Genomic DNA, 225,771 nt, shown 5'->3' on the forward strand with positions numbered 1-225,771 from the left:
ACCACCCCCACCGCCGGCCACTACCTGGAGCTGGGCGCGGGCATCGAGCACATCTTTAAAGTCATGCGGGTTGATTTCTACACCAGCCTGCAATCCGGCCGCCGGGCCGGCACCGGCCTGCGGGTCGGCATCGGGTTTTAGCGGTGAGTGTCATTCCGACGAAGGAGGAATCTGGATCAATAGCATCGAACGACTTTGTTCACAACCGTTAATCCGGATTCCTCCTTCGTCGGAATGACACTTGTCACTATTTCACTTCCTCAAAGTCCACGTATTCGCCGCCCTTGAACTCCTGAGGCTTGTCCTTGGCTTTGGGCTGGGGCGGCACGAAATCGACGTGCACTTCGCCGGGGGCCGATTGGGTGGGACGCGGCCGGGGGGCTTCCGCGAAGGGCTCTTGCCCGAATTGCTGTCCGAATTTCTGGGCTTGTTTTTTCACCAGCGTGCCCACTACGAACCGGAGCAGTATGGGCAGCACATACCGTGTGAAGAGCCAAAAAATGAGCAGAATGAGCAGGAATTTAGCCATGAGCGAAAGTGGCGGGGCAGGTGTTAACGAACGGGTTGAAAGTAAAAATCGGCCGTGGCGGCGCTGGCCAGCTGGGCTTCGGAGCACGGTTCGAGCTGAGAACGCGCCGAGAGTACAAATGGTTTGTAGCCCAGTTCAGCCAGCAGTGCGGCCACGGCCCGGCGGTTTTCGAGGCCGTTGAGCTCCGTTTGAATCAGGGGCCGGAAGCGGCGCAACGTGGCCTGCATATGGCGGAATACCTCGTATTCGAAGCCTTCCACGTCGCACTTCACGAAATCGAGGCGGGACAGATCGGCCAGCAGCTCGTCGGGCACGCGCATGGGTACTTCGTAGGTGCGGGCATAGTTCTCCTGGGTATTGCTGGCCGCCACTTTGGTCATGCCGTGGTGGAGCAGGCCGTTGCGCTCGGGCGTGCCCATCTGCACGGTGGTGTTCTGCCCGCCCAGGGCGTAGGGCAGCAGCGTGAGGTTGGGATGGCCGCTGAGCTGCACGTTATCCTGCCAGATAGCCTGGAAAGCCGGAATCGGCTCCACGGCCAGTACCCGGCCCGTAGGCCCCACCAGCCGCGACAACGCCACCGAGTAGTAGCCCAGGTTGGCCCCGATATCGAGGCAGACGAAGCCCGGCCGCACAATTTTCTCCAGGAAAAACAGCTCCGGATACTTCTTTTTACCCCAGCCGGCGCCCACCAGCCGCAGGTACACGCGGCTCACGAAACGGATGTAGCGCTCGAAGCCGAGCGTGCGGACCAGTAATTTGCGCAGGGCTTTCACCATAGTTCCGCAAAGATGCCGGAAACCGCCGGAACTGCCCAAACCCGGCGGCCCGAAAAAAAACCACCAGCCGCTTGCACGTTGTCGGGCCAGGTTTCTATCTTTGCACCCCCCGACGGATACGCCACCCCGGGAAATGCCTGTTTAGCTCAGCTGGTAGAGCAGCTCATTCGTAATGAGCAGGTCGTTGGTTCGAGTCCAATAACAGGCTCAGGTTTGTAAAAGCAGAAAGGTCCTTTTCCACCGGAGAAGGACCTTTCTGCTTTTACAAACCGAAGGCAGGTGTTTCCCGGCACGGCAGTTTCGCTGTCAGTACCACCCTCAAACGGGGCATCGAAAGCAGAGAGGGCCGCCRCTGGGTAGCGGCGGCCCTCTCCGGGAAGATTTATACGGACGGCAGCTTACAAGGCCGCATCGTCGTCATCGGCGTGGTTGCGGGCCGTCGCGCCCCGGTACACGGAGTCGCTGGAGCCCTGCCAAGCCGTATTTTCGTCGGCACCATACGCCTGGCCTTTGCCGCTCTTGGCGCGCAGGGCCAGCCAACTCAGGCCGCTTACCAGCAGGGCTCCGCCTACTACCTTCTGGGTGGGCGTAAGCCGGTTTACCTGCTCCACGGCTTTTGTGCCCAAGTCTTTGGCTTTATTGCCCAGGTCCTTGGCTTTCACGCCCAGGTCTTTCGCCTGCTGCGAGAGTTGGTCCATGTCAACGTTCTTCAGCCACTGCTGCTGGTCGAGCCAGGATTTCTGCTCGTCGTTCTGACGGCCTCCGGCCTGGGAAGATGCCGACGTTTCGTGCTGATCCGCGCCCTCCGGGCCACCATTTACTTCGCTGGCGGGAGTAAAGGAAATGTGCTTATGGGCGGGAGCGCCGGGCTGGTTTGATTTCTGATTGCTCATGGGAAGGAGATGTAAGTAGTTTAAAAATACTGGAAGAGAGAGCCAACCGGGTTGGCTCTCCCTTCCCTATTCGTGAAAAGGAGCCCGAAGGTTGCCCCATACCGGATCAGCTGGCCTGTAGGGCCGGCCGGGCCGCCGCTGATGGGAACCGGGGGATGTTGGGGCCGGGCGTAAACATCCAGCCGGGCTTCTCGTTGGGGGTACTACTGTTTTGCTTAACCAGCTTCTTTATGCCCTTCACGCCCACTCCCGATACTATCCGTCGCTTTCAGGATAAAATTTGCTTTGTTACCGGCGCTACTTCCGGCATTGGCCGGGCCGTGGCCGTGCGCCTGGGCCGCGAGGGAGGGCGCGTGGCCGTCATCGGCCGCGACGCGGAGGAGGGCAAAAAAACAGTTCGTCTCATCGAGCAGGCGGGCAGTCAGGCCATCTTCATCAGCTGCGACGTAGCCAAGGACAGCCAACTGGTGAAAGCCGTGGAGCGCACCGTCAAGGAGTGGGGCCGGGTAGATGTGCTCATCAACAACGCCGCCATGATGACCTTCGACTCCATCCTGCAACTCGACCCCAAAGACTGGGACCACCTGATGCAGGTGAACTTACGGCCCCTGTTCCGCCTCACCCAGCTGTGCCTGCCCCATATGAAGCAGGGAGCCATAGTGGCCATCAGCTCGGTACACGCGACCCAGACGACGCCCAACGTGGTACCCTACGCGACCAGTAAAGGGGCCACTGAAGCCTTCGTGCGGGGCCTAAGCCAGGAGATTCCGCACACCCATGCCCGCGTGAATGCCGTGGCCCCCGGCGCCGTGGATACGCCCATGCTCTGGAGCAACCCCAACGTGAAAAGCGGCAAGGAGAAGATTACCGGTCAGGTTGGCACGCCCGAGGAGCTGGCCGCCGCCATCTGCTTTGTGGCTTCGCCCGAGGCCAGTTTCATCAACGGCACCACGCTCGTAGTCGACGGTGGCCGATTGGCGGCGCTTTAGCCGAAGCAGTAAATGAGTGAGAAAAGGCGTTACTCCTTCACTGCTTTGGGCTGGGATGGCGCTGGGCGGGCGTAGGAAGTGGCCGGCCGGCGGCGTACAGATGGGCGTTGCGCTCAGCAGCGGCCCGGGCTTCTACCTCGAAGGGAATATGGTAGTAGCCGTGGCGGGCCCAGCCCAGCAGGTAACGCACCAGGAAGCCCAGCCGGCCGTGCTGTTCATACTGGCGGATGTGCTCCATTTCGTGGGCCACCCAAAACGGGTCGCGCAAGAATTCTTCGCGGGTTACGCCACTCAGATGAATGCTCCGGCCCAGCACCATGGCCACGTTGCCGGCTCCCAGCTTGAAGCGGGCGGCCCGGGCAAAGGGGGAGTTTTCAACGATGCGGGGCAGGTTCATGAGGCGCAAAAGTAAGGCCGGGTTATACGAACATAATTCGGGGAAGTTGGACCAGGTTGCATTACTTTTCAACAAAATACTTGAATCATAAGAAGAATAACCGTTAAAAGGCAGTAAAAGCCTTGGTCCTTGTCGGGGTTTGGACTTAGCTTTACCCACCGGCCATCGTTCTGCCCAGCAGGCCCGATGCCGGTAAAACACCTTTCTCATCCTCTTTTGTCAGCCGGATTGCCGGTTGTCAATCGAAAAAAAGAAGCCCGCTTACGTCGCCCGGTTGCCCCGGCCGATGCTTTTACCACCTCCCGACGGACAATGAAAAACAGCTTACTGTATTGCCTCGCCGCGGCCTCGATGGTCCTTTCCTTTTTCTTTGAACAGGCTCCCGCTGCCTCCGGTACTACCTTGGTAGCCTCCTCCCAGCAAGCCTCCCTGCTGAGCGCCTTCTTTAGCTCCGACGACGATGCACCCCGGGTGCTGACGCCCTCCGATTCGGTGGCCTACGACAAAGTCGCCCAGCGGCTTGGCATTGAAACTACCTATACGGAGAACGAGTCGTTGCTCGAAACCGTGGTATCGTGGCTGGGTACTCCTTACCGCTACGGCAGCAACAGCAAAAGCGGTACCGACTGCTCCGGGTTCGTAACCCGCGTTTTTAAGGAGGTGTACGGCCTCACCCTGCAACGTAGCTCGCGCTCCATGTTCACCAGCGTGAAGCACATCGATAAGGACGATATGCAGACCGGGGACCTGGTGTTCTTCCGCCGGGGTCCGGGCCAGCCCATTTATCATGTGGGCATTTACCTCAAGGACAGCAAATTTGCTCATGCGGCTACCAACGGCGGCGTCATGGTCAGTTCCCTGAACCAAGCGTATTACAGTCGCAACTTTTACGCCGCTGGCCGGGTAGAGCGCTAAAACACATTGGCTGCTTATGCTTTTTCGACGCCTCGTTTTTCCGAACGGGGCGTTTTTGTTGGCCCTGGCCGGGGGCAAACCATTTTGGCCCAACGGAGTATAGTATCCCATCGGAGCCCTTGCAGGCTCTATTCTATCTTCTTTGCTCCAACGATCCATGGATAAGCATACCCCCAAAGGCGAGGACGTGGCCTCCTCCCCCCTGTTCAAGAAATTCGTCGGCAAAGCCGAGGAATACGTGAAGAAACCCACGCGCCTGAAGCAACTGCTGAACGACGCGTACCAGAAAGCCAGCGAAAAGAACGATGTGGGCTCCATTGCCCAGGAAGCCTGGGAAACCCTCCAGACGTTGTTCCGCCTCATTCGCACTTCGGTTGCGGGCGAGTACGATGGAGTGCCGACCTCGACTGTAGTAGCCGCCGTGGCCGTTACCGTCTATTTTTTGAGCCCCATTGATCTGATTCCGGACTTTATCCCGGTTCTGGGTCTGCTCGATGACGTGGCCCTGGTAGCTTGGTTCAGCACGACCATCAAGGAGGAAATGGACAAGTTTTCGGAGTGGGAAAGTACCCGGCCTACCGTAGTAGAGGAAAAGAGTCCGTCGACTACTGCCCCAAACACTACTCCAACGGCCATGGCTTCGACGGCTAAGCCCGAAGCAACCAAGCCCGCCCCGAGCAGCACGCCCCCCCCAACGGCCCCAAGCACCAGCGCTTCTCCCACTATCAGCCACGACGTCGCATCGACTACCACCGACAGCTCCCGGGAGCCGAACCTATCCGGTGAAGCGCGCCCCAGCGGCGGGGACACTGGTGGCAACGTCCGGTAGATAAGGCACTAAACGCCCCCCAAGCCAGAAGCCCCGTCCCAACATTTCCGAGCTATCGGAGCTGTTGGGACGGGGCTTCTGGCTTGGGGCCGGGGTCAGGAACCAGCTATCAGCACTGGCAACTGAGTTATGCGGCCTGCTGGGGCGGCGTGTGGGTGGCTACGTAGTTCACGAAGTCGCCAACAGTGGCCAAGGGCACTTCGTCGGGAATGACGATGTGGAAGTTGCGCTCCAGCTCCAGAATAATGTCCACGACATCTACGGTGTCGAAGCCCAGTTCCCGACTCAGGTCGCTGCCAATGCGCAGGCGGCGGGCCTTGATGGCTTTGCGCTTGCTGATAATGCGCACCACTTGCTGCTGAATAGATTTGGAGACGGGAGTCGTTGCGGTAATCATAGAAAAAAACGACGGAGTACGAAAGAGAAAAGAAAGCGGGGCTAGGCAGCGGCACGGCGGCCCCGCCCGTTCGGGCGGAAGAGTGCGGAGCGGGCCTGAATGGTTGCAAGCAGCCGCAAGAAAGCTCCGGGAAGAAGTCAGTCTTCCCGGAGCTTTCTTGACCTACGCGTTGGCCAGAATGGGCGGCGTGGCAGCCGCTACTTCCTCCTGGTCGGCCGGCACCTCGGGCTCGCCCTTGATGCGGATTTTCAGGCTCTCGGTAATCAGGTACATCACCGGCACCACCACCAGCGTGATAAGCGTGGCGAACACCAGACCGAAGATGATGGTCCAGGCCAGCGGGCCCCAGAACGTCACCGATTCGCCCCCGATGAAGAAGTTGGGCTGGCCTGAGTTGAAGAGCTCGTAGAAGTCGATGTTCAGGCCGATGGCCAGCGGAATCAGGCCCAGCGTGGCGGCCGTGGCCGTGAGGATTACCGGGTTGAGGCGGGTGCGGCCGGCCAGCACGATGGCTTCGCGCAGGGGCATGCCCTGGCTGCGCAGCATATCGGTGAATTCGACCAGCAGAATACCGTTTTTCACTACGATACCGGCCAGCGCGATAATACCCACGCCCGTCATCACGATGCTGATGTTCATGCCCGTAATGGCCAGGCCCAGCAGCACCCCGATAACCGAGAAAATGATTTCGGCCAGGATGATAATCGGCTTGCTGATGGAGTTGAACTGCATCACCAGAATGAGGAAGATGAGGCCAATGGCGCCCACGGCGGCAATGCCGAGGAAGTCGGAGGTTTCCTTCTGGTCTTCCTGGGCGCCGCCCATTTTCACGGAGTAGCCGGGCGGCACGGGGAACGACTTAAGCGACGTTTCAATCTGGCGCACTACATCGGGGCCGGTGAAGCCGCCGAGCACGTTGGACGAAATCGTAATTACGCGCTTCACGTCTTTGCGCTTGATGCCGCCGTAGGTGGTGCCGTAGCGCACATCGGCCACCGAGGCGATGGGCACCTGGCGCACCAGGCCCGTGGCGTCGCGGAAGGTCAGCGGCGAGTTCAGGATGGCGTCGATGTCGGAGCGGTAGGGCTCGGCGTAGCGCACCTGAATCGGGTACTCGTCGTCGGCCGTTTTGAATTTGCTGGCCTCGGTGCCGTAAATGGCCGTGCGCACCTCCATACCAATCTGGGCCGTGCTGATGCCCTCGCGGTTGGCGCGGGTACGGTTGATGTCGATGGCAATTTCGGGGTTGCGGTCCTGCAGGTTGGAGCGCAGCTGCTCGATGCCGCCGATGTTGGCCGAGTCGATATAGCGGGCTACGTTTTTGCTGAGCGCGATGAGCGTGGGGTAGTCGTCGCCGGCCACCTCAATGGCGATGGGCTTGCCGGTGGGCGGGCCGCTGCTTTCCTGGTCGACCGAAATTTCGGTGCCCGGAATGCCTTTCACCACCTCCCGGATTTTATCCATGTACAGGGCCGTCGAGGGGCCGGTCCGCTCGCTCATCTCCTTGAACGCCACGGCCACTTTGGCCAGGTTCGATTGCGACGTACCGGCGGCCGAGGCCTCGCCGGGGTCGGCGGCGCCAATGGCCACGTTGGTAATCACCGATTCTACGTCGTGGTTATCCTTGCCAATAACGCTGTAGATGCGTTTTTCGAGGATGCGGGCCACCGAGTCGGTGACGGCGACGCGGGTACCGACCGGCATTTTGAGGTAGGTATACACGAACTTGGGGTCGCCCTTGGGGAAGAAGTCGACCTTGGGGCTACGGGCCCCGATGGCGACAATCGACAGCACGAACAGCACCACCATGCTGAGCATAATCATTTTCGGCCACGAAATGGCCCAGCCCACGAGGCGGGCGTAGGCATCCTGGAAGCGGGGCAGCACCTTGGTCTGGAAGCCGGCAATCAGGTGGACGAACACGAAGCGGTTCAGAATAACGAGCACGGCCAGCGTGAGCATCAGGCTGCCCAAAAAGGTCGAGCCGAACAGGAAGCCGCCGATGGCAATCAGCACCATGATGCCGATGGCAATGGACATAGGCCGGTCCCACTTGGGCTTTTCGCCGGTGTGGTGGTCTTCGCGCTCCATGAAGCTCACGGCAAATACCGGGTTCATAATAAAGGCCACGATGAGCGACGACATGAGCGTCAGAATCAGCGTTACGGGCAAATAGAACATGAACGAGCCCACAATACCGGGCCAGAACATGAGCGGCACGAATGGCGCGACGGTAGTCAGCGTGCCGGCCAATACCGGAATAAATACCTCGCCGGCGGCGTACTTGGCGGCCTGGGCCGTCGTCAGTTCGGGGTGCTCGTGCAGCAGGCGGTGGGTGTTTTCAATTACCACAATGGCGTCATCGACCACAATACCCAGCGCCAGCAGGAAGGCGAAGAGCACAATCATGTTGAGCGAGAAGTCGAGGGTGGGCAGCAGCACGAAGGCCAGGAACATGCTCAGCGGCACCGACAGGCCCACGAACAGGGCGTTGGTGGTGCCCATGAAGAACATCAGAATCAGCGTGACCAGAATAAAGCCGATGATGATGGTGTTGATCAAATCGTGCAGCGTAACGCGGGTGTCGTTGGAGGTGTCGCCGGTAACGGTGATGGTCAGCTCCTGGGGCAGCGTCAGCTTGGTTTCGGCAATAATTTCCTTGATTTTGTCGGAGGCGTCGATCAGGTTTTCACCCTGGCGCTTCACCACGTTCAGCGTTACGGCCGGCTTGCCATCGAGGCGGGCGAAGGATTCGCGGTCCTTGAACCCGTCGGTGACGGTGGCAATGTCGCCGAGGCGCACGGCCGAACCGCTCAGGTTTTTGAGCTGGATGTTGGCAATGTTATCGGCCCGCACGTACTGGCCGGCCACGCGCACGGCGCGCTTCTGGTTGCCCACGTCCACGGTACCGCCCGAAATGGTCACGTTTTCGCGGGCAATAGCGGCGCTGATGTCCGAAAAGCTCAGGCGCGACGCCCGCAGTCGGTTCAGGTCCACGTCCACGTTCACCTGCTGGTCGAGGGCGCCAATAATATCGACGCGGGTGATTTCGGGCAGGGCCTCAATCTTGTCCTGGAAGTCGTCGGCAAACTTTTTCAGCTGGCTGATGGGCAGGTTGCCGGCCAGGTTGATGTTCATAATGGGCACCTCCGACAGGTTCACTTCCTGCACGGTGGGCGGCGAGGGCAGGTCGTTGGGCAGCTCGGAGCTGGCCTTGTCCACGGCGTCCTTGATGAGCTGCTTGGCGTACTGCACATCGACGCCGGAGGTAAACTCCACGTCGACGATGGCGTAGTCCTGGTTCGAAGTCGAAGAGATTTTCTTCACCCCGTTCACGCTCTTGATTTCCTTTTCGAGCTGGCGCGTGACCAGGTTCTCGATGTCGGTGGGCGAAGTACCGGGGTAAATCGTGGCCACGATAATGCGCGGAATCACGATGTCGGGAAACTTCTCCTTGCCCAGCTTGATGTAGGCAAAAATACCCATCACGCACAGTACCAGCGTGATAATGTAAATCGTCGTCTTATTGTCAATGGACCAACTAGTGGGTCCGAATTCTTTTCCGGTGTCCTGCATGGGTGAAGAAGCTAGGAGTTAGAAGCTAGGAGTTAGAAGACTGAAGGGAGGCACGGATGGATTTTCCGTATGCCTCAAGCAGCCGGCCTACTTCGTTCGCTTGTTCAATGAGTGATTCGGTATCGGCGTAGCCTAAGTCGCGGCTCAGCAGAAAATAGTACTGGGTTTCTTCGAGCGAGCCTTCGGCCGTGTTGAAGAACCGGAGTTTGTCGCGGGGCCCGCGCTTGCGGAAACCCTCGGCAATGTTGGCCGGAACCGACACCGCCGCCCGCCGAAGCTGGGAAGTAAGAGCGAACAATTCGTGCTTAGGAAATGACTCGGTTACCTTATACACCATCAGTACCAACTGGTGGGCTTTCTGCCACACCACGAGTTGCTGAAAGTTTTTCGCAGGTTCCCGTTTCGCTTCCATGAGTCAACACATAAATTCTAACTCCTAGCTCCTGACTCCTAGCTTCTACAGTGAAACTGCTTGTCCTTCGTTCAGGCTCTGGTAGCCGGCCGAGATGACCTGGTCGCCGGTTTGCAGGCCCTGGGTTACTTCGACTTTACCGTTGTAGGTGTTGCCTACCTGAATGACGCGCTTGGTGGCCACTTTCTTGCCGCCTTTCTCGGCAACCACCAGCACGTAGCTGTTCTGCTCGTCGCGCTGCACCAGGTCAACGGGCAGCACGGTGGCGTTCTGGCGGTTGTAGTTCTCGATGCGCACGTTGGTGACCATGTTGGGGCGCAGGCGGCCGGCTTTGCCGGGGTCGGCCAGGCGCAGCTCCACGGTGAAGGTGCGGCTGGTAGGGTTGATGGTGCTCGTGACCACGCGCACGGTGGCGACCAGGTCATCTTCACCCAAGTCGGGAATAGTTACCAGGGCCTTATCGCCTACTTTGATGCTGTTGGCGTAGGCTTCCGATACATCGACCACGATTTTGCCGCTGCCGCTGCTGCTGAGCAGCTTTACCACGGGGGCGCCGGGGGCCACGGTTTCGCCCAGCTTGGGCAGCACGTCATCCACGGTGCCGCTGAAAGGCGCCACTACCCGGTACAGGTCGCGCTGCCGGTTGAGGGTGGAGAGGTTGCTCTGGAGGGCGCGGTAGTTGTTTTTGGCCTGCAGAAACTGGATTTCGGTACCAATCTGCTGGTCCCAGAGGCGCTTCTGCTTCTCGTAAATCACCTTGGCCAAATCCATGCGCACCTTCAGCTCGGCTACGCTGGCGTCGAGCACCGAGCCATCCACGGTGGCCAGGGTCTGGCCTTTGCGCACCTGGTCGCCGCGCTTTACGCTGAGCGTGGTGAGCGTGCCGGCCGCGCGGGCCGAGACGGTGGCGTTCTGGTCGAAATCGACCCGGCCCTGTACTTCGAGGTAGCTCTTGAAATCTTCGCTGGCCACCTTAATAACCGATACGGGCGTGGCCTGCAGGGCCACTTCGGCTTCCGAAGGGCCGGTTTTGGCTTCCAGCTCGGCAATTTTGGCCTGGTTGGTGGCCTGCTCGCTTTTGAGTTTGGCCAGCTCCGCCGCCGGGTCTTTGGAGCCGCAGGAAGAAATTATTAAGCTGATAGCCAACAGCTGATAGCTACTAGCTTTTTTCAAAAAGGTGAAATTCATGTGAAGGGGGGAAGCTACGAGTCGTGGGAGAAAAAGCTAACAGCTAACAGCTCTCAGCTAACAGCTTAAATTAGTTGGATGCTTTGCGGTAGAGTTCGCCAGTGGCCTTGTCGCGGTCGACCTTGGCTACCAGCACGTCGTAGAGGGCGGCGTAGTAGTTGGTCTGAGCCTCACGCAGGCCGGTTTCGGCCGAAATCACTTCCAGGTTGGCTCCTACGCCTTCCTGAAACTTGATGCGCGACACGCGGGCCACCTCATTGGCCAGGGCCAGGTTGGCCTTCTGGTTGTCGAGCACGTCGAGGGCGTTAACAAGGGTGGTGCGGCTCTGGGCATCCTGCAAATCGATGCTCTGGCGCAGCGTTTCGAAGCCCCGCTCGATGGTTTGCTGCTGAATGCGCGACTGCTGCACCAGGTACTTGCGGCGGAAGCCATCGAACACCGGAATCTGCAGGCTCAGGCCCACGTTGCCGAACCCAAACCAGTTCTGGTTCGGAAAGCCGTTGGAACTGCGTGAGTCGGGCCCGCGGAAAGCGAACAGGTCGCCGGCAGTGAGGCCCGAACCCGAGAAGCCGTAGGCCGCCGTAGCCAGCAGGCGCGGATAGGCACCGGCCCGGCGGTTGGCCAAATCGAGGCCGGCCAGGGCCTGCTGGGTTTCGAGGGTGCTGAATTCGATGCGGTTGTTGTAGTTGATGGCGCCGGCCAGCTGGCCGGTGCGGGCCCCGCTCAGGGCCGTCTGCTGGTCCTGGCTGCGCTGGTCGGCGCTGTTGGGGCTAACCAGAGCGGGTGCCGTGGGCACGTCGCCGAGGCCGCTCACGCCGCCGCCGGTCTTGAAGCTGGCCGCGCCCAGGGTCTGGCGCAGCGTACCGGCATCTACCAGGGCCGTGCTGAGCGAGTCGCTCAGCTGCACGTCCTGGCTCTGGGGCAGGCCCATCTGAAATTTAAGCAGCGCTACGCTTAGTTCGGTGAGGCGGCCGGCCTTCTGCTGTTCTACCACCAGGTTGTTGCGCTGCACCTGCAGGCGCTGCACGTCGAGCTTCTCGGCGAAGCCCGCCTTGAAGGTTTCGTTGGTTTGGTAAAGCAGCGTATCGAGGCGCTGCACGTTGCGCGAAAGCAGCTGGAGCCGCTCGCGGGCCACCAGGGTGCTGTAGTAGGCCTTGCTTACCTGCTCCACCACGTCGATTTCGGCCTGCTGGGTTTGCTTCTGGGCCAGCTGCTCGTATACCTTGGCCGCTTTCAGCCCGATGAGGTAAGCCCCATCGAAGAGCAGCTGCGACACCGAAGCGCTGGTGTTGCCGGCCCACTGCAGGCCGAAGGCAAACGCCTGGGGCGGCATCGGCTCCGTGGGCAGCTTCACCGTGCCCAGGTTCACCGTCTGCCCGTTTTGGGCGGCCGTAATATCCCCTGGGGTTAGGGTGGTAGCCGATGCGCCGCCGCCCAGGGCCCCGAAATTCACCAGGCTCTTCTGCAGTTTAAAGTTGTCGGCCACGTTGGCTACCACGTTCACCTGGGGCAGACCCGCCGACCGGATTTCGCCCACTTTGGCCTTGGCCGTCTGCTCGCCGAGGCGGGTGGCCAGCAGCGTCGACTTGTTTTGCACGGCATACTCGATGGCCTGCTTCAGGCTCAGCGGCAACGTGCCCGAAGCGGCATCGAGCGTAGTGCCCAGCGCGGGTTGGGCCGTTTGGGCCAGCGCGGCCCCGGCCGGGGCCAGCAGGCCCGGCCCGGCGGCCAGCAGCAAAAGGCGAAGGTTCTTTTTCATATAAAAGGAAAGCAGGAGTTGTTTCGATAGATGATAGTTGGCGGGAGCGGGCGGGCGGCTGATCAGAAGGTCATTATCCTGACGACAAGCCATGCCAACCCCCACCAACTCACTCTTCTTCCGTTACGTGGCGGTATTCATTGACGAGCTTGTGGCCCTTGAGCGTAACCATGCCCAGCAGAAAGTGCTCGTTGCAGGCCTGCTGTACCCGCGGCTGATCGAAGCGGCCGTGCGGAAATATGTCGGGGTCGAAGAGCACGTCGATCTGGGCCAGGCGCAGGCGCGAGAGCACCTCCACGTCGAGGTTGGCGCGGTACAGGCCCTCAGCCATGCCCCGGCGCAGGTTGTCCTGAATCTGGGTGAGGATGTACTTGTTTTTGTGGTCGTGGAACAGCTGCCAGGCGGCCGGGTAGTACTTGCGCAGGTCGTGCACGGTGTTGGGGTTCACCTCGGCAAACTGCCGCTTGGCCCACTCCATCATCTGCACCATCTCGTCCACGGCGTTTTCGGCCGCGCCGGTAATGTTGGCGCACTCGCCCTGCACGCCGGTCAGGTGCCCGCCAATCACGCCCGAAACCAGGTCGTCCTTGTTGTCGAACCACTTATACAGCGTTTTTTTGGAGATGCCCAGGTCAGAAGCAATGTCGTCCATCGACACGCTTTTTATCCCGTTACGGGTAAAAAGCAGCAGGGCAGATTGTAGAATTCGGTCTTTGATTTCCATAATGCGAGTGCAAAGGTACGCAGGAAACTTTAAATGAGTTGTGAGTTTCCATTCTTATTTCCGTGGACCCCGGCGGTGCCCGTTGCCAGCCGCTTTTGCCCGACCATGCAACGTGGCTTTTTGGCGGCCGCGACGGCAGCTTCCGAGGCCGGGCGCGGCAGGCCCCGGCCCCGGCCTGTTTGGCCGGCGGGCAGCTGTGGTCCGAAGCCGTAACTTGCCCGTTCTCTAATCTTGCTTCCCATGAAAATCCGGACCGGCTTCGGCTACGACGTTCACCAGCTTCGCGAGGGCCTGCCCTTCTGGCTCGGCGGCATCCAAGTACCCCACACCCACGGCGCCCTCGGTCACTCCGACGCCGACGTGCTCATCCACGTCATCTGCGACGCGCTGCTGGGCGCGGCCAACCTGCGCGACATTGGCTTCCATTTCCCCGACACCGACGCCCAGTACAAGGGCATCGACTCGAAACGCCTGCTCAGGGAGGTGGCGCGGCTGCTGAAGGAGAAAGGCTACCAGATCAGCAACATCGACTCCACCGTCTGCCTCGAAGCGCCCAAAGTCAACCCCCACATTCCGGAAATGCAGCGCGTGCTGGCCGAGGTGATGGGTATTGCTGAGGACGATATCAGCATCAAGGCCACTACCACCGAAAAACTGGGCTTTGTGGGCCGCCGCGAAGGCGTGGCTGCCTATGCCGCTGTGCTCATCGTGCAACCTTAAATGGCACTTGGGGTCTTGGGGGCAGCGGGACTAGGCAAGCATTCTGCCCCCTGGCACGCTCGCTCCCGGAATATCCCCGGGTCCTTAACATGCTAAGCTTTCTACATCCCATGAAAAAAACTTCCCTGCTGGCGTGGCTGCTGGTAGCGGGCACGGCCACTGCGGCCCTGGCCCAGCAAACGCCCGAAAAAATCAAGGTTAAGCACAAGCGTGGCAAGGCTAAAACGGAGGTAACGGCTGCCCCCATGGTGGAGGCCAGCGCCCCCACCCGCCAGGCCCCCGTGGATGCCGACTGGGCGCAGAACTACGCCGAAACCATCACCCAGGTCGATTTGCGCCAGCACCTGAGCGTGTTGGCCTCCGATGAGTACGAGGGCCGCGAAACCGGCGAGAAGGGCCAGAAAATGGCTGCCGAGTACATTGCCAACCGCTTTAAAGAGCTCGGCCTGGTAGGTCCCGTCGCCAATTCCGACAACCCCTACCTCCAGCACTTCACGATGGTGCGCAGCACCTGGGCCAATGGTGCAACGCTCAAAGTGGGCACCAGCAGCTACAAGTGGCTCACCGATTTCTATGCCTACGGGGGCCAGGGTTTCCAGCAGCCCACCGCCGTGCAGCCGGTGTTTGCCGGTTACGGCATCGAGCAGGACGGCTACTCCGATTATGCCGCCCTGGGCGACGTAAAGGGCAAAGACCTGCTGATTCTGCTGGGCGAGCCCCAGACCGGCCAGGGCACCGCCCTGCTGGGCAAAGACGGCCAAAACAGTAAGTGGGGCCAGGATTTCCGGGCCAAGCTGACGTTGGCCGCCCAGAAAGGCGCCCGCTCGGTGTTCTTTGTCGACTTCAACCCCAACAGCAACTTCGCCAAAACGGCCGCCCGCATGGCTCCCTACGTGAGCCGCCCGAGCATTGCCTTTAAGGATGCCGTGGACGGTGCCCGCCCGACGGCTTACTTCGTGTCGCCAGCGGTAGGCTACAAGATGCTGGGCACCGCCGCCCAAACGATTCCTAAGTACGAGGCTGCCGTGAGCAAGGCGCGCAAGCCCGTTACCAGCCCCTTCCGCCCGGTGAAAGCCACCGTAACGGCCCCGCGCAAAACGGAGGACTTCACCACCGAAAACGTGCTGGGCTTCCTCGAAGGCTCCGACCTCAAGGACGACATCATGATTCTGTCGGCCCACTTCGACCACATCGGCATCATCAATGGGGAGGTGCACAACGGGGCCGACGATGACGGCTCGGGCACAGTATCGGTGCTGGAAATGGCCGAGGCCTTTACCAAGGCCAAAGCCGAGGGCCACGGCCCCCGCCGCAGCATCCTGTTCCTGACCGTAACAGGTGAAGAAAAGGGCCTGCTGGGCTCCGAGTACTACACCGACCACCCTGTTTTTCCGCTGGAAAAAACGATGGTCGACCTGAACACCGACATGGTGGGCCGCACCGACAACGACCACGAGGGCAAGCCCGACTACGTGTACGTTATCGGCTCCGACAAGCTCAGCTCCGAGCTGCACACCATTCTGCAGGCCCAGAACGAGAAGTACGTTAAACTGGACCTCGACTTCCGCTTCAACGACCCGGAAGACCCCAACCGCTTCTACTACCGCTCCGACCATTACAACTTCGCCAAGCACAACATTCCGGTAGCCTTTTTCTTTAACGGCGTACACGCCGATTACCACGGCGCGGGCGACAAAATCGAGAAAATAGAGTTTCCGAAGATGGAGAAACGCGCCCGCCTCGTGTTCTACACGGCCTGGGATCTAGCCAATCGGGACAAGCGCATTGCAGTGGATTCGAATAAAAAGTAGCCGGGCTGTTAGCTGTTAGCTGTTAGCTGTTAGCTGTTAGCTGTTAGAAAGGAACGTCATTCCGGACTGAGGGAAGACCTTTGTTGCGCTCAAACGAGTCGATATTCCGATATTCGTTGAGGCGCAACAAGGTTCTTGCCTGGGCAGGAATGACGTTCCTTTTGTTTAACCTGTTCAACGACGCCCCATTGCCATGAAGCCGACCCTCAACTCCCCGACCAAAGCCGCGCAGTTCCTCCAGGACACCGACCGCAAGGCCTTCGATTTGGAGCACCGGCGCAAAATCCGGTTCAACATTGGCAAGTACAACGCGGCCGTAAGCACCGGCATGGGTTTCTACCAAGACCACGAGCTGGCCCGCAGCCGGGCGGCGTACCTGAAAACGGAAGTCATCAACCGCCTCGACGAATACCTGGTGCAGTTCGAGGAGAACTTCACCAAGCGTGGAGGTAAGGTCATCTGGGCTCAGAACGCGGAGGAGGCCCTGGCCGAAGTGGGCAAGATTATGGAGCGCCGCCAGGCCCGCACCGTAGTGAAGGCCAAGAGCATGACGACCGAGGAAATCCACCTCAACCAGTACCTCGAAAAACGTGGTATCGAGTCGGTAGAAACGGATCTGGGCGAGTTCATCGTGCAGCTGAACGGCGAGCGGCCCTACCACATCGTGACGCCGGCCATGCACCTGAGCAAGGCCGACATTGCCGATATCTTCGTCAAGCACCTCGGCATTGCCCACACCGACGACGCCCAGCAGCTTGTGCTCACGGCCCGCCACCTGCTGCGCGGCAAGTACACCAGCGCCGAAGTGGGCATCACGGGCGGCAACTTTCTGGTGGCCGATACGGGCGCGGTTTGCGTGACCGAAAACGAGGGTAACGCCCGCCTTTCGGCCACGTTTCCGCACACCCACATTGCCATCGTGGGCATCGAGAAGGTGATTCCGCGCCTCCAAGACCTGGATTTGTTCTGGCCGCTGCTCAGCACCAGCGGCACCGGCCAGCAGGTCACGGTGTACAACACCATTTATACCGGCCCGCGCCAGCCGCTGGAAAAGGACGGCCCCGAGGAAATGTTCGTTATTCTGCTCGACAACGGCCGCACCAACCTGCTGGCCCAACCCGACCAGCGCGAGGCCCTCAACTGCATCCGGTGCGGGGCCTGCCTGAATGTGTGCCCGGTGTACAAGAACATTGGCGGCCACAGCTACGAGGCCACCTATTCCGGCCCCATCGGCTCGGTTATCACGCCCCACCTCTCGGGGATGGAGGAAAACAAGCACCTGAGCTTTGCCAGCAGCCTGTGCGGGGCCTGCTCGTCGGTGTGCCCCGTGAAAATCCCCATCCACAACCTGCTGCTTAAAAACCGCCAGCAAAGCGTGCAGGAAGGCTTCACCGACAAAGAGGAGCGCCGCGCCATTGGCCTGTGGCTGCACGGCATGAAGCACCGCTGGGTCTGGGACCTGGCCCCGGCCGCCGCCAAGAACTGGGTGCTAAGCCGCCTGCTGGGCCAAACGGGCTGGAGCAAGCGCCGCGACGCCGTGCAGGTAGCCCCCAAAACGTTCCGGCAACTGTGGAAGGCGCGGGGGTGAAGCTTCTTAATGATATGATAGTTTCTAATAAAACTTTACTAGATTTACTTACATAAGACAATTTAAGTCTTCCAATACGTATAAAAAAGTAAAATTTTACTACTTTGATTACCCCGGACACACTGGCTCATTTGGCAGCTGAACGTCGGCAGAAGCTCGGCCTCTCGCAAGCCGAGTTGGCCGAGTTGGCGGGAGTATCGCTCAGCTTTATTACCAAGCTGGAAGCTGGTAGGGCTAATCCGGGTTTCCGACAGCTCAATCAAGTATTGGATGCCGTTGGGTTAACCTTGTCTATCAACCCGAAATCATGAAACCACTGGCGGCCGAAGTGCTTTACAACGGGCAGGTTGCCGGCGTGCTGCAGCGTTCCGTTGACCAGTTTTCGTTTCGCTATACCCCGGCGTACCTGGCGGGCGAGCTACCCGCCATCAGCCTGACGCTGCCCAAGCGCGACGGGGCCTTTGTGTCGCCGGTGCTGTTCAGCTTTTTTTCCGGCCTGCTGGCCGAAGGCGTGGCCAAACGGATTCAGTGCCGGATGCTGAACATTGATGAGCAGGACGAGATGCTGCGGTTGGTTAAAACGGCGCATTCCGAAACTATCGGGGCCGTAACCATTCGGGAAATTATCGCCTCATGAAAGCTCCGAAGAAGGCTCCGCTGTGCGCCGGCTGCTACCGGCGGCTAACCAAACAACAAACCAATTTCTGCCCGATATGCGCGCTGGCGCTGTTCGATGGCAGGACAGTAAGCGCCGGTTTACGCTTCCCCGAGCCCCAGCAGGCCGAGCCCGAAGAAGCCCTGCGCTATCGGGAGCTGACCCGGCAGATGTCGATGTCGGGGGTGCAGGAGAAGTTTTCGGTGCGACTTACGGCCGAAACGTCGGCTTTAGAGCTGACGCGCACCGGCGGGCAGTTCATTCTGAAACCGATACCGGATATCAAGCAGCACGCCGAAGCCGTGCCGGCCAACGAGCACCTGACCATGCAGCTGGCCCGGCAGGTATTTCGGCTGCCGGTGGCAGCCTGCGCCGTTGTGCAATTTGCGGGCGGGCAGCCGGCCTACCTTACCCGGCGGTTCGACGTGCAGGCCGATGGCAGCCGGTTGCTCCAGGAGGATTTCGCCCAGCTTGCCGGCCGCACCCAGCAGCAGCACGGCCTCAATTACAAGTACGATTTCAGCTGTGAGGAAATGGGCCAGCTTCTTCGGCAGCTGCTGCCGGCCACCTATTTGCCCGAGTTGACGGCTTTTTTTCGGCTGCTGTTGTTCAATTATCTGGTTGGCAACGGCGACGCCCACCTCAAGAACTTCTCGCTCTACCGTACCACTGCCGACGGCGCGTACCACCTCACGCCCGCCTACGACCTGCTCAGCACCAAGCTTCACTTTCCCTACGAGTCCGACACGGCCGTATCGCTCTTTGCCGACCCCGACGACGATCCGCCGGATTTCAGCGCCCTCGGCTTTTACACCTACCCCGATTTCCTCGCCCTCGGCCAGCGCCTGGGGCTGCCCCTCTCCCGCGTGCGCCGCCTGCTCACCGACATCGTAAGCCACGAAGCCAAGGCGCAGGCCCTGATAGACCGCTCGTTTTTGCCCGACGACCTAAAGGTGCGCTACGCGGCCGTGCTGGCCGACCGGCGGCAGCGGCTGCGCTACGGGGCACCCGTTTAGCTAACCCTAATCTGTTTCCGGTAGTACAAGGCGGGCGGGGCCTGATGCCGCGCCTGTTGTCTTTATGCCCCATGACCTCGTCTTGCGCGTGCTGGCCTTCGGGGGCGGCGTGTTTCTGATCGTAAGTACTATGCTGGCCACCATCCGCTCCTTCGTGCTGCCCCGCAACGAAACGGTGCTGCTCAACGCCCTCGTTTTCCGCAGCCTGCGCCTCGTATTCGACGCCGTGGCCCGGCTGGGCAGCAACTACGAGCGACGCGACCGGGTGATGGCCCTTTACGCGCCCGTGGGGCTGGTGGCCCTGCCCATCGTGTGGCTGACGCTGCTGAGCACGAGCTACACCAGCATCTTCTGGGCCCTGGGCGAAGGCCGGCTGGAACGCTGCTTCCGCATCAGCAACAGTTCGCTGCTGACGCTGGGCTCCGAGGAACCCAGCCACAACATGTGGGCCAACCTGGTATCCTACTCCGAGGCCACGCTGGGTCTGCTGCTCATGACGCTGCTCATTTCCTACCTGCCTACCATGTACCAGGCCTTTTCGCGGCGCGAAATCACGGTCACGCGCTTGGAGCTGCGGGCCGGGGCGCGGGCCTCGGCCGTGGAGCTGCTGCGCTGGCTGAACCGCACCGGCTCGCTGCGCGACGATCGGGCACAATGGCAGGACTGGGAGCAGTGGTTCGTGGAGATTGAAGAAACCCATACTTCGCTGCCCATCCTCTCCTTTTTTCGCTCGCCCCAGCCTGGTCGCTCCTGGGTCACGGCCGCCAGCGTGATTCTGGAAGCGGCCGCCCTCATCAGCAGCACCGTCGAGCAGCCCCGCGACCCCCACCTGACGCTCTGCTTCAAGGCCGGCTGCGTAGCCATGAACCGGGTGGCGCGCTTTTTCCGCTTCGAGGAAGACCCCGCCAACACTCCGCCGCCCGACTCCGACAGCGAAGACACATTTGCTCAAACCTACCAACAGCTCCAGGAAGCTGGCATTGAGCTGCGCAACTTCGCCGACGCCCGCCAGCAGTACCACGAGCTGCGCAGCCGCTACGCCCGCGCCCTGGCCCACCTGGCCCGCGTAACCATGGCCCCGGGAGTGGTGAGTGAGTGAGTGAGTGAGTGAGTGAGTGAGTGAGTGAGTGAGTGAGTGAGTGACTGACTGAAAAGGAACGTCATTCAGAGCGGAGCGAAGAATCTCGCGTGAAGTCGTTGCGATAGTAGACCTGACGACAGGAATACCTTGGCATGCGAGATTCTTCGCTCCGCTCTGAATGACGTTCCTCTCACTCATTCACTTATTCTCCGTCTTCGTCGGGCAAAATCTGGACGTCCTGCACCAGCACCATTTTCTCGATTTCGCGGCCGCGGGGGGTGTTGGCGAGGCCGCCGAGGGCCGTTTCCTTGTAGCGGGTTTCCATACTCTCGCCCACTTCGCCCAGCGCCGCCACGCACTGATCGACGGGGATGACGGGGTTAACGCCAGCAATGGCAATCTGGGCCGAGCTGAAGGCAATGGCGGCGGCCGAGGCGTTGCGCACTACGCAGGGCACTTCCACCAAGCCCGCCACCGGGTCGCAGATGAGGCCCAGCATGCACTGGATGGTGATGGCGACGGCCGCGAAGGTTTCGCTTACCGAGCCGCCTAGGCAGTACACAATGGCCCCCGCGCCCATGGCGGCGGCCGAGCCAGTTTCGGCCTGGCAGCCGCCCACGGCCCCGGCCAGCGAGGCGTTCTGCTCGATGATGAGGGCAATGCCAGCCGCCACCAGCAGGCCTTCCAGAATCTGGCGGTCTTCGAGCTTATGAATATTCTGGAGAGTGACCAGCACGCCGGGCAGGATGCCCGAGGCCCCGGCCGTGGGCGCGGCCACTACCCGGCCCATGCAGGAGTTCACCTCTTTGGCCCCCAGTGCCCGCGTGATGAGGTTTTTGAACTCGGGCGAGAGCACCGTAATGGGTGAGGCGGCAATCTTTTTGGCCCCGTTGTTCACCATGCCCGAGCGCGAGGTCATGTCCTGGGTCAGGCCGGTGTGCACGGCGTCGCGCATCACGTCGTAGGCCCGTTGCAGGCCCGTCCAGATTTGCTCTTCGGTACGGCCCTTCTGCTCGATTTCGTAGGCCAGTACGGGCTGGAAAAGCGGTTCGTTGGTGGAGGAGCAGTGCGCCTGCCAGCTGTTGAAATCGGTGAAAAGCAAGGACATGGGGAGGGAGAAAAAATGGGTGGGAAGTAGGGCGAAGCACCGTTCCGCCTCCGCCAACACGGGCACAGGCGTACGCGGGTAACCTGCGCGTGGCGGCAAGGGTGCAAAAATCGGCAGAATTTAATCAGTGTAGCCCCTGTGCCCTTTTCAGGAGCCTGTGAAGCCGCAAAAAGCCCTTCCGCCTAAAAGGTGAAAGGGCTTTTTGCGATTTTGGCTGGGCCGCAGGCTTAGGCCTGCTGGGGCTCGCTCACCAGCTTCACGCTGGCCGAATTGATGCAGAGCCGCACGCCGGAGGGCGGCGGGCCGTCGGGGAAGGCGTGGCCCTGGTGGGCGTCGCAGGCGTTGCAGAGCACCTCAATGCGCGTCATGCCGAAGCTGACGTCCTTCTTGTAGCGCAGGGCGTTTTCCGTGACGGGCTGGGTGAAGCTGGGCCAGCCGGTACCCGACTCGAACTTGGTGCTTGAGTCGTAGAGCGGCGTGCCGCAGCACACGCAGGCGTAGAGGCCGGCCTCGTGAGCCTCGCAGTATTCGCCCGTGCCGGCTCGCTCGGTGCCGTGCTCCCGCGTGATGTGGTACTGCTCGGCCGTGAGCTGCGCCTTCCACTCGGCGTCGGTTTTTTCCACCCGCTTGTCGGGGGCCGGGGCGCCGTGGTTGGCCAGCCGGATGATATCGTTCCAGGTTTGCATGGGTTGGTCGGGTTACGTAAGCAGAAACAGCCCGTGGGCTTCTGCTACAAACGCGCCAGCTGGGCCAGGGGTTTTTGGCTGGACTCCGGCGTAGGGCTGTCCGTCGGCAGTCAGGAAACAAGCCGCATCTAGCCAAGCCATCAGTAGCCTCCCCTGCTAACGGTGTCAGCGGAAGACTTGGCTTGGTTCAAAAAGCTACAATACAAATTACTCTATGCAAAGCTGTTGAAGCAACCATATTCGTGGGCAAAAACTTATTTGCTGCACTGCTAGCCCATGAAAATCAAGTACAAATACTTGGATTAATCAGGTAAAAGTACTGGCAATACCTCGTAAAGCACCAGTTACTTTTATCCCAGCCAACATGCTGGTCCTGTTGAACTTCCCCATTCACTTGTTCAGCTCCCCCGCTTGGTTCAGGTATGCCGAAAACTGACTAGAGTAAGCACTACAGTAAATCCCAAGCCGCCATGCCGGACCAGGAAAACAAAATACTACAAGGTCTTTATGACACGCTTTTTAGTGCCATCACGTATTCGCCTGGCAGCAGTCAGCCATCGGCTTTTGACCCCACGCGGACACTGATCCAATTCTCGAAGCTGGAAGCTATCCGAGCTGATGACTTCGCTAATCAGCTTGCGCCCAACAACCCCAAGGGCAACTATAATACGGCCTACAATTTTTTTGCGCTGGCCGACACTGCGCCTCCCCTCACCCCCACGTATGAACCAACAACGGGTCAGGTTTCGCAAATCTTCAGTCAGATTGTAAACGGCGCGAATACCGATGCTCAAGTAGATCCGGCGCAGCAAAAAACCTACGACGAGAATTTCGCTTATCTCAACCAGAATATCACGCTGCCGCCGCCGCCGCCCGGCAACGATGCCCCAGGGCCAATTACGGGGCCAACCCCGATTGCGCAGGCTTACGATACCAACCAGACAGCCTACATCGCCGCTGTATCGACCTATCGGTTGACCATGAATTCTTACGACCTGACCACCCCGGAAGGACAGAGTCAGTGGAATGCGAAAGAGCCTGTGTTGGGTAATGCTATTACCCAGGCCTGGAACAAATGGATTCAAGGCGGCAAAGCCAACGTGGAAATTGCGCAGAATGCCCTGGCAGCTACAATAAATAACATTATTTCCGCAGCTATTGCGGGGGCCCAGCAAGCGGTCAGTCCTGCCAACCAGCTCTCGGCAGGATCAAACAAGTTTTTCATGACCTACCCGCTGCCAAGCGACTGGGCCAACCCCAATGGGTCCTCCGGCGCGACGCAGTTTACCTACAATAGCGCGGTAGAAAACAGCTCCTCCGATTCTGATGCCAATACCTATGGTGGTGGCGGGTCCTTCGGGGCTGGTTTATGGAGTGTTGGCGGCTCGTACAACCATTCCGACTCTTCCACCCAGTCCCATTTCGATGGCACCTGGGTTAAGATCAGCGCTACGATGACGCTAGTTCGCATTATGCGGCCCTGGCTGAATTCGCTGTTGTTCAGTATTCAGGGCTGGTGGCTAACGGGCCAAGCCGAGAATTCCATTTCCGACGGTCAGCTCGATGAGGCCAATGCCAAGGCCATGTTACCAGTTATTCCAACTGCTTTTGTGGTAATGAATAACGTTCAGATTACGTCTGATTTCAGCACCAAGGACGAAAGCCACATCGCCAGCGCCACGAGTGGGTCAGCGAGTGTTGGCTGGGGACCGTTTAGTATTAGTGCCAGCTATTCGCACAGCGAGTCTCACGACCGCCAGACTGCTACTTACGCAAATGGCACAATCACCATTCCGGGCATGCAAATCGTGGCTTGGGTAAATGAAATCATGCCGGCCAGCCCGTCAATGACGGCCCCTAAAAAGGCTTCTGAAAATATTATTTCGGATACCCGCCGGTAACCGGCCATTGGTGAAGGGTACTTGGTCGTGGAAGCGACTCGGGTATTTTCACCGTCAAGCACTGGTAAACCAAGTAGCCTGGCTCGGCAATGCTGAGCCAGGCTACTTCGTTTACGGTCGTTCCTATCGTTACTGCTATTCGCAGTTTTGCTAAACCGAATTCTGGCTCCCAAATGAATAATACCTTTTACAGCCTGCTCGCAAAAGCGCTGGCAACTGAGCATAAGCAGACCACCGCAAGCGAAACGCCTCCCCCGGATGCACTGTTGACCCAGACACCGGCGGCGGAGCCCATTATTCTGCTCAATGAATTCCCCGTCGTCCTGACGCCCAGCGACTATGCGAATCCGCGTTCAACCGCCAATCCGACCGGGGACCTTCGCTCGCTGTGGCGGTTTCGCCAGCTCGCGGACCCGCTTCCGCAGTTTGCCGGGTTCTACGCTGCCAGTGGCTCGTCGACGGAGGCGACTTACGTACAAGTTGTGCAGGGAGCATCGGTTAAAGAAGGGAATGCTTTCGCAGCCGAAATAATCAGCAATGCCCAGCAGAGCGTCCAGTCCCAGACGTTTGCCAACATGGATGGTACCCCTGGCTCCTGGCGGCCGGTGTACGCGGTACCAGACAACTGGTTTGATTGCCTCACAACTCACGGGCTAAGCGCACTGACAGTTGATTTGAGCGGATTAAATGCTGAAAAATCAGACAGCCCATTGGTCTGGAAAATCACCCATCCTGATCAGTCTGCCAACACGGCTTCGCTCGATGCCAGCAGCAAGCTAGGCTCAGCCACTGTGAATCAGCTGATGGTAACGCTCACCCGACCGTGGCTGGACCCAGTACTCTTTAAAACTTCGGGGTGGTGCCTACAAGGACAGAATGCCGGATTTTGTTCTTCCGGCAGTAACGATGGTCAAGGAATCTTATCCCTGATTCCCAGCGGTATTATTATTGGCACAACCGCATCAATCAGCGCGAGTTGGAGCGAAAAGGATGAGCAATTAATTGCCAATGCGACGACAAACGAACAGCATCTTTCTCTCGGCCCGTTGCCCATTGTCGGCAGTCAGGCCGCTGCTTCACTCTATGTGCTAGGCTGGATCATGTATCAGGTACCCTTTTCTCCGCAAATCAGCTGCTAGATCTACTCTACTTGCGGCAGTAGCAGTTTATTTGTAAGCCGTTTCACAGGTCAGAAATATAAGCTAGGTTTCTTCGTAGCCGATTTCGCGTAGACTTTGCCTCCCCCGTACTGCTTCTATGAAACTTCTCTCCGCCGCCCAGACCCACGCCCTCGACCAGGCCACCATCAAGGCCCAGAACATTAGTTCTATTGACCTTATGGAGCGGGCCGCCAATGCCGTTACCGATTGGCTGTTCAAGGAGTTGCTGCTTGATTATGACACCGAAATCCATGTATGCTGCGGGCCGGGCAACAACGGCGGCGATGGGCTGGTGGTGGCCCGCAACCTGCACCGCGCCGGCTACCCGGTGCGCCTTTGGCTGCTGCCGGCCGCCCGGCACTCGGCCGACTTCACGCACCAACAGCACCAGCTGCCCGCCGGGCTGGCCGTCCAGGAAGTCAACCCCGATAAGCTACCCGATATTGCGGCCACGGCGATGGTGGTCGATGCGCTGTTCGGCACTGGCCTGAGCCGGCCGCTGGAAGGCGACGCGGCGACCCTGGTGCGCCACCTCAACGCTTCGGGCGCGACGGTGGTGGCCGTGGATATGCCCTCGGGCCTTTTTGCTGACGCCCCCCAGCCGGCCGGCTGCGCCGTGGTGCAAGCCCGCTACACGCTCAGCTTCGAGTTGCCCAAGCTGGCCTTTTTGCTGCCCCAGAATGCCGGTTTTGTGGGCGACTGGCGGCTGCTCCCCCTGGGCCTCGACGCACAAGCTATCCGGGAGGCCAAAACCAATCTGTTCTTCGTAACGGCCGATGAAATGCGGGGGCGGTTCCCGGAGCGGCCGAAGTTCAGCCACAAGGGCACCTTCGGGCACGCGCTGCTGCTGGCCGGCAGCCAGGGCAAAATAGGCGCCGCCGTGTTGGCAACCCAGGCCTGTCTGCGCGGGGGCGTGGGGCTGTTGACGACCCGGGTGCCGGCCGTGGGCTACGACATCCTCCAGATTTCGGCTCCCGAAGCCATGTGCCTGGCCGATCCGGCGGCTGACTTCCTCACGGAGCTACCCGACCTGGCCCCCTACGCCGCCGTGGGCATCGGGCCGGGGCTGGGGCAGCAGGACGGCACCCGCGAAGTGCTGCGGCAGCTGCTGACCACGGCCGAGGTTCCCCTCGTTATCGACGCCGACGCCCTGAACCTGCTGGGGGCCAACCCGGAGTTGCAGAGTCTGCTGCCGCCGGGCTCTTTGCTCACGCCCCACCCCAAGGAGTTCGAGCGCCTCGTGGGTGAGCCGGCCCGCGACGACTACCACCGCCTCGAACAGCTCCGCAGCTTCGCAAACCACACCGGTTGCTACTGCGTGCTTAAAGGCGCCTACACGGCCCTGGCCACCCCCGCTGGCCACATCTTCTTCAACAGCACCGGCAACCCCGGCATGGCCACCGGCGGCAGCGGCGACGTGCTCACCGGCCTGCTGCTGGCTCTGCACGCCGATCAGCGCCTCTCGCCCCTCGATGCGGCCCTGCTGGGCCTGCACGCCCACGGCCGGGCCGCCGACCTGGCCCTGCCCCACACCGGCCACGCCGGCCTGCTGGCCTCCGACATTATCCGCTTCATCGGCCCGGCACTGAGTGAGTTAGAAATTTTATAAGCGCTGTTGCACAGCCGAAGAACGATGTAGGGTGCGTAACAGCACAGTTTACAAGTCAGAAAAGGGATAACTGAGGGCGATTTAACCGCAGTTGCGCAGTGGGCATTAGGCCATGACGCAACTTTCTAACTTTCTGACTTCCCCACTCATACACCGATAAACTGAGCACCCCACACGGCCAGAAACTGCACCAGCATCACCCCATCCGTCAGCAGGGCAAAATAATAGTCGGGGCGCGACTCCTCAGCACCCCAGATGACGGCGGCCAGCAGTAGCAGCGGCAGCAGCAGGGCCACGTTGTGGGCGGCCGTGACGCCGGCCGGTACCAGCAGGGCGGCGGCCAGCAGGGCGGCCAGTCCCAGCCCCTTGGTGGCCCGGATGCCCAGCACGCCCGGAAACGTGCGCGTGCCGGTGAGCCGGTCCTTGGTATAGTCGCGGATGTCGAAGACCAGGGCCAGGGCCAGGATAAACAGGAAGCGCCGGGCGAAGAGCACCACCACCACCGGCGCGGCCAGCGCCCGGCCCAGGTAGAGGGCCGGCAGCCAGACGGTGACGGCGGCCCAGACGTAGGCGATGAGGAACACCTTGAGCAGGGGGGCATCGCGCAAGGCCCACCAGCGGCCCCGCAGGCGCAGCAGGGGCATCGAATAGAGGACCGAAACCACCCCCAGATGCCCCAGAAACAGCAGCAGCCGCACCAATCGGGCATCGGTCAGGAACAGGTAGGCGGCCCCCGCGCCGGCCACGGCCGCGAGCACCAGCAGCTGGGAGCGGTGCCCCCGAATCCACTGCTTGCGGCGGGTGGTGCCGGGCAGCTGGTGGTGCTTGTAGGGCAGCACGCTGTCGAGGTTGTAGAGAAAGAGCGTGGCGGCGAAAATCAACGCCCCCAGCCGCAGCGGAATGTGCACGCCCCAGAACAAAAACGTGGCCCACATCAGCCCCAGCGCCGCCCCCGACAGCCACACGCTGCTGTAGAGCAGGGCATCCAGCCCCCGGCGGGGCCAGCCCGACGAGGCCCCCGGGACCGGTTCGCAAACGTGAGAGGCGGGTTTCATGCGCAAGAGCAGGGCCGGTTAGCAGCCCCGGCCGGCGCAAGGTACGCCCGCCCCGGCACGCAACGGCCCCCGGAACTGCGGAAGCGGCCGGGACAAGCAGTGTTATAGCTGACTCGGGTTGCGGACTACCGACCGTCAGCCCCGGAGGGGCGACATATCGACAGGAATAGCCCGCGAAAGAACGAAAAAGCCCCCGCGGGGCGACACCCGGTCAGCGAGTGTCGCCCCGCGGGGGCTTCTAACAAGCAGCAGGTGCTGGTTGACTCCCGATATGCCGTCCCTGCGGGGCTGACGGTCGGTAGTAACTGCTGTTACGCACCATTGGGTTTGAGTTGACTGCCGCCGTATCGTAGGGTGCGGGGCTTGCCCCCGCCCGCCGTTGAACGAGGCCAGTGGACTCGAAACAACTTCAACGGCGGGCGGGGGCAAGCCCCGCACCCTACATCGTTCTTCGGCTGCGTAACAGCAGGTGGTAAACCAGCACCTTGGGTTAGCTAGCCCTGGCCGTTCAGGGCCTGCTGCTCCAGCTTCTGGTCGTGGTCGTTGCCGTTGGGGAAGGTTTCGTCGTAGAGACGGATGCTTTCCTCGATGATGCGGTAGGCATCTTCGCGGCCCATAAAGCGCTGCACCGTCACCGACTTGTGCTCCAGGGCTTTGTAGTCCTCAAAAAAGCGCTGCATCTCGCGCAGCGTGTGGGGCGGCAGGTCTTCCAGCTCGTTGTAGTGGTTCACCGAAATGTCGTTGGCGGCCACGGCAATGATTTTATCGTCCTCCTCGTCGCCGTCCACCATCTGCATCACCCCGATTACCTTGGCTTCCACCAGGCACATGGGCACGATTTCCACGGAGCAGAGCACCAGAATATCGAGCGGGTCCTTGTCGTCGCAGTACGTTTTGGGGATGAAGCCGTAGGCGGCCGGATAGTGCACGGCCGAGAACAGCACGCGGTCCAGTTTCAGCATGCCGCTGTCCTTGTCCAGCTCGTACTTGGCCTTCGAGCCTTTCGGGATTTCAATGATGCCGGTCACGGCAGTAGGAGCGTTTTCGCCGCGCGATACGTCGTGCCAGGGGTTAAATTTGGCCATTTGTTGTTAGCTGTTAGCTGTTAGCGGTTGGCTGTTAGCGGTTGGCTGTTAGCTAAGTTTTTTTAAAGAATGAAAAGAGTATTTCGCTGAGCTATCGGCGGCCGGTGATGAGCTGTCAGCTGTTCGCTGAACGAGAGCTAACAGCTGATGGCTAGCCGCCAGTAGCTTACATCAGAAGCCCAGCACCTGGGTCAGGGGTTCGCCGGTGCAGCCGTTGGGCTCCTGAATGTGGAGCCAGCGGGCCAGAGTGGGCGCAATATCGGTAATCTTTACCGGAGCCGACGACTCGCCGTGCTTCACGTGCCAGCCCCAGAACAGCACCGGCACGTGGGTGTCGTAGCGGCCACTGGAGCCGTGGGTGGTGCCCTTGTTCACGGGGAAGGAGTACGATTCGAGCCAGCCCGGGGCCAGCACCACCAGCACGTCGCCCGAGCGCTTGGGAAAGTAGCCGTTTTCCAGGTACATCAGCATCCCGCTTTCCCAGTGCGACTTCTGCACGTCCTCGGCCGTTAAGGCCCGCGTGACGCCGGCGAAGCCCCGCATCAGGGCGGCCGTTTCGCGCTGCATCTCATACAAATCGAGCTTCTGCCGGGCAATGAGGGGCTGGTTGAGGTAGACCTGCTGGTTCTCGTAGCTCAGCACCCAGTTGCCGGGGCCGTGGCGGCGCACGAGCTGCTGCTGCAACGAGTCGCGCATCAGGTTAGGCCCCACCGAGCCGGCGGGCAGCTGATGGTCGAGCAAAAAGTTGGGCGAGTGGGCCGCGCCGTGGTCGGCACTCAGAAACACGAGCACGTTTTTGCGGCCCAGCGTTTTATCCAGCTGCTCGAACAGGCGGGCCAGGTCGCGGTCGAGGCGCAGGTAGGTATCCTCGGCCTCAATGGAGTTCGGCCCAAACTGGTGGCCCACGTAATCGGTGCTGCTGAAGCTGAGGGCCAGAAAATCGGTCTGGCCGCGCTGGCCCAGCTGCTCGGCCCGCAGGGCTTCGAGGGCGAAATCCAACGTCAGCGAGTTGCCGAAGGGCGTGGACCGGATCAGGTCGAGGTTGCGGACGGGGGCCGTTTTCTCACCCGTGGCTTCCAGCGCCCCCTTCACGGCCGTGGGCAGCACAGCACTCAGCGTGGGCAGATCGTGGGGGAACACGGGCCGGGTTTCGCCCCGGAAGGCCGACTCCCAGGCCACGTCGTCGGGCGAGCTTTCGGTGTACTGACTAATGGGCAACAGCGTATTCCAGGGCTGGTCGAGGTAGCGGGCGGCCCGGTTTTCGGCGTTGAAGCGGCTGGCCCAGGCGGGCAGCTCTTTCAGGTAGAAGGTGCTGCTGATGAAGGCCCCGTTGGTGCCGTCGTACCAGTACGCGGCGTTGGCGGCGTGGCCGGCCGGCAGAATCGAGCCCCGGTCCTTGATGCAGACGCCGATGACCTTGCTTTGGAAGTTGGTGGCCAGGCGCAGCTCATCGGTGATGGTGGTGGTGAGCAGGTGGCGGGGCGACTGTTGGCCGGCCGCCGCCGAGCCGCCCACCGGCTGCACGGCGTTGTCCTCGGTTACGTAGGTGCCGCGGCCGGTTTCGCGCACCAGCCAGTTGTTGCCCACAATGCCGTGGCCCGAGGGCGTGGTGCCGGTATAAATGCTGGCGTGGCCCGGGCCGGTGTAGGTGGGCACGTAGTTGTAGTGGGCGTTTTCGTAGCTAAACCCCTCGCGCAGCAGCCGCCGGAACCCGCCGCTACCGTACTTGCTCCAGTAGCGGTAGAGGTAGTCGTAGCGCATCTGGTCCACCACAATGCCCACCACCAGCTTGGGGCGCTCGGGGGTGGGGGCGGTATTTTTTTGGGCGAAGGCGGGCAAAGCCAGCGTGGCCGCCAGCAACAGGCTCAGACTCTTTTTCAACACAAGCAGGAAGTGGGCCGCCGCACCAGGGCCGCCGCAAAGTTCAGCCGCAAAGATAACCCGCCCCGCCGGGAGTTGCGCAGCCTTGTATAAAGCCTCACCCCACCCCCCGGCCACTCGGTTGACCCGGTACTCAGCTCCGAGGTAAACACCTGCCGTTTTTTTAGCCAGGTGTTTACCTCGTAGGTAAACACCTGTCGTTTTTTTAGCCAGGTGTTTACCTCGGAGGTAAACACCTAGCTTTTTTCTGGACGGGTGTTTACCTTGAGCCGGATGAGAGCTGCTTCTTTTTCTTCTTCCGTGGAATTTTCGGCGGTGGTGCGGGCCGGGCTGGGCCTTTCGGGACGGCAGCTGGGGCGGTATCTGGGCGTATCGGTGGGGTTTGTGGCCCAAGTGGAGGCGGGGCACAAGCCCCTGCCCCTGGCCCTGGTGCCCCGGCTGCTGCATCTGCTGCCGGCCCTGCCGCCCCCCCTGGGCCAGGGCCCCGTGCCCCCGCCCGCCCCGGTGCCCTACAATGTGCTGCTGCCGCTGCCCGCCCCCGAGCCCCTGGTGCCCCCGCCCCCCACCCCGCCCGACGCGGGAGTGCTGGCCGCCCGGGGCCGCAGCGTGCGCCTGCGCCTGCTGCGCCAGGGCACTGCCCTGGCCGCCGCCCAGGCCCGCGCTGCCGCCCTGCACCAGCGCCGCCTCGCCCTGGCCCACCTGCTGGCCCTGCCCCCACCCCCCGAAGCCGCCGAGGCGGCCCACCTGGCCCGCTGGCTCCGGGGCCTGACTACCGACCTCACCCGCGACGACCCTGCTCCCGCCGCCCGCGCCGCCGCCCTGCGCCTGCTGGCCGCCCGCGTGGCCGGCCTGCGCGCCGAGCTGGCCGCTCTGGCACCCTAGCCTCCGTGCGCGGTGAACTGGCGAGGCGTGGAAAAGCCAAGGGCCGCCAAGCACCTAACGGACAGCCTATCGGGGGGCACTGCCGGGCTGGTCAGACGGGAACCCAAGCTGGGGCTATATCTAGTCCTAGCTTGGGCACACACAATTTGCCGGGTCCACACAATATTGACGGAGCTTCCACCGTTATACCAGCGGCAACTCCGCCACCCTTATTCCTTATCACTTATGCCGTTTCCCGTTCAATTACTCACCACCCAGGCCGAGTGCGACACTGCGCTGGCGGCCCTGAGCCTGGAACTGCGCGTGTTCAGCGTGCGCGACCAAGTGCTGGACCTGCAAGCCGATCAGTCGGCGGGGCGGGCCACCAACCGGGCCCAGGACCTGGCCGCAGCTACGGCCAGCATCACCAGCCTGACGCCCGTGCTGGCCACGCTCACGCCCGGCACCACCGACTACGCGGCCATGAATAAGCTGCTGCTGCGAGCCCAGCGCCGGGGAGAAGACCTGAGCGCCACGGCCAGCGCCCAGACGCCCACGGAGGCCTTCCTCAAAGCCGTGGATGTGCGCCAGGTGGCCGTGCAGGTGCCCGAGCTGGAGCTGGCCATTGCCGAAGTAACGGCCCGCCGCGCGGCCCTCTAAGCCCCGCTTTTTTCGCTCTTATTCTCCTATGGCAACTAGTCAAACGGCCCGCTTCCTGGCAAGGAGGCGGGCCGTTTGTTGGGCGGGCGGGGTAGGTGGGTGGGGTGGGCGGGCCTGTCCTTACCAGGCGTGAAGTTGCTGAGGTGGCCGTTCAACAAGGAGACGCGAAGGGTCGCGTCTCTACAGGGCTGCCGGGGGGCCGGGGTGGAATCACACCAGGCAAAAGGCCCGCCTCCTTTCGGAAGCGGGCCTTTTGCCTGGTGTGATTCAGGAAATCTTACTTGCTCGAAGCCAGGGCCTCGGCCCCGCCTACGATTTCGAGAATCTCGGTGGTAATGGCCGCCTGACGGGTGCGGTTGTAGGTCAGCTTAAGCGACTTGAGCAGCTCGCCGGCGTTTTCGGTGGCCTTGTCCATGGCCGTCATGCGGGCGCCGTGCTCGGAGGCGTTGCTTTCCAGTACGGCCTTGTAGAGCTGCACCTTCAACGACTGCGGAATCAGGGTCTGTACGATTTCCTCCTTGGAAGGGGAGAAAATGTAGTCGGCGTTGGCCGTAGCCGGGGCATTGGCGGGCTGCTCGGTGGGCACGAGGGGCAACAACTGCTCGGCGCGCACCACCTGGGTGGCCACGTTGCGGAACTCGTTGTAGACCATCACCACCTCGTCGTACTGGCCGGAGCGGAAGCCATCCATGGCCCGTTCGGCGGCCTCGCGCACGGTATCGAAGGAAAGCTTACTGAACACATGCTGGTAGTCGCCGAGCAGCGGTCCGCGCTTACCAAAGTAGTCGTGGGCCTTTTTGCCAATGGCCATCACGGTGATGCTGCCCGCGGCGGCCTGCTGGGCGTAGCGGTTCTGCACCAACCCGTTCACGCCCTTGAACACGTTGCTATTGAACGCGCCGGCCAGGCCCCGGTCGGAGGTAATGGCGATGATCAGCACGCGGCGCACCTCGCGCACTACGCTGTAGTCGCTCACCGCCTCCTCGCCGGCCAGGGCCGTGAGGTTGCTCAGAATGCTGTTGAGCCGCTGGGCGTAGGGCCGCATGCGCAGGATATTATCCTGGGCGCGCCGCAGCTTGGCCGCCGCCACCATTTTCATGGCTTTGGTAATCTGCTGCGTGCTCTGCACCGACGTAATGCGGCTCCGGACTTCTTTTAAGCTAGCCATTTCGTTGAGCTGTTAGCTGTTCGCTGTTCGCTTGCTTATCACTCTTACTTTAGCAGAGCAATAAGAAGCGGTAGCCATTAACTGCCAACTGCGCCTCCTAAACGAAGGCTGACAGCGAACAGCTAATGGCTAACAGCTTAAAATTTAAGAGGCGTACTGCGCCGACAGGTCCTTGGCAACCTGACGGATGGCCCCGATGATGGTGTCGTCGAGTTTGCCGGCCTTCAGGGCTTTGAGCTCCTCGGCGTGGCGGGTGTGCATTACCTGGGTGAACTCCTTCTCGAAGGCGCGCACCTTGTTGACGGGCACCTGGTCGAGCAGGCCGTTGGTGGCGGCGTAGATGATGGCCACCTGGTCCTCTACCTTCTGGGGCGAGAACTGGGCCTGCTTCAGGATTTCGAGGTTACGACGGCCGCGCTCAATGGTGAGGCGGGTCGAGGCATCGAGGTCGGAGCCGAACTTGGCAAAGGCTTCCAGCTCGCGGAACTGGGCCTGGTCGAGCTTCAGCGTACCAGCCACCTTCTTCATCGACTTGATCTGGGCGTTACCCCCTACGCGGCTCACCGAGATACCCACGTTGATAGCAGGACGCACGCCGGAGTTGAACAGGTTGGTTTCGAGGAAGATCTGGCCGTCGGTAATCGAAATTACGTTGGTCGGGATGTACGCCGAAACGTCGCCGGCCTGGGTTTCGATGATGGGCAGCGCCGTCAGCGAACCGCCGCCTTTCACCAGGTGCTTGATGCTCTCGGGCAGGTCGTTCATGTCCTGGGCAATGGCGTCGGACGCGTTGATCTTCGCGGCGCGCTCGAGCAGGCGGCTGTGCAGGTAGAATACGTCGCCGGGGTAGGCCTCACGGCCCGGAGGACGACGCAGCAGCAGCGACACCTCGCGGTAGGCCACGGCCTGCTTGGAAAGGTCGTCGTAGACCACCAGGGCCGGCCGGCCCGTATCGCGGAAGTACTCGCCGATGGCGGCACCCGTAAAGGGCGCGTAGAACTGCAAGGCGGCCGGATCGGAAGCCGAGGCCGACACCACCACGGTGTAGTCCATGGCCCCACCTTTGGTGAGCGACTGCACGATCTGGGCTACCGTAGAAGCCTTCTGACCCACGGCCACATAAATGCAGAACACGGGCTCGCCACGATCGAAGAACTCGCGCTGGTTCAGGATGGCATCGAGGGCTACCGTCGACTTACCCGTCTGCCGGTCACCGATGATGAGCTCCCGCTGGCCGCGGCCAATCGGAATCATGGCGTCGATGGCCTTGATGCCGGTTTGCAGGGGCTCAGCTACCGGCTGGCGGTAGATTACGCCGGGCGCCTTGCGCTCCAGAGGCATGTCGTAGGTCTGGCCCTGGATGGGGCCACGGCCGTCGATGGGCTGGCCCAGCGTGTTCACCACGCGGCCAATGATGCCCTCACCTACCAGGATGGAGGCAATTTTATTGGTGCGGCGCACGGTAGCGCCCTCCCGGATTGCGGAATAATCGCCGAGCATTACTGCGCCCACGTTATCTTCTTCCAGGTTGAGAACGAGGGCGCGCAGGCCGTTTTCAAATTCGAGCAATTCCCCCGCCTGGGCGTTGCCCAGGCCGTAGATGCGGGCTACACCATCGCCAACCTGCAAAACGGTGCCCACCTCTTCGAGTTCGGCTTCGGTTTTGAAGTTGGAGAGTTGCTCCCGCAGAATGGCGGATACTTCATCCGGACGTACGTCTGCCATGGTGGGTTATAGTTGGGGTTGGTAGGGATTCTTGGAGAATTCGGTGCGCAGCTTGCGCAGCCGGTAGCTAACCGAGTCGTCAATCAGCTGGTCGCCGATGCGGAGCACGAAGCCACCGATCAGGGCTTCATCCACTTTTTCCTGGAGCGTGACCTTGGGCAGGCCGGTTTGCTCACGCACGAGCTGCACCAGTTGCAAACGGGTGGGCGAGTCGAGTGGGGCGGCCGTGGTCACCTGGGCCACCTGCATTCCCTGCTTCAGGTTGTACTGCTTCAGAAATTCGTCGCCGATGAATACCAGGGAACTTTCGCGGTTGTGCTGGGTGACAATCGAGAAGAACTTCTCGGTCATCGCCGTTACTTTGCCGCCAAAAATAGCCCGCAGAATCGCCAGCTTCTTGTCGTGCTTCACGATGGGGTTGCGGAGCAGCAGGCGCAGGTCGCGGTTTTCGCCCAGCGTTTTGCTGAACAGGTCCATATCCTGCTTCACTTGCTCCAGCTCACCGCGCTCCTGGGCCAGATCAAGCAAGGACTTGGCGTAGCGGGAGGCAACTCGTAGTTCAGACATTGATGTAGTTGTCGGTTGTTAGTTGTCAGTTGTCAGTTTTTAGCTGTTGGTGCCGGGCGGCAAACGCCTGACAACTGACAACTGAAAACTGAAAACCCCCAACGGACTAGTTGAGCTTTACTTCTTTCAGGTACGAGTCGACGAGTTGCTGCTGGGCGGGCTGATCGGTCAGCTCGCGGCGCAGGATGCGCTCGGCAATATCGATGGAGAGCTGGGCGGCGGTATTTTTGACCTCGGCCAGCGCGGCGTTCTTTTCGTTCTGAATGGCTTCGCGGGCCTGGGCAATGAGGCGGGTGCCTTCTTCGTTGGCTTTGTCTTTGGCCTGCTCCAGGAGCTGGTTCGACATGGCCGTGGCCTCCTTCATAATCCGGTCGCGCTCCAGCCGGGCTTCGGCCAGCAGCTTTTCGTTGCCGGCTTTGAGCTCCTGCATTTCCAGCTTGGCCTGGTCGGCCATGCGCAAGGCGCCTTCAATGGAGCTTTCCCGCTCCTTGAGGGAGCTAAGAATGGGTTTCCAGGCAAACGAGCGCAGCAAGAGCAGCACGATGCCGAAAATCACCACCTGCCAGAAAATCAGGCCAAATTCGGGGGTTACAATGTTCATAGGGAAGTAGTCAGTAAGGCGTACTTGGTACCTGAAATCCGGAGGAGGCAAGGGGCCGAAAGCCGCCCGTAAGCGGCCGGCAGCCTCCAAAACCTACCCCCCGGAAAAGCCAAGACAGCCCGCTACGCCGTGCGCTGAAGCGACCTAGCGCAGCGGGCTGCTCTTGTACTACCTCTATCCCTAGAGTTTGAAGGAAATCAGCAGGCAGACTACTACGGCGAACAGCGCCAGACCTTCGATCAGAGCGGCTACGATCAGCATGGCAGTTTGGATTTTGCCCGAAGCTTCTGGCTGACGGCCAATGGCTTCCATAGCCTGACCACCGATACGACCAATGCCCAGACCGGCACCCAGAGCAACCAGACCAGCACCGATAGCAGCACCGAATACGGCCAGACCAGTAGAATTAGCGATGGCCTGCAACAAGAGAGAAAGAAGCATAAAAAAAAGGTTTGTGGGGAGTGAAAAACGAAAAAATCAGGGGGGGGGGGTATGCGTACTACTTAGTGGGCGTGAGCGGGTTCGGCCCCGTCGCCGCCACCCATCTGGTAGTCGGCGTCGTGGTGGTCTTCTACCGCGCCACCGATGTACATGGCCGTGAGCAGCGTGAAGATGTAGGCCTGCAAAATGGCCACCAGCAGCTCCAGCATGTTAATGAACAAACCGAAGGCCAGCGACACGGGCGCAACGCCCAGGTTGCGGAAGATGAAGATGAGCGAAATAAAGCTCAGCGTGACGATGTGGCCGGCCGTGATGTTGGCGAACAGACGCACCATCAGGGAGAAGGGCTTGACCACGATGCCGATGAGTTCGACCGGAATCATGATGGGCAACAGGGCCTTCGGGACGCCGGGCGTGGCGAAAATGTGGGCCCAGTAGTTTTTGTTGGAGCTGAACAGAGTGATGAGCAGCGTGAGCAGGGCCAGGGTCATGGTCACGGCAATGTTGCCGGTGAGGTTGGCGCCGCCGGGCATCAGGCCCATCAGGTTGTTGAACCAGATGAAGAAGAATACCGTGAGCAAGTAGGGCATGTAGCGCTCATACTTGGGGCCGATGGACTTCTTGGCTACTTCGTCGCGCACGAAAATGATGATGGGTTCGAAGAAGGACTGAATGCCCCGGGGAGCCCCGGTACCGCGCTTGGCGTAGCCCCGGGCCACGGCAATGAACACGACCAGCAGCAACGTGGCGCTCAGCATCAGCGAGGCCACGTTCTTGGTGATGGAGAAGTCGTAGACCTTGCTGCCGTCTTCCGACACGAGGTGCTCGTGCTCCAGCTTCAGGCCGTCGTACACCTTGCCTTCGGCCAGCTGGCGCGAGGAAAACGTGGACAGACCGTGGCCGGGCCGGAAGGCAATAACGGGCAGGTAGGTGGTGAAATGGTTGTTGCCGGTGGAGAACCAGTGCCACTCGTGCGAATCGCCGATGTGGTGCAGAATCATCTCGCCCGGATTGAACTCTTCCGTGTCCGTAGCCTCGGCCGTAGTGGCGGTTGGCTCGTTGGCGAAGGCCGAGAACGATAGGAAGCAGAAGAGGGCTAACAGTAAGCGCTTCATTCAGAGTGGCTTAGGGATTTGTTCACAAAAACTTCATTTTGTGATTTCGCCCGGTTTTGAAAACGGGCGCAAGTTACTCAGAACGCTCCAGACTTCAAACCCGGCAAAGAGAAAATACAGGAGAAAGAAGCTTCCCAGGAAGGCCCAACGGGCCGAACCTTCGTGGCCGCCGCCCCGCAAAAGGTACACCAGCACCAGCGTGAGCGACAAAAGCAGCCGCGCGATCATGGCTCCGAAGTAGGCCACCAGAAAGTTATCGGGGTTGGCACTGATGAGTCGTTCCATCAGCCGGTAGAGCACCAGCGTGAGCACGAAGAAGAACCCAAACGTGTAGGCCGTGAACGGATGCACGATGCGCGGCCCGAACTGGGAGTACACCGCGTAGAGCACGAAGCCCACCAGCAGGCTGAAGAGCAGATAGGGACGAAGGAAGGTTTTCATGCGAAAAAAGCGAAGTGCAGCCGTGCCCCGGAGGCCCGCCGCTTTGGTTTAGGTAACCGTTGTGCCGCCGGGCGGGGGGTATTCGTGCAGCAGGTCGTTTAATGAGAGGCGGGAGCCAGCCCCACCCTACGGCTCTTTCGTGACGGCGCGGATGACGTTATATAAGGCCGCGAACAGGCCCAGCAGCATCAGGGCCAGCGTGAACCAGGGCGTTTGGGTCTGGTAGTGCTTGTCGAGCCAGTAGCCGGCCCAGGTGCTCAGGCCGATAGTGGCCGCCATCTGGGCCCCGATGCCGGAGTAGCGGGCCACGGCCCGCAGGCGGTCGGGGCTGGAATCGGGCTTGGGGCGCGGGGTGGGAGCAGAATCGGGCATGGCGGGCGGAAACGGGCAGTGGGGAGGACAAAATTACGGGATACTTTGGCAGCAGCCGAACCAGCGGGCAGCGTCCGGGCAGAAACCTGTACTTTTACTGAGTCTGCTACGTTGAGAGAAGCGCGCGCCCCGAACGATTCGGTTGGTGGGCCACGTTTTCCGTCCGTATCCTTTCCTTCGCCCTGAGCTTTTCTGCCGCCTTGACGACGACCCACTCGCTGCTTCTGCGTACCCTCGCGGCTCCTACCGCCGCCGTTTTGCTGCTGGCCGGCCTGGGCGGCTGTGCCTCGGAGCGCCGCTCCCTGCTAGGCCGCACCTACGACAACGTGGTGGCCCGCGACAACGCCTACTTCCTGGCCCGCGAGAAGATGCGGGCCACCGAGCTGGCCCTGGCCAAGGCCCGCGTGAACGACTACAACCGGGTGCTGCCCCTGTTTCCGGTCGTTGATGAGGCCACCGCCACCCGCCTGACGGCCGACATGGAGGACATCATCAAGAAGGCCTCTTTGCCCGTGCAGCACCGCCCCGGCTCCGACTGGACCGACGACAGCTACCTGCTCATCGGCCAGGCCCGCTACTACAAGCGCGAGTTCGAGGACGCGGCCAAGACCTTCAAGTACGTCAACAGCACCAGCAAAGACCCCAACGCCCGCCACGAGGCCCTTATCTGGCTCATGCGCACCTTCCTGGCGCTCCAGGAGCCGGGCAACGCGGCGGCGGTATCGGATATTCTGGACAAGGAAACGGGCACCGAGCCCAACGCCCGGGCGCTGTTCCTGACCCGGGCCGAATACTACCTGCAAACCGGGGAGCCCGCTCGCGCCATCGAGAACCTCGAAAAGGCCATTCCTTATATCGAGCCCAAAAACGAGCAGTCGCGCACGCGCTACATTCTGGCCCAGCTCTACCAGGCCCAGGGCGACGATAAGAAGGCCTATGCCGAGCTGAACCAGATTCTCAAGAAGAACCCGCCCTACGAGCTGGACTTTTTCAGCAAGCTGATGCTGGGCCAGGTATCGGACCTGAACCTGAACGACCGGACCCGGCTCAATAAGTATTTCGCCAAGCTGCTCAAGGACCCCAAGAACAAGGAGTACCGCGACAAGATTTACTACGAGATGGCGCGCGTGGATTATCGCCAGCAGCGCTACCCCGAGGCCCTGGCCCTGCTCCAAAAATCGGTTCGCACGCCGGAGGCCAGCAAGGCCCAGAAGGCCTACACCTACCTGCTCGACGGCCGCATCTACTACGAAAACCTCCAGAAGTATCGCCTGGCCGCCGCCTATTACGACAGTACGGTGCAGAATATGCCCCGGGAGGTACCCGCGTACGAGGCCATTGCCGAGCGCGCCGGTATCCTGAAGGATTTCGCCCAGCAGCTTATCATTGTGGAAAACCAGGACAGTTTGCAGGCCCTGGCCCGCCTGGCCCCCGACGAGCTGACGACCCGCCTGACCACTTACGCCCAGGCCGAGTTAGACGAGCGTCAGCGCCAGGCCGAGGCCCTGGCCGCCCGCCAGGAAGTGGAGCGCCAGCGCAGTCAGCAGCAAACTGCCACCGGCCTGGCCCCGGGCCGCGACCTGCAACCCGACGTGAGTGCCGAGGATTTTCTGGCCGGCAACACGGGGGCCAAGTGGTACTTCGATAACCCCACGGCCCTGAGTACGGCCCGCAACGACTTTATCCGCAAATGGGGTGACCGGCCCCTCCAGGACAACTGGCGGACCGTGACTCAGGCCAGCAACTCGCCCGTGACGCCCCAGGGCGGCAACGTGCCGGTGAGCATTGCCGGCAACGATAACACCGTGGTGAATGGCACCGACAAGCCCGCCGCCGTCGACCCCGCCGTGCAGCTTCAGTCCCTGGTGAGCCAGTACCGGCAAAAGATTCCGCTGACGCCGGAGCAGCTCACCGCTTCCAACGCCCAGACCGAAGAGGCCCTGTACGCGTTGGGTGGCATCTACAACCAGCAACTGCGAGAGCCGGAGCGGTCCATTGAAACCTACGAAACCCTGCTGCGCCGCTACCCTACGGGCACCCACACGCCCGAGACGCTCTACATCCTGTACCTGATTCATAAGGACCGCAACGAAGCCGGCAAGGCCGAGCAGTATGCGGCCCGGCTGCGGCAGGATTTTCCTGCTACCTCCTACGCCCGCCTCGTGGCCGACCCGGAGTACCTGCGCCGCACTTCGGTAGCCAACGCGAAGGTGGCCGTGCTGGTCGATTCGGCGTTCGTGTTCTATAAGAAGCAGGATTTCAAAAAGGCCACCGCCGTATTGGCCCAGGCCCGGCAGCAGTACCCCGAAACCGACCTCAACGACCAGGTAGCCTACCTCAATGCCCTGCTCACTATCCGGACCCAGCCGCCCCTCACGGCCCGGGCCACGGTGGAAAAATTCTACAAGGACTACCCGCAGAGCCCCCTGGCCAGTAAAGCCGAGGTACTGCTCGATACCTACCGCAAATACGACCAGGGCCAGATTACCGGCGTGCTGGCCAGTACCGACAAGCCCGTAGTATCGGTCTTCAAGCCGGGCGAAGTAGACCCGCGGATGCCGGTTTACTACCGCGCCCCCCCCAAGCCAGCAGCCACTCCGCCGCCCGCCCTCACGCCCCCGAACGGCGCAGCAACGGCCAAAACGCCAACGAATTCTCCGGCGTTGGAGAAGGCCACACCGGCCATCACCACGCCGGCCCCGACTGACTCGGCGGCAGCCAAATCGGTGCTGCCACCTCCCCCGCCGCCGCTCAGCCCCGAGGAGGAAGCCAAGGCCGCCCGGCGGGCCGCCGCCCAGGCCCGGGCCCGGGGCCAGAAGGTGCCTACGCCGGCGAAGCCCGCCAAGGAGCCCGTTGCCGCCGTCGTCCCGGAGCCATTGCCGCCCACCGAACCAGTACCGCAACCGAATAGCCCGCCCACGCCTGCGCCGCCGGTTGCCCCGGCACCGGTTCCGGTCTCCCTTTACAAAGCAGATCAGGCCGTCAGCCATTTCATTGTGCTCGTGCTGGCCAAGGATGCGCCCATTCTGGCCGACCTGCCGGCCCAACTCCAGGCTTACAACGGCCGCTTTTACAAGTCCAGTAGTTTGCTGGTGCGGCAACAGGCCCTGAACGCTACTCAGGAGCTGGTGATTGTGGAGGCCATGCCGGACGCCCGAATTGCCCAGAGCTACGCCCTGAAGCTGCGCGGCCCCCAGTCGCCGCTGAGCAAGCTGCGCGGGGCGGGTTACCAAGCCCTGGTTGTGGGTATTGATAATCTGCCGGTGCTGCTGCAACAAGGCAACCTCGACGAATACCAGCGTTTCTACGACCAGAATTACCGTTAACTTCAATTAAAAATTAAGAGTGAAAAATTAAAAAATTGGTGGTAAGCCTTTCCGTTTAGGGCCGAATGCTGGCGTCTGAGCCATTTGCTTCATGTTTCCAATTCTTAATTCTTCACTTTTAATTTTTAATTTTTAATTGAAAACATGGCTCAGTCTGCCACCAGAAAGAATACTCCCCTGCGCAAGCCCAACCGCCCCGGCCGCTACACTGGCTGGGCCCGCACGTTCTGGTTCTTCTTCGGACTGGGCATTGCGGGGCTCGTACTGTACGTGCTGGCCGTCAGCGTCAACTTTCTGAACCTGTTCGGGCGCATGCCCAACCTCAAGACGCTGGAAAACCCGCGCAGTGAGCTGGCTTCGGAAATCTACTCCGCCGACAACGTACTGATGGGCAAATATTTTCGGGAGAACCGGACGCCCGCCGAGTACGAGGACCTGCCCCAGCACCTGGTGGACGCCCTCATTGCCACCGAGGATGCCCGCTTCGAGGAGCATTCCGGCATCGACCCCAAGGCTACGGGCCGGGTGGCGGCGGGCCTGCTCACGGGCGGCAGTGGCGGCGGCGGCTCCACCCTCACCCAGCAGCTGGCCAAGGTGCTGTTCCGAACCCGCGAAGACCTGAATGATGGCACGCTCAACGACGTGCCCGGCGTGCGGATGCTCATCACTAAAACCAAGGAATGGATTCTGGCTACCCGTCTGGAGCGCAGCTACACCAAGCGCGAGATTCTGCGCATGTACCTGAACACCAACGACTACGGTTCCAATGCATTCGGCATCAACACGGCGTCCAAAACGTTTTTCGGCAAGAAGCCCCGCGACCTGACCCGCGCCGAAGCCGCCACGTTGGTGGGCGTGCTGAACGCGCCCTCCCGCTTCAGCCCCAAGTTCAACCCCGAACGCTCCCGGATGCGCCGCAACTGGGTGCTGCGCCAGATGAACAAGTACGGCTACATCACGCCCGAGCAGCTCAAAGGCGACACGCTCAAGGCCATTGCCCTCGACTACAAGGTGGAAAACCAGAACGAAGGCATTGCCCCCTACTTCCGGGTGGAAGTCAGCAAGGTGCTCCGGCAGTGGGCCAAAGACACCGACCACGACCTGTACTCCGACGGCCTGAAAATCTACACCACCATCGACTCGCGCATGCAGAAGTATGCCGAGTCGGCCGTGGCCGAGCACATGAAGCTCCAGCAGAAGTGGTTTGATGCCCACTGGAAGGGCCAGCAACCCTGGCGCGACGAAAGCGGCCGCCTCATTCCGGGCTTCCTCAATACGTCCATCAAGCGCACTGGCCGTTACCGCTCGCTCACCAACCGCTTCCCCACCCAGCCCGATTCCGTGAAGTACTATCTCAACAAGAAGTACCGGATGAAGGTGTTCAGCTGGCAGGGTGGCGAGAAGGAAGTCACGATGTCGCCGATGGATTCGCTGGCCTACTATAAGGGCCTGCTCCGGGCGGGTTTTATGGCCATGAACCCGCTTAATGGCAAGGTGAAAGCCTGGGTGGGGGGCATCAACTACAAGTATATCAAGTACGACCACGTGAAGCAGGGCAAGCGCCAGCCGGGCTCCACGTTCAAGCCGTTCGTGTACGTGGCCGCCATAGACCAGGGCTACTCGCCCTGCTACCAGCGCCCCGATGCGGCCGTGACTTTCCCGGCCGAAGCCGGCCGCCCCGCCTATACGCCCCGCAACTTTGAGGGCTCATATTCGGGCCGCACGTTCACGCTGCGCCAGGCGCTGGCCCGCTCCATGAACTCCATCACGGCCTGGCTGGTGAAAAAGCTCGGCCCCGAAACAGTGGTCAGCTATGCCAAGCGCCTGGGCATTACCTCGCCCATCGAGGCCGTACCCGCCGTGGGCTTCGGCTCCTCCGATGTCAGCATTTACGAACTGGCCGGCGCGTACAGCACCTTCGTGAACAAGGGCGTTTGGAACGCGCCCATCATGGTGACGCGCATTGAGGACAAAAACGGTAATGTGCTGCGCGAATTCGTGCCCCAAACCCGGGAAGCCCTCAGCGAAGAAACAGCTTATCTGATGACCTACATGCTGCGCGGAGCTACCGAGGAGCAGGGCGGCACCAGTATTATTCTGAAGGGCGGCTTTAAATTCCCTTATGAGATGGGGGCCAAAACGGGTACCACCAACAACTATTCCGACGGCTGGTTCATGGGCCTCACGCCCGACTTGGTCTGCGGCATGTGGGTGGGGGGCGAAGACCGGAGTATCCACTTCCGGACCGGTGCCTACGGGCAGGGCTCCCGCCTGGCCCTCCCGATTTACGGGCTGTTTATGAAGAAAGTGTACGCCGACAAAAGCCTCGACATCAATACCGGCGCTTTCCCCAAACCGGCCCAGATGACCGTCGAAACCGACTGCTCCCGCTACTACGGCGGCACCGGCCTGCGCGACACCATCCCGAGCGACCAGAAGCTCAACCAGGTGAAACTGGAGGACCTGCGGGGCGAAGACATTTAGTCACTGATTTCCGCTGCTTGTTTGGCTGATTTCATTGATTTTACGGAATGTGGTCGGGACATCCCGGCCACATTTTTTGTTGTCTTGCCAGCGACTTTCAGCCAAAATACTCCCGCCTCTCCCTTTCACCCGTACTTCGTACGACAGGCCCGTTGCCTCTCCCCCGGTAGTACCGCACAACATCAGCTAATCAGCTGAAGAATCAGCGAAAATCAGTGCTCATTTATGGCCGCTACTTCTGAGTTACAGGAACAAATCCGCCAGCTGCCCCACCGTCCGGGCGTTTACAAGTACTTCGGCGACGAGGATACCATCATTTACGTGGGCAAGGCCATCGACCTGCGCAAGCGCGTGAGCAGCTACTTCACCAAGCAGGACCACAACAAGAAAACCCAGCAACTGGTCAGGAACATCCGCCGCATCGAGTTCACCATCGTGGATTCGGAGTCGGACGCGTTTCTGCTCGAAAACAACCTCATCAAGCAGCACCAGCCCAAGTACAACATCCTGCTCAAGGACGGCAAAACGTACCCCTACCTGCTGCTGACCAACGAGCGGTTCCCCCGCCTCATTCCGACCCGCAACAAGCGCCCCGGCGACGGCCGCTACTACGGCCCCTACGCCAACGTAACGGGCATGAACCTGCTGGTTGAGCTGATCCGGGCGCTCTACCCGCTGCGCACCTGCACCTATAACCTCTCGGAAGCCAACATTGAGGCTGGCAAGTTCAAAGTGTGCCTGGAGTACCACCTCGGCAACTGCAAGGGTCCCTGCGAAGCCCACCAGGAGGAGGAAACCTACAACCAGTACATCCAGCAGATCCGCCAGATTCTCAACGGCGACCTGCGCCTGCCCAAGCAGTACTTCCGCGACCGGATGAGCCAGGCGGCCCAGGATCAACAGTACGAGCTGGCCCACCAGTTCAAGGTGAAGCTCGACCGGCTCGACGAGTTCCAGAGCAAGAGCACCATCGTCAACGCCAACCTGACCAACATCGACGTGTTCAGCATTGCCTCCAACGAGAAGTCGGCTTTTATCAGCTACCTCAAGGTGATGAACGGCAGCATCGTGCTCACCCAATCGGTGGAGGTCCAGAAGAAGCTGGATGAGCCGGATGAGGAAATCCTGGCCCCGCTGGTGATGCAGATGCGGGAGGAGTTCGAGAGCGAGTCGAAGGAAATTCTGACCAATATTGCCCTGCCCCCTTTGCCCTTGCCCGGCGTTACGGTAGCTCAGCCCCAGATTGGGGATAAGCGCAAGCTGCTGGAGCTAAGCCTCAAGAACGTGCTCTACCTGCGGAAGGAGAAAGAGAGCATGAACGACCGGAGCAAGGACCTCAACGAGGTGCGCATCATGGAAACCATCAAGAAGGATTTGCGCCTCACGGAGCTGCCCAAGCACATCGAATGCTTCGACAACTCCAACTTCCAGGGCGACAACCCGGTGGCCGCCATGGTGTGTTTCCGCAACGCACGGCCCAGCAAGAAGGACTACCGCCACTACCATATCAAAACCGTCATCGGCCCCAACGACTTCGACTCCATGTACGAAGTCGTGAGCCGCCGCTACCGCCGCCTCGTGGATGAGGGTGCCAGCCTGCCCCAGCTCGTGATTGTCGATGGTGGCAAAGGCCAGCTGAGCATGGCCGTCAAGGCGCTCAAAGACCTCAACCTATGGGGCCAGATGGCCGTCATCGGCATCGCCAAGCGCCTGGAGGAAATCTACGTCCCCAATGATCCGCTCCCGCTCTACATCGACAAAAAGAGCGAATCCCTGCGCCTGTTTCAGCGCATGCGCGACGAAGTACACCGCTTCGGCATCACCTTCCACCGCAACCGCCGCGACGCCGGTACCCTCAAAACGGAGCTTACCGATGTGAAAGGCCTTGGCCCGGTAACGGCCGACAAGCTGCTGCTCAAATTCAAGTCGGTCAAGAAAATCCGTGAGCTATCCGAAGCCGAGCTGGTCACTGAGGTCGGCAAAGCCAAGGCCCGCATCCTGGTCAGCTACTTCGCCCAAACCGATGCACCGGCGTAGAACAAAAAAGCCCGATAAAGCAGCAGGCCCCGACCAGATTTGGTCGGGGCCTGCTGCTTTATCGGGATTCAGAACAAAGCTATTAGCGAACAGCTAGTCGTTTAGAACGACCACAGGTTGTACTCGTACTCGATCAGGTCGGCCGCCGCTTGCTGCGAGGCCAGAATACCTTGCTGAGCACCGCCGTAGACTTCATCCAGACGAGCATCATTCGGGTTCGATACCTTCACGATATAGGAGTTGAACAACCACAGTTCAAAGGCATCCGCCAGATTCTTATGCTGAGCGTCGTTCTGGGGGTTGAACCAGATGGCCTTGTCCGGGTTAGCCCGGAATACGCGCACCAAGTCGCTGTACTTGAACGTACCGATGGGCTTCTCAATACCCGATTGGTTGGCGGCCAGTGTTGAAGGAACAAGCAGCGTGATGGTTTTGATGTCGTGATACATCCGCGACCGTTTCTTGTCGAAGATCATATCCTCCTTCAGTTCCATCTGGTACAAATCCTTGGGACGGTAACCGAAGCTAGGTGGAGCAGCGGGGGCAACCTTTTTAGCGGGAGCTTTTCCCTTCTTCTTAGGAGCACCCCAGTCGTCGCCGGTATCCTGCGTGAAACCCGCGTCTATCTCTTCCTGGCTCAGACCGGCACTCGCCTCTACATAAGAGGAGTTGCCGGCTACTTCCGCAGCAGAGAGAGTCGAGGTCAGCGAGTCGTTGCGATAAGCCTGCAACTCACCCCGCTTTACCGCGTCCAGGATGACCCGGCTGATTTCCTTGCCTTCCGCGAACATGGGCTTGTTCTGCTTCTCGCGCAGGTCAATCGCACGCCAGATCGTCTTACGGAACAGAATATCCGAATTCGGAATCGGGCGGTACGAGCCGTTGCTGCTCGCGGTGGTGGCTTGCTCCTGAGCCGAGGCTGCCACCGACAGCGTAAGACCGGCTGCCAGGGCAGTGAAGGATAGGAATTTGTTCATACCAAAGAAATCAAAAAGCGCGACGGATAGTTCAGAACCAGTAACGCTTAGATCAGCGGAATATTGAATACTTTGGTCACGTTCACGTCCTCCACGTTACCCTGGAAGTTCTGACGCTGTACCCCTTTTACTTCGATGTACAGACGGTCGCCTTCGCGAGCCGTGTTTACCACCGAGCTCAGGTCTACGTTCGGACCGTTCACGGTAATAGCCTGCATTACCGGGCGCTTACCGCGTACCAGCGTCACTTCGTAGCGGGATACCCGGAAGCGGGCATCGTCGGGCAGGAAAGTAGCAAAACCAGCATCTGCCACCGCTTTCATGTTCATGTTACGCACGGCCGTGATGGGCGTACCCTGCTTCTCGTTGACCGGACGACCACCCACCCAGCACTGAACATCAGGCTTAGGAATAGGACGCACCTGGAAAGTCTGCGAGCCGATGGGGTTGCCACCGCTGCTTACGCTCAGGGTAACTTCCTTGGCGTTGGGAACCAAGGTTACCTCCCCTTTGCTGGCACCTTTGATAGTAGCAGCACCAGAGGCCGAGAAGCTAGGATCGTACTGGGCTCCCAGAGCGGGAACCTGAACGCTCAGCTTGTTACCACACCGAAAATACAGCGCCTGCACCGAAGCCGACTGAATCTGCATAACGGGCTTCGATACGGTGTAAGGTACCGTTACTTTAAAGGTAGTATCGCGGCCGTTCTGCTTGAAGCGAATCGTACCGGTCCAGGAAGCCTTGGCATTGCCATCCTTATCGAAGGACCCCGGGCGAGCCGTGAATTCGATTTTGCCTTTGCCATCCGGACCCACCGACAGGGGCGAACCGTTCAGCGTCATGCTCGGGTTGAGACCAGTTGCCGAAGCAGTCAGAAAAAGCTCTGCCTTGTATTTGGTACCGGCAGCTACCGTGTTCGACTCAGCGCTGGCAAATGCCCCGATTTTATCGAAAACGATGATTTCACCCCCTACTTTCTGCGAAAGCATGCTCAGTGCATCAGACTCGTACTTCAGCACTTCGGCTTCTTTCTGCGAAAGAATTGCCAGCGCAGCTACTACCGGCGTATTTTCAAAGTTCAGCTGAGCAAAATTCTTGCTCTTCTGCTCCTTGTCAACCACCATCGGATCCTGATTGGCGTCGAGGGCCAACGGAGAAACCCCTGGGATGATGCCTTTGATGTATTCCGAGTACTTATTCAGTTCGCCTTTCATCTTGTAGCCTTCACCGTTCTTGCTGGCACCCAGCATGAGTTCTGCTACTTTGTCTTCGGCGCTCATGTTTTTGAATTCATTCTTGCCCTTGTTCTCCGTTTTGGTCAGCAACTGCTCGCGAACCCCAGCCAGATAGGCAATCATTTCCTTCGTACGCACCCGTACTTCTTCGCTCTGCTTCAGCACAGCCATGTCTTTAGGCAAATTGTGGTTTTTATCCACTTGTGCCTTGATACCCTTTACGGTTCCATCATTCGCCTTCGATACTTTTCCGTTGATGGAGGAAAGGCTGTCGTCGAGGAATTTGAACTTGAGTAGAATTGCTGAGTTTACCTGTAGGGCCAGAAGAGCGGTGAGTACCAGGTACATCATCCCGATCATCTTCTGCCGTGGAGTCTCTTTACCTCCCGCCATCGTGTCTACCTGTTACTATACTAGTGAAATTGGATCTGAAACTATGCGGTTTGCCAGCCTTAGCTGGTAGCGCGCATAGCATTCAGCATGTTGCCGTACACCCGGTTCAACGAGGTGAGGTTGGTGGTCAGGCCGGTTACTTCCTGCTTGAACTGCTCGGTTTCCTTACCGGCTTCCGTCAGGTTCTCCATGGCTTGCGCCAGCGTACCGTAGAACTTGTTCATCGACTTGAGGTGCGTATTGGCATCCTGCAACTCCATTTCGTACACGGCGTTCAGCGCGCCCAGGTTCTTGGTCACGTTCTGCACCTGTATGTGGTAGTCACGGGCATCATTAGAGGCATCAGCCATGGCCGACATGGCCTGCACCGTGCTGGAGTACGATTCGTTGATACGCTCCAGCGACTGAGCAGCCGTGCGCACTTTGGTCGTGTACTCTTCCGTAGCGTTGGTCGCGTCACCCAGCGAAGACAGTTGCTGGGTGGTAGTGCTCAGGCGGTTCAGGCCCTGGCCCAGCGAAGCAATGGCCTCAGGCGTTACGTTAGCATCCTTCAGCATATCGTCGAGCTTGCGCGTCAGACCGGTGCCGTTGTTCTCTTGCAGGAAGCTAGGGTTGCCGGTGGAAGGATCGTACCCTTCGCTCAACTCCGGGTATACCAGCGACCAATCAACTTCCTTGGAAGTAGGCTGAAACGCACTCAGAAAGAAGATCAGTGCTTCCGTGCCCAAGCCCACAATCAGCATTTCGCTGGCACCATCCCAGTGCTGAATTTTGAACAACGCGCCCACAATTACGACTGCCGCTCCGATGCCGTAAATTTTGGGCATCAGTACATCATACAGAAAACTACCGCCTTTAGCTGCCATGTGATTTTGGTGTTGGAAAAAACTTGTTATGGTAAAATTTAGAAAAGTTGCGAAAGGGCAATGGTTCAGTTTTTTTCACTGCGACAAAGCCTCTTTGCTTGCTATTTATTGCCCGCTGCCGGAGCCAATCTGGATCATGGCCGTGCGGAAGCCAATGTAGGAGCGGGCCGAGTCCTGGTATTCGAAGTTGCGGGTCCCGGTTTCCAGGAAGTAGGCAATGTCTTTCCAGGAGCCGCCCCGCACTACTTTGCGAGGTTCATTATCGTCGGGGTTGGTCGGGTTCATGTCCCACACCACCGGCACGGAGGCTTCCATGTAGGCATCATCACACCACTCCGAAACGTTGCCTGACATATCGTACAGGCCGAAGTCGTTGGGGAAGAACTGTCCGACCGGAGCCGTGTAAGCATATCCATCGGAGGCGTAGTCGCCCCGGCCAGGCTTGAAGTTGGCCAGCATGCATCCTTTCGAGTTACGCAGGTAAGGGCCGCCCCAAGGGTAGGTGGCCAGGTCGCGCCCCCCACGGGCGGCATACTCCCACTCGGCTTCCGAGGGCAGGCGGAAGTTTGGCGTTGGTGCCAGGCCCACTTCCTCATTGGCCGCGTTCTTGTTTTTGGTGCGCCAGTTGCAGAAGTATTTGGCGGCAAACCAATCCACGCCCACTACCGGATAGTCATCGAAAGCCGGATGTGTGTAGTAGTACTCCATCAGCGGGTCGCCCATGTGGTACGTGAAGTCGCGCACCCAGACCGTCGTATCGGGGTAGAGTTCCGTCATCACGTATTCCTCGCCCAGCACGTCAATCGAGTCCTGCCGGATGGCATTCATGAACTGCCGGTACTCGTTGTTGGTAATTTCCGTTTCGTCCATGTAAAAGCCGGCAATGGTTACCTGCTTGTTCATGTTGACCATGGAAGCCGAAATGTCCTGATCGGTCTGGCCCATGTGAAAGGTTCCACCAGGGCAGGGCACCATCCCGTAGGGGACCTCCTGCGGGTTGAACTCCGGACGGTCCTCTGCCCCAACCAGGTCACCCTGCGGTCCTTTACCAAAACCACAGCCCCCCAAGATGAGCGTCGAGAAAGCGACGAGAGGCAGTATGAGAAACTTGTTCATGTGAGAAAGAAAAAGGCGGTCGAGGCGACGATACCCAAAGATTACAATTTTTCGGGCTGGCAAATCTAACGAATCATCCGTTCGTACGCAAGCCGTACGGTCAATGCACTGCATTTGTCTACGAACTAATGAATACGCCGGTTAAACAATGGTAGGCAGCAAGTTAGTGGTTGCCCTCTTCGACTGATTGGCGGCAGAAAGAAGCAAAATGATTTACGAATACCGAAAGGCCCTTTTTAGAAGCTATAGCGCGGTGTACGGACAGCTGGACGAACCGTAAGCCCCGGTTTGGGCAGGCGATAACCCAGCATGATTTCAAACGAACTGAAAGCCTTGGCGTCTTTCCCGAATGCAATTACGTCATAGGCTAATCCCAACCTGACCGCGTTGTCTTTGGCGAAGCTGAGTCCCCCCAATACCGTGACCGCATCTTCCGAACGATAACCCAAACCACCCCAGAATCGGTCGTCGAAAGTAGCGCGCGCGCCCAGTTCGTAAGAACTGTTACGCACTGAGAATTTACCACTATCTCCAAATTTTCCCGGCAACACCATCTTCACGATGCCCGTTGACGTGAGGACAACGGAAGATGAAAGAGCAATGTTGTAACCGCCCGTCAGATAGGCGTGATTCTCAATCAAATATTGAGCCGAAGCGCCACTGGCGGCAACCTGGCTGTTGAATTTGTAAGTTGAGCGCAATAGATTATTAGCACTCAGGCCCATGTAAAACTTAGGTGCCTCATACCAGAGGCCGGCACCCATGTCCAGCTTTCTATCTGAGCCGTTGTTCGGCACGAAGCTATCGTCCGGATCATTGGCCCGAAATCCGCCTTCGTAAATATTGTTGAATATCCCCTGCACGCCCAAGCCTAATTTGCCCTCTCCCAGACGCAGATGACGGGAGTACGACAGCTGGGCGTTTGTTGTGCTGAGCTGGGCAATTTGGTCCCGGTAAACGCTGATTCCCAAGCCCCCGGCCAACACGGGAACCGGAATAGAGACTGTAATGGAAGCCGTATTAGGCGAACCGCCGTCGTCGAAAGTAGCTTTGTAGCCGAAGTACTGCGAGCGGCCAATTCCCGTGATTTCGCCGTAGCCCTTGATGCCCGCGTATGCTGGGTTCAGGTTCATCCCGTTGAACCCGTACTGGCTGAATTGAGGCTGCTGCTGGGCAGCGACTTTTCCGGCTAGTAAAAACAGACAGGCACAGAATAAATAGTTCTTCATAGTAATTCAGCAAGAAGCCGGGGCCTGCGGAAGGCGCAGACCAGCGTTTTCAAATGTAACGAAAAAACCGCCCCAACCCATTCCCGGAATATACAAAAGAAGAGCAACCGTTGCTGCTCTTCTTTTCCTATAAATCAACTAGCTTATTTGCTGTTCTTCTTCTCTTTAACTACCTCCGCTCCGTGGTGCATCCGAATGTAGGCCTCAATGGCTCCGGTCATGGAGGGAGCATTTGGCTGCGGAGCCTCAATGTCGAGAAACAAGCCGGCATCGAGCACCGCTTTGGCCGTAGTGGGACCAAAAGCAGCAATCCGGGTGTTGTTCTGCACGAACTCCGGGAAGTTGATGAACAACGAGCTGATTCCGGAAGGGCTGAAAAAGGCGATACAGTCGTATTTCACGTCCGTCAGATCCGACAGGTCGCTGGCTACGGTGCGGTAAATGACTGCCTCAGTGAACTTGAACTTGTTGGCCCGCATAAACTCCGGAATGTCATCTTTGCGAATGTCGGAGCAGGGGTAAAGAAACTTCTCCCCCTTGTGCTTCTTGATAACGTCGAAGAGGTCGGTGGCGGTGCGCTGGCCCACGAAGAGCTTGCGCTTGCGCAGCACAATGTATTTTTGGAGGTAGTTGGCCGTTTGCTCCGAAATACAGAAATACTTCATTTCGGCCGGCATTTCTACCTTCGACTCCTGGCAAATGCGGAAGAAATGGTCGACGGCATTGCGACTGGTGAAGATGATGGCCGTATGCTCCAGAATATTGACCTTCTCCTTTCGAAAGTCCTTGTAGGCAACCGGCTGCACTTCAATGAACTCGCGGAAATCTACTTTGATACCATACTTTTCCGCGATGGAAAAATACGGGGAGACGTCACTGGTCGGCTTAGGCTGGCTGACCAGAATGGTGGCAATTCGCTGGGCGTGACGGCCTGTCCCCGGTTGGTCTTTGTTCTCGGCCATAGGGTAGAAAAGGTAAAGCTAAAGCAATAAGGAGCCGTTACGAGCAGTGGTAGGTGGGAGCCGCCAGCGCAAGTGGTCAGAAGGTAAAAACAATCAGTTTGAGCAGAATGACCAGCGGAATCACTTCTGTGGCGCAAAGGTACGAAAACAAATGCAAATTCAGTAGGGACGTTTTATGATGTAACGTGCGGCCGACCCGCCAGACCGTACCAATCAACAGCAAGGAAACCACCCCGTTGGAAACCCAGAGCACCGTTTCAGGCAAACGCTGATTCAGGCCCAGGTACAGCAGCATTACGACGGGCAAAAACAGGCCCATGAACAAGATGGTGCGAATGAATTCCCGGTACTGAAGCGTGACCAGTTCGGTTACGTCGAAGATGTAGCCCATCAGCTCCAGGAACAGGTACTTGCCCAGTACGAATCCCGCTACCAGTGCAGTATACACAAGCACTTTCACCACAATGGCCGACTCAGCTACATCGAAGAGCCGCCGCAGAATCACGATGCTCTGGATATTGGTATGGATGGCTACCAGTAGCAGCGCAAACGAAAGGGCGAAAAGCAGGACTAGTGCTAAGTTCAGCCAGGTTAAGGTGGGCTTGATCAGAAAGTCCTGTTCGGCGCTGGCCTTGCCCCACAAGCCATCGAGCTGGTAAATGCGGGTGAACCCGGGCTGGTAGGTGGCCCGCAACCCTCCGTAACACAACCCTAGCAGCAGCAGAAAGCAGACGAAGACATTCTGACCTTGGTGGCCGCGGGGGCGCGGCTGGGCCAGCAACGGGGCCGGATTGGCAGTTCCTTCGGTCCTTCGGGCCACTACCGGCTGCGCATTCGTGAAGGACGCCAGGTTCGGAATAGCCTCGGGATGCCACACGCACAGCAGGTGCGGGCCAGCCGCACTGCCAGCCGGCAGCAGGGCAGCCAGGTCCACGGTGTAGGAATCCGGGGTGCTGGTGGTGAAGACGAGGCGATTATCGAGAAAGAGACTGAGTTTCTCGCGGGCTGTGAAGCTGATGAGCAGCGGCTTGCCGGGCCGGATGGACAGCCATTGGTAGTAGGCGTGCGCGGGGGCGTGATAATCTGGCAAGTAAAGCACAAGGCGGTTGCGCGCCTCATCGTGAATCAGCCAGTCAGTGGTGAGGCCGGCCCGGGGTGCGGGCGGCAGGGGGCGGTATTCGGCAGCACACGCGGCCCCGCAAGCCAGCCAAACCAGCCCAAGCCAGACGATACCGAGAAAAAACTGCCGCAAACGCACCCGATCAGAGTTGATTAGGAGGCCACGCGCTGCCGCTCGGCCCGACTATGATAAACCCCCAGAAAGACGCTCAGCAGCAAGGACAGCACCACCAGCATCACGATGAGCATGATGTTGCCGAGGTAGGCAAAGTTGATGACCAGCAGAATAACCACTACGTTCAGCAAACCCAGCAGAATGACGGTACTGATTTGCTGGAAACCCATGGCCAGAATGCGGTGATGCACGTGGTTTTTATCGGGAGAAAACGGCGAGCGGCCGGCCATCATACGCACGATGAATACGCGGAGCGTATCGAACAAGGGCACGAACAGGATGCCCACGGCCACCGATGGCGCGGCTGAAGCGAAGGGCTGACCTACCTTCAGTCCCATTTCGATGAACTGAATCGTGAGAATGGAGACGATAAACCCGCACACCAGCGAGCCGGTATCGCCCATGAAAATACTGGCTTTGTGGAAGTTGTAGCGCAAAAACCCCAGAATACCACCTACTACGCACACCGAGACGAAAGCGTAGTTCTGAAAATCGGGGCCACCATACTGGTAGAAATAGTAGCCGTAGGTGCTCACGATGATGAGCACGATGGAGCCGGCCAACCCGTCTAAGCCGTCAATCAGGTTGATGGCGTTGGTGATGCCCACAATGGCGAAGAAGGTAAACGCGTAGCTGACGCCAACGGGCAACTCCTCAATCCCTAGAATACCCTGGAAACTCGTAATCCGCACGTCGGCCATAATCATGACGACGCCCGTGGCCAGTAGCTGGCCCACGAATTTTTTGGCTACCGAAATACTCACCAGATCATCTTTCAGACCTACGAAAAACAGCACGATGCATCCGGCCAGCAACTGCTGCACCCCGTTGTTGAGGGGCGCAAAAATGGTGAGGGCCGACATGAAGCCCGCGAATACCGCAACGCCACCCAGGCGGGGCGTCAGCGACTCATGCACGGTCCGCACGTTGGGCGTGTCGAGCATGTTTTTCAGGTGGGCGATGTAGATGATGGACGGCACGGCGAACAACGCCACCAGAAACGCCCAAAGGGAGGACAGACCCAACTGAATTCCGAGTGCATTCATTGCGGTTCGGCTCTGGTAAGAAGCGCGTCCCGACCTGAGACGCGCAATGGAAAGACAAAGATACGGTTAGCCATGCAGTACGCCGGGCTGCTGATCGAGCAGCGCAATGGGCGTAAGCTTATCGGTGGCAATGGAGCCGGGCTCAAAGACGAACTTCTTATCGAAGACTTGGCTTCCGATGTAGTAGCTCACCCAGTACTGGTTGTAGAGGTGGAACAGGGCCGGGTCGAGGGGCTCAACGGCAGCCACGGCCTGGGGAGGCACCTCGGGCAGCACGTGGCGCAGGGTGGAGGTGCGGATGGTTTCGCCCTCGGGGCCAGGACCATAACCGTTGGAGCTGATGATGACGTTTTGCAGCACCTCCTCGTTCATGTTGAGCAGATATACCTGCCAACCCGGCTGCTCACCAGCTACCGGCACCATCGAATCGGGTACTACGGCAATAGAAACCCCTTCTACGGGGCGGAACGTAATGTCTTTTTTCATGAGGCAGATTCATTGACCAGCCCGGCTCCGAACAAGCGGGCCAGGTGTGGAACCAGGCGGTCCTGGACTTCGGCTACCGACACCGCCCGCCCCAGTTCCTGTTGCAGGGAGGTGACGGCCTTATCGGTGATGCCGCAGGGCACAATGTGGCCGAAATAGGCCAAGTCGGTGTTGATGTTGAGGGCGAAACCGTGCATAGTCACCCAGCGGCTGCACTTCACTCCCAGGGCACAGATTTTCCGCGGGTTGGGGTCGCCGTCTTCAAAATCGAGCCAAACTCCGGTGAGCCCGGCAATGCGGCCGGCTCTTACGTCGTAATCCGCCAGAGTATGGATGACCGCTTCTTCCAGCAGGCGCAGGTACTGGTGAATGTCGGTAAAAAAATTATCGAGGTCGAAAATAGGGTAGCCCACCAACTGACCCGGGCCGTGGTAGGTAATGTCGCCGCCGCGGTTGATGCGGTGAAAAGTGGCTCCGTGACCGGCCAACTCGGCTTCGGTCAGCAGCAGGTGTTCCGGCTTACCACTCTTGCCCAGCGTGTACACGTGCGGATGCTGGCACAGCAACAAGTAATTGGGAGTTGCGCTTACCGGCGCGCCGGCCTCCTGGGCCTGCCGGTTACGGGTTTTGACAGCCAGCGTCTGGGCCAATAGCTGCTCCTGCAAATCCCAGGCTTGCTGATACGCTACCAGTCCCAGCCGCCGGACTACTACCTCCCGGTTCTGGCTGGCCGGGACAGCGGCCGGACCTGGCGGACGGGAATCCGTTGGTACAGGGCTTACGCAGGCAGAATACTGGGTCATGGGCAAGGCTGATTTAGCTGAAACGGCACACCAGGAGCTATTGCTTCGGGCTGTTTTGCCGGCCAAAGGCGACACTAGCATTCAGCAATTTAGCCATTTCGGGCGGACCATATCACGCTTTGCGCTCCGTTTCAGGCCGCCGCCGGCCCGGAAACCCGACATCGGGAAGCCGGTGGCGCGTAAAACGCCCAAAGGTACTAGATTTCGCTCCAATCTGGTCCTGCCACTGGCGCTCAATCGTGCGCCGAAGCTTGGCGGGTACCTTCCCGCTCACCCTCTTCCTGCCTCGCCCATGTCGTCCTCATCTGCCCACCAGCTCGGCCGCGCGGGCGAAGCCGCAGCCCTGGAGTACCTGCTGGCCCGCGGCTATGAACTGCTGCACCGCAACTACCGCTACCGCCGGGCCGAGGTAGACCTGATTATGCAGCTGGGTCCGGCCTTGCTGGTATTCGTGGAGGTGAAAGCACGTTCCTCGGCGCACTACGGCTACCCCGAGGAGTTCGTGACCGAGCGCAAGCGCCAGTTGCTGCGCCTCGCCGCCGAGCACTTGCAGGAAACCCTGAACTGGACCGGCGACATCCGCTTCGACATCCTGGCCCTGACCGCCACCGCCACCGGCCTGCGCGTGGAGCATTTCGAGGACGCTTTTTTTTGAGCACATGAGCCGGACAGCTGTGATGCGCGACCGGTCTTTCTGCACGTAGTGCGAAACGCAGTGTAAGCACGAAGCCCCTGACGCGCGCATCAGGGGCTTCGGAATGATAACTGCCCTGAATTTACACGAAAGCAGACCGCACGCATCCATTCAGGCATTTACTCACTGAGAGCCGGGGCGGCTCTTGTCGGGCTGGCCGCGGTTGTCGAGCTTGTCTTTCTCGTAGATGAGCACGCCGTTGCGGTTGTACTCTTTCACCAGCACGGGCTCCTTCAGCTCGGGGTCGAAGCCCGACTCGCCGTACTGGTACACGTAATGGCGGCGGTCCTTGGTGCTGCGGAAGCCCCAGTAGTTCACCCATTCCCCTACCCGCTTGCCATTCTCGAACTGGCCTTCCCACTCGCGCTTGCCATTCTCCAGGTAGCGGGCGTAGTCGCCTTCCAGCTCGCCATTGAGGTAAGGTACTATTTCCTTTACCTGCTTGCGGGAAGCGTCGTAGTACGTGATGTTGGCATCACGCGGAAAGCCCAGGTCGTAGTGAATCTTGGAAATCAGCACGTTGTCGCCCGTAAACCGCTCCCAGCGCAGGTGGCGGGTACCGAGGGAAAAGTAGCCGGTTTCAATCACTTTGCCGCCCTGCATTTTCTTGTACGGGCCATGCAGCACCTTGTCAGCGGCGGGGTCGAGTTCGGCGCTAGCCTTGAATATTTTGCGCTTCCGGGGGTTGAAGTAGTAGCGGGCGGGCGCAAAAGGATTGGGCTGCTGGAAATTTTTGAGGTAGTAAAACACCTCAATTACCTGTCGCTTACCCTTGGGTCCCGATTTGGTATAGCCCTTTTTAATTGGCTCCCCCAGGAAAACGTTCTTCTTTTTCTTGGGCTTGCGCTGGGCAGCTTTCTCCTTGGCTTTGGCCGCGCGCTCCTGCTCCTTGGTCATCGTCACGCGCTTGGCCACCAACGACGGCGTGCCGGTAGTATCCGACGTGGTTATGAGCGTATCGGCCCCGGCCGTCAGCAGGCCCGGCGGCTCGGGGCGGCTGTTGAAGGAAACCGTTTTGGGGGAGCAGGCCCCCGCCAGCAGCAATACCACCGGCAGGACATACAAACGAAACAGACGCATTATGGAGACAGACAGAGATTCGGAGCAACTAACGTAAAGATAAAGGGATTTAGTACCCGACCGACCGATAAACCTAACCGAAGTTGCGCCCGGGTACCAGGCAACCGCCGCTGTCAGGGGTACCCGCGCCGCATGCACCAGCGGCATTGGCCCACTGCCCGGCACTACCCCCTATCTTACGGCTCGCCAGTCAGGGCCAAAACAAAACCCCGACGACCAGAGCCGCCAGGGTTTTGTACTCCTTAAAACTTTATAGACTTTCTAACGCTACCCAGCGGCCAGCAAGTCGGCGCTACGCTTCACAAAAGCCGTCAGGGCCTCGCCCTTTAGCATTCCCTGCGCCAGCAGAGCCAGATCGAAGGCCTGGCGGGCCAGCTTGCCACCCTCCTCGCCTTCGGCACCAAGTACGCGCTGGGTGATGGGATGATTGGCATTCACGCTCACGGTATAGCTGTCGGGCAAAGAGCCGAACATCTGCATTCCCCCACCCCCGCCAGTGCGCTGCATGTCTTTCATGCGGCGCATGAACTCGGGCAGCGTAATAACAACGGGCGCATCCTGGGGCGACAGGGCTTCCACCTGCACGTGCATCTGCTCGTTGCTGATGGCCTGCTTGAACACGTCGGTCAGGCGGGTTTTGTCGTCGTCGCTGAGCACGCTTTCCGGGGCGTCATCCTTTTCGATAAGCTTGCCCACCGTATCGGCATCTACGCGCTTAAAGGTGGTCTTCTCCAGTTTCTGCTCCATCTGCCCGATGAAGTGCGAATCGAGCGGACCGCTGAGGTCAAGCACATCGTAGCCACGGTCCTGGGCAGCCTGCACGAAGCTGTGCTGGGCCTCGGCGTCGGTAGTGTAGAGCACCACCGTCTGCTCACTCTTGTCCTGCTGGTTGGCCTGCACGAACTCCTGGTACTCGGGCAGGGTGAAGGCCTTGCCGGCCACGTTCTGCACCAGCACGAAATCCTTGGCCTTCTCGTAGAACTTCTCGTCCGAGAGCATGCCGTATTTCACGAACAGGCCGATGTCACTCCATTTCTGCTCGTAGCCTTCCCGGTCTTTGCGGAAAAGCTCAGCCAGCTTATCGGCTACTTTTTTGGTGATGTACTGGTTGATTTTGCGCACCGCACCATCGGCCTGCAAAAAGCTGCGGCTCACGTTGAGCGGAATATCGGGCGAGTCAATCACGCCGTGCAGCAGCATCAAAAACTCGGGCACTACGTCCTTCACCTCATCGGTAATGAAGACCTGACGCGAGTAGAGTTGGATTTTGTTGCGCTGGAGCTGCAACTCATCCTTCACCTTCGGGAAATACAGGATTCCGGTCAGGTTGAAGGGGTAATCCACGTTGAGGTGAATCCAGAACAGAGGCGGCTCCGAAAACGGATAGAGCTCCTGGTAGAAGTTCACGTAGTCCTCGTCGGTGAGTTCGGCCGGCTGCTTGGTCCAGATGGGCTTGGTCTGGTTGATGACCTCGCCCTCGAACTCGATTTCAACGGGCAGAAACTTGCAGTATTTGGTCAGAATGCCCTTTAGGCGGGCTTCCTCCAGAAACTCGTCGGAGTCGTCGGCCACGTGCAGCACCACATCGGTGCCGCGCTCGGCCTTGGCGTGCTCACCTTCAGTTTCTTCGAGCGTAAACTCGGTGCTGCCGTCGCAGGTCCAGTGAGCCGTGGGGGTACCCTCCTGGTGCGACTTCGACCAGATTTCGACTTCCTTGGCCACCATGAAGGCCGAGTAGAACCCCAACCCGAACTGGCCGATGATCTGGTCTTTGGCCTGGGCATCGGTTTCCTTGTATTTCTCCACGAACTCGGTGGCTCCGGAGAAAGCAATCTGGTTGATGTACTTCTTAATTTCTTCGGCACTCATACCCAGGCCGTGGTCGGAAACCGTGATTTTGCGGGCTTCCTTGTCCACGGTCACGCGCACCTTCAACTCGCCTAACTCGCCTTTAAACTCCCCTTGCCGGGCCAGACTTTGCAGCTTCTGGGTGGCGTCTACCGCGTTGCTCACCAACTCCCGCAGAAAAATCTCGTGGTCGGAGTAGAGGAACTTCTTGATGATGGGGAAGATATTCTCGGTATGAATCGAGATGCTACCTTTCTCTTGCATAACAGGATCAGAAAGAGTGAATGAAAACAAAACCAGACGATTTGCCAGTCCGCGAACCCACGAATCGTGCTGGCGGCCTCGTTTCAAACCCTGTTCCACTTCATGGGCGGCTGCCAGTTTGACAGCGCAATCCATTTTCGCCAATCCCCCCGTAGCTGAGTGTACGTTTTGATAAGGCCTTCTCTTACAGCTACTCCTATGACCAATTACTCTTATTTCCGGCCGGCCGATTTAAGCGCTTTGCTCACGCTGGAACAACGATTCAACGTTATTGCCCGCCGGTTGCTCCTGCACCTTCTCCTGAGTCTGACGGGGTTACTGACCGGCAGTGTGCTGCTGGCTCAGGGCGTTGGGCTTTTTGCGGGGCTGCTGCTGCTGGTTCTGAGCGTGGGGCTGGCCTTGTGGAGTAGCCAGCGCTACCGCTTCGAGCGGGAGCATCTGTGGGTGGCGGTAGTCCGGCTGGCCGAACCTGCAACTCCGCGCCTGTTCTAGGCCACGGCCGAAGCCGTTGGCCTAGCCACTTGGGGGGCCTTGAATGAAGGTTTATGGGTGTTGACCACCTGCTGGAGCCAGTCGAGAGCGGTAGCCGCGTCGTCGAATATCTGCACCTCGAAGGCCGGCGGGATTCCGCGGGCATCGAGCAAGGTTTGGTGCTGCCATTGCGATTTCAGTACCAGGGCCAGATGCCGTAGCGGCAGGGCAGCCACCCGGGGCAGGTAGTGGTATTCCAGCCAGTGCTGATCCAACAGCAGGTCAGGCATGTCCTGAAGGTCCAGCAGCCACGCGCCCACGCCCTGTTGCTGCACCACACCCAACAGATGTTCCAGGGCCGGCGAGGCCCGATGAATGGAGGCCAGCGCCTGCCAATGCGTGCATACTATCTGGGCCGATTGCTCGTACCGGATCAGGAATTCGCTCCCGCTTCTTTTCTGCTGTTGCTCCACCACCTTACGCATGTATCACCGCCCCGTTTAATCTTCTATATCGTTCGCTCAGAGTACAATATTACGGACTACGGGGCAGTGATTACCCCACCAACTCGGCCAACGACGGCAATGAGTCGCTCAACCCAGCCATGCGACTGTCGAAGCGGGGGCGGAAAGCTCAGGGGTTCATCATGGCAGCCTGCGGGGTACCCGAGCGGGAAGCGTGCCGGTTATCCCACTCGGGCAGGGCCTGCTGCCATTCGTTTTCCATCCGCCCGGCCACCAGGGCGGAGGGCGTCAGCCAATCGAGGGCGGCGGGGATGTCGGAAAAGAACTGCACGTTGGCCCGGGGCTGAGGGCGGCCTTCGACCAGCAAGGCTTCTACGACCAATTGGTTGTGCAGATTGATGGGCAGCACCAGCGCCAGCGTCCGGATGGGCAGGGCCTTGAACCGGGGCAACCAGGTTTCACTCAGCCAGGCCTGCTCATCGGTATTGACCAAGGGCAGATTGGACACGTCGGCCAGCCAGCGCCGAACCTGATACTGCTGCGAGTAGGCCAGGAGCCGCTCGAAAGCGGCTGGAATTCCGGCCGTATGCATCGGCCCGGCCCAGTCCCAACGCAGTAATCGGAGAGTGGGCTCCAGCTGAACCTGAAGCGAATCGAAAGCGCAAACCATTTCTAAAACACAAAATCAATCGGTTTATTTGATTGACAGGCACTAAAGTAGGCAATACGCTTGCAGAATAATACAAATTTCGCTTACCCTTCCTATTAGCTCGCTCAAGCCCCACATTCCGTCGCCCGACAGTTTCGGCTCCTTTCCGGGTACGACAGAACCGGGTTGCCGGACGCAGGCTGCGGGGCCGGGACCTGAGTGCCGTCAGCAAAGCCGGCCCGGCCGTTAGCGCAACGCGTTCTTCTGGCTACTGCCGCCTAGCATCAGACAAATAAGGCTTCTGCATGGCCGGAACCGGCAGTTTTGGGCAGGGGCCGCAGGCTGGCCGCCAACCGCCGCAACAACTTAAGGGTCATGTTTTTCATCTCGCTAACACCATGGTTTATCGCCGGCAAAGGTCGGTCGGAACCGTTACGCTACAATGTTGCCGGCATTACGCTTTCGTGATGAAGACTTTCTGATACCCGCAGTATTGTGGCCGGATTTTTCCGCGTACATTTGCGTCCACACGACACATTGTTGCAAATGCGCACCCTTCGAACCCGGCTGGCCTTCGTGCTGCTCCTGTGCTTTGCACGGGTGCTGCTGCCCGATACGTGGGTGCTGGCCCTGCACGCGCACGCGCACACAAATGCGCACACGGTGGAAGGAGCAGTGCCGACTGCCGGCACCGCCCGTTCGAAGGCCCAGCTCAGCGCCCGGCACCAGCATTGCACGGTCGACCATTTTTATGATGCGGCCTTCCAGCCCTCGGCACCGCTGCACTTATCGGTTCGGTTGGCGCTACCCGAAGCGGCACTTTCCTGGGCGGCGCAGTCGGTCTGGCATTCCGCTACCCGCGCTACCGCCGACCTGCGCGGGCCGCCCCGGGTGGCATAAGCATTGCCCAACGGAGCCATTGGCTTCCCCCCAAAACGGAGTAATGGCCGGGCTACGGCCCTACGTTGGCGGCTAATGCCATGAAGCCTGGGTTAGACTGCCGTCTGCGCCCATGCTTGCCCGGTTAGGTATGGCGGGCCGTCGGGTAGCGTGCCTTCAGTCCCTGCTCCTTCTTTTTTCTGACTCATTGGCCGCGTGGCGAACCTGCCGCTCATGGCTGCGCGCTTTTCTCCCGTTTGGTTGTGGAGATATTCCGGAGAAACCCTGGTTACTGACCAGGGTCTTCTTTTCCGGATGCGGGCAGCCTACTGGCCTGTTTCGCGCTTTTTTGCCGCCTCTTCCTGCTATTTCCATGTTTCGTTCTCTATTTGCCGCCGGCCTGCTGCTGAGCGCCGGCGCGGCCGTGGCTCAGACCACTGAGCCCGCACCCGCAGCCTCGCGGGCAGTTGCCGCCGTAACGGGCCGCGTAACCGATGCCGCCACCGGCGAGGCCCTGCCCGGGGCTACCATCTTTTTTCCCGACCTCCGGCAGGCCACGGCCGCCGACGAGCAGGGCCGCTTCAGCTTTGCCAACCTACCCAAGGGGCGGTTTCTGATGCAGGTGCGCTTCGTGGGCTACTCCACCGTGGCCCGGGTGGTAGATACGGGCGCGGGCGCCTCGCTCGACGTGGACCTGGACCCGGCGGCCACCGAAATCGGGCAGGTGGTGGTCACGGGCGTGTCGGCCAGCACCGAGTTGCGCCGCTCGCCCATCCCGATCAACGTGGTCGACCAGACCCGGCTGCGGCAGACCTCGGCCACCAATGCCGTGGACGCCATTGCCCACACGCCCGGCCTGAGCCAGCTTACCACCGGGGCCGCCATCGGCAAGCCCGTTATCCGGGGGCTGGGGTCCAACCGCATCATCACCCTGAACAACGGGGCCAAGCAGGAGGGCCAGCAGTGGGGCGACGAGCACGGCATCGAAATCGACGAATTCAGCATCGATCGGGCCGAAATCATCAAGGGGCCGGGCTCGCTACTGTACGGCTCCGATGGGCTGGCGGGCGTCATCAACTTTCTGCCCGCCGACCCGGTAGCCGACGGCCGGATTCTGGGTGCGGTGGCGGCTACCTACCAAACCAACAACCGCCAACAGGGCTACTCGCTCTGGAACGCAGGCAACCTGAGCGGCCTTAACTGGCAGGTGCGCGGCTCGGGCAAGGTGGCCGGCGACTACCGCAACAAGTACGACGGCCGGGTGTACAACTCCGGGTTTCGAGAGCTGGACGGCAACGGCTACGTGGGCCTCAACAAAAGCTGGGGCTACTCCCACCTCACCTTCAACAGTTTCAACCAGATTCTGGGCCTGATTGAGGGCGAACGGGACTCCACCTCAGGCCAGTTTTTGCGCACCAACAGTCTGGGTGAGGAGGCAGTAGTGCCGCGCAACGGCTTTTCGGGCTACGACCTCGACGTACCCCGCCAGCAAATCAACCATCTGCGCATCGGCACCGATAACAACTTTATTCTGGGCCGGCATCGTCTGACTCTGAACGTGGGCTGGCAACAGAACCTGCGCCGGGAGTTCGGCAACCCCAGGTTCTACTATGAGAAGTCGTTGTTTTTTCAGCTGCGTACCGTGGACTATGCTGCCCGCTGGTTTCTGCCCGAGCTAAACGGCTGGAACACTACGTTTGGGGTGAGCGGCATGCAGCAGGCCAACCAGAACAAGGGCGTGGAATACCTGATTCCGGCCTACCGCCTGCTCGACGGCGGCGTGTTCGGGGTCACCAAGAAGACTTTTGGCAAGCTCGACCTGAGCGGGGGCCTGCGCTACGACCTGCGCCACATTAAGGCCGATGCGCTTTACCTCAACGACGAGGAACAGCCGGTGCCGGCCGGGCAGGGCGAAACTAAGTTTGCGGGCTTCAGCAGCAACTTCCGCAACGTGAGCGGCAGCGTGGGCGGGGCTTATTCGCTGAGCGAGAAGTGGCTGATTAAGGCCAACGCAGCCCGCGGATTCCGGGCGCCCAACATTGCCGAGCTGGGCTCGAACGGCAAGCACGAGGGCACCGTGCGCTACGAAATCGGGGAGCCTGACCTGAAAGCTGAAACCAGCTTCCAGCTCGACGGCGGCCTGGCCTTCACCTCCGACCACGTGAGCCTCTCGGCCGACGTGTTTCGTAACCGCATCAGCCACTACATTTTCCCGCGTGTGCTGGGCGCGGCCGGCGGCGGCGGGGCCGATTCGCTCTCGGCGGAAGGCGACCAAGTGTTCCGCTACGGCCAGGGCGACGCGCGGCTGGCGGGCGGCGAAATCAGCCTCGACCTGCACCCCCACCCGCTGGACTGGCTGCACTTCGAGAACTCGTTTTCGATGGTGCGTGCCCGGCAGTTCGATCAGCCGGCGGGCCAGCAGAACCTGCCCTTTATTCCGGCCGACCGGCTGCAATCGGAGCTGCGGGTGAACTTTCGGAAGGTGGGCAGCTCGCGGTTGCACAACCTCTACGTCCGGGGCGCGGTGGAGCACAACTTCCAGCAACACCGCATCTTCTCGGCCTTCGACACCGAAACCCGCACGCCCGGCTATACGCTGGTGAACCTGGGCCTGGGCTCCGACGTGGTATCGGCCAAGGACCGCACCCTGTTCTCGCTCTACCTCACGCTCAACAACGTGTTCGACGTGGCCTACCAGAATCACCTGAGCCGCCTCAAGTACACGGCTGTAAACGAGGTTACCGGCCGCCAGGGCGTGTACAACATGGGCCGCAACCTGAGCGTGAAGCTCATCGTGCCGCTGTCGTTTAAGTAGCGGATTAATCAAAGGAAACTGTCATGCTGAGCGCAGGCGGAGCCGGAGCCGAAGCATGACAGTCTCCTTTGCCCCCCCCAGCCAAAACCCGCTTTCTGCTATCTTCGGGCTCCCTCCTCAGGCTCCTCCTCTATGCCCACCACTACCTCCCCGCCGGCCCGCACGACCGGCCTGCTCAGCGCCATCGTTATTGTGGCTTCGCTGGGCTATTTCGTCGATATCTACGACCTGATTCTGTTCAGCATCGTGCGGGTCGAGAGCCTCAACGACCTGGGCATCACGGCCAAGGAAGCCGTGACCACCCAGGGGCTCTACCTTATCAATATGCAGATGGGCGGCATGCTGGTTGGGGGCGTGCTCTGGGGCGTGCTGGGCGATAAGCGCGGCCGTTTATCGGTGCTCTTCGGCTCGATTCTGATTTACTCGCTGGCCAACATCGCCAACGGCTTCGTGCAGACGCTGGAGCAGTACGCCTGGCTGCGGCTGATTGCGGGCGTGGGCCTGGCCGGCGAGCTGGGCGCGGGCATTACGCTGGTGGCCGAAACGCTGCCCAAGGAAAAGCGCGGCTACGGCACCATGATTGTGGCTACCGTGGGCGTGAGCGGGGCCATGCTGGCTTACTGGGTAGGGCAGCAGTTCGGGTGGCGCAACGCCTATTTCGTGGGCGGCGGCCTCGGGCTGGCCCTGCTGGCGCTACGGGCGGGTGTGTTCGAATCGGGCCTGTTCCAGCAAACCAGGAATACGGGCGTCGAGCGGGGCAACTTCTTCGCCCTGTTCAGCAACGGGCCGCGGTTGGTGCGCTACCTCAAGTGTTTGCTCATCGGCGTGCCGCTCTGGTTCGTGGTGGGCATTCTCATTACGCTGGCCCCCGAATTTGGGGAGGCGCTGGGCCTGAGTGGCCCCGTAACGGCCGGGCTGGGTGTATTCTGGAGCTACTTCGGACTCGTGTTCGGCGACTTTGCCAGCGGTACCCTAAGCCAGGTATTGCGCAGCCGCAACCGGGCCTTGCAGCTGTTTCTGGGTTTCTGCGCCCTCATGGTGGGCGTATACCTGTTCGGCATTCGCGGGGCCACGCCCACCACATATTATGTGGTCTGCTTTATTCTGGGCTTCGCGGTGGGCTTCTGGGCCCTGTTCGTGACGGTGGCGGCCGAGCAGTTCGGCACCAACCTGCGGGCCACGGTGGCCACCACGGCACCCAACTTCTCGCGCGGCTCGGTGGTGGTGCTCGTGCCGCTGTTTCAGGCCCTGCGCGGCGAATTGGGCATTCTCAACGGGGCGGCCGTGCTGGGCCTGAGCACGCTGCTCGTGGCGTTCTGGGCCGCCAGTACGCTGCCCGAAAGCTTCGGCAAAGACCTCGACTACGTAGAAAAATAACCACCCGGCGGGCCGTTTATTTTTCGGGGATAACGTATAAGAAGGCGCCAATTTTCCTTCCGCAATTTCGTTTTTCCCATGAAAAATTTTCTCGCCCTCACCGCCCTGGCCGCCGCTCTGCTCGGCAGCACCGCCGCCCGGGCCCAGATGACCACCGCTGATTCGCTCCAGCAGCGCTCGGCGGCCGCCGAAGCCGCCCTGGCCGACCAGAAACGGCAGACCAAGGCCACCCGCTCCAGCGTGAGCGACTCCAAAGACCAGGTGCGCGACCAGAAGAACGCCATGCGCGAGCAGCAGCGCCAGCTCAAGGAGCAGAAGCTCGACCTCAAGCGCCAGAAGGACGTTGCTAAGGAGGCCCAGCGCCAGGAAAAGGCCGCCAAGGAAACCATGCGTGAAGAAAAGCGCCGGGCCAAAGAGGCCAAACGCGCCAGCAAGATGTAACTCCGGCGGCCCATTGCCCCGTATGCCCACTCAAGCTCCGGCCCCGGCCGGAGCTTTTGCGCGTTACAGTCTTTTCCATTTCCTCATTCATCCCCCTACCCGATGGCCGCTCAACCAACCAAAAACACGCTCAAATTCTACCCCTGGCACCACTTTGTGCTGCTGCCGCTGGCCCTGATTCTGGCCGGCTACGGCGTACGGCGCTACGTTGCCGTAGCGGGCGACGACACCGAAATTGCCAAGCTCTGGTTTACGGTGGCGGCCCTGGCCGTGGTGGGCCTGGGGGTGCTGCTGATGCTGCGCCAGCACTACGCCCTCACGCTCCAGGACCGCCTGCTTCGGCTGGAAGTGCGCCAACGCTACTTCGAGGTAACCGGCCAGAGCCTGCGCCCCCTCGAGAGCCAACTGGAGCTCGGCCAGATTCTGGCCCTGCGCTTCGCCGGCGACGCCGAGCTGGCCGACCTCACCCAGGCCGCCATCCGCGAAAAACTCAGCTCCAAGGACATCCAGGCCCGCATCCAGGATTTCCAGTTCGACCACATGCGGGTCTGAGGACCAGAAGATAGGGGCCTGCGGGCGTAAGACGTTGGATTTTTTGGCCAACTTTTGCGTTGCCTCCTTTCGGGCCAGTCGCCGACGGCCCTACCTTCACCCACTACCCCACGCTTGCTTACCACCCATGATTCTATACAACGTAACCACCAGCCTCGACCCGGAAATTGCGGAGCAGTGGCTGAATTACATGCGCGAAACGCACATGCCGGACGTAATGACCACCGGCTTTTTCCTCAAAAGCCAGCTCTGCCGCATGCTTGATGAAGCGGAAGGGGGCATTACCTACGCCTCCCAGTACTATTGTGTGAGCTTAGAGCAGCTCCAGGAATACCAGCGCGTAGCCGCGCCCGCGCTGGTGGCCGAGATGGACAAGCATTTCGGCGGCCGCTACGCCTCCTTCCGCACGACGCTGGAAGTGGTGGGCTGAGTGAGAAGAATGTGGCGCGGACTTCGGTCCGTAGCCCGCTAGCTTGAACTACTAAACTAGACGGCTACGGATTGAAGTCCGTGCCACATTTTTCTTACGTGAAAGCCTATTCCTCCCGCACGGCTGGCTCTACGGCGGGGTCGCAGTGGAATTTTTGAATTTGCTCGGCCGTGAGCGTGCCGTTGTACCACTCGGGGTCGAGGTCGGCACCCAGCTTCTTATAGAAGCCGATGGCCGGCTCGTTCCACTCCAGCACCTGCCAGCGCAGGCGGTAGGCGCCGGTATGGCGGGCTTCGGCCACCACGGCCTCGAAGAGCCGCTTGCCCAGGCCGGTGCCGCGCATGTGCTCGGTTACCACTAAGTCTTCCAGAAACAGCATCCGGCCTTTCCAGGTAGAGTAGGCCGTGTAGTAGAGCGCGATACCCACCACCGGGCCATCGGGCACTTCCAGGGCTACAAAGAAGCCGAAAATCGGTTGCGGCCCGAACCCGTCGCGCTGCATGTCGGCCAGCGTGTTCGTGACTTCCTGAGCGGCTTTTTCGTACTCGGCCAGCTCTTGAATCAGGGCCAGCACCTGCGGCAAATCGGCCTCCCGGCCCCGGCGAATAAACATAGTGGTAGGGGTGAGGAGAGAGAGAACGTCATTGCTAGCTGGCCGAGGAATCTCGCGTGCCAGAATGCGTGGACAGCGACAATCATCCGCCGCCAGTCCAAGGTAAGACCCTGAACGCGAAAAGAGCAACGGCCCGATGAGGTCGTTGCTCTTTTCGTTTTATACTGGAATTATACTGGAAGCCGTTAATTACATTACGGGCTGCATTTTTTTGATATCCTCGGTGGCATTCAGGGCGTTGATTTCGCGGGTAGCAGGATCCACCTTGCCGCCGGTTGTATCGACGGGGGCCGGGTACTCCAGGGCCTTCACCGTCACGTTCTCATCCTGTTTGTTGTCGGGGTTGCTGCACGAGGTAACGGTTAACAGCGAAGCGGCCAGCAGACCGAGCAGGGACATTTTTTTCATATCAGAAAGCAAAAAGACAAAGGTAGTTACAAGCGTTGCGGCCGCAAAGATACGGCAAATCAGTTGCCAGTTAGCAGTGTTCAGTTGCCAGGCTGCGTAATGACAACCGAACACTGCTAACTGGCAACCGAACACTGACAACTTACTTCCCAAACGGCTTCACGCCCATGTTGTAGAAGGCAAAAGACCAGATATCAGCCCATTCCTGGATCTGGAGCTTGGTGCTTTTGCCCGCGCCGTGGCCCGCGTTTACGTCTACGCGGATGAGTTGGGGGTTGGGGCCTTCGTTGGCGGCTTGCAAGGCGGCGGCGTACTTAAACGAGTGGGCCGGCACTACGCGGTCGTCGTGGTCGGCGGTGGTAATCATGGTGGCCGGGTAGGTGGCGGGTTTCAGGTTGTGCAGGGGCGAGAACCGGTAGAGGTTCTGGAACTGCTCGTAGTTGTCACTGGTGCCGTATTCGGGAGCCCAGTTCCAGCCGATGGTGAACTTCTGGTAGCGTAGCATGTCCATCACGCCCACGGCCGGGAAGGCCACTTTGCACAGGTCCGGGCGTTGCGTCATGGTGGCGCCCACGAGCAAACCGCCGTTAGAACCGCCGGCCATGGCCAGCTTGCCGGTGCTGGTGTAGCCCTGCACTTTCAGGTACTCGGCGGCGGCAATAAAGTCGTCGAACACGTTCTGCTTGTTGGGCGTCATGCCGGCCTGGTGCCAGGCCTCGCCGTACTCGCCGCCGCCCCGCAGGTTGGGAATGGCGATGATGCCGCCGTTTTCGAGCCATAGCATCCGGGCCACCGAGAAGCCCGGCGTGAGCGAGATATTGAACCCGCCATAGGCGTACAGGTAAGTCGGATTCTGGCCGTCGAGCTTGAGGCCTTTTTTGTGGGTGATGAACATGGGCACCTTCGTGCCGTCTTTGCTTTGGTAGAACACCTGGGTCGTCACGTAGTCGTCCGGATTCACGTCCACTTTCGGGGCCCGGAACACGGTGCTGGTGTTGGTGGCAAGGTCGTACTTATAGATGGTGGTTGGGTACGTGAACGAGGTGAAGGCGTAGTACACCTCCTTGGCGTCGGGCTTGCCGCCGAAGCCCGAGGCCGTGCCGATGGCCGGCAGGGCCACATCGTGCTTGAATTCGCCCTTCTCGGTGTACACCTTAATCAGGCTGCTGGCATCTTTCAGGTAAGACGCCACCAGGTGCCCGCCCACGTGGTCGACGCCTTCGAGCTTCTGCTGGGTTTCGGGCAGCACGGTTTTCCAGTTTTTCTCCTGGGGCTTTTTGGGGTCGATGAGCACGACCCGGTAGTTGGGCGCGCCGTTGTTGGTGAGCACGAGCAGCTGGTCGCCCACGTTACCGACCACCGAGTTATTGAACTCGTAGCTGGTGATGAGCGGCATGAACGTACCCTCCTGTTTGCGGTCAGTCAGGTCGCGCACCGAAACGCGGTTGCCGTCGGCCTTGCTGTCGGTGAGGTAAAGGGTGAGGAACCGCTCGTCGTCGGTGGTGCCCACGTAGCGGAAGCCCAGCGGGCTTTTGGGGTCCTCGTACACCAGTCGGTCGGTGCTTTGGGGCTTGCCGAGCATGTGGTAGTACACCTTGTGAAACTCGTTTTTGCCGGCCAGGCTGTTCTCACCGGCCTTGGGCGCATCGTAGCGACTATAGAAGAAGCCGTTCTTGTACCAGGAAGCGCCTGATACTTTCACCCACTCCAGGTTATCGTCGAGCGGCTGGCGGGTTTTGAGGTCCATGACCTTCATTTTCTGCCAGTCGGAGCCGCCGCCGCTGGTGGCGTAGGCCAGGTAGCGGTGGTCGTGGGAGAAATAGGTGCCGGCCAGGGCCGTGGTACCATCAGCGGAGAACTTGTTGGGGTCGAGCAGCACCTCGGCCGTGCCATCGGCACCCGTTTGGGCATACAGCACCGACTGGTTCTGGAGGCCGTCGTTCTTGCTGAAGTAGAGCATGTCGCCCTCCTGCTGGGGAATCCCGAATTTCTCGTAGTTCCAGAGCGTGGTGAGCCGCTCGCGGATTTTGTCGCGGAACGGAATCTGGTCCAGATAGCCAAACGTGACCTTGTTTTCGGCCGTCACCCAGCTCTTGGTCTCGGGCGAATCGAGGTTTTCGAGCCAACGGTAGGGGTCGGCCACGGAGGTACCGAAGTAATCGTCCTTCTGGTCGATTTTCTGGGTTTGGGGGTAGTTGAGCACGAATTTGGCGGTGGGGGCAGACATAGATTTAGACTCGGCCGTAGTGGCGGCCGGCATCGAAGGCTGCGAGGAGCGGCAAGCGGCCAGGCTGGCCAGCGCCAGAACGGGAACAGTAAATTTGCGCATGGGAGGGAATACAGATGGAAGCCGAAGATAACCCTCGCGGCGGGAACAAGCCGCCAGGACCCAGCACTTGCCGACCAGAGCTAAGAACTAGCTCCCCTCCTTGGAAAGGAGAGGAGGGGGGTGGTTGATTCTAGCGGAACATCATGCGGGGTCGTTCAACGATTGTCAACCACCCCCAGCCCCTCCTTTCCAAGGAGGGGAGCTAACCTCTAGCTCTAACCTTAAAAAGCTCGTCCTCCAGCCCAGCCCACCCCTACTGCATCCGGCCCACCTTCGGAATCACCTGAATCAGGAAGCGCTTGTTGTCGCCTTCGCGGCGGCCCTGGTAGCGGCCGGTGCCGTAGAAGCCGCTGCCCCCGATGATGAGCTCGATGTTGCGGTCCTGGCCGAAATCGAGGCCGTTTTGCTTCCAGAAGTTGAGCAAACTTAGGGCCCGGCGGTAGCTGAGCTGGTAGGTAGTTTGCTCCTCGCGGGCGTTGCGCGGGTCGCCGGCGGGGTAGCGGGCGGCCATGCCCTCCACAATCACGAGGTAGCGCACCGGCTGGTCGGTTTTGATGCTTTTGAGCACCGTGCGCAACGTCCGGCCGGCCTGCAGCAGGGCGGGCTTGTAGGCGTCCTGGATTTCGTCGCGGCCCGATTTAAACTGCACGGGCACCAGCAGCTCGTGCCGCTCATTGGTGGGGTCGTAGCGGAAGTACTTGCCCTCCAGCCGCTGCAAGGAGCGGCGGATTTTGGTAATCTGCTCCAGCTCCTCGGCCTTGGCTTTCAGCTCGCCGTTGGCTTGCTTGAGTTCCCCCTCGCGGTCCTTAAACAGCTTGAAACTGTACACGAACAGCACCAGCATCACCACGAACAACGACGTCATCAGGTCCACGTAGCTGGGCCAGAAGAAGTCGTTTTGTTGGCGTTTGTTGGAGGTGGGGTTGTTCATTAAATTATAAGCTGAGAATTAAATTGTTTTGCTCATGAAACTAAGGAGTCCCTATAAAGCCCGCTAGAGATATTACAAAGGCAGGCCACGTAAAGACGAAGCCTATCCAAAGAATGAATGCTATTATCCGGATAACGAGCTTTAGCCAATGATTCTCTTTTGGTCTGATAATAAGGAAGATGTAGCCAAGCACCATGCCCGCCACCTGAACTGCCGCCCCACCAAGAAATATCATTGCTTCTGTAGACATAACAGACCCATACATTACACCGGCTTCACGCCCCCAAACAGCTTGTCCATGAACCGCTGGAAACTGTTCTTGGCGGTGGCTTTTACCAGCACCGTGTTCAGGTTGGAAATTTCGGCGAGCAGCTTGGCCTGAATCTGGGAATCCAGTTCCACTTTGCGCAGTAGCTCGCGCTGGGTGGCGGTGACGTCGCGGCTCAGGTCGGCCTGCTGGACGTTGAGGTTCTGGAAGGGCTCCAGTTGCTTGAGTAGCTTCTCGAACACGTTGTCGGCGTTGAGCTGCTGGTAGTACTGCTGCCACTTTTCGTAGGCTAGCTGGGCCTGCCGCTCGTTTTGGGCCTGACGCTGAGTGAGGATGTCGGCCAGATTGACGCCCGCCTGGTCGATGTGCTGTTCGGCCCGGTCGCGCAGGTTGCGCAGCTCGGTCTGGTGCTTCTGGAAGAAGTCGAGCATGAGCTGCACCGAGTTGTTGCCGCTGCCCACGTACTGGCCCAAATCGTTGATGCCCTTCTCGAAGCCCCGCAGCCGGTCCAGAATCCCGTTCACGCTCTGGGCCGACTGGTAGCCGTTTTCCAGCATCTGGTTGAGCTGCTGCTGGTAGCCGGTAAAGGCCGCGAACATATCGGCCGACTCGCGCACCTTCTCGAACACGGCAATATTAGCGGCGGCCATCTTATCGTAGCCGATAGTGTCGAGGCGCTGCAGAAAGTCGCTCTGCACCCGGATGTTCTCCGTCACCTTGTCCATGAGCGGGTTGAACAAATCCACCTGGCCCACGAACTGCTGGTTGAAGGCATCGAGCACCGACTTGAGGTTGCTCAGGCTGCCGGCCATATCGGAATGCAGAATAGGCAGCAGCCGCACCTGGAGCACGGTGTAGTACTGGTTCTGGCGGCCGTCGAGCTGGCGACGGGCCTCGCGCAACAGCCCGTTGCCGAGCAGCGTGAGCAGCAAGCCCACAAACGAGCCGGTCATGGCAATCAGCACCCCGGTCAGGAAGGGCGTCAGCGCATTTTCGTCCGACACGCCGTTGCGGGCAATGCCCACCAGGCCCAGAATCACGCCCAGAAACGTACCCAGCAAACCCAGGTACAAGGGCGTCGACACGTTGGCCTGCACCTCGTTGTCGAGCACCTGACTGCGGCGCTCCGAAATGTCCTTGAGAATCCCGAAATCGGCCGCTGCGCCCTTGTTGTGGCGCAGGTAGTCGTTGGTATCGAGCAGTATTTCCTCGAACTCGGTGGAGGCGTTATCGGCCTTGAGCAGGGTGGCCGGGTAGGCATCGGCAGGCGCGTCGGCGGCGTATTCGGGCAGGTCACGGCCGTCGGGCAGCAAGAGGCGCTGCTCCACGCGCAGGGTTTCGCGGGGCGGATACAGCTGGCTGAGCTGGCGCGTTTTGGCCCGGGTTTGCAGAAACGTGCGAATCTGCAGGCCCACTACCACGACGACAACCAGAACTTCGAGAATGATTTCGAGCATAGACAACGAAACTACGGCTAAAAACTAGTTCCCCTCCTTGGAAAATGTCGCGCATAGAGCGAGTGTGGGCTAGGGGTGGTTGATGCCAGCAGAACTGTTTTTAGAACTAGCCTTAGTTTCTAGCAGTCGTTCTGACAGCATCAACCACCCCCAACCCCTCCTTTCCAAGGAGGGGAGCTAGTCTTCTAGCTCCGTTCTACTCAAACCGAATAGCCGCTTTCTGCTCAATCTGCCAGCTGCCGGCCACCTTGCGCAACACCCCTTCCTCGTCCGTCACGATGCGGGTTACCGGGCTGCTGGGTTGCTGGTAGCGGCAGGCCTCGCGCAACGAATACTGGGCGCTCTGGATGGCGTAGGCGTGGATGGCGGGGTTAGGCGTGACGTTGAACGTGGCCAGTTCGGGCCACTGCGGATCGAAGTGGAGCTCGTAGATGCTGTCGTGCTGGGGCTCATCGGAAAGGTCGTACTCGCTGAACGCCCCGTTCACCGGCACCTTCACGTAGCGCGTGAACTGGGCCGGGCCGGCCGGCTCCACCGGCGCAGCCATCGGCTCCGGCTCCGGGGCAGCCGGCGCGGCGGAGGGCAACTGCACGGGCGGCACCAGACTCTCAAACTCGTCGCGGGGCGAGGCCGTGGGCGAACCCGCCGGAGTAGCCGCTGGTGGTGCGGGCACCTCGGAAAGCTTGACCGGCACCTCAGCGACTCGCTTTTCGGGCGCAGCGGGCGGCGTGGGGCGTGAGGCCGCAGCCACCGGAGCTGAGGTGGTCAGGCCGGTCGGCTGACGACGGTTCTGGTCCAGTGCTTCGGCCACGCGCTGGGTCACCAGTTTCTCTACTTCGCGGCGCTGGGCGGGCGTGAGGTGGTCGGCGGCGGCAGTTGCGGCGGCGGGGCCACCGCCCATTTTCACGGCGTCGATATCGGTGCGGTGCCGGCCTACGCGGTCGGCTAGGGCGTTTACTTTACGGTTAAGCAGCCAGAACAACACCAAGGCCAGCAGCCCCAGAATCAGGGCCAGCGGGGCAAACAGCTTATCCATCACACTCTCCCCTACCCCACTGGCGGCCGGCGCATTTCCGCCCAATCCCGCTTCGGCCGGACCAGCATCGGCGGGCGCGGCGGCGCTAGATTCGTCGAGGTCGGCGGTGGTATCGAGGGTTTCGGGGGCCGGTTCGGCCCCGGCGAGGTTACCGATGGGTGTGCCGCTGTTCACGTAACTGTTGAGGGCCGTTTCGAGAGTCGTCAGGCGCTGCATCCGGGCCGGGTCGGCGCGGCGGGCAGCCGATGATTTCAGCTTAGCCACGATTTCTGACGTCAGCTTTTGCAGCCGCGAATCGTTGCTGCCGAGGCCCTTGTACATCGTACCCCGGCCTTCCAGCGGCTGATAGAGCAGGCTATACACCTTCTGGCTGTCGGCTTTGATGCTGTTTTCGAACGCCTTGAGTGAGCCGCCACAGTTCAGCTTGTCCGTGAGGTTGCCGCGGCCGTTATCGTCGTACACGTAGCGCACGGCGGCACACCATACCTGCACCTTCTGCTCATCGAGCGTGGGCTGGCCGGGGGCGGTTTGGGCATGGCTGCCGGCCGCCAGGAGCAGCAGGCCGGTAAGCAAAGAAGCAGCGCGGCGGGAAAGGGTCATAGGTTGGGGTAAATGGATTCTGAATTCCTAGCGTCCCAGGGTTGAAACCTTGGGCTAGTCAGTGGGAAGAGCAGGCAAAAATTCGTTAGCGAGGGTATTTGTGAATGAAACCGTTACAATAGGAGTACATACTGCTCTATTCCGTCCCATCCATCACCACAAAATTCCCAGCCAGTTTCATACTCAACAAGACTGTATTTCTTGATGAATGTGGGGGGAATCTGTACTGGTTTGTTCAAATAACACCCCATCATTCTATCGTATGAATTGAAGAGCGTTGCTTCCCCTCTTTCAATAATACTGTGAATTACGCTGGGTAAAATATCAGTGCAAACCAGCAGCTTGATTAGCTCTTTACGCCTCGATAACGGCACAAATACTTCGGCTTGCTCAATCTTCACTTCAACAGCAATGGATTTTACTTTTTGCAGAATCTCATCTTCCGTTGAATAAAAAACAACACAAGCATCGTCTGGCATTAAGCGAAGCAAATCGATAAAGAAGTTGACGTTCTTGTTCATCTCGCATCTACTCAAAGCCAAATCAGCAGCTTTCCCAATGATGAAGTTTTAAAATCAGCTGTTCAAAAGGGCATCAATTTTGGAAACCGCTACATAGCCCAGGGTTTCAACCCTGGGCTATGTAGCGGTTTCCAAAACACTACGCCTGCAACTCGCGGCTCAGGTTATACAACGCTTGCTTTAACGGCAGAAAAAACAGCGTTTCGGGCAGGGTTTCGTCGGCGGAGAGCTGGCGCTGGAACTGGTGCAGGCCCAGGCTCAGGCTGTCCTCGATTTCGCGGAGCAGAATGTCCTTGACGCGCTGGCGGTCCACGTCGACACCCACTTCGCGCAGGTAGGGCGCAACTTCGTCGCCTTCGAGCACCAGCGTGAGGTAGTCGCGGACGTTGGCCAGCACCTGGTCTTTAAGGGCGGCGTCGACCTGGTTGAGCTTGAGGCGCTGCTGGTTCAGCTCCGCGCCCTCCACGGTGCCGCTGTATTTCACCGACTGCACGTTGTCGTAGTCGGCGTGGCTGGCTTTTTCCTCGTAGAGCACGCCGCCGTTGGTGGTAGCTTCCTTGGGGTTGTCGGCCAGAATGACGCGGAAATTGTGGGGCGGCTCGGTGCCGGTTACGGCCTGGAAGATGGCTTTGGTAATCTTTTCGATAGCCACCAGCGAGTTGCCGCCGGCCAGCAGGCGCAAATACAGGCTGCCCTTACCCGAGAAGCAGAGGTAGCGCGGCGTTTTCAGCCCCAAATGCTTGGTGAGCTGGGCCGTGTGGTAGATGATGCTGGTGTAGTGCAAGTAGAACAGCACCCGCAGCTGCCGGCCCTTGCCCAGGCCCAGGGCCTGGGTGAAGCGCAGGGCGTCATCGTACTTAAACAGCAGGCTCGTGACATCAGCGGAGCCGAAATCGGTGTTGCTGAGCGCGGCGCGCAGGTAGCCCTTGTACTCCTGGTTCTGCTCCGAGTCGGGCAGGCTTTCGACGTGGCTCACGCCGAGGCGCAGCAGGCCGTTCTGCTTGGGCGCGCCCTGCACGCGGGCGTAGCCGTCGCCCCAGAGGTCGTCGCCGGCAAAGCGGAACGAGGTGCTGTAGGCCGGTTTTTGGTCGGCGAAGAGCAGCAAGTCGGTAGTGCCGCCGCCGATATCGATGTTCACCACGTTCTCGTCGCGGTTGGGCACGACTTGGTTGGTGGCGGTGAGGTAGTAGTAGGGCGCCACCGATTCGGTGAGGCAGACGGTGGGCCGCTTGGTCTTGAACACCTGCTGGAACCCCTCGTCCCAGACCTGCTGGAACTGGTTGCGCAGGAACCCATCGAAGCTCAACGGCGCGAACCACACTACCCGGGTGTCTTCGAGAATACCGCCGTGCAAAGCCGCCTTGTGGCGCAGCAGTAGCAGAATTTCCTTGAAGAACGCCTCAATGCGCGACACGCCCTGGGGGTCGAGCTCGGCCGACCATTTCAGGTTGGTGATGAAGCGGTTCTGGGGCAGCTCGGCAGTGGTTTCGGTGTTGATGCTGAAGCCGATGTTGATGTTGCTGAGCACCTTGGCCGGCTCGTTGGCAAACGACGTGGTTTCGCACACGGCGGTCCGAATCGGGAACTCGTACACCGAGCCGCCCTCCCCGATAAAGCTGGGCACGAACTCCCGGTTTTGCAGCGTGGCTACGTCGGAGTTCAGCTGCCCGGCCCCAAACCGGTAGCGCTGGGCGGCCGACTGCCCGGCGTCGGCCAGCGGGGCGCTGAGCCACTCCACCTGCACGTCGGACTCGCCGATGGTGAGCGGGCGCGGGTGGGCCGAGGGCGAATCGGCGTAGGCCACGTGGGTGTTGGTGGTGCCGAAATCGACGGCGAACGTGAAGCGGCGGGTGCCGCGCTCCAGCTCGCGCCAGCGCGGCACGAACAGGCCCCGGGCCGGCTCGGCGCCCAGCGTGGCGGGCGGGCAGGTCAGCTCGGCCAGGTCGAAGTGGGTGCCCGTGATTTCGTAGTAGGTGCTGCCGGCGGTGGCCACGCTTTTCTGGGTGCGCTCGTAGCGGGTGGCGCGGCGGGCGGCGCCCTGCTCGGTAATCCGCTCCCCGTTCACGAAAAACGTGAGGTCGTAGCGGCGGTTGAGCATGGTGGGCGCGTTGTCGGCATCCACCAGCATCACCTTGTAGAGGTCGTTGAACTCGGGCTGGTAGCTCACCTTGTAGAACGGGAACACGCCCACGCCCACGTTGGCCTTCACAATGCGGCCCTTCTCCAGAATCTCGCGACCCTGGGCGTCCTTGGGATTCTGGGGATTAGTGTAGTAGCTGCGCTCGAAGGTAATGAAGCGGCCCGCCTGCACCGGCACCCGCAACTGCACGCGTACGTGGCTCAGGTCGATGGTGAAGGTGAGCAGTTCGGCCAGCTCGTGCTCGGTGAAGTACTCAAAAAACGCCTGTTTCAGGGGCAGCAGGTACGGGAACCGCGCCCGGCCCTGCCCATCGGCCCCGTACTGGAACGTGACTTTGCCGGTATGGAAACGCTGGGTGTTCAGCTCGTAGGGCAGCTCCACCAGCGAGTCTTCCAGCAAATCACCTACCGTGAGGTAAGGGTACTTGAAGCCTTTACCGGGCAGCACCCGGTTTTCCAGGGCCAGTTCGTCGTGGTAGGGCACCGGCGTGCGGTCGTCCCAGGGCTGGCCGTTGAGGTAGTTGGCCCCAGGCATCGTCAGGTTGGGGCGCAGCACCAGCGGGCGCGGGCGGCCACCCACGGCTTCGCGGGTGGGCTGAATGAACAGGTCGGAGCTGGTGACGGCCGACTGGTCGGCGCGGCCGGGCAGGGGCACGCCTTTCACGCTCACCAGGTTGCCCTGCACGTCGGTCAGGGCCGGGAAGCGGGCCGCGAACTGCTGGGCCGTCCGGTCGCCCTGCATCTGGAGTTGGTTGATTTTGGCCCGATCGAGGCCGGCGTACACGCTGCCCGCAAACTCACGACGCTGCAACTGCGGATACGCCAGAAACAGCTCATACACGAACTCCCGGAACTGCGGGTCGCGGTCCTGGAGCAGCACGGTCTGGTGGTCGAAGTAGTGGCCACGGGCCTGGGGGCGCTCCAGGTCGAGCGCGCCCACACCAGGACCGGTAAACAGCAGCGTCAGTGGCGAGGTGCCGCCCAGCAGCCGTGTGCCGCCCGCCAGCTCCGGCGATTCATAGTACACTAGGTACATGTCGGAGAAGTCGCGGAACCGCTCGTCCTGCAGGTACAGCTGCAGGGTTTCGCCCAGCAGGCGCGTGCCTTCGCTCTGCTTCATGCGCTGAATCTCGGCCTCGGCATTCCAGCGGCGCAGCGAGATTTTGCGGCCCGCCTGGGTGTAGAGGTGGTAGTTGTAGAGCAGCTCCAGCAAGTCCCAGAAGTGGGTCGTCAGCTCGTGGTACACCGAGCCGGGGTTCTGCTGCCCCTCCCGGGCCAGGAAGTCGAAGGCCGTCTCAAACAGGTGCATCCGCGCAAACGGCGTGGGGATGCTCACCGCCAGATTGCGCGACTTGCCGCCCGCCGGGTCGGTTACGGTGTTGATTTCGGTGCTCGTGACGGGGGCGGTTTTCTGCCAGCCCTGCACCTGCTGGGAGCCGTTGTTGTGTAAGCGAAGGACTTTGGGCATATCGTTTCCGGGGTTCCAAGTTCCCAGGGTTGAAACCCTGGGCTAGTTAGCGGTTCTGTTCTTATTGGCCGACGTCCCAGGGCTGAAGCCCTGGGCTAGTTAGCGGGATGCTAAACGAATTCGTTTCGCTCCGTAGCCCAGGGCTTTAGCCCTGGGCTACGGAGAATTCGGGGCTGGGCTATGACACCCGAGCCATCTTTTCCAGCATTTCCATTTCCTGCCAGTAATCCTGTTTCTGGTGGTGCTTTTCCTGATTACGGATGTAGTTACGCACGCGCTCCACATGCGATGGGCTCACAGAAAATGCACCGTAGCCGTTCTGCCAGCCAAAGGTGAAATCCGTTAGTTTCTGCTCGTTCACCCAGTGGGCGCTTTTGCCCTTTAGTTGTTGCATCACCAAATCGAGCCGGTCAGTAGTACGCAACGAAAGAAGGCAGTGAACATGGTCATATATGCCGTTCAGAAAGTCGAGGTGGATATTATCCTTTTCAGCAATATGCCTAATCTGATTAAATACTAACGGTTTCAACTTAGCCGTCAGCCAAGGCTGCCGGTTTTTAGTTGCCCACGTTACGTGCACCCACAACGACTGAAAAACGTGGCTCATGCTACTGTTTTAACGTCTCGTTCTAGATTCCCAGGGCTAAAGCCCTGGGCTACGGAAGGGATGTTCAACGTTCCCACTGACTAGCCCAGCTCGATGCCCCAGGGCTAATGCTCTGGGCTACGGAGCGCATCCGTTCAACCTTCCCGCTGACTAGCCCAGGGCTTCAGCCCTGGGGCACCGGGCCGCGGGGGCTTTACACCACCTTCACCTTCTCCTCAAACGCCTTGTCGGTCACGCTGTAGAACAGCTCCAGCAGCTTGCGGAAGCTGTCGGGCTCGGCCAGGGACTTTTCGGTTTTGTTGAGGTTGTCGAGCAGGTAGTTGTGGCTGAGGCCCTTGTTGAAGAAGTCGTTCCACTTCTTTTCCACCGGCTTGCCCAGAATCATAGCCCCAAAGTCATCGGTCTGCAGATCGAAGGGGCGGAAGGCGCGGCGGTTCTGAGCCAGCTCCTGCAGCCACTGGTCTACGCCCGATTCGGCGCTGTGCAGGAAGGTATTGAGCTCCTTGAAGATGGGCTCGTTGCGCAGGGCGTAGTCGAGCTTGAGGTTGTCGTGGTAAGGCGCCTTGTCGGTGGGCAGGTGCTGCTTGTGGTAGCGCGTGAAGTAGAGGAACTGCGTGAGCTGCTTGGCCACGATTTCCCGGGTTTCGTCGGGCAGGTGGCTGAACTGGATTTCTGGCGCGTCGGCGGCCAAACCGTACTCGTGGAAGTGCGGGCCGCCGGTCCGCAGCTCGGCGGGCGAGTAGCGCATGAAATCCACAATGCTCAGGGCCGCCAGCAGCTCAATCACGTGGGCCTTGTTCTTCTGCTGGGTGCCGCCGGGCTGGTTTTCGTAAGGCGTGTCGGGCGTGTCGGCCAGGTAGTAGAGCGCGTCGAGGCCCTGCAGGTTGTGCTCGTAGTAGCTGAGCGCGGCCTTGGTTTTGGTCAGGAAGTTGTTGGAATCGATAACGGCGTTGTCCTCACTTTGCAGCGCGAAATAAGGCATTACCGTTACGGCGCCGGTGGGCGCGTCGCGCAGGTAGCGGGCGTTGCTGAGGCGAGTGTTCGAGTCCTTGAGATTCTTGAGCATCAGCGGGAAACCTGCCGCGCCGGTACCGCCGAAGATGCTCGACACGAAGAACACCCGGTCGCCGTCCTGGAAGTTATCGGCGAAAAACCGCATTTCCGGGCTTTCCACCAGCTTGTTCAGCACAACGCTGCCCACGTTGGGCGAGCCCCGGAAACCAATAGTCAGCGGGCTTTCGAGGTTGTCCTGAGTGAAGAGCAAGTCTACCAATCCTTTCGAATCCACGCTCAGCCCATCGTAGTCGAGGTACTGACGGAAGCTCTGGTTGATGCCGCCGAAATCGAAGATAAACGTATCCTTCACCGAGCCGTTCACGTCCTGCGAAATGCCGCTCAGCGTGCTGATATCGGTCTGGAAGAAGCCTTCTTCGCGGGGGCCGAGGTGCTTGTAAATCTGCTGGTAGTTCTGGAGCAGCTGCACCGTGCGGTTCATGTCGCCGTTGTGGGCGTCGGGGTCGATGATGATGGGCACCACCCGGTCGCAGTTGGGCAGCTCGACGCCGGCCGCCAGCAGCATCGTGAGCGAGCGAATGACCCGGGAGCCCGTGCCGCCAATGCCGAATAAGAAGAGTTTAGCCATGAATCGCAGATGTTGCAGATGAAGTTGATTTCGCTGATAACTGATTTGATGTTCCCAAATTCAGTTATGTGCTAGATTTCTATTGAGTCGTCGTCCTCAGAGTTGTAAATGGCGCCTGACAAAACCATGTAAAGGTCTTCGAAATGACGCGCCTGCTCCACGAGTGAAAGCAGGTGTTCGGCCTCAATGAATTGAGTCAGTATATCGTCATCTGCCACAATGCAAAGCGCAACCTGTTCTTTCAGCTCAGCCAAGGAATAAAGCCCGATTGAATACCAGTGGCTTTCGACCGAAATTCTCCCCCAATAGAAGTAGGAGACAAGCTTTTGCCATTTACCAAAGCTACGTTTCAGCTTCAGTTTACATCCGAACTTCCTGCCAGTGGCATCAAAGTACAGTTCAGGGTGCCGTTGAGAATTGTAATAGCCTGCCAGTGTGTAGTGGCTTAAATCCTGCGCTTCCTCCACCAGATAAACGTAAGGCTCTTTTACCTTATGCAGACAGAAAAGAGGAAAAGCAGGAGTCATGCTCTTTCCTAAAAAGGGGTGGTGCTGGCGTTGGTCGAGCCTTTGCGCAGCAGCAGCGAGAAGATGAAGAACCAGGCCATGCCCAAAATGGCATTCCAGGTGGCCAGCCAGTAGATGTAGCTGTGGTCGGCGACTTGCTGGGAATGGGCCTGCCAGATGGCAATGCCGAAAGCCAGCAGCGCGTTCAGGCCCAGGAACAAGCCCCAGTGGCGGCCCTTGTTGAAGGTAGCCACGCCCATGGCCCGGTTGATGAGCAGGTAAAACACCACCACCAGCGCCAGCGATAAGCCGATATTTAGCAGGCCGATGTTGGGGAATACTACGTCGCGGTACACCGGCGTATCGGCGGGTGGTTGCGGGGCTCCGATGATTTCGTAGAGGAAGCGGAAGAATGCTTTCATGGAGGAGAGTAACGCAGATTTGGGTTCGCGGGAAGAAGAAACGAAGGAAAGCGAAAAAGATTGTGGCTGGCGGCCACCCACGGTGCGGGCCGCTGAACGACTATCGTGCCAAGTCCGGCTGGCCATGAGCCGGAGTTTGGGCCGGGCAGAAGCCGGCCTGGCGGGCTACCGGGCGGGTTGAAGCGTGAGAGGAAGCTCGAAAACCGGAGCCTTCCCGCCCGCCTGCGCGGGCTCCAACCCATCGAGCAGACTACTCAGGGCAAAGGTTTTAGCGGCCGGAATGGCGTCGTTTTTCGTGGTCCATTGGGCTACCCAGGCGGGGCGCTGATCCTGGAGGCGCAGCACCAGTGGGCGGGATGCCTGGGGCATTTTGGTGAGCCGGATTTTGGCAAAATGCGTGAACCGGCTTTCCGGGCCGCTGCTGGCTTTGGTCTGAGCCGTAGCGGCGGTTACGGCCAGTAGCTTGGCGTCGGTATCCACTCCCTGGAGGCTCAGGTTTTGTTGCAGGTAGTGTGGGTCGCGGTACTGGCCGGGCAAGCCCCGCAGGTCCAGGCCCACCACAAATTCCACGGGCTGCTGGGCCGAGGCCTCGCTCACGGCTACCACGCGGTACGTATCGGCGTTGCGCTTGCTGGCCCCGGCGTCGCCGTAGTACCAGCTGCCCTTGTGCTCAAACTTGTCCAGCACCGAATACGGCGGGCGTGGGTAGGTCACGCCGAAGTGGGCCTGCCGGGCCGAAGGGTCTTCCAGCAGCCCCGCATCAAACTGGCGCACGGCATCGGCGGGGCCAATCACCCAGAAATAGTACGGAATCCGGGTGTCGCAGCAGGCCGATTTCTTACCCGTTGCCTGGAGGGCCGGGTAGTAGGTGCCCCGAAAGTCGGACGTGAAGCCGTACACCGACACAGCCAGGTCCGACTGCGCGCCGTTGCGCTGCAAAGCGTCGGTGATGTCGGTTTTGATGTAAGGAATAGCCCCGGCGTTTTTCGGCGAGTAGATGAAGTCCGAAATCAGCACGTTCACGGTGCCGGGCTGGTAGTAGCGGGCCATCAGCGTATCGAGCACGGCCGGCAGATCGGTGCTCTTGGCGGGCTCCTGAATTCCGCCGCGCACGATACCCGAAATACCCGGATACGTGTCTTTGTAAGGCTTTTCCTGGATACGGAAGAATGATTTGCGCGTGGCGACCCGCGTGCGGTTCACCTCCGACAAAAACTGCGCTACGTGCTGCTGAAACTGCGTGTTCTCCCCAGCAGCCCCGGCTTTGGGCATAAAGCCTTCCATCGAGCCGGATACTTCCAGAAACACGTTTACCGTTTTCAGCGGCTCCACTACGGCGGCGGCCGTAGGCGGGGAGGGCGTCTGGTCGCCCGAGGGCAGGGCATCGGTAATATCAACGGCCGTTTCCTGCTCTTTCTGGATATCGGAGCGGGAGTAGCAGCCGGGCAGCAGTAACAGGGCCAGCCCCAAAGCGGGCAGTAGGCGGGAAGACGGATTCGGGTAGCGCATCGGTCTAAAGTAACGACAATCTGCTCACAGTGGATACATGAACTGAACGAGTGGCGTTACGCGGTGACTGAGTAAGTGAGGAAGTGGGAGAATGGTTGGTGGTTGCCCGATTCCTTCATCCAACAATCCTAGCTGTAGTCAATTTCCGTGTTGTCGCCGATATTCAGGCTATGGCGGGTGCCTTTGAACAGGGCATCCGAGCCCACAATGCAGTCGTGCATAACGGCGGAGCGCAGCTCGGAATAGGAGCCGATGATGGACTCGCTCAGGATGGTGTTCTTGACGATGGTCCGGTCGCCGATGGCCACATTGGGGCCGATGATGGAACCCGCAATCTGGCAGTCTTTGCCAATGCTGACGGGCGGGATGATGATGGTATCGGGGAACTCGGGGTAGTCGCGGCGCTTGAGGAACTCGGGCCGGTTGAGCAGGCGGGCATTGGCTTCGAGCAAGGAGCCCTTGCGGCCGCAGTCGAACCAGTTATCGACCGGCGTGGTCACCATTTCAGCCCCGTCCTGAATCATGAGCATGAGGGCATCGGTAAGCTGAAACTCGCCGTGGGTGCGCTGGTCCTGCGCAATGAGGCGCTCCAGGGCCGAGGCCAGCCAGTCGGGGTTGGCTAGCTTATAAAGGCCCACCAGGGCGTAGTTCGACTTTGGAATGCGGGGTTTCTCCACCACTTTGGTTACCTGCCCGTTGGGGCCGGTTTCCACGATGCCGAACATGGAGGGGGTTTTTACCTCCTTCACGGCCAGGATGTTGCCGGGGGCCTGCATCATGGCCGGCAGGTCGATGTCGACGATAGTGTCGCCGAGCAGAATCAGGATGCCCTCCTGCTCGTGGCGGAAATGCTCCCGGGCCAGCCAAAGCGCGTGGGCAATGCCTTCGCGGGGCTCCTGCACCACAAACGTGACCTTGAGCTCGGGGTACTGGCGGCGCACGTAGTTCTCCACTTTCTCGCCCAGGTAGCCGATAATGAATACGAATTCCTGCACCCCCGCCCCCACCAGCCGGTCGATGATATGGCCCAGAATGGTGTTGCCGGCCACCGGAACCAGGGTTTTGGGCTGCGTGTGGGTGTGCGGACGTAGGCGGGAGCCGATGCCGGCTACGGGGATAACTGCTTTCATGTGCGAAGAAAATCGGAAGACGCCGAAGCGCAAAATACACAATACCTGCTGAGCTTGCCCCGGCACAACCGCCGGGGCGCGAATTCGTACTTTGCAACGCGGTCTGGATTACCGATTACAAACAAAGTACCTCCCGTTTTGTGAAAACAGCGGGCCGTTTCGGCCCCTGCCGCCCCCTTTCTGCCCGACTTTTTTTCTTCTCCCCCTTTTCTAACTCCCTTACTCTCTTCCTCATGAAACGTTTTTTGCTCTACTTTGCCGGCCTGGTACTGCTCCTCTCCCAGTCCTCGTGCGGCTACAATTCCATGGTCACCAAGGACCAGGCCGTGAAGGGCCAGTGGGCCAACGTGCAAAGCTCCTATCAGCGCCGCTCCGACCTGATTCCGAACCTGGTGAATACGGTAAAAGGGGCTGCCAACTTCGAGAAAAGCACCCTCACCGAAGTAATTGAGGCCCGGGCCAAAGCCACCAGCGTGCAAATCAATGCCGATCAGCTGACGCCCGAAAACCTCCAGAAATTCCAGGCCGCCCAGAGCCAGGTAGGTGCCGGACTGGGACGGCTGCTGGCCGTATCGGAAAACTACCCCGAACTGAAGGCCAACGCCAACTTCCAGGAGTTGCAGGCCCAGATCGAGGGAACTGAAAACCGCATCAACGTGGAGCGTAACAAGTTCAACGGCCTCGTCAACGACTACAACGCCTACATCAAGAGCTTCCCCAACAACCTGTTCGCCGGTATGTTCGGCTTCGCCGAAAAGCCCTACTTCGAGGCCGACGCCGCTTCGCAGAAGGCCCCGACAGTCCAGTTTTAATTGAGTTGCCAGTCGCCAGTTGCCAGTTGTCAGGTTGTTCTGATGTCCAGTAACTGACAACTGGCAACTGGCAACTGACAAATCATATGGTTAACCCCCTCACTCCCGAGCAGGAAGCCGCGCTGGTCGAAGCCATCCGGCAGGCCGAGCTGCGGACTTCCGGCGAAATCCGGGTACATCTGGAAGACACCTGCCCCACGCCCGAGCCCCTGGACCGCGCCGCCCAGGTATTTGCCGAGCTGGGCATGCACCACACGGCCCAGCGCAACGGCGTGCTGTTCTACCTGGCCTGGCAAAGCCGGCAGTTTGCCATCATCGGCGACACGGGCATCAACTCCGTGGTGCCCGACGACTTCTGGGAAACTGCCAAAGAAAACGTGTTGCAGCATTTCCGGACCGAGAAGTACGTGAATGGCCTGGAACAGGGCATCCGGCTGGCCGGGGAGCAATTGCGTCGCTACTTTCCGTATGATGCCGCCACCGATCAGAACGAGCTGGACGATTCTATTTCGTTCGGCGACTCGCCTACCAAGCGCCCATGAATCAACTTCTTCTTTTGCTGCGGCCGCACCGGGGCTGGTTGCTGGCCCTGTGGCTGGTTGTCAGTCATCTGGTGGCCGTGGGCCAGAACGTTCCGCCCCGCCCCAGCCCGCCCCGCCTCGTAAATGACCTGGCCGGCATGATGCGCCCCGATGAGGTGGCCCAACTGGAGCGCAAGCTGGTGGCCTACAACGACTCCACTTCTTCCCAGATTGCCGTGGTAACCGTTGCTACCCTGGGCGACTACGATATTTTCGACTACGCCCAGAAACTCTACCAGACCTGGGGTATCGGGCAAAAGGCTAACAACAACGGCATCCTGCTGCTCATTGCCCAGCAGGAGCACAAGGCCCGCATCCATACTGGCTATGGGTTGGAAGGGGCCATTCCGGATGCGCTGTCCAAGCGCATTATCTCCAACACCATCGTGCCGGCCTTCAAGCAGGAGCAGTATTACCAGGGCCTCGACCGGGCTACCGACCAGCTTATTGCCCTGGCCCAGGGCGAATATAAGGCCGACCAGACCACCCAGCCCCGCAGGCGTAGCTCCGATGACAGCGGTTCGGGCATTTCATTTTGGGTGATTATCGCCGTAATTATTCTGTTTATTCTGCTGCGTAACCGCGGCGGAGGCAGCAACGGGGGCCGCCGTAACCGGGGCTTCGGGGGCGGTATGATTCCGCCCATCATCTTTGGCGACTTCAGCGGCGGCCGCGGCTCCTTTGGTGGGGGTGGCGGCGGCGGATTCGGCGGCGGKGGGGGCTTCGGGGGCTTCGGCGGCGGCAGCAGCGGCGGCGGCGGCGCTTCCGGCAGCTGGTAAGGCTCGAAGCCATGAAACGGCGGCATAGTCCGTTTGTCCCGCCTGCTGAATCTTGCCAGGGATGATACGTAAGAAAAAGACCCCGCCCGGATTTTCCGGGCGGGGTCTTTTTCTTACGTATCATCCCTGGCAAGATTCAGTTAGCAATCGGCCGGACGGGATGAAGAACGGCCCATAGACCCGGCTGTTTATCGCCGCACCTGCGAACCAGAGGCCTGATCCTGGGGCGGATAATTGCCCAGGATACTGGTAACAATGCGCTGTACCTCAGCTTCAGAAATAGTTTGGTTGTCTACCTGCGCCTGGCCCTGACCCCGCCACGCCAGCTCCTTGCGGCGGGCGTCCACGAAGTCCAGAATCAGCGTACCCGCCTTGTATTCGGTCACGTAGCCCCGGTTGTAGAGGCTGCCGTAGCCATAGCCGTAGCCGTAGTAAGGGTAACCGTACGGACTGTACGGGTTCATGTTGGTGCGCTGCTTTTCCTCCACGCGGGCACTGTAAGCCACGAACACGTCGGGGTTGGCTTCCACCATTTGCATCCCCTTCTGGGTCAGCTGGGTTTCCACGGCCTTGCGGATGCGCTTATCCAGAAACGATTCATAGCCCTGAGCCGGGCCACCCTCCGTGTCCTGGGGCTGTTGCGGATACCAGGCCCAGGTGCGGTAGGCGCGGAAGTTAACGGAATGATCGAAGTCGGATGTGACCCCCACCCGTGCGGTGGTGGTGCAGCTGCTGGCCCCCAGCAGCAAACTCAGGCCCAGCACCGGGTAAGCGAACGGGCGGAGCAGGAAGCGGGAAATGCGGTTCATAAGGCGACGGATCAGAAGTGAGCAACCCCGACGGCATCCGCCAAACGGCGTGGGCCGGGTCGGGAATACAACAGCCGGCAACGGGCCGTCGTTCCCGATGAAACGCTGCCTAATCTGTGCGTATTGGAATATTATACCCCGGAAAATTGCCTTTCGGCTAAAAATGTCTCTATCTTTTGACGCGTCACTCGCCATTGCATCCTGTATTTATGAAAAAAATTGTACTCTGTCTGAGCAGCCTTGCCGTGCTGGCATCCTGCGGCACGGCCAAGGAGGAGGCCCGCTCCAAGCGCACCTTCACCACCCCGGTCACGCACACGTCAGTCGTCGAATGCATCCTCTACGATGGGATGACCAAAGAGTCCCGGCAGCTCGCCACCGTGGCGGCCGGCAACGAAGTGCAGGTAATGGATACGGTCAGCGCCTACTTCGTGAAAGTGCGCGTTACGGCCGATGGCAAAACCCAGGCTGGCTACATGTACCGCACCTGCTTCGGTAAGCGGTAGCTTTATTAGCCGTTAGCTGTTAGGGCATCGGCATTGCCTTCGTCAAGCTACTCCATACAAAAGAGGCCCCGCAACAACCGTTGTGGGGCCTCTTCTGTACTTCTTAATTCTAATACGATGGCCCTTTGTCGGTGGGAACGAGTTGCTCTTCGGCGTCCACGTACTCCTCTATTGAAGTACAGGAGCAGATGAGGTTCCGGTCGCCGTAGGCAGAATCGATGCGCGACACGGCGGGCCAGAACTTGTAGGCCCGGGCATAGGCAGTGGGGTACACGGCCTGCTCGCGCGAGTAAGGGCGCGTCCAGTCGTGCACGAGCACCGTGGCGGCGGTGTGCGGGGCGTGCTTGAGCACGTTGTCCTTGGCATCGGCCCGGCCTTCCTCTACTTCCCGGATTTCCTCCCGGATTTTCACCATCGCCTCCACGAAGCGGTCCAGTTCCTCCGTGCTTTCCGATTCGGTGGGCTCCACCATCAGGGTGCCAGCCACCGGGAAGCTCACGGTGGGCGCGTGGAAACCGTAGTCCATCAGGCGCTTGGCAATATCCTCCACCTCAATGCCGGCCTTCTTGAACTGGCGGCAATCCAGAATCATCTCGTGGGCGCAACGGCCATTCGAGCCGGTGTAGAGCACGGGGTAGTGTTCCTCCAGTTTGGCTTTGAGGTAGTTGGCGTTCAGAATGGCGATGCGCGTGGCCTGGGTCAAACCTTCGCCGCCCATCATGTTGATGTAGGCGTAGCTGATGGGCAGAATGCTGGCCGAGCCCCACGGGGCCGACGTGACGGCGCTGGCCGTGCGGCCGTCGGCGTCAATCAGCACGTGGCCGGGCAGGTAGGGGGCCAGGTCGGCTACTACGCCGATAGGGCCTACGCCGGGTCCGCCGCCGCCGTGCGGGATGCAGAAAGTTTTGTGCAGGTTCAGGTGGCACACGTCGGCCCCGATGATGGCGGGGGAGGTGAGGCCCACCTGGGCATTCATGTTGGCCCCGTCCATGTACACGCGGCCGCCGTGCTGGTGGATGGTGGCGCAAATGTCGATGATGGTTTCCTCGTACACGCCGTGGGTGCTGGGGTAGGTCACCATCAGGCAGCTCAAGCGGTCGGCGTACTGCTCGGCCTTGGCCGTGAGGTCGGCCACGTCGATGTTGCCCTGCTCGGTACTTTTCACCACCACCACCGTCATGCCGGCCATGACGGCCGAGGCGGGGTTGGTGCCATGGGCCGAGGCTGGAATCAGGGCCACGTTGCGGTGCTGGTCGCCGCGCGCATCATGGTAGCCCTTAATGGCCAGCAGGCCGGCGTACTCGCCCTGGGCCCCCGAGTTGGGCTGGAGGCTCACGGCATCAAAGCCCGTCACCTCACACAGCCACTTCTCCAGATCCTGGAAGATTTCGGTGTAGCCGGCCGCCTGCTCGCGGGGTGCGAAGGGGTGCAGCCCGCCGATTTCGGGCCAGGTCACCGGAATCATTTCGGCGGTGGCATTCAGCTTCATGGTGCACGAGCCGAGCGAAATCATGGAGTGCGCCAGGCTCAGGTCCTTGTTTTCGAGCTGCTTCATGTAGCGCAGCATTTCGTGCTCGGAGTGGTGGGTGTTGAAGATGGGGTGGGTCAGGTACTCGCTCTGGCGGATGAGCGCCTCGTCCCAGTTTACCTCCACCTCGGCGGGGTTTTCTACCGTCGGCGCGTCCTTGCCCAGCACCTTGGCGAATACGGCCACGATGTCCTGTACGTCCTCGATTTCGGTGTTCTGGTTGAGTGAAATGCCCACCCGGGGCGTGCCGTGCTCGGTAAAGTAGCGGAAGTTGATGCGGGCGGCTTCGGCTTCCTGCTTGATGGCGGTTTGCAGCTCCTCGCTTTCCAGTTTGATATCGAGCGTATCGAAATAGAACTGGTTGCGTTGGTTGAGGCCCAGCTCGCCTAACGCGCCGGCCAGCGTTTGGGCCAGGGCATGCACGTTGCTGGCAAACTGACGGATGCGCTGGGGGCCATGGTACACGGCGTACATGCCGGCCAGCACGCTCAGCAGCACCTGGGCGGTGCAGATGTTGCTGGTGGCCTTTTCGCGGCGGATGTGTTGCTCGCGGGTTTGCAGGGCCATGCGGTAGGCCTTGTTGCCGGCCGCGTCGATGCTCTGCCCGATGATGCGGCCCGGAATCACGCGCTTGAACTGGTCCTTGGTGGCCAGGAAACCGGCGTGGGGGCCGCCGTAGCCCATCGGCACGCCGAAGCGCTGGGAGTTGCCCACCACGGCATCGGCCCCCATTTCGCCGGGAGGCGTGAGCAGGGTCAGGGACAGCAAATCGGCCGCCACGGTCACGAACAGGCTGTACTCGTGGGCCTTGCTGATGAAGTCGGTGTAGTCGTACACGGCCCCGTCGGCGGCCGGGTATTGCAGAATGGCCCCGAACAGCGACTCGTCGGTGAGGTCGGCGGTGCGGTGGTCGCCCACCACCAGCTCAATGCCCAGCGGCGTGGCGCGGGTGCGTAGCACGTCGATGGTCTGGGGCAACACCTGCTCCGACACGAAGTAGCGCTTGGCACCCTTCTTCTTGGTCAGGGAGTGAAACATGTGCAGCGTTTCGGCGGCGGCCGTGCCTTCGTCGAGCAGCGAGGCATTGGCGATGTCGAGGCCCGTCAGGTCCATGATCATCGTCTGGTAATTGATCAGGGCTTCGAGGCGGCCCTGGGCAATTTCGGCCTGGTAAGGCGTGTAGGCGGTGTACCAGCCCGGATTTTCCAGAATATTGCGCTGAATAACGGCCGGCAGCTGGGTGGGGTGGTAGCCCAGGCCGATATAGTTTTTGAACAGCTGGTTTTTCTCGGCAATGCCCTTAAACTTGGCCAGAAAAGCCCGCTCCGTGAGGGCAACGGGCAGATTTAGCGGTTTCTGGAGGCGGATGGCGGCCGGCACGGTTTCGTCGATGAGCTGGTCAATCGACTCCACGCCGATAACGCGCAGCATTTCGGCTACGCCGGCGTCGTCGGGTCCGTTATGACGGTCCACGAATACATCGGCGGGCTTGGTCTTCAGCAACATAAAAGGATGGGTGAGGGTGGCAACGGAAAGGCCCCGCGAAGAGGCTAAGCAAAGGTAGCCGGAAAAGGCTTCACCCTTAAACCGATAAGTAGGGAAATGTTTAGGCGGCGAAGCCCCCAACTGGCCTTCCGGTTGAGGCCACTAATCGGGTAGCAGGGCTAGTAGCTGTTTCAAGGCCTCGGTTTCTGCTTCCAGGGCCAGGAGGCGCGCGCGCAGCAGGTGATAGTGGGCACTGCTGTCCGCATCCAGATCGGCAGCGGTCTGCTGCTGGCGGCGGTCCAGCCAGGCGGCCGCCGTCGCGTCGGGGGCGGCGGGCAGCAGCGTGGGCAGGGCCTGCTGCCAGTGGCCGGCCAGGCGCAGCTGGTCGGCAAAGGCCCGTAACTCCCGCCGCAGACGGCCGGCGTGGTGCTGGCAGTAGTCGAGGCGGGCTTCCAGCAAGGGTGCGCTGGGTGGGGTCAGTCGGGCAATGGTTTCGGCTTCGGTAAGGGCAGCCGGCACCTCCGGCACGTGCCGGGCTAAATGGCTGAGCCGTAATAGCAACGGCCCACTCAAGGCGCGGCGGCCCGCTTCCAGGTGGCTGACCAGCCCCACGCTCACCCGCAAGTAAGCGGCCAATGCTTCCAGCGTGAGGCCAAAATGGGTCCGTACGACGCGGACAAGGGAGGTAGAAGGAATGGCAGGACGACCCACGGGAGGCTGAGGTAGAGAATAATAAGAAATATGTTGAATTTTCTACAAGAAAGCAGAGAATTCAGATTAACACAAATTTTTTTATACAGCACACCACTTCTGGTACCGTTTGGTAGCCTCTGCGAGGCGCAGCCTCGCCCGGATAGCAGGCACCAGTAAGCTGCGCTAAACTTGCGCCAGGGGTGCGAGCCAGTTACCGAACCAACCAAAATAGATAGATTTAGCCCCCGAACCCCATCCACCCCACCCATCCTTATTTCATGCGCCCGATTACCATTGGCCTGCTCCGCGAAGGCAAAACGCCCCCCGATAAACGCGTGCCGCTCACCCCCAAGAAATGCATTGAGGCCCAGGACCAGTTTCCGGGCCTCACCATCATCGCCCAGGCCAGCGAAGTGCGGGCCTTTGCCGACCAGGAATACCGCGACCTGGACCTGGAAGTGCGGCCCGATATTTCGGACTGCGACGTGCTCATGGGCGTGAAGGAAGTGCCGGTGGCGGAGCTGCTGCCCAACAAAACCTACTTCTTCTTCTCCCACACCATCAAGAAGCAGCCCAGCAACCGGGAGCTGCTGCGCCAGGTGCTGGCCAAAAATATTACCCTCGTCGATTACGAAATGCTCACCAATGAGCGCGGGGAACGGATTGTGGCCTTCGGGCGCTGGGCCGGCATTGTGGGGGCCTACAACGGCCTGCTCACCTACGGCCGCAAGCACCACCTGTTCCGCCTGCGCCCGGCCTACGAGTGCGTGGATATGGAGGACATGCAGGAGGAATTTTTCAAAGTGAAGAAGCTGCCCCCCATCAAAATGGCCGTCACGGGCTCAGGCCGGGTGGCCCAGGGCGCCATTGAGGTGCTCGACCTGATGGGCATCCGGCGGGTGAGCGTGTACGACTACCTCTACCTCGATTTCAACGAGCCCGTGTACACCCAACTGCGCAGCTCCGACTACAACCGCCGCCGCGACGGCCGCGTGTGGGACACCACCGACTTCCATCGCCACCCTGAGGCCTACGAAAGTACGTTTCAGAACTTTTTGCCCGTTACCCACCTGCTCATCGCCTGCGCTTACTGGCACCCGGCCGCCCCCCGCCTGTTTTCGGAAGAAGATACCCGCCGCGCCCACTTCCGCATCGATACCATTGCCGACGTCACCTGCGACATCGACGGCTCCATCCCGACCACCCGGCGCAGCACCACCATCCAGGAGCCCGCCTTCGACTACAACCCCGCCACCGGCCAGTTGGAGCCCGCCTACTCGGCCCCCGGCCACCTCACCGTGATGGCCGTGGATAACCTGCCCTGCGAGCTGCCCCGCAATGCCAGCCGCGACTTTGGCCGCCAGCTCATTGCCAACGTGCTGCCCCACCTGCTCGCCGAAAACGGCCCCGACGAAGTAATCCAGCGCGCCACCATCGCCACCAACGGTCAGCTCACGGAACGCTACCAGTATCTGGCCGACTACGTGGCGTAATATTCAGTTGCCAGTTGCCAGTTGCCAGTGGTCGGCAGAAGAGCGGTCATCCTGAGCGGAGCGAAGGACCTTATCACGTGAAAACGAAAACCGTTTTGGTGGTTCGTACTAACGTGATAAGGTCCTTCGCTCCGCTCAGGATGACCGCTCCTTTACTAGCAACTGGCCACTGGTAACTGGTAACTGATATTAGACTTTCAGCACCGGGTATTTAGCTTGCACCAGCATGTAGAGGCCGTAGGCCATCAGGCCCAGCGCCACCACGGCCAGCACGACCGGCCCCATGGTGGCCAGAAAATCAAACGCCTCATCGGTGCTCCCGATGGCGGCGGCGCGCGACTGGCGGCCGGCCTGCACGAAGAAGTAGCCGATAATGCCCAGCACAATGCCCCGGGCCGTGTAGCCTACCTGCCCCAGCCGGTACACGGTGTTCTGCTGGCCGGCCGGAATATCACTGCCCTGCACGTGCTTATGAAACTTGCCGGAATAGGCCTTGTAGAGCTGGTAGAGGCCGATACCGATGGTAGCCACGCCCACCAGGATAATAATCCACTCGCCGCCGGGCCAGCCCAGCACCCGGGCCGTGAGCGTTTGTTGGGTGTTGCCGCTGCTATCGGCCGAGCCGCTGAAGGCCAGTTGGGCCGCATACCAGGCCAGACTCGCGTACACGAGGCCGCTGGCCGCATAGCCCACGCGCCGGGCCAGGCCCGGGGCATCGGAACCCTTGTTTTCGGTGTCGCGCACGGCCTGCACCACGCGCCACACAATGTAGGCGAGCAGCCCCAGGGCAATGAGGCCCAGTAATAAGCGCCCCCCCGGCAGGTTTTGCAGGGTCTGAACGGCCTGCTTCTTGTCGGCCGTCTGGCCCTGCTGCTGGCCGGTGGCGGCTAGCAGCGCCAGCAGCCCCATGAGCGTGTACACCACGCCTTTGGCAGCGAAGCCAATGCGGGCTACCGTGCGGATACCGGAGGAAGAGGAGGATGGAAGTGCGGAGTGCAGCGTATCGGCAACAGACATAGGGCAGCAAAGTAGGAGGAGAAGCCAGCCCGGCTGCCATAGTGGCCCGGGTTGCCCTGCTTACGCCCAACTACCCCCTAAAGGTTGGCCCGGTGCCCGCCCAGCAGCCCCGGCGGATGATACAGCTGCACATGGGGCTGGTGCAGGGCGGCGTTGCCGGGCACATCGAGCGTGAACAGCGGCTTACTGCGGGCTACCACATGGTTCACCAGCCACTCCAGATTGCCTCCCGGGCTCATATAAGGAATGAACAGCACGTCGGCAATGTCGGCCAGCAGCAGGTTGCGGATATCCGCCGTTTCCTGGCTGATGGTGGTTTGCTCGGGCTCGAAGTGCGAAACGAACAACAGGTGCCCCAGCCGGATATCCTGCTCGTGTTCAAAGGCTACCGAAGGCTGAATGCCGCGGCCCAGCCCGTACACAATAGGCTGCTGCCGGTCCTGGCGCAGAAACCGGAAGACGGCCTGCTCCAGCCGCGAATGAAAGCCCGAAGCCACGCATCGGCCCAGCTGCCGCTGCTCCATGGCCCACACGTAGGTGGCATACTCGATACGAGGCGGGTACTCCCGCGAACAGAAAAAGGCTGTTTTGGGCAGCCGAAGCAGGGCAGCGTTGCCCAGGGTGCGTACTTCCTCCAACAGCGTTATCATACCCGGTGCACGTGGATAAATTTATAAAAAATATTGAATAAATCATCTGTTAATTTCCTGGCAGAGCTTCCGCATGTTACCGCCCGCCGGTTCTGATTAACGAAACGCGGAACCGGAGCCTCGCCCCCTACGGTTGCGGCACGAGCGTGGGCGGGCCGTTGACAGCCGTGCGGCCACTACGCACAACGGCCCGGTGCCGGGTGGCATCGGGCCGTTGTGCGTAGTGGCCGAAGTCAGATCAGCCTAGAAGGTGCGGTGGAACCAGGACTTGATGTCGTCAATGGTTTCGCCGGTTTTATGCTGGAGCTGGCCGAACCACTCATCCTGCTTGCCTTCCTCGTAGTCGAGGTCGTTGTCGGTGAGGTTGCCCCACTTCTGCTTGGCCTGGCCTTTGATTTCGTTCCAGTTGCCGCGGGCGCGGAGTTCTTTGCTGTCGTCGATGCCGTTGTTATTAGCGTCCATGGTAGCGTTGTTTTAAGGTGGAAAGGTGGTCGTTGTACGGCGGGCTTCGCGGGGGAGTTGCCGCCCGCCCCGGCCGGCCGGCAAAGAATGCCCGACATTCGGTATCATTGACTCGTGAGCCCGCCGCAATTACTGCCCGAATGGATGATTTAAAGACTACCCTCAATACGTTTTCGCCCGACGACCGCAAGGAGTTCCGGCAGTTTATTCAGCGCCAGCGCCGCAAGCAGAAGGGCCGGATGGATGTGCGCCTGTACGATCTGCTGGCCCAGTCCGAGGAATACGACACGGCCGAGCTGCTCTGCCGCCTCTACCCCGAGGAGCCCAATGCCGTGGCCTACTACGCCCTGCGCAAGCGCCTGATGCGCCACCTGATGGATTTTCTGCTGCTGCGCCAGCACCAGCAGGACCCCACGGCCGCCTCCTCGGTGCGCGGCCTGCTCACGCTGGCCCACTACCTGTTTGAGGTGCGGGTGGGCCGCCTGGCCTGGAGTACGCTGCGCAAGGCCGAAAAGCTGGCCCGCCAGAACGAGCAGTACGAGCAGCTCAACGCCGTTTATAACCTTCAGATCACCCACGCCGCCAGCCAGCACGCCGACGACTTGGCCGACATCGTGCAGCGGCGCAACCTCAACAAGCGCGACGCCGACGAGGAGGAGCGGGCCAATATTGCCGACAGCCTCATCCGCCTGCGCCTGCGCCAGGCCCGGGTGCGGGGCCGGGCCGGCGAGTCGTTCGATACCATTTTGCAGGAGGTGCTGCGCGAGTACGACCTTCAGGAAGCGTTTGCCCGGCGGCCCGCCCTGCTCTACCGGCTCATGTCCATCACCCGGGCGGCCATGCTCGTGCGCCGCGACTACCTCTCATTCGCACCCTTCGTGGTGCGCTGCTACCACCTCATGGAAAAGCGCCACGGCTTCCAGCCGGCCCACCACGAGGCCCAGGTAGGCTTGCTCTACATGATTGCCCACGCCCTGTACCGCACCCGTCGCTTCGCGGAGTCGGTGACGTACCTGGAGCAGCTTAAGCAGTTGCTCGATGGTGGCTCCCGGCAGCGGGCCGCCGCCATGCGGCCCCGCTACACGTTTCTGCTGGCCGCCAACTACGCCTTCCTCGACCGCAATGCCGACAGCATCGGCCTGTTGGAAGCCACCCTGAAGCAGGCCCTGCCCCCCCGGGAGCTGCTCACGGCCCGCCTCGGCCTAGGCTTTCACTACTTCGCCGAAGGTCAGTACCAGAAAGCCAATCAGGTGCTGCTGGCCATCGGGCGCACCGACCACTGGTGCGAGCAGGAAATGGGCGTCGAATGGGTGCTCAACCGCAACATGGGCGAGATGCTGATTCAACTCGAACTCGGCAATTCGGACTTATCCTACAACCGCCTGCGGGCCATTGAGCGGCTGGTGAAGGAACGCTTCGGCCCCGATGGCGGGGGCTACGCCGCCGTGCTGGGCTTCCTGCACCTGGTCCGCGATATTCTGGAAGACCCGGCCGTGGTCCGCACCCCCGACTTCGCAGTGCGCATTACCCAGCTACCCGCCTTCGTGCCCCTGGAGCAGGAGGACTTGCAGGCCCTGAGCTTCTTTAGCTGGCTCTATGCCAAAGTGCAGGGCCGCCCCTACTACCCGGTGCTGCTGGAGCTGGCCGGAGCCACCGAGTCAGCCCCGGCAACCGCCCCTTCCTCCTCCTCCTCCTCCTCCTCCTCCTGACGAAAAAACCAAGGCCCGAACTACGCGGGGTAGCTCGGGCCTGGCAGGGAGAGAGTGTGCGGCGAACCGCCGGGCTAAGCCAATTTGCTTAGTTGTTGCGGGTAGCGGCGTTGATTTCGGCTTTGGCATCACCGGCGGCGGCATCCATTTTAGCACCGGCTTTGTCGGCGGCCATTTTGGTTTCGGCGGCGGCTTTGTCGGCGGCGGCTTCGGTGTTGGCGGCGGCCCGCTCAGCGGTGTTTTCTACGGCAGTACCGGCGTTTTCCAGCGCGTCGTCGGTGGCGGCGGCGGCGTTTTCGGCGGCGGCTTCGGCGTTTTCGGCGGCGGCTTCGGTGTTCTGCTGGCCTTCCTGGGTGCAGGAGGTAGCGGCGAAAGCAACGGCGGTAGCCAAGAACAGGGACTTGAGGAGGGTTTTCATGGCAAAGAAGTCAAAAGTGGAAAGCGCCCGGACAACCTGTCGGACGGGGGTTAATCGGCGCAGGCCCAAAAAGTAACCCGTCTGGGAGAGAGAATTTTGCGGCTGCAACGCTCCTAGCTGCGGCCTCGCAATGATTGGGGCCAGATAAAGTTCGCCGCGCCTCCCCCGGCCGCCTACTTGAGCACTTCCAACTCCTTGCCGACTTCAATAAACGCGGCAATGGCCTTATCGAGGTGGGCGCGGGTGTGGGCGGCGCTCAGCTGCACCCGGATGCGGGCCTGGCCCTTGGGCACTACGGGGAAGTAGAAACCGACTACATAAATACCTTTTTCCAGCATTTTAGCCGCGAATTCCTGGCTCATCTTGGCGTCGTAGAGCATGACGGGCACGATGGGGTGCTCGCCGGGCTTGATGTCGAAGCCGGCGGCCGTCATCTGGGCGCGGAAGTACTTCGTGTTTTCTTCGAGCTGGTCGCGCAGCCGGGTGCTTTCGGTGAGCAGCTCCAGTACCCGCAGGCTGGCTCCCACAATGGCGGGCGCGAGGGTGTTGCTGAACAGGTAGGGGCGGCTGCGCTGGCGCAGCATGTCGATTACCTCCTGGCGGCCCGTGGTGAAGCCGCCCATAGCTCCGCCCAGGGCCTTGCCCAGGGTACCGGTGATGATGTCGACGCGGCCCATCACGTGGCGGTACTCGTGGGTACCGCGGCCGGTTTTGCCCAGAAAACCGGTGCTGTGGCACTCGTCCACCATCACCAGGGCCTCATATTTGTCGGCCAGGTCGCAGATTTTGTCGAGCTGGGCGATGGTGCCGTCCATGGAAAACGAGCCGTCGGTGACGATGATGCGGTGGCGGCTGCCCTTGGCCCGGGCGTCCTGGAGCTGCTTTTCCAGGTCCTGCATGTCGTTGTGCTGGTAGCGGTAGCGCTGGGCCTTGCACAGGCGCACTCCATCGATGATGGAAGCGTGGTTGAGGGAATCGGAAATAATGGCGTCCTGCTCGTTGAACAATGGCTCGAACACGCCGCCGTTGGCATCGAAGGCAGCCGCGTACAGAATGGTGTCCTCGGTGCCCAGGAATTCGGCCAGTTTGGCTTCCAGCTGCTTATGAATATCCTGGGTGCCGCAGATGAAGCGCACCGACGACAGGCCGTAGCCGTGGGTGTCGATGGCGTGCTTGGCGGCCCGGATCACCTCGGGGTGTGAGGAGAGGCCCAGGTAGTTGTTGGCGCAGAAGTTGAGCACTTCGCCGGCCTCGCTGGTTTCAATTTCGGCGCCCTGGGGCGAGGTAATCACGCGTTCCTGCTTGTAGAGGCCGTTGTCTTTAATCTCCTGAAGCTGCTGCTGAAGGTCGGGCTGAAGGGTGGTGTACATGGGCGAATAAGTGACTAGGTGAATGAGTGGGAGTCTATACGTGGGGAAGTACAAAGGTACGGCTCCTGTTTAGTTGACGGGTTGTTGGTTGTCGGTTGCGGGTTGTTGGTTGTTGGTTGTTGGTTGTTGGGGAAAGTAACGTCATTCCGAGCGCAGCCGAGGAATCTCGCGTGCTGACGTTGCGTCAACTAACCCTGACGACAGGACTACCATTGCCCGCGAGATTCCTCGGCTCCGCTTCGTCCCTGGCTTGATGCGCCACATGCGCGGAATGACGTTCTGCTAACAACCGACAACCAGCAACCGACCACTACCAACTAAACGCCGCCGCCATCTTTTCCCGGTAAAAGCCGTTGTTTTGCTTTCACGACCCGGATGCTGGCAGTCAGGCAGGCGGCCCGGGTTGGCACTCCTATGAACGTACACCTCCAACAAATCCTCGATAACCCGCTGGCCGCGCTGGCCATCGTGGGCAACCTGGTCATCATCGAAAGCCTGCTGTCGGTAGACAATGCCGCCGTGCTGGCTACCATGGTGGGCGATTTGCCCCGGGAGCAGCGCCAGAAAGCATTGCGCTACGGCATCATCGGGGCCTACGTGTTCCGGGGGCTGTGCATTCTGTTCGCCTCGTTTCTCATCGAGTTCTGGTTTCTCAAGCCCCTGGGTGGCCTCTACCTGCTCTACCTCACCTACAGCCAGTTCCGGGGCCGGGGCAGCGGCGGGGAGGACGACGTGGACAAGCGCAAAAGCTGGCTCTACCGTTCCACCCTGGGCCTGCTGGGGCCGTTCTGGGCCACCGTAGCCCTGATCGAGCTCATGGACCTGGCCTTCTCCATCGACAACGTGTTTGCCGTGGTGGCCTTCACCGACAACCTGATCCTGATTTGCCTGGGCGTGTTCATCGGCATTCTGGCCATGCGCCTGGTGGCCCAGGCCTTCGTGCTGCTGATGGCCCGCTACCCCTTCCTCGAAACGGCCGCCTTCCTCGTCATCGGGGTGCTGGGGCTCAAGCTGCTGCTGTCGCTGGTGGAGCATTACCTGCCCCAATCGGCCTTCAGCCGCTTTCTGGGCAGCCACGCCGCCGACGCGGGCCTGACGGTGCTCACGGTGCTCATGTTCCTGGGGCCGCTGGCCTCGTCCTACTTCTTCAACTACCCCCGCCGCCGCGGCTCGGTGCGGTAGCGGCAAACCACGCCCGGGGCAGCGTCCCCACGCAAAAGCCGAAATCGTGGATGAGGTGGAATACCGGCGGCCGCCGGGTTGGGTATCGAGGGCAATCTGCCCGGACCGGTCGGGGCGCAGGCCCAGCGTTTCAGCGTTGAGTGACGAAGTGCGTGTGTCATCTGTTCGTGTGTCAAAAAAAGATGACACACGAACAGATGACACATACCGGGTGGAGGAAATAAGTAGCCAACAGGCCGCCCTCGTCGCGCACTTCCCCGGTCTGGCCCTCGGGCATCAGGAGCCCGGCCCGGAGGCAGAGCGGAGTACGCCTGCGGATGCGCACGGTATCGGTCCCGCGCAGGTTAGGGCGGGCTGAATACCTGCCAGTACTGCCAGATGGGGTTGGGGTACCGGTCGCGCTACCGGCTTACGGCCGCGCCCTGGGCGAATTCGCGGAGCTGCTCCCAGAGCGCTTGGGGCGGGTGGGCAGCCAGCCCGGGCGTGGCTTCGAGGGTAAGGAAACCGGTGGCCTGCCGGAACGTCTCGCCGGAGAGTTGGGCGAACCCCATGCGCCAGTCGGGAAAGGCGCGCCGCCGGATGGGCGCGTAGTGCAGGGTCCGCACGTGGTGGTGCAGGGGGTCGGTTTTGATTTCCTCGTAGAGCGCACTCAGGGCCGGATCGGGGCCTTCCAGCACCTGCATAAACTGCTCGTCGGCGTAGAGCAGCAGGCCCGTGAGCAGCCGGTATTGGTTGTGGGCGCGGGCCTTTTCCAGCAGGGCGTTCAGGGCCGCGGGCCGCAGGGCGTGGGTGGCTTGGCTGTGGTATACTAATCGAAACAGAGGCGGGGAAAGGACGGGCATAAGCAGCTGGGGCGCGGAGAGAACAGTGTAGTCACAACCTGTTTCCCGGGTGTAGAGTGCAAACCGAACGCACTTTATTGCAGCAAGAGCTACGGCGGAGCTTGCGCGCGCGCCTCCGCACATCGATAAAAAGGCCAGTTACCGAAAGCGCCCGAGGGCCGTATCTTTGCACTTCCCCACCACCCCGTTTTCTCTTAACCACCCCGAATGACCACCTCCAGTACCTCCGCCGCTACCCCCACCGGCGACACCATCCTCGTTATCGGCGCCGGCGGCCAGCTCGGCTTCGAACTCACCCACGAGTTGCGCCGGCTCTACGGGGCCAGCAACGTAGTGGCCGCCGATGTGCGCGCGCCCCAGGATGCCGAAACGGCCCAGGCCGGCCCCTTCGAGCAGCTGGACGTGCTGGACCAGAACCGCCTGACCGACGTTATCCGCCAGTACAAACCCACCCAGGTGTACCATTTGGCCGCGTTGCTCTCGGCCACGGCCGAGCAGAACCCCAAGCTGGGCTGGCAGCTGAACATGGACGGCCTGTTCAACGTGCTCGACGCGGCCGTGGACCTGGGCGTGAAGCAGGTGTACTGGCCCAGCAGCATTGCCGTGTTCGGCCCCGATACGCCCCGCCAGAACACGCCCCAGCTCACTACCATGAACCCCAACACGGTGTACGGCATCAGCAAGCTGGCCGGCGAGCAGTGGGGCGAGTGGTATTTCCGCAAGCACGGTCTGGATGTGCGCAGCCTGCGCTACCCCGGCCTGATTGGCTACAAGAGCCTGCCCGGCGGCGGCACCACCGACTACGCCGTGGACATCTACCACAAGGCCGTGGCCGGCGAGGCCTACGAGTGCTTCCTCTCCGAGGACACTTACCTGCCCATGATGTACATGCCCGACGCGCTGAAAGCCACCCTGGACCTGATGCACGCCCCCGCCGACCGCCTCCAGGTGCGCAGCAGCTACAACCTGGGCGCCATGAGCTTCAGCCCGGCCGAAATTACGGCCAGCATCCAGCGCCACTACCCCGATTTCCAGGTAACCTACCGCCCCGACCACCGCCAGCAGATTGCCGACTCCTGGCCCGCCAGCATCGACGACACCCAGGCCCGCCTCGACTGGAACTGGCAGCCCGAGTTCACCCTCGACAAGATGACCGACGACATGCTGCTGCACCTCAAGGAGATGGTGGTACTGAAGTAGCCGACGGTAGAAAGTAATTCATCATACAACTCAAACTTTAGGTCCGGTTATGAACGACTTGCAAGATCCGCCAGTGCAGGTACCGCCTTATATCAGGCGCGTAAAAATTCATGACCATGCCCCATTGCGCAACGTTAAGGTTGACTTCAAGCGCGGGCTAAATATTATAATAGGTCATAACGGGGCTGGAAAAACTCGTTTTTTGAGTCTGTTGAACGACTTAGCTGATCTGCAGGAAAACAAAAAACACTTCCAGGGTGCGGAGTGTCAACTAACCTTTGGTGGTGTTTTTACCGAGCAAACTGCGGTAACCGTTGAGTTTGAAGGATACGCTGACACGCTGGTGGAAGCACAAAATTTGGCATGGGATATAGTCAGAAAGGAGCTTCCAGGAGTCCATCTCACCGACCGTTATTCCGAATACCTAGGTGAAGCACGAACGGTAGAGAACTTTCTGGAAGCGTATCCGCCAATGTTCATTGCACATGGCACGCCGTCCTCCGGTTTGCCTATTCTTGATGAAAGTGCAGAATTAGTCCTTGAGAAGAGAGGCACTTTTATCCTGATGAATGACAGGTCGCGCAGGATAGACGAATTAAACAGCCGCTTCTCACAGGCAGTAGTACGCAGTATAGTACGCCTAATTCGTAATGGCTTCACTGTACTGAATGGGGTACCGGCTCCTCCTCCAACACCCGATATAGTAAGGCAATGGGTATTGAAAATCATGGGGGAATACACGGATTTCTTGAACAAAATTTTGCCGCTTTATTCGCCGGTCCAGGAAGTGCGTTGTAATGAGTATTTCCAAGTGTATCACCAAGAGACACAAGAGCAGTTTGCCATCAAAGGGTTAGTTCTGGAATACCAGTTGAACGGTGAGTGGCTATCATTCCGTATGTTATCAGACGGCACAAAACGTTTAGTCTATATTATCTCAGACATCTTCGCTCCCGACTCTATTAGCTTAGATAAAAGAACCGATGAAATGAGGATTGCTACTCAGAAGAGAAAAACCGTTTTCCTCGAAGAACCTGAACTAGGTATCCATCCTGCTCAGCTCACCAAACTGCTCAACCTCATCCGCGAGGTTTCGAAGGAGCATCAGGTAATCATGACCACCCACGCGCCGCAGGTGCTGGATATGCTCACGGAAAAGGAGTTGAACCGCATTACTATCTGTGAGCTGGACCCCAAAAAAGGCACGCAGTTTCGAAAGTTGAGTCGAACCAAGCAAGCCCAAGCCCGGGAATATATGAGGGAGGTGGGCTTCTTGAGCGACTATTGGCGCTACTCGTTTCTGGAAGCAGCCGAAGCGGAGTAGGGCTGATGAAAAAGACAGCAGAAAAGCCTTTTCTGGTCGGGTTGCTGGGCGAATCTCCCAACGACACGGCATCGTTACAGGCTCTGCTAGGCCAACGCTACGGCCAGCAGGTGCAGTTTTTCGTCATTAGCCCCCAGATTACCGGCAGCCAACTGGACAACCCGAAATTGCAGCACATCATCCGGGCCAACTATCGGTTTACCAAGCCCGATTTGGTAGTGGTCACCCGCGACCTGGACGCGCCTGAAACTGACCGGACTCAGCAACTTAAACGAAAGGAGTTCTTTCGAAAGATCAATTTAGGGCTGGAGCAAAAGGGAATCTACCTGCTCAATATCCAGGCGATAGAAGCCCTGATTGCGGCGGACATCCGAGTGTTTAATAACCGTTACGAGTGCGTATGTGAGGTTCCGGCCAACCCAATGACCATTTCCGATCCGGTAAGGTTTCTCAAAAATGCGACTCCACCCCGCCGCCCGCAGTACGATGAAGGGCACTGTGCCGAGTTGCTGGCCGCCGTTGACTACGATACTGTACTGGCTAATTGCCGTTACTTCGCCGACTTTGATGAGGCGTTCCAGCAACGCATTCCACCACTGACGCCTCCCGTAAAGGCTGCCACAGACACCGATGAGGTGTAACCTGATGAATATTATCTATTCTTGATGTTGGCTAATCCATCCTCCGCTCGACCGCCCGCTTTCCTGCTGCGCCTCACCGAGTCCGGGTGGTTCTGGCCGCTGCTGCTGGGGCTGAACCTGGCCCTGCACCTGCCGTTTTTCCAGCAGCCGCCCAACAGTGCCCACGTGTGGCGGCAGAGCAACACGATGGCCGTGGCCCGCAACTTCGCCGAGGAGGATATGAACATTCTGCGCCCCCGGGTGGACCGCCGCCGCGACACCGACGGCGTGACGGGGATGCAGTTTCCGTCGTATGAGTGGGTGGTGGCTCTGAACTATCGGGTTTTTGGGGTGCACGAGGCCATTCCGCGGGTGGTGAACTGGCTGATTTTCGCGGCCGGACTGGTGGGGTTTTACGGGCTGGTGCGGCAGCTGAGCGGGTTGCGCTGGCTGGCGGCCGTGGGCGCGTGGGGCCTAGCCTGGTCGCCGGAGCTGTTCTACCATTCCATCAACGCCCTGCCCGATGTGCTGGCCCTGAGCGCCTCGCTCTGGGGCCTGTGGTTTTTCCTGCGCTGGTACGGCGCCCGGGGCCGGTCCACTGATTTCGGTATCAGCCTGCTGGCCGTTGCGCTGGCCGGGGCTACCAAGCTTCAGTACCTCGTGGTAGGCGCGCCGATGGCCGTGGTAGTGGTGCAGGATTTGGTGCGGGGCCGCCTGAGTAGCCGGCGGCTGGGCTGGCTGGCCTTGTTCGGGCTGGTGGCCGTGGGCCTGCCGGTAACCTGGTACGCCTACGCCCTGCACCTGATTGACACTTCGGGCCTCACCGATTTCGGGCTGGAAGTGCGCTCGGCTACCTCCCTGGCCACGGCCCTCGCCATTCTGAAAGATAACCTGGTATCCGACACGCCGGAGCTGCTGCTGGGGTTTGCCACCTTCGGGCTGCTGCTGCTGGGCTTGGGGGCCGTAGTAGGGGAGCGGAAGTGGCAGCACCCCTGGTTCGGGCCGCTGCTGGGCTGGGCGCTGGCGCTGCTGGCCTACCACCTGCTGGAGCTGCGCCAGATGGATGCCCACCAGTACTACATGCTGCCCCACGTGCCGGTGCTGCTGCTGGTGGCCGTGGTGGGCGCGGGCTGGCTGAGCCGGCAACGCGCCCGGTGGGCGGCCCCGCTGCTGGTGCTGCTGCTGGTGGCGCAGCCGGTGCTGGCCTGGGTGCGCATCGTGCCCGCCCGCTGGCTGCACGGCCCCCGCGAGCTGGCCCCCGAGCTCTACTACGAAGCCTCCCGGGCCCAGCTCCGCGCCGCCGCCCCCGATTCGGCTCTCTGCCTCGTCGGCCCCGATAACTCGGGCTGCATCTACTTCTACTTCCTGCACAAGAAAGGCTTCGGCTTCTCCGGCCGCGACGACCTGTTCGCCCGCGACTCCACCGGCCAGACCTACCTCACCACCTGCCTGCGGGGCGGGGTGCACTACCTCTACACCGACGACTCGGTGCTGGTAACCGACCCGCGCCTGGGTGCCTACCGGCCGCAACTGATGGAGCAGGTAGGCCGGTTCCGGGTCCTGCGCTTCCCCAGGGATTCCGCCGCCCGCCGGCCCTAACCCTGGGCGGCGGCAGGCCGTTTGCAGGGCGTACCGCTTTCGGCTTTGCCCCATGATTGTCAACTACGTTCCTACCGGCTGGCAGATTATCTACCAGCAGGCCCACGCCCTGCTGGCCGCCCAGCTGTTGCACCAGTGGCCACCTTTCCTGCCCCTCGATCAGTGGGTGGGGCTGCTGGCCGCCGTGGCCCAGCACGACGACCAGCAGCCCCACTGGACCGGCCACTACGGCCTGACGCCCGCCGGCGCGCCCGCCAACTTCACGATGCAGCCGTTTTCCCTGGAGCAGGCCACCGGCGTTCTGCGGGCCGCCCGTTTCCAGGGCCGCTGGCGCAGTTTGCTCACCAGCCTGCACCTGAGCACGCTCCACGAAACCCTGCGCGGCGAAGACCCGGAGATTAACGCCTTCCTCGACGAGCAGCGGGCCAGCCAGCAACAGTGGCGGCGGGAACTCGAAATCAAGAAGACCGAAGCCGACCAGGCCTACGCCCTGCTGCACTGGTGCGATCGGCTCAGCCTCATCCTCTGCCGCCACGAAGTGCCGGAAATGGGCCGGGCCCTGGAAATCTACCAGGGTCCCAACGGCCAGACCCACAAAATCCGCCAGCCTGCTCCCGAGGGGCCATTTCTCATCGAGCCCTGGCCCTTCCGCGAAAAGCAGTTCACCGTCAGCGTAGAAACCACCGTGCTCCATCAGCTCCAGTTTCAGAACGACGCCGAGCTGGCCGCTGCCCTGCACGAAGCGCCCATTGAAATGCTGAAGTGGGAGTTGAGAAGTGAGAAGTGAGAAAGAAGTCATTCCCTCATCCCCTCATCCCTTCATCACCGCTTCTCGACCGGCTGGGGGTTTTGCATGAGGCCGGCGGGCACGGTGGTGCTGGCCGAAATATGGCCCAGCCCCCGGCCATCCTTGCCGTCGGAGCGGTCGGAGGCCAGGCGAATGGGGCCGTATTGCTGATAGCCAGTCCAGTGGCGGCGGAAAGCGGGTTGGGCGTCGGTGGCTTTGGGGAAGTAGGCCCACTCCTCCACCAGGTTGGTCTGGGGGTTGATGAGCACCTCGTACTTGTTGTCGGGCGTCACGCCCACGTTTTTGAAGGTCATGTTCAGCACCTCGGCGGGCGTGCCGTCCAGCAGCTTGCCCGCTCCCTGGTAGGTGAGCGTAACGCCGGAATCCTTGAGCTTGAAAGGCAGCAGCAGCCACCAGGAGTTGTTCACCCAGATGGGATACATCTTGCTGAGCAGCTTCTCGCCGTCGGGCGTGGCCGAGATGTCGCGGCCGGCGCGGTAGGCTTTGCCCTGCCGGGTACCCAGGTTGTACACGGCCACGGTGCTGTCCTTCTGCCAGCGAAAGTCGCCGGTTTGCTTGTCCCAGAGTTGGTAGGAGCCGTCGAGGAAGTCCCAGCCCAGCAGGCGGGTTTGCTGCCAGGCGGAGTAGCCGCCCATGGCCCCCATCACCTGGTCGGCCAGGGCAATGGCGCGGGCGTCGGAGCCGGCCGCATCGAAGCCGGGGGCCGCTGGATACGTACCGCCAGCCAGGACTGCGGCGGGCAGGAGCGCGCCCGATTTAGCCGCCGCAGTGGTAGCGGATTGGGGTTGGCAGGCGCCCAACGAGCCCAGCGAGCCCAACAGGATACCTAGTGAAAAGCGAAAAGCGCGCATAGTAGCAAACGAAAAAAGAACGGAAACCAATTCCGGACCAACCAGCCCGGCGACGCTGGTCCCTACGCAAAAGAACAGGTTTTCGCCTACCTGACCGAACGCCCGGCCAATCCGGCCCGTACTAACATCTCCTTACGTTTCCGAAAAACCGCCTCATGGCCCAACATTACCGCTTTAAAGACGTCGTTGGCATTTTCAAGTCAACGGCCGCTCAGTTCATGGTCAACAACTCCTTTCGCCACGCGGCGGCGTTGTCCTACTACACTATCTTCTCGCTGCCGCCATTGCTGCTGATCGTCATCACGGTGGCCAGCGCCGTGTACGGGGGCGAGGCGGTTACGGGCCAGGTCTATGGCCAGTTGCGCGGGATTGTAGGCCCCAGTTCGGCCGAGTTTCTGCAAAACAGCATTGCCGAGTTTACGATCAAACAACGCGGGACCGTATCAACGATTATTGGCCTGGGCACTCTGGTTTTCGCGGCTACCACTTTCTTTGTCACGCTTCAGGAGAGCATCAACGACATCTGGAACCTGAAGGTGAAAACCACTGGCGTAGGCATCGGGCAGTTTCTCAAGCAACGGTTTCTCTCCTTCGGCCTGATCCTGAGCGTGGCCCTGCTGCTGCTGATTTCCTTCGTTATCAGCGCCGTGTTAAGCGTGTTCACCAACCAGCTGCAACAATGGTTTCCCGAAATTGGCGTGCTGGCTATCAAGCTCGTCGATTTTGTGCTCTCGCTAGGCGTCACCACCCTGCTCTTCGCCCTCATCTACCGCTTCCTGCCCGATGCCATCATCCGGTGGCGCGACGTGGGTGTGGGGGCCTTTATCACGGCGGCCCTGTTCGTGCTGGGCAAGTTTTTGATTGCCTTCTACATCTCGAAATCTGACCCCGGCTCGGCCTTCGGAGCCGCCGGCTCGGCCATCGTGCTGCTGCTCTGGATCAACTATTCCTCCCTTATCGTCTTCTTCGGGGCCGAGTTTACCCAAGAATTTGCCGATGCTTTCGGCCAGAAAGTCCAGCCCAAAGCCCACGCCGTGCGCATCGAAACCCGGGAACTTCCGCGCGAGGAAGACGCCGCTGCCATTGCCACCGGCCGGCCACATGCGGAAGGCAAGTGGCGCAAGTAGAAAGTCTGAAATTCTATCACTATTTACTCACCCGCTCTCCTTTTCACGGAGTTCAAAGGGCGAACCGGACGCATGTTTCCTACCCAATAGCCCCCGCTTCAAAGTCTGATTTCGCCTGATTCTGGTTGCCGCTGCACGAGGATACCGCCGGACAAACCCTTACGTTTGACCATCCTATCTACTCACCGTCAGCTACCAACCCAATGAAAGGTCGATTTTTACCCGGTGCCTTGGGGGCCATCTGCCTGCTGGCCGTTCAGGCCCGGGGCCAGGATGTTCCTGCCCGCGTGCTTACCATCAGCCCGGTGGTCGGGGAGGTGATTGATGCCCGGGAAAAAGCCACTTACGGCCTGTTTCCCACCTTTTCAGCCAACGACTTTCAGGAAGCCCGCTTTTATCAGAACCTGAGCGCCGATAGCGCCGTGCACCTGCGCGTGCAGCTCCGGGATGGCCGGGTAGTGCTGCGCCCCCACACCAGCGCCGAGCTGAGTGCCGTGCGCCAGACCATCGAAACCCGCCGGCGGGAACTGGCCGCGGCACCAGCTGCTCCGGTCGCCGGCGTAGAAGCTGCCGCCGACTCGGTCGGGCGGCGTTTCCGCGTAACGCTGCGGACCGGCACTGCCTTCGATGGCGAAATGACGGCCCGCCGCCCCCGGCAACTGGAGTTTCTGACCAAGGACCTGGGCGTGGTGCTGGTGGAGCGAGCCAACATTCTGCGGCTGCAAGAGCTTAACTCGGAGCTAGCGAAGCGGCCCGCCAACTGGTACGACATCGGCAACGGCAGCCGCCTGTTTTTCGCGCCCACCGCCTGGGGCCTGCGCGAGGGCGAAGGGTACTTGCAGGATATCAGCCTGTACTTCCTGGGAGCCAACTACGGCATAACCGACAATTTTTCCATGGGGGGCATGGTGTCGATGTTGCCGGGCCTGCCGCTGCGCAACCAGTTTCTGGCCCTCACGCCTAAGTTCTCGGCCCAGATTGCGGAAAAATGGCACGTCGGGGTTGGGGCACTCTACTTGCGCGTGCCTGATTTTGATCTGACCGATACCTCGTACGGGGTGGGGTTGCTGTACGGAACGGCAACGTACGGCTCGGCCGACAACAACCTCACGGCCGGTCTGGGTTATGGGTTTGCCGGGGGCAACATTGGCAGTACGCCCGTGCTACAACTCGGGGGCCAGAAGCGCATCAGCCGCCGCGTTTCGCTCATCACCGAGAACTACATTATTGCCAACAGCAGCGCCGGTATGGGCGGTTTGTACGGGGCCAAAATCAACTGGAAACGCACCAGTCTGGGCCTGGCGGCAGCCTATGTCATTCCCTACGAAGGCGACTATGCTGTTTCTAGTTACGTCGTTCCGGTTTTCATCGACTTTACCTTCCGGTTTGGAAAGCCGACCCGTTAGGCCTGGGTTCAGGCCAGCGAAGCGCCGCGAGTAGGGTATTGCGGCGGCGGTCTGGGGGCCGCCCCGGCGTAAGGGCAGGTTAGTCGCGGTGCTTGCCTTTGTGCCGGCCTTTTCCTTTGCCCTTGATTTTGCCGCGCCACTGGAGCGGCCACTGCTGCGCCACAGGCCGCGCTTCGGATTTACCGGCAGTAGTAGCCTCCCCACCGCTGAGTTGGAGCCGGCCGCTGCTGTTGCGCGCTACAGCGGCCACCTCGCCCAGCATGCTGCACCCCTGCCCGTCGCGCAGCTCCGTGCGGCGACCATCCGCCTCCATTATCCAGCCGTCGCGCGTTACGCGGCGGCCGTTGGGCAGCTGCACATCATGCGGCATGGGCCGGACTTCGCCGTTCCTGATCAGAAACACCGTGCCGTCGAGCCGTTGAAAACCGTCGTTGGCCTGGGCCGAAACCAAGTGGGACAAGCAGAAGAAACCCCAGAAAAGCAGGCAGAAACGCATAATATACCAGTAACAGTTCGCAACCACCGGAGCAGCGGCCCTTGCATACGGCCGCGCCGGACCGGAGTTGGCAGGGCCGGCGCAAGAGCCGCAAAGCTCTCGATAGGCCCCGCATAAACGGCCCCGCTATCCAACGGATAGCGGGGCCGTTTTCTTGCCCTTGGGTGCATTGGTCGCCTTAGGCAGCGGCTTCCTCCGGCTTCTGCTTCACGGCCAGCTGCCCGCAGGCGGCGTCAATGTCTTTGCCCCGGCTGCGGCGTAGGTTGGTTTGCACGCCCCGGTCGGCCAGATACTTGTGGAAGGCCATCAGCTTGGCCTCGCCGGTATTCTTGTAATCGGCGTTTTCGATGGGGTTGTATTCGATGAGGTTCACCTTGCAGGGCAGCCACTTCGAAATCTGAAATAGCTCCTCGGCGTCCTGGAGCGTGTCGTTGAAGCTCTCGAACACAATGTACTCGTAGGTCACCTTGCGGCCGGTGGCCTGGTGGTAGTACTTGAGCGCCTCCTCCAACGCCGCCAGCGAGTTGGCCTCGTTGATAGGCATGATTTCGTTGCGCTTGGTGTCATTGGGCGCGTGCAGGCTTAAGGCGAGGTTGGCCTTCACGCCATCGTCGGCCAGCTTCTTGATCATCTTGGCAATGCCGGCCGTGCTGATGGTGATGCGGCGCGGGGCCATGTTCAGGCCGTCGGGGGCGGTGATGCGCTCAATGCTTTTCACCACGTTGGCGTAGTTGAGCAGGGGCTCGCCCATGCCCATGTACACGATGTTGGTGAGCGGCGTGCCGTACTGGCTTTCGCACTGCTCCCGGATGCGCACCACCTGGTCGTAAATCTCGGCCGCCTCCAGGTTGCGCTTGCGGTCCATGTAGCCCGTAGCGCAGAACTTGCACGTCAGCGAGCAGCCCACCTGCGACGAAATACAGGCCGTCATGCGCGTATCGTGGGGGATGAGCACACCCTCCACCACGTTGCCATCGTAGAGCCGAAACGCCGATTTAATGGTACCGTCGGTGCTCAGCTGCTGGTCCTGCACCTGCACACCATTGATGACGAAATAACGAGCCAATAGCTCACGGGTGGCCAGGCTGATGTTGTTCATTTCCTCAAACGTGCCCGCCGTATTCTTCCACAGCCACTCGCTCACCTGCTTGGCGCGGAACGGTTTTTCGCCGTGCTCCACCATAAAGGCTTTGAGCTCGTCGGGGCTGATTTTGCGGATATCGCGCTTGGAAACTACGGGCAGTTCAATCATCATGGCACAAAGATACAATGCCGGCCGCCTTTGTCGTGGGGTTTTCGTCCGGGCACGGGGCTCAACCGGCTGAACGTGAAAAAAGTGCCGGTTGGGAAAACGCCCGAACCCGTCCGCCGCATTTTCGCGTCTCAATATTTCCGCCTACCTTGGCCCCATAAACTTTAGGGGTGTTCTGCCGCGCAGGACTGAGAAATACCCTTTGAACCTGATCCAGGTAATGCTGGCGAAGGGAAAAGTAAGCAGACCGGCCCCCGGTGGGTTCGTGGCGTGCGCCCCTACAGTTTATTGTTCCGACTTCCATCAACCTGCTAACCCGCTTGTTGCATGACCCTGTTTGTCAACAATGAACCCCTGGAAGCTCCCCAGCCCCCCACCCTGGCCGCCACCATCGAACTGCTGGCCCTCACGCCCCTGCGCGGCCTGGCCGTAGCTGTGAACGACGTGGTCGTAGCCCGCCCCGACTGGCCCGCCTGCCAACTCCGGGAGCACGACCGGCTCACCATCATCCGCGCCACTCAGGGCGGATAATAGCCCTGCCTTCAGAACGTCGTTCCAGAACCTCACCACAGAACGTCATTCCGAGCGCGGCCGAGGAATCTCGCGTGCTAACGTTGCCCAGGTAATCCTAACCGTCTGGTCACTACTACCACGTCAGCGCGCGAGATTCCTCGGCTGCGCTCGGAATGACCGCCAATACTCCTTCCCCCCGCTATGAAAAAACAAGACCAAGCCCCCCGGCAGACGCTGGTGGAGCGCCAGCCCCTGACCGGCTCGCGCAAGGTGTACGTGCCCGGCCAGCTGTTCCCCGATATCCGGGTGGCCATGCGCGAAATCATCCTCACCGACACCGAGCGCAAGTTCGATTTCGTGCGTCCCACCGAGCCGAACCCGCCCGTGACGGTGTACGACACCAGCGGCCCCTACACCGACCCCGCCATCGAAATTGACCTGAAAAAAGGGCTGCCGCGCCTGCGCGAAGGCTGGATTCGGGGGCGCGGCGACGTGGAGCAGCTACCCGGCACCTCCTCGGACTACGGCCGGCAGCGGGCCGCCGACCAGCAGCTCGACCACCTGCGCTTCGAGCACATCCGCCGGCCCCTGCGCGCCCGGGAGGGCCACAACGTAACCCAGCTGCACTACGCCCGCCAGGGCATCATCACGCCCGAAATGGAGTATATCGCCATCCGCGAAAACCAGCGCTTCGATGAGCTGGCCGCCGACGATGCGCTGAAGGTCCAGCACCCGGGCTACAGCTTCGGAGCGAATACGCCCCAGGGCCGCATCACGCCGGAATTCGTGCGCGACGAGGTGGCGGCCGGCCGGGCCGTTATTCCCAGCAACATCAACCACCCCGAGAGCGAGCCGATGATTATCGGGCGCAACTTCCTGGTAAAAATCAATACCAACATCGGCAACTCGGCCGTCACTTCCTCCATTGAGGAAGAAGTGGACAAGGCCGTGTGGAGCTGCCGTTGGGGAGGCGATACGCTGATGGACCTGAGCACTGGTAAAAACATTCACGAAACCCGGGAGTGGATTATCCGCAACTGCCCGGTGCCGGTGGGCACGGTGCCGATTTACCAGGCCCTGGAAAAGGTAAACGGCAAGGCCGAGGACCTGACCTGGGAGCTGTTCCGCGACACGCTCATCGAGCAGGCCGAGCAGGGCGTGGACTACTTCACGATTCATGCCGGCGTGCGGCTGGCCTACGTGCCGCTCACGGCCAAGCGCGTGACTGGCATTGTGTCGCGGGGCGGCTCGATTATGGCCAAATGGTGCCTGGCCCACCACCAGGAGAGCTTCCTGTACACCCATTTCGAGGAAATCTGCGAGATTATGAAGGCCTACGACGTGGCCTTTTCGCTGGGCGACGGGTTGCGCCCCGGCTCCATTGCCGACGCCAACGACGCGGCCCAGTTCGCGGAGCTGGAAACCCTGGGCGAGCTGACCAAAATTGCCTGGCAGCACGATATTCAGGTGATGATTGAGGGTCCCGGCCACGTGCCCATGCACCTCATCAAGCAGAACATGGACAAGCAGCTCCAGGAGTGCCACGAGGCCCCGTTCTACACCCTGGGCCCGCTCACGACCGACATTGCGCCCGGCTACGACCATATCACGTCGGCCATCGGGGCGGCCATGATTGGCTGGTTCGGCACGGCCATGCTCTGCTACGTGACGCCCAAGGAGCACCTGGGCCTGCCCAATAAGCAGGACGTGAAGGACGGCGTCATCACCTACAAAATAGCCGCCCACGCCGCCGACCTCGCCAAGGGCCACCCCGGCGCTCAGTACCGCGACAACGCCCTGAGCAAGGCCCGCTTCGAGTTCCGCTGGCAGGACCAGTTCAACCTCAGCCTCGACCCCGACACGGCCCGCGCCTACCACGACGAAACCCTGCCCGCCGAAGGAGCCAAAGTAGCTCACTTCTGCTCCATGTGCGGCCCCCACTTCTGCTCGATGAAAATCACCCAGGAAGTGCGCGAATACGCTGCCACCCAGGACCTGACCGCCGCCGAAGCCCTGACCAAAGGCATGGCGGAAAAGTCCAGGGAGTTCGTGGCCCAGGGCAGCGAGATTTACCTGTAGTGAAGAAAAGAACGTCATGCTGAGCGCAGCGGAGCGGAGTCGAAGCATCTCTACCGCTTCGTTGCAATCAGGAGTTAGCATTGCCGTAGAGATGCTTCGACTGCGGCTGCGCACCCTGGCTTGATTCGCCACATGCTCAGCATGACGTTCTCATACCCCAATCCATGCCTCAACCACCCCGCCCCTACGTGCTTAGCCTCGCCGGTTTCGACCCCAGCGGCGGCGCGGGCCTGCTGGCCGACGGCAAGACGTTCGAGCAGCTCGGCGCCTACGGCTTCGGCGTGTGCACGGCCCTCACGGTACAGACTGACGTGGCGTTTGAGCGCGTGAACTGGGTCCCGTTGGCCGACATCCAGGACCAGGCCCGGCCCCTGCTAACGCGCTTCCGGGTGGAATGGGCCAAAATCGGGCTGGTGGAAAACCTGCTGGAGCTGCCGAAGCTGCTGCAGTGGCTGCGGGCGCAAAACCCTGCTCTCGGCGTGGTCTGGGACCCGGTGCTGAAGGCCAGCGCCGGCTACGATTTTCATGCCGGTCCGCCCCCGGAGCTGGTGGCCGACATCTGCACCGGGCTGGCCCTGATTACGCCCAACCAGCCCGAAATGCGGCGCCTATGGCCGGCAGCACCTACCGCTCCCGAAGCCGCGGTGGCCGTCAGCCGCTTCTGTCCGGTGCTGCTCAAAGGCGGCCACGCCGACGGGGCCGAGGCCGTGGACGTGCTCTACCAGAACGGGCGGGTGGTAGCCGAATTTTCGGCCCCGCGGCTGGCCCACGGAGAGAAGCACGGCAGCGGCTGCGTGTTGTCGGCGGCTATTGTGGCGGGGCTGGCCCGGGGCGAGTCGTTGGTGGACGCCTGCCGCGCGGGCAAGGCCTACACGGCGCGGGTGTTGGCCAGCAACGAGACGCTGCTGGGGTATCATTTTCAGAACTGACGAAGCTTATGTACATCAATACTCTTCACTACCTCACCGCCTCCCCGGCCCAAGCCGGGCTCGCCTGCATGGGCGGCGCGCGGTGGGTGCAGTTGCGCCTGAAAGACGCGTCCTACGCCACGTGGAAGCAATTAGCACTGGCCATGCAGACCGTGTGCCGTCGCCACGGGGCCACGTTCATCCTCAACGACAACCCCAATTTGGCCTTGGAAATCGGGGCCGACGGGGTGCACCTGGGCCAGCAGGACATGCCGCCCGCCGAGGCGCGGGCGTTGCTGGGGCCGGATGTTATTATCGGGGGCACGGCCAACACCTTCGCGCAGATGGAGCAGTTGGTGGCGGCCGGGGTAGACTACATCGGGCTGGGGCCTTTGCGCTTCACCACAACCAAGGAAAAGCTGAGCCCGATTCTGGGCCTGGCGGGCTACGCACAAGTTCTGGCCCAGTACCGGGCCGCTGGTTTTACCACGCCGGTTATTGGCATTGGGGGCGTGGGGCTGGCCGATGTGGCGGCGCTACGGGCCACGGGCCTGCACGGCGTGGCCGTAGCGGGGGCCATTGGTGCGGCCCCCGACCCCACAACGGCGGCGGCGCAATTCGTTGAACTTCTCGCTGAGTTGGTTCCTGCTGTATGACGACTGACTTGCACACCCAGCCGCTCGTTATTGCCGGGCGCACGTTCGGCTCGCGGCTATTTACCGGCACGGGCAAATTCGGTTCGTCGGCCCTGATGGAAGCGGCCCTGCTGGCCTCCGGCTCGGAGCTGGTGACGGTGGCCCTCAAGCGCGTGAATGTGGCCGACACCCAGGACGAATTGCTGCGCCATCTGGCCCACCCGCAGTTCCGGCTGCTGCCCAACACCTCCGGCGTGCGCACGGCTAAAGAGGCCGTCTTTGCCGCCCAGCTGGCCCGCGAAGCCCTGGAAACCAACTGGCTCAAGCTCGAAATCCACCCCGACCCCAAGTACCTGCTGCCCGACCCCATCGAGACGCTGCGCGCCGCCGAGGAGCTGGTGAAGATGGGCTTCGTGGTGCTGCCCTACATTCACGCCGACCCGGTGCTGTGCAAGCGGCTGGAGGAAGTGGGCGTGGCCGCCGTGATGCCCCTGGGCTCCCCCATTGGCTCCAACAAGGGTTTGCTGACCCGGGAATTCCTGGAAATCATCATCGGCCAGAGCACGGTGCCGGTGGTAGTCGATGCCGGCCTCGGCGCACCTTCCCACGCGGCGGCCGCCCTGGAAATGGGCGCCGACGCGGTGCTGGTGAACACCGCCATTGCCGTGGCCGGCCAGCCCGTAGCCATGGCCCACGCCTTCCGTTTGGCCGTGGAAGCCGGGCGGATAGCCTACGAGGCCCGGCTGGCCGCGCCCGTAGCCCACGCGGCGGCCTCGTCGCCGCTCACGGCATTTCTGGATTAATCCAGTTGTCAGTTGCCACAACAACTTGGCAACTGACAACTGGCAACTGGACACTGGACACTGGACACTGGCAACTGGACACTGGCAACTGACAACTGATATGAGTTTTCGCCCCATATTTGAGGCCCACGACTGGGACGACACCAAGGCAAGTATCTACGCCAAAACGGCCGCCGACGTGGAGCGCGCCCTGGCCGCGCCGCGCCGGACGCTGGAGGATTTCATGGCCCTGATTTCGCCGGCCGCCGCGCCGTATCTGGAGCGCATGGCCGGGCTCAGCCAGGAGCTCACGCGGCGGCGGTTTGGCAACACAATGCAGCTCTACGTGCCGCTCTACCTGAGCAACGAGTGCCAGAACATCTGCACCTACTGCGGCTTCAGCCTCGACAACAACATCCGGCGCCGCACCCTGAGCAGCGTGGAAATACTCCAGGAAGCGGCCGTGCTCAAGAACTGGGGGTACGAGCACGTGCTGCTGGTAACCGGCGAGGCCCACCAGACCGTGGGCGTGGACTACCTCGAACAGGCTATCCAAACGCTGCGGCCCCACTTCGCGCACATTTCGATGGAAGTACAGCCCCTGGACCAGGCGGAGTACGAGCGGCTGATTCCGGCAGGGCTGCATACGGTGCTGGTGTACCAGGAAACCTACCACCAGGCCGGCTACAAAAAGCACCATCCCAAGGGTAAGAAATCGAACTTCCACTACCGCCTCGACACGCCCGACCGCCTGGGTCGGGCCGGCATCCACAAAATGGGCCTCGGCGTGCTCTTCGGCCTCGAAGACTGGCGCACCGATTCCTTCTTCACCGCCCTGCACCTCGACTACCTCGAACGCACCTACTGGCAAACCCGCTACAGCCTTTCCTTCCCGCGCCTGCGCCCCGCCGAGGGCCAGCTGCCACCCAAAGTGGAGATGAGCGACCGGGAGCTGGTCCAGCTCATTTGCGCCTACCGCCTGCTCAACGAGGAAGTGGAGCTCTCGATTTCGACCCGCGAAACGCCTACTTTCCGCGACCACATCATCTGCCTGGGCATCACCAGCATCAGTGCCGGCTCCAAAACCAACCCCGGCGGCTACGCCGTGGAGCCGGAGTCGCTGGAGCAGTTCGAAATTTCGGACGAGCGCAGCCCCGCCGACATTGCCGCCATGATCCGCCGCCAGGGCTACGAGCCCGTCTGGAAAGACTGGGACGCGGCGCTTACCCTCCGCTAAAGCCTGTGGACGATGAGTAGCCGCGTGGTTGTGGGGCTGCCGGGTGCCTGATTCCGTGATGGGCCGCGCGGGAAGCAGAGCGGGCCGGTGGGGAGCCGGGCCAGGCAGTACCGCCGGCCCATCCGTTCCTGGCTAACCCCACAAATCAGCCGCTACGCGGAAGGTATTGGCATGGGCTTCCACGATGTCGAGGATGCGGGGGGAGTAGCCGCCGCCCATGCACACGACCACCGGCAGCTGCTGCTGGTGGCAGAGGCCGAGCACGTAGGCGTCGCGCTGGCGGCAGCCGTCCCGGCTCAGGCCCAGGTGGCCCAGCTTGTCGGTAGCCAGCACATCCACCCCGGCCAGGTAAAACACGAAGTCGGGCTGATGCTCGTCCAGCAGGCGGGGCAGCGTTTCGCGCAGCAGCCCCAGGTAGGCGGCATCGTCAGTCCCGTCGGGCAGGGGCAGGTCGAGGTCGGAGCGCTCCTTGCGGTGGGGGTAGTTGCGCGCCCCGTGCATACTGAAGGTAAAAACGCGGGGCTCGTGCTCAAAAATAGCCGCCGTACCGTTGCCCTGGTGTACGTCGAGGTCGATGATGAGCACCCGCTGTACGGGCCGCTCCGGCCAGGCCAGCAGCCAGGCGGCGGCGGCGGCCTGGTCGTTAAGCAGACAGAATCCTTCGCCCCGGTCGCGGAAAGCATGATGGGTACCGCCGGCAATGTTGAGGGCTACGCCCCCACTGGCCCAGGCCCGGCGGGCGCACGCCAGCGTGCCGCCCAGAATGGTGGTTTCGCGTAGGACCAGCTCCGGGCTCCACGGGAAACCGGTGGCCCGCTCCTGTTGCCGCGTGAGTTGTCCGGCTTGCAGCCGGTGGTAATAGTCGGCGGCGTGTACCCGCCGGATATCCGCTGCGGGCGGGGGTACGGGCTGGAAAAAGGCGCTTGCCGGCACGATGCCCTCACGCAGCAGCTGCTCGGGCAGCAGCTCGTACTTGAGCATGGGGAAGCGGTGGTTGGCGGGCAGGGAGTGGGCATAGAGGGGTGCCCAGGCAATGGAGAGCATAGGAAGGCAACTACGGTAGAACCCCGGCCCCAAACCAGCCGGAAACAAAGATAACCGCCGGATCGGGGCGGTTATCTTTGGATTCGGGCGGTTTTGTGTGGGGCGTATCGGGCTCGAACCGATGACCCCTACCTTGTCGAGGTAGTGCTCTGAACCAACTGAGCTAACACCCCGATCAAAACCAACGTGGCGGCGGCCGTAAAGAGACAAAGATAGGTTTTGACGGCAGATTAACCATTGTCAATATGTATAAAATTCAGGCTTTCCTCAGGGGGCACGTGTAACCTTCTGGGCGGGGGTAAGTATAGCGGCTAACAGACGGGGCCAACCGTTTACGCGCCCTGCCCATCCCCTGCCCTTTACCGACCCTCTCCCATGAAACACATTGCCTTCCTACTGGCCGGTTGCGCCCTCAGTGCCACCGCTATGGCCCAAACCGACGGCCCCATCGGCGTCCGTTCTTCCTCCGACTACAATTCCTCCAACGGCGGCGACTCGCGCAACACTGGGTTCGGCGTTAAGGGGGGCTTCACGGCGGCCCACTTCCGCGGCGACGACAAGAAAAACTACAGCAACGAAGGGGTCTATAACACCTTCCACGCCGGGGTGTACGCCCAGTACGGCTTCAGCGACAAGTTCTCCATTCAGCCCGAGCTGTTGTACAGCCGCCAGGGGTTTGCCGGCAACAACGGTGTGCCCAATGCTCAGGGCCAGACAGTGAACGGTGCCTACAACACCCGCCTCGACTACATTCAGGTGCCCGTGCTGCTGGTGTACAATTTCCTCGACAACGTGAGCGTGCACGTGGGGCCGCAGGTTTCGTTGCTGACGAAAGTAGTGGAGAATGGCAAGGAGCGTAAAATTGCCAACGAAGGCAATACCTACCCCTATGCGTACAACAGCCTCGACTATGGGCTGGCGGCCGGCCTGGAAGCCCGGGTAGGTCCGGCCCGCGTAGGTGGCCGCTACGTAGCCGGCTTCAACGAAATCATCAAAGACCAGACTTCAGCCGTTAAGAACTCCATTACCAACATCAAAAACGGGATGTTTCAGGTGTACGTCGGCATCGGCATCGCCAACTAACGCTGCCCCGTTCCAGTACTGAAAAGGAAGCCCTGCGGGGCTTCCTTTTTTTATAGCTTCTTCGCTTTTCGTATGCTACTATCTGCTGAGCTGCCCGCCATCAATCAGGCCCGGGAACTACTGGCTGAGCACGGCATGGCCGTGCTCGGGAGCTGGGCCCTGCTCAATCTGGTGGTCAGCGGCTACTACGTGGCCCGGACCGATGCCCGCACCGAAGCCCACCACTTTCACCTGCTGAACGTGGGCTGGAACGTGGTGAATACGCTGGTGGCGGTGTGGGGAATTCTGCGGGCTCATCCGCAGCAGGTAGCCGGCCTCACGCTCCCCGAAAGCCTGAGCGCCCAGACTTCGTTCGAGCATATACTGCTGCTGAACGCGGGCCTCGACGTGGGGTATCTGCTACTGGGAACCTGGCTGCGGCGGCGGGCGGCTACCGCCAACCAGCCCGAGCGCCTGCTGGGCTACGGGAAATCTATCTGGCTACAGGGGGGCTTTCTGCTGCTGTTCGACCTGTCCTTCTATTTCACCTACCACCAGTTCGCCGGCCGCTTGCTGGCCCTGTAACTGCTGGTGCCACCCAGCCAAAGAGGAGGCCCCCGTTCCGCCGGTTCTGCCGGGCTTCTGGAACGGGGGCCTCCTCTTTGGCTGGGGCGCTGGTCAGTGGTGGGCAGCTATTTACTTTTTGCCCACCAGGGCTTCCTTGATCTTCTCGTTGAAAGCGGGAATGTCCTGGGGGTTGCGGCTGGTGATAAGGTTGCCGTCGACCACTACCGTTTCATCCACCCAGTGGCCACCAGCATTCTTGATGTCGGTTTTGAGGCTGGGCCAGCTGGTCATCTTTTTCCCGCGCACGGTATCTGCTTCAATCAGCGTCCAGGGACCGTGGCAGATGGCGGCGACGGGCTTGCCCGAGCGAACGAACTCGCCTACGAAGCTCACCACTGCGGACTCGGTGCGCAGCACATCGGGGTTCATCTGGCCGCCGGGCAGCACCAGGGCATCATATTCGGCTACTTTCACGTCGCCGATTACTTTGTCTACGTCTACTTTGTCACCCCAGTCCTTTTCGTCCCAGCCCTTGATAGAGCCGCTTTTGAGGGAGATGACGTGGGTTTCAGCGCCTTCGCCTTCCAGGTATTTCTTGGGTTTTTCGAGCTCCGACTGCTCGAAACCGTCGGTGGCAATAATGGCTATCTTTTTGCCCTTCAGGGCGTCGCTTCCGAAAATACTCATCGTGGTTTGGTGGGGTAGAGTGGATAGAAAAAAACCGAAAGCGCCGGAGCCCTTTCGGTTCTTCTCTAACGGCTGACCCACCCGCAGGTTGAGCAGGATTTTGGCATTCGCGCTCTTTTGCCTACCCGTTGCGCTCCCGCTTGAGGTCTTTGCGCAGCCGGCGTACCCGCTCATCGAAACCATCGGGGTCGTAGCTCACTTCTTCCACGTCCAGCTCTTCGAGCAGGTCCATCAGGGCATCGGAGTGCTCCGTGCGGGTGCCGCCGGGTACGCGCACAAAGACCATTTCCGACCACAACACGGCCTTTAGTTGCAGGCCGTCTTCGCGCAGCATCTGCATTTCCACCACCAGGTTCGAGTTATCGAAGTGAATGAGCTGAGTACGGATCAGCACGGTTTCGGCGTGGCGGGCGGGGCGCAGGTAGGCGATGCAGTGCTTGGTGATTACCCAGCCGGCCCCCAGCTCCTGAGCCAGCTCGCCCAGGTTGAGAGTGTAGTGTTGCAGGGCATGCTCTTCGCGGGCGTTGAGGAAATAGTCGAGGTAGCGGGCGTTGTTGAGGTGTCCCAGCATGTCGCAGTCCTGAAACCGGACGCGGTGAGGGGTTTCGGGAACCTGAACGAGGGAAGCAGCCATGAGGAAGCGGGCAGATGAAGTGAGCGGCAAAGATGGTGAATCAGGCTCGTTTGAGGCGGAGTGCTGGCCGCCAGGCAGGTAGCGCCTGCTCGTAAGTTTGCGCCCTGCCGGAGCCGGCCAGCAAACCGGCTGCGCACCTGCTACAGACGCCCGCCACAGCCCTGGCGCAGCTGCTCCAGCTGGCGAACCACGTCGCGGGCCACGGCTTCGTCGGGAGTGTAGAGGGGCAGCTCCAGGGTGGTTGAGGACGATCCATTCTCCGACTTGGTGCGGCGGTTTACCTGCACGGTGTAATAGGGCCGGCCGGTTTTTTCGGCGTGTTGCAGCGCGTACGTGAGGGCCGTTACCTGGCTCCACTCCGAGCCCAGCGTCAGTTCAAAGGTCACTGTTTCATCGGAGCGCACCGACCAGTTGCCGCCGTTTTTCTGGTGGCTTACCTGCACGGTAGTGGCGTCGGGCGTCGGATTTGGGCGGTACTGGCGCACCACCTGGGTGATGTGGCAGTCCGTCAGCACCACCTTCAGCTCGGTGTCCGGCTCGGCGGGGTCGCGCATGAGCTGGTTGATGCGGTGGGCCAGCGCAGCGGTTGGCGGCGGCGGTGTGGTTTGGGCCAGGGCGGCGGGGCCGCTGAGCAGGGCGGTAAGGAATAGCAGTTTCATCAGCATCCGGGGTTGGCGTACGGTCGGCCCCGCCGGCTTTCGGGCGGCCTTACCCGGCCAGATGCGGCCCGCCTGCCAACCGTTGCCCGGCCCCGGGCATTTCAGCCCGCAACCCGCTACTGGCCCTTACGGGCGCGCATCTGCTCCTGCACCTGGCGCTGCTTGGCCTTGAGCTGCTGGTACTGCTCGGCCGTGAGCACCTGCTGGAGCTCCTGATCGGAGGCGGCGTTGAGGCGCTTGAGCTCCACCATCATGGCGGGGCGGTCGGCTTTGAGGCGCTGCTGGGTTTGCTTGGCCTGGGTGAGGGTGCTGGTGAAGATTTGCCGGACCTGGCTGCGCTGCTCAGTGGTCAGGTTGAGCTCTTCGGTCAGTACATCGGTCAGGTCGCGGGCGGCGGGCGGGGCGGCGGCTACGGCTTTGGCTTCGGCCTTGGCTGCTTTGGCCGGGCTCACCGGGGCCGCCGGAACGGCGGCATCGGCGGCGGCGGGGCGGCGGGCACAGCCGGCCAGCAGGCCAGCGGCGAGCAGCAACGCCAGCGGCAGACGTGAAAAAGGCATAGTGCGGGGAATAGGGGAGCGGAAAGAGAGCATCATTGGGGGTCCGTACGCGAGAACAGCGCCTTCGGGTGCGGCGGAGCCATTATTCTCCCACCGTAACGGGCCGCTCGGTTGCGCCAGCGGGCATTCCGGCCTTTAGCTCCTGGGCCATGTAATGGGCCAGGGCCATGATGGTCAGCATTGGGTTCACGCCGCTACAGGCCGGAAAAGCCGAGGCATCGGCCACGAACAGGTGCTTCACTTCGTAGAGCTCCCCGCTGGGGCTGGCCGGGTGGGTGGCCGCGTCGCCGCCCATGCGGCAGGTGCTCATCTGATGGGCGCTGTAGAGGCCGAACTGATTGGCTTTCCAGCTCAGGTGCGGCAGGTTATCGAGCACCTCGGGGTTGCGCAGCCGGCCATTTTCGGCATGTAGCTGGGGCAGCGTGCCGTGGGGCAGCAGTACGGTGCCGGCCCCGGCCGCCACATGAATATCGGCGGCGGCCCGCACCCCGCGCAGCAGGTGGTTGCGGTCGAACTCGCTCAGCGAGTAGTCGATCAGGGCCTGGCCGTTTTTGTCCACGCGCACGCGGCCCCCGTCCCGGTCGCGGGTGAGCACGATAAACGAGCCGATGTGGGCCGCCTGCCGCATAAGCTCCTTGTGCTGGCGGCCCGAGCACCAGGGCAGCACCATGCTCATCAGGCCGGGGTGGGCGGGCGGCGTTTCGAGCTTGGCTCCGAAGTTGGTGCCGTCGAGCATCGTGAACCCGTCGTTGACCACCGACATCATCGGCCCGTGCCAAGCGTTCATTGGCTGGGGATAAATGCCCGACACCACCACCGTGGGATGCAAATGCAGGTGCTGGCCCAGGTGCGGATGCCGCAGCCCGCTCCGCAGCAGCAGCGCCGGCGTCTGAATGGCCCCACCGGCCACTACCACCCGGCGGGCCCGCACCGTTACGCGCACGGCCCGCCCGTCGGGGGTGGTGTGCACGGCCTCGGCCCCGGTGGCCTGGCCCTGGGCAATGGTCACGCGCTCGACCAGCGTATCGCAGAGCAGGCGCGCTCCGTGCTCAAAGGCCGTTTGCAGGTAGGTGTTCAGGGTGCCCTGCTTCACGCCGTGCCGGTCGCCGAAGCAGCTGTAGCCCATGCCCCGGAAGTGCTCCTCCGAGTCGGTGGGGTGGCGCTCATTGCGCGGAATCAGCTTCACCTCCTGCCCCAGCCGCCGGGAGCCGTCGAGCAGAGCCTGGTTCTGGCCATTGTGGCGGGCATAATCGATGTTCACGTTCAGCACCTGGCTCACCGCGTTCAGGCTCCGTTTAAAGCCATCCGATACGAAGTGGGGCAACTGGTGCTCGCGGGCCCATTCCTGAAGCACATAATCGGGGGTCCGGAAGGCCCCCGCCCAGTTCACGGTGGTGCCCCCGCCCAGGCAGGAGCCGGCCAGCAGGGCCACGCTCCCATCCTGGGTACTGAGCGTGCCCCGGGCATCGTAGAGCGTCCCGAGCATGTCCACTTCACGCTGCGAAAACTCGGATCCATGAAAGTAAGGGCCTTTTTCGAGCACCAGCACATCGTGGCCGGCGGCGGCCAGCTCGCCCGCCACCACCCCACCCCCGGCCCCGCTGCCAATCACCAGCACGTCGCAGTCGTACACCACGTCCTGGGTGGGTTGCAGCGGCCGCAGCGGCCGTTCGGCAGTCACGGTTTCCAGAGGCATCTGGGGGCCGGGGTAGCCGATGTGCTCCCACACCAGGTTGCCCGGCCCGGCCGTGGAGCCGCCATAGTACAGGAACATGTACAGCTTGCGCAGGGCCTGAAAGCCCTTGCGCAGCTGGGGCACGCCGGAAGAAGCCCAGCTTTGCAGCAGCTTCTCGCGCTGCTCCGGCTCCAGCCGCCCAAATGGCCGCAACGGTCCGAACCAGGTCAGGCCCAGGGCCGGCGAATCGAGGAGCCGGAGCAGCTGCTCGAACTCCTGTTGCGCCCCGGCGGGCTGGGCCGCCAGCGCCTCCCCCATCTTGTCGAGGTTTACCCCCGCCGAGCCGGCCTGGTTCCAGTAAGCCGCGTCGGGCGCTCCGGCGGGCGCGGGCAGGGTCGGAATGAACGTGTCGGCGAGGGCGCGCAAGGTGACGCGCTGGGCTTCGGTGAACTGCATAGACGGGCGGGAAATGGCAAACGCCTCTCACTGGGGGCGAGGCCTAAAAGTTCGGCAATTTTCCCGAAATACTCGGCTTGCATACCAAATACAACAACTGCGTGACCCGGTGAACAGGTGAGCTGTCCTTCCGCCGAAGCAGGAATCCCGGTCAGCGTATTGACTGCTATTGCGCATCCTGTAGAAGCGGTCAGCGCGCTGTAGAGACGCATCCTTGCATCCCTACAGCGCGCTGACGTTGTTTAGCCGCACTTATTGAACGATACCGCGCAAGGGCTGTACTCAGAGTCCTGCTTCGGCGGAAGGCCAGTTCACTCCTCCCTTATATCACTCGTCCGCCACTAAAGCCACTTTACCAGCATGTTGATCATCTTCCGGACTTTGGGCGTGTAGGGCGGGTAGAGGGGTTTGAGGGCCGTGAGGCCGGTACGCTGCCTGAGCACCGATTTCTCGTTGCTGAAGGCCATAAAGCCCGCCTGGCCGTGGCAGCGGCCAATGCCGCTGTTGCCGAAGCCACCGAAAGGCAGGTCGGGGTGAGCCAGGTGCAGGATGGTTTCGTTCACGCAGGCCCCGCCGGCCGGAATGTTCTGGAGCAGGTAGCGCTGGTTTTCCTCATCCTGGCTGAACACGTAGAGCGCCAGCGGCTTAGGCCGCGAATTCACCTCGTCCACGGCATCCATGAGGTGGCGGAAGGTGCGCACCGGCAGTAGCGGCCCGAATATTTCCTCCTGCATCACCCGGCTGCCGGTGGGCGGGTCGAGCAGTACGGTAGGCTCGATGAAGCGGGCGGCGGCATCGGTAGCACCGCCCAGGGCTACGGCCGTGCCCTGCGCGCGGGCATCGGCCAGCAGGCCGGCCAGGCGCTCGTAGTGGTTGTCGTTGACGATGCGGGCGTAGGAGTTCGAATCGGCTACCGGCTGGCCTTCGGGCGAGTAGAAGCGGCTGATGACGCCGCGCATTTCCTCCAGCAACTGGTCGCGGGCATTTTCGTGGACCAGCACGTAATCGGGGGCCACGCAGGTCTGGCCCGCATTCACGCCTTTGCCCCAGATGATTTTCTCGGCCGCGTCGCGCAGGTCGGCGGTTTCGTCGACCACGGCGGGGCTCTTGCCGCCCAGTTCCAGCGTCACGCTGGTCAGGTGCTCGGCGGCGGCGCGCATCACCACTTTCCCCACCTGGGGGCTGCCGGTGAAGAAAATATGGTCGAAGGGCAGCTTGAGCAGCTCGGTGGCCACGTCTTTGTCGCCCTCCACTACCGTTACCTCGGCCTCATCGAAGAGTTCCCGGCACAGGCGGCTGAGCAGGGCGGCCACGATGGGCGTCATCTCGGAGGGCTTGATAATGACGGCGTTGCCGGCCGCCAGGGCCGAAATCAGCGGGTCGATGGCCAGGTAGAACGGGTAGTTCCAGGGCGCGATGATGAGGCAGACGCCCTTGGGCTCGGGCTGCACCCAGCCGCGGGTGCCCACCAGGGCCATGGGCGTGCCCACCTTGCGCGGGGCGGCCCACTGGCTGAGGTGGCGCAGCGTGTGGCGCAGTTCCGTCTGCGACGACCAGATTTCGGTAATGTCGGTTTCGGCGGCGGGCTTGCGGAAGTCGGCGTAGAGTGCTTCCTGAATGGCTTTCCGGTTTTCGGTTATCCAGGCGTCGAGCCGGCGCAGGCGGTTGGCGCGGCTGCTCACGGCCTCGCGGCGCAGGGCTTCGGCGCGGGCCTGCTGGCGGGCAAACAGGGCGGGAATGGCCGACTGCACCGGGCTTGCCGGCAATGGGGAAGTGGGGGCTGAAGACATGGAGGGGGCTAAAATGGGCGGCGCTACCGGCAGGGGAAAAAAACAGATTTCAACCGATAAGCACCCGATTCTTCCTGCATACCGCCATCTTTGCACAATAGTTCGGCCTCTTACTCAGCCCGTATGGTTTTATCCGCGCCTAGTATGCCCCAGGTTTGTCATCGGTTGCACGAATTGCTGGGGCTGCTCAACACCCGGCTGCCGCTCTTTTCGCCGGCAGAGCTAGCGGCCTTTCCCGGGCCGGGCAAATGGTCGCGCAAGCAGATTCTGGGCCATCTGATCGACTCGGCGGCCAACAACCACCAGCGTTTCATGCTGGCCCTTACCACCCCCGAGCCCCTGGTGCTGACGCCCTACGACCAGGATGCCTGGGTGCGGTGCGCCGACTATCAGCACACGCTCCCGGCCGACCTGCTCAGCCTCTGGACCACCTACAACCGCCAGCTCATCCGCCTGATCGAGCAGATTCCGCTGACGGCCCACGCCCACCGCTGCACCTACGGAAACGGCTACGAGGTAACCCTGCGCTGGCTGATTGAGGACTACGCCGTGCATCTGGAACACCACGTGCAGCAGATTCTGGGCCGGACCCCGCAGTAAGCCAGGCACTTTTTTGCGGGTAGCCAACGTTAGCGGGACTTGTCTTTTTCCCTTTCGATGCGCCAATCCTCTTTCTCTGCTTGTTCCAACCGGTTGCTGGCCGTTTTTCTATTGCTGCTCACCAGTTTGCTGCCCGTAGCGGGCCGGGCGGGTAGTGCGCCGGGGCTGCCCCCGTTGCGGGTGCGCCCCATTGCCCCAGGGGTGTTCGTGCCCACCGTGTATGGCCGCCCCCGGGGTTCGGCCGGGCCGGTAGCCAGCAACGGCCTGCTGGTGCGCACCAGCCAGGGCATTCTGCTCGTTGATACCGCCTGGGACCCCGACCAGACCCGCCAGCTCCTGCAATGGGTAGCCGACAGCCTCCACGAGCGGGTGCGGCTGGCCATCATCACGCAGGCCGCCACGGCCCGGCCCGGCGGGCTGGCCGTATTGCGCAGCCAGCACATCCGGGTGTACAGCAGCCCGGCCACGGCGGCGCGCTGGCACCAGCAATATCCGCAGCAGCTGGCTCCCACGGCGGCGCTCAAGCCCTGTACCCTCATCCGGGCCGGGCGCACGCGACTGGAGCTGTTCTTCCCCGGCCCTGGCCAAACCCCCGACAATGTGGTGGCCTGGCTGCCGCGCCACCGCATCCTGTTCGGGGGCGCACTGGTCCGGCCCCAGGCCGCTACCGGGCKGGGGCCGGGGCCGGAAGCCAACCTCAAGCAGTGGCCCGGCAGCCTGCGCGCCATGCAGCGGCGCTACGCCAAAGCCCGGGTGGTGGTGCCCGCCCACGGCCTCAGCGGCGACCTGAGGCTCCTCACCCACACCCAGGATTTGCTGCGCAAGGAGGCCCGCCGGCAACCTCAGACGGCGCTGAGCGGCCAACCGTAGTTCCCGTTTCTGCCAGCGGGGTTGCGGGGTTGCGGGGTTGCGGGGCACTGGGCTAGACCCGAACCTTGTTTCCGGCGGTATTTTCTCCGTCCGCCACCAGAGGCGGGCACGCTCAAACTTCCGCACTCCCACGCCATGCCTGGTTCCAAAGCCCACCGGCCGCCGAACTGGTTGTTGGCGTCGTTTTCAACGAGCCGCAATAGGGCGGGCGGCCCTGGTTACTGCGCCCGATTCGTCCGGCTCCACCGCAGCCGCTGGCCCCGCAGCATGGTCGGACCGTGCCAGTGGCGCGACCAGTCCGGCTCACTGGTGGGCAGTTCGGCATCGGTAACCCAGTCGAGGGCAGCGGGCAATTCCGAGAAATACTGGATTTCGTAGGGCAGCACCTGGGTGGCCGAAGCCCAGAGCAGGCCTTCTATCACGCGCATATTGTAACTGTCGGCGGGCAGCAGCAGGGCCAGGCGCCGGATGCCCGAATCACGCAGGCGCGGAATCCAGGAGGCCTTTATCCACTGCTCTACTTCCGGGCTCATGGGGGGCATTCCCCGCAGATTCAGCAGCAGTTGCCGCGCCGCATATCGTTTAATTATCCTCGGTAAATACGCCAGCACCGGAACCAGCTGAGTGCTGCTTTCTATTTCGCGCCGCCAGACGCGCAGTAATTTCAGGGGCCGATGATAGGATGTGATAAGGCGGGGCAGCGGGAATGAGCTCATGGGGCAGGTGGCACGCGGGCAGGTGGCACGCGGGCCGGTTCAACAGCCTGCTTCCGGCAAGAAGAAAGAATAATAAATTGACTGCTAACAAGATACAATCGCAGTCAATTAAACTGTCTCCACTACCCAACGACGGGTACCGCCTACCGCATTTGCTGCCTTCTCCACAGTTGGTACTCTTTCAATACGAAAGCTTTGGCGGTTACCGTTTGCCCCCAGCTACCAAATCAGCGGTTTTTACGGCGAACCAACCGCATTAAAAGGCAAAGCGCGGGGTTTGCCCTGCCAAGCCAGGTACCTGCCGGGTTGCCCCGCTACTTGCGTACTTTCTTCAGGTAGGCTTTGGCCTCGTTGAAGGCGTCGGACTTACGCTCGGCCTTGTCCTGCACTTCCCCGTAATAGCGGGCGGCGGTGGCCACGTCCTTGTTTTTATCGGCAATACGGGCCAGGTTGAGCACGGAATACAGGTAGAAGCCCTGCTTGGTGTCGCCGGTACTCTCCGAAAACACCACGCAGCGCTGGTAGTATTCCCGGGCTTTGTCGAGGTCCTTGTATTGATTCTGCATCAGACTACCCAGAAAGAAGGTCGCGTACCGGCCACTGATGGCCTCATAGCTCGGCAGCCCCCGGTTGATCTTATCCAGAATGTCCCGACTCGCCCGCTCACACTCCGCCGACTCGCCGGCCTGGTAGCTCATCAGGGCATAAAATCGCTGCAAATAGCCATTGTCGGGATACTTGCGGGTCATGGCCTGGGCCAGCGGAAAGGCTTCTACGGGGTTGTTCTCCTCGTTGTAGAGAATTTTCATCAGGAACACTTTGGCTTCCGGGGCCGTGTAGAAGCCATTGGCCGCCACGTTGCGCAACTGATTCAGCCCCAGTTTTTTATTGCCTTTCGGGAAGAAAATAAGCACAGGTCTGAGCAGCGGGTAGTTGTCGGAAATCCAGGGCGCGTAGTAGTTGATGAGGGCCTGGCCGAACAAAAATTCCGGACTCAGCCCGTTGGCTTCCTGGCTCTTGTTGAGGTAGCGCAGGGCATTTTTGCTGGCGAAGGTGGCCTTGCTCCAGTTGTGGCGCTCGGCATTGAGCCGGGCCGAGAAGCCGTACGCGGCCGACAGGAAGAAGCTGGCCTCGTAGTTCTGATTATCGGCCTTATAAAGCCGTTCGCCTTTGGTAATTGCCGTGTCCATGTAGGCCAGAAACACCTTGTCGTACTGCTCGCTGGTGATGTTGCTGGGCATTATTTTCCACCACGTAGTCAGGCCCAGCAGAAAGTAGGGCATGGGGTGGTTGGGGTAGCGGCGGCGCAGGCTGCGAAACTGTCGCTCGGCCTTGTCGTGCTTGAAGTTGTAGATGTTATACACCGCCCCTTCCAGCTCCGTCTGAATGTCCTTGTCGAGCAGCAGCCAGCCGGAAATATCCACGGCGGCCGGTGCTACATCCACGTTGGAGAGTTGAATTTGGGTAGTATCGGGCTGTTGGGCCTGCGCTCCAAGGGAGAACAGCATCAGAAAGCCGAGCAGAAAAAAGCGCATAGAGTACAACTTGTAACCCCCTAAGTAAGAACAAAAGGGCGGGAAAGAGCCCTTGCATACGTAGCGCAACAAAAAAAAGAGGCTGAAGCTCCCACAGCCTCAACCTCTTTTGCGTTTACCGACCACCAAAAGCAGCCGGGAAACGGCCAGCGGCTAAAATTCCCACCCAAAGCCGCTGGATGTCTGTTTCGGGCTACGCGCCTTAGCGGGCCGCACCGGGCTGGCGGCGAAGCCAGCGGTACCCATTGTACTGCCCGGGAGTAAGCACCCGCGCCAGTTCTTCTTCGTAGTTTTTTTCGGCCCGCAACGCGGCCGGGCTGGGCAGCAGCCGCCCCGGCTCAGCGGCGGCCACCAGGCCCGGGCGCTCATTGGTTTCGCCGAGGCTGGCCAGCTGGGCCAGATAGGTGCGGGTACTACGCGCCACCTCTTTGTGCTGCCGGCGCGAAAGGTTCAGGGACCGGGCCAGGTAACGGGCCAGGCGGGTACTGCGAACCGCCACCGATTCGGGGCTGACGGCGGCGGGTTGGGCCTGCGAAACCTGCGCGCCTACGAGCAGCAGCACGAACAGCGTCAGGGCCAGCAAGTAAGGATAAAGCGTTTTCATCTGAGCGAAGGAGTTACAGTGAGTCAAAGGTCCGCATCAGGTACGCGGATTGCTACTGCTTGGTTCGCCTTTTTTGGTGCCCGATTGACCAAATGTATTAACTTCACGTTCCCACTCCGCCATTGAGGCACCATTGCGCCGTGAAATTACAGTTCGAACCCATCCACCCCACCGTCGACAGCTCCTTTACGCTGCTCCACTACACCGAAGTCAGCAAGGCCGAGCTGCTCTGGCACTACCACCCTGAGTACGAGCTGGTTTATATTCCCCGGGGCCACGGCCGCCGCCATATCGGGCAGCACATTTCCCGCTTCGAGGACGGCGAGCTGGTGCTCATCGGCCCCGACCTGCCCCACCTGACGTTCAGTTACGGCCAGCCGGTGGGCACGCCCTTCGAGGAGATTGTGGTGCAGCTGCGGGGCGATTTTCTGGGTACCGACTTCTGGGACAAGCCCGAGCTGGCCGCCATCCGGCAGCTGCTGGCCCGCTCCCACGAGGGCCTCTCGTTCGGGGGCACAACCCGCACGGCGGTGGGGCCGGCATTGCGCCAGCTCCTGACGGCCCCGCCCTTTATGCGACTGCTGCTGCTGCTGCAAGTATTGCAGGAGCTGGCCCAATCGCCCGGCACCGATTGCCAGCCCCTGCACGCGGGCACCGGCGGCCAGGGCCTGAGCGGCAAGGAGCAGCAGCGCCTGAGCCGGGTGTATCAGTTTGTGGAGCAGCACTACCAGCGCGCCAGCCTCTCGGTGCAGGAGGTGGCCGATGTGGCGTATTTGTCGGTGCCCGCGTTCTGCCGCTACTTCAAGAAGATGACCCGCCACACGCTCACCGATTTCTTGCAGGAATACCGCGTGGGCCAGGCCTGCCGGTTGCTGCTCGACGACGATCTGGCCGTGACGGAAGTCTGCTACGCCTGCGGCTTCAACAACCTTTCGCACTTCAACAAAACCTTCCGCAAGTTCACCGGCCAAAGCCCCACCGAGTACCGCCGCCAGCGTCTGAGCGTGGGGTGAGAAATGAGAAATGGTACGGGAGCGGGAAAATGATGGGCTTTCGGGGCTGCCTGACCTAACGGCAGCGGAACAACCACCGGCTCACTGGTATCTGCGAAGCTACATGCTGGCTTTTCTTTCCTCCCTCTTTCTCGGGCTGACGCTGCTCGGGCAGCTTGCCACGGCCGCCCCGGAGCCGCCGCTCATCCTGCGGCCCATGAGGCCCGATTTCGGCCCCACCCTGTTTCGGGTGGCGGTCGTGCGCGACGCGCAGCCCGGGCATCTGCCGGCCGCCAGGTGGGCGCTGCCCAGGGGCTGGGCGTAATCGGCCGAAACCGAGCGCACCGACGTTGCGGGCCGGGGAGTTGTCGCGCAGTTGGTCGGCGGGGCCGGTTTCCTGTAGGTTGCCGTCGAGGGCCTGGGTGGTGTAGTCGTTGCGCCAGTTTTTGCGGTAGGCCAAGTAGTCGGCGTTCAGGCTCAGGGTGCGGCCGGCGGTATCGAGCTTCGTTTTGTAGTATACGTTCACCGAAGGGCTCAGAAACTGCGCCGCGCCCTCGGTAGTCACCTGCGAGGCCGCGAGCAGCACGTTGTTGCTGAGACGGGCCAGATTCTGGAGGTCCCGGTCGCGGTTGCTGAACGCGCCTTTGAGCAGAACCCCGGCCGAGCTGTTTTTGCTCAGCGCGTAGCCGAAGCGCAGCTTAGCAGAGTTGTTCTGAGCATGGCGCACTTCGCGGCCGCTTTCCCGGAGTTCTACTCCTTCCCCCCACGCCACGAACGGCACTGGTGGTGCTGTACACCTGGTTTTCCTGGCGGTCGAGGCTACCGAACACATTGAGAGCGGCGGTACGGTGGTTGAGGTTGAGGCCGGCGTTGTAGCGCCCGTACTGTCCGGCCCCGCACCCAGCGTAGCGACGCCGTTGGTGCCCAGCTTGCGGCCCTTGGCCGTGATGATGTTGATAATGGCTTCCCCGCCGGGCATCTAAAACGCGGAAAGCCCCCGCACCAGACCGGCGCGGGGGCTTTTATGCTTGAGGAGCAGCCGCTGCTTAGCGCTTCACCTTCACTTCGCCGTCGTCGGCGTCGCGCTTCACTTTAGTGCCGTTCGGGTACTGCACTTTGGTGTCGCCGTCCTTGTCGATTTTCACCACCTTACCGTTCGAGTACGTGATTTTCACGTCACCGTCGCGCTGCTTGTCGTACTCCACTACCCGCGGGCCACGGGGGCGGGCCGGGGCGGCCACAACTACCGGCTCGGCTACTACCACCGTGGCGGTATAGGGCGTGCCTTCGTAGTACGTCCCACGGTTGGAGGTGTAAGTGTTGTACCGCTCGTCGTCGTTAAGCACCTTTTTCACCGCGTTGTCGGTTTCGTCGTTCACGGCCCGCAGGGCGGCGTAGCGGCCTACCGTATCGGTGGCGTAGCGGCGGTTGAGCTCACTCAGGCGGCGGCCCCGGTCGTAGTACGTGCGGCCGATGGTGGATACCACCGTCGTGTCGTTGAGGTCGAGGTCGTTGGCTACGCGGGTTATCACGCGGTCGGCGTCGCTGCGGTAGCTCATGTCGTCATTCATCACAACGGCCGTATCGGCCGAGGGTGTGGTGGCCGCCTCCATGGCGGCTTGCTTGTCCTGGGTGCAGGAAACGACGGCCAGACTGGCGGCGGCGGAGAGCAGAAGAAGAGACTTAGTCATGGGAAAGAGGCAAATTGAACAGAAATAGCCCGGCCGCATATAGGCCCGCAACTATAATGAAGGCTGATACGGCCCCGCTCGCCCCCGGGTTGTACCCGCTGGCCCAGCCTGAACCTGTAAAATTTCCGGCGTTCCGGGCAACGGCCGATGCCCCGCCCGCATCTGCTGCTCCAACCGCCGTATTCTTCCACCCTTCTACCTGCCTGCGTTATGCGTACCGATTCCTTTCTCCGTGCCGGGGCCGCCGTGACCCTCTTCAGCCTGTTCACCCTCAGCGCCGGCCACGCCCAGCAACGGCGCAGCGTGGGTAATTTCGACAAACTCAAAGCCAGCGGAGCCTGCGACGTAGTGCTCGTGCAGGGTGCTACTACGGAGGTAAAAGTGGTAACCGACGGTGAGTTGGAGCGCTACATTAAAACGGAGGTTCAGAACGGTACGCTCACCATCTACCGCGACAAGGATGCCCCCTCCAGCTGGTTCGGCACCCACAAGGTAACCGTGTACGTGACCTGCCCGCGCCTGAGTGGCATCGAAACCAGCGGGGCCTGCGACATCAAGAGCACCTCCACTTTCGAGGCCGACAACTTTACCATTAAAGCCAGCGGTGCTTCCGACGTGACGCTGGGCCTGAACACCCGCTTGCTGACGGTAACGGCCAGCGGGGCCTCCGATGTGGAGCTGCGCGGCCGCGCCGACCGCCAGCAGGTGCGCCTGAGCGGCAGCAGCGACTACAAGGCCACCAACCTGCAAAGCCAGCAGGCCGATGTGCAGGCCAGCGGCTCCTCCGACGCCTACGTTTCGGCCGCCCAACTCACGTCCCACGCCTCGGGGGCCAGCGACATCTACAACCGGGGCAGGGCCCAACGGTAAGCGCGCGGACCCGCAGTAGGCCATTTTGGCAACTCGCAACGGCTGGCAACTACGCCTCCGCCCGCGCCGCCAGGCTACTGCGCAACACCGGCCTTCCCGGCAAAACTATTTTTTTTACGGTGGCCAGCACCACCGTAACCCGCGCTACCTGGCCCGCCACCCCGGCTTCTCCCTGCCTACCGTTGAAGAAGACATTGAAGACCCGGGCAGGCCGGTGGAAGGCAACGCCAGCCGCAGCCGGGGCCAGCAGTACCGGCTCACTCGCCACGGATTCAGGCTGCTCAGTAAACTGTAGCCTTAAGCGGCCGGCAACCCGTAACCCCGGCGCGGAAGTAGCTGCGGGGGCTTCCGGTTTATAAAAACCACTCATTGAGCGCTGAGGCTCCGTAGCGGTGCCCGGCTCGGCGGCGTACCTTTGCCGGCCATGAGTGAATCCCGCCACTTTCTGCTCCACAAGCCCTTCGGCTACCTCAGCCAGTTCCGCAGCGAAGATGCCCGGGAGGCCCGCAAAAAGAAGTTTCTGGGTGCGCTTCACGATTTCCCGGCTGGCACCATGGCCATCGGCCGCCTCGACGAACACAGCGAAGGGCTGCTGTTGCTGACCACCGACGGCCGGGTGAGTGAGCGGATTCGCCGCAAGGATGTGGAGAAGGAATACTACGCCCAGGTCGATGGTCTGATAACCGAGGAAGCCGTGGCCCAGCTGCAAACCGGCGTCGCTATTGGCGTGGACGGGGGTATCTACCGGACCCTGCCCTGCGCCGCCTTCCGCCTGCCCGCCCCACCCGACTTGCCGCCCCGCACCCGTAAAATCCGCGACGACCGGCACGGGCCTACCAGCTGGGTGAGCATCACGGTAACGGAGGGCAAAAACCGGCAGGTCCGCAAAATGACGGCCGCCGTCGGCTTCCCCACGCTGCGCCTGGTGCGGGTGCGTATCGGCACCATCGGGCTGGCCGGGCTGGTCGCCGGTGAGGTGCGCGAAGTAGCGGCCCTGCTGACGCCCGACGTGGCAGCCGTGGCCCTGGCCACCGAAATCCGATAGCCCCCGGAGCAGGCCCACTACACCCGGTGGGTTGCTTGCCGCAATGTTATGTCTGTCAGGCCCGTTGTGGTGCGCACCACTCCCGACCGCTGCCGGCCCGAAAACCCCGAACACCCGACCAGCGTCCGGCGCAGCGACCCGGATAATTCGCGCCGCCCGCAGGCGGCATTTTCGTTCGCTGGTTTGGGCGGCGGCGGGCCGGTTGCAGTTGGGGCTGCGGGGGCCTACGAGGCCGCTGACGGGGGCCAGCGGGCCGTTGGTGGGGCCTGTTTCCGCCCCCGTCGAGTGGGCCGGATTTCTGCGCTTGCCCGCTTCCATTTGCAGAAATTTAAGAGTAACTTTACCACTTTCGCTACTTCGGGTGCCCGCCGCGTTGCATTTTTTCGCTTTCTCAACGGCGCACCTGCTATCAACCGATCCGGGAACCCCTCCCACTGGCCCCGGCGGCTCCCCGCCTTGGTCCGGCCCCCGGGTTATTCCACCGACTCCTGGAGTCGTATATAGGAACTTTGCTAGATTCTGAGCCGTTCTGGATCAGATAAAGAAGCTTTACACTTTTGATTTCGCTTTGCGGAGCGAACCTTAAAACCAATCAAACACACCATATGGGTAGATCACAGGCCACCTTCGGCAAAAGGGAAAACGAGAAGAAACGACTGAAGAAGCGCCAGGAGAAGGCGGAGAAGAAGGAGGAGCGCCAGGCCAACTCCAGCAAAGGACAGGGTCTCGATGAGATGCTGGCCTACGTGGACGAGAACGGCAACATCGTGGATACTCCCCCGGATCCGACCAAAAAGAAGAAGGAGATTCCCCTGGAAAGCATCCGCATCGGTGCCATCCGTCAGGAAGATATGGAGGAGGAAGATCCGGTTCGTACCGGCTCGGTAACTTTCTTCAACGACTCCAAGGGCTACGGCTTCATCAAAGACTCGGCTACTCAGCAGAGCGTGTTCGTGCACGCCAACAGCCTGGGCGGCATCACTATCAAGGAAAACGACAAAGTTTCCTACGAGGTGGAAATGGGTCAGAAAGGCCCCAGCGCCTTTAACGTGAAGCTGACCAGCTAGCGTTACTTTTCTGATATACGACGCAGCCAGGCGGCTGAAGCTCTTGCAGCTTCAGCCGCTTTTTGGTTGTGGGCTGGCGGGGTCAGCAGAGGCGAGAGGCCGCAAACCGGGATGGTCGTTTGGCCCCATAGTTACCCGTTTCAGATTGCGTGTAAGTGCCGGACGGGCGAAGTGGCGGAAAACGCTTTTTCAGGATCCAGCCGGAGAGCCTTTGCGGGTGGCTGAGGCCCGGAAACGGGCGTGAGCATCGGGCGAGTAGTGCGTCCGGTTCTGGTACCAGCAGGGCTTCGGCGCGAGGAAGGGGCCTGAAAAAAGGTTGGCATTTACGAGAAGCAACTATGGGGGGATTAACAGGATTTTGGCCTTTCCAATTCTACTTCCCTTTCTCTTTTGCCCGACTTGGCGGTTGGGTTGGCGGGACTGAGCCGGATATCATAACTGGTGCTGGAGGCTGCAAAACGACTTTATGAGTCGATGCACCTGGGGGCTAATCTGGGCTGATGCGCTCCTGAAGGGTGTCAATAATCTGGCAGTCAATCGTATATATATAATACACAATAATTGCACATTACCCATGTAATGATACATTTACCAGAAATCAGGGAAACATCATCCACCCTTTTCCCTACTGCTGCTCTCCTTTTCTTTTCCACAACCCCACTACCATGAACAAACTTTATGCGTGCGGGCTCGGTGCGGCCCTGCTGCTCGGCCCGTCGGCCACCTTCGCCCAGAACCGGCCCGCTGGCCCGGTGTACCAGTTGGGCAGCGCCCGGAGCCTGGTGCAACAGCTCGAAACCCAGGTGGCCGCCGACCTGGCCCAGCGCCAGCCCAAACCCCGGGTAACGCTGCGCGTAGCGGCCGACAAAACCTTCACCGGCCAGGTGAATTACCGCGAAGACCTGGCCTCGGCCGGGGAGTACCTGGTGGGCGAGCTGGCCGGCGTACCCGGCTCCTCGTTTTTCGTGCGCGTCGAAGGTGACCAGGTGGAGGGCAACATTGTGCTGCGCGCTACCAAGCGGGCCTACCGCTACTCCGCCGATGCCCGGGGCAACGCCCAGGTGCAGGAAATGGACATTAACCAGGTCATCTGCATCGACTACGACCAACCCCTGGGCTACCAGGCACCCACCCCGGCACCCGCCAACCGCGCCGCCGCCGCGGCGGCCGTAGTGTCGTTGCAGAGCCTGCCCGGGGCCAGAGGCTGCCTCTACATCGACCTCGACGGCGAGTACGTGTCGGGGACGCCCTGGAACAACGGCAACCCGATTGACGCCGCGCCCTCGGGTATTGAGAACGACGCCGTTAAAGTACAGGCCTTCTGGGAGCTGGTGAGCGAGGATTTCCGCCCCTTCGACATGAACGTGACCACCGACCTGGCCGTGTTCAACTCCTACCCCAAGAACATGCGCATGCGCTGCATCGTGACGCCCACCAACACGGCCGCGCCCGGGGCCGGTGGGGTGGCCTACGTGACCTCGTTCCGGGGCAACAACGACACGCCCTGCTGGGTGTTCATGAGCGACCCCAAATCGGGCGGGGAAGCTACCTCGCACGAAATCGGCCACACCCTGGGCCTGAGCCACGACGGCCGCAGCACCCCCAGTGAGGGCTACTACCAGGGCCAGGGCTCGTGGGCTCCGATCATGGGCGTGGGCTACTACAAGCCGGTTACGCAGTGGAGCAAGGGCGAATACGCCCAGGCCAACCAGACCCAGGACGATCTGGCCATCATCGCCAGCACCACCTACAACGTGGGCTACCGCGCCGACGACCACGGCAACTCCACCACCGCCGCCACGGTGCTGGCCCGCAGCGGCACCAGCCTGAGCGGCAACGGCATCGTGGAGCGGACCGCCGACCAGGATTACTTCAGCTTTACCACCAGCGGCGGGGCCGTGAGCATCGCCGTGAATACGGTGGCCCGCTACGGCAACCTCAACGTGCTGGTTCGCCTGCTCGACAGCAACGGGGCCGTGCTGGGTACCTACGACACGCCCGGGGGCGATAAGCTCAACGCCACCGTCAGCACCACCCTGCCCGCCGGCACCTTCTACCTCCAGGTGAGCGGCACTGGCTCGGGCAACCCCCTCACCGACGGCTACTCTGACTACGCCTCCATTGGCTCGTTCACGATTACCGGTACGGCCCCCGTCGGCGGCACTCCGCCGCCCCCACCCACTCCGCCCACCCCGCCTACTCCGCCGGCCCCCGTTACCTACTGCGCCAGTAAAGGCAACAACGTGAGCTACGAGTGGATTGATCTGGTCCGTTTGGGCAGCATCAACCGCACTTCGGGGGCCGATGGCGGCTACTACGACGGTACGGCCCTGACCACCGACCTCACGGCCGGCTCGGCGCAAACCATCAGCATCTCGGCGGGCTTCCGCTCCACGGCTTACACGGAAAACTGGCGCGTGTACATCGACTACAACCAGGACGGCGACTTCACCGATGCCGGCGAAACGGTGGTGTCGGGGGCCTCGTCGAGCAGCGCTACTTTGTCGGCTACCTTCACCGTACCGGCTTCGGCCAAGAGCGGCAAAACCCGCCTGCGGGTAACCATGAGCGACAATGCGGCGACCACCAGCTGCAACAGCTTCACCTACGGCGAAACCGAGGACTACTCAGTCACCATCATCGACGGCGCCAGCCAGCCGGCCGGTACCGAGGTGTACGCAGCGGCCCGGATTGCCACCGCCGCCGACGCTGGCTTCGAGAAAGCCGTGACGCTGTATCCGAACCCAGCCGCCAGCGTGCTCCACATCGTGCTGGCCGGGAAGGCGCCGGTAGTAGCGGCTACGGTTACCGATTTGCGAGGCGCCAAAGTGGCCAACGCCCGCTTCGAGAACGGCCAGCTGAACGTGACCAATCTGGCGAGTGGCGTTTACCTGCTCACCGTCAGCGACGGGCAGAAGACCTTCCACGAGCGGTTCGTGAAGCAGTAGTGGTGTTGAGCGGCCAGCCATTAGCTGGTAGCCGGCCATTCGCTTTTATCAGAGAGAAGGCCCGCCAATGAGCGGGCCTTCTCTTTGGGCCTGGAAAGCAGGGGGCGGGCTCCCGTATCGTTCGGCTGCTTTCACAACCGATTGGCCGGGCGAAACCAACCGGCCTCTCCCGGCTACCTGAGCTAACCGCTTCTGTTACGTGAAGAGGCGCCCCCCGCCCAAGGCCCGATTTGCGGAGTTGCGCTCCGCACGGCGCGGCTTCCGGTTCCAAGTACGCGGCAAACACTGCCGCAGTGGGTTCGCGGAGCAGTAGCCGGGGTGTGAGTTTCGCCGGAGATGAGGCGACGGAAGAGGTAGGTTATTATTTTACTCCAAAAGAATAACCTACCTCTTCCGTTGCTTATTTTCTGTTTTCCACACCATCGGCTACGCTCACCGAAGCAGGAAAACCGCCGCCCCGGCATCAGTAGCAACCCCACGACCAGCGCTGCCCGCAGAGCCACCGAACCGGCCGCCGCCTAGCCATATTGGTGTGCCCGGGGTGTCATTCAGCGCAGCGCGAAGAATGGCGCTCGAACTTGTTAGAACAATCGTCGAAATGAGTTCACGCCAGATTCGTCGCGCCGCGCTGAATGACATTTCACCTACCAGCTTATCCGGTCAAGTTCACCGACGGCCCGGGGGCGGTTAGCCGGTAGCGCCTATCTTTAGCTTGCCCCGGGCCGGGGATGGCACCCGGCTTGCTGGTCGCCGGTGCTGCGCCGGTGGGTTCATTTTCCCCCTGCTTCCATGCCCACTCTGTTTCTGCTCGTGGCCCTGTTCTTTGGTTCAGCCGCCCGGCTTCCGGCCCCAACGGGCTCCGAGCTCATCCGCCAAAGTATTGCCTGGCACGACCCGCAGGGCCAATGGGCCACGCTACGAACCCGGCTGCACTTCCGCTCCACCAACGCCGCCGGCACCGTCAGTACCTTTGCGGTGGAGCTTGACAACCGAACCGGCTACTTCTGCTACATCAGCCACCGCGAGGACCACGAAATCATCAAGGCCGTGGTGGCGGGCCGGGAGGTGCTGCTGCTCGATGGGCGGGCCGAGCTGAGCGAAGCCGAGCGCAAGCAGTACCGCCTTGGGGCCGGCATGGGCCAGACCATGCGCAACTACTACACCTACCTCTACGGCCTGCCCATGAAGCTCCAGGACGCCGGTACGCTGGTAACGCCCGAAACCAAAGCCCAGACCCTGCTCGGCCAGGAGTACCTCACCGCTGAGGTCCGCTACGACCCGGCCGTGGGCACCGACAGCTGGACGTTCTACTTCGACCCCACCAGCGCGGCCCTCCAGGCGTATCGTTTCACCCACAACCGCACCCCCAACGACGGGGAGTACATCCTGCTCCGCGACGTGCTGACGGTGGACGGCATCCGCCTGCCGAAGGAGCGCAAATGGTACCTCAACCAGGATAATGCCTTCCTGGCCACTGATCTGCTGGAAAGCGCCGAGCCCCTCACCAAACCCCGGCTATAACGCCTGCTCCGGCTCCGGCACCTCACTGTTGATGCTTACTGCCATGGCCACTACTTTCTCACCCCGGCGTAGGCGGATGCTCAGCCTGCTATAGCGCCTGCCCGCGGCAGGCCCCTGACGCTGCTGCTTTTCCGTACCAGCCCTTGCCTTCTGCCCCGGCCAGACGGTGCTGCTGGGCCGGTTCTCTGGCTGGGGTGCTGGGCCTGTTCTCGCCCCTCTTGCGCTGATTGCTATATTCTCTCCGTAAGTTGCTGCCCTTATGAGTCGAAAGCTACTGGAAACCGACGGGCTGGAATGGGTGCAGCGGGGTGTCATCAGCGAGGCGCAGCGGGAGCAGCTCCTCACCCTCTACCCCATCGATGGCGCGGCCATCGGGCTGCTGCCATTATTGGGGAGTTTGCTGGTGGGCCTGAGCGCGCTGAGCGTGGTGGCGGCGAACTGGCAGGGCCTCCCCGAACTGGTGCGCCTGGGGCTGCTGTTGGGCGCGCTGCTGGCTGCTTACGCGGGCGGCGAGTACTTCCGGCGGCGCGGCAACCTGAGCCTGGGCATGGGCCTGGTGGCCCTGGGCCTGATCCTGTTCGGGGCCAGCATTGTGCTTACCAGTCAGCTCTACCAGCTTATTGGGTACGACCTGACCGGCTTGCTGGCCTGGGCCGTGGCGGGCATGGGCCTCACGTGGCTCTACCGCAGCCGGCTGCTGTTTCTGCTCACGGCCATTATCAGCGGCGTCGTGCAGGGCTACAACACCGGGCAGCTGGGCGCGTTCAGCTACCTCACGGCCATCGGCACGGCCCTGGGGTTGGGCTACTACTGGTGGCGGCGGCCCGATGCGCTGCTGGGCGGGGTGCTGGCCGGCGGGCTGCTCTGGCAGGCGGGGTTGCTCATCAACCACCTGCACGTTAAAATCACCTGGTTCTTCATTCCCGCCATGCTCGTGTACGCCCTCGGCGACTGGCAGGCCGACCGGCCCGCCGGCCGGGCGTTGCAGGGGCCGCCACTGGGCGCAGCTTTTCTGTTTACGCTCGGGCTGGCGCTGTTTGGCGAGTCGGATTTCTACGCCGGCCAGCTCCGGGCGCCGCTGGTGCCCTACCTGGCGGCGCTGGGGGCCGTGCTGGCGGTTTCGTTGGTGGGCAAGCAGCGCCGGGGCCGCCTGGGCAGCGCCACCGACTGGCTGCTGCTGCTGCCGGGCTTCTACTTTACGGGCGGGCTGCCGCTGGCCGTGGCTACGCTGGTGGTGCTGTATGCCTACTCGGGCAGCGTGCTGGTGCGCGCCCACCAGGAGCACAACCCCGACCGCGTGACGCTGGGCACCGTGCTGTTCGTGCTCACGACGGCCGTGGCCTACTTCAAGTTGACGTGGGGTTTTCTGGATAAGTCGTTGTTTTTCCTGCTGGGCGGTTTGCTGCTGCTGGGCCTGAGCTGGTGGCTGCGCCGCCGCGCCGCCCGCACCCTGGCCGCTACCGCCGCGCCCGTCATTTCCCAGCCATGAGCCTCTCCGCGCCCGATTCCGTTGCTACCGCGCCGCTGGCCGGGGCTACCCCGGCTACCCCGGGCTTACCTGCCCGGCACCGCCGCTGGCTGATCTGGCTGGTGGCGGCCCAGGTGCTGTTCGTGCTGGGCGTAGCCGTGGCCGGCTACGCCACGGCCGCCCTGGGCCGCACCATCACGCTGCAAACCGAGCCCGTCGACCCGCGCGATTTGCTCTACGGCGACTACCTGCGCCTGCGCTACCAGATCAGCGAGCTGCCGGGCAGCCTGTGGCGCGGCTCCGCAACACCCCGGCGCAAGCAGGCCGCCTACGTGCTGCTGGAGCCCCGCTCTTCCGGCGACTTCGAGGCCACGGGCGTGTACGCGGAGCCTCCCATTACCACCGGGCAGCAGGCCGTGTTGCGCGGTTCGGTGCAGGATGTGTGGCGGCGCGGCCTGCGCCTGCGCTACGGCCTGGAGCGCTACTACGTGTCCGATGCTATGAGCCGCCACCTGCGGCAGCGCCGCCGCCTGCGCGTCACCATCAGCATCGCGCCCTGGGGCCAGGCCCGCATCACGCAGGTAGATACTCTGCGGCAATAAACTACGGGGATAGAAGATCATTTTTTCCCGGCTTTCTTCTATATTGCATCGCCCTATCTACTGCTTACCAGCCTATTGCATGTTGTTTTATCTTCTACCCTTTCTGCTGTATGAAACACAGTCTCGCCTCCCTTGCCCAGGTACTAGCGGCCCAGCGCCGCGCTTTTCAGCCCGTTACCAAACGCAGTAAGGCCGCCGAACGGCGCGCCGCCAACCATACGCCGCCCCAACCTGATCCGCTGGGCGGCCCGGCCCAGAAATAAATCCATCCGGCCCTAAAAAACATCATCCTGAAGGTGCAAAAGTGATTTTGCTCCCTTAGGATGATGTTTGCTTTATCAGACCTAAGCTATATACCAGGTCCGCATCTGCCAGAATTCAGCGCGGCCGGGGGCATAGCAGTGCCTTTTCGGCCTCACTGACTTCGACCAGGGCATAGCGCCTCTGGTCGGTTACTTTCATCTCGTCCAGGGCATCAACCAGGCTCCGGTAGTTGGCCGCGTCGGTGGGTTTGAGCAGAACCATGCCGCACGGCCCTCCCTCTGCCCGAAACCCGAGCAATACTTGCCGCAGCCCGCTGGGACTGAGATCGGTCTGATGCAAACCGGGCAGATCGGCGTTTGAGAGCATCCCCCAGTAATACCATACCTGGTGGTTGGGGCCGAGGAGCACCGTCAGCACGCTGGTACCGCACCCGCAGTCCGACTGCTCAAACAGCGCATCCGGTGGCGGCTTCACCGGCATCGACAGTTGCATGACCGTGGGCCGGCTAAAGGAGGAGGCCATCAGAAAAAAACAGACTAGCAGAAAGCCCACGCCGGCCATCGGCGTCATATCAAGCGGCCGCAATTTCCGGCGGGGCGGTCGGCGGGCGGAGGCGGGGGCAGGAAGTTTCTGCATGGGTTGAATATAGCGGTTTTGGCTGGTCGGACAGACTATTCCGGGGCCGGTTTCCGGCAAAGGTTCGCGGAGCCGTCTTATGCTTCAAACCGCCACACCCGCTCCGGCGTGAGGCAGGCGTGCAGGCGCACGTCACCGGCCCAGGCGTCGGCAATGCGGGGCACCGGCGGCTCCAGGCTCACGCCAATGCGCAGGGTTTCAGGCCGGCATTGGGCCAGAAACTGGTCGTAGAAACCTTTGCCGTAGCCCACGCGGTGCCCGGTTTCGTCGAAGGCCAGCAGTGGCACCAGCACGGCATCGAAAGCCTCGGGCGATACCTCCAGGGCATCGGGGGCGGGCTCCGGGATGTTCCAGCGGTTGGGCGTCAGCGGGGTTTCGGGGCCGAGACGAAAGTGGCGGAGCGTATGGCCGTCGGGCTGCACCACGGGCACGGCCAGTTGCAGGTTCGGATACTGCGCCCACAACTGGCGGATGAGCGGCCAGGTATCGGGCTCGTGCTGGCGGGCAATCGGCAGAAACAGGTGCAGCCCGCGCCACGCCGCCACCGGGAACCCGGCTAGTAGTTGCGGCCACAATGTGGCGCAGCGGCGGGCTACTTCCACTTCCGGCAGGGCGCGGCGGCGGGCCAGAGCGGCGCGGCGCAGGTCGGCTTTGGTCATGGCAAGTTGGCGTTAATCCTGCACCGTGACGAAGAAGCTGGCACGGGGCTGCATACCCGCCAGGTACCCCCCAACCGACTGCCGCTCCCAGGTTCCCTGACTGGTTTTGCGGATGTAGAGTTCATTATTGGTGTAGCCGGCCCCGGCGAAAAAGGCCAGCTGGTTGCTTACCACCGGGGCATCCGCACCCCCAATCCACTCCAGGGCCAGGAAAAAATCTTCTTCCAGTACCAGTTGGTCGGACGTCAGGTCCACGGTAATCGGGCCTTTGGTCACGCTGCTGGTCACGATGATATCCCGCTGCACCAGCTTCTGCGAGGAGGGCCGGCCATTGGGCAGCAGTCGGTACAGGTTCACCCGGTACGTGAGCGCGCCGGCCCGGTTGTAGGCCACGTTGAAGTTGGCATTGAGTACTTTGGTGGGCTTGTGTTTCAGGCTGATAACCGTGCCGATTTCCGCCCCCAGGTCGCTGGCCAACAGCGTGATTGTACCATTGGATTCGTTGGCGACACCCAGCGTGCGGGTACGCCGAAACAGCCCCTTGGCTTTCACCGTCACGCCGCGCAGGGCCACCGCGTCTTCGGTGAGCAGCACATTGGGCTGGGCCTGCAACACCTGCCCCGTGAGGCGGCGCGGCCGAAACCCCATACTCGAAACGCGCACCGTGTCGGTGGGGGCCACCCCGTGCAAGCGGTAGTACCCCCGCTCATCCGATACGGTACCCACGGCCTTGCCCGGCACGCCAATGTTCACAAACGGCACCGGCTCCTGAGTCCCCGCTTTCGTGATAACGCCGCTAATAACCTGGGCGCGGGCCGTTGCGCCGAGCACCGTCAACAGCATAAAGAGCGAGATGGAGAAGCGTAATAGCCGCATAGGTCTGGTGAATTGGGAAGCAAATGCGGGTAAGATACCAGCCAGCCCCCAACCGTTGGCTGGGCAGACGTTTATTATCAATCCAGCGCCGTTACGTAGAAGCCCAGCTTGGGCTGCATACCGGCCAGCAGTACGCCCACCGACGCTTTTTTCCAGGTATCCTGGCTGCTTTTGCGGAAGTACATGGGGCCGTTGCCGTAGCCAATGGCGCTGGGGAAGGTCAGGTTATTGCTTACCTGCTCCACATTGCCCCCGCCAATCCATTCCAGCGTCAGCAGAAAATCCTCGTCCACCACTAGCCGGTCGTCCTCCAGGGCTACGGTCAGCGGCGCGTTAGTATCCGTCCGGTTGGCCGTCGTCACCAGCAGGTTGCGGGTGAGCAGCTTCTCGTCCGAGGGTTTGCCGTTGGGCAGCAGCCGGTACAGGTTCACCCGAAAGCGCAGGGTATCGGGCTGGCGGTAGATGACGTTGAAGTGAGCCTTGAGCACTTTGGTGGGCGCGTGTTTGAGCAAGACGACCATGCCCATTTCGGCCCCTAAATGTTCCGCTTGCAGCTTAAAAACAATACTTTCCGAGTTCTTGGTATTGCCCAGCGTGCGGTTGCGCTTGTACAGGCCTGGCGCCTGCACCCGCACATCGGCCAGCCCCACGGCAACGGGGATGAGCACCACAGCCGGGTGGGTCAATAGTTCCTGCAGCAGCCGGCTTTGCGGCTCGTAGCCGAGGCTCGAAATACGCACCGTATCGGTGAGGTTGGCGGCGGTGTAGGTGAGCTGGTAAGCGCCGTGCTCATCGGCCACGGTACCCACGCTTTTGCCGGGAATGCCCAGGTTAGCATAGGGTACCGGCCCGGCGGCGGGGCCACCCGTAATGGTCCCGGTCAGGGTCTGGGCGTGGGTGGTGAAGGTCAGCAGCAGTAGCGGCAGCAAGGCGGAGCGAAGCAAGCGCAGGCAGCGGCTCGGGGAAACAGTAGCACGAAAAAGCATCTGGCAGGAATAAAGGATTACTCCTGCCAGAGACTTGCCAACTACCAGCGGTTGTCTCGCTAATACAAAAGACTAGAGCCAACCCACTAAACACCTGGTGGAAAGCGAACAACTATCAGCTGATAGCTAACAGCTAAAAGCCAATCTGTTCCTCTTCCAGCAGCGTGAACTCCAAGGCCAGCGGGTCGAAGGCGTCGAGGAGCTGGGTGATGAAATCGGGGTTGTTGATGAGGATGTTGAGCACGTTGTCGGAGCGCTCCTGGAGGCCGCCGCCGGGCAGCAGTTTGCCCAGCAGGCCGTCGAGCTGCTGGTAGGCGGTTTCGTGCTTGGCTTCGGCGGCTTTGCTGAGGCGTTTTTCCAGGTTGCCGAGGATGCCGCTGGCCTTCTGCTGCTCGGCGGCCACGGCCTTTACCAGCGAGGGGTCGAGGCGCTGGGCCAGGGCGGCCACGGCCTCGAAGGCGGCGGCCAGCTGCTGCTGCTGCGCGCTCAGGTCCACTTCCTCCTGGCCCAGGTGGGCCGCCAGCTGCTGCTTAAGGGCCGGCAGCTTCGCGAATACGGCCGTGCTGTCCAGCCCCAGCTTGCGCAGCTTACCGGCGTTGGCCTTGCTGATGAACTGGGCCGAATTGCGCAGCAGCACCATGGGGAAAGGCACGCCGTTCTGCTCAAACACGCCTTTCAGCTGGAACCAGTAGGCCACCTCGGCCCCGCCCCCGATGTAGCACAGGTTGGGCAGCAGCAGCTCCTGGTACAAGGGCCGCAGCACCACGTTGGGGCTGAACTGCTCGGGGTGCGCGGCGGCCAGCGCCAGCAACTCGGGCCGCCCCAGCGCTTTGGCCGCGCCATCCACGGTCAGCGTGACCGAGTCGTTGGTCTGGTCGTACTCCAACCGTTCGCGCTGGCCTTCGGCCGTGATGAAGAACAGGTTGAAGGGCCGGGCGTACACCTGGGGCTTGTAGCCGGCAGCTTCCAGGCGGGCGTCGGCGGCCTGCACGGCCTGGTAGGAGGCCTGCTCGCCCAACTCGCGTTCCAGCACCGGGGCCAGGGCCTGCTTCAGTTCCGGCACGTCGGCATCCAGGCTCACCAGCCCGTACTCGCCAAACAGGCTCATGGCCAGCCGGTGGGTGGCTTCGGCCAGCGTAGCCGATTGCGCGTAGGCCTCCCGGAACAGAGCCGGTACGTCGGCCGGTAGCTGGTCGAGTACCTGCTCGGCCAGCCCATCCAGGTTCATGCGGCCCACGGGCTGGCCGGTTTCGGCCGCGTTCCACTCGTAGGTCTTGCCGAAGAGGCTGAAATGGTTGATTTCGGCGAAGTCGTGGTCCTCCGTAGCCAGCCAGTACACCGGCACGAAATCGTACTGCGGGTACGCTTCCTTGAGTTGCCGGGCCAGCTTGATGGCCGATACTATCTTGTAGATGAAGTACAGCGGGCCGGTAAACAGGTTGAGCTGGTGGCCGGTGGTTACGGTGAAGGTGGTGTCCTTGGCCAGCAGCGCCAGGTTGGCCTGCACGGCCGCTGGGGCTTTAGGCAGACCGGCGTATTGCTGTTGCAGGGCCGCTACCAGCCGCTGCCGGGCCTCGGGCGCGTAGGCCACCTGCTTCTCCTCTATCTGCTCCGCAAAAGCCGACAGCTCCGGGAAACGGTGGTAGAAGGGCTGCAAAGCCTCTTTGCGGGCCAGATAATCAACCAGCAAAGAAGAAAACGCGCCGGTTTCGGCGTAAGGAAGCGTAGTTACGGTCATGGACGGAAGGGGTAATCCGGCTACAACCGGCCAGACGCCACAAAGTAACGGGGTATTTTTAGTTGTCAGGTATCAGTTGTTAGTTGTCAGTTGCTGTCAAGGCTGTTAAAAGCAATAGCTCCCGGCACCAGAGGCACCGGGAGCTATTGCAAAAGCCGCCGAAAAGCATCCCGTCAACAAACGAGCCTGACAACTAACAACGAGCAACTGACAACTAACACTCTATACCAGCTTGCCGTACAAGTCGAAATCCGAAGCTTCGGTGATTTCCACCTGGGCGAAGTCACCGATGCGCACGAACGTGTCGTTGTTGGCGGGCACCAGCACTTCGTTGTCCACTTCGGGCGAGTCGTACTGGGTGCGGCCCACGAAGTAGCCGCTTTCCTTGCGGTCGAAAAGCACCTTGTAGGTCTGGCCGATTTTCTGCTCGTTGAGCTCCATCGAAATGCCCTGCTGGAGCTCCATAATCTGGTCGGCGCGGTCCTGCTTCACCTCGGCCGGCACGTCGTCGGCCAGCGTGTAAGAGTGCGTGTTGTCCTCGTGCGAGTAGTTGAAGATGCCCAGCCGGTCGAAGCGGGTGTCTTCCACGAAGCGGTAGAGGTCCTCGAAATCCTGCTGGGTTTCGCCGGGGTGGCCGGCAATGAGGGTGGTGCGCAGGGCAATGTCGGGCACGCGCTGGCGGATGGTATCGACCAGCTCGCGGGTGCGGCGCTGGCTGATGCCCCGGCGCATGCTCTTGAGCATGTTGTCGGAAATGTGCTGCAAGGGCATATCGAGGTACTTGCACACGTTGTCGCGCTCGTTCATCACGTCCAGCACGTCGAGCGGGAACTGCGAGGGGTAGGCGTACTGCATCCGAATCCAGTCGATGCCTTCCACGTCGGAGAGGTGACGCACGAGGTCGGCCAGCTTGCGGGTGCCGTAGTGCTCCAGGCCGTAGTAGGTCAGGTCCTGGGCAATAAGAATCAGCTCCTTGGTGCCCATGGAGGCCAGGCGCTTGGCCTCTTTTACGAGGTCCTCAATGGGGCGGTCGGTGTGCTTGCCGCGCATGAGCGGGATGGCGCAGAACGAACAGGGGCGGTTGCAGCCCTCGGCAATCTTGAAATAGGCATAGTGCGCGGGCGTGGTCAGCAGCCGCTCGCCCACCAGTTCGTGCTGGTAGTTGGCCTCCAGCTTCTTCATCAGCTGGGGCAGCTCCAGGGTGCCGAAATAGGCGTCCACCTGCGGAATCTCGCGCTCCAGATCGTCCTTGTAGCGCTGCGAGAGGCAGCCGGTTACGTAGAGCTTCTCCAGGCGGCCGGCCTCCTTTTCGTCGGCGTAGCGCAGAATGGTATCGATGCTCTCCTGCTTGGCGTTGTCGATAAAGCCGCAGGTATTGATGATAACGATGTTGGCGTCGCTCTGCTCGGCTTCGTGGGTGACCTCAAACTGGTTGGCCCGGAGCTGGCCCATGAGCACCTCCGAGTCCACGATGTTCTTGGAGCAACCCAGGGTGATGACGTTGACTTTATTGGCCTGCTGGCTTCTTACTTTCATGCTGGGTTGGATAGGCGGGCGGGCGGGCAATTCTTTCTACCTGAGAAACTTGCCCGCGTTTGGCCCGCGGCGAAATTCGGACCGCAAAGGTACGCACCCGGCAACGCCTTTTCCTAAGCGGAAGGTTTCTTTGCGTGGAAGCGGTACCGGCAAACCTGCTCTGGCAACACGGTGTAGGGGCGGGGCTTGTCCCCGCCCGCCGTTTGCACTTATCAACGATTCCGTTCAACGGCGGGCGGGGACAAGCCCCGCCCCAAGTCGGTCATCTTCTCGCCCACACCGATGTAGCGCACCGGCACCTGGAGCTGGGCCGAGATGCCGATAACCACCCCGCCCTTGGCCGTACCGTCGAGCTTGGTAATGGCCAGCGCCGATACGTCGGTGGCCTTGGTGAACTCCTGGGCTTGCAAATAAGCGTTCTGGCCGGTGCTGCCGTCGAGTACCAGCAGCACCTCGTGGGGCGCGTCGGGAATCACCTTCTGCATCACGCGCTTGATTTTGCTCAGCTCGTTCATCAGGTTCACCTTGTTGTGCAGGCGGCCCGCCGTGTCGATAATCACCACGTCGGCGCCCATTTCCACGCCTTTCTGCACCGCGTCGTAGGCTACGGCGGCCGGGTCGGTGTTCATGCCGTGCGAAATGACGGGCACACCCACCCGTTCGCCCCAGATGATGAGCTGATCGACAGCGGCGGCCCGGAACGTGTCGGCCGCACCGAGCACCACCTTTTTGCCCGCACTGTGGAAGCGGTGGGCCAGCTTGCCGATAGTAGTGGTTTTACCCACCCCGTTTACGCCCACCACCATAATCACGAAGGGCGAGCCGGGGCTGTCGGGCCTATCCAGAATGGCGCGCGAGCCGGTGGCGCTGCTGTTGGCGTCGAGCAACGCCACGATTTCCTCCCGCAGGATACGGTCGAGGTCGGCGGTGCTCACGTACTTGTCGCGGGCCACGCGCTTTTCGATGCGCTCAATCACCTTCACGGTGGTATCGATGCCCACATCGGCGTGCACAAGCAGGGTTTCGAGGTCGTCGAGCACGGCCTCGTCCACGGTGTTGCGGCCGGCCACAGCCTTGCTGAGCTGGTCGAAGAAGCTGGTTTTCGTCTTCTGCAACCCCTCATCGAGGGCCTGCTGCTGCTGCTGGCTTTCCTTGTCCTTCTTGAAAAAATCGAAGAGGCCCATGCGGGGTTGGGATGTAGCGCGAAGCTTCCGCTTCGCGTTTCGTGGCACGATAAACCGGGATTCGCCGAACGCCTGGGCCATTCAGCGAAACGCGAAGCGGAAGCTTCGCGCTACAACTACAACGCAAAAAAGTCCCACGCTGGCGGGACTTCTTTACTTCAAATCAGGTAGCCACATGGGCGCCGGATTACTTAACGCCGCTGGTAATGTACTCCTGTACTTTATCTACAGGAACCATTTCCTCGCGGAAAGTGTAAGCACCGGTTTTCTCCGAACGGACGGCGCGAATTACTTTCGCCCAGTCTTTGCCGGTAGCGGTTTTCAGGGTTGCTACTACTTTCTTTGCCATGACGCGGGTTACTTAATTTCCTTGTGAACGGTCATCTTACGCAGCACATTGTTGAATTTCTTCAACTCGATGCGCTCGGGCGTGTTCTTACGGTTCTTGGTGGTGATGTAGCGCGAGGTGCCCGGCTGCCCCGAGTTCTTATGCTCAGTGCATTCAAGGATTACCTGCACCCGGTTGCCTTTCTTAGCCATCTCGACGGGGTTTTTGGATTAAGGACTGCAAAGGTACAAGGGAAATCGGCAATGCCAAACAGTTTATTGAATGTTGTTGATTGTTAGGGCTTCGTTGTTAGGCAGAACAGCCGCTGTTGCTCACCAAAATGTCGTTTTTCTTTATTTCGCAACTTGAGCTGATTACTCACTGATGTTACGCACCACCTTGGCTGGTCGCTTGGAAAGAGCCTTTTCGGAAGAAGCTGAAGTGGTTTTCTGAAGCACAGACGCAATCAGTGCGTAACATCAGTTACTCACTCCAGCTCCGGCAGCTTAAAGCCCTCCAGGGCGCTGGGCCGGGCCATCAGGGCCTCGATATCGGCCACGGTGCGCGGCGCTTCGCGGGAAAGGTTTTCGTAGCCGGTAGCGGTAATGAGTACGTCGTCTTCGATGCGGACGCCGATGTTCCACCATTTAGGGTCGCAGGGGCTGTTTTCGGGGATGTAGATGCCGGGCTCGACGGTGATGACGTTGCCGGCCACCAGTGGGCCGGCTCCGCCCCGGTCGTGCACATTGAGGCCCAGGTGGTGGCTGGTGCCGTGGGGGAAATAGCGGCGCATCTGCTCGTCGCGGGTAATGATGCCGAGCCGGCGCAGGCCGGCGGCAATAACTTTCTGGGCTGCCTGGCCGGGGGACTGAAAGTCGGCCCCCGGCCGGCAAGCGGCAAAACCCGCCTCCTGGGCCGCCAGCACCAGCTCGTAAATCTGGCGCTGGGCGGGGCTGAACCGGCCGCTCGGCGGGATAGTCCGCGTCACGTCGGCCGAGTAGCCACGGTACTCCGCCCCGCAGTCCATGAGCACCAACTCGTTGCCGACCTGGGGCTTGCTGTTGGTTTCGTAGTGCAGGATGCAGCCGTTGGCCCCGGCCCCCACGATGCTGGGGTAGCCCTCAAATTCCGCCCCGTATTTGCGGTACACGAACTCGTGCAGGCCCTGCATTTCCCGCTCGCCCATACCCGGGTGGGCAGCCTTCATCACTTCCTGCTGGCCCACGGCACTGATGCGCACGGCCCGGCGCAGCAGCACCAGCTCCTCGGGCGTTTTCACGGCCCGCAACTGGTCGAGGGCGGCATCGAGGACCAGACCCCCATCGTAGCGGCCAAACGTTTGGGCGGCGGCTTGGCGTTGGGCAGAAGTGGTGGCAGCCAGGTATTGCTTTATCTGGGCATCCTGAGCCACGGCGGGGCTTTGCCGGGCAGCGCTGCGCAGGTAGCCGAGCATCTGGGCCTCGTTGGTGGCCCCGTACTGCAGCAGCACCTGCCGGGCCTCGGCCAGGGCCGGCTCGGGGGGCGGGGGCAGGATAGCCTGGCGGCGGAAAGTCGCCAGCAGGTCGTAAAGGTCGGCCGAATCGTGGGGGGCATCGCGCACGTCGGTAGGCAGGGGCAGGTAGGCGAGCTGGGCGAAGTCGGCCCACCGGATGCCCGCGCGGGCAAAGTCGCGGTTGTCGGCCACGAACTGGATTTGCAGCTCCCGTCTGGCCCCCTCGGCCCCCAGGCGGCGACCGGTCCACTGCTCGCGGGCGGGGTCGCGGGGCTGCACGAACAGGGCCTCCGTGACGCCAGGCTGGCCGCCCAGCGTCTGGGGTTCGGCAAAGAGCACCAGCACGGCCTCGGGCTCCTCGTAGCCGGTGAGGTAGTAGAAATCGGGGTTCTGGTGGTAGACGTAGTTCACATCGTTGGCCCGGTTGCGCACGGGCGCGGCAAACAGCACGGCCACCGACCGGGGCGGCAGCGCCTGCCGCAGCAGCTCGCGCCGCTGCTTATGAAACGCCGGACTCAGCGCATCGGGGGGGCGGGCAGGACCAGGAGCTACTGTTTGGGCGGCAGTAGTGAGGCCGAGAGCAAGCAGCACTGCTGCCCCGAGCGGGCGCAGTAAAATACGCGGATTCTGAAGCATAGCGCGGCAAAGGCAATGGCTGGAGACGCCCCGTTGCGCCCCTATCCGCCGGGTAAGGTACAACTGATTCAGGGCTGCCGGGGCACGGGCCTAAACGGCGTGAAGCTTCCGCGGCGCAGCTTACCCCAAAGAATGAGGTAGGCCGCGGCGCGGAAGCTTCGCGAAAAAAAAATCGAACTGGTTTCGCTCTTTTAAAAAGAGCAGAAAGCTAGTAAACGATGAAGCCCTGCTCCTTCGCCTTCTTGAGGACGGCCATAATGCCGTTCTTGTTGATGGTGCGGATGGTGCTGGTAGCTACTTTGAGGGTAACCCAGGCATCCTGCTCGGGGATGTAGAAGCGCTTCTTCTGCAGGTTCGGGTAGAACTTGCGCTTGGTTTTGTTGTTGGCGTGCGAAACGTTGTTGCCTACGCGGGTACGCTTGCCGGTCAGATCACAAACTCGGGCCATGATATCAGGAACTTAGTGGTTTCAATTCGGAAAAACAGGGCCGCAAAGATCGGAATAATCCGACAGGAACAAAACCCGTTGGTTGAAAAATAGCGGGTTAGCGCCTAAAACCATCCGCCGGACCCTATTTTTGGCCCTTCGCCGCCTGCCAGGGGCAGTGCCGGCAGCCATTGCCGCAGCAGAAGCCCCGGCGGCGGTGGTACTGCTCGGTGAACACCATATAGCCCTCGGGCGTGAGGTAATAGTCGCCGGCTTGCAGGGGCTGGGCCAGAAAAGCCGCCAGGCGGGTGGCGCTCATCGGGTGGCGGGCAGCACGGCGACGCACTCGATTTCCACCAGCGCGTCTAGCGGCAGCCGCGACACCTCCACGGTGCTGCGGGCCGGGCGGTGCTCCCCGAACTGAGCAGCGTACACGGCGTTCATGCGGGCGAAATCGGCGAAGTTTTTCAGGAAAACGGTGGTTTTCACGATGTCGGCCAGGCTCAGGCCGCGGGCCGAGAGTACCGTGCGCAGGTTGTCGAGTACTTGCCGGGTCTGGTCTTCGATGGTCAGTGCCTCCACCTGGCCCGAAGCCGGCACGATGGGCGTCTGGCCCGAGCAGAACACGAAACCGTTGGCCTCAATGGCCTGGGCGTAGGGCCCCACTGCCGCCGGAGCCGCCGGATGATGAATGATTTGCATAGGCGAAAGATACGGTCAGCCGCCGTACTTTGCCCGGGTCAGGTGCTGCATGCTCGGCCGCTGACCTTGGTTTTACGGTCAGGGTTCATACCCGTAGCCCGCCGGGCCAGACGGCAGGTGGAAGCAGCACAGACCGACGCGCTAAAACCAAACCCGCTACGGTTTGTATCTTAACGATGGTGGTTCGGGGCTCGAACCGCGGAATTTTCTGCTGGTATTATGCGCAATTCCTGGTTCGTGCTGCTATTGGTTTTGCTGCCGCTGGCTACCCGTGCCCAGGCCCCCAAGGGCTTGGAGCTGGCTGGTCTAGTGCGGCAGGTACACCAAGCAGCGGGGCAGGAGCTCCCGGCCCCGCTGCTACGCGAGGCCCGCCGTAGCCTGGGCACGGCCAAAAAAGCTTTTGGGCAGGCGCCGGGCAGCCTCTACCTGCTAACCCGGGTGCTCAACGAATCGGCCATACCCGAGCTGGTGGTGGTGGCCGTGGAGGCCTGGCAGGGTCCGGTGCTGCGGGGCCGCATTGTGCGCACCGTGGCCGGCCGCACCGCCGCCACTGCTCCCGTCGAATTCGATGAGGCCGCCGTGCAGGACTGGCTGCTGCTGTCCCCCGATGGCCGGGAGACGGGCAACCGCCTGGGCCGGTTCTGGGACCTGGAAGAACGGCTGGCCGAACGCGGCGAGTGAGGAGTCTCAGTCCGATGGCTGCCCCGGGCCTGCCGCGTTTTGCGTAACTTTGAGACTATCACCTTCTAACCCCGCCTTACTTATGTCCACTACCACCCAACCCACCACCGACGCCACCACCCGCACCCGCAGCCAGGAAATCATGGCGCTGGAAGACCAGTACGGGGCCCACAACTACCACCCGCTGCCCGTGGTGCTGAGCCGGGGCGAGGGCGTGCACCTCTGGGACGTGGAAGGCAAGCACTACTTCGATTTCCTGTCGGCCTACTCGGCCGTGAACCAGGGCCATTGCCACCCCCGCATCATTGGGGCGCTTATTGAGCAGGCCCAGAAGCTCACGCTCACGAGCCGCGCCTTCTACAACGACCAGCTGGCAGGAGCCGAGAAGCAGCTCTGTGAGCTGTTCCGCTACGATAAAGCCCTGCTGATGAACTCTGGGGCCGAGGCCGTGGAAACGGCCCTCAAGCTGGCCCGCAAGTGGGGCTATGAGGAGAAGGGCATCGCCCCCAACCAGGCCCGCATCCTGGTGGCCGAGCACAACTTCCACGGCCGCACCACCGGCATCATCTCCTTTAGCACCGACCCCGACTCGACCACTGGCTTCGGCCCCTACGTACCCGGCTACGAGGTAGTGCCCTACGACGACCTGGAGGCCCTGGCCGAAGCCGTGAAAGACCCGCACGTGTGCGCCTTTATGGTGGAGCCCATTCAGGGCGAGGCCGGCGTAATGGTACCTTCCGAGGGCTACCTGTTCAAGGCCGCCGCCATTTGCCGCGAGCACAACGTGCTCTTTATTGCCGACGAAATCCAGACCGGCCTGGGCCGCACCGGCGAGCTGCTGGCTATCTGCTACGAGGGCGTGCACGCCGATATCCTGATCCTGGGCAAGGCCCTGAGCGGGGGCGTGCTGCCGGTGTCGGCGGTGCTGGCCCGCGACGAAATCATGCTCACCATCCAACCCGGCCAGCACGGCTCCACCTTCGGCGGCAACCCGATGGCCGCCGTGGTACTGCGCGCGGCCCTCGATGTACTCATCGACGAGAACCTGATTGAAAACGCCCGCGCTTTGGGCGAGGTGTTCCGCGAGCGGATGCGCCAAGTGCAGGCCAAGCGCCCCGAGGTGGTGCAGCTCGTGCGCGGCAAGGGCTTGCTGAACGCCGTCGTGATCAAGCCCAGCGCCGACGGCCGCACGGCCTGGGACGTGTGCGTGAGCCTAATGGAGCGCGGCGTGCTGGCCAAGCCCACCCACGGCGACATCATCCGCTTCGCCCCCCCGCTGGTCATCAACGAGGAGCAAATCCACGAGGCTTGTGACGTGATTGAAGAAGTGATTATGGCCTTTTAGGGTGTGCGGCCGTGGCCCAGACTTCAGTCCGTAGCCCCTTCCACTGGCCAGCTCACTGACGGGCTATGGGAAGGGGCTACGGACTGAAGTCCGGGCCACGGCCGCATTACCGTTCAGCGGGTGGAGCGGGCCGTTCGCCGGGTGGCGACGGCCGCCGCCGATGATTTGGGGGAACTCGCAGCGCAGGGCCCGGGGTTGGGCGAGGAAGCCGGGGTAGCCGTTGGTGGCCGTGGTACTTTTGTCCTGTTACCTCCCCCTAAAAACCATATCCCCATGCGTGCTCTCCGAATCCTGTTGCTCTGTGGTGTTGTTGCTTCGATGGGGAGCTGCCAGACCAGCCGTTTGGCCGTAGCGGCCCGTACGGCCGGCTCGCCCCTCAGCTACCCCGCCCCCGATTCGGCCGGCACCGTGGTGCTGCTCCATGACTCGCAGGGACCCCAGGGCACCCGGGCCGTGCTGTCGGCGGCCGAGGCGGCTCCGTTCCAGCAGCAGTAGCGGCACTGGCTTATTTTCCGTCTGATTTTCGATCCGCCGCGGCGGCTTTCCGATTCGGGGAGCCGCCGCGGTATTTTGTTGGGGGTTGTGGGGCCGTAAAAACGTCGGGGCCATTGCGGACCGCTGGGGTTTGTGTCTACCTTGCCGCCATGCAAGCACTTTTTCGGTTCCGGTGGTGGGCCGCCGCGCTGCTGCTGGCCGGCGGCTGCCGCAGCGAGCAGGCCGCGTTTTCGTTTCGGCCCGCCCCGGCCTTCCGCCACTCCGCCCCGGCCCCGGCCCCCGGTAATCCGGCCCCGGCTCCTGCGCCCCTCATTGCTCCGGCGGCCGCAGCTTCGGTTACTCCGGCCGCGGCGGCCGCCCCCACGGCGCTCCACGCAGTTCGCCCGCGGCCGGGCCACGCCGGCAGGGTTGCCCGGCATTCGGCTGGTCGGCAGCTGGTCCGCCTTATAGCCCAACGGTCCCACCATTCCGCCACGGCGGCCCGCCCCGCCCGCCCCACCGACACGCGCGACACGCTGCACATCGTGCTGGGCGCGGTGCTGGTGGTAGCGGGCGTTGTTACGGGCCTCGCGCTGGGCGGCTGGCTGGGGCTGGGCGTGGGCGCAGTGCTGGTGCTAGCGGGCTACTACTTCGCCCTGCTGGGCATCGGTGGAAAGCATGCCTGGCTGGAGATTTTCCAGGAATTCTTCAACATGTGAGCCGATGAAACGCTGGTTGACATTTGGCTTGCTGGTGGGCCTGCTGGCTGGCTGCAGGAGCGAGCGGGTGGCGGTTAGGTTGCCAGCGGCGGCTATTACGGTACCGCCCCGCCCGGTTGCGCCGCCCGCCGAGACCGGGGCGACTTCCGAGGCTAAATCGTCCTTACCGTTGCCCGCGCCAGACCCCGCCGCCCCGCCCCTCATCCGGGCCCCGCCGCCCAGTCAGGACAAGCCAGCGCACTGGCCTTTCCACGAATTAGCAAGAAAGCAGGTGGCTAAACCGGCCCCAGCGCCCATAGCTCAGCTCAAGGCCTCGGAACGCACTGGGTGGGACTGGGGCAGCATTCTGCAAGCAATCGGGACTGGGCTGTTTGTAGGGGGGCTGGTGCTGGGAATAGTGGTGGGGGGCTGGGCCGGATTCGGTCTGTTTCTGCTTGGGTCGGTGGTGGGTCTGTTTGTGGCCTTCTGCGGTAGCTTTCTCATTGACGGACAAATGTGAGGTCTGCCTGCGGCCGTAACCTTACCTTTGCGGCGGTTGTTCTATCCCGTCTTATCACATTCCGAAACTCATGCCCCAGCTCCCCACGCACCGCCCCCGCCGCAACCGCAAGTCGCAGGTTATCCGCGATATGGTGCAGGAAACCCGCCTCACGAGCCACGATTTCATCTTCCCGCTCTTCCTTATCGAGGGCCAGAATCAGCTGGTAGAAGTCAAGTCGATGCCCGGTATTTTCCGGTATTCGGCTGACCGGATTATCGACGAAGTCGGGCGGTGCGTGGAGCTGGGCATCCACAGTTTCGCGCCGTTTCCGAGCATCAATGAAGGCCTCAAGGACCGGCTGGCCCGCGAGTCGGCCAACCCCGAGGGACTCTACCTGAAGACGGTGGCCGACATCAAGCGCCAGTTCCCCGACGTGGTGCTGATGACCGACGTGGCCATGGACCCCTACTCCTCCGATGGCCACGACGGCGTGGTAGACGCCGAATCGGGCGAGATTCTCAACGATGCCTCGCTGGAAGTACTCGGCCAGATGGCCCTGGCCCAGGCCCGCGCCGGCGCCGATATTATCGGCCCGAGCGACATGATGGACGGCCGCGTGGCCTGGATCCGGGAGGTCCTCGACCAGAACGCCTTTGGCCACGTGAGCATCATGAGCTACACGGCCAAGTACGCCTCGGCCTTCTATGGCCCCTTCCGCGACGCTTTGGATTCGGCCCCCAAAAAAGGCGACAAAAAGAGCTACCAGATGAACCCGGCCAACCGCCGCGAAGCCCTGCGCGAGCTGGCCCTCGACGAGCAGGAAGGCGCCGATATGGTGATGGTGAAGCCCGCCCTGAGCTACCTCGACGTGATTCTGGACGTGAAAAACCACACCAACCTGCCCGTCACGGCCTACAACGTATCGGGCGAGTACGCCATGGTGAAAGCCGCCGCCCAGCAGGGCTGGCTCGACGGCGAAAAGACCATGATGGAAGTGCTGCTCAGCATCAAGCGCGCCGGCGCCGACGCCATCCTGACCTACTTCGCCAAAGAAGCCGCCGAAGTGCTGCGCCGGGGGTAGGTTCCTAAAAAACACCGTGTCATCCTGAGCGGAGCGAAGGACCTTCTGCCGGTAGCACAGCCGTAACAGCGATTGTGCTACCGGCAGAAGGTCCTCCGCTCCGCTCAGGATGACATCTTATGGACTTTTTCTCTTCCTCAGCCAACTTCCTCCATGCTCCTGCGCCTCGCCACTGCCGCCGACATCCCCACCCTGCTCGGCATACTGCGGCAGGTGGTGCCCCTGATGCAGGAAGGGGGCAACCAGCAGTGGTCGGCCGATTACCCGAATGCGGCCGTGCTGGAGCAGGATGTGGCCGCCGGACACCTCTGGCTGGCTGAACTCGACGGGGAAGTGGCGGGCTTCGCCGCCCTCACCCACAACCACCAGGATGCCGAGTATGCCCAAGCCGACTGGGAGGCGGCCGAGCCGGCCCTGGTGACGCACCGGCTGGCCGTGGCCCCCGCTGCCCGGGGTCGGGGTGTGGCGGCTGCGCTGCTGGCTCAAGCCGAAACCCTGGCCCGGCAGCAGGGCCTGCGCGTACTGCGGCTGGATACCAACTCCGAAAACGCTGCCACGCAGGGTCTGTTTCCTAAGCTGGGCTACCGGTTTGCGGGCGAAATCACGCTGGCGTTCCGGCCGGGGCTACGGTTTTTTTGCTACGAGAAACAATTGGGCTGAATAGCAATAAGGCGTTTTGTGTATCTTGAAGTATGAAAACGTTCGTGCTCGATGTACTTGCCCCGGAAGATGAAGAAATGGTACTGACCATTCTGGAAGGGCTGCGGAAGGGCAATGCCATCCAGTTTCACTCCCTGGAAGACGATAAGCCGGATGAGGGACGGCTCGCTCGCGTTCAGGCCTCACTGAACTCGCCGCGCCTGAGCTGGGAAGAGGGGCTGGATAAGCTGGGGCTGTGATAGTTGGCGGGCGGGAGCTGATTCTCTACCAGGGGTTTATCGACTCCGTTCTGGAACTAGAGCAGTGGGCCGGACGAGAGCAGGCGCGCAAAGGGCGGATGCTAGTAAAGCGCCTGATGGATTTTGCCTTCGACACCATCGCGCTCCTCCCTTTCTCATTCCCGGTATATGCTTTTCCGCAGGCCCCAGCCCGAACATTGCGGCGGGCGGTATTCGACCGCCAATATGCCGTTATCTACGAGGTGCAGGCCAGCGAAATACTCTTCGTATACGCTTATTCCACCTTTCGTAACCCCGAAGCGTTGCGCCTGCCTCAGTCCTGACCGGCGGCCGCGCCAAACGGCCAGCGGCGCAGCTGGCGGCTCCAGAGCAAAAAGGCCACGACGCCGGCCGCCGTCACGGCCAGCCCCGAGAGGATGAACACCCGGCCCGTGCTCACGAGCACCCACAGCCACACCACCACGGCCAGCACCACGGGCAGCGGGTAAAGCGGCATTTTGAAGGGCAGATGGGCCGTGCCGTTGCGGCGGCGCAGCAGTACCAGCCCAACGGCCTGGCCCACGAACTGCACCAGAATCCGCATGGCCAGAATGGCGCTGATGACCTCGCCCAGCCGGAACAGCAGACTGAACACGAAGCCCACGCCCCCGAGCAGCAGCAACGACACGTGGGGGAAGTTTTTGTTGGGGTGGGTTTTGGCGAAGATGGGCAGGAACTCGCCGTCGGCCGCCGCCGCGTAGGGGATGCGCGAGTAGCCCAGCAGCACCGCAAACAGCGAGGCAAAGGCCACCCACAGCACCAGCGCCGTGGCCACTTTGGCGGCCGTAGCCCCGTAGAGCTTCTCGACGAAGGTGCTCACGATGAACTCGGAGTGCTGGGCATCCTGCCACGGAATGACGGAGGCCACGCTCCAGTTCATGAGCAGGTAGAGGGCCATGATGCCCAGGATGCTGAGAAAAATACTGCGCGGAATGAGTTTCTGAGGCTCCTTTACCTCGCCGCCCAAATGGCAGACGTTGTAGTAGCCCAGGTAGGAGTAGATGGTTTTAACCGTGGCCTGGCCCATGGCCACCGAAATCAGGGCCCCCGGCAACTGGCCGATACCGCCCTCGGGCAGCCAGTTCACGGCAATGGTGGCGTGGGTGAGGCCCCCGAAAATCAGCCAGCCCATCAGGGCCAGCACGCCCACCCAGAGCATAACGCCCAGCCGGCCCACGTCTTCGATGCGGCGGTAGAGCAGCCCGATGAGCAGCAGCACTACCGCGCCGGCCACCAGCTTGGGCTGCCACCACTCGGGCAGCGGCACCAGGTAGCCGAAGTACTGGGTGAAGCCTATCGCGCCCGAAGCCACTACCAGCGGGGCCTGCACCAGCGTCTGCCACACGTAGAGAAACGACATCAGCCGGCCCCACTTGTGCTCGCCATAAGCCAGCTTGAGGAAGCGGTAGGAGCCGCCGGCCTCGGGGTAGGCCGCGCCCAGCTCGCTCCAGATAAAGCCGTCGGCCAAACTTAGGGCCGCGCCCACCATCCAGGCCAGCAGGAAATTCGGTCCCATGAAGCCCATCACCAGCGGCAGCGTCACGAAGGGGCCGATGCCCACCATGTCGATCATGTTGAGGGCGGTGGCCTGCACCAGCCCGAGGCGGCGGCTGAGCGGAGCCGAAGCAGGAGTAGCAGCGAGGGAAGCGGCGGGGGAGTCGAGGTCGGGCATCGGGGCAAGTTAGGGCAGTAAAAGCCGAATGGCACCGGAATGTTCGGGCCGCCCGGGCCGCCGGGCCAACTCCCACCCGCCCGGGTCCGTACCACCGGCGGGCTCCCGAATAGCTACCTTTGGCGGTAGCAGCCCTTTTTCCATCCTTATTCGTTTCTGCCCATGGCCGGAGGTTCTTCCAAATCAGCACTTTATGGCGGCCTGGCGGCCAACGTCGGCATTGCCGTGAGCAAGTTCGCGGCCGCGTATCTGACCGGCTCCTCAGCCATGCTCTCCGAGGGTATTCACTCGTTCGTCGACAGCGGCAACGCCGTGTTGCTGCTCTACGGCATCAAGCAGAGCGAGCGGCCGGCCGATGCCCGCCACCCCTTCGGGCGCTCCAAGGAGGTGTATTTCTGGGGCCTGATTGTAGCCGTGCTCATTTTCGCCATCGGTGGGGGCATGTCGTTTTATGAGGGCATCAAGCACATCGAGCACCCCGAGCCCCTCACCGACCCCTTCTGGAACTACGTGGTGCTGGGCATTGCGGTAGCCTTTGAAACCTGGGCCAGCTGGCTGGCTATTCGGGCCCTCTACCAGGCCAAAGCAGCCCACCAGACCAGCTTCTGGAACATTCTAAGCACCAGCCGCGACCCGGCCGTGTATGCCTCGGTACTCGAAAACCTGGCCGCCTTGGTGGGCGTGGTTATCGCGCTGGCGGGCGTATACTTCGGTCATCTGCTCAATAACCCCACCTTCGACGGGGCCGCCTCTATTGCCATTGGCTTGCTGCTGATGCTGGTGGCCATCTTTCTGGTGGCCCGCACCCGGGCCCTGCTGGTGGGCGAGGGCGTGAGCGAAATCATCCTCGAAGACCTGCAAACCATCGGCCGCCAGCAGCCCGGCGTGCAGAACCTGCGCCCCCCGCTCACGATGTACCTCGGCCCCACCGACGTAGTGCTGGCCCTCGACGTGGAGTTTGAGGACCAGCTGTCGGCCCAGGAGGTAGAGGTAGCCATCGACCAGCTTCAGAATGCCATCCGGGCCAAGTATCCCGAGTTCCAGCGCATCTTTATTGAGGCCAAAGCCCTGACCAAAAATCAACGCACCCAGGAGGCACCGGCCACGTATTTGCCACCACTGTAAGCCCGGCACTAGCAAGCCCACCCCTAACCCGCGGCCCGCGTTGGGGGTATAGAGGACGATAACGCCCCGCGAACCGGGCGCGTTATCGTCCTTTTTATTTCCGCTGATTCCTTATTCCATGCCCGTTACCGCTTCCGCCTTCGACTCGCCCTTTGCTTCTTTCTGGATGGCCGGCTTCGAATGCACCGACCAGCTCAACGCCTTCGGCCACCGGGTCGATTTTCTGCCCCTCACCGGCCACCTGGAGCTGCTCGACCAGGATTACCGGGCCATCGGGCAGCACGAGCTGCGCACCGTGCGCGAGGGTATCCGCTGGAGCCAGGTGGAGCGCCGCCCCTACGAGTACGACTGGACCACGGTGCAGGTGCTGCTTGACGCGGGCCGGCGCCACGGCATCCAACAGGTCTGGGACCTGTGCCACTTCGGCTACCCCGACGACCTGACGCCCCTGCATCCACTGTTTGCCCGCCGCTTCGCTGCCCTGTGTCGGGCCTTCGTGGATTTCTACCGTCAGCAGCGGCCCGACGATGTGCTCATCGTCACGCCCATCAACGAAGTGAGCTTTATGAGCTGGCTGGGGGGCGACGTGCGGGGCACCTCACCCTACGCCCAGGGGCAGGGCTGGGAAGTGAAGCGGGGCCTGATGCGGGCCTATATTGAAGGCGTGGCCGCCTTACGTGAAGCCGACCCCGGCATCCGTATTCTGACTACCGAGCCGCTGGTACGAGTGGTGCCGCGGCCGGGGGCCGGGCCGGCCGAGGTGCGCCGGGCCCGCGAGGCCGACCGCAGCCAGTTCCAGAGCGTGGATATGCTCGCGGGTCGCCTCTGCCCCGAACTGGGCGGGCGGCCCGAATACCTCGATCTGCTGGGCTTCAACTATTACTTCGACAACCAGTGGCAGCTGGAGCCCTACCAGACCCTGCCCTGGGCCAACGAGCACCACGACCCGCGCTTCCGCCCCCTGAGCGCCCTGCTCCAGGATGCCTACCAGCGCTATGGCCGCCCGGTAGTGCTCAGCGAAACCAGCCACCCCGGCCACGACCGCCCGCACTGGCTGCGCATGGTGGCCGAAGAATCGGTGAAGGCGCTGCGAGCCGGCGTGCCGCTGCTGGGCGTCTGCCTTTACCCCATCATCGACCGGCCCGACTGGGACCACCTCACGCCCTGGCATCATTCGGGCCTCTGGGACGCCGACGTTACCCAGGACCGGCCCGGCCTCACCCGCCTGCTCCACGGCCCTTCGGCCGGAGCCCTGGCCGATGCCCAGGCCCTCACAACCCGGGAGTTGGTGCGGCTGGAACTTGTGGATATGGCTTAGGCCAACGCCCCGGCTGGTTTACCGTACCTTCCGGCATGTCCTCTACTACGCCCCCCGTATCCGAGCTGCTTGGCCAGTTTCGCCAGGCCTTCGCCGACGTCAATCTTTCGCCCGCCGAAGCCACGGAGCTGCGCGAACGGCTCACCGATTTCCAGCGCCGCCACGGCAATGTGGAGGCCCTGCGCCGCCAGCTGTTCGGGCTAGCCAAAAACCACTTCAACACCTTCAAAGACAAGGCCGTAGTCGAGTGGCTCGAAGCGGCCAGCGCCCTGCTGCCCGCCCCCGATCAGCCCGTGCCCGAACCAGCCGCAAAGCCGGCTGCGACACCTGCTATTAGTGGTAAATCGGCGGAGGCCCGGGTGTATTTCAGCCCCCAGGATGAGTGCGTGGCCGCTATTCAGGAGTTCATCCGGAGTGCCCGCCAGACGCTGGACGTGTGCGTGTTTACGGTGGCCGACAACCGCCTGACCGACGAGCTACTGGCCGCCCACCGCCGGGGCGTGCGGGTGCGCCTGCTCACCGACAACGACAAGCTCACGGACCGCGGCTCCGACGTGCGGGCTATTGAGGAGGCCGGCATTCCGGTACGCATCGACCGCACCGACCACCACATGCACCACAAGTTTGCCCTCTCCGATAACCGCCTGGTGCTCACCGGCAGCTACAACTGGACCCGCTCGGCCGCCGAGTATAACCTCGAAAACCTGCTCATCAGCCCCGACCCGGCTCTGGTAAGCCGCTACGTTGGCGAGTTCGCCCGGCTCTGGGCCGAGCTGGCCGCCTTCGGGGGATGATCATTACCCCCCTCCCCTCCACCCACACCAACGCCCCGTTTCAGTAGCTGAAACGGGGCGTTACGGAGAAGCTGACAGCTACTAGCTGAGGGCTAAAAGCTGCTTTATTTCGGGCTCGTAGCACCTACTTCCGGTACATCGGCCGAAGGGCGGCGGATGGATACCAGCTGGCGGGTGTTGTCGGAACCAACTGTGAGGCTCAGGTAATAGTCGCCGGCCGGCAGGCTGGTGAAGTTGAGCGTCTGGTGGTGGGAACCAGCGGTTTGCTTGCGGTAGTCGGACACGCGCACGGCCACCCCGTTCTGGTTGTAGAGCACCCAGCCGAGGGGTTTGGATTCGTTCAGGCTGTACGCCATCTGCATCACCCCGTTGGAGGGGTTCGGGTACACGCTCATACTGTTGTCGCCCACGCCTCCCGTTTTGGGAGCCCCGGCCAGGATGGGTTCTTCCATTGCTTTCACGGGCTCCAGCTTCCACTGCTGGTTGTCCTTGCCGGTGTAGCGCCACTGTTGCACGCCCCCACCCAGCGTGTCTTTGTCGGTGAGCGCCTTGCGGCTGTGCTTGGCAGTAAGCTTGTAGTAGCCGTCGCCCACGTCCTCAATTCTCCACTGCTGATTGTAGCCGCTGTAGTAGCTCCACAAACCCAGGGGAGTACCATTGGAGGTTGCGCTGCCCAGCACTTCGAGCACTTTGTTGCTGCCGGGCACAACCAGCCGGTACACCCCTTCGCCGGCGGGCTCAATGCGCCACTGCGGAGCAGCCGGCTGCTCCGCAGTGGCGGCCATTTGCTCGCTCAGGGTAGCCGGCCGGCCCTGGGCTACTTCCAGGGGCTTGCCCGTGGAGCGAACGGTGAGCGTGTAGACTCCGGGCAGCTCCGTGCTGGGCTTTTCCTCGGCCGGGGCGGGCTTTGGTGCTTTGGCTGGCTTTTCTACGGGCTTAGGCGTTTCGGCCGGTTTGGGAGTGGCTTGCGCTACCTCCTTCACGGGTTTGGCCGGCTTGGCCGGAACGGCTACCTTGGCAGGCTTGGCTTCCTTGGCGGCCGGCTCTACCTTGGCTTTGGCCACGGGCGGCGCACCGGCCGGGTCGGGCGTGGTGGGCGAGCCCAGCGGGTAGAGGTTGCCCGCCGGGATGAGCTGCGCACCCTGGCCCGGGGGTACCCACTGGAGCTGAATAGCGGCCACGCCTTCGGTATCGTTGTATTCGAGCTTGATGGTGGCTTTCTCGCCGGCGGCCAGCGTCACGCTGCCGTCGTCGAGGCTGCCGGCCTTTTTGCCGTCCCAGGTATCCAGCACCTTCTTGCCGTTCACCCACAGGCGCACTTCATCCGTCGTGACGGCCACGAAGCGGTAACGGCCCGTAGTAGACGCGGCAATCAAGCCCTCCCAGCGCACCGAAAAGTTGTCGGCGGGTAGGCCGGGCGCGGGCGCTTTCATTCCCCACCGGAAATCGATGACGGCATCCTGCCGCTTGAGCACGGGCGTGCCGGCCAGGGAGCCGTTATTAAAGTAAGAAGCCGTCAGGCCGGTGCCCCAGCCCTGCACGGGCCGAACCAGAGTAGGCCGGGCGGCCGCCGCCATAGGCTCCGGTGCCGAAGCGGCCCCGGCCGGCAGTTGGGAAAGGAGGCCCAGCCCCAGGGCGGAGCGGAGGAGTAAACGTCGCACAGTAGGCAAGGCTTTGAGGAGTGAAAACAGAGCCGAAATCAGGCAAATAAGAACCGCACAAAAAAGTAAACGCAGATTTATATTTCCTGCTTCTCTTCTCAGCAATATACGCCTTTTTTTCAGGCGGTTGACTGGCCTTGTTTTCCCCGGGCAGTCGCCCTGCATTCACAAAGTCAGCGGGCAGAACCGTAAAAAGCCGATATTGGGAAGGTTTTCCGCGTATTTCCGCAGCCTGCCTAATCCCGTTTCCGCATGAGTGACGCCTCTGCCTATCTGCCCTCCGTGCTCGGGCTGCTGGAGCTGCGCGGCACCGAAGCCGGCCTGCACTCCGTCCGGTTTCTGCCCGCTGCCGACCCCGATTGCGGTAGTGTTCCGGCCACGGTTCCGGCCCAGGTCGCCGGCTGCCTGCGCGAGTCCTACCGGCAGTTGCAGGCCTATTTCGGGCGGGAACTGCGGGAATTTTCAGTAGCGACTCACGTAACGGCCGGCACCGATTTTCAGCGCCAGGTATGGGCAGCTCTGCCGGCTGTGGGCTACGGTACCACTGCTTCCTACCTGGAGCTAGCCCGCCAACTGGGCAACCCCGGGGCCGTGCGGGCGGTGGGCGCGGCCAACGGCCACAACCCGTTGGCAATCATCTGGCCCTGCCACCGCATCATCGGGGCGGGCGGGCAGCTCACGGGCTACGCCGGCGGCCTGGCCCGTAAGAAATGGCTGCTGGAGCTGGAACGGCCCCACGTGCAGACCAGTCTTTTTTAAGCGGTTTGAGCCCGAATTCCGGCGGCTACTTCGGGCTTGCCGGACTATTGACCAGCGCCAGCAGCTTCTGGTAGATGATGTTGTGCTGCCAGTAGAGCTGCAAGACCATGGGCGCGTGCTTTTTGCCGGGCAGCACCTGGTAGTGCGGCGCATGGCCCAGCTCCGTGAGCTTCTGCCGGAAACGGGCGCTGCTGCTGCTGATGGACGGATACGTTTGGCCACCCACAAAAAGCTGCATCGGGGGCGTGTGGGCCGTGAGATGATACATGGGCGAAACCTGCCGCCATACAGCCGGGTCGGGGCCGAAGGGCACCAAGTACTGTGCGTCGCCGGGGTACTGCATCTTCTTCAGATAGTCATACATATCCAGGCCCGCCGGGTCATCCAGCACGGCCCCGCGCACCGGGTTTAGGGCCTGTCCCCAGCGCCGGAACAGCGCGTCATCGGCCGCCAGCAGGGCCGCCAGCCCGCCTCCGGCCGAGTGGCCCAGCAGGAAAATCCGCTGCGGGTCGCCGCCGTATTCGCCGATGTGGGTTTGGGTCCAGAGCACAGCCCGGGCGCAGTCGTCGGCCATCTGGGGCACCCGCACCTGCGGGGCCAGGCGGTAGTTGATGACCACGGCCACCACCCCCTGCTTGGCCAGGCGGCGGCCGATAAAGGAGTAGAAGTTCTTGTTGCCGCTGTTCCAGCTGCCACCGTGAATGAACACGACTACCGGCCGGGGCGCGGTGGCCTTCGCGCGCGGGGCGTACACGTCCAGCAGGTGGCGTTCGGGGCTGAAGGCCGAGTCGGTGGCGGGCACGTAGGCCACGTTGGCCGTGCGGCGGCTGGGGCGGGCCACGGCGTACTCGGTGGCCGCCAGCAGCAGCAGCGCGCCGACGAGCAGTACCGGCAGCACCCGGAAAAACACAAATTTCATAGGGAGGGAAGCGCAGAGGCGAAAAACGAAAGGTACGGCCACCGGCCGGGGGCGGATTGGGGAAGCCCGCGCTTGCAACGGCCCGGGCGGGGGCGGGTTGCGCCGGCCGCCGTATCTTTGAGAACCGGCGGGTTTGTTATGCTGCCGCCTTTGCTCGTTCCATTCCTTATGAAGTCTACCTTTCTACTCGCGGCGGCCCTGATGCTCGGCGCCGCGGCCCCGGTGCAGGCCCAGCGCAAGGCCCGCAAAGCCGCCAGCGAAGCCCCCCAGTCGGTGGCCACCACCCGGCTGCAACCCCTGTTCGGGGGCCTGACGCCGACCCAGGCCGAGCAGGCGCTGGGAGCCGCAACCATCCGCAGCCTGGCGGGTAGCTTTGCTTCCCGGGCCGAAGCAAGTCGTTTTTTCAGTACCAAGGGCTACGAGTACCTGGCCGAAAACCAGCGCGATACGGCGGCTTACCGCTTCAACCTGGCCTGGGTGCTCGACCCGGCCAACCCCGACGCCTACCACGGCCTGGGGATTGTGGCCAGCAGCGCCCCTACCCCCGACCAGGCCATCGACCTGCTCAAGACGGGCCTGGACCTGTCGCCCGACAACTCCTTTCTGCTCAGCGACCTGGGGGCGAGCTACCTGATCCGCTACGAGCAAAGTAAGAAAAAGAAGGACCTGACGACCGCCAGCGAACTGTTGCAAAAGGCCACCGCCCGGGACGCGGCCAATGCCACTGCCTGGCAGCAGCTGGCCCGCGCCTATTACTACCAGGAAAGCTACGCCCAGGCCTGGGAAGCCGTGCACAAAGGCCAGGGCAGCAGCCTGGCCGCCGTCGACTTCAGCCTGGTGGCCGACCTGCTGGCGAAGCTGCCGGACCCCGAGGGCAAGTTCAAGTAGGCCGGCCACCGGCGGGTCCGGCTTCCGGGCCAGCGTGGCTTGCGCCGGCATCCGTTTCGGATGCGGCGGGGCAACGCCCGGCTACGCGGCCGCGTATGCCGGGGCTTCACCCTCTTGCTGCTCCGCTCCGTGAATAGTTGCTCCCTGTTGCCCGCTTTATTGTTCGTATCCGTCGCCTCGGCGCACGTGGCGCTAGCCCAGGAGGGCGGCCCCGAACGCCGCCGCCGCCACTACGACGGGCAGGCCCGGGCCTACTACCGGGGTCCTGTGCGGTTTACGCTGGGCGGGGGCGTCGGCTACTACAACGGGGACCTGACGGGCAGTCTGAGCAACCAGTTTCTGGGGCCCAGCTTCACGGGTGGGCTGCAATACCAGGTGCATCCGCACTGGCAGGTGGGGGGTGAGGCGTCCTATATCCGGCTGGGGGCCAAGGACTACCTGCCGGCGCGGGGGCTGGCTTTCCAGGGCAGCAACGCGGCCGGTATCACCTTTGTGCGCTGGGAACCGCTGCACGACGAAGGACTGTATGCCTCGCCCCGCCGGCCGGCCGCCGTTTTCAAGCCCTACCTGAAAGCGGGAGCCGGGTTCGTGCTCTATAGCCCCAGGGCCTTCTATGGCACCACCCGCCCCAACGGCAACATTACGCCCGCCTACCTGCCCGCCGAACGCAACGACTACCCGGCTCTGGCGCTGGCCTTCCCGGTGGGCGTGGGCTTCACGGTTCGCCTCACGCCCAAGCTCGGTGCCTCCCTGGAAGGCGCCTACTCCTTCACCACCACCGACCAGCTCGACGACATCAGCCCGGTGTCCGGCCGCTCGGCTTCCGCCCTCAAGGATGGGTATGGCCAGTTGGAGCTCAAGCTGGAATATGCGCCCTGGGCGCGGTAAAGCACTTTTTTCGGGCCACTTGCCCCCTCCTACGACACTGCGCCCACACTGCCACCCAGTGGGGCCGTTGCCGGGCAGCACGGGCACGATATGCCAGCCTGCGGCCGGGCCGACGGTACGCGGCCCCGGTATCTACGTTCGGAAAGCTCACGCTCATGCTCACGACTACCCTGATGAGCCGCTTGTAGCTATGCGGCGCGGGAGCAGCCCTCAAAACCCGCTGCCGCTTACCGGGGTTATCCGGGTATGAACCTCTACCTGCGCACCCACGTTGCCGCCGCGCCCGCCGAAGTATGGCGGGGCTTTACCCGGGACCTGTTTCTGGCCCTGGCCCCGCCGTTTCCGCCCTCCCGGCTGCTGCGCTTCGATGGCTGCCACCGCGGCGACGAGGTGCACCTGGAACTCGGGGCCGGCCCCCTGCGCCAGCCCTGGACCAGCCTGATTACCGACCACGGCATCACGAGTAACGGCACGTATTACTTCGTGGATGAGGGCCGGGTGCTGCCCGCGCCCCTGCACTCCTGGCAGCACCGCCACCTGCTTCAGCCAGCTCCGGATGGTGGCACCTACATCGTGGAGGATCTGGAGTACCGCACTGCTTCCGTCCTGCTCGACCGGCTGCTGTGGCCGGCCGTGTGGGCGCAGTTTGCCTGGCGACGCCCCATTTACCGGCGCTGGTTTGGCAAGCCGGCCGGGCAATAGCCACCGCACCAGCGGCCGGGGCAGCGCCAACGGGCCGACTGCCGTATACGCCCGCGGTAAGGCGCGTATCTTGCCGCCCACCTGACCTCTGCCCATGCTTGTTTCTACTCCCGGTACCCGTCCGCTTGCCCCCCTGCTGGTTGCCCTCTGCCTGCTGCTGACAGTGGCCGGCTGCCAGAGCGCCCGCCCGGCCTACTCGTTTCAGCCTCCGACTGCTACTCTGCCCGCCCGCCCGGCCGATGCTGCGCCGGCGGCCCCGGCGGCCCCACTAGCAACTGCGGCTCCTGGGGTAGCGAAGGCGTTACCGGCGGCCCCGCCCCGGGCACGGCGGGTAGCAAGGCCCCGGGTTATGCAGCAGCAGTTGCGGCAAGCGGTGGCCCGGGCCACCACGGCCGGGCCACGGCAACAGGCCGCGCTCCGGCCGGTTCGCCACGCGGCGTCCGGAGGGCAGGCCGCGCAGGAAGTCGGGTTGGGGACCACCGTGCTGGGCGTGCTGGGCCTGGTGGTGGGGCCGGTTGCTTTGCTGGGCCTGCTGATCTGGGGCGGGCCGGTCTGGGCCACGCTGGCGGCCCTGGCGGCCCTGGCGGTGCTGGTCGCCTACCTCGACCCTTTCCGGTAGACAACTTGGGCGGGTCCTGCTGGCCCCGCCGTTCTTTTTTTGTTGCCTTATTTCTCGTTGGCGGAGATAAGGCAACAACTTCCCTGTTGCCTTATCTCCGCCAACGAGAAATAAGGCAACAACTTCCCCGGGGKCGGGGCGGGAGCGGAGGGCATTTGCCGGCGGCGTAGGGCGGGGCGGGGCAGACTGTTACCTTTGCAGTCCATTTTGCTACCCCCGCTGCCATGTCTGCTGCCATCGTTACGCTCAAACCCGGAAAAGACCAATCCTTGCGCCGCCGCCACCCCTGGGTGTTCTCAGGGGCCATTGCCCGCTTGCAGGGCGAGGTAACGGAGGGTGAAGTAGTAACGGTGCAGGCCCCCAACGGGGAGGTGCTGGGCGTGGGCCACTACGCCCCCGGCTCCATTGCGGTGCGTATGCTCGATTTCGGCCCCGACTCCCAATTGCCCGACGCGACTTTCTGGGAAGGTCGTCTGCGCAACGCCTACCAGCTACGCCAGGGCCTGGGCCTCACCGGCACCGGCAACACCAACGTCTACCGCCTCACCCACGCCGAGGGCGACGGCGTGCCCGGCCTCATCATCGACGTGTACGGCGATACGGCCGTGGTGCAGACTCACAGCGCGGGTATGTACAAGGCCCGCCCGCTTATTGCCGCCGCTTTGCAGGCCGTGATTCCGGGCCTGCGCGCCATCTACGACAAGAGCGCCGAAACCGTGCCCGCCAAGGCCGCGCCGGGCGCTCAGAACGGCTATCTGTTCGGGGAAAGCAGCGGGCAGGAGCACGTGGTGCACGAGAACGGCCACCCTTTTGCCGTGGATTGGGAAACGGGCCAGAAGACCGGCTTTTTCATTGATCAGCGCGACAACCGCAGCCTGCTGGCCCGCTACGCACCCGGCCGCCGGGTGCTCAACACGTTCTGCTACACCGGCGGCTTCAGTTCCTACGCCCTCCAGGCCGGGGCAGCGCTGGTACACTCCGTGGATAGCTCCAAGCGCGCCATTGAGCTGACCGAGCGCAACGCGGTGCTAACGGGCCTCGAAAGCAAGCACGCCGCCTACGCCGAGGACGTGTTCAGCTTCATGAAGAACAGCCAGGAGCAGTACGACCTGATCGTGCTCGACCCGCCGGCCTTCGCCAAGCACCTCTCGGCCCGCCACAACGCCCTGATGGGTTACAAGCGGCTGAACGCGGCCGGCATCCGCCAGATTGCGCCCGGGGGCCTGCTGTTCACCTTCAGCTGCTCCCAGGTAGTATCGGCCGAGCTGTTTGAGGGCGCCGTGCTGGCCGCCGCCATCGAGGCCGGCCGCCCCGCCCGCATCCTGCACCGCCTCACCCAGCCCGCCGACCACCCCGTGAGCCTCTTTCATCCCGAAGGGGCCTACCTGAAAGGGCTGGTGCTGGCCGTGGAGTAAGTCCCCCCAACTTCCGGGCAGATGTAGTTGTTTCGGGAGCCCCGGCAGCTTTGCTACCAGCGCCTGCGGGCGGCCCCAAACACCTTGCGGGCGGACGAGTACAAGTCTCGAAAAACCAAAAGCCGGTCTGCACCCCTAACAGGCAGACCGGCTTCGGTAAAACCCTGCCACGGTACAATGGCGGGGGTAAAGAGCGGGTAGCGAAACGCGCCCCCGGTGGTTGCAGCCACCTGGGAGGGAAGCGGTTTTCGGCACCGGCTTACTCTTTCTTCAGGGCGTAGAAGCGGACGTAGTCAACTTCCAGACGTTGGGGGAAGGCCGCTTCGTCAATGCCCTTCAGGCCGCCCCACTCGCCGCCCACGGCCACGTTCAGCAGCAGGTGGAAGGGCTTGTTCCAGGGCCAGGCCTCCCAGCCGGTGCCTTCGTTGCGGGTGGCGAAGTAGAGCTGCCCATCGACCTCGGCGGTAATGGTTTCCGGGGTCCATTCCACGGCGTAGGTGTGGAAGGCGGTGGTGGCATCGGGCAGGAGCGTAGTGCCGGTTTTCTGGTTGTTGAGCCGGAAAAAGTACGTTTTGCAGTGGGTGGTGGCATGTACCACGTTGGCGTCGTAGCCCACGTGCTCCATGATGTCGATTTCCCCGTTGTCGGGCCAGCTTTTGTTGCCGTAGGTGTTCTCGTCGGGCAGCATCCAGATGGCGGGCCAGGTACCCCGGCCAGCCGGCAGCCGGGCGCGTACCTCGAAGCGGCCGTAGGTCTGGCTGCCGCCCGGTCCCCGCGAAACCAGGCGGGCCGAGGTGTAGGCGTTGCCGGGCATCAGGGCCTCGCGGCGGGCTTCCACCAGGAGGTAGCCGCCTTCGACGCGGGCATTTTCCGGGCGGTGGTTAGTGTAGTACTGCTGCTCCTTGTTGCCCCACCCGTCGCCGCCCACCTCGTAGCGCCACTTAGTGGAATCGGGCCGGCCGGTGTAGTTGAATTCGTCGCTCCAGGTGAGCTTGCGGAAGGAGTAGCGCGGCTTGGGGGCCGGCGCTTCCGCTGTAATTCCGGTTCCGGGCGTGGCAGCGCTCAGCATCCCACTGCCAAGCACCGCCGCCGCCCGGGCCAGCAGGCCGAAGCCCCGAAAATTCCGGCGGCCGTTGGTTTGTTTCCCACCCCCTGGGGCCGGCCGGAATGCTGGCAAATAACGCTTACTTGTACTGGTAGAACCGAACATAATCAACCTGCATCTGCTGGGGCAACACCGTGGACGCATCCGGGTCGCCATCAAAGTCGCCCCCGACGGCCACGTTCAGAAGCATAAAGAACGGGTTATTGAAGGGAAACGGACTGGCTTCGCTGCCGGTGAAGGTATAGTAGAGGTTGCCATCGAGGAAGAAACGCAACAGATCCTTGCTGCGCACCACCGAGTAGGTGTGGAAATCGTCGGAGAGTGGCGTGGCAACAGTTTTGGTAGTGCCTTTTGAGCGGCGGTCAGCGTAGCTGTTGCCGAAGTGCATAGTAGAAATCAACTCGGTGGGCCGGCTGCCGCGCAACTCCATAATATCAATTTCGCCGCACTTGGGCCAGTTATTCTGGTCAATATCGGAGCCCATCATCCAGATAGCGGGCCATACGCCTTTGCCCTTGGGCACTTTAGCCCGCACATCGATACGCCCATACTGGAAGCTTCTCTTGCCCTTGGTAATGAGGCGGCCGGAGGTATAGGCGTTGTTGCCCGACTGCTGGCGGCGGGCCTGAATCACGAGGTTGCCCCCAGTCAGGTACACATTGTCGGTGGAGTTGGTGTAGGCCTGCAACTCGTTGTTGCCCCAGCCGCCGCCGCCCAGCTCGTAAGTCCAGGTGGCTTGGTCGAGAGCGCCGCCATTAAACTCGTCGGCCCAGATCGGCTCCGTGTACTGGGAATAGTCGCGCGGTTCCTCGTTTACGGCTGCCGTAGGGGGGGGCGTAGGCGTGGGGGCCGGCACGTTCTTGGTTTTGGTTTCGGTGCAGCTTAGCAGGCCCAGCGTGCAGGCCAGGCCCAGCGAGTAGCGGCGGATAATCGTCATTGGGAAAGCGTAATTCACGTAATTCATACGAGTGAGTTAAGGGGAAAAAAATCGGAAGGTGAGACAGTACCGATTACCCCAATACACCGGGCCGGAGCAGATGCCCCAGCCCGGTGCGGTGAGCTGGCGGCCGTTACTTAACAACCAGCTTTATAGTGAAAACCGTTCCTCCGTTCTGGCCGCTGCCGGCCCGCAGGGTCATTTTCTTGTCGTCGATGGTCAGGATGCGGTACACCTGTTCGGTGGGCGAGGCGTCGGTGGCGGCGATGAACGCGCCGGGCCGCGTGAGCCGGAACTGGGCCAGCCCCGCGCCCGAAGCCGGCCCGAACACGAACGGTGTGGTACCGGTGAGGCCGGGCTGACAGCTATAATTCTTTTTATCAGCGAAGAATGTTTCGCCTTTGGCGTCGTAACTCATCACGTTGGCCGTCGAGAACGTGTACTCGTCGTCCGACTGGCAGGCGGGCAGCTCGCCGGCCTTCACGCCGCCGAAGTACTCCGTCGGGTTGAGTTCGGTGCCCACCACGATGGGGGCGTCCACGGTGTTATCGAGCTTCCAGGTGCGCGACGAATTGCCGGTGAGCAGCTGCTTGAAGGGGGCCGTGGCATCGTAGGGGGCCAGCGTCAGCACGGTGCGGGTGCCGTCGGGGTTGGTGCCGCGCAGCCGCAGCCGGGTATCGGTGGCCTCCAGCACATCGTAGGTTTTGTTGGCCACCGAGTCGGCCGTGCCGATGAAGTTGCCCTTGCCCCTGAGCACAATTTGCGGGTTGCCGCTGGGGTTGGGCCGGAACACGAAGTTGCCCCCATTGGCGATGGAGTTCACGCAGGCCCCGTTCTTAAACGACTGGCCGCCGCTGGTGTAGCCCAGCGTGTAGTTGCTGCTGAAGGCGAACTGGTCGTCGAGCTGGCAGGGGTCGAGGGTGGTGGAGCTGGACAGGACCGTGCCGCTGGCCGACTCGCGCACAATAGAGCCCGGGGCGTTCAGAAACGACCAGACCCGGGTGCCACTGCCGGCGCAGTCCACAATTTTGCTGAACACGGCATTGGAGCAGCCATCGGGCACGGTTACGGTTTGCTTGGCCGAAATGCCGGTGCCGCCCCGCCCGGCCGTGAGCAGCTCTACCTGGTAGGAGCCGCCCCGGGTGTAGGTGTGCTGCACCGGACTGCCGGTGCCCAGGCTGTTGTCGCCGAAGTTCCACTCGTACACGAACCCGTCCTGGCTGGTGCTGGTGAAGGTAACCACCGTCGGGAATTCGGTGGTATTGACCTGGAAGGTGAAGGTAGAGGTTGGAATGGGGCCTTCCAGCTGGCTCTCGTCGCCGTCTTTCTTGCAGGAGGTCAGCAGGAGCGGGCCGGCCAACAGGCCCAGCAGGGCCATACGTGCTATAGTTTTCATGGGAATTTTTAGGGGGGGGGGGTGGATGCGGTAACCCGGGCGGCCGGGGCTGCACCAGGCCCGAATTCACATCGATTTCAGACTGCGGAATCGGCAGCACGATGTTGAACGGCTTCACGCCCTTGCGGATATAGTGCGGGCTGGTGAGCAGCTCGCCCGTGCGCTTGGAGTCGAACCACCGGTCGTTTTCGAAGGCCAGCTCGTACTTCCGCTCCCGCCACACGGCCCGCTTGAAGTCGTCGGGGCTCATGGCTTTCAGGTCGTGGACGCCGGGCGTGTTGATGTCGGTTCCGAAGGCGCGGCGGCGCACTTTGTTGATGGCCTCCAGGCCCGAGGGAGTGGGGCCTTCGGCTTCGGCCTGCATCAGGTACACTTCCGCCAGGCGCATCACCGGAATGTTGAGCTCCGAATCCCAGACGTTGGTATTGACCTTGCCGATAAACCACTTTTTGCAGCCGTAGCCGTTGGGCGAACCGGGCAGCGAAGCGGGTTGGGTGCGGCCGTCGGGGTATTTGTCGCCGGGCTTCCAGATGGTCACGTCGCGGCGCAGGTCGCCGGCTTCGTAGCCGGCCACAAAGTCGTCCTCGGGAATATTGAAGCCATAGCCCCCCTGGGGCGTGATGCCCTGGCCGCGCGGCCCGAAGAACTCGTTGCCCACGAAGCCCAACCCGTTAAAGGTGTACTCGTTGCGGCCCGCGATGTAGCCAACCTCAAACAGCGCTTCCTTGCCGTACTCGTTGGCTACCTTGAAGTTGTCGCCGTAGTTGGCCCACAGGCTTTTGCCGCTGCCGGCAATAACCTCCTTGGCGCGCTGGGCGGCCCCGCTCATGTTGCCCTGGGTGAGGTACACTTTGGCCAGCAGGCCCGTAGCGGCCCACTTGGTGGCCCGGCCCAGGTCGTCGCCGCTGTAGGAGGGCGGCAGGTTGCCGATGGCCTCCGTCAGGTCCTTCACAATCTGGGCGTACACGTCGGCGGCGGGGCTGCGCTTCACGTTCACTTCGGCCAGGGTGGTGGGGGGCACGGTGAGCAGGGGCACGTCGCCGAAGGCCCGTACCAGGTCGAAGTAGTACTTGGCCCGCAGGAACTGGGCTTCCCCGATGCTGCGCTTCTGAATGGCGGGGTCGATGCTCATGGCCGGCACCTTCTGGAGCACAATGTTGGCCCGCCCGATGCCCACGTAGCAGCCGCCCCACAGGTTGGAAGTGAGCGGGTTGGTAGCCGGGATGTTGAAGAAATCGAGCTGCTGCTGCTCGATGCCGTCGCCGCCGCCGCCGCCGCCGGTGGTCGAGATATCGGAACCGATGTCGCCGATACCCCACAAGGAGTAGTTGTACTGGCCCTGCTTGCCCAGCTCGCTGTAGATGGCGGTGGTAGCCTGAATGGCGTCGGTGGCGGTTTTGTAGAAGTTCGCGTCGGTTACCTGGTCGGTAGGAGCCTCCGACAGGAAGTCGCGGCCACAACCCGTGAGCAGGCCCAGGGTCAGGAGCGTGGCGGTGGTATATTTTGTGATGGGATTCATCCGAAAAGCTGGTTAAGGGAAGGGGTAGGACAGAGCGTCGGGCCTAGAAGCCGATGTTGACGCCGGCCAGGAACACGCGCGGCTGCGGGTACACGCCCAGATCGACGCCGCTGGCCCCCACCTCCGGGTCGAAACCCGAGTACTTGGTGAAGGTGGCCAGGTTCTGGGCCGTTACGTAGAGGCGCAGCTGCTTGGCGGCCACCCGGTCGCGGACCATCTGGGGCAGGTTGTAGCCCAGAGTGAGCGTTTTGATGCGCAGGTAAGAGCCGTCTTCGAGGAAGTAGCTGCTCACGCGCAGGTTCTGGTTGGGGTCGTTGGCCACGGCGCGGGGCACCTCGTTGCTGGTGCCCGGGCCGGTCCAGCGGTCCAGCACCCGGGCGCTGCCGCTGCTGTTGCCATACAGCGGGCTTTCCAGGATGAAGCGGTTCTGGTTGTAGATCTGGTTGCCCTGGGAGCCTTGCAGAAACACGTTCAGGTCGAAGCCCATCCAGGTGAATGTGTTGTTCAGGCCGTAGGTGAAATCGGGGTTCGGATTGCCGATAAAGGTGCGGTCCGAGGCATTGATGATGCCGTCGCCGTTGAGGTCCTTGAAGCGGATGTCGCCGGGGGCCGTGTTCTTGGTGGGGTCGTTGCCCCGGTTCTGGGAAGCGTGGGCATTCACCTCCTCCTGGGTCTGGAAGATGCCGTCGGCCACGTAGCCGTAGAACGAGCCGAAGGGCTGGCCCTTGTCGTAGCGCACAATCACGCCGCTCAGCGCGCTCAGCCCGTTATAGGGCTGGCCCACCCCGAGGGCATCAAGCTGGGTTTTGTAGGCCGACATGTTCAGGGTCGTCGTCCAGCTCAGGCCCCGGCCCGTGCCCTCCACGTTGCGCGAAGTCAGCGAGAAGTCGATGCCCCGGTTGTAGGCGGAGGCCGCGTTGCGGTTCACGCTCTCGTAGGTGCCCGACACCAGCGACACCGGCACCGGCGCAATCAGGTTGGGAGAGTTCCGGTTGTAGAGGTCGATGGTGGCCTCGAAGCGGTTTTCGAGCAGCCCGATATCGAAGCCCAGGTTGGTTTGGTTGTTGTTTTCCCAGCGCAGGTCGGGGTTGGCCAGGCGGGTAGGAGCCGCCCCCGTGAGGATGGTGCCGCTGGGGCCGAAGGGATAGTTGATCTGCGAGTTGATGGCGTAGAGGTAGGCGAAGCGGCCGGCGTTGTTGGGGTTGCCCACTTTGCCGTAGCCCGCGCGCACCTTCAGGTTGCTGATGACGCGGTTGCCCTTCAAAAAGTCCTCCTCCGAAATGCGCCAGCCGGCCGACACGCCGGGGAAGAAGCCGAACTGGTTGCCGGGCTGGAAGTTGCTGGAGCCATCGTAGCGGGCAATGGCCTGAAACAGGTATTTACCGCCAAACTCGTAGTTGAGGCGGGCAAAATAGCTGGCCAGGTGGGCCGCCGGGTTGATGCTACCCGCGTTGGCCAGCCGGGTATTAATGGGTCCCGAGTTGATAACCTGCAAGTCGTTGCGCAGGTAGCCGCTGCGGTAGGCCTCCACGTTGCTGAAATTGAACTCCTGGGCCGACTGGCCCAGCAGCACCGTTACCTGGTGCTTGTCGGCAAACAGGTGGTCGTAGGTGGCCGTGTTCTCAATCAGGTAGCTCGGCGCGTACGAGGCCGTGGCAGTGGCCCCGGCCAGGTTGTAGCGGGTCGAATACGTTTCCTGGCCGCCTCCGGGCAAATCCACCCGCAGCTCCGGCACCGTGGGCCGGAAGGAGTTGAAGTTGTCGAAGATGAAATCGGCCCCCACGTTGGTGCGGAAGCGCAGGCCCTTGACCGGCTCCAACTCGGCGAACAGGGTCGTCAGGGCCCGGTTGCGGGTGAAACCCTGGTTGTTGAGCGTCGCCGCCACGATGGGGTTCTCCTCGATGAAGTTGTCCTGCTGGCCCCGGGGCTCGTAGTAGTAGCCATCGGGGCGGTACACGGGCAGCGTGGCCGGAATGCGCAGCGTCTGCTGCACGGTGCCGTACTCGCCGCTGTTGGAGGTAATCTGCCGGTCGTTGAGGTGGGTGAGCGAGATGCTGTTGCCGAACTTGAGGATGTTGTTCACCTTCACGTCGCCGTTGGCGCGCAGCGTAAACCGCTCGAAGTTGGAACCCACGATGGTGCCGTCCTGCTGGAAGTAGCTGCCCGAAATAGCAAAGCGGGCCTTTTCGCTGCCCCCGGTGGCCGAAAGGGCGTAGTTCTGGATGGCGGCCCGGCGGAACACCTCGTCCTGCCAGTCGGTGCCTTCGCCCAGGGCCTGGGGGTCGCGCAACTTGTCGACCACAATGGGCAGGCCGGCGGCAATGCGGCTTTCGTTGTTGATGACGGCGTATTCCTGGGCATTGAGCAGCGGCAGCTTGCGCCACACCTGCTGCACGCCCCGGTACACATCCAGGTTGATGGTCGAAACGCCCGCCTTGCCGCGTTTGGTGGTGATGATAACCACGCCGTTGGCGGCCCGCACCCCGTAAATAGCGGTGGCCGAAGCGTCCTTCAGAATGTCAATCGATTCAATATCGTTGGGGCTGATGGCGTTCAGCTGATTTTCCTGAACGTTGCCGTTGGCATCCTTCGATTCGGGCAGGGGAAAGCCGTCCACGACGTACAGCGGACTGTTGTTGCCCGCCGACGTGATGCCCCGCACCCGCACCGACGTGCCGGCCGCACCACCCGGCGCGCCCCCGTTGGAGGTTACCGTGACGCCCGCCGCCCGACCCTGTAGGGCCTGGGTGGCATCGGCCACCGGCTGGGAGGCAATTTCCTTCGCCGACACCGACGACACGGCCCCCGTTACGCTGCCGCGCTCCTGGGTACCGTAGCCCACGACCACCACCTCGCTCAGGGCCCGCAGATCCTCGGCCATCGTCACAACGATGCCGGCCGAAGCGCCCGTAATAGCCACCTCCTTGCGCACGAAGCCCACGTAGCTGAAAATCAGCGTGGAATTCTCGGGCACGTTCAGGGCGAAAGTGCCGTCGGAGTTGGTGGTGGCCCCGATGGTGGTGCCCTTCACGATGACGGTTACGCCCGGCAGTGGGTCGCCATTTTCCTGGGTTACGCGGCCCGCTACGGGTACGTCGGCCAGGCGGGTGGCACGGGTTGCCGGGGCCGCCGCCGGGGCGGGCGCAGCTCCCAAAGCGGGTAGGGTTGGCAAACCGCAGGCCGCCAGCCACAAAGTCCGGCGCAACGCCTGAGTGTAGAGGTGTTGGTTCATTGATGTGTGGGAATTGAGGGAAGGAAAAACAGCTGAAAATGCCGGTGGGCAAAACGGGGCCAGACCGTGGGAAAATCTGGCTACCGGAAAAAATGAAAGGTCAAGCGCGCCATCATTAAGGGAGCAGGAGGAGGCTGGCGGCACGAGCAGAACTCCGACGAGCCTGACGGGAAGAGGGCCGCCCCCGGTGCGGGCACGCAGCAAGGCGGGAGGGCGGGCGAGGGTCCGGTTGCGCTGACTGGGAAGTGGTTCAGCCGGAACAGGTTGCCGTTCGGTATCGGCGGATAGTCAAATATACCCTCCCTTGTTCGGGAAAAGCAATGTTAAAAATGCTTCTAGGGTAGTTTAATAGCGGTTTTTAGCTTTAGAGCACAACTAGGTTATACACTTACCGCACACGCGAAAGAGCCCTTGAAAGCCCCTGATGCTTTGCTTGTAGGGTTCCGCCAGAGAGGTAACAACACGTAAAAAACAATCAAAAAAATAGCTGTACCAGATACTTTTTTTACCCGGATTACCGGCCAAGTGTCCACTTTCCTATCCAAATAAGCCTATCGGCCAGAACCCAGTGCCGGCTTGGCCCCGGCCGCCTACTTGGCCGGCAGCTGCGGATAGCCGCTTGAGCCCGGGCCGCAACGCCCCGGCCAGTAGCCCCGCTACTTAGTGCCGGAACGGTTGGTACCGTCGGTTGGGCCGGCCGGCCGCTACGGATGCAGCGCGCGGGCGGCCGGCGTATCAGCTAACCGCTTCGGGGTCAGGCGCCTGTCGGTGTCCTGAGCGGGTTGACGGGGGTTACGCCCGGTCAGCAGCTTCCTCTGCTACCACTGCCTCCTCCGTATCCGGGGCGTTGGCATCGAGCAGCACATGGGTCCAGCCTTCGTTCTCGTCAAAGTCGGGGGCCTGGCGGCGGCGGCGCATGGCTTCCAGCACTTTCTGGCTGAAGCTCCAGCAGGTACCTTGGCGCAGGTCCAGCACGCGCGAGAGCTCCTGCGACGAGTAGTTGCCCTGGTGGGTATAAATCAGGAATACAGCGTAAAAAGCCTTGATAATGGAGAATTTACATTTCTGCAAGAGCGTATAGGCCGTGGCCGATTCCACGTAGCGGCACTTGGTGCAGCGCCGGGAGTGGGGCTCCCGGCCGTCGCAGAACTTCTCGTGGCCGCATTTGCGGCATTGGTAACCGTCGGCCCACTTCAGGTTGGCCAGGTAGGCCAGGCAGGCATCCTTGTCGGGGTATATCTGGCTGAATTCCCCAAAATTGACCTCCTTCGACAGCACCCGCGCCGTTTTCACTTCCTGTAAATCGTGTTGCAGGTCCTGGTTGAGTTTTTCGATGGCGGCCGACTGCAGGGCCAGCAGACCATTGGCCTGGAGCAGCTCGCGGTTCTGGCCGGCAATAGTTTCGCTCTGGCGGCTGAGTTCCGCCGTACGCTCGGCCACCAGCCCTTCCAGCTCAGTATTCAGCTGATCCTTCAGAATCTGGTTGTGATGCAACTGCTCCACCAGCTGGTTCTGCACCGCGTGCTTCTTGCGCAGCTGCTTCACCAGTTTGCCCTGCGTGCGGATGGTAGCCTCCTTGATGGCCTTGATTTTCTCCCCCAGCGCGTAGGACAGCACCACTACTTCGACCACGAAGGCCACGTTCATGCTGTAGACCGTGGCCGTATTGGTAAACGTATCGATGCCCAGGCGGCGCAGAATCAGGAATCCTACGCTGAGAGCCACCAAAGCGTGGGCCAGCAGAAAGTAGCGGGCCGTGCGCTGGCCCCGCTGCCACACGCGGTAGGCGGCATAGTAGATGAGGCCATAGGGCAGCAGATACAGCCAGAATCCCCAGCCTGAACGCACCCACACGGTATCCAGCACCAGCCCGGCCAAGCTCACTACTACCACGGCCCGCACCCAGCGGTCGAGGCGGGGCAGGCGCTGGGCAATGTCGAGGAACTGGCGGGCGTAGTAGCTGAAGGTGAGCAGCAGCAGAATGGGGGCGCCCGCAATGATGAGCTCATTCAGGGCCGGATGCGCGGGCCACAGGTACTGAAACCCCAGCCCGTCTTCCGACAGAAATACAAGGCTGCAACTGAGCACGTATAGCACGTAGCGCAGGTAGGTTTGCTCCCCGATGAAGAGGTAGAGACACAGGTTGTACACCACCATAATCAGCAGAATACCATAAAAGCCGCCCAGCAGGCCGTATTCCGTCTGAAAATGTACGGCTAGGGGCTGCTCGGTGCGCAGGCGGCTCAGGAAAGTGGTTTTAGAGCTCGATACCAGCCGCAGGTAGTAGGTCTGGGTCTGCTCGGGGTGCAGGGGAAGGCGGAAGAGGAAGTTTTTGTAGGGAAACTTGCGGGTGCTCAGGGGCAGGCCGGCTCCGGTAATGACGGGGGGCGCACCATCGGGCGGAAAGAACTCTACGTTGTTGAGGTGGGAGTCGAATAATTCCAGATACCAGTGCTGTTGGAGCGCCCCCCGGGCCTGCACCCGCAGGCGCAGCCAGTAGGCCGCGCCGGGGTGGTCCATGGTAGTGGTGGGCAGGGTGCTGGCCCGCTGAAACTGGCTGGCCCACCGGGGCTCCCGGATCTGGGCCAGCGTGAGGGTGCCCGAGGGGTCCTCCAGGACGCTGTAGTAGGTGGGCTCAACGAATACTTCTTCCAGGGCGGCAGTTACGCGCAGCGTATCGGCGGGCTGGGCCCGGACTGAGGGGGAACCGCACAGAATCAGCAGCAGGCTGCTTAGCGTCAGGAGCGAAAACCAGGTAGCCCGACGCGGAGGGAGGAGGGAGGTTACGCGCTTCATGGTACGTTCAAGATACAAAAAGCCGCCCGACTTCACCAGGCACTTCTGACCAGGTACTCCTGACCAGGCAACGACAACCGGGGCCAGGGCTGACCCGCGTGAACTGCTCAACAGCCAGGGCCGGCAAACGTTGGCCGGGCGGCCCGCACGGCTGCTTGCAGGGCCTAATATTCTCAGGGCCTGCCTACCTCGCCGGCGGACGGTAAGGCAATGAACCGCAGCCAACCCAGCTGCTGCACGGGCTGCTCTATCCGCAGACGCAGCGTGTGGGTGCCAGCGGGCAGGGCGGGCAGCGTCAGCGAAACAGTGGTCCAGGCGGAGCCGGCGGGCACGGGCACCGAGCCCAGGGATTGGGCACCAAGCGCCAGGGACAGGTGGCCGGGGGCGGGGCCGGGTTGCAGGTGCAGTTCGGCCAAGTAAGGGCCGGCGGTGGTTACGTTCACGGTGTAGTGGAGCCATTCGCCGGCCGCCAGGTGCTGCACGACGAAGCCGCCGGGCAGGTCGGGGGCCGGCGCAATGTCCACGCCATCGTTGCGGTAGGCCTCGCCCTGATTGGTGGGCGTTGGGTCGCGGTAGTCGGTGCGGGCGGCGTAGGTATCGTGGTACGACACCCCGTCGCGGCCCAGGTCGTAGTCGGGAGCGGCAATGGTGCCGGGCAACGTGAGGGTCCGGAAGGGGGCGTGGTAGTCGGCGGGCTTGGTGAGGGCCGTTACCACGTCCGGGTTCACCTGGCAGTTGCCAAAGCGGGCGTTGCGCAGCAGCGCGGCGCGCCCCTCGGGCGTGAGCAGACTGCCGTAGGGCGCAATGCGCAACAGGCCGGCCCCGGAGGCTACCCGCTTGATGTTCCAGTGGCACCAGCCGATGCTGGCCGCGTGGAGGCCCGCCACGGCGGTAGCAAACCAGTCGTTGGAATTTTCGCCCGTTTCGCCCACCCACACCGGCACCTGCCAGCGCTGCCGGAAGGCCGCCAGATTGGCAATCAGGTTGAGCTGGTTGGGGTTGGGGTCGAGCAGGGCCGGGTCGTTGGAGCACCAGTAGCGGTGGCCATTGTACACGAGGTTGGTTTTGTCGCGGGCCGTGAGCTTGTCGGGGGTCAGGTTGGTGTACTCGTTGCCGTAGCCATTGCCTTCCAGCAGCAGCAGGTGCGGGTCCTGCTGGTCGCGCACGGCATCAATGAGGCGGGAATAGAGCCCATTCAGCTCCCGGTTGTCGGCCGAGAGCCCGTGCGCCGGATTCAGGTTGTGGGGCTCGTTGATAAAGTCGTAGAGGGCAATGGTGGGCTCCCGGCGGTAGCGGAGGGCCAGCTGCTCCCAGAGGCGCACCGTCAGGTCTTGGTAAATCAGGCGGCCATGGGCGTCGCGGCGTTTCCACAGGTCCAGGGGTCGGAAGTTGTCGTTGATGTTGGCATCGGTGCCCTGGCCGCCGGGGGCCGCGTGCAAGTCCAGTACCACGTACATCTGGTTGGCCGCGCACCACTTCACCACATCATCGATGTAGCGGAAGCCGTCCAGCTTTCGGGACTGGTTGAAGAGTTGGCCGGCATCGTACCACTGGCTGAGTTGCCGCACGTAGGCATCCAGCCGGGCCTCATTCTGCGGGTCGCGGATGACTTCAGTGCGGGCGTGGCGCTGCTCAGGCGTCAGAAACAGGTCGTAGTGCAGGGGCAGCCGCACGCAGTTGAACCCCTGGCGGGCCAGAAAGTCGATGTCGGCCTTCGTGATGAACTGCTGGCGGTACTGGCGGTAGAACGCTTCCATCTCCGCTTCGGGCATGGTCCGCAACATGCCCTGCCTGATGCGCCACTGGCTGTTGAGCGTGTCGGTGCCCAGCATATAGCTTTCCTGGAGCAGCCAGCCGCCCACATTGTAGCCGCGCAGCACCACCTCGCGGCCGGTGGCGTCCACTATGCGCGGGCCCTCGGCGTGGAGCGGACTCATCTTCTGGGCCTGGGTGGGGCCGGCGGCCATCAGCAGCAGGCCGGCCAGGGCCAGCCCGAGGGTGCCAGTGCGTGCGGATGCCTTGCGAAGGCCTGAAACCGGCCGGATGCGGCTCATCATATGCAGTAGAATTAAGAGAAAGAGAAAAGCGGGAAAGGAAAAAAAGGGACGGAGAGGCTCCATCCCTTTTCCGGCTTTCTCACTCGTATGTTTTTAACGTTGGGCGGCCGGGTAGGCCACCGGGAAGGCGGGTTGAACCAGTGATGCTCAACCTGCACCCGCCGGGGTTACTCCTTGGTGAACCGCTGGACCGTAGCCGGACCCTGGGTCCCGCGCAGTGTCAGGAAGTAGAGGCCCGGGCGCAGGGCCTGCACGTCTACTTCGGTGGCGGGGCGGCCGGTGGTGCTGGGCTGGGCGTGCACTACCCGGCCCAGGGCGTCGGTGATGGTGAGCGTGGCCGGGCCGTTGGTGGGTACCGTGAGCCAGGTGCGGGCGGGGTTGGGGTAGAGCCGGGCCTCGGGCGCAACGGCCGCGGTGGTGGCCAGGGCCGTCCGGCTGGCGGTGCAGGTGGTGCCCGCTGTGTAGCTGTGCGGCGTGGCGCTGGAGTTGCGCTCGGGGCCATTGGTGCCCACCCGGTACGTGAAGTAGAACGACAGCGCCGCGCCGCCGGCCTGGGCCTGGGCGAAGGTGAAGTTGCTGCCCGCCGCCGTCATGGTATACCCGGCATATCCGCCCGAACCTACCTTCACATAAAGGAGGGCCAGGTTGCTGCCGGCAATGGGCGTAAGCGGAATGAACTTCCAGCTCACGGTGCCGTTGGTGGTCGATACCTCGTAGGAATAGTCGCCGTTGGCCAGGGTGCCGGTGCAGGCCGTGGGGCCGGTTCCGCCGCCGCCGCCGCTGGCCGCCGTGCCGTACACTTCCAGCTCGTAGAGCGAGTAGCCGTAGGGCGTGCCGCGCAGGGTGCCCAGGATGCGCACGTAGCGCCCGGTGCCGCTCAGGCCGGTGTGGTCGTTCACGAGGGCCGTGTTGCCGGCTACCGTTTTGAGGGCGGTCCAGGCCAGGTGGTCGTTGGATATTTCCACGCGGTAGTTCTTGCCGTAAGCGCCTTCCCAGGTCAGCTTCACGCGGTTCACGCTGTAGCTCGCGCCCAGGTCCACGTACAGCCACTCGGAGTCAGAAAAGGCGCTGCTCCAGCGGGTGGTGCCGTTGCCATCCACGGCGGCCGAGCCGGCCGTGCCCGCATTTTCAACCGACGAAACCGTGACCGGCCTGTTCAGGGCCAGATTGGTGGCGGCGGGGGGCGGCGTGGCCGAAATCGTCACGCTCACGGGCGCCGAGGTGGTAACGGCCCCGGCGTTGTCGGTGGCCCGGGCGGTAAGGCTGTAAGTGCCCGCTGCTACCCCGGTCCAGCTGTAGGCGTAGGGGCTGCTGGTGTCGGTATTGAGCAAGGTGGTGCCGTTGTAGAACTCCACTTTGCTGATGGTGCCATCCGCATCGGCGGCGCTGGCCGTGAGGCTCAGCGTGGCCGGGGCCGTGAAACTGGCGTTGTTGGCCGGCGAGGTCAGGCTGACGGTGGGGGCCACGTTGGCCGGGGCCGAGCTGCCGGTGAGGCTGCGCAGGTTATCGAGGTAGAACACGGCTCCGCTGGTCGAGTTCGGCCCGAAGAGCAGCACCACGTTGTCCACGTCGGCATCGGCCGTGCCGGGGTCGGGCGCGCTGGTGTAGCTGAAAGTGAGCGTATGCCAGGCGTTGGTCTGCTTCACCACGGCCTGGTACACGCTGTGCCGGCCCGTGGGGTAGTTGCCGGAGTTGGAAACCGCGCTGCTTTCCAGCTGCCACGATACAATGGTGCCCACCGGGGCCGAGGTGTACACGTCCAGGGCAAACCGCTTCTGGCCGGCCGCGTAGGCGCTGCCGTCCTTCACCTGGGTGGTGGTCAGCATGAGGGCATCGTACTGGGCGGTGGCGTTGCGGGTGTAGCGGGCCACGTTGGCGGAGGTGTTAATGCCCGAGGCCGAAGGGTTGGCGCTGGGGGCCACATAGGTGCCATCGGCCTTGCGGAAGGGCAGGTTCCGGATGTTGTCGTAGTTCTCGAAGGTGGTGCCGGCCACGTAGGTCGGGGTGGCTTTCCTGGCTACCCGGATGTTGTCGAGGTAGTAGGTGTCGCCGGAGGCCACGCCGCTGTTGAACAGGAAGGCCAGCTGGTCGATGGCCACGTTGGCCGTGCCGCCGTCGGGGGCGTTATTGAAGGCGAAGGTGAGGGTTTCCCACTGGTTCTGCCGGGTGGTGGCCGCCAGGTAAGTGCTGTTGCGGCCGGCCGGGAACGAGCCCTGGGGCGAGGCCAGCGCCTTGTTTTGCAGCGTCAGGTTGATGGGCGTGCCCACCGGAGCCGTTGAGTACACATCGACCTGGAACTGGTAGGTCTGGTTCTTGAACAGGGCCGCGTCCTCCACCACGGTGCCGGCGGGGGCCGCGTCAAAAAACAGCACGTCGTACTGCTCGGAGGCGTTGCGCACGTACCGGGCCACGGTATTGGAGGTGTTGGGGGCCGTTTTGCTGGGGTTGGCCAGCACCGAGTAGGCCCCGTTGGTGCCGGCCGCGTCGAAGCTGAGGCGGGCCGTGCCGTCGTAGTTGAGCAGCACGTCGGTGGCCACCACGGGGGCTTCGGGCTGCTTCTTGATGAGCAGGTTATCGAAGTAGAAGGTAGCCCCGGAGCTGGTGGCCGGCTGCATCAGGAAGGCCACGTTGTTGATGGAGTAGATGCTGGTGCCCGCGTCGAGGCCCTTCTCAAACTCGAATTCCAGGGTTTCCCAAGCGTTTTGGCGGGTGGTGTAGGCCCGGTAGGCGCTGTGCCGGCCGTAGGGGAAGTTAATGGCCGTGGTCACGGTGCTGTTCTCAAACTGCATCGTGATTTTGCTGCCCGCCGGGGCCGTCGAATACACGTCCACAAACACCCGCCGGCGGCCCTGCACGAAGTCGTTGGCGTTGCTGATGCCCAGGTTGCGCACGTTCAGCACGTCGTACTGCTCGGAGGGGTTGCGCACGTATTTGCCCACCTTGGCGGAGGTATTGAGGACGGCCGAGGGGTTAGCCACGGCCTGGGTGAGCGTGCCGGTGGTGGCTCCGTAGGTCAGCACCCGGTTGCTCTCAAAATCCTCGTACACCCGGTCGAGTTGCAGGGCAGGCGTTACGCTCAGGGCCTTGGTGTAGGTGGCCGTCGGGCAGCCGCTCACGGCCACGCTGGCCGTTATGTTGCCGCTCACCGCCCCGCTGCCAAAGTTCACCAGCACGGCGTTGGTACCCTGGCCACTCACGATGGTAGCCCCCGCGGGCACCGACCACGCGTAGGTGCCGCCGGTAATGGCATCAAGGCGGAAGGTTTTATTCTGGTCGCCCTGGTGGACTTCATTTGCACCCGCAACAGTGTAGTTGTAGGTGCCCTGGTACACCCGCACGTAATCCACTTGGGTGGTGGTGGGAAAATCGGAGGAAGTGGGGTTCTGGTAGCCAGTGAAGCCGGTGCCAGGCCCGCCCACGGCCGAGTTCAGGATGAGGTAGAAGTTACCGTCGTTGAAGGGCCAGGAGCCGCCGGTCGTGGTTTTGGGCGAGACCGTGTGGAAGAGCGTGTTGTCCACGAACCACTTGATCTGGTCGGGGCTCCACTCCACGGCGTACACGTGGAAATCCTGGGATAAATCAACAGTGGAGCCGTATTCGCGGCCCGTGAAGTGCCAGCCGCCGGCGTCGTAGTGAATGGTGCCGGCCGTGGATTTGGGGTTTTTGTGCTTGGCCTCCATGATGTCAATCTCGCCCGTGTAGGGCCAGTTGCCGGGGTCGGCCAGCATCCAGAACGCGGGCCACACGCCCTGGGCCGAGGGCAGCTTCATGCGGGCCTCAATGCGGCCGTACCGGAACGTTTGCAGCGCGCCGGTAGCGGGTATTTTCGACTGGAGCTTGGCGGAGGTGTAGTTGTAGGTGCGCCCGCCTTCCACGGAGTTCTCAAAGCGCGTGGTAATGTTGAGGTAGCCGCCCGCCACGGTGGCGTTGCCGGGGCGGTACACCTGGAGCTCGGCGTTGCCGAAGTTACAGTTGCCCACGTTGCAGCCGTCGCCGTTGTAGACCTGCCACTTATCGAAGTTGCCGGGGGTGTTGAACTCATCGGCCCAGACGAGCTGGTTGCACTGGGCCTGCGCCGGCGTGGGTTGAAGGAGCCAGCCTAAACCGGCCGCCAGGGCCAGCCGGGTCCAGCGCCCGAGCCGATGGCCCGGGATTGGTACAGTTGTTTTCATGGTTGTGTGGAAATTGGGTAGGAAGCGTAAGCCCAACCACGGCCTGGGGAGCCATAATCGGGTAAGGAAACGCAGAGGGAGCAGCGCGCCGCGGAAGGGAAACCGAGTCCTGGCCTTCCGTGGCGGAAGCCAGCCGGCATGCACCGGGCTGGTTACCAAATATATCAGCCTTTGGGGGGTAAAATCAAATAGCAAAACGCTGATTCTGTTGTGAAAACAACGTTTTTGTGGTTCGGGGGCCCATGGCTTATACACTTAGGACACACGCGAAAAACGTCCGTGCCGGCCCGGGTTGCCCTGCGTCCTCCGCCCGGCCGCGGCTAAGAAACAATCCAAAAAAAGGCCGGCCGGCGCATTTATTTTCCGTCAGCCACCGGGTTTCCGGGCGGGGTAAACATTTACCGGGTGCCGGTTGTGTAAAACCGCGCCACTGCCCGTTCTTCGCGGTGGCGGACCGGGTTGGCCGGTTGCCTTCGTCTTTGTTCCTTTTCGCGTGTCTCACCCTTCCGCTTCGCCTGCTGCTACTTCCTCCACGGCCATTATCGGGGCCGGTATCGGGGGCATTGCCACGGCCGTGCGCCTGGCCGTGGCGGGGCACCGGGTGGTGGTGTTCGAGGCCCAGGAGAGCTTCGGGGGCAAGATGCACCAGCTGGAGCTGCCCGGCGGCTACCGCTTCGACGGCGGCCCTTCGCTCTTCACCCTGCCCCACCTCGTGGATGAGTTGTTCCGGCTGGCCGGCCGCGAGCCCCGCGACTACTTCCGCTACCAGCGCCTCGACCCAATTACGGAGTACTTCTTCGCCGACGGTACCCGCCTCACGGCCTGGGCCGACGAGGAAAAGTTTGCCCAGGAAGTGGAAGCCAGGCTGGGCACCCCGGCCGCCGACGTGCGGGCCTTCCTGGCCCGCAGCGGCCGGGCCTACGATGCCACGGCGGGCACGTTCCTGCACAAGTCCCTGCACAAGGCCGGCACCTACCTCAGCCCCGAAGTGCTCAAGGCCCTGGCCGCCCTGCCCCGGCTGGGCCTCACCAACACCATGCACCAGCGCCACCAGGCCGCGTTTGCCGATCCGCGCCTGGTTCAGCTCTTCGACCGGTTTGCCACCTACAACGGCTCCGACCCCTACCAGGCGCCGGCCACGCTGAGCATGATTCCGCACCTGGAGCACGGCATCGGGGCGTTTTACCCCGAGGGGGGCATCTATGCCATTGCCCAAAGCCTCGTGCGCTTGGCCCGGGAATTGGGCGTAGAGTTCCGCTACCGCGAGCCGGTGCAGGAAATTTTGGTGCAGGGGAGCCGCGTAACCGGCCTGCGCACCGACCAGGGCTCCTACACTTTCGATCAGGTGGTGAGCAACATGGACGTGGTGCCCACCTACCGCCACCTGCTGGCCGGGCAGCCGGCCCCCGAACGCACCCTGGCCCAGCCCCGCTCCTCGTCGGCCCTGATTTTTTACTGGGGCATCGGGCGGCGCTTTCCCGAGCTGGGCGTGCACAACATCTTCTTCTCCGGGGATTACAAGCGCGAATTCGAGGCCATTTTCCAGGAGCAGACCGTGGCTACCGACCCGACGGTGTACGTGAACATCACCAGCGGCCACACCCCCACCGACGCGCCCGTGGGCCACGAAAACTGGTTTGTAATGATAAATGTGCCCCACGACCAGGGCCAGGACTGGCCGGCGCTGGTGGCGCGCACCCGCACCGCCGTGCTGGCCCGCCTGAGCCAGGCGCTGGGCACCGAGCTGGCCCCCCTCATCCGGGCCGAACACGTCTGGGACCCGCCGGGCATTGCCGCCCGAACCTCCTCGTTCGGGGGCGCACTGTACGGCAGCTCCAGCAACAACGCCCTGGCCGCCTTTCTGCGCCACCCCAATTTTTCGGGCCGACTGAAAGGACTGTACTTTTGCGGGGGCTCGGTACACCCCGGCGGCGGTATTCCGCTCTGCCTGCTCTCGGCCCACATCGTTTCAGACCTGATGAAAAGCGAAACATGAACGGTCCTTCTGAGCGGAGAAGGATGACCGTTCATGTTTCATTTTTACTTTTTAATTCCCCTCTATGCCCGACCCCACGTACCAACTACCCGCCGCTGCCCCGGCCGATTACCGCGCCGCCACCCAACAGCGGCGGTTGCGCTGGGCCCAGGGCGTGCTGCTGCTGTTCCACGTTACGGGCTTCGCGGGGCTGGCCTTCTCGAAGGATCCGTCGTTCTTTTTGCGGTTCATGCCCGTCACGATGCTGCTCACGCTGGGCCTGCTGCTGGCATTTCAGCCCCAGCGCACCGCAGCCTTCTGGAGCTTCTGTGTAGTGACGATGCTGGCGGGTTTTTTCGTGGAGGTAGTGGGCATCCGCACCAACCTGCTGTTTGGCCAATATGCCTACGGTAGCGCGCTGGGAGTAAAGTGGTTGGGCGTACCGCTGCTCATCGGCGTCAACTGGCTCATCGTCACCTACACCACCGGTATTCTGGCCCGCTACCTGCCCCTGCCCAATTTCGTGCGGGCCCTGGTGGCGGCCGTGCTGATGGTTGGGCTTGATATTTGTATCGAGCCCGTGGCTATCCGCTACGACTTCTGGCACTGGCAGTACGATGTAATTCCGCTGCTGAATTTCAAGGGGTGGTTTGCGGTCAGCCTCATTTTGCAGGTGTACTTCAACCGGGTGGAGTTCAGTAAGCGCAACCCCCTGGCCCCCTTCGTATACTTAGTGCAGTTGCTGTTCTTTTTCGGGCTGGGTATGCTCCTCTGAGCCCGGGCGGCACTGGGGCGGCAGCGGCGGCCAGCGGGGGAAAATCAGGTCATATTCTTATCCCGCTTGTATGGAGGAAACGATACTTCACCAGCTCCTCGACCGCGCCAACACGTTGTTCCGCCAACTGGGCGTCGGGCTTATTCATGAGGAGCAACTGGCCGCCGCCCTCGACTGCACCCCGGCGGCCTTCCGGGAGCAGTTCGGCTCCAAGGCCGAGCTGCTGCTCAGCGTTACGCAGCGCAACCTTCAGCGTCAGCGCCAGGAGCACGCACAACTTTTTGCCAACCTGGCCACGCCGGCTGAGTGCCTGGTAGCCCTGCTGCGCCACAGCCTGCACGAGCTACGCACCTCCCCCCACCACGACTACCACATTATGCGCGACCGGTACCCGGGATCCTGGAACCTGATTCAGGATCACCTGCATACCTACTCGCGCCCCCAACTCACGCGGCTGCTGGCCGATGGCATTCAGCAGGGCCAGTTCCGGGCCACCCTGAACCCCAGCTTCATTGCCCACATCGTGCTGGCCCAGTTCAGCCTGGTGTTCAACGAGCAGCTCTTCCCCCCAGACCAGATCAGTCAGGCCGATACCTACCGCAACATCTTCGCCCCTTACGTTCGCGGTCTGTGCACCACCGACGGGCTGCGCTTGGTGGCCAGCCATTTCGAACGGCTGTAGGACGCGCTAAAAAAACCATCATTCCGACGAAAGAGGAATCCGGGTGAAAGCCATTCAGCGGCCCAGCCCCGATTCCTCCTTCGCCGGAATGATGGTTTACTCAATCACGACGTCTAGCAGCTCATTTTGGCTACCCGGGTCTGGTGGCGGCCGCCTTCGAAGGCAGTGTTCAGGAACTGGCTGGCAATGGCGCGGGCCGTTTCTTCGCTCACGAAGCGGGCCGGGATGCAGATAACGTTGGCGTTGTTGTGCTGGCGGGCCAGCGTGGCCAGTTCCGGCTCCCAGGCAATAGCCGCCCGGATGCCCTGGTGCTTGTTGGCCGTAATGCACACCCCGTTGGCCGAGCCGCACAGGAGCAGGCCCAGCGCAAACTCGCCGCGCTCCACGGCCAGAGCCAACGGGTGCACATAGTCGGGGTAGTCTACCGAATCGGGCGAGTGGGTGCCGAAGTCCTGGACCTCGTAGCCGTTGTCGCGCAGCCATTCCAGCAGCATTTGCTTGTAGTCGAAGCCCGCGTGGTCGGAGCCGATAGCCAGTTTCATACGTTGGTTTTTTAGGAGCTGAAAGCGTGCGGCTGGTTATTCCGCTACGCCCTGGTTTTCGGCGAGCTGGGCGTTGAGGGCGGCGGTGCGTTTGCGGGCCACCACCCGGGCAATGTTGATGCTCAACTCGTAGAGCAGGATGATGGGGATGGTCACGATGATCTGGGACGTGACTTCGGGGGGCGTGATGATGGCCGCGATGATGAGCACTACTACAATCGCGTGCTTGCGGTAGGCGCGCATGATTTCCGGCGTAATCAGGCCGGCCTTGGCCAGAAAAAACACAATCATGGGCAGCTCGAACACGAAGGCGCAGGAGAGGCTCATGGTCGTGAGCGTGCTCAGGTAGCTCTGCATGTCGATCTGGTTCTCGATGCTGGCATCGACCACGTAGCCGGCCAGGAACTGGATGCTCATGGGCGCGGCAATGTAGTAGCCGAACAGTAGGCCCAGAATAAAGAGCACCGATACGAAGAACACCGCCCCGCGCGAGTTCTGCCGCTCGTGCGGATACAGGCCGGGCTCAATAAAGCGCCACAGCTCCCAGAACAGGTAAGGAAAGCCCAGCACGATGCCCACAATGAAGCTCGTGCTGATGTGCATGGTCAGCTGCCCGCTCATTTCGCGGTTCTGAATCACGAAGCCGATTTTATCGATGCACAACCCCGGCGCCCCCAGCCAGGCGGCCAGCTTGCACGACATCTGATAGGTCCAGAAATCGGACCGTGAGGGGCCCAGCATCAGGTCGTGGAACAGGAAATCCTTGGCAAAGAACGCCCCGGTGGCAAACACCACCACGGCAATGGCCGCCCGGATAACGTGCCAGCGCAGCGCCTCCAGGTGGTCGATAAACGACATTTCCTGCTGTTCGCCCAGCAAGGGTTGAGTTGAAGACACTTTGGGGGAATGAGTGAATGAAAGACTCGGTGAATGAGTGAAAATAAACGGAAATGAGCGCCGTCGGGATGTTGCCCGACTTAATTTCGTTGAGCCACTCATTCACCGAGTCACTCATTCACCTACGCAAAGAGCGGGTACTGCTGCATCCACTCGTTGATCTCGCCGCGCACCTTGGCCAGGCGGGTATCATCGGCGTTGTGAGTCAGCACCTCGTCGATGAACTCCACGATGCGCACCATGTCGGGCTCCTTGAGGCCGCGGGTGGTTACGGCGGCCGAGCCGATGCGCATGCCACTGGTCACGAAGGGCGACTTGTCGTCGAAGGGCACCATGTTTTTGTTGATGGTGATGTCGGCCTTGATGAGGGTATTCTCAGCCAGCTTGCCGGTCAGGCCCTTGCTGCGCAGATCGATCAGCATCAGGTGGTTGTCGGTACCGCCCGAAATCAGCTCGTAGCCCCGCTCCACGAATGCCCCGGCCAGGGCCTGGGCGTTGCGCACGACCTGCTGGGTGTAGTCGGCGTAAGTGTCGGTGAGGGCTTCGCCGAAGGCCACGGCCTTGGCCCCGATGACGTGCTCCAGCGGCCCGCCCTGGGTGCCGGGGAACACGCCCGAGTCGAGCAAGGCCGACATCATCCGGGTTTCACCTTTAGGTGTTTTCAGCCCGAAGGGATTCTCGAAATCCTGACCCATCATAATCAGGCCGCCCCGGGGGCCGCGCAGAGTTTTGTGGGTGGTGGTGGTTACAATGTGGCAGTGCTGGAAGGGGTTGTTGAGCAAGCCCTTGGCAATCAGTCCCGAAGGGTGCGAAATGTCGGCCAGCAACAGGGCGCCCACTTCGTCGGCGGCTTCGCGCAGAGCCTGGTAGTCCCAGTCGCGGGAGTAGGCCGAGGCCCCGCAGATGATGAGCTTGGGCTTTTCGCGGCGGGCCGTTTCCTTTACTTTCTGGAAGTCGATGAGGCCGGTTTCTTTTTCGACCCCATAAAAGGAGGGCTGGTAGAGCTTGCCCGAAAAGTTGACGGGCGAGCCGTGGGTGAGGTGGCCGCCGTGGCTCAGGTCGAAGCCCAGGATTTTGTCGCCGGGGTTGAGAATGGCCAGCATAACAGCCGCGTTGGCCTGGGCGCCGGAGTGGGGCTGCACGTTCACCCACGCCACCCCAAACAGTTCCTTGGCCCGGTCAATGGCCAGTTGCTCAATCTGGTCCACAATTTCGCAGCCCCCGTAGTAGCGTTTGCCGGGCAGGCCCTCGGCGTACTTGTTGGTCAGGATGGAGCCCTGGGCCCGCATGATCTGCTCCGACACGTAATTCTCGGAGGCAATGAGTTCAATACCGTGGGTCTGCCGCGCTTTCTCCTTCTGAATCAGATCGAAGATGGCAGTATCGGGGGCGAGAGTGGTGGCGTACGTTTCCATGAGTTCAAAGGTAGCGCATCGGCGGGGAAATGGTGAGGTAGGGAAATGGTGAGTTTGACGTTCAATGATCCTCATTTTGCCATTTGCGCATTCAGGTCCGCTGGACGTCAAACTCACCATTTCCTCACCTCAGCATTTCACCTTATCTTGCCCGCTATGAACACACCCCAGCAGCTTGCCGAAGTTTTGACCAGCCTTCGGATGGGCAATCAATCCTTTCTGATCACGTTTTATGAGCAGAACCGGAGCTTGTTTGCCCGCTGGGCCCGCCGCCAGCACCAACTGGCGCCGCCGGCCGCCCATGGGCTGCTGCGGGCGGTGCTGGTGGAGTTCTACGACCAGGCCGCCGATGGCCGCCTGACCAAGCTGCCGCCCGATGTGCGGGCCTACGTGTACGGCATGGCCGATGAGCAGACCCGGGCCGCCCGCACCACCGCCGTGCTGCCCCAGGCCGAAGCCGGCCGCCGCCAGCGCCTGCTGGGCCTGTTCCGCGAGTTGGGCCTCGACTGCCAGAAGATGCTCATGTACTTCTACTTCCGGGGTTACAATTTCGAGAAGATGGCCGGCAAGATGGGGTTCGCCAACGCCAATGTGGCCCGGAAGCAGAAAGCGGCTTGCCTGCGCAAACTCTACGAGCTGCAATTGCGGGCCGCCCCCACGGCTGCCGGATAGCGCCTGTGCCCGCTTCTGCGTAGCTTAGCCCCGGTTCCTGCCGTATTCCTGCCTGCATCGGGCCGGCGCGTCCCTTCAGTTTACACCAGCCGTGGCCCGCCGGCGCTTATTTTTTTCCATGACTCCGCCCACCGTCGATATACGTCCTTACCTGGAGGAGCTGGAACGCTTCGCCGATGGCCAGCTGAATGCGGCAGAGCAGGAAGCCTTCGAGGTTCGGTTGGAGCAGGACGCCGGACTCTACCAGGCATACCAGGCCTACGAGCAACTGACGGCCGATTTGCGTTGGGTGGCCGGCCACGAAACCCTCTTCCAGCGCCTGCTGGCCCTGGATCTGCGCCTCGATCAGCGGCAGGAGGCGCTCCAACGCATCCGGCGGCGGGTGCGGCGGGTGCAGCGGCAATGGGCCGGGGCTGCGCTGGTCGGGGCACTGCTGCTGCTGGCCGTCTGGTGGTTCTGGCCAGCCGCCCCCGCCACCGAGGCAACCTGGACGCGCTACTACGTGCCCGAAGCCGGCCTCACCGACGCGGTGGTGCGCGAAAACCAGCGCCCCCTGCTGGCCGAAGCCATGCGCCAGTACCGCGATGGCCACTACACGCCGGCCCTGTACGCGCTGCGCCGGATGCCCTCCAATACCATCGGTCAGGACACGCTCACGTACTACAACGGTATTTTTCTGCTCAGCCAGCAGGAGCCCGCGCAAATTCTGGCCTCTCAACCGTTTTTGCGGCGGGTAGCCATGCAGTCGGGCTCGGCGCTGGCGGGTCGCGCCCGGTATCACTTGGGCATGGCCTACTGGCGTAATCAGCAAATTACGGCTGCCCGCAATACGCTGCGCGCCGTGGCCAACGATACCCGCAACCCGTACCAGGATGCCGCCCGCCAGGTGCTGCGCTCCGGCGTAATCAAGGATAAGTAGCTGAAATTTAAGTTGTTGAACAGCAGGTCTTCTGGTGGTCCGCTTCGCGCATCCTTCCTTCTTATCAGCGCAAAACCCGGGTAAATGCGGAGCCCCTGACGTTCAGAACGGCAGGGGCTCTTGCAAAGCAGTCAGCGTTTCGGCCTTGGCAAAAGTCCGCTTCTTCATCCGTTTACCGTTTCGCAATAGCATACTCCGGCTCGATGTTGGGTTGAAGAATCAGCTCCTGAGTATCCAGATTGAGGGCGGCCAGGTGGCTTAGCTCCGGGTTATGGCGATATACGCAGCCCGTATCGAGGACGATGGCACCAGCCCGGGCAGCTACTCGCCGCCGCACCTCGGCGGTGGGCGTCGGCACGTGGCCATGCACTAGCCGCCGGCCCTGCAAGCGGCTGGCATCGAAGGTAAAATCTTTGGTATTGAGCATTGTGGGCCAGTCGCGGCGCATGTCGGCGGGAGGCCGCCGGAAGTCGAATCCCGCGTGTACCAGCGTCCAGCCGGGCACGTCGAGCTGGTGAGGCAGCTCGTGGAGCCAGCGCCGGTAGGGCAGCGGAATATCGCCGGGCTGCTCCACCCCGAAGCTGCGGAGCGTGAGCTGGCGGTCGGCGTCAGAAGCCCAGGTGAGCTGCTGTAAGCCCTGCGCCGCATCGAGCAGCTCCTGGTCGTGGTTGCCGCGCAGGCAGACGACGCGGTAGCCGCGCTCCGTGAGCTGCATCAGGTAATCGAGCACGCCCCGGCTGTCGGGACCCTTGTTCACGTAGTCGCCCAGCAGGTAGAGCTCATCGGCGGGGCGCAGGTGGAGCTGGTGCTCCACCAACCGTTGCAGGGTTAGACGGCAGCCGTGCACGTCGGTAGTTGCGTAGCGGGCCATAAGCCAAGAAATCAGGGTAAATAATTTGTGAAGCCAGGTAGCCGAACGCAGCACGAGCACCCACCGGAGTGCGTGCTCGTCCTGTTTTCAAAGCCGAAACCAGCGCTTAGCTGTAAGGCGGCTTATCGATGTCGGGCTTGTCGTAGTTGCGGTTGGGGTTGTTCACCAAGTGGGGCGGAATCTTATCGAGGCCGTCCTCCGTGTACTCATCGGCCAGCTCCTGCTGGTTGTCGTCGGTGGCCAGGGGCTTGCTGTTGGGGTCCGATTGGCGCTGACCGGTGCCGGCGGGGTCGCCGTGGTTTTCCTGCGAGGATTGGGTGCTGTTATCAGACATGGGGTAGAGAGTTTAAGTATGAAAATAAAGCCTGCCAAGCGGCCCGGGGCTGGTGGCAGGCGTAAAAAAACAGTGCTATTACTGCACAATGGCCGTATCAGTGGCGTCGGGGTCGGTGAGGTCAGCGTTGGTGCCCTGGCTGGCGAGCTTAACGTTGGAGGGCGGGTTGGCCTCCATCTGGCCCATGCCCACGCGCGAATCGGGGTCTTCCATCTCGTCGCGGCCGGCGCGGGCATCGTCGCCATCCAGCTCATCTACCGGGCGGCGGGGCTGTTGGGTCAGGTCGCGGTCGGGCAAATCCTGGTTGGGGCGGTTAGGCCGGCCTTCCTCGGAAGTGCGCATGTTGTCGTCGGGCGGGGCCACTTTGTCCTCGTTCTGGTTCATCGAAACGGCCGTGACGCCGTTGCTGCTATCGGTGCCGAAACCCTGCTTGCCGTCGCGGTTGCCGAAGCCGCCGCGGGCATCCTCATTCTTGGGTGGGTCGGCCCCGGGTACCAGGTGGCCGGCATTCATTTCCTGGTCGGTGGTATCGTCGTTGATAACGCGCACGGGGCGGTCGTTGGGGTCAATGGCCATAGGATTTTGGGTGTTGGGGTGGGTAGTAGGTCGTTTGCTAAAGTTGTACTCCCGTTTGATGCTTTGGGTTTAGCTTTGGGCAGCCGCCCCCGGCGCTTTTTCACTGCTCTGCCCCCGGCCCCCGGCTTTGCCGGATTTCTGGCGGGCCTGGTATCATTGGATGTATTTGACGACGAATAACCCCTTCTGCCTTATGTGGACCGAACAAGACAACGCCCTCTGCCGCACCTTCCGCTTCACGGACTTCAAAATTGCCTTCAGCTTCATGAGCGACGTGGCGGAGGAGGCCGAATTTCAGGACCATCACCCCTGGTGGAGCAACGAGTACAACACCGTGAGCTTCCGCCTGCGCACCCACTCGGCCGGCAACGTCATCAGCGACAAAGACCGTAAGCTGGCCGCTTCCATCGACATCCTGGCCGCCGAGTACGGCGGCCAGGAAGGGTAGTTTGCCAGTGGTCAGTTGCCAGTTGCCAGTGTGCTCCGCTCTGCATGACGTAGCACACTGGCAACTGACAACTGACCACTGGCAACTGGACACTGATAAACTACCTTTGTGGCATGTCAGAACCTACACCTACGCTGCTCTACCTCGTGCCCACGCCCATCGGCAACCTGGAGGATATTACCCTGCGGGCCATTCGGATCCTGGGCGAGGTGGATACGGTGCTGGCCGAGGATACCCGCACCAGCGGCCGGCTGTTGCAGCATCTGGGCCTGAAGAAGCCCCTGCTCAGCTACCACCTGCACAACGAGCATCAGCAGGTGCAGCGCCTGCTGGAGCGGCTGGGCAAGGGCGAAACCATGGCCCTGGTTTCTGATGCGGGCACGCCCGGCATCTCCGACCCCGGGTTTCTGCTGGTGCGCGAGTGCCTGGCCCGCGGCATTAAGGTGGAGTGCCTGCCCGGAGCTACGGCCCTGGTACCGGCCTTGCTCAAATCGGGCTTCGGGGCCGAGCGGTTCACGTTCGAGGGGTTTCTGCCGGTGAAAAAGGGCCGCCAGACCCGCCTCAAGGAGCTGGCCCAGGAAACCCGCACCATGATTTTCTACGAGTCGCCGCACCGGATTGTGAAGACCCTGGAGCAGCTGGCTGAGGTGCTGGGTCCCGAACGGCCCGCCTCCGTGAGCCGAGAGCTGACCAAGCTGTTCGAGGAAACCGTGACGGCCCCGCTGGCCGAGTTGGCTGCCAACTTCGCCGCCCGCGCCGCCATCAAGGGCGAAATTGTGCTGGTGGTGCAGGGTCGCGAGAAGGAAGAGCGTATCAAGGAAGACCGGTACAAAAAATCCGACCGTGACGAATAACCCTACCCTGGCCCCCGTAACTGCCCCGGCCGCTACCGGCTGGGCCTACTGGCTGCCGAGCCTGCTGGCGCTGCTGAGCGCGGGGCTGCTCTGGGCCGGCTGGCCGGTGCACCCGGCCCCGCTGGCCCTGCTGCTGCTCGTGGCCTGGGTGCCCTACCTGCTCATGGAGCAGCGCCTGACCCAGAGCGGGGCCAGCGGCTGGAAAGTCTGGCGCTATGGCTACCTCACGCTGGTACTCTGGAATCTGCTGACCACCTACTGGGTGAGCTTCAGCACGTTGGGCGGTGGCATTGCGGCCGTTGTCTGCAACGCCCTGATGATGAGCGCGGCGCTAGCGGCTTTCTACCACACCAAAAAGCGCTTCGGCCCATTGCTGGGCTACCTCTCACTGCCCATCTACTGGATTGCCTTCGAGCAACTGCATTTGCACTGGTTCCTCACCTGGCCCTGGCTCACGCTCGGCAACGGTTTTGCCTCGGCCAACCAGCTGGTGCAGTGGTACGAGTACACCGGCTTCCTGGGCGGCTCGGTGTGGCTGTGGGCGGTGAATCTGCTGGTGTTCCTTTCAATTAAAAATTCAACATTAAAAGTTGAAAATGAAGGTGCTACCGGCTTGCCGGACGGGCAATTTTTAACTTTTAATTCTTCATTTTTAATTGCCGCGCTAGCGGCCACCCTTCTGCCCATCGGCCTCTCGCTGCTGATTGCCATCCGGCACGAGGAGAAGGGCACCACGGCCGAGGTGCTGGTGATTCAGCCGAACGTGGACCCGTTTCTGGAGAAGTTTGAGGGCACGCCCCGCTTTATCCCCCACGACCAGCAGCTGACCCGCCTGCTCAGCCTCACCGAGCAGAACATCACGCCCCAGACCCGCCTCGTACTCTGGCCCGAAACCAGCCTCGACGAAACCTACTTCGAGAGCACCATTGAAACCTACCCCAAAATTCAGCGCATCCGCAGCTTCCTGGGCCAGCACCCCGGCCTGGAGCTGGTTACGGGCCTGACCACCGTGGGCCAGTACGGCCCCGATAAAGACAACGCCAGCCCCACCGCCCGTTTCCGCGACGACCTGGGCTACTACGACCTGTTCAACGCGGCCCTGCACCTGGGCAGCGCCACCGGCCCGGCCGGGTTTTACCATAAAAGCCGCCTGGTGCCGGGCGTGGAAGGCGTGCCGCCCTGGCTCTCGATGTTCGTCATTGACCTCGGCGGCTCGGCCGGCGGCCTGGGCTCCCAGCCCGAGCGCAGCGTCTATCAAACCGCCCAGCCGGCTTTGCGCGTAGCCCCGGTTATCTGCTACGAATCGGTGTACGGCGACTTTGTGGCCGACTACGTGGCGAAGGGGGCCACCCTCATCGGCATCATCACCAACGACGGCTGGTGGTCCGATTCGCCGGGCCACGCCCAGCACCTGCAATACGCCACGCTCCGCGCCATCGAAACCCGCCGCGACGTGGCCCGCTCGGCCAACACCGGCATTTCGGCTTTCATCAACCAGAAGGGCGAAATAGTGCAGCAAACCGGCTGGTGGGTGCAAACCACCAGCCGCGCCACCGTCCACCTCAATACCGAACTCACGTTCTACGTCCGCCACGGCGAGCTAATCGGCCCCGCTTGCCAGGCGCTGGCGGTGCTGCTGCTGCTGGGCACGGCCACGGCGGCGGTTGTGGGGCGGAAGCGGATTGCGGACATGGCGTAAAAACGTTTGTCATCCTGAGCTTGCGAAGGATCTTATCACGCATGAACTGCCGTATCAACGACTCGTACTGACGGGAGAAGATCCTTCGCAGGCTCAGGATGACAGACGCTTACCCACCCACCAACAACGAAACCCGAAGCACTAAACCGAATGGATTACAACCAAATCAGCTTTCAACTGGCGGCTGTAACGCGCCACGCGGGCCAGTTCATCCGCCAAGAGGCCGCTACATTTGACCGCAGCCACATCGAGAATAAAGGCACCCACGATCTGGTTTCCTACGTGGACAAGGAAACCGAGAAGCTGCTGGTGGCCGGGCTGCGCGAGGTGCTGCCCGAGGCTGGCTTCATCACCGAAGAAGGCACCGAGGGCGCCGAGCGGGCCGAGGAATACAACTGGATCATCGACCCTTTGGATGGCACCACCAACTTCGTGCACGGCCTGCCGGTGTACTGCGTGAGCGTGGGCCTGATCCGGGGCCAGGAACTGGTGGCCGGCGTGGTGTACGAGGTGGTGCGCGACGAGTGTTTCCGGGCCGCCAAAGGCGCTGGCGCCTTCTGCAACGAGCAGCGCATCCACGTTTCCGACGTGCCCGACCTCAACTCCTCGCTCATCGCCACGGGTTTTCCCTACACCGATTTCGGCCTCATGGACGACTACCTGAAGGTGCTGGGCGCCTTCATGCGCGGCTCCCACGGCGTGCGCCGCGTGGGCTCCGCGGCCGCCGACCTGGCCTACGTGGCCGCCGGCCGCTTCGAGGGCTTCTTCGAGTTCAACCTGAATTCCTACGACGTGTCGGCCGGCATCCTGCTGGTGCGCGAAGCCGGCGGCCGCGTCACGGAGTTCCTGGAAGATGGCGACCCGCTCTTCGGCCGCGAAGTAGTGGCCAGCAACGGACTGGTGCACCAGGAAATGCAGGACCTGATCGGGCAAGTCTGGCGGAAGTAAGGAACGTCATTCCGAGCGAAGCCGAGGAATCACGTTTTTTTTTACACCGATTGCCACCTGCTGCCTGCCCGACCTTATTACGCGCTTCGCTCGGAATGACGTTCTTCTTACACCCCTGATTCCCGAACCTCAAACCCCTTTGCCCTGTTACCTTTGCATCATGTGGATTCAATACCTCATCATCGCACTGTTGTTCGCCGGGGCGGCCTTTTACGTGGGCCGGATCTTCTGGCGGGCTTTTGATAAGCGCCAGAGTGGCTGCGCTAAAGGCTGCGGCGGGGCCTGCTCGGTTATCGATGTGGACCGCTTGCAGCGCACCATTGAACTGGCCGTTGCGGAGGCCGAAACTAGACGGTAGCGCCGGGCTTTCTTTCCGGTAAGGCATAACCTGCCCCCGTGCTGGCTACGTATAGCCCGGCACGGGGGCGTTGTTATTGTGGCCCCTGGTTCTCCGCATTCCTTCCATTCCCTAAAAATACCTTTCGCCATGCAGGACAAAGAAGAAGAACGCAGCCTCGTTAATGTGGAACGCAAACTGAACGCGGACGGCTTCACGGCCGATTTCCGGGTTGCCGATGGTAAGCTCTATCCCCTGAGCGACGATAACAAGGCCCGCGGGTACGCCCCGGAAGAAGTAACCATCGTGGATTTTTACCGCTTCGAGGGCGAAAGCAACCCCGACGATATGTCCATCCTCTACGCTATCCAGACGGCCGACGGCGTGAAGGGCACCATTTCCACCGCCTATGGTACCTACGGGGACACCGACGTGGACAGCTTCCTCAAAACGGTGGAAGACCTGGGCAAAGACCTCGACAAAAGCCACAAGTAAGCCAGGCAGCAACCGCACAAAAAGAGCCCCGCCGGACGAATCCGGCGGGGCTCTTTTTGTGCGGTTGCTGCCTCTATTCGGCCTGCTGGGACCGGGTCGCGGGCTCCGGGAATGTCTGGGGGCGGGTGAGCTTCTGCGTGACCTGCTCCAGCAGCTCGGGCGAGATGTCGAGGGTCCGGATGGGGAACGGAATCACGATGCCCACCTTATCGAAGGCCCGCTTGATGCGCATGATGGCCTCGCTCTTGGCCCCCACATAATCGACCTGCCGGCGGTAGGGAATCCAGAACCGGAGGGTGAAGTTGATGGAACTGTCGCCGAAGCCAGTGAACATCACCTCCAGGGGGCGGTTGGTGAGCATGTCGGGGAAGTCCTGCATGCACTCCATCACCACGTCGCGCACCCGCTCCAGGTCCGAGTCGTAGGTGACGCCGCACTCCACATCCACGCGGCGCTGGGTGGTTACGGTGAAGTTGATGACCGAACTCTCGAACACCTTGCGGTTGGGCACCCGCACCAGCTCGCCCGTTACCTGCCGCAAATCCAGAGTGCGCAGGTTGATGCTTTCGATGGTGCCGAAGTAAGTTTCGGTCTGAATAACGTCGCCCACGGTAAAGGGCCGCTGGATGGCGATGATGATGCCGCTGATGAAGTTGGCCGCAATGTCCTGAAAGGCAAAACCCAGCGCCAGCCCGATAATCCCGACACCGGCCAGCAGCGAAGTCACGGTCTTGTCGAGGCTCAGCACTTCCAGCGTGAAGAAAATACCAATCAGCAGCACGCCCACGTGGGCAATGGTGGCCACCAGGTTGTTGAGCGTGACACTGTGCGACACCCGGGGCAGAAACCGCACGATAAACCGCCGCGCCAGCCGGGCCACGAAGTAGGTAACGGTAAGGATAACGAGGGCGATGAGCAGGTTGGGCAGCATCAGAATCAGCTGCTGCATCCAGCGAATCAGCTTGCCCGAGAGGAGGTTGAACGCGCGTTGAAAATCAGTTAATCCGAACATGAATGGGGCACTGGTGAAGACAGGAAAGATAAGCAGATACCGCGCCGCTTACCGGGAGCCGGCACGAAACTATCCGAAAAGCATAAGGAAAAATCAAGTTTATATATCTTATTGTCAATCAATTGCATGACTATTAAGATATCTGCGACCATACTCCACAAGCCCGTCGGAATTTTCGCTGCTGCTTAATTTGTAATTGAATAGGACTTACACACTGGGCTGACTGCGAAGCCCCAGTGCGTAAGTCCTATTGAAATCAGCCCCACACCTTGGTGCCCTCCGAGCAGTTGCGGCACATGTCAATCTGGTCGCGGCCCTTGAGCAGGGAGGCGCGGAACTGGCGGTATTTGGGGCCGTGCCAAAGCTGGCGGAAGGTTTCGGTTTTGAGGTCGCCCTGGCGGTACTCGGCGTCTTTGTCGAAGCAGCAGGGCACCACCAGGCCGTCCCAGGTAATCACGCAGCTGTGCCACATCTTCCAGCAGTGGTTGAGCAGCTTGTTTTTGAGGTTCCAGGTGCCGTCGCCCTGGTTTTCGTAGCGCGAGTAGTAGTCGATGGTCGGGATGAGGGGCGAGCCGTTGTGGTAGTCGTAGATCTGGGCCGTTTTAAACCACACATCGTCTACGCCCAGCTCCCGGGCCATGGCCTTGGCGTCGGCAATCTGATGCTCGTTGGGCCGCACTACCAGAAACTGAAATACGATGCGCGGGGTGCTCGATTTCAGCTCCTTGCGCCACTTTACCACGTTGCGGGTGCCTTCCAGCACCTTGTCGAGCTTGCCCCCCACCCGGTACTGCTGGTACACCTCCTGGGTGGTGCCGTCGAGGGAAATGATGAGCCGGTCGAGGCCCGATTCGACGGTGCGGCGGGCGTTGTCGTCGGAGAGGTAGTGGGCGTTGGTGCTGGTGGCGGTATAGATGCCCTTGTCGGCAGCATACTTCACCAAATCCAGGAAGTTGGGGTGCAAATACGGCTCGCCCTGGAAGTAGAAAATCAGGTACCAGAGCCGGGAAGCCACCTCATCGATGGTTTTGCGGAACAGCGCGTCGGGGAGCATGCCGGTGGGCCGCGTGAAGGAGCGCAGGCCGCTGGGGCACTCGGGGCAGCGCAGGTTGCAGCTGGTAGTGGGCTCGAAGCTGAGCGCCACGGGCAGGCCCCAGTGCCGGGCCTTGCCCGTGGCCTTGCTCAGCAGGTAGCCGCCTACTATCTGGGCCCCGTTCCAGAGGCGGCGCGGCGTGGCTTTCGAGAGGAAGTTAAGCGAATCGGTGAGCAGTGAGGGCATAAGTGGGCTAAAGGTACGGACGTTCACCCCACCCCCGGCCCCTCCTCTCCGGGAGAGGGGTGCCAGACGCGAGTTCCGCCAGAACGCACCCCGCTCCCGGAGGAGGTCGCGCATCAGGCGAGGTGGGCCGGGGGTGGGGCGTATGGCAGAAAATAAATTTATTTCCCCGGCCGGTGTGGAATCCTGGTGGCCGGGGCATCAGCTAAGCAGAACCCGGCCGGTTCGCTTTGGTTCCACCGCTATTCCTTCTTCGCTGATGATAAATTTCCGCTACCTGCTGCTGGCAGCCGGGCTGCTGCCCGCCTGCTCGGCCCTGGCCCAAACCGTTCCGGCCGCTACTACCGCCGTGGCCCCGGCCACTTACACCGTTACCGGCCGCGTAACCGACCGGAGCACCGGCCAGGGCCTGCCCGGCGTGACGGTGCTCGTGAAGGGCACCAACATCGGCGTCAGCACCCAGGCTGATGGCACCTATCAAATCAAAGTGCCGGATACTGGTAAAATGCTGGTGTTTAGCTCGATTGGTTTCATTGTCAGAGAGGTGAAGCTGACTGGGCAGCAGGTAGTAAATATTGGGTTGGCCACTGATTCGAAAGCCCTTGGCGAAGTTGTGGTTAGCGCTTATGGAGTGGAGAAGCGCGCCGCCGGAATACGGATTCGCGGGTCGGGGGCTAAAGGGCAAATTGCCAATGACAACGCCAGTTACGGCCGCCCGTTTTACCCCGCGCCGCGGCCCGAGCCCGGCGCGGGCGAAACCTACGCCAGCGTGACCGAAAATGGCTTCCACGTTGCCCAGAAAGAGCCGCTGAGCACCTTCAGTATTGATGTGGACGCGGCCAGCTACAGCAACGTGCGCCGTTTCCTGCAACAGGGCCAGCTGCCCCCGCCCGATGCCGTGCGGGTGGAAGAAATGCTCAACTATTTCCAGTACGACTACCCCCAGCCCGCCGCCTCGGCCGCCGAGCCGTTCCGCGTGCTTACCGAGCAGGCCCAGTGCCCCTGGAACCCCGCCCACCAGCTCGTGCAGGTGGCGTTGCAGGCCCGTAAAGTGCCTAACGCCCAGCTGGCGCCCGCCAACCTCGTATTCCTCATCGATGTGTCGGGCTCGATGCAGGGCGCCGACCGGCTGGGGCTGGTGCAGCAGGGCCTGAAGCTGCTCGTGAAGGAGTTGCGCCCCCAGGACAAGGTGGCGCTGGTGGTGTACGCCGGGGCGGCCGGCACCGTGCTGCCGCCCACCGCCGGCACCGAGCGGGCCACCATTCTGCGGGCCATCGAAAACCTGACGGCCGGCGGCTCTACGGCCGGGGGCGCGGGCCTGCGCCTGGCTTACGACGTGGCCCGCCAGCACTTCGACCAGCAAGGCAACAACCGCGTGATTCTCTGCACCGACGGCGACTTTAACGTGGGCGAGCAGAGCGACGCGGCCATGGAGCGCCTGGTGGTGCAGGAGCGCGAATCGGGCGTGTTCCTGACGGTGCTGGGCGTGGGCCAAGGCAATTATCAGGACCAGAAAATGGAGCTGCTGGCCGACAAGGGCAACGGCAACTACGCCTACCTCGACAACCTCGACGAGGCCCGGCGGGTGCTGGTGCAGCAGTTTGGCGGCACCCTATTCACCCTGGCCCAGGACGTGAAGCTGCAAGTGGAGTTCAACCCGGCCCGGGTGCGTGAATACCGCCTCGTGGGCTACGAAAACCGCCTGCTGGCCGCCCAGGACTTCAACAACGACCGCAAAGACGCCGGCGAGCTGGGCTCGGGCCACACCGTTACGGCCCTCTACGAAATAGTGCCGGTGGGCGCGCCCGCCACCGTCGATGCGCTCAAGTACCAGCCCACCCCGGCCACCCCGGCAGCCCTGGCTTCGGCCGAGCTGCTCACGGTGAAGGTGCGCTACAAGGAGCCCCGGGGCCAGACGAGCCGCCTGCTGACGCTGCCCCTCACCGGCCTGGCCCGCCCGTTGGCCGAAGCCAGCGAAAACCTGCGCTTTGCGGCCGCCGTGGCCCAGTTCGGGATGCTGCTGCGCCAGAGCGACTACCGGGGCACCGCCACCTACTGGGCCACGGCCCAACTCGCCGACGGTGCCCGCCGCTTCGACCCCGACGGCTACCGCGCCGAACTGGTCCGCCTCGTGAAGCTGGCCGAAGGCCTGCACCCCGACCCGGCCTACGGTGCCCGGTAGGCCCGGGCCGGAACCGTACCGCTGGCGAGGCGTCCACAAAATAAATTCGCCTGCCTGTAAAATAATCAACCGCAAGATTACCAAGGCCATGCAACCATACGACTCTGCTGTGGGCTCCTGCTCGCAGCTACCCTGCACACTATCTGCCTGGTCCCGGCGTTTTGCCCTAACCAGAACCCGACCAGGCATTCCCGAAGGCGGGCCACTTCACTCACAAACGGCGGGCGGAGCTGGTTGCAGCCACTCCGCCACCCCACGCCGCCGGACCGCCTTCGGTTTTATTTTGATGGGAGTATATATTGCTATTGATGAATACGTTATCCAAACGCCAAACGGCCCCGCAGATCATCTGCGGGGCCGTTTGGCGTTTAGGAAGTAAGTAAAGCAACGTCGTTCCGAGCGGAGCGAAACATCTTGCGTGCTGAGGATCCCAATAGCTAAAGGCAAGGAATTACCAGCACAACGTCAGCACGCGAGATTCCTCGGCAAGCTCGGAATGACGTTGCTTTTCTCACTTCTCACTTCTTAAAAAGAGTAGTTGAGTGAGGCTTTGATGACGCGGTTCTGGGCATCGAAACGGTTGTTTTTGTCGAGTGAGGAAAGGCCGTAGTCGTAGCCGGCACTCAGGCCGAAGCCACTCTGGAACTGGTAGCCCAGGCCGCCCACGACCGCAAAATCGACGGCACGAAACTGGTCTTTAACGTCGAAATTATGCTTAAAGGCCGAGAAACCGAGGGCACTGGCCTGCACGCGGGCCTTGCCCGAGAGCAGCACCGAGGCCTGAGGGCCGGCGTACACGTAGAGCCCATCGGTGAGGTAAGCCTTGGCCAGCAGCGGAATATCGAGGTAGGCCAGGCGGCCGGTAGCCGTTACTTTGGCGTTCAGGAAATCGAACTGCTGGAGCGGAATGCGGCCGGTGAGTTCAGTGCCTTTCTCCGAGTAGCCAATGCCCGGCTCGAAGGCAAAGCGCGGCCCCAGGGGTAACGTGGCATACAGGCCGGCATAAAAGCCGGGCTTCGCAGACTTCGTTATGGCCCCGTTGGTATAATCGGTCAGGTCGGTGAACGTGTTGACGGCGTCGCCCGAAATATCCGCCACGTTCAGGCCGGCCCGGACGCCGAACTGCACGCCACCGGTAGCCGAAGAGGCAGAGGAGGCGGAATAGGAGGGCACCGGGCGGGCCTGGGCCTTGCCGGTATATGCCGGTACGCGGTGGGGGCGCACCTGAGCCTGGGAAGCCGTGGCAAAAGCCGAAATCAAGAGGGTAGCCGCAGCCAGGCGGCCGAAAAGTCGCTTCGTATTCATCTGTCAGGAAGTTTTGGGAGGAAGGCCGGCCGCCGCGTTGCGCAGGGTGGGTAGCCGATTATGGAGAGGGCATATTGCAAAACCGTGCCAGTTTCCGGGAGATGATTGGCCCGCAGGCAGCTTTCACGGATTTCAAAAAAGATAAGATCCTGTTATTCAGTCAAAACAAGGCGGGCGCGAAAAGCTCTTGCAGCAGCTCCTCATGCCGCCCGCCGGATGGGTTGCCCGCGGGCGGTCAAGCGTTGGTCAGACAGTTTTCTTCTGCTTCGGATTTGGAATTATCAACTGCCCGCCCCACCTTGCCCCCAGCAAAGCCCCCTATCACACATGCTTCAGCCCACGGCCCGCTTCTTTTTTAGCTATTACTTCTACTACCTCTCCGGTAGTCGAGCGGCCGTCCTGTAGCATTTCTAACCGAAATTTTCAGCGCCTCCCGACACTTGCGGGAGGCGCTTTTTTTGTGCCCGCTCCCACTGCATCTCACTCCCACCGACCCGAACAGCCACTCACCGTCTCACTAGTTCTCTGCCTCATTACATGGTTGCCATTCAGGGTTTCGAAGGATGTTTCCACCAGATTGCCGCCCGCCAGCACTTCGGCGCGCACGTGGCCGTGCTGCCCTGCGGCTCGTTCGGGCAGCTAACGGCGGCCGTGAGCAGCGGGGCCGCCACAGCGGCCGTAATGGCTATCGAGAATTCCATTGCGGGTAGTATTCTGCCCAATTACACGCTGCTGCGCCGGACCGGGCTGCGGGTGGCGGGCGAGGTGTACCTGCACATCCGCCAGCACCTGCTGGCCTTACCGGGCCAGACGCTGGCCGACATCCGGGAGGTGCATTCTCACCCGATGGCATTACTCCAGTGTGCCGATTTTCTGGCCGGCTACCCGCACTGGCAGCTGGTGGAAACCGCGGATACGGCCCTGAGCGCCCGCCATATCCGGGAGCAGCAGCGGCCGGGCGTGGCGGCCGTGGCCGGGCAGCTGGCCGCCGACTTATTCGACCTGGAGTTGCTGGCCCCCGATATCCACGCCGAGCCCCACAACTACACCCGGTTTCTGGTGCTCATGCGCCCCGCAGATGTGGCTCAGGAAACGGGCCCCAACAAAGCGTCCCTGTATTTCGAGGCGCCCCACACCCCCGGCAGTCTGGCCCGGGTGCTCGCGGCGGTAGCGGCCGAGGGCGTGAATTTGTCCAAGCTGCAATCGTGCCCCCAACCGGGCCGCGTCTGGCACTACTACTTCCACGCCGACCTCGAATTCGACGACCCCGCCCAGCTGGCCGCTACGCTGGCCGCGCTGGCCCCCCTCACCGAGGGCCTGCAAGTGCTGGGGGCCTACCGCCGGGGCGCGTCGCCCCACCCCTTGGCTTCCTCCCCGGCGGCAGATAAGGCGTCAGCTCAGATTTATTTGCCGGCGGAGCAATAGAGCGGTTCTGCCCGCTTTTCAGACACTTTCAGCAGCTCCCGTCACCCCATCAGCGCACCCCATCAGCGCACCCCACCATGCAAGTTGCCAGCCGCCTTCAGCACACCCAGGAGTATTATTTCTCGCAGAAGCTGCGCGAAATTGCCGCCCTCAACCAGACCGGCGAGCCGGTCATCAACCTGGGCATCGGCAGCCCCGATTTGCCGCCCCACCCGCGGGTGGTGGCCGCCCTGAGCGCCGCCGCCGCCCGGCCCGACACCCACGCCTACCAGAGCTACCAGGGCGTGCCCGCCCTGCGCCAGGCCATGGCTGGCTGGTACCGGCGCCAGTACGGCGTAACGCTCGATCCGGGCACCGAAATCCTGCCCCTACTGGGGTCTAAGGAAGGCATTATGCACGTGAGCATGACTCTGCTCGAAGCTGGCGACGAGGTGCTGATTCCGAACCCCGGCTACCCCGCCTACCGCGCCGCCGCCCACCTGAGCGGGGCCACGCCCGTGCCCTACGACCTGACGGCCGCCAGCAACTGGCTGCCCGACCTGGAGGCGCTGGCCACCCGGGACCTGCGCCGGGTGAAGCTCATGTGGGTGAACTATCCGCACATGCCCACCGGCACGCCGCCGCCGGCCGGCTTTTTCGAGCGGCTGGTGGCCTTCGCCGCCGCCCACGATATGCTGCTGGTCCACGACAACCCGTACAGCTTCATTCTCAACGAGCAGCCTGCCCAGAGCCTGCTGGCCACGCCCGGGGCGCGGGCGGTGGTGCTGGAGCTGAACTCGCTGAGCAAGTCGCACAACATGGCCGGCTGGCGGGTGGGGCTGCTGGCCGGCCGCGCCGATGTGCTCCAGGAGGTGCTGCGCTTCAAGAGCAACCTCGATTCGGGCATGTTTCTGCCGGTGCAGCTGGCGGCCGTAGAGGCCCTGAACCTCGACGAAAGCTGGTACCAGGAGCTCAACGCTCACTACCGCGCCCGCCGCGAGCTGGTGCTGGAACTGTTAGCGCTGCTGGGCTGCCAGCCCGCGCCCGGGCAAGTGGGCCTGTTTGTGTGGGCCGCCGTGCCGCCCGCCTACGCCGACGGTTATGCTCTGAGCGACGAAATTCTGCGCGACGCCCGCGTATTCCTCACGCCCGGCGGCATTTTCGGCAGCAACGGCAGCGGCTTCATCCGCGTGAGCCTGTGCCAGACGCCGGAAGTGTTACAGCAGGCGTTGCAGCGGGTGCGGGAGGCGCGGGAGTAGTGCGTAAAGGCCCTGTCGTCCTGAGTGGAGCGAAGGACCTTATCATCAATAAACGGTCATGGAACACATTTTTCATTGATGTAGCGTCATAGTTCTGTCGTTTTACCTCACATCCCGGCTCCCTCCCCTCAACAGGAAGGGGAAGTCCGCTGCCCAAGGTTATACACCAACGTGAAGTATACCTTAACAACGATGCTTTCCCACGTAATAAGGTCCTTCGCTCCGCTCAGGATGACCCTATCTTTCCCTTCATTTCCCCATCTCACGTAATGGTTGTTACCATCATCGGCATTGGCCTTATCGGCGGCTCGCTGGCCTTGAGCCTCAAGGAAACCGGGCTGGCCCACCACATCATCGGGGTGGATCAGAGCCCGGAAAATCTGCGGCAGGCGGTGGCGCTGGGCCTGCTTGATGAGCCTAGCTCCGACCTGGCCGAAGCCGTGGGCCGGGCCGACCTGGTGGTGGTGGCGGTGCCGATGGATGCCATGCTCACGGTGCTGCCCCAGGTGCTCGACGCGGCCACCGACCGGCAGGTGGTGTTCGACGTGGGCTCAACCAAGGCCCTGCTGCTGGCCCGGGTGGCCGATCACCCCAACCGCCGTCGCTTCGTGGCCGTGCACCCGATGGCGGGCACCGAATACTCGGGCCCTGAGGCGGCCGTGCCGGGCCTGTTCCGGGGTAAAACGCTGGTCGTGTGCGATGCGCAGGCCAGCGCCCCCGATGCCGTGGCCCGGGTGGAGGCCGTGTTCGGGCGGCTGGCCATGCGGCTGGTGTACATGGATGCCCAGGCCCACGACCTGCACACGGCCTACGTGTCGCACATTTCGCACATCACCTCCTTCGCCCTGGCCCTCACCGTACTGAAAAAGGAGCAGAGCGACCAGCAGATTTTTGCTTTGGCCAGCGGCGGCTTCGAGTCGACGGTGCGCCTGGCCAAAAGCTCGCCCGATATGTGGGTGCCCATCTTCCGCCAGAACCGCGACAACGTGCTCGATGTACTCGATGAGCACCTGCGCCAACTCCGGCACCTGCGCGAGCTGCTGGCTACCGGCGACGACGCGGGGATGTACGAACAGATTCAGCAGGCCAATCTGATCAAGAAGATTTTGAAGTGAGACCGACGTAGGGGCGGGGCTTGCCCCCGTCCGCCGCCTGAAGAGCACGCACGCACGAATGAATGAACGACGACAGCATCACTCTTTCAACGATTTCGTTTTGGCGGCGGGCGGGGGCAAGCCCCGCCCCTACGTCGGTCTTTTAATCCAACCAACCGCAATCTTCAACCAACTACCCCATGAGCCAACCGCAAACCGCTGCCGAAATGGCCGTCAAGAACGATTTCCCCGGTAAGAAACCGCTGATTATTTCCGGGCCCTGCTCGGCCGAAACCGAGGAGCAGCTCATTGAAACCTGCACCCGGCTGGCCGCTACCGGCAAAGTCGATATGCTGCGGGCCGGCATCTGGAAGCCGCGCACCAAGCCGGGCATGTTCGAGGGTATCGGGACTAAGGGGCTGCCCTGGTTGCAGAAGGCCAAGGAGCTGACGGGCCTGCCTACCACCGTGGAAGTGGCCACTCCCAAGCACGTGGAAGACGCGCTGGCGTTTGAAGTGGACGTGCTCTGGATTGGCGCCCGCACCACCGTCAACCCGTTTTCGGTGCAGGCCATTGCCGATGCCCTGCGCGGGACAGACGTGCCGGTGTTCATCAAAAACCCCGTGCACCCCGACCTGGAGCTGTGGCTGGGCGCGGTGGAGCGCCTGGCCAAGGCCGGCGTGCAGAACATCGGCCTGATTCACCGGGGCTTTGCCAGCTACGGCAACACCGAGTACCGCAACGCGCCCATGTGGCATTTGCCCATCGAGATGAAGCGCCGCCTGCCCGGCATGCCGCTGATCTGCGACCCGAGCCACATCTGCGGCAACCGCGCCGGCCTGGCTGCCGTGGCCCAGAAGTCCATCAACCTCGATTTTGACGGGCTGATGCTCGAATCGCACATCGACCCCGACAACGCCTGGAGCGACGCCAAGCAGCAAGTGACGCCCCAGCGCCTGGCCGAGTTGCTCGATGGCCTGGTGTGGCGCCACGAAACCAGCGACCAGCAGGAGTTTCTGACGGTGCTGGCCACGCTGCGCGAGCAAATCAACCAGCTCGACGACGAAATTCTGCACCTGTTGGGCCGCCGCATGCAGGTGGCCGAAAGCATCGGCACCTACAAAAAGGAAAACGACATCACGATTCTGCAAACCAGCCGCTGGAACGAGATTCTGGAGCGCGGCATGCAGAAGGGCGACCAGCTGGGCCTCACCCACGACTTCATTCGCAAGTATTTCGATGCCGTCCACCTCGAATCCATCAACCGCCAGAACCGCGTGATGAGCCGGTAGCGAAGCCAAGCAGGCGCTGCCAGGATGAGCGGCGCGAAGCCCGGGCAGAACCCGAAGAGCAGCGGAGTAAATCTATCTTTCCCGCGTGCCCAAGCCCGGATAAGTCTGAAGCCCCTGGCGTACTCCCGTCGGGGGCTTTGGATTTGGGCCGGATTCTGATGCGCAGAAAAGCCGAAGCTGCGGCGCGGTCCTGCGGGTGGCCCGGCTTTATTTCCCTGACAGCGCTACTCCGTTTTTTGCGGAGTAGCAGTCTTTTTCACGCTGGATGGGGTGGGTTCGCTCGTTTTTGGGATCAGGGGCTTTTTGGCGGCGGGCTTCTTCGGAGCGGTAGTGGTGGAAGTTTCGGCCGGTTTTTTAGCCGCTGCCGGCGTTTTCGCAGCAACGGGCTTTATTGGTCCGGGCTTTACTGTTGCGGGTTTTACTGTTGCGGGTTTTGCGGGAGTAGCAGCCGGTTTTTCGGGCACTTCGGCCACCGCTTCCTCGGTGGGCGGGGCCGCTTGCGGAGTGCTCAGCTGCTGAATCCGCTCCTCAATTTCCTTCATCAGGAAACCCGCGTCTTCTTTATGATGAGCATCGGGAAAAAGGAACTGAGCACTGCGGGCGTGGTAGCGGGCTTTTTCCAGGTCGCGGAGCTCCAGCAGCACAAAGGCCAGGTTGAGGTGAACGGTGGGGTTGTTGGGGCGCAGCTCCAGGGAGCGTTCAAAGGGGCCGAGGCTTTCCGGAAACCGGCCCAGGCGCTGGTAGGCGTAGCCCAGGGCAAAGTAGGAAACGTAGTCGCCCTGGCCGTGGGCGTGGGCCTCCTGGTAGGCCGCGATGGTGCGCCGGAACACCTCGTCCTCGCCCAGGCGCTGCTCGGCGCAGTCGCACTGCTGCACGGCGTAGAAATAGTCGCCCAGGGCACGGGCCAGGCGGTAATTGTCGGGATACTGCCGGTAGAGGCGTTCCAGCACCCGGCGCACCGCGAAATTGTGGCGCACCGTATCCTGACTCAGCACCCGCAGGCTGTCGGGGGCCGGGTCGGTGAGCCGGAGGTTGCGGAAGGCGAAACGGGTGAGGCCCTCAGTGGCAGTGTAGTAGGTCAGGGCCAGATTGGCTTTCTGCAACACCACAGCCGGTACGGTATTGGCCGAATCGAGCTCCTGGAGCAGCTGCCAGGCACTTTCGTAGCGGCGGTCCAGCTCCAGCTGCCGGGCCTGGCGCAGGGCCCGGGTCTGGGTGGCCAAGGCAGCGGTGCGGGCGTTGGCGGCGGCCGTGGCCGCCGCCTTCAGGGCCAGCGAATCGGGGGCCGGAGCCGTTGGCCGACTCGTTGCGGCCTGGGCACAGGCGGGCCGGCGGGCCAGCAGGCTGCCCGAGAGCAGCAGAAAAAGCAGCAGCAGCAGCGAACGATTCATGGAAGGCAAAGATGCGGGAATTTGGCTGGGTGGGCCAGCGGGGGACGGCTCCCGCAAAGTCTGAAGCGGGAGCCGATTGGGTTGGCGGGGCGCGCGAAAAACGCGAAGTATGCGGGGCGGCGGCGGCCGGGGCAACTCCGGCGGCCGGGCGCAGTACAATTCCCACCAAAATCTGCTTTTCTTGCGCTTATGCTTTTCTACACGGTCATGAAGCCCCTGGTGCAGGTGGCGCTACGCGTTTTCTTTCGCCAGCTCGAAGTCCGCCACCGCGAGCGGCTCCAGGGGCCGGGGCCACTGCTCATTGCCAGCAACCACCCCAACACGCTCATGGACCCGCTGGTGGCCGCCGTGAACCGCCGCCAGCCCATCGCCTTCCTGGCCAAAAGCACGTTTTTTCAGAACCCGATTCTACGGGCCATCATGGAATCGGGCAACTCCATTCCCATCTACCGCCGCCAGGACCTGGCCACCGGGGCCGAAACCCTCTCGCCCGCCCAGCTCGAAGCCCAGAACGAAAAGGCCTTCGGGCGCTGCTACGACTACTTCGATAAAGGCGGCACCATCATGATTTTTCCGGAGGGCACCAGCGTGTCGGAGCGGCGGCTGCGGCCCCTCAAAACCGGGGCTGCCCGCATTGCCCTCGGGGCCGAAGCCCGCCGCGACTTCCAGCTCAATCTGCACATCCTGCCCATGGGCATCAACTACTTCGACCCGCAACGGTTTCGGTCCGATGTGTTCGTGAACTTGGCCGAGCCCATCCGGGTGGCCGACTACGCCGACCAGTACCGCCAGGACCCCGAAGCCGCCGCCGAGGCCCTGACCGGGGAAATCCGCCGCCGCCTGGAGCAGCGCCTCGTCATCACCCGCACCGATGAGGAGGACGAGCTGGTGACGCAGGTGGAGCGCACGTTCGGCCAGCACCTGATCCAGGACGATGAGGAAACGCTCTACGACAACTTCCAGCTCAGCCGCACCCTGCTGCGGGCCGTGCGCTACTTCGAGCACCACGATGCCCCCCGCGTGACGCAGGTGCAGCAAAAGCTCCACGACTACCACCAGCGCCTGGCCGCCCTGGGCCTCACCGATGATGCCCTGGAAGCCCGCGGCCCCGCCAGCACCCGCCCGCGCCGCGCCCTGGAGGCGGCCGTGCGGCTCACGCTCGGCACCCCGCTTTACCTCTACGGCCTGCTCAACAACTACCTGCCCTACCGCATTCCGTCCCTGGTAGCCCGCCGGGCCACCAAGGACGTGGAATTTGTGGCGCCTATTATGCTGGTCGTGGGTATGCTCACCTTCAGCCTGTTCTACCTGGGCCAAACGGCCCTGGTGCACCACGTCACTCAAAGCTGGGCCTGGACGCTGCTGTATCTGCTGAGCTTGCCGCTATCGGGGTTTTACGCGCTCAGCTACGCCAGCAACCTCACCGAGCGGCGGCGGCGGCTGCGGGCTCTGCGCTTGTTCAGCCGCCAGCGCCCCATGATGGAAGAGCTGCTGCGCCAGCGCGCCGCCCTGCTGCGGCTGCTGCGCGAGGCCCGGCTAGTGTATGAGGAGCGAAGTGCGCGGTAGGGCACGGCGCAAACAACCGACGCTGAAGTGACCGGCGTAGACTACGCCGCGCTACCGGGGCCGCTGGCGCGGCGCAAGCGGCCCCGGTAGCGGCCGGTTGTTACAGATCCAGCTTCAAACCCAGCGTCAGCACGGCAATATCTGCCAGTGAGAGGGCCCGGCGGTTCTGGGCGTAGCTCAGCAGGTACAGGTCGTTGGTGCCCAGCTCGTAGTAGCCCGAAAGGTTGCGGCGGTGGCCGGTGGCCCGGGCCGGCAGTGCGTAGCTCACCTGGCTGCCCACCAGCGGGCCGGTACGCACCCGGTTCGAAAACCAGTAATAATCGTCGGAATACTGGCCGGGCTGGCCGGGGTTGCGCAGGCCGCTGGTGAAGCTGATGTAGCCCCCCACCGATAATGGCTTCACCCATACTTTCGGGCTCAGAGGCAGCGTCCAGGGCGAATACCGGATTTTTAACGAGAGAATGGTTAGAGCTTTGTCGGTGTATTTCTGGGGCACGTAGCCCACCAGCACGTCCGCGTCCAGGCGGTCGCGCAGGCTGTAGCCGGCTCCGGCAGTAATCATGCCCAGGCCGCCGCCGGTTTGCAGCACCAGATGGCGGGGCTGGTACCAGCGCGGCCGGGCCGGGGGGCGGGGGACTTCGGAAGCCGCGGCGGCCAGCGAATCGGGCGCGGCCGCACGGGCGGCCAGCGTGAGCGGGGCGGCCAGTAAAAGGGCGCAGAGCAGGGGCTTCAGCATTAGAAATTCACTTGTTTAAGCCGAAATTCCTTGTCGCCCCACACGGTTACCACCACGTAGCGCCGCTTCTGAAAGGAGTAAGAGTTAACGTAGGTCACGCCGTCGTTGAAGGGCTGGTTGATGCCGTAGTCGTGGCGGTGGCCGTTCATCTCAAACACCAAGCGCGGGTCTTCGCGCAGGGCCTGGGCGTAGGCGTCGCGCACGGCCGGGTCGAAGTCCTCGTCCTGGGGCGGCACGTGCGACAGGATAACGTGGCGGCGGGTATCGGTGGCGCGGAGCTGCTGGTTCACCCAGGGCATGTCCGGAATCCGGCCGTTGAAGTTATACTCGCGGCCGTTGGTGTCGGTCATGATGAACTTCGTATCGCCGTAAACGAACGAGTAATTCAGGGGGCCGAAAATTTCCTGGTACGCGTCGCGGCCGTTGGCTACGTGGTCGTGGTTGCCGATGACGGTGAGGTAAGGCACGCGCAGCTTGCCCAGCTGGTCGTCCACCCAGCGCATCTCGCGGCCCAGGCCGAAGTCGGAAATATCGCCCGACACAACCAGGAACTGAATGCCGGGCTGCTGATTAACGCTCTGAACGAGGTCTTGAACGTCGTCGTAGAAGCGTTGCGAGTCGCCGGTGAAAACGAAGCGCAGGGTGTCGGAGGCGGGCAGGGGCGTGGCCGCCAGCCGGGCCATATTCTGGGCGGTCAGGTCGCGCTGCTCTTGGGGGGCGCGGTGGTCATTGGGACTGAATTCCAGCATTTCGCAGGCGCTCAGCAGCAGGGCGGCCGCCACGGGCAGCACCGCCCGGGCAGGTAGGGTTCGGAAAAAGGGCAACATACTTTTGGCAAGGGCACACTACAACGGTCCCGCCGGCGGGCAGGGACCAGGCCTGTATACCGGCTAGCTGGTCGGAAGTTTGCCTCCGAAACCGGCTGCCGGCCTTCCGGAAGGCGTTCTAAGCGCCCGGGTTTCCGCTGTCGTACTGCCAGGCGGCTGTTCAGTCGGGAAAACCAATTCTGAAGACAATCTGGATAAACCTTGAGTTTCCACCATAAAAAGTGTTCGTCCCCTGCTTGCCTGGCCGGCTCCGGGAACCGGATGTCCTGCGGGCAGCGGCGGAATAGGTAGGTTATTTTTTCCGGCGAAAAAAATAACCTACCTATTCCGCGTTAAGCCGACGAAGGGCCTCACGGCGCACGGTTGTCAGCTGCTGGGGTGTTGGGGTACGCGCCCGATGACCATGCGGCCCTTGCTCCCTGCCTGGGCGGGCAAATCGGCCAGCAGGACTGGCCTGGGTCAGGGCCCGAGTGAATGCCGGGGCGATACGAAAAAGCTGAACGGAGCGCGTTAGAGGGTACTTCGGCAGGGGCAACCGCGCTGGCAGAAAATACTTCCGCTCCCGCCGACATCACCAGACAATTAAAGCTGTTTCTTGCCAAACTTTTTGGCTTTGTGCCGCATTTCTTAGCTTTCCTCTCTCCTCTAAATCGGTTGCCCGGCATGGCCAAAGTTAAAACGCTGTATTTCTGCCAGAACTGCGGTGCGCAGTCGGCCAAGTGGATCGGGCGCTGCCCCAGCTGCGGCGAGTGGAACACCTACGTGGAGGAAGTGGTGGAAAAAACCGACCCCAATACGGCCGCCAACGCCTGGAAAGCCTCCTCCACGGTGGGCACTACCAAAGCCGCCAAGCCCAAGGCCCTGGGCGAAATTCTGTTCGAGGAAGAATCCCGCCTCAACACCCACGACGACGAACTGAACCGGGTGCTGGGCGGCGGGCTGGTGCCAGGCTCCCTGGTGCTGATCGGGGGCGAGCCGGGCATTGGCAAAAGCACACTCATGCTCCAGATTGCCATGCAGCTCAGCGGGTTGCGCATTCTCTACGTGAGTGGCGAGGAGAGCGAGCAGCAGATCAAGATGCGGGCCGAGCGCCTGGGCCGCCAGCATGAGGGCCTCTACATCCTCACCGAAACCAACACCCAGAACATCTTCCGCCAGATCGACCAGCTCCAGCCCAACGTGGTCGTGGTCGATTCCATCCAGACCCTGCACAGCACCCTGGTCGAGTCGGGGGCGGGCTCCGTGAGCCAGGTGCGCGAGTGCACCACCGAGCTGCTCAAGTACGCCAAGGAAACCGGCGTGCCGGTGCTGCTCATCGGCCACATCACCAAGGACGGCTCCATTGCCGGCCCCAAAATTCTGGAACACATGGTCGACACAGTGCTCCAGTTCGAGGGCGACCGGCACCTGACCTACCGCATCCTGCGCACCATCAAAAACCGCTTCGGCTCTACTTCTGAGCTGGGCATTTACGAAATGCAGGGCGCGGGTCTGCGCCAGGTGAGTAACCCCAGCGAAATTCTGCTGAGCCAGCGCACCGAAATCCTGAGCGGGCTGGCCATCGGGGCCACGCTGGAAGGTAACCGGCCCCTGCTGGTGGAAGTGCAGGCCCTCGTGACGCCGGCCACCTACGGCACGCCCCAGCGCTCGGCCACCGGCTTCGACGGCAAGCGGCTCCAGATGCTGCTGGCCGTACTCGAGAAGCGCAGCGGCCTGCGCCTGGGCCAGCACGACGTGTTTCTCAACATTGCCGGCGGCCTGCGCCTGGAAGACCCCGCCTTGGACTTAGCGGTGTGCGCGGCCGTAGTCAGCTCCCTCAACGACATCCCTATCCGGGGCGAAATCTGCCTGGCGGCGGAAGTCGGGCTGAGCGGGGAAATCCGGGCCGTGAGCCGGCTGGACCAGCGGTTGAGCGAGGCGGAAAAGCTGGGCTTTGCGGAAATGTACATTTCGCAGTTCAACGCCAAGGGCCTTGACTTAGCCCGCTACGGCATCCGGGTGCATCCGGCAGGCCGGCTCGATGAGGTGCTGACGGGCTTATTTGGCTAGACAAAGCCGGTGGCCGGTGGTACGCACCGGCCACCCGTCCGCGTCGGCTCAATTGGTAAAGTTTAATTTTTTGCCACCGTTGTACCGAAAAAATACTGGAAGTGTTCAAAACTTTGGCCTTGCTGGAGTTGCCTCCTAAAAGTGGGTTGCCGGATTGGGCATTCTATAGGATTCCAACGTATCTTCGGACAAGGAATTGACTTTTACCGCGAAACCTCCCGCGTGTAAAACAAGGCTCTCCAACGTACGGGAGGGCACTTTTTAGACATTGCTACTGCTCCTTTCAATGGCCCATAGATCTACATTCGTTACTGCCCTGATGTGGGCCGGGCTGCTGGTTGCCCCCTTGGTGGGGTGGGCCCAGGGCACGGTAGTGCTCACGGGCAAGGTAACCGGCCGCCTGTCCAACGACACCGTAGCCGTTTCAGTGCGGGAAAACCCCCTGGATGCCCGCGAGCAGATAACCTACGCCCGCCTCGATAGTAAGGGCGAGTTTCGGATGGCTCTCTCCGTGAGCGGACCCACCCGGGCCGAGCTGGTGTATGGCGACGATGTGACGGATATGTTCCTGGAACCCGGCAACCAGCTGGAGCTGCGCTTCAAGGATTCCGACCTGGCCGGCTCCATCCGCTACAAGGGCCGCGGGGCCGAGGCCAATAGCTTCCTGGCCGAACTGGGGGATAAATTTGTGGAAAACGATGGGTTTCAGGTCCTGCCCGATAACATCATGTTCTACGAGGCCCCCTTCCTGTCCTTCCTCGACTACCGCCGCAAGGAGGAGCAGAAGTTTATGGAAAGCGGCACGGAGGGGCTCAGCAAAGCCTTCCGGGACTTTGTACAGGCAGAAATCGTCTATAGCTACGCCAACGACCGGCTGACCTTCCAGGATTTGCGCGAGCAGGTCGTAGCTACCGAGGGCCGCCTGAAAATGTCGCCCACCTACTACGACTTCCTCAACGACAAGGCCCTGACCGAGAACCCCTCGGCTATCCGCAGCGGGATGTACCAGGAGTTTCTGCTCAACTACATCCACCACCTGGCCACCAGCAGCGGCAAGCAGCGCACCGACCCCGATTTTTACCAGGTGTGCTACGATTTAGCCAAAACCAACCTTAGCGGAGCCATTCAGCCCATTATTATGGGGCGGGTGCTGAAAGAGTCGTTCCGGTTCGGGCACATCAAGCAGTCGGCCGCCATGCTGGAGAATTTCCGCTCCGTAGATGATCAGAACCAGTATTATCCGGTTCTAAAGCAGGATTTTGAAACCCACAAAGCGTTTGCTATCGGCTCGCCGGCTCCCGATTTCCGGCTCGTTTCCTCCACCGGCGACACCGTGAGCCTCCGGCAATTCGCCGGTAAGTTGGTTTACCTTAACTTCTGGCGCACCACCAGCGGCCTGGCCCTGCGCGACCTGCCCTACGCGGCCGACCTGGCCAAGAAATTTGAAGGAAAGA

Annotated in this window: 207 protein-coding genes, 2 tRNA genes, 3 pseudogenes and 1 riboswitch (2 of these 213 only partly in view); of the genes and pseudogenes, 99 read left to right on the plus strand and 113 right to left on the minus strand. The window is 61.9% G+C overall.

All coding sequences use genetic code 11. The annotated features are described in order from the left end of the window. Positions 1-141, plus strand: the 3' end of a protein-coding gene (locus D0T11_RS03550) for a DUF5686 and carboxypeptidase regulatory-like domain-containing protein (protein WP_119654411.1). 2,514 nt of this gene lie to the left of the window's left edge; only the last 141 of its 2,655 coding nucleotides appear in the window; its start codon lies beyond the left edge, outside the window; its stop codon occupies positions 139-141. A 106-nt stretch (positions 142-247) separates the two neighbouring features. On the opposite strand, the gene D0T11_RS03555 is transcribed toward D0T11_RS03550, so the two are convergent. Together D0T11_RS03555 and D0T11_RS03560 are read right to left on the minus strand one after the other, a co-directional pair. Continuing rightward, on the minus strand, positions 248-529 hold the full coding sequence (locus D0T11_RS03555; protein ID WP_119654412.1) for a DUF4834 family protein: 282 nt from the start codon (positions 527-529) through the stop codon (positions 248-250). Between the two features lie 23 nt (positions 530-552). After that, positions 553-1,305 carry an FkbM family methyltransferase gene (locus D0T11_RS03560; protein WP_119654413.1) on the minus strand — a complete coding sequence of 251 codons (753 nt, stop codon included), beginning with the start codon at positions 1,303-1,305 and terminating at the stop codon, positions 553-555. Between the two features lie 135 nt (positions 1,306-1,440). Between D0T11_RS03560 and D0T11_RS03565 the strand changes: the two genes are divergently transcribed. Beyond that, positions 1,441-1,513: transfer RNA gene (locus D0T11_RS03565), tRNA-Thr, on the plus strand. 190 nt (positions 1,514-1,703) lie between these two features. Here the strand turns inward: D0T11_RS03565 and D0T11_RS03570 are convergent. Then, the gene (locus tag D0T11_RS03570; protein WP_119654414.1) at positions 1,704-2,198 is read right to left on the minus strand and encodes a hypothetical protein; all 495 of its coding nucleotides are present in this window, start codon (positions 2,196-2,198) and stop codon (positions 1,704-1,706) included. A gap of 230 nt (positions 2,199-2,428) precedes the next feature. Here D0T11_RS03570 and D0T11_RS03575 point away from each other — a divergent pair, with 230 nt between their 5' ends. Further along, positions 2,429-3,187, plus strand: coding sequence for an SDR family NAD(P)-dependent oxidoreductase (locus tag D0T11_RS03575; protein ID WP_119654415.1), 759 nt, complete (start codon positions 2,429-2,431; stop codon positions 3,185-3,187). Between the two features lie 37 nt (positions 3,188-3,224). Here the strand turns inward: D0T11_RS03575 and D0T11_RS03580 are convergent, their stop codons facing one another. Beyond that, positions 3,225-3,584 (minus strand): hypothetical protein, encoded by a 360-nt coding sequence (locus D0T11_RS03580; RefSeq protein WP_119654416.1) that lies wholly within the window; start codon positions 3,582-3,584, stop codon positions 3,225-3,227. Between the two features lie 312 nt (positions 3,585-3,896). Here D0T11_RS03580 and D0T11_RS03585 point away from each other — a divergent pair, with 312 nt between their 5' ends. After that, the gene (locus tag D0T11_RS03585; RefSeq protein WP_119654417.1) at positions 3,897-4,499 is read left to right on the plus strand and encodes a C40 family peptidase; all 603 of its coding nucleotides are present in this window, start codon (positions 3,897-3,899) and stop codon (positions 4,497-4,499) included. Between the two features lie 157 nt (positions 4,500-4,656). Beyond that, positions 4,657-5,010 (plus strand): annotated as a pseudogene (locus tag D0T11_RS23315) (YkvA family protein); the annotation flags it as partial. A 445-nt stretch (positions 5,011-5,455) separates the two neighbouring features. Here D0T11_RS23315 and D0T11_RS03595 read toward each other — a convergent pair. From D0T11_RS03595 to D0T11_RS03620, 6 genes are all read right to left on the minus strand, one after another. Further along, complete coding sequence (locus tag D0T11_RS03595) at positions 5,456-5,725, minus strand: acyl carrier protein (RefSeq protein ID WP_119654418.1); 270 nt, start codon at positions 5,723-5,725, stop codon at positions 5,456-5,458. A gap of 162 nt (positions 5,726-5,887) precedes the next feature. Beyond that, positions 5,888-9,301 (minus strand): efflux RND transporter permease subunit, encoded by a 3,414-nt coding sequence (locus tag D0T11_RS03600; protein ID WP_119654419.1) that lies wholly within the window; start codon positions 9,299-9,301, stop codon positions 5,888-5,890. Between the two features lie 25 nt (positions 9,302-9,326). Then, positions 9,327-9,713, minus strand: coding sequence for a four helix bundle protein (locus D0T11_RS03605; RefSeq protein WP_119654420.1), 387 nt, complete (start codon positions 9,711-9,713; stop codon positions 9,327-9,329). A gap of 45 nt (positions 9,714-9,758) precedes the next feature. Then, the gene (locus D0T11_RS03610) at positions 9,759-10,886 is read right to left on the minus strand and encodes an efflux RND transporter periplasmic adaptor subunit (protein WP_245990595.1); all 1,128 of its coding nucleotides are present in this window, start codon (positions 10,884-10,886) and stop codon (positions 9,759-9,761) included. Positions 10,887-10,971: 85 nt separating this feature from the next. Next, complete coding sequence (locus D0T11_RS03615; protein WP_182888222.1) at positions 10,972-12,660, minus strand: TolC family protein; 1,689 nt, start codon at positions 12,658-12,660, stop codon at positions 10,972-10,974. Positions 12,661-12,769: 109 nt separating this feature from the next. After that, positions 12,770-13,384 carry a TetR/AcrR family transcriptional regulator gene (locus D0T11_RS03620; protein ID WP_119654423.1) on the minus strand — a complete coding sequence of 205 codons (615 nt, stop codon included), beginning with the start codon at positions 13,382-13,384 and terminating at the stop codon, positions 12,770-12,772. Between the two features lie 240 nt (positions 13,385-13,624). Between D0T11_RS03620 and ispF the strand changes: the two genes are divergently transcribed. From ispF to D0T11_RS03655, 7 genes are all read left to right on the plus strand, one after another. Beyond that, positions 13,625-14,104: a 2-C-methyl-D-erythritol 2,4-cyclodiphosphate synthase gene (ispF, locus tag D0T11_RS03625; protein WP_119654424.1), complete on the plus strand. Its 480-nt coding sequence runs from the start codon at positions 13,625-13,627 to the stop codon at positions 14,102-14,104. 110 nt (positions 14,105-14,214) lie between these two features. Further along, positions 14,215-15,915, plus strand: coding sequence for a M28 family peptidase (locus tag D0T11_RS03630; protein ID WP_119654425.1), 1,701 nt, complete (start codon positions 14,215-14,217; stop codon positions 15,913-15,915). 193 nt (positions 15,916-16,108) lie between these two features. Further along, the gene (locus D0T11_RS03635) at positions 16,109-17,503 is read left to right on the plus strand and encodes a LutB/LldF family L-lactate oxidation iron-sulfur protein (RefSeq protein WP_119654426.1); all 1,395 of its coding nucleotides are present in this window, start codon (positions 16,109-16,111) and stop codon (positions 17,501-17,503) included. A gap of 104 nt (positions 17,504-17,607) precedes the next feature. Further along, positions 17,608-17,814, plus strand: a complete 207-nt coding sequence (locus D0T11_RS03640; RefSeq protein WP_220473697.1) for a helix-turn-helix domain-containing protein — start codon at positions 17,608-17,610, stop codon at positions 17,812-17,814. Continuing rightward, on the plus strand, positions 17,811-18,140 hold the full coding sequence (locus D0T11_RS03645) for a HipA N-terminal domain-containing protein (protein WP_119654427.1): 330 nt from the start codon (positions 17,811-17,813) through the stop codon (positions 18,138-18,140). The genes D0T11_RS03640 and D0T11_RS03645 overlap by 4 nt, the downstream gene beginning before the upstream one ends. Next, a complete protein-coding gene (locus D0T11_RS03650; RefSeq protein ID WP_119654428.1) occupies positions 18,137-19,174 on the plus strand; it encodes a HipA domain-containing protein in 1,038 nt (345 codons plus the stop codon). Before D0T11_RS03645 ends, D0T11_RS03650 begins: the two co-directional genes overlap by 4 nt. Before the next feature lie 64 nt (positions 19,175-19,238). Beyond that, positions 19,239-20,273, plus strand: a complete 1,035-nt coding sequence (locus D0T11_RS03655) for a hypothetical protein (RefSeq protein ID WP_147374505.1) — start codon at positions 19,239-19,241, stop codon at positions 20,271-20,273. Between the two features lie 184 nt (positions 20,274-20,457). Here the strand turns inward: D0T11_RS03655 and sdaAA are convergent, their stop codons facing one another. Both sdaAA and msrB read right to left on the minus strand, forming a co-directional pair. Further along, a complete protein-coding gene (gene sdaAA / locus D0T11_RS03660) occupies positions 20,458-21,363 on the minus strand; it encodes an L-serine ammonia-lyase, iron-sulfur-dependent, subunit alpha (RefSeq protein WP_119654430.1) in 906 nt (301 codons plus the stop codon). Positions 21,364-21,590: 227 nt separating this feature from the next. Further along, positions 21,591-22,049, minus strand: a complete 459-nt coding sequence (gene msrB, locus D0T11_RS03665; protein ID WP_119654431.1) for a peptide-methionine (R)-S-oxide reductase MsrB — start codon at positions 22,047-22,049, stop codon at positions 21,591-21,593. A 470-nt stretch (positions 22,050-22,519) separates the two neighbouring features. Between msrB and D0T11_RS03670 the strand changes: the two genes are divergently transcribed. From D0T11_RS03670 to D0T11_RS03680, 3 genes are all read left to right on the plus strand, one after another. After that, positions 22,520-23,950 (plus strand): hypothetical protein, encoded by a 1,431-nt coding sequence (locus tag D0T11_RS03670; protein ID WP_119654432.1) that lies wholly within the window; start codon positions 22,520-22,522, stop codon positions 23,948-23,950. Positions 23,951-24,123: 173 nt separating this feature from the next. Then, entirely contained in the window at positions 24,124-25,089 is a 966-nt protein-coding gene (locus D0T11_RS03675) for a hypothetical protein (protein WP_119654433.1), read from the plus strand. Positions 25,090-25,207: 118 nt separating this feature from the next. After that, positions 25,208-26,719 carry an NAD(P)H-hydrate dehydratase gene (locus D0T11_RS03680; RefSeq protein WP_119654434.1) on the plus strand — a complete coding sequence of 504 codons (1,512 nt, stop codon included), beginning with the start codon at positions 25,208-25,210 and terminating at the stop codon, positions 26,717-26,719. Between the two features lie 146 nt (positions 26,720-26,865). Here D0T11_RS03680 and D0T11_RS03685 read toward each other — a convergent pair whose 3' ends face one another. The 3 genes from D0T11_RS03685 to pafA form a co-directional block, all read right to left on the minus strand. After that, positions 26,866-27,774, minus strand: coding sequence for a UbiA prenyltransferase family protein (locus tag D0T11_RS03685; protein ID WP_119654435.1), 909 nt, complete (start codon positions 27,772-27,774; stop codon positions 26,866-26,868). Positions 27,775-28,268: 494 nt separating this feature from the next. Next, positions 28,269-28,859: an inorganic diphosphatase gene (locus D0T11_RS03690; protein ID WP_119654436.1), complete on the minus strand. Its 591-nt coding sequence runs from the start codon at positions 28,857-28,859 to the stop codon at positions 28,269-28,271. A 171-nt stretch (positions 28,860-29,030) separates the two neighbouring features. After that, complete coding sequence (gene pafA, locus D0T11_RS03695) at positions 29,031-30,743, minus strand: alkaline phosphatase PafA (RefSeq protein WP_380283658.1); 1,713 nt, start codon at positions 30,741-30,743, stop codon at positions 29,031-29,033. Between the two features lie 270 nt (positions 30,744-31,013). On the opposite strand from pafA, the gene D0T11_RS03700 reads away from it, so the two are divergent. After that, positions 31,014-31,622 carry a hypothetical protein gene (locus tag D0T11_RS03700; protein WP_147374506.1) on the plus strand — a complete coding sequence of 203 codons (609 nt, stop codon included), beginning with the start codon at positions 31,014-31,016 and terminating at the stop codon, positions 31,620-31,622. Between the two features lie 225 nt (positions 31,623-31,847). Further along, positions 31,848-32,261: a hypothetical protein gene (locus D0T11_RS03705; protein ID WP_119654439.1), complete on the plus strand. Its 414-nt coding sequence runs from the start codon at positions 31,848-31,850 to the stop codon at positions 32,259-32,261. A gap of 277 nt (positions 32,262-32,538) precedes the next feature. Here the strand turns inward: D0T11_RS03705 and atpG are convergent, their stop codons facing one another. From atpG to D0T11_RS03745, 8 genes are all read right to left on the minus strand, one after another. After that, positions 32,539-33,429, minus strand: coding sequence for an ATP synthase F1 subunit gamma (atpG, locus tag D0T11_RS03710; RefSeq protein ID WP_119654440.1), 891 nt, complete (start codon positions 33,427-33,429; stop codon positions 32,539-32,541). A 144-nt stretch (positions 33,430-33,573) separates the two neighbouring features. Then, complete coding sequence (gene atpA / locus D0T11_RS03715) at positions 33,574-35,154, minus strand: F0F1 ATP synthase subunit alpha (RefSeq protein ID WP_119654441.1); 1,581 nt, start codon at positions 35,152-35,154, stop codon at positions 33,574-33,576. Positions 35,155-35,160: 6 nt separating this feature from the next. Then, positions 35,161-35,721: an ATP synthase F1 subunit delta gene (gene atpH / locus D0T11_RS03720; protein ID WP_119654442.1), complete on the minus strand. Its 561-nt coding sequence runs from the start codon at positions 35,719-35,721 to the stop codon at positions 35,161-35,163. Positions 35,722-35,827: 106 nt separating this feature from the next. Further along, positions 35,828-36,322: a F0F1 ATP synthase subunit B gene (locus tag D0T11_RS03725; protein ID WP_119654443.1), complete on the minus strand. Its 495-nt coding sequence runs from the start codon at positions 36,320-36,322 to the stop codon at positions 35,828-35,830. A gap of 180 nt (positions 36,323-36,502) precedes the next feature. After that, complete coding sequence (gene atpE, locus D0T11_RS03730) at positions 36,503-36,763, minus strand: ATP synthase F0 subunit C (protein WP_088465749.1); 261 nt, start codon at positions 36,761-36,763, stop codon at positions 36,503-36,505. Between the two features lie 62 nt (positions 36,764-36,825). Further along, positions 36,826-37,878: a F0F1 ATP synthase subunit A gene (gene atpB, locus D0T11_RS03735; protein ID WP_119654444.1), complete on the minus strand. Its 1,053-nt coding sequence runs from the start codon at positions 37,876-37,878 to the stop codon at positions 36,826-36,828. A gap of 33 nt (positions 37,879-37,911) precedes the next feature. Beyond that, positions 37,912-38,319, minus strand: a complete 408-nt coding sequence (locus D0T11_RS03740) for a hypothetical protein (RefSeq protein WP_119654445.1) — start codon at positions 38,317-38,319, stop codon at positions 37,912-37,914. 126 nt (positions 38,320-38,445) lie between these two features. Beyond that, complete coding sequence (locus tag D0T11_RS03745; RefSeq protein WP_119654446.1) at positions 38,446-38,691, minus strand: AtpZ/AtpI family protein; 246 nt, start codon at positions 38,689-38,691, stop codon at positions 38,446-38,448. Positions 38,692-38,891: 200 nt separating this feature from the next. On the opposite strand from D0T11_RS03745, the gene porW reads away from it, so the two are divergent. The 3 genes from porW (at position 38,892) to uvrC (ending at position 46,538) form a co-directional block, all read left to right on the plus strand. Further along, the gene (gene porW / locus D0T11_RS03750; RefSeq protein ID WP_147374507.1) at positions 38,892-42,017 is read left to right on the plus strand and encodes a type IX secretion system periplasmic lipoprotein PorW/SprE; all 3,126 of its coding nucleotides are present in this window, start codon (positions 38,892-38,894) and stop codon (positions 42,015-42,017) included. A gap of 144 nt (positions 42,018-42,161) precedes the next feature. Further along, complete coding sequence (locus D0T11_RS03755; RefSeq protein ID WP_119654448.1) at positions 42,162-44,501, plus strand: transglycosylase domain-containing protein; 2,340 nt, start codon at positions 42,162-42,164, stop codon at positions 44,499-44,501. Positions 44,502-44,726: 225 nt separating this feature from the next. Further along, a complete protein-coding gene (gene uvrC, locus D0T11_RS03760; RefSeq protein WP_119654449.1) occupies positions 44,727-46,538 on the plus strand; it encodes an excinuclease ABC subunit UvrC in 1,812 nt (603 codons plus the stop codon). Positions 46,539-46,639: 101 nt separating this feature from the next. On the opposite strand, the gene porN is transcribed toward uvrC, so the two are convergent. The 10 genes from porN to lipB all read right to left on the minus strand — a co-directional run bounded on the left by porN (position 46,640) and on the right by lipB (position 56,945). Beyond that, positions 46,640-47,515, minus strand: a complete 876-nt coding sequence (porN, locus tag D0T11_RS03765; protein WP_119654450.1) for a type IX secretion system ring subunit PorN/GldN — start codon at positions 47,513-47,515, stop codon at positions 46,640-46,642. Between the two features lie 47 nt (positions 47,516-47,562). Continuing rightward, a complete protein-coding gene (gene porM / locus D0T11_RS03770) occupies positions 47,563-49,143 on the minus strand; it encodes a type IX secretion system motor protein PorM/GldM (RefSeq protein WP_119654451.1) in 1,581 nt (526 codons plus the stop codon). A gap of 59 nt (positions 49,144-49,202) precedes the next feature. Then, positions 49,203-49,970, minus strand: a complete 768-nt coding sequence (porL, locus tag D0T11_RS03775; protein WP_245990597.1) for a type IX secretion system motor protein PorL/GldL — start codon at positions 49,968-49,970, stop codon at positions 49,203-49,205. A gap of 144 nt (positions 49,971-50,114) precedes the next feature. Next, positions 50,115-51,125, minus strand: a complete 1,011-nt coding sequence (porK, locus tag D0T11_RS03780; protein ID WP_119654453.1) for a T9SS ring complex lipoprotein PorK/GldK — start codon at positions 51,123-51,125, stop codon at positions 50,115-50,117. 236 nt (positions 51,126-51,361) lie between these two features. Beyond that, positions 51,362-52,354 carry a PorP/SprF family type IX secretion system membrane protein gene (locus D0T11_RS03785; protein ID WP_119654454.1) on the minus strand — a complete coding sequence of 331 codons (993 nt, stop codon included), beginning with the start codon at positions 52,352-52,354 and terminating at the stop codon, positions 51,362-51,364. Between the two features lie 143 nt (positions 52,355-52,497). Further along, a complete protein-coding gene (locus tag D0T11_RS03790) occupies positions 52,498-53,316 on the minus strand; it encodes a uroporphyrinogen-III synthase (protein ID WP_119654455.1) in 819 nt (272 codons plus the stop codon). Positions 53,317-53,392: 76 nt separating this feature from the next. After that, a complete protein-coding gene (locus tag D0T11_RS03795; protein WP_182888223.1) occupies positions 53,393-54,568 on the minus strand; it encodes a DUF4271 domain-containing protein in 1,176 nt (391 codons plus the stop codon). Positions 54,569-54,588: 20 nt separating this feature from the next. Beyond that, on the minus strand, positions 54,589-55,656 hold the full coding sequence (locus D0T11_RS03800) for an MraY family glycosyltransferase (protein WP_245990598.1): 1,068 nt from the start codon (positions 55,654-55,656) through the stop codon (positions 54,589-54,591). 66 nt (positions 55,657-55,722) lie between these two features. Further along, positions 55,723-56,142 (minus strand): hypothetical protein, encoded by a 420-nt coding sequence (locus tag D0T11_RS03805; protein ID WP_119654458.1) that lies wholly within the window; start codon positions 56,140-56,142, stop codon positions 55,723-55,725. Beyond that, positions 56,139-56,945 (minus strand): lipoyl(octanoyl) transferase LipB, encoded by an 807-nt coding sequence (lipB, locus tag D0T11_RS03810; RefSeq protein ID WP_119654459.1) that lies wholly within the window; start codon positions 56,943-56,945, stop codon positions 56,139-56,141. The genes D0T11_RS03805 and lipB overlap by 4 nt, the downstream gene beginning before the upstream one ends. A gap of 292 nt (positions 56,946-57,237) precedes the next feature. On the opposite strand from lipB, the gene D0T11_RS03815 reads away from it, so the two are divergent. Beyond that, a complete protein-coding gene (locus tag D0T11_RS03815) occupies positions 57,238-57,600 on the plus strand; it encodes a YraN family protein (RefSeq protein ID WP_119654460.1) in 363 nt (120 codons plus the stop codon). 162 nt (positions 57,601-57,762) lie between these two features. Here D0T11_RS03815 and D0T11_RS03820 read toward each other — a convergent pair whose 3' ends face one another. Then, positions 57,763-58,719, minus strand: a complete 957-nt coding sequence (locus tag D0T11_RS03820; RefSeq protein ID WP_147374508.1) for a toxin-antitoxin system YwqK family antitoxin — start codon at positions 58,717-58,719, stop codon at positions 57,763-57,765. A 267-nt stretch (positions 58,720-58,986) separates the two neighbouring features. Then, a complete protein-coding gene (htpG, locus tag D0T11_RS03825) occupies positions 58,987-60,831 on the minus strand; it encodes a molecular chaperone HtpG (protein ID WP_119654462.1) in 1,845 nt (614 codons plus the stop codon). Between the two features lie 198 nt (positions 60,832-61,029). Here htpG and D0T11_RS03830 point away from each other — a divergent pair, with 198 nt between their 5' ends. Next, positions 61,030-61,323: a hypothetical protein gene (locus D0T11_RS03830; RefSeq protein ID WP_119654463.1), complete on the plus strand. Its 294-nt coding sequence runs from the start codon at positions 61,030-61,032 to the stop codon at positions 61,321-61,323. On the opposite strand, the gene D0T11_RS03835 is transcribed toward D0T11_RS03830, so the two are convergent. Together D0T11_RS03835 and D0T11_RS03840 are read right to left on the minus strand one after the other, a co-directional pair. After that, positions 61,320-61,787, minus strand: coding sequence for an STAS/SEC14 domain-containing protein (locus tag D0T11_RS03835; protein WP_147374509.1), 468 nt, complete (start codon positions 61,785-61,787; stop codon positions 61,320-61,322). The genes D0T11_RS03830 and D0T11_RS03835 overlap by 4 nt on opposite strands. A 148-nt stretch (positions 61,788-61,935) precedes the next feature. Continuing rightward, positions 61,936-62,358 carry a hypothetical protein gene (locus D0T11_RS03840; RefSeq protein WP_119654465.1) on the minus strand — a complete coding sequence of 141 codons (423 nt, stop codon included), beginning with the start codon at positions 62,356-62,358 and terminating at the stop codon, positions 61,936-61,938. Between the two features lie 603 nt (positions 62,359-62,961). Between D0T11_RS03840 and D0T11_RS03845 the strand changes: the two genes are divergently transcribed. The 6 genes from D0T11_RS03845 (at position 62,962) to D0T11_RS03870 (ending at position 68,909) form a co-directional block, all read left to right on the plus strand. Next, the gene (locus tag D0T11_RS03845; protein ID WP_119654466.1) at positions 62,962-63,315 is read left to right on the plus strand and encodes a hypothetical protein; all 354 of its coding nucleotides are present in this window, start codon (positions 62,962-62,964) and stop codon (positions 63,313-63,315) included. Between the two features lie 352 nt (positions 63,316-63,667). Continuing rightward, a complete protein-coding gene (locus D0T11_RS03850; protein ID WP_119654467.1) occupies positions 63,668-66,109 on the plus strand; it encodes a TonB-dependent receptor in 2,442 nt (813 codons plus the stop codon). Positions 66,110-66,241: 132 nt separating this feature from the next. After that, the gene (locus D0T11_RS03855; protein ID WP_119654468.1) at positions 66,242-67,486 is read left to right on the plus strand and encodes an MFS transporter; all 1,245 of its coding nucleotides are present in this window, start codon (positions 66,242-66,244) and stop codon (positions 67,484-67,486) included. A gap of 78 nt (positions 67,487-67,564) precedes the next feature. Then, positions 67,565-67,927 carry a hypothetical protein gene (locus D0T11_RS03860; RefSeq protein WP_119654469.1) on the plus strand — a complete coding sequence of 121 codons (363 nt, stop codon included), beginning with the start codon at positions 67,565-67,567 and terminating at the stop codon, positions 67,925-67,927. A 102-nt stretch (positions 67,928-68,029) separates the two neighbouring features. Then, positions 68,030-68,479, plus strand: a complete 450-nt coding sequence (locus D0T11_RS03865; RefSeq protein ID WP_119654470.1) for a DUF6526 family protein — start codon at positions 68,030-68,032, stop codon at positions 68,477-68,479. 127 nt (positions 68,480-68,606) lie between these two features. Next, entirely contained in the window at positions 68,607-68,909 is a 303-nt protein-coding gene (locus D0T11_RS03870; RefSeq protein WP_119654471.1) for a DUF4286 family protein, read from the plus strand. A 106-nt stretch (positions 68,910-69,015) separates the two neighbouring features. On the opposite strand, the gene D0T11_RS03875 is transcribed toward D0T11_RS03870, so the two are convergent. The 14 genes from D0T11_RS03875 to D0T11_RS03945 all read right to left on the minus strand — a co-directional run bounded on the left by D0T11_RS03875 (position 69,016) and on the right by D0T11_RS03945 (position 86,495). Beyond that, positions 69,016-69,522 (minus strand): GNAT family N-acetyltransferase, encoded by a 507-nt coding sequence (locus D0T11_RS03875; RefSeq protein ID WP_119654472.1) that lies wholly within the window; start codon positions 69,520-69,522, stop codon positions 69,016-69,018. 189 nt (positions 69,523-69,711) lie between these two features. Next, positions 69,712-69,930 (minus strand): hypothetical protein, encoded by a 219-nt coding sequence (locus D0T11_RS03880; RefSeq protein WP_119654473.1) that lies wholly within the window; start codon positions 69,928-69,930, stop codon positions 69,712-69,714. A gap of 142 nt (positions 69,931-70,072) precedes the next feature. Next, entirely contained in the window at positions 70,073-72,259 is a 2,187-nt protein-coding gene (locus D0T11_RS03885; protein WP_119654474.1) for a prolyl oligopeptidase family serine peptidase, read from the minus strand. 253 nt (positions 72,260-72,512) lie between these two features. Further along, positions 72,513-73,190, minus strand: a complete 678-nt coding sequence (locus D0T11_RS03890; protein WP_119654475.1) for a hypothetical protein — start codon at positions 73,188-73,190, stop codon at positions 72,513-72,515. Positions 73,191-73,454: 264 nt separating this feature from the next. Beyond that, a complete protein-coding gene (locus D0T11_RS03900; protein ID WP_119654477.1) occupies positions 73,455-74,915 on the minus strand; it encodes a hypothetical protein in 1,461 nt (486 codons plus the stop codon). 196 nt (positions 74,916-75,111) lie between these two features. After that, the gene (locus D0T11_RS03905; protein ID WP_147374510.1) at positions 75,112-76,551 is read right to left on the minus strand and encodes a hypothetical protein; all 1,440 of its coding nucleotides are present in this window, start codon (positions 76,549-76,551) and stop codon (positions 75,112-75,114) included. 113 nt (positions 76,552-76,664) lie between these two features. After that, positions 76,665-77,072: a hypothetical protein gene (locus D0T11_RS03910; RefSeq protein WP_119654479.1), complete on the minus strand. Its 408-nt coding sequence runs from the start codon at positions 77,070-77,072 to the stop codon at positions 76,665-76,667. Between the two features lie 139 nt (positions 77,073-77,211). Then, positions 77,212-80,679: a hypothetical protein gene (locus D0T11_RS03915; protein WP_119654480.1), complete on the minus strand. Its 3,468-nt coding sequence runs from the start codon at positions 80,677-80,679 to the stop codon at positions 77,212-77,214. A 178-nt stretch (positions 80,680-80,857) separates the two neighbouring features. Next, positions 80,858-81,286, minus strand: a complete 429-nt coding sequence (gene tnpA / locus D0T11_RS03920) for an IS200/IS605 family transposase (RefSeq protein ID WP_119654481.1) — start codon at positions 81,284-81,286, stop codon at positions 80,858-80,860. Positions 81,287-81,479: 193 nt separating this feature from the next. Continuing rightward, positions 81,480-82,928: a hypothetical protein gene (locus tag D0T11_RS03925; protein WP_119654482.1), complete on the minus strand. Its 1,449-nt coding sequence runs from the start codon at positions 82,926-82,928 to the stop codon at positions 81,480-81,482. A 71-nt stretch (positions 82,929-82,999) separates the two neighbouring features. Continuing rightward, positions 83,000-83,455 (minus strand): hypothetical protein, encoded by a 456-nt coding sequence (locus tag D0T11_RS03930; RefSeq protein WP_119654483.1) that lies wholly within the window; start codon positions 83,453-83,455, stop codon positions 83,000-83,002. Between the two features lie 8 nt (positions 83,456-83,463). After that, positions 83,464-83,856: a hypothetical protein gene (locus D0T11_RS03935; protein WP_119654484.1), complete on the minus strand. Its 393-nt coding sequence runs from the start codon at positions 83,854-83,856 to the stop codon at positions 83,464-83,466. A 165-nt stretch (positions 83,857-84,021) separates the two neighbouring features. Further along, the gene (locus D0T11_RS03940) at positions 84,022-85,365 is read right to left on the minus strand and encodes a hypothetical protein (protein WP_147374511.1); all 1,344 of its coding nucleotides are present in this window, start codon (positions 85,363-85,365) and stop codon (positions 84,022-84,024) included. Positions 85,366-85,493: 128 nt separating this feature from the next. Beyond that, positions 85,494-86,495 carry a sugar phosphate nucleotidyltransferase gene (locus D0T11_RS03945; protein WP_119654486.1) on the minus strand — a complete coding sequence of 334 codons (1,002 nt, stop codon included), beginning with the start codon at positions 86,493-86,495 and terminating at the stop codon, positions 85,494-85,496. Positions 86,496-86,728: 233 nt separating this feature from the next. On the opposite strand from D0T11_RS03945, the gene D0T11_RS03950 reads away from it, so the two are divergent. The 3 genes from D0T11_RS03950 to D0T11_RS03960 all read left to right on the plus strand — a co-directional run bounded on the left by D0T11_RS03950 (position 86,729) and on the right by D0T11_RS03960 (position 88,667). Beyond that, positions 86,729-87,307, plus strand: coding sequence for a LemA family protein (locus D0T11_RS03950; RefSeq protein ID WP_119654487.1), 579 nt, complete (start codon positions 86,729-86,731; stop codon positions 87,305-87,307). Between the two features lie 86 nt (positions 87,308-87,393). Beyond that, complete coding sequence (locus D0T11_RS03955) at positions 87,394-87,849, plus strand: TPM domain-containing protein (protein ID WP_119654488.1); 456 nt, start codon at positions 87,394-87,396, stop codon at positions 87,847-87,849. Then, entirely contained in the window at positions 87,846-88,667 is an 822-nt protein-coding gene (locus D0T11_RS03960) for a TPM domain-containing protein (protein WP_119654489.1), read from the plus strand. The genes D0T11_RS03955 and D0T11_RS03960 overlap by 4 nt, the downstream gene beginning before the upstream one ends. A 188-nt stretch (positions 88,668-88,855) precedes the next feature. Here D0T11_RS03960 and D0T11_RS03965 read toward each other — a convergent pair whose 3' ends face one another. After that, entirely contained in the window at positions 88,856-89,476 is a 621-nt protein-coding gene (locus D0T11_RS03965) for a DUF4136 domain-containing protein (protein WP_182888224.1), read from the minus strand. A 209-nt stretch (positions 89,477-89,685) separates the two neighbouring features. Here D0T11_RS03965 and D0T11_RS03970 point away from each other — a divergent pair, with 209 nt between their 5' ends. Next, positions 89,686-89,982 (plus strand): hypothetical protein, encoded by a 297-nt coding sequence (locus tag D0T11_RS03970; protein WP_119654491.1) that lies wholly within the window; start codon positions 89,686-89,688, stop codon positions 89,980-89,982. A gap of 109 nt (positions 89,983-90,091) precedes the next feature. Here the strand turns inward: D0T11_RS03970 and gcvP are convergent, their stop codons facing one another. Together gcvP and D0T11_RS03980 are read right to left on the minus strand one after the other, a co-directional pair. Continuing rightward, positions 90,092-93,016 (minus strand): aminomethyl-transferring glycine dehydrogenase, encoded by a 2,925-nt coding sequence (gcvP, locus tag D0T11_RS03975; protein ID WP_119654492.1) that lies wholly within the window; start codon positions 93,014-93,016, stop codon positions 90,092-90,094. A 141-nt stretch (positions 93,017-93,157) separates the two neighbouring features. Then, positions 93,158-93,706, minus strand: a complete 549-nt coding sequence (locus D0T11_RS03980) for a helix-turn-helix domain-containing protein (RefSeq protein ID WP_182888225.1) — start codon at positions 93,704-93,706, stop codon at positions 93,158-93,160. A gap of 260 nt (positions 93,707-93,966) precedes the next feature. Between D0T11_RS03980 and D0T11_RS03985 the strand changes: the two genes are divergently transcribed. After that, the gene (locus tag D0T11_RS03985; RefSeq protein WP_119654494.1) at positions 93,967-95,181 is read left to right on the plus strand and encodes an NAD(P)-dependent oxidoreductase; all 1,215 of its coding nucleotides are present in this window, start codon (positions 93,967-93,969) and stop codon (positions 95,179-95,181) included. Positions 95,182-95,370: 189 nt separating this feature from the next. Here D0T11_RS03985 and D0T11_RS03990 read toward each other — a convergent pair whose 3' ends face one another. From D0T11_RS03990 to D0T11_RS04000, 3 genes are all read right to left on the minus strand, one after another. Beyond that, positions 95,371-96,198, minus strand: a complete 828-nt coding sequence (locus D0T11_RS03990; protein ID WP_119654495.1) for a DUF1206 domain-containing protein — start codon at positions 96,196-96,198, stop codon at positions 95,371-95,373. Between the two features lie 77 nt (positions 96,199-96,275). Continuing rightward, positions 96,276-96,848 (minus strand): hypothetical protein, encoded by a 573-nt coding sequence (locus D0T11_RS03995; RefSeq protein ID WP_119654496.1) that lies wholly within the window; start codon positions 96,846-96,848, stop codon positions 96,276-96,278. A 243-nt stretch (positions 96,849-97,091) separates the two neighbouring features. Then, positions 97,092-97,310, minus strand: a complete 219-nt coding sequence (locus D0T11_RS04000; protein WP_119654497.1) for a CsbD family protein — start codon at positions 97,308-97,310, stop codon at positions 97,092-97,094. Positions 97,311-97,450: 140 nt separating this feature from the next. On the opposite strand from D0T11_RS04000, the gene D0T11_RS04005 reads away from it, so the two are divergent. Then, complete coding sequence (locus tag D0T11_RS04005; protein ID WP_182888226.1) at positions 97,451-99,019, plus strand: hypothetical protein; 1,569 nt, start codon at positions 97,451-97,453, stop codon at positions 99,017-99,019. A gap of 88 nt (positions 99,020-99,107) precedes the next feature. Here the strand turns inward: D0T11_RS04005 and D0T11_RS04010 are convergent, their stop codons facing one another. Together D0T11_RS04010 and kbl are read right to left on the minus strand one after the other, a co-directional pair. Next, positions 99,108-99,437: a hypothetical protein gene (locus D0T11_RS04010; RefSeq protein WP_119654498.1), complete on the minus strand. Its 330-nt coding sequence runs from the start codon at positions 99,435-99,437 to the stop codon at positions 99,108-99,110. 173 nt (positions 99,438-99,610) lie between these two features. After that, positions 99,611-100,807 carry a glycine C-acetyltransferase gene (gene kbl / locus D0T11_RS04015; RefSeq protein WP_119654499.1) on the minus strand — a complete coding sequence of 399 codons (1,197 nt, stop codon included), beginning with the start codon at positions 100,805-100,807 and terminating at the stop codon, positions 99,611-99,613. A 414-nt stretch (positions 100,808-101,221) separates the two neighbouring features. Here kbl and D0T11_RS04020 point away from each other — a divergent pair, with 414 nt between their 5' ends. Then, positions 101,222-101,989 carry a DUF475 domain-containing protein gene (locus D0T11_RS04020; protein WP_119654500.1) on the plus strand — a complete coding sequence of 256 codons (768 nt, stop codon included), beginning with the start codon at positions 101,222-101,224 and terminating at the stop codon, positions 101,987-101,989. 401 nt (positions 101,990-102,390) lie between these two features. Here D0T11_RS04020 and D0T11_RS04025 read toward each other — a convergent pair whose 3' ends face one another. Further along, positions 102,391-102,831, minus strand: a complete 441-nt coding sequence (locus tag D0T11_RS04025) for a BLUF domain-containing protein (protein WP_182888227.1) — start codon at positions 102,829-102,831, stop codon at positions 102,391-102,393. 207 nt (positions 102,832-103,038) lie between these two features. Between D0T11_RS04025 and D0T11_RS04030 the strand changes: the two genes are divergently transcribed. From D0T11_RS04030 to D0T11_RS04050, 5 genes are read left to right on the plus strand one after another with little or no spacing between them, the layout of a single operon-like run. Further along, a complete protein-coding gene (locus D0T11_RS04030; RefSeq protein WP_119654502.1) occupies positions 103,039-104,031 on the plus strand; it encodes an NAD-dependent epimerase/dehydratase family protein in 993 nt (330 codons plus the stop codon). A gap of 49 nt (positions 104,032-104,080) precedes the next feature. Further along, complete coding sequence (locus D0T11_RS04035; protein ID WP_119654503.1) at positions 104,081-105,355, plus strand: AAA family ATPase; 1,275 nt, start codon at positions 104,081-104,083, stop codon at positions 105,353-105,355. A 5-nt stretch (positions 105,356-105,360) separates the two neighbouring features. Then, positions 105,361-105,996: a hypothetical protein gene (locus D0T11_RS04040; protein WP_119654504.1), complete on the plus strand. Its 636-nt coding sequence runs from the start codon at positions 105,361-105,363 to the stop codon at positions 105,994-105,996. Between the two features lie 24 nt (positions 105,997-106,020). Beyond that, complete coding sequence (locus D0T11_RS04045) at positions 106,021-107,574, plus strand: ArnT family glycosyltransferase (RefSeq protein WP_119654505.1); 1,554 nt, start codon at positions 106,021-106,023, stop codon at positions 107,572-107,574. 52 nt (positions 107,575-107,626) lie between these two features. Then, entirely contained in the window at positions 107,627-108,361 is a 735-nt protein-coding gene (locus tag D0T11_RS04050) for a DUF3891 family protein (RefSeq protein WP_119654506.1), read from the plus strand. 35 nt (positions 108,362-108,396) lie between these two features. Here D0T11_RS04050 and D0T11_RS04055 read toward each other — a convergent pair whose 3' ends face one another. Next, positions 108,397-109,233: a hypothetical protein gene (locus tag D0T11_RS04055; protein WP_147374512.1), complete on the minus strand. Its 837-nt coding sequence runs from the start codon at positions 109,231-109,233 to the stop codon at positions 108,397-108,399. Positions 109,234-109,388: 155 nt separating this feature from the next. Between D0T11_RS04055 and D0T11_RS04060 the strand changes: the two genes are divergently transcribed. Together D0T11_RS04060 and D0T11_RS04065 are read left to right on the plus strand one after the other, a co-directional pair. Further along, the gene (locus tag D0T11_RS04060) at positions 109,389-110,360 is read left to right on the plus strand and encodes a YihY/virulence factor BrkB family protein (protein WP_119654508.1); all 972 of its coding nucleotides are present in this window, start codon (positions 109,389-109,391) and stop codon (positions 110,358-110,360) included. Positions 110,361-110,563: 203 nt separating this feature from the next. Beyond that, positions 110,564-111,766, plus strand: coding sequence for a hypothetical protein (locus tag D0T11_RS04065; RefSeq protein ID WP_147374513.1), 1,203 nt, complete (start codon positions 110,564-110,566; stop codon positions 111,764-111,766). Positions 111,767-111,845: 79 nt separating this feature from the next. On the opposite strand, the gene D0T11_RS04070 is transcribed toward D0T11_RS04065, so the two are convergent. Both D0T11_RS04070 and rlmN read right to left on the minus strand, forming a co-directional pair. Further along, on the minus strand, positions 111,846-112,262 hold the full coding sequence (locus tag D0T11_RS04070; RefSeq protein WP_119654510.1) for a DUF6799 domain-containing protein: 417 nt from the start codon (positions 112,260-112,262) through the stop codon (positions 111,846-111,848). Between the two features lie 178 nt (positions 112,263-112,440). Beyond that, positions 112,441-113,514, minus strand: a complete 1,074-nt coding sequence (gene rlmN, locus D0T11_RS04075) for a 23S rRNA (adenine(2503)-C(2))-methyltransferase RlmN (RefSeq protein ID WP_380283692.1) — start codon at positions 113,512-113,514, stop codon at positions 112,441-112,443. Between the two features lie 156 nt (positions 113,515-113,670). Next, positions 113,671-113,766, plus strand: a riboswitch (TPP riboswitch). Positions 113,767-113,841: 75 nt separating this feature from the next. Here rlmN and thiS point away from each other — a divergent pair. From thiS to thiH, 6 genes are all read left to right on the plus strand, one after another. Continuing rightward, complete coding sequence (thiS, locus tag D0T11_RS04080) at positions 113,842-114,045, plus strand: sulfur carrier protein ThiS (RefSeq protein WP_119654512.1); 204 nt, start codon at positions 113,842-113,844, stop codon at positions 114,043-114,045. A 183-nt stretch (positions 114,046-114,228) separates the two neighbouring features. Beyond that, positions 114,229-116,106 (plus strand): phosphomethylpyrimidine synthase ThiC, encoded by a 1,878-nt coding sequence (thiC, locus tag D0T11_RS04085; protein ID WP_119654513.1) that lies wholly within the window; start codon positions 114,229-114,231, stop codon positions 116,104-116,106. Between the two features lie 164 nt (positions 116,107-116,270). Then, a complete protein-coding gene (locus D0T11_RS04090; RefSeq protein ID WP_119654514.1) occupies positions 116,271-117,035 on the plus strand; it encodes a hydroxymethylpyrimidine/phosphomethylpyrimidine kinase in 765 nt (254 codons plus the stop codon). An 8-nt stretch (positions 117,036-117,043) separates the two neighbouring features. Next, positions 117,044-117,670, plus strand: coding sequence for a thiamine phosphate synthase (locus tag D0T11_RS04095; protein ID WP_119654515.1), 627 nt, complete (start codon positions 117,044-117,046; stop codon positions 117,668-117,670). Further along, a complete protein-coding gene (locus D0T11_RS04100) occupies positions 117,667-118,452 on the plus strand; it encodes a thiazole synthase (RefSeq protein ID WP_119654516.1) in 786 nt (261 codons plus the stop codon). Before D0T11_RS04095 ends, D0T11_RS04100 begins: the two co-directional genes overlap by 4 nt. A gap of 100 nt (positions 118,453-118,552) precedes the next feature. Continuing rightward, positions 118,553-119,668 carry a 2-iminoacetate synthase ThiH gene (gene thiH, locus D0T11_RS04105; protein ID WP_119654517.1) on the plus strand — a complete coding sequence of 372 codons (1,116 nt, stop codon included), beginning with the start codon at positions 118,553-118,555 and terminating at the stop codon, positions 119,666-119,668. A gap of 132 nt (positions 119,669-119,800) precedes the next feature. Here thiH and D0T11_RS04110 read toward each other — a convergent pair whose 3' ends face one another. After that, the gene (locus D0T11_RS04110) at positions 119,801-120,712 is read right to left on the minus strand and encodes a histone deacetylase family protein (protein ID WP_119654518.1); all 912 of its coding nucleotides are present in this window, start codon (positions 120,710-120,712) and stop codon (positions 119,801-119,803) included. A 98-nt stretch (positions 120,713-120,810) separates the two neighbouring features. Next, a tRNA-Val gene (locus tag D0T11_RS04115) sits at positions 120,811-120,885 on the minus strand. A gap of 202 nt (positions 120,886-121,087) precedes the next feature. On the opposite strand from D0T11_RS04115, the gene D0T11_RS04120 reads away from it, so the two are divergent. Together D0T11_RS04120 and D0T11_RS04125 are read left to right on the plus strand one after the other, a co-directional pair. Next, positions 121,088-121,795, plus strand: a complete 708-nt coding sequence (locus D0T11_RS04120; RefSeq protein ID WP_119654519.1) for a porin family protein — start codon at positions 121,088-121,090, stop codon at positions 121,793-121,795. A 72-nt stretch (positions 121,796-121,867) separates the two neighbouring features. After that, the gene (locus tag D0T11_RS04125) at positions 121,868-122,359 is read left to right on the plus strand and encodes a DUF6992 family protein (protein WP_119654520.1); all 492 of its coding nucleotides are present in this window, start codon (positions 121,868-121,870) and stop codon (positions 122,357-122,359) included. Between the two features lie 111 nt (positions 122,360-122,470). Here D0T11_RS04125 and D0T11_RS04130 read toward each other — a convergent pair whose 3' ends face one another. The 6 genes from D0T11_RS04130 to D0T11_RS04155 form a co-directional block, all read right to left on the minus strand. Beyond that, complete coding sequence (locus D0T11_RS04130; protein ID WP_119654521.1) at positions 122,471-123,028, minus strand: type 1 glutamine amidotransferase domain-containing protein; 558 nt, start codon at positions 123,026-123,028, stop codon at positions 122,471-122,473. Positions 123,029-123,149: 121 nt separating this feature from the next. After that, entirely contained in the window at positions 123,150-123,662 is a 513-nt protein-coding gene (locus tag D0T11_RS04135) for an acyl-CoA thioesterase (RefSeq protein ID WP_119654522.1), read from the minus strand. A gap of 140 nt (positions 123,663-123,802) precedes the next feature. Next, a complete protein-coding gene (locus D0T11_RS04140) occupies positions 123,803-124,321 on the minus strand; it encodes a hypothetical protein (RefSeq protein WP_147374514.1) in 519 nt (172 codons plus the stop codon). Positions 124,322-124,437: 116 nt separating this feature from the next. Further along, a complete protein-coding gene (locus tag D0T11_RS04145) occupies positions 124,438-124,878 on the minus strand; it encodes a hypothetical protein (protein ID WP_147374515.1) in 441 nt (146 codons plus the stop codon). An 82-nt stretch (positions 124,879-124,960) separates the two neighbouring features. After that, entirely contained in the window at positions 124,961-127,009 is a 2,049-nt protein-coding gene (locus D0T11_RS04150; protein ID WP_119654525.1) for an FAD-dependent oxidoreductase, read from the minus strand. Positions 127,010-127,350: 341 nt separating this feature from the next. Then, positions 127,351-128,799 (minus strand): aldehyde dehydrogenase family protein, encoded by a 1,449-nt coding sequence (locus tag D0T11_RS04155; RefSeq protein WP_119654526.1) that lies wholly within the window; start codon positions 128,797-128,799, stop codon positions 127,351-127,353. A 144-nt stretch (positions 128,800-128,943) separates the two neighbouring features. Here D0T11_RS04155 and D0T11_RS04160 point away from each other — a divergent pair, with 144 nt between their 5' ends. Together D0T11_RS04160 and D0T11_RS04165 are read left to right on the plus strand one after the other, a co-directional pair. Next, entirely contained in the window at positions 128,944-129,399 is a 456-nt protein-coding gene (locus D0T11_RS04160) for a DinB family protein (protein WP_182888228.1), read from the plus strand. Positions 129,400-129,456: 57 nt separating this feature from the next. After that, on the plus strand, positions 129,457-130,269 hold the full coding sequence (locus tag D0T11_RS04165) for an MBL fold metallo-hydrolase (protein WP_147374516.1): 813 nt from the start codon (positions 129,457-129,459) through the stop codon (positions 130,267-130,269). 218 nt (positions 130,270-130,487) lie between these two features. Here D0T11_RS04165 and D0T11_RS04170 read toward each other — a convergent pair whose 3' ends face one another. From D0T11_RS04170 to D0T11_RS04180, 3 genes are all read right to left on the minus strand, one after another. After that, positions 130,488-130,811 carry a hypothetical protein gene (locus tag D0T11_RS04170; protein ID WP_119654529.1) on the minus strand — a complete coding sequence of 108 codons (324 nt, stop codon included), beginning with the start codon at positions 130,809-130,811 and terminating at the stop codon, positions 130,488-130,490. 488 nt (positions 130,812-131,299) lie between these two features. Next, positions 131,300-132,520 (minus strand): tol-pal system protein YbgF, encoded by a 1,221-nt coding sequence (locus tag D0T11_RS04175; protein ID WP_119654530.1) that lies wholly within the window; start codon positions 132,518-132,520, stop codon positions 131,300-131,302. Between the two features lie 202 nt (positions 132,521-132,722). Then, complete coding sequence (locus tag D0T11_RS04180) at positions 132,723-133,124, minus strand: hypothetical protein (protein ID WP_119654531.1); 402 nt, start codon at positions 133,122-133,124, stop codon at positions 132,723-132,725. Between the two features lie 140 nt (positions 133,125-133,264). Between D0T11_RS04180 and D0T11_RS04185 the strand changes: the two genes are divergently transcribed. Beyond that, the gene (locus D0T11_RS04185) at positions 133,265-134,137 is read left to right on the plus strand and encodes an AraC family transcriptional regulator (protein ID WP_119654532.1); all 873 of its coding nucleotides are present in this window, start codon (positions 133,265-133,267) and stop codon (positions 134,135-134,137) included. Between the two features lie 55 nt (positions 134,138-134,192). On the opposite strand, the gene D0T11_RS04190 is transcribed toward D0T11_RS04185, so the two are convergent. Together D0T11_RS04190 and D0T11_RS04195 are read right to left on the minus strand one after the other, a co-directional pair. Beyond that, entirely contained in the window at positions 134,193-135,095 is a 903-nt protein-coding gene (locus tag D0T11_RS04190) for a hypothetical protein (protein ID WP_119654533.1), read from the minus strand. 67 nt (positions 135,096-135,162) lie between these two features. Then, the gene (locus tag D0T11_RS04195) at positions 135,163-135,807 is read right to left on the minus strand and encodes a T-complex 10 C-terminal domain-containing protein (RefSeq protein ID WP_119654534.1); all 645 of its coding nucleotides are present in this window, start codon (positions 135,805-135,807) and stop codon (positions 135,163-135,165) included. Between the two features lie 210 nt (positions 135,808-136,017). On the opposite strand from D0T11_RS04195, the gene D0T11_RS04200 reads away from it, so the two are divergent. The 9 genes from D0T11_RS04200 (at position 136,018) to D0T11_RS22425 (ending at position 145,591) form a co-directional block, all read left to right on the plus strand. Next, entirely contained in the window at positions 136,018-136,677 is a 660-nt protein-coding gene (locus tag D0T11_RS04200; protein WP_182888229.1) for a head GIN domain-containing protein, read from the plus strand. A 25-nt stretch (positions 136,678-136,702) separates the two neighbouring features. After that, positions 136,703-136,972, plus strand: coding sequence for a hypothetical protein (locus D0T11_RS04205; protein WP_119654536.1), 270 nt, complete (start codon positions 136,703-136,705; stop codon positions 136,970-136,972). Positions 136,973-137,101: 129 nt separating this feature from the next. Further along, entirely contained in the window at positions 137,102-137,722 is a 621-nt protein-coding gene (locus tag D0T11_RS04210; protein WP_119654537.1) for a pseudouridine synthase, read from the plus strand. Between the two features lie 605 nt (positions 137,723-138,327). Continuing rightward, positions 138,328-138,789: a cold-shock protein gene (locus D0T11_RS04215; RefSeq protein ID WP_119654538.1), complete on the plus strand. Its 462-nt coding sequence runs from the start codon at positions 138,328-138,330 to the stop codon at positions 138,787-138,789. Positions 138,790-139,454: 665 nt separating this feature from the next. Further along, the gene (locus tag D0T11_RS04220) at positions 139,455-141,737 is read left to right on the plus strand and encodes a GEVED domain-containing protein (RefSeq protein ID WP_119654539.1); all 2,283 of its coding nucleotides are present in this window, start codon (positions 139,455-139,457) and stop codon (positions 141,735-141,737) included. Between the two features lie 789 nt (positions 141,738-142,526). After that, the gene (locus D0T11_RS04225; protein ID WP_119654540.1) at positions 142,527-143,258 is read left to right on the plus strand and encodes a DUF6503 family protein; all 732 of its coding nucleotides are present in this window, start codon (positions 142,527-142,529) and stop codon (positions 143,256-143,258) included. Positions 143,259-143,517: 259 nt separating this feature from the next. After that, positions 143,518-144,747 (plus strand): DUF2157 domain-containing protein, encoded by a 1,230-nt coding sequence (locus D0T11_RS04230; protein ID WP_119654541.1) that lies wholly within the window; start codon positions 143,518-143,520, stop codon positions 144,745-144,747. After that, on the plus strand, positions 144,744-145,328 hold the full coding sequence (locus D0T11_RS04235) for a GDYXXLXY domain-containing protein (RefSeq protein ID WP_119654542.1): 585 nt from the start codon (positions 144,744-144,746) through the stop codon (positions 145,326-145,328). Before D0T11_RS04230 ends, D0T11_RS04235 begins: the two co-directional genes overlap by 4 nt. 110 nt (positions 145,329-145,438) lie before the next feature. Continuing rightward, positions 145,439-145,591, plus strand: a complete 153-nt coding sequence (locus D0T11_RS22425; protein WP_182888230.1) for a hypothetical protein — start codon at positions 145,439-145,441, stop codon at positions 145,589-145,591. Positions 145,592-145,706: 115 nt separating this feature from the next. Here the strand turns inward: D0T11_RS22425 and D0T11_RS04240 are convergent, their stop codons facing one another. The 13 genes from D0T11_RS04240 to D0T11_RS04295 form a co-directional block, all read right to left on the minus strand. Next, positions 145,707-146,228 carry an ExbD/TolR family protein gene (locus D0T11_RS04240; RefSeq protein ID WP_119654543.1) on the minus strand — a complete coding sequence of 174 codons (522 nt, stop codon included), beginning with the start codon at positions 146,226-146,228 and terminating at the stop codon, positions 145,707-145,709. 77 nt (positions 146,229-146,305) lie between these two features. Beyond that, the gene (locus D0T11_RS04245) at positions 146,306-146,887 is read right to left on the minus strand and encodes a 5-formyltetrahydrofolate cyclo-ligase (protein WP_119654544.1); all 582 of its coding nucleotides are present in this window, start codon (positions 146,885-146,887) and stop codon (positions 146,306-146,308) included. Between the two features lie 12 nt (positions 146,888-146,899). Then, the gene (locus tag D0T11_RS04250; RefSeq protein WP_119654545.1) at positions 146,900-147,763 is read right to left on the minus strand and encodes a carboxypeptidase-like regulatory domain-containing protein; all 864 of its coding nucleotides are present in this window, start codon (positions 147,761-147,763) and stop codon (positions 146,900-146,902) included. Positions 147,764-147,840: 77 nt separating this feature from the next. Continuing rightward, positions 147,841-148,749: a carboxypeptidase-like regulatory domain-containing protein gene (locus D0T11_RS04255; RefSeq protein ID WP_119654546.1), complete on the minus strand. Its 909-nt coding sequence runs from the start codon at positions 148,747-148,749 to the stop codon at positions 147,841-147,843. 133 nt (positions 148,750-148,882) lie between these two features. After that, positions 148,883-150,487 carry a bacillithiol biosynthesis cysteine-adding enzyme BshC gene (bshC, locus tag D0T11_RS04260; protein WP_119654547.1) on the minus strand — a complete coding sequence of 535 codons (1,605 nt, stop codon included), beginning with the start codon at positions 150,485-150,487 and terminating at the stop codon, positions 148,883-148,885. 222 nt (positions 150,488-150,709) lie between these two features. Next, positions 150,710-152,023: a 30S ribosomal protein S12 methylthiotransferase RimO gene (rimO, locus tag D0T11_RS04265; protein WP_119654548.1), complete on the minus strand. Its 1,314-nt coding sequence runs from the start codon at positions 152,021-152,023 to the stop codon at positions 150,710-150,712. Between the two features lie 212 nt (positions 152,024-152,235). Continuing rightward, positions 152,236-153,207 carry a signal recognition particle-docking protein FtsY gene (gene ftsY / locus D0T11_RS04270; RefSeq protein WP_119654549.1) on the minus strand — a complete coding sequence of 324 codons (972 nt, stop codon included), beginning with the start codon at positions 153,205-153,207 and terminating at the stop codon, positions 152,236-152,238. 187 nt (positions 153,208-153,394) lie between these two features. After that, on the minus strand, positions 153,395-153,556 hold the full coding sequence (locus D0T11_RS04275) for a DUF4295 domain-containing protein (RefSeq protein WP_088462722.1): 162 nt from the start codon (positions 153,554-153,556) through the stop codon (positions 153,395-153,397). An 8-nt stretch (positions 153,557-153,564) separates the two neighbouring features. Then, positions 153,565-153,747 carry a 50S ribosomal protein L33 gene (gene rpmG / locus D0T11_RS04280; protein ID WP_019946888.1) on the minus strand — a complete coding sequence of 61 codons (183 nt, stop codon included), beginning with the start codon at positions 153,745-153,747 and terminating at the stop codon, positions 153,565-153,567. 275 nt (positions 153,748-154,022) lie between these two features. Further along, positions 154,023-155,663, minus strand: a complete 1,641-nt coding sequence (locus D0T11_RS04285; RefSeq protein ID WP_182888231.1) for an aminopeptidase P family protein — start codon at positions 155,661-155,663, stop codon at positions 154,023-154,025. A gap of 208 nt (positions 155,664-155,871) precedes the next feature. Then, positions 155,872-156,111 carry a 50S ribosomal protein L28 gene (gene rpmB / locus D0T11_RS04290; RefSeq protein WP_088462723.1) on the minus strand — a complete coding sequence of 80 codons (240 nt, stop codon included), beginning with the start codon at positions 156,109-156,111 and terminating at the stop codon, positions 155,872-155,874. Between the two features lie 124 nt (positions 156,112-156,235). Continuing rightward, positions 156,236-156,409 (minus strand): DUF5522 domain-containing protein, encoded by a 174-nt coding sequence (locus D0T11_RS21995; protein WP_182888232.1) that lies wholly within the window; start codon positions 156,407-156,409, stop codon positions 156,236-156,238. Further along, a complete protein-coding gene (locus D0T11_RS04295) occupies positions 156,406-156,792 on the minus strand; it encodes a RidA family protein (protein WP_119654550.1) in 387 nt (128 codons plus the stop codon). The genes D0T11_RS21995 and D0T11_RS04295 overlap by 4 nt, the downstream gene beginning before the upstream one ends. A gap of 219 nt (positions 156,793-157,011) precedes the next feature. Between D0T11_RS04295 and D0T11_RS04300 the strand changes: the two genes are divergently transcribed. The 9 genes from D0T11_RS04300 (at position 157,012) to D0T11_RS04335 (ending at position 162,795) form a co-directional block, all read left to right on the plus strand. Continuing rightward, positions 157,012-157,473: a hypothetical protein gene (locus tag D0T11_RS04300; RefSeq protein WP_119654551.1), complete on the plus strand. Its 462-nt coding sequence runs from the start codon at positions 157,012-157,014 to the stop codon at positions 157,471-157,473. 82 nt (positions 157,474-157,555) lie between these two features. Further along, positions 157,556-158,818: an ornithine--oxo-acid transaminase gene (gene rocD, locus D0T11_RS04305; RefSeq protein ID WP_119654552.1), complete on the plus strand. Its 1,263-nt coding sequence runs from the start codon at positions 157,556-157,558 to the stop codon at positions 158,816-158,818. A 273-nt stretch (positions 158,819-159,091) separates the two neighbouring features. Beyond that, on the plus strand, positions 159,092-159,313 hold the full coding sequence (locus D0T11_RS22000; RefSeq protein ID WP_147374518.1) for a hypothetical protein: 222 nt from the start codon (positions 159,092-159,094) through the stop codon (positions 159,311-159,313). A gap of 149 nt (positions 159,314-159,462) precedes the next feature. Continuing rightward, the gene (locus D0T11_RS04310; protein WP_119654553.1) at positions 159,463-160,011 is read left to right on the plus strand and encodes a hypothetical protein; all 549 of its coding nucleotides are present in this window, start codon (positions 159,463-159,465) and stop codon (positions 160,009-160,011) included. 4 nt (positions 160,012-160,015) lie between these two features. Continuing rightward, a complete protein-coding gene (locus D0T11_RS04315; RefSeq protein ID WP_119654554.1) occupies positions 160,016-160,510 on the plus strand; it encodes a hypothetical protein in 495 nt (164 codons plus the stop codon). 70 nt (positions 160,511-160,580) lie between these two features. Next, complete coding sequence (gene hemB, locus D0T11_RS04320; RefSeq protein WP_119654555.1) at positions 160,581-161,573, plus strand: porphobilinogen synthase; 993 nt, start codon at positions 160,581-160,583, stop codon at positions 161,571-161,573. A 153-nt stretch (positions 161,574-161,726) separates the two neighbouring features. Continuing rightward, complete coding sequence (locus D0T11_RS04325; RefSeq protein ID WP_119654556.1) at positions 161,727-162,233, plus strand: GNAT family N-acetyltransferase; 507 nt, start codon at positions 161,727-161,729, stop codon at positions 162,231-162,233. A 32-nt stretch (positions 162,234-162,265) separates the two neighbouring features. After that, positions 162,266-162,472 (plus strand): hypothetical protein, encoded by a 207-nt coding sequence (locus D0T11_RS04330; protein WP_119654557.1) that lies wholly within the window; start codon positions 162,266-162,268, stop codon positions 162,470-162,472. Then, positions 162,469-162,795, plus strand: a complete 327-nt coding sequence (locus tag D0T11_RS04335; protein ID WP_119654558.1) for a hypothetical protein — start codon at positions 162,469-162,471, stop codon at positions 162,793-162,795. Before D0T11_RS04330 ends, D0T11_RS04335 begins: the two co-directional genes overlap by 4 nt. On the opposite strand, the gene D0T11_RS04340 is transcribed toward D0T11_RS04335, so the two are convergent. After that, positions 162,786-164,183 (minus strand): APC family permease, encoded by a 1,398-nt coding sequence (locus tag D0T11_RS04340; RefSeq protein WP_119654559.1) that lies wholly within the window; start codon positions 164,181-164,183, stop codon positions 162,786-162,788. The two genes, D0T11_RS04335 and D0T11_RS04340, sit on opposite strands and share 10 nt — an antisense overlap. Before the next feature lie 162 nt (positions 164,184-164,345). On the opposite strand from D0T11_RS04340, the gene D0T11_RS04345 reads away from it, so the two are divergent. The 3 genes from D0T11_RS04345 (at position 164,346) to D0T11_RS04355 (ending at position 167,420) form a co-directional block, all read left to right on the plus strand. Continuing rightward, complete coding sequence (locus D0T11_RS04345) at positions 164,346-165,308, plus strand: cation diffusion facilitator family transporter (RefSeq protein WP_119654560.1); 963 nt, start codon at positions 164,346-164,348, stop codon at positions 165,306-165,308. A gap of 118 nt (positions 165,309-165,426) precedes the next feature. Continuing rightward, the gene (locus tag D0T11_RS04350) at positions 165,427-166,626 is read left to right on the plus strand and encodes a glycoside hydrolase family 1 protein (RefSeq protein WP_119654561.1); all 1,200 of its coding nucleotides are present in this window, start codon (positions 165,427-165,429) and stop codon (positions 166,624-166,626) included. Positions 166,627-166,661: 35 nt separating this feature from the next. Beyond that, positions 166,662-167,420, plus strand: coding sequence for a phospholipase D-like domain-containing protein (locus D0T11_RS04355; RefSeq protein ID WP_119654562.1), 759 nt, complete (start codon positions 166,662-166,664; stop codon positions 167,418-167,420). A 104-nt stretch (positions 167,421-167,524) separates the two neighbouring features. On the opposite strand, the gene D0T11_RS04360 is transcribed toward D0T11_RS04355, so the two are convergent. Then, positions 167,525-169,081: an RICIN domain-containing protein gene (locus D0T11_RS04360; protein ID WP_182888233.1), complete on the minus strand. Its 1,557-nt coding sequence runs from the start codon at positions 169,079-169,081 to the stop codon at positions 167,525-167,527. Between the two features lie 252 nt (positions 169,082-169,333). Here D0T11_RS04360 and D0T11_RS04365 point away from each other — a divergent pair, with 252 nt between their 5' ends. After that, positions 169,334-169,840, plus strand: a complete 507-nt coding sequence (locus D0T11_RS04365; protein ID WP_119654564.1) for a methylated-DNA--[protein]-cysteine S-methyltransferase — start codon at positions 169,334-169,336, stop codon at positions 169,838-169,840. A gap of 25 nt (positions 169,841-169,865) precedes the next feature. Here the strand turns inward: D0T11_RS04365 and D0T11_RS04370 are convergent, their stop codons facing one another. Continuing rightward, positions 169,866-170,759: an alpha/beta hydrolase gene (locus D0T11_RS04370; RefSeq protein WP_119654565.1), complete on the minus strand. Its 894-nt coding sequence runs from the start codon at positions 170,757-170,759 to the stop codon at positions 169,866-169,868. A gap of 168 nt (positions 170,760-170,927) precedes the next feature. Here D0T11_RS04370 and D0T11_RS04375 point away from each other — a divergent pair, with 168 nt between their 5' ends. The 5 genes from D0T11_RS04375 to D0T11_RS04395 all read left to right on the plus strand — a co-directional run bounded on the left by D0T11_RS04375 (position 170,928) and on the right by D0T11_RS04395 (position 175,271). After that, positions 170,928-171,647 carry a tetratricopeptide repeat protein gene (locus tag D0T11_RS04375; protein WP_119654566.1) on the plus strand — a complete coding sequence of 240 codons (720 nt, stop codon included), beginning with the start codon at positions 170,928-170,930 and terminating at the stop codon, positions 171,645-171,647. 147 nt (positions 171,648-171,794) lie between these two features. Next, the gene (locus D0T11_RS04380) at positions 171,795-172,535 is read left to right on the plus strand and encodes an outer membrane protein (protein WP_182888234.1); all 741 of its coding nucleotides are present in this window, start codon (positions 171,795-171,797) and stop codon (positions 172,533-172,535) included. Between the two features lie 246 nt (positions 172,536-172,781). Further along, a complete protein-coding gene (locus tag D0T11_RS04385) occupies positions 172,782-173,237 on the plus strand; it encodes an SRPBCC family protein (RefSeq protein WP_119654568.1) in 456 nt (151 codons plus the stop codon). A gap of 94 nt (positions 173,238-173,331) precedes the next feature. Beyond that, on the plus strand, positions 173,332-173,856 hold the full coding sequence (locus D0T11_RS22005) for a hypothetical protein (RefSeq protein WP_147374519.1): 525 nt from the start codon (positions 173,332-173,334) through the stop codon (positions 173,854-173,856). Between the two features lie 224 nt (positions 173,857-174,080). Further along, positions 174,081-175,271, plus strand: coding sequence for a class I SAM-dependent rRNA methyltransferase (locus D0T11_RS04395; protein ID WP_119654570.1), 1,191 nt, complete (start codon positions 174,081-174,083; stop codon positions 175,269-175,271). Between the two features lie 259 nt (positions 175,272-175,530). On the opposite strand, the gene D0T11_RS04400 is transcribed toward D0T11_RS04395, so the two are convergent. The 9 genes and pseudogenes from D0T11_RS04400 to D0T11_RS04435 all read right to left on the minus strand — a co-directional run bounded on the left by D0T11_RS04400 (position 175,531) and on the right by D0T11_RS04435 (position 192,485). Continuing rightward, entirely contained in the window at positions 175,531-176,340 is an 810-nt protein-coding gene (locus tag D0T11_RS04400; protein WP_119654571.1) for a glycoside hydrolase family 16 protein, read from the minus strand. Positions 176,341-176,455: 115 nt separating this feature from the next. Further along, entirely contained in the window at positions 176,456-177,340 is an 885-nt protein-coding gene (locus tag D0T11_RS04405; protein ID WP_119654572.1) for a glycoside hydrolase family 16 protein, read from the minus strand. Positions 177,341-177,446: 106 nt separating this feature from the next. Beyond that, positions 177,447-178,277: a hypothetical protein gene (locus D0T11_RS23520; RefSeq protein WP_394365764.1), complete on the minus strand. Its 831-nt coding sequence runs from the start codon at positions 178,275-178,277 to the stop codon at positions 177,447-177,449. Between the two features lie 159 nt (positions 178,278-178,436). After that, positions 178,437-178,709, minus strand: a pseudogene (locus tag D0T11_RS23525) (PKD domain-containing protein); the annotation flags it as partial. 61 nt (positions 178,710-178,770) lie between these two features. After that, positions 178,771-180,228, minus strand: a pseudogene (locus D0T11_RS04415) (RagB/SusD family nutrient uptake outer membrane protein); the annotation flags it as partial. A gap of 43 nt (positions 180,229-180,271) precedes the next feature. Then, positions 180,272-183,460 carry a SusC/RagA family TonB-linked outer membrane protein gene (locus tag D0T11_RS04420; protein ID WP_119654575.1) on the minus strand — a complete coding sequence of 1,063 codons (3,189 nt, stop codon included), beginning with the start codon at positions 183,458-183,460 and terminating at the stop codon, positions 180,272-180,274. 792 nt (positions 183,461-184,252) lie between these two features. Continuing rightward, positions 184,253-186,256: a 7TM diverse intracellular signaling domain-containing protein gene (locus tag D0T11_RS04425; RefSeq protein ID WP_119654576.1), complete on the minus strand. Its 2,004-nt coding sequence runs from the start codon at positions 186,254-186,256 to the stop codon at positions 184,253-184,255. 173 nt (positions 186,257-186,429) lie between these two features. After that, positions 186,430-188,313, minus strand: coding sequence for a cellulase family glycosylhydrolase (locus D0T11_RS04430; protein ID WP_182888235.1), 1,884 nt, complete (start codon positions 188,311-188,313; stop codon positions 186,430-186,432). A gap of 167 nt (positions 188,314-188,480) precedes the next feature. Further along, entirely contained in the window at positions 188,481-192,485 is a 4,005-nt protein-coding gene (locus D0T11_RS04435) for a discoidin domain-containing protein (RefSeq protein ID WP_119654578.1), read from the minus strand. Positions 192,486-192,978: 493 nt separating this feature from the next. On the opposite strand from D0T11_RS04435, the gene crtD reads away from it, so the two are divergent. From crtD to D0T11_RS04450, 3 genes are all read left to right on the plus strand, one after another. Continuing rightward, complete coding sequence (crtD, locus tag D0T11_RS04440) at positions 192,979-194,481, plus strand: 1-hydroxycarotenoid 3,4-desaturase CrtD (RefSeq protein ID WP_119654579.1); 1,503 nt, start codon at positions 192,979-192,981, stop codon at positions 194,479-194,481. Between the two features lie 64 nt (positions 194,482-194,545). Beyond that, positions 194,546-195,235 carry a carotenoid biosynthesis protein gene (locus tag D0T11_RS04445; protein ID WP_119654580.1) on the plus strand — a complete coding sequence of 230 codons (690 nt, stop codon included), beginning with the start codon at positions 194,546-194,548 and terminating at the stop codon, positions 195,233-195,235. A gap of 70 nt (positions 195,236-195,305) precedes the next feature. Beyond that, positions 195,306-195,917 carry a TetR/AcrR family transcriptional regulator gene (locus D0T11_RS04450; RefSeq protein ID WP_119654581.1) on the plus strand — a complete coding sequence of 204 codons (612 nt, stop codon included), beginning with the start codon at positions 195,306-195,308 and terminating at the stop codon, positions 195,915-195,917. A gap of 113 nt (positions 195,918-196,030) precedes the next feature. On the opposite strand, the gene rpiB is transcribed toward D0T11_RS04450, so the two are convergent. The 3 genes from rpiB to D0T11_RS04465 all read right to left on the minus strand — a co-directional run bounded on the left by rpiB (position 196,031) and on the right by D0T11_RS04465 (position 198,771). Beyond that, the gene (gene rpiB / locus D0T11_RS04455; RefSeq protein ID WP_119654582.1) at positions 196,031-196,459 is read right to left on the minus strand and encodes a ribose 5-phosphate isomerase B; all 429 of its coding nucleotides are present in this window, start codon (positions 196,457-196,459) and stop codon (positions 196,031-196,033) included. A gap of 36 nt (positions 196,460-196,495) precedes the next feature. After that, a complete protein-coding gene (tatC, locus tag D0T11_RS04460; RefSeq protein WP_317127249.1) occupies positions 196,496-197,356 on the minus strand; it encodes a twin-arginine translocase subunit TatC in 861 nt (286 codons plus the stop codon). Positions 197,357-197,478: 122 nt separating this feature from the next. Next, on the minus strand, positions 197,479-198,771 hold the full coding sequence (locus D0T11_RS04465; protein WP_119654584.1) for a serine hydroxymethyltransferase: 1,293 nt from the start codon (positions 198,769-198,771) through the stop codon (positions 197,479-197,481). A gap of 156 nt (positions 198,772-198,927) precedes the next feature. On the opposite strand from D0T11_RS04465, the gene D0T11_RS04470 reads away from it, so the two are divergent. Together D0T11_RS04470 and D0T11_RS04475 are read left to right on the plus strand one after the other, a co-directional pair. Continuing rightward, positions 198,928-199,443 (plus strand): hypothetical protein, encoded by a 516-nt coding sequence (locus tag D0T11_RS04470; RefSeq protein WP_119654585.1) that lies wholly within the window; start codon positions 198,928-198,930, stop codon positions 199,441-199,443. Between the two features lie 118 nt (positions 199,444-199,561). Further along, positions 199,562-200,362 carry an anti-sigma factor gene (locus tag D0T11_RS04475; protein WP_119654586.1) on the plus strand — a complete coding sequence of 267 codons (801 nt, stop codon included), beginning with the start codon at positions 199,562-199,564 and terminating at the stop codon, positions 200,360-200,362. A 172-nt stretch (positions 200,363-200,534) separates the two neighbouring features. On the opposite strand, the gene D0T11_RS04480 is transcribed toward D0T11_RS04475, so the two are convergent. The 3 genes from D0T11_RS04480 to D0T11_RS04490 all read right to left on the minus strand — a co-directional run bounded on the left by D0T11_RS04480 (position 200,535) and on the right by D0T11_RS04490 (position 202,143). Then, positions 200,535-201,233: a metallophosphoesterase gene (locus D0T11_RS04480; RefSeq protein ID WP_119654587.1), complete on the minus strand. Its 699-nt coding sequence runs from the start codon at positions 201,231-201,233 to the stop codon at positions 200,535-200,537. A gap of 106 nt (positions 201,234-201,339) precedes the next feature. Next, a complete protein-coding gene (locus D0T11_RS04485) occupies positions 201,340-201,567 on the minus strand; it encodes a hypothetical protein (RefSeq protein ID WP_119654588.1) in 228 nt (75 codons plus the stop codon). Between the two features lie 78 nt (positions 201,568-201,645). Next, positions 201,646-202,143: a hypothetical protein gene (locus D0T11_RS04490; protein ID WP_119654589.1), complete on the minus strand. Its 498-nt coding sequence runs from the start codon at positions 202,141-202,143 to the stop codon at positions 201,646-201,648. A gap of 193 nt (positions 202,144-202,336) precedes the next feature. On the opposite strand from D0T11_RS04490, the gene D0T11_RS04495 reads away from it, so the two are divergent. From D0T11_RS04495 to D0T11_RS04520, 6 genes are all read left to right on the plus strand, one after another. After that, positions 202,337-202,591 (plus strand): 4a-hydroxytetrahydrobiopterin dehydratase, encoded by a 255-nt coding sequence (locus D0T11_RS04495; protein WP_119654590.1) that lies wholly within the window; start codon positions 202,337-202,339, stop codon positions 202,589-202,591. Between the two features lie 113 nt (positions 202,592-202,704). After that, entirely contained in the window at positions 202,705-203,445 is a 741-nt protein-coding gene (gene rsmI / locus D0T11_RS04500) for a 16S rRNA (cytidine(1402)-2'-O)-methyltransferase (protein ID WP_119654591.1), read from the plus strand. Continuing rightward, positions 203,435-205,144 carry an apolipoprotein N-acyltransferase gene (gene lnt, locus D0T11_RS04505; RefSeq protein WP_245990599.1) on the plus strand — a complete coding sequence of 570 codons (1,710 nt, stop codon included), beginning with the start codon at positions 203,435-203,437 and terminating at the stop codon, positions 205,142-205,144. The genes rsmI and lnt overlap by 11 nt, the downstream gene beginning before the upstream one ends. 150 nt (positions 205,145-205,294) lie before the next feature. After that, the gene (locus tag D0T11_RS04510) at positions 205,295-206,092 is read left to right on the plus strand and encodes an inositol monophosphatase family protein (protein WP_119654592.1); all 798 of its coding nucleotides are present in this window, start codon (positions 205,295-205,297) and stop codon (positions 206,090-206,092) included. 160 nt (positions 206,093-206,252) lie between these two features. After that, positions 206,253-206,450, plus strand: coding sequence for a FeoB-associated Cys-rich membrane protein (locus D0T11_RS22430; protein ID WP_182888236.1), 198 nt, complete (start codon positions 206,253-206,255; stop codon positions 206,448-206,450). A gap of 129 nt (positions 206,451-206,579) precedes the next feature. After that, the gene (locus tag D0T11_RS04520) at positions 206,580-206,924 is read left to right on the plus strand and encodes a hypothetical protein (protein WP_119654593.1); all 345 of its coding nucleotides are present in this window, start codon (positions 206,580-206,582) and stop codon (positions 206,922-206,924) included. A gap of 73 nt (positions 206,925-206,997) precedes the next feature. Here the strand turns inward: D0T11_RS04520 and D0T11_RS04525 are convergent, their stop codons facing one another. After that, positions 206,998-207,936, minus strand: a complete 939-nt coding sequence (locus D0T11_RS04525) for a mechanosensitive ion channel family protein (protein WP_119654594.1) — start codon at positions 207,934-207,936, stop codon at positions 206,998-207,000. A gap of 256 nt (positions 207,937-208,192) precedes the next feature. Then, the gene (locus D0T11_RS04530) at positions 208,193-209,215 is read right to left on the minus strand and encodes an SPASM domain-containing protein (protein WP_119654595.1); all 1,023 of its coding nucleotides are present in this window, start codon (positions 209,213-209,215) and stop codon (positions 208,193-208,195) included. A gap of 256 nt (positions 209,216-209,471) precedes the next feature. On the opposite strand from D0T11_RS04530, the gene D0T11_RS04535 reads away from it, so the two are divergent. Then, entirely contained in the window at positions 209,472-211,394 is a 1,923-nt protein-coding gene (locus D0T11_RS04535) for a vWA domain-containing protein (RefSeq protein WP_119654596.1), read from the plus strand. 525 nt (positions 211,395-211,919) lie between these two features. Here the strand turns inward: D0T11_RS04535 and D0T11_RS04540 are convergent. Continuing rightward, positions 211,920-212,699 (minus strand): porin family protein, encoded by a 780-nt coding sequence (locus D0T11_RS04540; RefSeq protein ID WP_119654597.1) that lies wholly within the window; start codon positions 212,697-212,699, stop codon positions 211,920-211,922. 537 nt (positions 212,700-213,236) lie between these two features. On the opposite strand from D0T11_RS04540, the gene D0T11_RS04545 reads away from it, so the two are divergent. The 4 genes from D0T11_RS04545 to D0T11_RS04560 all read left to right on the plus strand — a co-directional run bounded on the left by D0T11_RS04545 (position 213,237) and on the right by D0T11_RS04560 (position 217,748). Continuing rightward, on the plus strand, positions 213,237-214,124 hold the full coding sequence (locus D0T11_RS04545) for a prephenate dehydratase (RefSeq protein WP_119654598.1): 888 nt from the start codon (positions 213,237-213,239) through the stop codon (positions 214,122-214,124). A 77-nt stretch (positions 214,125-214,201) separates the two neighbouring features. Further along, entirely contained in the window at positions 214,202-215,362 is a 1,161-nt protein-coding gene (locus D0T11_RS04550) for a pyridoxal phosphate-dependent aminotransferase (protein ID WP_119654599.1), read from the plus strand. Between the two features lie 269 nt (positions 215,363-215,631). Then, a complete protein-coding gene (locus D0T11_RS04555; protein WP_119654600.1) occupies positions 215,632-216,477 on the plus strand; it encodes a prephenate dehydrogenase in 846 nt (281 codons plus the stop codon). Between the two features lie 179 nt (positions 216,478-216,656). Then, a complete protein-coding gene (locus tag D0T11_RS04560) occupies positions 216,657-217,748 on the plus strand; it encodes a chorismate mutase (RefSeq protein WP_119654601.1) in 1,092 nt (363 codons plus the stop codon). A gap of 224 nt (positions 217,749-217,972) precedes the next feature. Here D0T11_RS04560 and D0T11_RS04565 read toward each other — a convergent pair whose 3' ends face one another. Further along, the gene (locus D0T11_RS04565) at positions 217,973-219,139 is read right to left on the minus strand and encodes a tetratricopeptide repeat protein (RefSeq protein WP_119654602.1); all 1,167 of its coding nucleotides are present in this window, start codon (positions 219,137-219,139) and stop codon (positions 217,973-217,975) included. A gap of 189 nt (positions 219,140-219,328) precedes the next feature. On the opposite strand from D0T11_RS04565, the gene D0T11_RS04570 reads away from it, so the two are divergent. Then, entirely contained in the window at positions 219,329-220,705 is a 1,377-nt protein-coding gene (locus D0T11_RS04570; protein WP_119654603.1) for a lysophospholipid acyltransferase family protein, read from the plus strand. A 100-nt stretch (positions 220,706-220,805) separates the two neighbouring features. On the opposite strand, the gene D0T11_RS04575 is transcribed toward D0T11_RS04570, so the two are convergent. After that, positions 220,806-221,441, minus strand: coding sequence for a hypothetical protein (locus D0T11_RS04575; RefSeq protein ID WP_119654604.1), 636 nt, complete (start codon positions 221,439-221,441; stop codon positions 220,806-220,808). Further along, complete coding sequence (locus D0T11_RS04580) at positions 221,441-222,268, minus strand: metallophosphoesterase family protein (RefSeq protein ID WP_119654605.1); 828 nt, start codon at positions 222,266-222,268, stop codon at positions 221,441-221,443. The genes D0T11_RS04575 and D0T11_RS04580 overlap by 1 nt, the downstream gene beginning before the upstream one ends. 663 nt (positions 222,269-222,931) lie before the next feature. Between D0T11_RS04580 and radA the strand changes: the two genes are divergently transcribed. Both radA and D0T11_RS04590 read left to right on the plus strand, forming a co-directional pair. Continuing rightward, a complete protein-coding gene (gene radA, locus D0T11_RS04585) occupies positions 222,932-224,317 on the plus strand; it encodes a DNA repair protein RadA (RefSeq protein WP_119654657.1) in 1,386 nt (461 codons plus the stop codon). 286 nt (positions 224,318-224,603) lie between these two features. Further along, positions 224,604-225,771, plus strand: the 5' portion of a protein-coding gene (locus D0T11_RS04590; RefSeq protein WP_119654606.1) for a TlpA family protein disulfide reductase. 290 nt of this gene lie beyond the right edge of the window; the window shows 1,168 of its 1,458 coding nt (coding positions 1-1,168); its start codon is at positions 224,604-224,606; its stop codon lies off the right edge, out of view.

The organism is Hymenobacter rubripertinctus (assembly GCF_003583925.1).
Lineage (GTDB): Bacteria > Bacteroidota > Bacteroidia > Cytophagales > Hymenobacteraceae > Hymenobacter > Hymenobacter rubripertinctus.

Excerpts from the sequence above, each read along its gene's own strand:
- D0T11_RS03940 (WP_147374511.1), bottom strand. The coding sequence starts at position 85,365 with ATGCGCTACCCGAATCCGTCTTCCCGCCTACTGCCCGCTTTGGGGCTG.
- D0T11_RS04160 (WP_182888228.1), top strand. The coding sequence starts at position 128,944 with ATGCCCCAGGTTTGTCATCGGTTGCACGAATTGCTGGGGCTGCTCAAC.
- D0T11_RS03910 (WP_119654479.1), bottom strand. The coding sequence starts at position 77,072 with ATGAACAAGAACGTCAACTTCTTTATCGATTTGCTTCGCTTAATGCCA.
- kbl (WP_119654499.1), bottom strand. The coding sequence starts at position 100,807 with ATGTACACCACCCTTCAGCCCGACCTTCAGCAGCAGCTTCAGGAGATT.
- D0T11_RS04385 (WP_119654568.1), top strand. The coding sequence starts at position 172,782 with ATGAACCTCTACCTGCGCACCCACGTTGCCGCCGCGCCCGCCGAAGTA.
- D0T11_RS03740 (WP_119654445.1), bottom strand. The coding sequence starts at position 38,319 with ATGAAAACCTTCCTTCGTCCCTATCTGCTCTTCAGCCTGCTGGTGGGC.
- D0T11_RS04350 (WP_119654561.1), top strand. The coding sequence starts at position 165,427 with ATGCCCGTTACCGCTTCCGCCTTCGACTCGCCCTTTGCTTCTTTCTGG.
- D0T11_RS04530 (WP_119654595.1), bottom strand. The coding sequence starts at position 209,215 with ATGCCCTCACTGCTCACCGATTCGCTTAACTTCCTCTCGAAAGCCACG.
- D0T11_RS03995 (WP_119654496.1), bottom strand. The coding sequence starts at position 96,848 with ATGATAACGCTGTTGGAGGAAGTACGCACCCTGGGCAACGCTGCCCTG.
- D0T11_RS03650 (WP_119654428.1), top strand. The coding sequence starts at position 18,137 with ATGAAAGCTCCGAAGAAGGCTCCGCTGTGCGCCGGCTGCTACCGGCGG.
- D0T11_RS03970 (WP_119654491.1), top strand. The coding sequence starts at position 89,686 with ATGAAAAAAATTGTACTCTGTCTGAGCAGCCTTGCCGTGCTGGCATCC.
- D0T11_RS03875 (WP_119654472.1), bottom strand. The coding sequence starts at position 69,522 with ATGTTTATTCGCCGGGGCCGGGAGGCCGATTTGCCGCAGGTGCTGGCC.
- D0T11_RS04065 (WP_147374513.1), top strand. The coding sequence starts at position 110,564 with ATGAAAGGTCGATTTTTACCCGGTGCCTTGGGGGCCATCTGCCTGCTG.
- D0T11_RS04450 (WP_119654581.1), top strand. The coding sequence starts at position 195,306 with ATGGAGGAAACGATACTTCACCAGCTCCTCGACCGCGCCAACACGTTG.
- D0T11_RS03745 (WP_119654446.1), bottom strand. The coding sequence starts at position 38,691 with ATGCCCGATTCTGCTCCCACCCCGCGCCCCAAGCCCGATTCCAGCCCC.
- D0T11_RS04010 (WP_119654498.1), bottom strand. The coding sequence starts at position 99,437 with ATGAAAACCCTCCTCAAGTCCCTGTTCTTGGCTACCGCCGTTGCTTTC.
- D0T11_RS04295 (WP_119654550.1), bottom strand. The coding sequence starts at position 156,792 with ATGCAAATCATTCATCATCCGGCGGCTCCGGCGGCAGTGGGGCCCTAC.
- D0T11_RS04155 (WP_119654526.1), bottom strand. The coding sequence starts at position 128,799 with ATGTCTTCAGCCCCCACTTCCCCATTGCCGGCAAGCCCGGTGCAGTCG.
- D0T11_RS04120 (WP_119654519.1), top strand. The coding sequence starts at position 121,088 with ATGAAACACATTGCCTTCCTACTGGCCGGTTGCGCCCTCAGTGCCACC.
- D0T11_RS03880 (WP_119654473.1), bottom strand. The coding sequence starts at position 69,930 with ATGAAAAAAATGTCCCTGCTCGGTCTGCTGGCCGCTTCGCTGTTAACC.
- radA (WP_119654657.1), top strand. The coding sequence starts at position 222,932 with ATGGCCAAAGTTAAAACGCTGTATTTCTGCCAGAACTGCGGTGCGCAG.
- D0T11_RS04540 (WP_119654597.1), bottom strand. The coding sequence starts at position 212,699 with ATGAATACGAAGCGACTTTTCGGCCGCCTGGCTGCGGCTACCCTCTTG.
- D0T11_RS04070 (WP_119654510.1), bottom strand. The coding sequence starts at position 112,262 with ATGCGTTTCTGCCTGCTTTTCTGGGGTTTCTTCTGCTTGTCCCACTTG.
- lipB (WP_119654459.1), bottom strand. The coding sequence starts at position 56,945 with ATGACCCAGTATTCTGCCTGCGTAAGCCCTGTACCAACGGATTCCCGT.
- D0T11_RS04340 (WP_119654559.1), bottom strand. The coding sequence starts at position 164,183 with ATGCCCGACCTCGACTCCCCCGCCGCTTCCCTCGCTGCTACTCCTGCT.
- D0T11_RS21995 (WP_182888232.1), bottom strand. The coding sequence starts at position 156,409 with ATGAGCGCCACCCGCCTGGCGGCTTTTCTGGCCCAGCCCCTGCAAGCC.
- D0T11_RS04520 (WP_119654593.1), top strand. The coding sequence starts at position 206,580 with ATGCAGGACAAAGAAGAAGAACGCAGCCTCGTTAATGTGGAACGCAAA.
- thiH (WP_119654517.1), top strand. The coding sequence starts at position 118,553 with ATGAGTTTTCGCCCCATATTTGAGGCCCACGACTGGGACGACACCAAG.
- D0T11_RS03580 (WP_119654416.1), bottom strand. The coding sequence starts at position 3,584 with ATGAACCTGCCCCGCATCGTTGAAAACTCCCCCTTTGCCCGGGCCGCC.
- D0T11_RS03615 (WP_182888222.1), bottom strand. The coding sequence starts at position 12,660 with ATGAAAAAGAACCTTCGCCTTTTGCTGCTGGCCGCCGGGCCGGGCCTG.
- D0T11_RS04560 (WP_119654601.1), top strand. The coding sequence starts at position 216,657 with ATGAGCCAACCGCAAACCGCTGCCGAAATGGCCGTCAAGAACGATTTC.
- D0T11_RS04230 (WP_119654541.1), top strand. The coding sequence starts at position 143,518 with ATGAGTCGAAAGCTACTGGAAACCGACGGGCTGGAATGGGTGCAGCGG.
- D0T11_RS04375 (WP_119654566.1), top strand. The coding sequence starts at position 170,928 with ATGAAGTCTACCTTTCTACTCGCGGCGGCCCTGATGCTCGGCGCCGCG.
- D0T11_RS04345 (WP_119654560.1), top strand. The coding sequence starts at position 164,346 with ATGGCCGGAGGTTCTTCCAAATCAGCACTTTATGGCGGCCTGGCGGCC.
- D0T11_RS04315 (WP_119654554.1), top strand. The coding sequence starts at position 160,016 with ATGAAACGCTGGTTGACATTTGGCTTGCTGGTGGGCCTGCTGGCTGGC.
- D0T11_RS03870 (WP_119654471.1), top strand. The coding sequence starts at position 68,607 with ATGATTCTATACAACGTAACCACCAGCCTCGACCCGGAAATTGCGGAG.
- D0T11_RS04330 (WP_119654557.1), top strand. The coding sequence starts at position 162,266 with ATGAAAACGTTCGTGCTCGATGTACTTGCCCCGGAAGATGAAGAAATG.
- D0T11_RS04030 (WP_119654502.1), top strand. The coding sequence starts at position 103,039 with ATGACCACCTCCAGTACCTCCGCCGCTACCCCCACCGGCGACACCATC.
- D0T11_RS04035 (WP_119654503.1), top strand. The coding sequence starts at position 104,081 with ATGAACGACTTGCAAGATCCGCCAGTGCAGGTACCGCCTTATATCAGG.
- D0T11_RS03835 (WP_147374509.1), bottom strand. The coding sequence starts at position 61,787 with ATGCGTAAGGTGGTGGAGCAACAGCAGAAAAGAAGCGGGAGCGAATTC.
- D0T11_RS04430 (WP_182888235.1), bottom strand. The coding sequence starts at position 188,313 with ATGATGAGCCGCATCCGGCCGGTTTCAGGCCTTCGCAAGGCATCCGCA.
- D0T11_RS22005 (WP_147374519.1), top strand. The coding sequence starts at position 173,332 with ATGCTTGTTTCTACTCCCGGTACCCGTCCGCTTGCCCCCCTGCTGGTT.
- D0T11_RS03985 (WP_119654494.1), top strand. The coding sequence starts at position 93,967 with ATGCGCCCGATTACCATTGGCCTGCTCCGCGAAGGCAAAACGCCCCCC.
- D0T11_RS03865 (WP_119654470.1), top strand. The coding sequence starts at position 68,030 with ATGGCCGCTCAACCAACCAAAAACACGCTCAAATTCTACCCCTGGCAC.
- D0T11_RS04435 (WP_119654578.1), bottom strand. The coding sequence starts at position 192,485 with ATGAAAACAACTGTACCAATCCCGGGCCATCGGCTCGGGCGCTGGACC.
- D0T11_RS04400 (WP_119654571.1), bottom strand. The coding sequence starts at position 176,340 with ATGCTGAGCGCTGCCACGCCCGGAACCGGAATTACAGCGGAAGCGCCG.
- D0T11_RS04535 (WP_119654596.1), top strand. The coding sequence starts at position 209,472 with ATGATAAATTTCCGCTACCTGCTGCTGGCAGCCGGGCTGCTGCCCGCC.
- D0T11_RS04325 (WP_119654556.1), top strand. The coding sequence starts at position 161,727 with ATGCTCCTGCGCCTCGCCACTGCCGCCGACATCCCCACCCTGCTCGGC.
- D0T11_RS04365 (WP_119654564.1), top strand. The coding sequence starts at position 169,334 with ATGAGTGACGCCTCTGCCTATCTGCCCTCCGTGCTCGGGCTGCTGGAG.
- D0T11_RS04490 (WP_119654589.1), bottom strand. The coding sequence starts at position 202,143 with ATGGCCATTGACCCCAACGACCGCCCCGTGCGCGTTATCAACGACGAT.
- ispF (WP_119654424.1), top strand. The coding sequence starts at position 13,625 with ATGAAAATCCGGACCGGCTTCGGCTACGACGTTCACCAGCTTCGCGAG.
- D0T11_RS04570 (WP_119654603.1), top strand. The coding sequence starts at position 219,329 with ATGCTTTTCTACACGGTCATGAAGCCCCTGGTGCAGGTGGCGCTACGC.
- D0T11_RS04275 (WP_088462722.1), bottom strand. The coding sequence starts at position 153,556 with ATGGCAAAGAAAGTAGTAGCAACCCTGAAAACCGCTACCGGCAAAGAC.
- D0T11_RS03620 (WP_119654423.1), bottom strand. The coding sequence starts at position 13,384 with ATGGAAATCAAAGACCGAATTCTACAATCTGCCCTGCTGCTTTTTACC.
- D0T11_RS03585 (WP_119654417.1), top strand. The coding sequence starts at position 3,897 with ATGAAAAACAGCTTACTGTATTGCCTCGCCGCGGCCTCGATGGTCCTT.
- D0T11_RS03840 (WP_119654465.1), bottom strand. The coding sequence starts at position 62,358 with ATGCATACGGCCGGAATTCCAGCCGCTTTCGAGCGGCTCCTGGCCTAC.
- rpmG (WP_019946888.1), bottom strand. The coding sequence starts at position 153,747 with ATGGCTAAGAAAGGCAACCGGGTGCAGGTAATCCTTGAATGCACTGAG.
- D0T11_RS03755 (WP_119654448.1), top strand. The coding sequence starts at position 42,162 with ATGGCTCAGTCTGCCACCAGAAAGAATACTCCCCTGCGCAAGCCCAAC.
- porM (WP_119654451.1), bottom strand. The coding sequence starts at position 49,143 with ATGGCGGGAGGTAAAGAGACTCCACGGCAGAAGATGATCGGGATGATG.
- D0T11_RS04100 (WP_119654516.1), top strand. The coding sequence starts at position 117,667 with ATGACGACTGACTTGCACACCCAGCCGCTCGTTATTGCCGGGCGCACG.
- D0T11_RS04470 (WP_119654585.1), top strand. The coding sequence starts at position 198,928 with ATGAACACACCCCAGCAGCTTGCCGAAGTTTTGACCAGCCTTCGGATG.
- rsmI (WP_119654591.1), top strand. The coding sequence starts at position 202,705 with ATGTCAGAACCTACACCTACGCTGCTCTACCTCGTGCCCACGCCCATC.
- D0T11_RS22430 (WP_182888236.1), top strand. The coding sequence starts at position 206,253 with ATGTGGATTCAATACCTCATCATCGCACTGTTGTTCGCCGGGGCGGCC.
- D0T11_RS03555 (WP_119654412.1), bottom strand. The coding sequence starts at position 529 with ATGGCTAAATTCCTGCTCATTCTGCTCATTTTTTGGCTCTTCACACGG.
- D0T11_RS04195 (WP_119654534.1), bottom strand. The coding sequence starts at position 135,807 with ATGACTAAGTCTCTTCTTCTGCTCTCCGCCGCCGCCAGTCTGGCCGTC.
- D0T11_RS04580 (WP_119654605.1), bottom strand. The coding sequence starts at position 222,268 with ATGTTGCCCTTTTTCCGAACCCTACCTGCCCGGGCGGTGCTGCCCGTG.
- D0T11_RS04090 (WP_119654514.1), top strand. The coding sequence starts at position 116,271 with ATGCCTCAACCACCCCGCCCCTACGTGCTTAGCCTCGCCGGTTTCGAC.
- D0T11_RS04555 (WP_119654600.1), top strand. The coding sequence starts at position 215,632 with ATGGTTGTTACCATCATCGGCATTGGCCTTATCGGCGGCTCGCTGGCC.
- D0T11_RS04225 (WP_119654540.1), top strand. The coding sequence starts at position 142,527 with ATGCCCACTCTGTTTCTGCTCGTGGCCCTGTTCTTTGGTTCAGCCGCC.
- rimO (WP_119654548.1), bottom strand. The coding sequence starts at position 152,023 with ATGAAAGTAAGAAGCCAGCAGGCCAATAAAGTCAACGTCATCACCCTG.
- D0T11_RS04510 (WP_119654592.1), top strand. The coding sequence starts at position 205,295 with ATGGATTACAACCAAATCAGCTTTCAACTGGCGGCTGTAACGCGCCAC.
- D0T11_RS04200 (WP_182888229.1), top strand. The coding sequence starts at position 136,018 with ATGCGTACCGATTCCTTTCTCCGTGCCGGGGCCGCCGTGACCCTCTTC.
- D0T11_RS03950 (WP_119654487.1), top strand. The coding sequence starts at position 86,729 with ATGAAACGTTTTTTGCTCTACTTTGCCGGCCTGGTACTGCTCCTCTCC.
- thiS (WP_119654512.1), top strand. The coding sequence starts at position 113,842 with ATGACCCTGTTTGTCAACAATGAACCCCTGGAAGCTCCCCAGCCCCCC.
- D0T11_RS04475 (WP_119654586.1), top strand. The coding sequence starts at position 199,562 with ATGACTCCGCCCACCGTCGATATACGTCCTTACCTGGAGGAGCTGGAA.
- rpiB (WP_119654582.1), bottom strand. The coding sequence starts at position 196,459 with ATGAAACTGGCTATCGGCTCCGACCACGCGGGCTTCGACTACAAGCAA.
- D0T11_RS03830 (WP_119654463.1), top strand. The coding sequence starts at position 61,030 with ATGACCAATTACTCTTATTTCCGGCCGGCCGATTTAAGCGCTTTGCTC.
- D0T11_RS03955 (WP_119654488.1), top strand. The coding sequence starts at position 87,394 with ATGGTTAACCCCCTCACTCCCGAGCAGGAAGCCGCGCTGGTCGAAGCC.
- atpE (WP_088465749.1), bottom strand. The coding sequence starts at position 36,763 with ATGCTTCTTTCTCTCTTGTTGCAGGCCATCGCTAATTCTACTGGTCTG.
- D0T11_RS03860 (WP_119654469.1), top strand. The coding sequence starts at position 67,565 with ATGAAAAATTTTCTCGCCCTCACCGCCCTGGCCGCCGCTCTGCTCGGC.
- D0T11_RS04300 (WP_119654551.1), top strand. The coding sequence starts at position 157,012 with ATGCGCAATTCCTGGTTCGTGCTGCTATTGGTTTTGCTGCCGCTGGCT.
- D0T11_RS04020 (WP_119654500.1), top strand. The coding sequence starts at position 101,222 with ATGAACGTACACCTCCAACAAATCCTCGATAACCCGCTGGCCGCGCTG.
- D0T11_RS04420 (WP_119654575.1), bottom strand. The coding sequence starts at position 183,460 with ATGAACCAACACCTCTACACTCAGGCGTTGCGCCGGACTTTGTGGCTG.
- D0T11_RS04250 (WP_119654545.1), bottom strand. The coding sequence starts at position 147,763 with ATGCGGCTATTACGCTTCTCCATCTCGCTCTTTATGCTGTTGACGGTG.
- D0T11_RS04245 (WP_119654544.1), bottom strand. The coding sequence starts at position 146,887 with ATGACCAAAGCCGACCTGCGCCGCGCCGCTCTGGCCCGCCGCCGCGCC.
- D0T11_RS03925 (WP_119654482.1), bottom strand. The coding sequence starts at position 82,928 with ATGGCTAAACTCTTCTTATTCGGCATTGGCGGCACGGGCTCCCGGGTC.
- D0T11_RS04005 (WP_182888226.1), top strand. The coding sequence starts at position 97,451 with ATGGATGATTTAAAGACTACCCTCAATACGTTTTCGCCCGACGACCGC.
- D0T11_RS03915 (WP_119654480.1), bottom strand. The coding sequence starts at position 80,679 with ATGCCCAAAGTCCTTCGCTTACACAACAACGGCTCCCAGCAGGTGCAG.
- D0T11_RS03570 (WP_119654414.1), bottom strand. The coding sequence starts at position 2,198 with ATGAGCAATCAGAAATCAAACCAGCCCGGCGCTCCCGCCCATAAGCAC.
- sdaAA (WP_119654430.1), bottom strand. The coding sequence starts at position 21,363 with ATGTCCTTGCTTTTCACCGATTTCAACAGCTGGCAGGCGCACTGCTCC.
- bshC (WP_119654547.1), bottom strand. The coding sequence starts at position 150,487 with ATGACCGTAACTACGCTTCCTTACGCCGAAACCGGCGCGTTTTCTTCT.
- D0T11_RS03635 (WP_119654426.1), top strand. The coding sequence starts at position 16,109 with ATGAAGCCGACCCTCAACTCCCCGACCAAAGCCGCGCAGTTCCTCCAG.
- D0T11_RS04060 (WP_119654508.1), top strand. The coding sequence starts at position 109,389 with ATGGCCCAACATTACCGCTTTAAAGACGTCGTTGGCATTTTCAAGTCA.
- D0T11_RS04255 (WP_119654546.1), bottom strand. The coding sequence starts at position 148,749 with ATGCTTTTTCGTGCTACTGTTTCCCCGAGCCGCTGCCTGCGCTTGCTT.
- D0T11_RS03595 (WP_119654418.1), bottom strand. The coding sequence starts at position 5,725 with ATGATTACCGCAACGACTCCCGTCTCCAAATCTATTCAGCAGCAAGTG.
- D0T11_RS04050 (WP_119654506.1), top strand. The coding sequence starts at position 107,627 with ATGATTGTCAACTACGTTCCTACCGGCTGGCAGATTATCTACCAGCAG.
- D0T11_RS04125 (WP_119654520.1), top strand. The coding sequence starts at position 121,868 with ATGCTACTATCTGCTGAGCTGCCCGCCATCAATCAGGCCCGGGAACTA.
- D0T11_RS03815 (WP_119654460.1), top strand. The coding sequence starts at position 57,238 with ATGTCGTCCTCATCTGCCCACCAGCTCGGCCGCGCGGGCGAAGCCGCA.
- D0T11_RS04285 (WP_182888231.1), bottom strand. The coding sequence starts at position 155,663 with ATGCTTCAGAATCCGCGTATTTTACTGCGCCCGCTCGGGGCAGCAGTG.
- D0T11_RS03785 (WP_119654454.1), bottom strand. The coding sequence starts at position 52,354 with ATGAAGAACTATTTATTCTGTGCCTGTCTGTTTTTACTAGCCGGAAAA.
- D0T11_RS03820 (WP_147374508.1), bottom strand. The coding sequence starts at position 58,719 with ATGCGTCTGTTTCGTTTGTATGTCCTGCCGGTGGTATTGCTGCTGGCG.
- thiC (WP_119654513.1), top strand. The coding sequence starts at position 114,229 with ATGAAAAAACAAGACCAAGCCCCCCGGCAGACGCTGGTGGAGCGCCAG.
- D0T11_RS03845 (WP_119654466.1), top strand. The coding sequence starts at position 62,962 with ATGCGCACCCTTCGAACCCGGCTGGCCTTCGTGCTGCTCCTGTGCTTT.
- D0T11_RS03850 (WP_119654467.1), top strand. The coding sequence starts at position 63,668 with ATGTTTCGTTCTCTATTTGCCGCCGGCCTGCTGCTGAGCGCCGGCGCG.
- D0T11_RS04140 (WP_147374514.1), bottom strand. The coding sequence starts at position 124,321 with ATGAAACTGCTATTCCTTACCGCCCTGCTCAGCGGCCCCGCCGCCCTG.
- D0T11_RS03900 (WP_119654477.1), bottom strand. The coding sequence starts at position 74,915 with ATGCTCGAAATCATTCTCGAAGTTCTGGTTGTCGTCGTGGTAGTGGGC.
- D0T11_RS03890 (WP_119654475.1), bottom strand. The coding sequence starts at position 73,190 with ATGAACAACCCCACCTCCAACAAACGCCAACAAAACGACTTCTTCTGG.
- rlmN (WP_380283692.1), bottom strand. The coding sequence starts at position 113,514 with ATGATTGAACTGCCCGTAGTTTCCAAGCGCGATATCCGCAAAATCAGC.
- D0T11_RS04145 (WP_147374515.1), bottom strand. The coding sequence starts at position 124,878 with ATGCCTTTTTCACGTCTGCCGCTGGCGTTGCTGCTCGCCGCTGGCCTG.
- D0T11_RS04465 (WP_119654584.1), bottom strand. The coding sequence starts at position 198,771 with ATGGAAACGTACGCCACCACTCTCGCCCCCGATACTGCCATCTTCGAT.
- D0T11_RS04045 (WP_119654505.1), top strand. The coding sequence starts at position 106,021 with ATGTTGGCTAATCCATCCTCCGCTCGACCGCCCGCTTTCCTGCTGCGC.
- D0T11_RS04110 (WP_119654518.1), bottom strand. The coding sequence starts at position 120,712 with ATGCTCTCCATTGCCTGGGCACCCCTCTATGCCCACTCCCTGCCCGCC.
- D0T11_RS04130 (WP_119654521.1), bottom strand. The coding sequence starts at position 123,028 with ATGAGTATTTTCGGAAGCGACGCCCTGAAGGGCAAAAAGATAGCCATT.
- D0T11_RS04480 (WP_119654587.1), bottom strand. The coding sequence starts at position 201,233 with ATGGCCCGCTACGCAACTACCGACGTGCACGGCTGCCGTCTAACCCTG.
- D0T11_RS03990 (WP_119654495.1), bottom strand. The coding sequence starts at position 96,198 with ATGTCTGTTGCCGATACGCTGCACTCCGCACTTCCATCCTCCTCTTCC.
- D0T11_RS04425 (WP_119654576.1), bottom strand. The coding sequence starts at position 186,256 with ATGAAGCGCGTAACCTCCCTCCTCCCTCCGCGTCGGGCTACCTGGTTT.
- tnpA (WP_119654481.1), bottom strand. The coding sequence starts at position 81,286 with ATGAGCCACGTTTTTCAGTCGTTGTGGGTGCACGTAACGTGGGCAACT.
- D0T11_RS03930 (WP_119654483.1), bottom strand. The coding sequence starts at position 83,455 with ATGACTCCTGCTTTTCCTCTTTTCTGTCTGCATAAGGTAAAAGAGCCT.
- msrB (WP_119654431.1), bottom strand. The coding sequence starts at position 22,049 with ATGCAAACCTGGAACGATATCATCCGGCTGGCCAACCACGGCGCCCCG.
- D0T11_RS04485 (WP_119654588.1), bottom strand. The coding sequence starts at position 201,567 with ATGTCTGATAACAGCACCCAATCCTCGCAGGAAAACCACGGCGACCCC.
- D0T11_RS03605 (WP_119654420.1), bottom strand. The coding sequence starts at position 9,713 with ATGGAAGCGAAACGGGAACCTGCGAAAAACTTTCAGCAACTCGTGGTG.
- D0T11_RS04395 (WP_119654570.1), top strand. The coding sequence starts at position 174,081 with ATGTCTGCTGCCATCGTTACGCTCAAACCCGGAAAAGACCAATCCTTG.
- gcvP (WP_119654492.1), bottom strand. The coding sequence starts at position 93,016 with ATGTTGCTGAAGACCAAGCCCGCCGATGTATTCGTGGACCGTCATAAC.
- porL (WP_245990597.1), bottom strand. The coding sequence starts at position 49,970 with ATGCCCAAAATTTACGGCATCGGAGCGGCAGTCGTAATTGTGGGCGCG.
- D0T11_RS04170 (WP_119654529.1), bottom strand. The coding sequence starts at position 130,811 with ATGCCCCCCATGAGCCCGGAAGTAGAGCAGTGGATAAAGGCCTCCTGG.
- D0T11_RS03675 (WP_119654433.1), top strand. The coding sequence starts at position 24,124 with ATGAATAATACCTTTTACAGCCTGCTCGCAAAAGCGCTGGCAACTGAG.
- D0T11_RS04175 (WP_119654530.1), bottom strand. The coding sequence starts at position 132,520 with ATGCGCTTTTTTCTGCTCGGCTTTCTGATGCTGTTCTCCCTTGGAGCG.
- D0T11_RS04240 (WP_119654543.1), bottom strand. The coding sequence starts at position 146,228 with ATGCAGAAACTTCCTGCCCCCGCCTCCGCCCGCCGACCGCCCCGCCGG.
- D0T11_RS03670 (WP_119654432.1), top strand. The coding sequence starts at position 22,520 with ATGCCGGACCAGGAAAACAAAATACTACAAGGTCTTTATGACACGCTT.
- D0T11_RS04495 (WP_119654590.1), top strand. The coding sequence starts at position 202,337 with ATGTGGACCGAACAAGACAACGCCCTCTGCCGCACCTTCCGCTTCACG.
- D0T11_RS03965 (WP_182888224.1), bottom strand. The coding sequence starts at position 89,476 with ATGAACCGCATTTCCCGCTTCCTGCTCCGCCCGTTCGCTTACCCGGTG.
- D0T11_RS22000 (WP_147374518.1), top strand. The coding sequence starts at position 159,092 with ATGCGTGCTCTCCGAATCCTGTTGCTCTGTGGTGTTGTTGCTTCGATG.
- D0T11_RS03905 (WP_147374510.1), bottom strand. The coding sequence starts at position 76,551 with ATGACCCTTTCCCGCCGCGCTGCTTCTTTGCTTACCGGCCTGCTGCTC.
- D0T11_RS04210 (WP_119654537.1), top strand. The coding sequence starts at position 137,102 with ATGAGTGAATCCCGCCACTTTCTGCTCCACAAGCCCTTCGGCTACCTC.
- D0T11_RS04150 (WP_119654525.1), bottom strand. The coding sequence starts at position 127,009 with ATGCAGTTCACCGAAGCCCAGCGCGTCACCTTGCGCGCCCTCGCCGAC.
- D0T11_RS03685 (WP_119654435.1), bottom strand. The coding sequence starts at position 27,774 with ATGAAACCCGCCTCTCACGTTTGCGAACCGGTCCCGGGGGCCTCGTCG.
- uvrC (WP_119654449.1), top strand. The coding sequence starts at position 44,727 with ATGGCCGCTACTTCTGAGTTACAGGAACAAATCCGCCAGCTGCCCCAC.
- D0T11_RS04445 (WP_119654580.1), top strand. The coding sequence starts at position 194,546 with ATGCCCGACCCCACGTACCAACTACCCGCCGCTGCCCCGGCCGATTAC.
- D0T11_RS04025 (WP_182888227.1), bottom strand. The coding sequence starts at position 102,831 with ATGCCCGTCCTTTCCCCGCCTCTGTTTCGATTAGTATACCACAGCCAA.
- D0T11_RS03885 (WP_119654474.1), bottom strand. The coding sequence starts at position 72,259 with ATGCGCAAATTTACTGTTCCCGTTCTGGCGCTGGCCAGCCTGGCCGCT.
- D0T11_RS04135 (WP_119654522.1), bottom strand. The coding sequence starts at position 123,662 with ATGGCTGCTTCCCTCGTTCAGGTTCCCGAAACCCCTCACCGCGTCCGG.
- D0T11_RS03690 (WP_119654436.1), bottom strand. The coding sequence starts at position 28,859 with ATGGCCAAATTTAACCCCTGGCACGACGTATCGCGCGGCGAAAACGCT.
- D0T11_RS04000 (WP_119654497.1), bottom strand. The coding sequence starts at position 97,310 with ATGGACGCTAATAACAACGGCATCGACGACAGCAAAGAACTCCGCGCC.
- htpG (WP_119654462.1), bottom strand. The coding sequence starts at position 60,831 with ATGCAAGAGAAAGGTAGCATCTCGATTCATACCGAGAATATCTTCCCC.
- D0T11_RS04215 (WP_119654538.1), top strand. The coding sequence starts at position 138,328 with ATGGGTAGATCACAGGCCACCTTCGGCAAAAGGGAAAACGAGAAGAAA.
- D0T11_RS04355 (WP_119654562.1), top strand. The coding sequence starts at position 166,662 with ATGTCCTCTACTACGCCCCCCGTATCCGAGCTGCTTGGCCAGTTTCGC.
- porN (WP_119654450.1), bottom strand. The coding sequence starts at position 47,515 with ATGAACAAATTCCTATCCTTCACTGCCCTGGCAGCCGGTCTTACGCTG.
- atpA (WP_119654441.1), bottom strand. The coding sequence starts at position 35,154 with ATGGCAGACGTACGTCCGGATGAAGTATCCGCCATTCTGCGGGAGCAA.
- porK (WP_119654453.1), bottom strand. The coding sequence starts at position 51,125 with ATGAACAAGTTTCTCATACTGCCTCTCGTCGCTTTCTCGACGCTCATC.
- D0T11_RS03700 (WP_147374506.1), top strand. The coding sequence starts at position 31,014 with ATGAGAGCTGCTTCTTTTTCTTCTTCCGTGGAATTTTCGGCGGTGGTG.
- D0T11_RS03805 (WP_119654458.1), bottom strand. The coding sequence starts at position 56,142 with ATGAAAAAAGACATTACGTTCCGCCCCGTAGAAGGGGTTTCTATTGCC.
- D0T11_RS04545 (WP_119654598.1), top strand. The coding sequence starts at position 213,237 with ATGGTTGCCATTCAGGGTTTCGAAGGATGTTTCCACCAGATTGCCGCC.
- atpH (WP_119654442.1), bottom strand. The coding sequence starts at position 35,721 with ATGTCTGAACTACGAGTTGCCTCCCGCTACGCCAAGTCCTTGCTTGAT.
- D0T11_RS04190 (WP_119654533.1), bottom strand. The coding sequence starts at position 135,095 with ATGCCCGGCGGGGAAGCCATTATCAACATCATCACGGCCAAGGGCCGC.
- D0T11_RS03945 (WP_119654486.1), bottom strand. The coding sequence starts at position 86,495 with ATGAAAGCAGTTATCCCCGTAGCCGGCATCGGCTCCCGCCTACGTCCG.
- D0T11_RS04235 (WP_119654542.1), top strand. The coding sequence starts at position 144,744 with ATGAGCCTCTCCGCGCCCGATTCCGTTGCTACCGCGCCGCTGGCCGGG.
- D0T11_RS03645 (WP_119654427.1), top strand. The coding sequence starts at position 17,811 with ATGAAACCACTGGCGGCCGAAGTGCTTTACAACGGGCAGGTTGCCGGC.
- D0T11_RS04220 (WP_119654539.1), top strand. The coding sequence starts at position 139,455 with ATGAACAAACTTTATGCGTGCGGGCTCGGTGCGGCCCTGCTGCTCGGC.
- D0T11_RS03790 (WP_119654455.1), bottom strand. The coding sequence starts at position 53,316 with ATGGCCGAGAACAAAGACCAACCGGGGACAGGCCGTCACGCCCAGCGA.
- D0T11_RS04095 (WP_119654515.1), top strand. The coding sequence starts at position 117,044 with ATGTACATCAATACTCTTCACTACCTCACCGCCTCCCCGGCCCAAGCC.
- D0T11_RS03655 (WP_147374505.1), top strand. The coding sequence starts at position 19,239 with ATGCCCCATGACCTCGTCTTGCGCGTGCTGGCCTTCGGGGGCGGCGTG.
- hemB (WP_119654555.1), top strand. The coding sequence starts at position 160,581 with ATGCCCCAGCTCCCCACGCACCGCCCCCGCCGCAACCGCAAGTCGCAG.
- atpB (WP_119654444.1), bottom strand. The coding sequence starts at position 37,878 with ATGAAGCGCTTACTGTTAGCCCTCTTCTGCTTCCTATCGTTCTCGGCC.
- D0T11_RS04180 (WP_119654531.1), bottom strand. The coding sequence starts at position 133,124 with ATGAAAACGCTTTATCCTTACTTGCTGGCCCTGACGCTGTTCGTGCTG.
- D0T11_RS03855 (WP_119654468.1), top strand. The coding sequence starts at position 66,242 with ATGCCCACCACTACCTCCCCGCCGGCCCGCACGACCGGCCTGCTCAGC.
- atpG (WP_119654440.1), bottom strand. The coding sequence starts at position 33,429 with ATGGCTAGCTTAAAAGAAGTCCGGAGCCGCATTACGTCGGTGCAGAGC.
- D0T11_RS03680 (WP_119654434.1), top strand. The coding sequence starts at position 25,208 with ATGAAACTTCTCTCCGCCGCCCAGACCCACGCCCTCGACCAGGCCACC.
- D0T11_RS03600 (WP_119654419.1), bottom strand. The coding sequence starts at position 9,301 with ATGCAGGACACCGGAAAAGAATTCGGACCCACTAGTTGGTCCATTGAC.
- D0T11_RS04055 (WP_147374512.1), bottom strand. The coding sequence starts at position 109,233 with ATGCGCGCTTTTCGCTTTTCACTAGGTATCCTGTTGGGCTCGCTGGGC.
- D0T11_RS03705 (WP_119654439.1), top strand. The coding sequence starts at position 31,848 with ATGCCGTTTCCCGTTCAATTACTCACCACCCAGGCCGAGTGCGACACT.
- ftsY (WP_119654549.1), bottom strand. The coding sequence starts at position 153,207 with ATGGGCCTCTTCGATTTTTTCAAGAAGGACAAGGAAAGCCAGCAGCAG.
- rocD (WP_119654552.1), top strand. The coding sequence starts at position 157,556 with ATGTCCACTACCACCCAACCCACCACCGACGCCACCACCCGCACCCGC.
- D0T11_RS03630 (WP_119654425.1), top strand. The coding sequence starts at position 14,215 with ATGAAAAAAACTTCCCTGCTGGCGTGGCTGCTGGTAGCGGGCACGGCC.
- D0T11_RS04405 (WP_119654572.1), bottom strand. The coding sequence starts at position 177,340 with ATGAATTACGTGAATTACGCTTTCCCAATGACGATTATCCGCCGCTAC.
- rpmB (WP_088462723.1), bottom strand. The coding sequence starts at position 156,111 with ATGGCCCGAGTTTGTGATCTGACCGGCAAGCGTACCCGCGTAGGCAAC.
- D0T11_RS22425 (WP_182888230.1), top strand. The coding sequence starts at position 145,439 with ATGAAACACAGTCTCGCCTCCCTTGCCCAGGTACTAGCGGCCCAGCGC.
- D0T11_RS03575 (WP_119654415.1), top strand. The coding sequence starts at position 2,429 with ATGCCCTTCACGCCCACTCCCGATACTATCCGTCGCTTTCAGGATAAA.
- D0T11_RS03935 (WP_119654484.1), bottom strand. The coding sequence starts at position 83,856 with ATGAAAGCATTCTTCCGCTTCCTCTACGAAATCATCGGAGCCCCGCAA.
- D0T11_RS04310 (WP_119654553.1), top strand. The coding sequence starts at position 159,463 with ATGCAAGCACTTTTTCGGTTCCGGTGGTGGGCCGCCGCGCTGCTGCTG.
- D0T11_RS04550 (WP_119654599.1), top strand. The coding sequence starts at position 214,202 with ATGCAAGTTGCCAGCCGCCTTCAGCACACCCAGGAGTATTATTTCTCG.
- D0T11_RS04565 (WP_119654602.1), bottom strand. The coding sequence starts at position 219,139 with ATGAATCGTTCGCTGCTGCTGCTGCTTTTTCTGCTGCTCTCGGGCAGC.
- D0T11_RS03725 (WP_119654443.1), bottom strand. The coding sequence starts at position 36,322 with ATGAACATTGTAACCCCCGAATTTGGCCTGATTTTCTGGCAGGTGGTG.
- D0T11_RS04525 (WP_119654594.1), bottom strand. The coding sequence starts at position 207,936 with ATGTTCGGATTAACTGATTTTCAACGCGCGTTCAACCTCCTCTCGGGC.
- D0T11_RS04370 (WP_119654565.1), bottom strand. The coding sequence starts at position 170,759 with ATGAAATTTGTGTTTTTCCGGGTGCTGCCGGTACTGCTCGTCGGCGCG.
- D0T11_RS03800 (WP_245990598.1), bottom strand. The coding sequence starts at position 55,656 with ATGAATGCACTCGGAATTCAGTTGGGTCTGTCCTCCCTTTGGGCGTTT.
- D0T11_RS04040 (WP_119654504.1), top strand. The coding sequence starts at position 105,361 with ATGAAAAAGACAGCAGAAAAGCCTTTTCTGGTCGGGTTGCTGGGCGAA.
- D0T11_RS04575 (WP_119654604.1), bottom strand. The coding sequence starts at position 221,441 with ATGCTGAAGCCCCTGCTCTGCGCCCTTTTACTGGCCGCCCCGCTCACG.
- D0T11_RS03560 (WP_119654413.1), bottom strand. The coding sequence starts at position 1,305 with ATGGTGAAAGCCCTGCGCAAATTACTGGTCCGCACGCTCGGCTTCGAG.